The sequence below is a fragment of the Cellulosimicrobium protaetiae genome (assembly GCF_009708005.2).
Taxonomy (GTDB): domain Bacteria; phylum Actinomycetota; class Actinomycetes; order Actinomycetales; family Cellulomonadaceae; genus Cellulosimicrobium; species Cellulosimicrobium protaetiae.
Genome location: NZ_CP052757.1, coordinates 2,984,678 through 3,215,363 on the forward strand (window position 1 = coordinate 2,984,678; position 230,686 = coordinate 3,215,363).

Genomic DNA, 230,686 nt, shown 5'->3' on the forward strand with positions numbered 1-230,686 from the left:
CGTTGACGTTCATGTGGTATCCCTCGGACCCGATGTAGGCGTCCAGAAGGCCGGCGAGGTTGGTGACCTGCTCCTCCTTGGTGCGCCCGAGGCCGCTCGGCACGACGGTGTTGGTCAGCGAGATGCCGTCCTGCGCCTCGTCGTACGGCAGCTTGGCCACCGACAGCGCCGAGGCGAGCATGCCGTGCGTGTCGCGCCCGTTCATCGGGTTGGCGCCCGGGGCGAACGGCTCGCCGGCGCGGCGGCCGTCAGGCGTGTTGCCCGTCGCCTTGCCGTACACGACGTTCGAGGTGATCGTCAGGACCGACTGCGTCGGCACCGCGTCGCGGTAGGTCGGGTGCGTGCGGACCTTCGCCATGAACCGCTCGACGAGGTCGACGGCGATCGCGTCGGCCCGGTCGTCGTCGTTGCCGTACGTGGGGTACTCGCCCTCGGTCACGTAGTCGACGACGAGGCCGCGCTCGTCGCGGACGACGGAGACCTTCGCGTGCTTGATCGCCGACAGCGAGTCCGCCGCGACGGACAGGCCCGCGATGCCGCACGCCATGGTCCGCAGCACGTCCTTGTCGTGCAGCGCCATCTCGATGCGCTCGTACGCGTACTTGTCGTGCGACCAGTGGATGCAGTTGAGCGCCTCGACGTAGGTCTCGGCGAGCCAGTCCATCGTCGCGTCGAACTTCGCCATGACGTCGTCGAAGTCGAGCACGTCGCCCTCGACCGGTGCCGCCACGGGCGAGACCTGCTTGCCGGAGATCTCGTCGCGCCCGCCGTTGATCGCGTAGAGGAGCGTCTTGGCGAGGTTCACGCGCGCGCCGAAGAACTGCATCTGCTTGCCGACCCGCATCGGGGACACGCAGCACGCGATCGCCGCGTCGTCGCCCCAGGCGGCCCGGATGAGCTCGTCCGACTCGTACTGGACGGCCGAGGTGTCGATCGACACCTGCGCGCAGTAGTCCTTGAACCCCTGCGGCAGCTCGGGGCTCCAGAAGACCGTCATGTTCGGCTCGGGGGCCGGGCCGAGGTTGTACAGCGTCTGGAGGAACCGGAACGAGTTCTTCGTGACGAGCGGGCGCCCGTCCTCGCCCATGCCGCCGATCGTCTCGGTGACCCACGTCGGGTCTCCGGAGAACAGCGCGTCGTACTCGGGCGTGCGCAGGAAGCGCACGATGCGCAGCTTGATGACGAAGTCGTCGATGATCTCCTGCGCCTCGGACTCCGTGATGCGACCCGCCTCGAGGTCGCGGTCGATGAACACGTCGAGGAACGTCGAGGTGCGCCCGAGCGACATCGCGGCGCCGTTCTGCTCCTTCACCGCGGCGAGGTAGGCGAAGTAGAGCCACTGCACGGCCTCGCGCGCCGACGTCGCCGGGCCGGAGATGTCGTAGCCGTACTCGGCCGCCATCTCCTTGAGCTCGCCGAGCGCGCGGATCTGCTCGGCGTGCTCCTCGCGCTCACGGACGACCTTCTCGCTGAACGGCTGCGTGTCGAGGCCGAGCTTGTCGAGCTTCTTCGCGGCCACCAGGGCGTCGACGCCGTAGAGCGCGACGCGGCGGTAGTCGCCGATGATCCGGCCGCGGCCGTAGGCGTCGGGCAGGCCCGTGATGATGTGCGAGCTGCGGGCCGCGCGCACGTTCGGCGGGTAGACGTCGAACACGCCCTGGTTGTGCGTCTTGCGGTACTCGGTGAAGACCTTCTTCAGGGTCTCGTCGACCTCGTAGCCGTAGGTCTGGAGCGCGCCCTCGACCATGCGCCAGCCGCCGTTCGGCATGATCGCGCGCTTGAGCGGGGCGTCGGTCTGGAGGCCGACGATCACCTCGTGCGCCTTGTCGATGTAGCCGGGGGCGTGCGCCGTGATCCCCGCGGGCGTGTGGGTGTCGACGTCGTAGATCCCCATCTCCCGCTCCTCCGGGAACATGGCGGACAGCGTGTCCCAGATGCCCGTCGTGCGCTCCGTGGGGCCGGTGAGGAACGACGCGTCGCCCGTGTACGGGCGGTAGTTGCGCTGGATGAAGTCGCGCACGTCGACCGTGTCGCGCCACGGGCCGTCGGTGAAGCCCTCCCAGGCGGGGACGTGGGCCGTGTCGTGCTGCGCGTCGACGGCGCCTGGGCCCCCCTGACCGCTCGTCGTGCCGCGTGCCTCGGAAACGCTCGTCATCTGGACCTCCCTCGTGCCTGACGCGCGGTTCCGCGCGCCGGCCGGGACCCGCCGCCCCGGCAGCGCTCGGGTGGAGCGCCTCGGGGAGTTCGACGGGCTCCTTCGCCACTTCCACACTAGGTTCCCGCGGCCTCGGGCGCAGGGCTTTCGGGCCCCTCGGGGACCTAGGTCCCGAGCCGGACGGAGTCGCGCGAGAACGTTGAGATCCTGCGGATATCGGCCCCTCCTGGGTTCGTCTCGACGCGACCTTGTGATGACCTTCACAAGCCTCGCGAGCACCCGGTCACGGCGGCCCTCGACGGCCCGTGACGCACGACACGGAGCCACGTCACACCCCCGCCGGACGTGCTCCCGGCTTCCGTGTGAGACTGCCCGGGTGAAGCGCACCGTAGGGGTCGAGGAAGAGTTCCTGCTCGTCGGCGACGACGGCCACCCCGTCGCCCGGGCGGCGGAGGCCCTGGAGGCGTCGGGCACCGACGACAAGGGCGGCGGGACCGGCTCGCTCGAGTCGGAGTTCATGGAGGAGCAGCTCGAGACCGCGACCCACCCGCGGCGCGAGCTCGACGACCTCGCGACGGAGATCCGGGACGGCCGGCGACGCGCCCAGGAGGCCGCGGACCGCGTCGGGGCACGCGTCGTCGCGCTGTCGACCTCTCCCCTGCCCTTCGAGGGCACGACCGTCTCCCGGCTGCGGTACCTCGAGGCCCGCGCCGCGTTCGGCCTGACGGCGCGCGAGCAGCTCACGAGCGGGTGCCACGTGCACGTCGCCGTGGCGGACGACACGGAGGGCGTGGCGGTCCTCGACCGCATCGGCCCGTGGCTCGCGACGCTCCTCGCGCTGAGCACCAACTCCCCCTTCTGGCAGGGCGACGACAGCGGGTACGCGAGCTTCCGGTCCCAGGTCTGGGCGCGCTGGCCCACCTCCGGCCCGGCCCGCGCGTTCGGGTCCCCCGAGGCCTACCGCGACGCGGTCGACTCGCTCGTCGCCACGGGCACGATCCTCGACGAGAACATGGTCTACTTCGACGCCCGGCTCTCCTCGCGCTACCCGACGGTCGAGATCCGCATCGCCGACGTGTGCCTCGACGCCGACACGGCGACGCTCCTCGCCGCGCTGAGCCGTGGCCTCGTCGAGACCGCCGCGCGCGAGGCGGCGGCAGGGATGCCCGCGCCGGAGCTCCGGCCCGAGATCCTGCGCACGGCGTCGTGGCGCGCCGGGCGGTCGGGCCTCGCGGAGGACCTCGTCTCGCCGCTCACGTGGCGACCCGCCCCGGCGCACGACGTCGTCGGCCAGCTCGTCGCGCGCGTGCGGGACGCGCTCGTCGACGCGGGCGACCTCGACGCCGTCACCGAGCTGCTGGGCAGGCTCTGGTCCGGCGGCAACGGCGCCGCGCGGCAGCGAGCGTGGCACGCGGCGTCCGGCGGGGACCTGCGGGCCGTCGTCGAGCGGGCCGTCGAGGCGACCCACGCCTGACACCCGGCCTCGGTAGCGCCCCGACAGGTACGCCCGGCGCGCTACGGCGCGAGGAGCGCCGCCCCGCGGGCGACCGCGACGACGTCGTGCACGGTCGTCCCGACGGCGTCCGGCAGCGGCCCGTCCGTCCACGCGCGGCCGCGGGAGACCCAGCCGGTGCGCACGCCCGCGGCACGGCCCGCGGCGACGTCGGCGTGCGCCGCGTCGCCCACCATCCAGACCTGGGCGCGGTCGGCGTCGGCCGCACCGACACGTTCGAGCGCGATCTCGAGGAGGCGCGGGTCGGGCTTGTCGACGCCCTCCTCGCCGGACACGACGACGGCGTCGACGTGCGCCTCGACCCCGCAGCGCGCGAGCTTGCCTCGCTGCTGGGCCGAGGTGCCGTTCGTCACGACGACGACGAGGTCGCCGCCCGCGCGCAGGTCGTCGAGCAGGTCGAGCGCGCCGTCGTACGCCCGGACGTGGTCGAGGATGCCGGTACGGAAGCGGTCGACCGCGGTGGGGAGGTCCTCGTCCCAGGCCAGGCGGTCGACGATCACGCGCGCCACGTCCGTCTTCACCGCGAACCCGCCCTGGTCGGCGGCGACGATCGCCGCGAGGTCGGAGGCGTCGCGACCGGCGCGCGCGACCGCGTCCGCCGCCCACGCGGCGAACGCGTCGTCACGGCCGACGAGCGTGTTGTCGAGGTCCAGGAGCCAGATCACGCCCCGGACCCTAGCGCGGACGACCCGGGCGCCGCCGGGCCGTCCGCGGCAGACGTCCGGTGGTTCTGCGGCTCAGCCGCGAGCGAGCTCCGCGAGCGCGTCCAGCACGTCGCGCGCGACGTCGGCCGCCGTGAGCCGGAAGGCCGACGCCACCTGGTCTCGGGTCGCGTGGTCGAGGAACTGCGCGGGCAGCCCGAGCGCGTGCACGGGCGTGCGGACCCCGGCCTCCAGCGAACGCTGCGCGAGGAGCGCACCCACGCCGCCGTCGGCGACGCCGTCCTCGACGCTCACGACGAGGTCGTGCTCGCCCGCGAGCTTGACGAGCGCGCTCGGCATCGGCAGGACCCACGTCGGGGACGCGACGGTCACGTCGACGCCGTGCGCCGAGAGCGACTCCGCCGCGTCGAGCGCGACCCGCGCCATCGACCCGGGGCCGACGAGCAGGACGCGCGTACGCCCGGCCGCGTCGCGCGCCGCCGCCTTCGGCGCCTCGTCCGGCACCGCGAGCAGGTCGACGCCGTCCACGGTGTCGACCGCGGGCAGCGCGTCCCCGAGCGCCCCCTTGGGGTAGCGCACGACAGTCGGGGCGTCGTCGACGTCCACGGCCTCGCGCAGGGCGGTCCGCAGCGTCTCCTCGTCGCGCGGCGCCGCGAGCCGCAGGCCGGGCACGATGCGCAGCATCGCCATGTCCCACATGCCGTTGTGGCTCGCGCCGTCGTCGCCCGTGATGCCGGCGCGGTCGAGCACGAACGTCACGCCCGCCTTGTGCAGGGCGACGTCCATGAGGACCTGGTCGAACGCGCGGTTGAGGAACGTCGCGTACACGGCGACGACGGGGTGCAGCCCCGCGAACGCCATGCCGGCCGCCGACGTCGCGGCGTGCTGCTCGGCGATGCCGACGTCGAACGTGCGCTCGGGGAACGCCTGCGCGAACGGCTTGAGGCCGACCGGCTCGAGCATGGCCGCGGTGATCGCGACGACGTCGGACCGGCGGCGACCGATCTGCACGATCTCGTCCGCGAAGACGCTCGTCCAGCCGAAGCGCGACGGCGCGACCGGGAGCCCGGTCTCGGGGTGGATCTTCCCGACGGCGTGGAAGCGGTCGGCGACGTCCTGCTCGGCGGGCGTGTACCCGCGGCCCTTCTCCGTGATCGCGTGCACGATCACGGGCGCCCCGTACGCCTTGGCCCGTCGCAGCGCGTGCTCCATGGCCTCGACGTCGTGCCCGTCGACGGGGCCGACGTACTTGATGCCGAGGTCCTCGAACATGCCCTGGGGGGCGACGACGTCCTTGAGGCCCTTCTTCAGGCCGTGCAGCCACTCGTAGGCGAACCGTCCCGGTGCGCCGGACCGATTGAGGGTGCGCTTGCCCCACTGCAGGAAGCTCTCGTACCCGTGCGTGGTACGCAGCGTCGACAGGTGGTGCGCGAGCCCGCCGATCGTCGGCGAGTAGGAGCGGCCGTTGTCGTTCACCACGACGACGAGACGCCGGTCCTGGCTCTCGGCGATGTTGTTCAGCGCCTCCCAGGCCATGCCGCCGGTGAGGGCGCCGTCGCCGATGACCGCGACGACGTGCCGGTCGGTGAGGCCGCGCACGACGTTCGCCTTCGCGATGCCGTCGCCCCACGAGAGCGCGGTCGACGCGTGCGAGTTCTCGACGACGTCGTGGTCGGACTCGGCGCGCGACGGGTAGCCGGACAGGCCGCCCTGCTTGCGCAGCGCGGAGAAGTCCTGGCGCCCGGTGAGGAGCTTGTGCACGTAGGACTGGTGGCCCGTGTCGAACACGAACGTGTCCGTCGGCGAGGAGAACACGCGGTGCATGGCGATCGTGAGCTCGACCACGCCGAGGTTCGGGCCGAGGTGCCCGCCGGTCCGGGAGACCGAGTCGACGAGGAACGCACGGATCTCGGCGGCGAGCTCCCGTGCCTGCTCGGGGGTCAGCCGTTGCACGTCCTCGGGCGAGGTGATCGTGCCAAGCAGGCTCATGCAGATGCTCCGTTCCGTTCCCGTGCGACCAGCCCGACAACTCTAGGCCGTCCGGGCGGGTGACCTGCGCCGCGGTGCGCAGGGCGACGGGACCTTCACGTCATTGACGCACACTCCGGGGCTCGACGCACGGACCGGCCCTTCGTGGAATGTCACTTCCGCCCTGCGGACATCAGCGACCCCCGACCTCGTAGGATGGGCGTATGCGCTTCCTGCCCGGACAGTCCCCCGCGACCGACCTCACGTACGGCGACGTCTTCCTCGTCCCGTCGCGCTCCGAGGTCGCGTCGCGCTTCGACGTCGACCTCTCCTCCACCGACGGGACGGGCACCACGATCCCGGTCGTCGTCGCGAACATGACCGCCGTGGCGGGCCGCCGCATGGCGGAGACGGTCTCGCGCCGCGGAGGCGTCGCGATCATCCCGCAGGACGTGCCGACCGACGTCGTCGCCGACGTCGTCGCGGACGTGAAGTCCAAGGACCCCGTCATCGAGACGCCCGTGGTCGTCGGCCCGCACGACACCGTCCACACGGCGCTCACGCTCATCGGCAAGCGCGCGCACGGCGCCGCGGTCGTCGTCGACGACGGCCGGCCCGTGGGCGTCGTCACGGAGGCCGACTGCGCCGACGTCGACCGCTTCACCCAGGTCCACCAGGTGATGACCACCCACCCCCTGGTCCTCGACGCGTCCGTCCTCGACGGCGGTCGCGCAGGTCTCGAGGCGGCCTACGACCAGCTCCACACCGCGCGCCTCAAGGTCGCGCCCGTGACGCGCGACGGCGCGCTCGTCGGCGTCCTCACCCGCAAGGGCGCGCTGCGCTCCTCCGTCTACGCCCCCGCGCTCGACAGCCAGGGCCGTCTGCGCGTCGGTGCGGCGGTCGGGATCAACGGCGACGTCGCCGCCAAGGCCAAGGAGCTCCTGGCGGCCGGCGTCGACGTGCTCGTCGTCGACACCGCGCACGGCCACCAGGCCAAGATGCTCCAGGCGCTCGACGCCGTGCGCTCGGTCGGCCCGGACGTCCCCGTGGTCGCGGGCAACGTCGTCACGGCGCAGGGCGTGCGCGACCTCGTCGCCGCGGGCGCCGACATCGTCAAGGTCGGCGTGGGCCCGGGCGCGATGTGCACGACGCGCATGATGACCGCCGTCGGGCGTCCGCAGTTCTCGGCCGTCCTCGAGTGCTCGGCCGCGGCGCGCGAGCTCGGCAAGCACGTGTGGGCCGACGGCGGCGTGCGCCACCCGCGCGACGTCGCCCTCGCGCTCGCCGCGGGTGCCTCGCAGGTGATGATCGGCTCGTGGTTCGCGGGGACCTACGAGTCCCCCGGCGACCTGCACGACGACGGCACCGGCCGGCTCTACAAGGAGAGCTTCGGCATGGCGTCGGCACGCGCCGTCGCGGCGCGCACCGCGGGCGGCTCGCCGTTCGACCGCGCGCGCAAGGCCCTCTACGAGGAGGGGATCAGCTCGGGGCGCATGTTCCTCGACCCGCAGCGACCCGGTGTCGAGGACCTCCTCGACCAGATCACGTCCGGGCTGCGCAGCTCCGCGACCTACGCCGGGGCGTCGAGCCTCGCGGAGTTCGCCGACCGCGCCGTCGTGGGGATCCAGTCCGCCGCGGGCTACGAGGAGGGCCGCCCGCTCCCGGTGAGCTGGTGACGGGCCGCGAGGCCGGGCCGGAACCCGGGGTGATGGCTCCCCCCGGCCCTCGGGCGTCCGCCCGCTCCGACGTCCCCGCACGGGACCAGCTCGCCGCGCTCGCCGCCGACGGTGGCGGCTGGCCGTCGCCGTGGCGACTCGCGATCGGCAGGCTCGACGAGCGCGCACGGCCCGCCGCCGTGCTCCTGCTGTTCGGCGTCCTCGACGCCGTGCCGTCCGAGCACCGGGCTCGTGCGGTCCCGCGCGACCTCGACGTGCTCCTGCTCGCCCGCGCTGCGACGCTCGGCCACCACCCCGGCCAGGTCGCCTTCCCGGGCGGCCGGATCGACCCGGGCGACGAGGGTCCGGTCGACGCGGCGCTGCGCGAGGCCGTGGAGGAGACCGGCCTCGACCGCTCGGGCGTCGACGTGCTCGGCCCGCTCGGCGAGCTCCCCCTGCCCGTGAGCAACCACGTCGTCACCCCGGTGCTCGGGTGGTGGCCGCGCCCGACGCCCGTGCGCGTCGTCGACGTCGCCGAGTCCGCGCACGTGTTCCGTGTCCCCGTCGCCGACCTCCTCGACCCCGAGCGGCGCCGCACGGTGACCGTCCGGCACGACCGCCGGGTGCACAAGAGCCCGGGGTTTCTCGTCGAGGCGGACGGGCGCGAGCACCTCGTGTGGGGGTTCACCGGGGGCATCCTCGACGCGCTCTTCGACCGGCTCGGCTGGACCGAGCCCTGGGACCGGACCCGCACGCTCGACGCCCCGCTCTGAGCCGTCCGCGTGCGTCAGGTGGCGGAGTCCTTCGCCGACGGACCGGAGAGACGCCGGCCGAACTCGGGGTCCCCCGTGAGCGTCGCGTACGAGCGGCGCACGACCTCCTCGAGCACGTCGAGGTCGACGGCGTCGAGGTCCTTGACGTAGAGGCAGCCCTTGCCGACCGAGTGCGGGCCGAGTCGCTCCAGGAGGGCGGCGTGGACGTCGACACCGTCCATGAGGTACACCGTCGTCGCCGCCTTGCGCGGAGAGAAGCCCGCCGCCGCCATGTCGCCCTCGCGACCGCTCGGGTAGCGGTAGTGGTAGGTGCCGAACCCGACGATCGACGAGCCCCACATCGTCGCCGGCTCCCCCGTGACCCGCCCCAGCAGCTCGACGAGCCGGAGCGCGTCGCGACGCCGCACGGGGTGCTCCACCGCTGCGAGGAACGCCTCGACGTCGGCGTCCGTGGGCTGGGTCGTGTTCTCGCTCACCATGCCCCAGTCTCTCGCGGCACGGCGTCGGCGCGCCAGATCGGCACTCCCGCGCAGGTTCGGCAGCCACGACCGCCGATCTGAGCAGAACCCGCCGATCTCGCCGCCGACGTGCTCCGGACCGCCCGGGGACGACGGCGGGGCGCCCACCTCGAGAGGTGAGCGCCCCGCCGGGGGTGCGTCTGCGCCGTCGGGCAAGCCCGCAGCGCTAGCGGTGGCTCACGCCACGAGCGAGCGCAGCACGTACTGCAGGATGCCGCCGTTGCGGTAGTAGTCCGCCTCGCCCGGGGTGTCGATGCGCACGACGGCGTCGAACTCGACGCTCGTGCCGTCGGGCTTGGTCGCGGTGACCTTCACCGTCGACGGCGTGGAGCCGTCGTTCAGCGCCGTGATGCCGGCGATGTCGAACGTCTCGGTGCCCGCGAGCCCGAGCGACCCGGCGTTCTCGCCGGCCGGGAACTGCAGCGGGAGGACGCCCATGCCGATGAGGTTCGAGCGGTGGATGCGCTCGAAGCTCTCGGTGATGACGGCCTTGACGCCCAGGAGCGCCGTGCCCTTGGCCGCCCAGTCGCGCGACGAGCCGGAGCCGTACTCCTTGCCGCCGAGAATGACGAGCGGCGTGCCCTGCGCGGCGTAGTCCTGCGCGGCGTCGTAGATCGTGTCCTGCGCGTCCTTGACGAAGTTGTACGTGTACCCGCCCTCGACGTCGTCCAGGAGCTGGTTGCGCAGGCGGATGTTCGCGAACGTGCCGCGGATCATGACCTCGTGGTTCCCGCGGCGCGAGCCGTAGGAGTTGAAGTCGCGACGCGCGACGCCGTGCTCGGCGAGGTACTTGCCGGCCGGCGAGTCCACCTTGATGGCGCCCGCGGGGCTGATGTGGTCGGTCGTGACCGAGTCGCCCAGCTTGGCGAGGACGCGCGCACCGGAGATGTCCGCGACGGGCGACGGCTCCATGCCCATGCCCTCGAAGTACGGGGGCTTGCGCACGTAGGTCGACTCGGCGTCCCACGCGAACGTGTCGCCCTCGGGCGTCTCGAGCGCGCGCCACCGGTCGTCGCCGGTGAAGACGTCCGCGTAGTCCTTGGTGAACATGTCGCGGTCGATCGATGCGTCGATCGTCGCCTGCACCTCGTCCGGCGTCGGCCAGATGTCGCGCAGGAAGATCGGCTGACCCGCCTCGTCACGGCCCAGCGGGTCGTGGTCGAAGTCGAACTCCATGGTGCCCGCGAGCGCGTACGCGATGACCAGCGGCGGGGACGCGAGGTAGTTCATCTTCACGTCGGGGTTGATGCGGCCCTCGAAGTTGCGGTTGCCGGACAGGACCGACACCACGGCGAGGTCGTGCTCGTTGACCGCCTCGGAGATCTTCTCGTCGAGCGGGCCCGAGTTGCCGATGCACGTCGCGCAGCCGTAGCCGACGAGGTGGAAGCCGAGCTTCTCGAGGTACGGCCACAGGCCGGCCTTCTCGTAGTAGTTCGTCACGACCTGCGAGCCCGGGGCCATCGAGGTCTTGACCCACGGCTTGGCCTCGAGGCCCTTCTCGACCGCCTTCTTCGCGAGGAGCGCGGCGGCGAGCATGACCGACGGGTTCGAGGTGTTGGTGCAGCTCGTGATCGACGCGATCGCGACGGCGCCGTGGAACAGGTCGAAGGACTTGCCGTCCGTGTCCGTCACGCTCACGGTCTTGCGGCCGTTGGGCGTGATCGCGGGCGAGTCGGACGCCGGGAAGGACTCCTTCTCCGCCTCGTCGACGAGGTCGCGGACCTCGGGCGCGTAGGTGGGCAGGTCGCGCTCGAAGGCCGACTTGGCGTTCGAGAGCTCGATGCGGTCCTGCGGGCGCTTCGGGCCGGCGATCGACGGGACGACCGTCGAGAGGTCGAGCTCGAGGTACTCCGAGAACACGGGCTCGACGTAGCTGTCCGACTCGGGGTCGAGCCACAGGCCCTGCTCCTTGGCGTACGCCTCGACGAGCGCGAGCTGCTCGTCGCTGCGGCCCGTGAGGCGCAGGTAGTCGATCGTCACGCCGTCGATCGGGAAGATCGCGGCCGTCGAGCCGAACTCGGGGCTCATGTTGCCGATCGTGGCGCGGTTCGCGAGCGGCACCTGGGCCACGCCCGCGCCGTAGAACTCGACGAACTTCCCGACGACGCCGTGCTGGCGCAGCATCTGGGTGATGGTGAGCACGACGTCGGTCGCGGTGACGCCCGCGGGGATCGAGCCGTTGAGCTTGAAGCCGACGACGCGCGGGATGAGCATCGAGACGGGCTGGCCGAGCATGGCCGCCTCGGCCTCGATGCCGCCGACGCCCCAGCCGAGCACACCGAGGCCGTTGACCATCGTCGTGTGCGAGTCGGTGCCGACGCACGTGTCGGGGTAGGCGCGCAGGACACCACCGACCTCGCGCGTCATGACCGTGCGCGCCAGGAACTCGATGTTGACCTGGTGCACGATGCCGGTGCCCGGGGGGACGACCTTGAAGTCGTCGAACGCCGTCTGGCCCCAGCGCAGGAACTGGTAGCGCTCGTGGTTGCGCTGGTACTCGAACTCGACGTTGCGCTCGAACGCGTCCGCGCGGCCCGCGACGTCGATCTGGACCGAGTGGTCGATGACCATCTCGGCCGGCGCGAGCGGGTTGATGCGCGACGGGTCGCCGCCGAGCTCCGCGACGGCCTCGCGCATGGTGGCGAGGTCGACGACGCAGGGCACGCCGGTGAAGTCCTGCATGATCACGCGTGCGGGCGTGAACTGGATCTCGGTGTCGGGCTGCGCGTCCGGGTCCCAGGACGCGAGCGCGCGCACGTGGTCGGCCGTGATGTTGGCGCCGTCCTCCGTGCGCAGGAGGTTCTCGGCGAGGATCTTCAGGCTGTACGGGAGGCGCTCGACACCCTCGACGGCGGACAGGCGGTAGATCTCGTACGAGTTCTCACCGACCTCCAGCGTTCCCTTCGACCCGAACGTGTCGACGCTGCTCACTCGTAGCTCCTTCGTGGCGAGACGGTGGCACGGATGCCATGGTTCAGGGGGCTTCGCCCAGCCTACGCCGGGCCGGCGCGCCGCTCAGGGTGGTCCTGGGGACCGTCCGGGCGGTGGTCGGCGGCTCGTCCACGACCCGCTGCGACCTGCACCGCGACCAGCATACCCCATATATCTTGACGTCAAGATATATGGAGGTGCGGTCCGGCTCAGAGGTCGCAGTCGCAGAGCAGGTTGAGCTCGACGACCCGCTCCCCCTCGTCCGGCCGCGCCCACGCCTCCGCCTCCGCACGCGACGCGAAGCTCCTCCCGGCGAGCCGTCCGTCGGGCAGCAGGACACTGACACCGACGACGTCGCGCACGTCGTCCGAGGCGCGGGCCGCCTGGTCCGCGCCCGGAGCAGCCGTCGTCGTCCCGCTCGTCCCGCTCGTCCTGCTCGTCGTGCTCGTCACGTCCGTCACCGTCCCGCTCGTCTCCCCCATCGTCCTCCCGGCACGCCGGTCGGCGCACCCGGGTTCGCGCAGGGCCGAGACCGGACGCGGCGTCAGCGCGTCAGGACCGCGACGGCCTCGAGGTGGTGCGTCATCGGGAAGAGGTCGAACGCGCGCAGGGACGCGAGCCCGTAGCCGTGGCCCGCAAGGTAGGAGACGTCGCGCGCGAGCGCGGCGGGGTCGCACGCGACGTACACGACCCGGGACGGCTGCCGGGAGGCGATGGCCTCGACCACCGAGCGTCCGGCGCCGACCCGGGGCGGGTCGAGCACGACGACGTCCGCACCCGTCGGGTCGTCGGCGAGCACCTGCTCGACGGGGCCGTGGTGCAGCTCCACCCGGTCGAGCTCGTGCGCGTTGCGGCGCGCGTCGCGCACGGCCCGCTCGTCACCCTCGACGGCGACGACGGAGCCTGCGTCGCCCACCGCCGCGGCCAGCGGCGAGGTGAACAGCCCGGCACCGGAGTAGAGGTCGAGCACGCGCGCGCCGTCGACGTCGCCCACCCCGTCGAGCACCGCGCGCGTCAGTGCGGCCGGCGCCTCCCGGTGCACCTGCCAGAACCCGCCCGCCGCGACGCGGTACTCGTGCTGCCGGTCGCCCAGGACGACGCGCTCGGTCACGCTGCGGCGTGCGTTGGGGCGCTGGTCGGGCGCGCCCGACCGCCACGCCTCGCCGTCCACGAGGAGGACCGGCGCCGAGCCGACGGGGGCGACGAGCTCGATGCGTGCCCCCGGGCGCCAGGTGCGCGTGAACACCTTCTCCCGCGCGGCGAGCTCCGCGACGTCCTCGGTCGCGAGCGGCATGCCCGGCAGCGCGACCACGTCGTGCGACCGGAAGCGGTGCATGCCCGCGCGGCCCGTGCCGTCCGCGACGAGGTCCACGCGCGTCCGGTAGCCGAGACCGCCGCGCTCGTCGTCGCCCGGCAGACTCTCGACCTCTACCTGAGGGTCGACCTCGTCGAGGTCGATCTTCCCGAGGCGCCGCAGCTGCTCGGCCAGCACGTCCCGCTTCCAGCGGCGCTGCGCGTCGAGCGCGACGTGCGCGAGCTCGCCGCCCCCGACACCCCCGGGGCCTGCCTCCGGCCACACCGACGGGACCCGGTCGGGCGACGCCTCGAGGATCTCGACGGCGTCCGCGCGCCAGAACTTCGCGGCGTCCCCGCCCTCCGTGACGCGGGCGCGCACCCGCTCCCCGGGGAGGGTGTGCCGGACGAAGACGACCCGCCCGTCGTGGCGCGCGACGCAGTGCCCGCCGTGCGCGACCGGCCCCACCTCGAGCTCGACCTCGACCTCAGGTCGAGGGTCGACGCGTGGCGACCGCCGGGTCGTCCGCTCGCCCTGACGGCGCGCGGGGCGGCGCGGGCCGCGCGCGGCGCGACGGTCCGCGGAGGGGTCGGACGGTCGGTCGGAGGGCACGGCGGGACCACGGCTGGAGGACGGCATGCCCCCAGTATCCCGGACACCGCCCGACGCACCTGCCGGAGCACCGCTCCGCGCACGTGGGCCCGGCCTCGCCTCGGGACCGGGCCCACGCCCGTGGCCGGATCAGTACCCGGTGAAGCGCTGGCGGAACCCCTCGCCCTCGAGACCGGTCTGCCCCTCGGTCGAGGAGAGCTGCCACGGCACGGAGGCCACGACGACGCCCGGCGTGAAGAGCAGCCGACCCTTGAGCCGCAGCGCGCTCTGGTTGTGCAAGAGCTGCTCCCACCAGTGCCCGACGACGTACTCGGGGATGTAGACGACCACGAGGTCGCGCGGGGACTCGCGCCGGACCGAGCGCACGTACGACAGCACCGGACGCGTGATCTCGCGGAAGGGCGAGTCGAGGACCCGCAGGGGCACGGGGAGATCGAGCGCCTCCCACTGCTTCATGAGCTCCTCGACGTCCTCGGCGTCCACGCCGACGGTGACGGCCTCCAGGACCGACGGGCGCGACGCACGCGCGTACGCCAGGGCCCGCATCGTCGGGCGGTGGATCTTGGAGACGAGGACGATCGCGTGCACGCGGCTGGGCAGCGCGCGGGCCGCCGCGGCCTCGTCGCCGAGCGCGAGCTCGTCGCGCACCGTGTCGTAGTGCCGGCGGATCGACTTCATGAGGACGAAGACGACCGCCATGGCGAGGATCGCGATCCAGGCGCCGTGCGTGAACTTGGTGATCAGCACGATGACGAGGACGGTCCCGGTCATCGCGAGACCGATCGTGTTGACCACGCGCGAGCGACGCATGCGGGCGCGCTCGCGCGGCTGGTGCTCGGTGCGCAGCGCCCGGGTCCAGTGCCGCACCATGCCGAGCTGGGACAGCGTGAACGACACGAAGACGCCGACGATGTAGAGCTGGATGAGGCGCGTGACCTCGGCGTCGAAGGCCCAGATGAGCACGATCGCCGCGACCGCGAGCGTGATGATCCCGTTGGAGAAGGCCAGCCGGTCGCCTCGCGTGTGGAGCTGGCGGGGCAGGTAGCCGTCCTTCGCGAGGATCGAGCCGAGCACGGGGAACCCGTTGAACGCCGTGTTCGCCGCGAGGACGAGGATGAGACCCGTCACGGCGGAGACGATGAAGAACAGCAGCGGCACGCCGTCGAACACGGTCTCCGCGAGCTGCCCGATCACGGGGTGCTGGACGTAGTCCACCGGCAGCGGCTCCCCGTTCAGCGCGAGCTGCGTGTGCGGGTCCTCCGCGTAGTGGACGCCCGTCGCGCGGGCGAGGAAGAGGATCGAGAGCATCATCACGGCGGAGATGCCGCCCAGCAGGGCGAGCGTCGTGGCGGCGTTGCGCGACTTCGGCTTGCGGAACGCCGGGACGCCGTTGCTGATGGCCTCGACACCGGTGAGCGCGGCGCACCCGGACGCGAAGGCGCGGGCCACGAGGAAGGCTCCCGCGATGCCGATGAGCCCCTGGTCGAACCCGCTCTCCGCCGTGAGCTCGAACTGCGCGCTCTCGGCCGGGCCGAGGGTGCCCGTGGCGTAGCGGAAGAACCCGACGATCGCCGTCGTCCCGATGGCCAGCATGAAGAGGTAGACCGGGATCGCGAAGAACGTCCCCGACTCCTTGACGCCCCGCAGGTTGACGAGCGTGAGGAGCACGACGAGCCCGATCGCGAACGCGGCCTCGTGGTCGCGCAGGGCGGGGATCGCGCTCGCCGCGTACTGGGCGCCCGACGAGATCGAGACCGCCACCGTGAGCACGTAGTCGACCATGAGCGCCGACGCGACGCCCACGCCCGCCGTCGGGCCGAGGTTGACCGTCGCGACCTCGTAGTCGCCGCCGCCCGACGGGTAGGCACGCACGTTCTGGCGGTAGGACGCGACGACGGTCAGCAGCACCACCACGACGGCGAGGCCCACCCACGGCGAGATCATCGTCGCGCTGAGGCCCGCGATCGCGAGCGTCAGGAGGATCTCGTCCGGGGCGTACGCGACGGACGACAGGGCGTCGGACGCGAACACGGGCAGGGCCACACGCTTGGGGAGCAGCGTGTGCCCCAGGTGCTCGCTGCGGACAGGCCGCCCGAGCAGCAGCCGCTTCGCGGCATCAGCGATCTCCGACACGAGGCCTCATGCTATGCCCGACGGCGCACGGTCGCGCTGGTGCACGCCCGGCGGGCCCGCGAGCGGTAGCGTTCGGTGCGTGCACTTCGTCATCATGGGCTGCGGCCGCGTCGGCGCGACGCTCGCCCAGTCGCTCGAGTCGAGCGGACACTCCGTCGCCGTCGTCGACCAGAACCCCGACGCGTTCCGGCGCCTCCCGGCCGAGTTCACCGGCAAGAAGGTGACGGGCGTCGGGTTCGACCGCGACACGCTCGTGCAGGCCGGGATCGAGGACGCCTACGCGTTCGCCGCGGTCTCCGACGGCGACAACTCGAACATCCTCTCCGCGCGTGTCGTGCGGGAGACGTTCGGCGTCGAGAAGGTCGTGGCCCGCATCTACGACCCCCAGCGCGCGGAGATCTACCAGCGCCTCGGCATCCCCACGGTCGCGACCGTGCGCTGGACCGCGGACCAGGTGCTGCGCCGCATGCTCCCCTTCGGGGCGACGGACGAGTACCGCGACCCCTCGGGCCGGGTGCGGCTCGCCCAGGTCGACTTCCACCCCGACTGGATCGGGCGCACGGTCCGCGCCATCGAGGACGCCACCGGGGCCCGCGTCGCGTTCGTCAGCCGCTTCGGGGACGGGGTCCTCGTCACCGCGCGCACCGTCCTGCAGGAGAACGACGTGCTGCACGTGCTCATGGAGGACGAGCGCGCCGCCACCGTCGAGCGACTGCTCACCCACGCACCGAAGGTCGAGGCCGAGTGATGCGCGTCGTCATCGCGGGAGCCGGTTCGGTCGGTCGCTCGATCGCCCGCGAGCTCCTCAGCCACGACCACGAGGTCATGCTGATCGACAAGCAGCCGGCCGCCATGCGCGTCGCGCAGGTCGCGGAGGCGGACTGGCTGCTCGCGGACGCGTGCGAGCTCTCGACGCTCGCCGAGGCCAAGGTCGACGAGTGCGACGTCATCGTGGCGGCGACCGGCGACGACAAGGTGAACCTCGTCGTCTCGCTCCTCGCCAAGACCGAGTTCGGCGTGCCCCGCACGGTCGCGCGCGTGAACAACCCGAAGAACGAGTGGATGTTCGACGAGTCCTGGGGCGTCGACGTCGCCGTCTCCACGCCGCGGATCATGACGGCGATGGTCGAGGAGGCGGTCGCCGTCGGGGACCTCGTGCGGATCTTCACGTTCCACCAGTCGGGTGCCGACATCCTCGAGGTCACGCTCCCCCCGACGTCCCCGCTCGTCGGGCGCCGGGTCGGTGAGGTGCCCTGGCCCGCGGACACCGTGCTCGCGGCGATCGTCCGCGGCGTGCGCCCCATCGCGCCGAGCCAGGACGACACGCTGGAGGCCGGCGACGAGCTGCTGCTCGTGACGGGCAACGAGGCGGACGAGGGGGCGCTGAGCCGCCTGCTCGCCAGCGAGCCCGCGGACGACACCGACGCCGACCTCGTCGAGACCGCCCGGGACGACGACCTGCTCTGACGGCGGGCGATCCCGCGGGTGAGGCCCCGCTACGCGGTCGGCCGGGCGGCGGCGTGGGGTCGGCGGACCAGGATCCACGTGAGCCACAGGACGAGCGCCCACAGGGGGATGCCCATGACGAGGCGCGCGGTGCCGAGCCAGCCGACGTCGCCGTCGAGGTAGAGCGGGACCTGGACGGCGAGACGGGCGCCGAACAGCCCGATCCACAGCCACGTCGCGGCGGTGTACCGGCGCATGAGCGCACGGTCCGTCCGCCACGTCCGGGCCCAGCGCGCGAACGCCCTGGGCTCGGCGGCCCGCTGCCCGTCGGCTGTCGCCGCGTCCGTGGTGGGGTCGGACGGCCCGCCCGCCCTGTCCGAGGCAGGTGCGGACGCCGGGCTCGCGGCAGCCGCGCCGAAGCCGCTGCGGAAGCCCTCGACGACGAGGCCCACGAGCGGCCAGCGGGCCAGGACGGACACGAGGAGCACCACCAGGTAGGCCGCGTTGGTCCACAGCCCCCACGCGAAGTAGTCCTGCGCCTCGCCCGAGCGCCATGCCCAGATCACGCCGATCCCGACGCCCAGCAGGCCGCCGAAGGCCTGGGTCACGGGGGTGCGCTGGACCAGCCGGGCCACGACCGCGACGAGCGCCGCCGCGACGGACGTCCACAGCGCCCACGGGAGGTTCGTCGTCGCGACGTAGACGACGACGAAGACGAGACCCGGGGCGACGGACTCGACGAGACCGCGCACGCCGCCGATCGCGTCGGCCACCGAGAAGTCCTGACCGGCGAGCGCCCGGACTCCGCGCGCGCGCCCGTCCTCGGGAGCGGCGACGTCGTCGACGACGGTCTCCGCGACCTCGGCGTCGTGCGCCACGGCCTCACGCACCCGGTCGGGGTCGGGACGATCGCCCACGGGGCCGCTCGCGTCGCTGCTGCTCGTCATCTCGTGGCGTCCTCGGTGGCTCGGGTGCGGTCGGCTGCGGCCGGTCCGGAGCGAGCTCCGGGTCGGCCGTCACGGGTCCGCAGGATCGTACGGCACCGTCGCCCGACGACGGGGCCTCCTGTCACTCCCCCGGCTTGGCGAGGAGCTCGTAGCGCGGGTTGAAGATCGTGCGGCGGCCGTCGACGTCGCACACCAGCCCCTCGACGAGGGCACGGCGGCCGGGCTCGATCCCCGCGATGCGACGGCGCCCGAGCCACACCAGGTCGACGACGCCCGACCCGTCGAACAGCTCCACCTCGACGGTCGGGACACCGTCGCGCGGGCGGAGGACGACGGAGCGCAGCACGCCCGTGATCTTGGCGCGGCGCCGGTTGGGCAGCTCGGAGACCGCGCGGCAGCCCGTCTGGCGGGCGGCCTCGGTGCGCTCCTCGTCGGCGGCCAGCTCCTCCTGGGAGGCGAGGGCCGTGCGCCACGCGTCGCGCAGGGTCGGGACCATGTCAGCGGATCTCCGTGATCTCCGGCCCACGCGTCAGCGGGTCGAACGACGGCGTCTCGGGCGCCCCGGCGGGCGTCGGGGCGGCCGCCTCCGGCCCCTTGCCGGGCAGGTGGAGCGTGAGCAGGTCGCGCGGGGGGCGCGGGTTCTGGTCGCGGACGACGACGATGTTGGCGAACACCGACTCGAGCAGCCGTGCCTCGGCGGGGTCGACCGCCGCCTTGCCCGTGAGGACGCCGCGCAGGAACCAGCGGGGACCGTCGACGCCGACGAACCGGGCGGGCCGCACCCCGGGGCGCCCGTCGGGCGTCTGCGCGGGGATGCGGGCGAGCAGCTCGCGGCCGAACGGGCCGGGGAGGTCGTCGACCGTGCCGCCCTGCTTGGTCACGGAGGCGGCGATCTCGCCCCGGATCTCGTCCCAGATCCCGTCGGTGCGGGGCGCGGCGAACGCCTGCACCTGCAGCCCCGAGCCCGCGACGGCGCACGCGACGCCCGTGATGCGCTGCGTCTTCTTGTCGACCTCCATGCGCAGCTCCATCCCGGGGACGCCGGGGAGCCAGACCGCGCCGAGGTCGAGGCGCGGTCCGCGCTCGGGGACCTGGGTGGAGTCGTACGGGCCACGGGCCGGCTTCTCGTCGGCCGTCCCCGTGGCGGGCGCGCCGTCGTCGACCTGCTCGGAGGTCGCAGCCGACGGCGTCGACGACTCGGGCGACTCGCTCGGCTCGGACGACCTGGAGCGACGGAACAGACCCACGGAGGAACTCCTTCACCTGCCCGGCCCGTGGCCGGGACTCCACACGGGGCGCTCGCCCCGCACTGCTTCCACACTAGCCCGCGCAGCGGCGGTCGCGGTGCGACGGTCAGGTCGCGGCGGCCCACCCGCCGCTCGACCCGAAGCCGCCCTCGCCGCGGTGCGACCCGGGCAGCCGCTCGGCCTGCACGAACCGCGCGCGCTCGACCTTCTGCACCACGAGCTGCGCGACCCGGTCGCCGCGCCGCAGGACGACGGGCTCGCGGGCGTCGGTGTTCAGGAGCGTCACCTTGATCTCGCCGCGGTACCCGGCGTCCACGGTGCCCGGCGCGTTGACCACGGTCACGCCGTGCTTCGCCGCCAGGCCCGAGCGCGGGTGCACGAACGCCGCGTAGCCGTCGGGCAGCGCGATCGAGACCCCGGTGGGGACGACGATGCGCTCCCCCGGCGCCAGCTCGACGTCGACGGTCGTCACGAGGTCCGCGCCCGCGTCGCCCGGGTGGGCGTAGGCGGGCAGGGGGACGTCGTCGAGGAGCGTGATGAGGACGTCGACGTCCCCGGTCGCGGGCTCGTGGTGGTTCGGCACCCGGCAGAGCCTAGTGCTCCCCGGCCGGCGCTGCGAGCACGTCCGGGCCCGCCCCCGACTGCTGGGATGATGGACCCATGACCGACGCCGCCGACCGCAGCACCTCGTCGTCCGCCCCGGGCGGAGCCTCCGGAGAAGCAGCCGGAGGAGCATCTGGAGGAGCCACGACGTCCGGCACCCCGGGGGCCGCGTCGTACCGGGAACGCCTGCTCCCGGGCGTCGGCGGCTGGGCCGCCACCCTGGGCTTCGCCGCGGTGCTCGGGATCGCGCTGTGGCCCGCGAGCCACGCCATCGCGATCGGGGTGGGAGTGCTCGCCGCCGTCGCGGGGGTCGTCGGGCTGTGGTGGACGTCGCCCGTCGTCGCGGTGGTGGACGGCGAGCTGTGCGCGGGCCGCGCCCACGTCCCCACGTCGCTGCTCGGGCAGATCACGACGCTCGACGCGGAGACGATGCGCGTCCAGCTCGGCCCGCGACTCGACGCCCGTGCCTTCGTGTGCCTGCGCGCGTGGGCGCGGACGGGGGTCCACGTCACGCTCGAGGACCCCCTGGACCCCACGCCGTACTGGCTCGTCTCCACGCGGCACCCGCAGCGCCTCGCGGACGCGATCCGGACCGCGCAGGCGTCCTGAGGGGCCGCGCCAGGCGGGCAGCCCACGACGGGCACCGCGGACGACGAAGGCCGCCGCCCCGGGGAGGGGACGGCGGCCTTCGTGCGTCGTGCAGGTCAGGCGGCGCACTCCGAGCAGATCTGCTGCCCGTTCTTCTCGTACGCGAGCTGGCTGCGGTGGTGCACGAGGAAGCAGCTCGCGCACGTGAACTCGTCCGCCTGACGAGGCAGGACCCGGACGGAGAGCTCCTCGCCGGACAGGTCGGCACCGGGCAGCTCGAAACCTTCCGCCGCCTCGGTCTCGTCCTCGTCAACGACGCCCGAGCTCTTGTCGGAGCGACGAGCCTGGAGCTCCTGGAGCGAGTCCTCGCTGAGCTCCTCTTCACTCTTGCGGGGGGCGTCGTAGTCTGTTGCCATCTGTGGGGTCACTCTCCGGAGTATTCGTCGATCGCGACAGTGCCCGTCCGGGACCACCGGCGATGGCCGGTCGTGCCGGACGGCACAGGTGCGGGGCGCGGGGGCACCCCGTGACGTAGCGTGCCCCGAGGTCGTCGAGGCGTCGCACGCTGAACAATGCGCGGCGCACCGGAATTGTTCCCGGTGGGCCACCGGATTCTGCACCATTTCCGGGAGGGATGCACCCTGTGGCGCCCCGCCTGCCCGGTGTCGTTCGTCACGGGCGAACACGGGGTCGTCCCGACCGGACGATCGGGAACGCTCCCCGCTGGCGGGGACGCGGTCAGGAGTCCGAGTCGGCGTCCGCGTCCTCGAGGATCCCCACGAGCCGCGCGACCGCCTCGGGCGGCCCCGCGACGGTCATCTCACGGTCCGCCGGGCGGCCCCGCAGGCCCGTCACGCGGGCTCCGGCCTCGTGCGCGACGAGCGCTCCCGCGGCCATGTCCCACGGGTTGAGGCCGCGCTCGTAGTACAGGTCGAGCTCTCCCGACGCGACGAGGCACAGGTCGATCGCCGCCGAGCCGAGCCGCCGGATGTCCCGGACCTGCGGCAGCACGTCCACGAGCACGCGCGCCTGCGCCCGTCGGCGCTCCGCGTCGTACCCGAACCCGGTCCCCACGAGGCACTGCCCCAGGTCCGTCTCCGCGCTCACGTGCACGGGGCGCCCGTCGACCGTCGCACCCGCCCCCAGGCCCGCCGTCCACGTACGCCCGTCGACGACGGAGTGCACCGCACCGGCGAGGACGGTCCACTCCAGCGGGTCCGGCGGGCCGACGACCGCGGCGACCGACACCGCGTACGACGCGATCCCGTAGAGGTAGTTGACGGTGCCGTCCACGGGGTCGATCACCCACGTGATGCCCGACGTGCCGGACGAGGCGCCCTCCTCCTCGCCGAGGATCGCGTCGTCGGGCCGCGCTGCCGCGATGCCGCGGCGCAGCAGCGCCTCGGAGTCCGCGTCCATGCGCGTGACGACGTCGGTGGCCGTCGACTTGGTGGCGGCGACCTCGACCGTGTCGGGTCGACCGGAGCGGACGAGGTCGCCCGCCTCGCGCGCGAGGCGCTCGGCGAGGTCGCGGAGGTCGGCCACCGTCACGTCGTCGGGCTGCCGGGGGTCGTCGATGAAGAGGCGCACGGCTCACATCCTGCCCGACCTGCGGCGTCCGGTGCGACCCTCCCAGGGCCCGGGCGCGGACCAGCCGAGGCGGAGCGAGAGGAGCCGGAAGCCGAACACGAGCGCGAGGACGCCCGCCTGGGAGAGCGGGCCGAGCGCACCCGCCTCCGCGAGCACGGCGGTCAGTGCGGCGCCCGCGAGCGCCGGGATCGCGTAGAGCTGCTTGTCCTGGAACAGCAACGGCGCCTCGTTGGTCAGCAGGTCGCGCAGGATGCCGCCCCCGACGCCGGTGAGGACGCCGGCGAACACCGCCGCGAGGGGCCCGACGCCGTAGTCGAGCGCCTTCATCGTCCCGGACAGGACGAACAGCGCGAGGGCGCCGGCGTCGAGCACGATGATGCTGCGGCGCAGGCGCTCCAGGCGCGGGTGCCAGAAGAAGGTCACGACGCCCGCGAGCACGGCCACGGCCACGAGCCGCCAGTCCGAGATACCGACGGGCGGGATCGCGCCGATGAGCACGTCGCGCATCAGCCCGCCGCCCAGGCCCGCCACCCACGCGAGCACGAGGACGCCCACGAGGTCGAACCGCTTGCGCACGGCGGCGAGCCCGCCCGACAGCGCCGCGAAGAACACGCCACCGAGCTCGAGGGCGTCGCCGGGCACGAGGTCGAGGATCACACCCCGCATCATCCCAGCCGCGCGCCCTCCCGGCCCGTGTCCCGTGCCCGACGAGCCCGCCGCGCGTCCGCGGCACATCCGCGGCACACCGCGCGTGCTGCGCCGCTGGCGGGTGGGACGATGGCACCCTCGAGGGAGCGGTGACGCGAGCGTCGCGGTCCGCGGAGCCCGGTGGGCCGTCGTGGCGGGCCGGGGCCGGCGGCCGGAGAGGCGTCTCGGGCGCCACCGCGAGCGCCACCGGGCGCGGCGACACGGGAGGGTCCATGGACGAGCTGGAGCTGGTGAGACTGCACGAGGACGGGGAGCACCTCGTCCTGCGCGCGCCGGGCGGAGCGCAGTACACGCTGCCCATCACCGAGCCGCTGCGCGCGGCCGTGCGGCGCGACCGTCCGCACCTGGAGCACCTGCGTGCCGAGGGTGAGCGCAACCTCGCTCCCCGGGAGATCCAGGCGCGCCTGCGGGCCGGGGACTCCGTCGAGGACGTGGCCGAGGCCGCCGGCCTGGCCGTGGAGCACGTGCGCCGCTTCGCCGGGCCGGTCGTCGCGGAGCAGGAGTACGTGGTCGACAAGGTCCGCGGCTCGCGCCAGGGGCACGACGAGGACTCGCCGACGGTGGGCGAGCTCGTCGCGCAGCGACTGGCCGCGCGCGACGTCGCCCCCGACGGGGTGACGTGGAGCGCGGCGCGACGGCCCGGCGCGTCCTGGGTCGTGACGGCGGCCTTCGAGGTCGGGACGGGGAGCCGGGCCGCCCGCTGGGAGTACGACGCGGGGACGCGGGCGCTCCACGCTCTCGACGACGAGGCGCGCTGGCTGTCCGGGACGGACGCCCCGCGCGACGCGGCGCCCGGCGCCGTCGCCGTGTTCGACGTCGACGCGACGGGGCGCGGTGCGCGGGGGCCGCGTCCCGCTCCCCCTGCCGACGACGGCACCGCCGAGCTCCTCGACGACCTGAGCCAGCGCCGCGGGGTGCGTCCGCGCAAGGCACCGACGGGCCCGGTCGAGGTGGAGGGTCAGGAGCCGTTCGAGGGGTTCGGCCCCCAGGCCGGCGTCGTGCGCGACGACCCGGACGAGGCCGAGGGTGCTCCGGCCGGGGCGACCGTCGTCCACCTGCCGTCGGTCCGCACGCTCGACGCCGTGCGGCTCCCTGACCCGGAGCCCGACGACGAGCGGCCGGTCACGCAGCCGGAGCACCGCGACGGCGGTACGTCGCGGGACGAGCGGTCGTCCGCACCCGTCCCCACGGACGGGGACGAGCCGCCGCGCTCAGGTCGGCCGCAGTCCGCGCGCGAGCCCCGGAAGGGGAAGAACCGCTCGCGCGCGAAGGTCCCGAGCTGGGACGAGATCGTCTTCGGAGCTCGCCCCGAGTGAGTCTCGGGTGAGAGCGGGGGCGCGTCAGCGCGGCAGGTCGAGCGGGAAGCCGTCCTCGGCCGCCTGCTTGCGGGCGACGACCGTCGTCATCCGCCGCATGTGGTGACGGCGGCAGAGCACCTCGTACCCGATCACCCCGGAGCCCGCGCGGACGTCACCGACGACGACCTGGTCGCCCTCGACGACCATCCTCCCGTCGACGGTGCGGGCGTTGTGCGTCGCGCGCCGACCGCACCAGCACAGCGACTCCACCTGCAGCACCTCGACCCGGTCGGCGAGCTCGACGAGGCGTGCCGACCCGGGGAAGAGGCGGGTGCGGAAGTCGGCGGTGATCCCGAACGCGAAGACGTCGATCTCGGTCTCGTCGACGAGGCGTGCGAGCTGCTCCACCTGGGCCGGGGAGTAGAACTGCGCCTCGTCGCAGACCAGGTAGTCCACGGGGTCGGGCTCGGCCGTGACGAGCGCCCAGAAGTCCGTGTCGTCGCGCACCTCGCGCGCCACGACCTCGAGCCCGAGCCGGGACGAGAGCCGGTCGGACCCGGCGCGGTCGTCGCGCGAGAAGATCAGCCCGCGACGCCCGCGCGCCGCGTGGTTGTGGTCGAGCTGGAGGGCGAGGGTGGACTTGCCGCAGTCCATGGTCCCGGAGAAGAAGACGAGCTCGGCCATCGGGCGTTCCTTCGCGAGGTCGGTCGGTGCGGTCGTGGGCGGACCGCGGCGTGAGGCGGCGGGGCGGTGCGTGCGGTCAGGTGGCGGCGACGAGCAGCGGGACGCGCATCTCGCGCTCGGTGAGCGAGCCGTGCACGCCGACGAGCGCGAGCGACGCGGGCGTCTGGGTGCGCGAGTCGACGACGGTGGCCCGGCCGCGCAGCGCGACGATCACGTCGCCCGCGGCGGCGACCGCCTCCGGCCGCGGGTCGGGCCCGAGCAGGCCGCGGTCGAGCACCTCGGTGCGCTCCAGCACGAGGGCGTCGTCGCCCAGGACGTCTCGCCAGCGCGCGGCGACGGCGGCCGTCTCGCCCGGCTCCGTGTAGACGTGCACCGCGCGCGGCTCGCCGCCGACGAGCACGACGCCGCGTGCGAGCGCCGGGTCGGTGGCGACGTCGCGGCGCAGCGCAGGGTCGACGTCGACCATGCCGTGGTCCGCCGTGACGAGCACGAGCGTGCCCTTCGGGACGGACCGGGCGAGCCGGGCGAGCTCGCGGTCGAGCGCCTCGAGCTCGTCGCCCCACTGCCAGGACGTGCTGCCGTGGTGGTGCCCGGCCTTGTCGACCTCGCCCCAGTACAGGTAGACGAGACCCGGCCGGGACAGCGCGCGGACGGCGGCGTCGACGCGCGCGCCGAGGCCCTCGGCGGCGGCGTACGACGCGCCCCGCAGGGCGGCGACCGTCATCCCGGACCCGGCGAACCGCGCCGGTCCCGTCGAGGTCACCGCGGCACCCGCGGCGGCGACCCGCTCGAGCACCGGGGTCTCTCGCTGGAGCTCGGCGGGCGGCGGCGCACCCTCCCACGACACCATGTTCGCGAGGCCGCCCGTCGCCGGGTTGCGCTGCGTGTACCCGAGCATGCCGGTGCGTCCGGGGGCGGTGCCGGTGCCGAACGCGCCGATCGCGGCGGCCGTGGTGCTCGGGAAGGTCGAGGTGAGCGCCCGCGCGTCGGGCAGGAGCGAGCGCAGGAACGGCGCGTGCCCGGCCCGTTCGGCGAGGTTGACGTGCCCCAGCCCGTCGACGAGGACGACGCAGACGCGCTCGGCGTGCGGCAGGTCGAGGGCGGCGCGCGCCGCCTCGCTCCCGACACCCGTGGCGGTCGTGAACCGGACGCCCAGCGCGCCCGCGGCCCCGGGGAGCACGGCGGCGAGGCCGCCGAGCCCGAGGTCGGGTGCGAGGAGGCCCGCCGGGAGCGCCGGGGTGACGGGGGCCGCGTCCGTGCGTGCCTCGCTCACCGGGCGCTGTGCCTCGCGGTGGCGCGCGACAGGGTGCGCGCGAAGTCGACCGCGGCCCGGACGGCGTCGCGGCCCTCAGCCTCGGCGCTCACCCGCACGACGACGTCGTCCGGCGTGATCTGGCCCGTGAGCCCGTGGTCGGCGTCGCAGCTCGGGTCCGCGCACCCCGCGGGCTCGAGGTCGACGCGCGAGACCGCGCCCCAGCCGAGGGCGAGCGTCACCTCGAGCGGCGCCGTGCCCGCGCGGTGCTCGTGCGGCTCGGCGACGACGTGCGTGAGGGAGACGGAGCGGACCTCGCTCAGCGGCACCGCCTCGGTCGTGGCGGCGGCGGACGCCGACGGGTTCTCGCTGTCGGCGGGGTGGTCGTCGACGTGCGCCGTGACGAGCCGCGTGGGCGTGAGGACGAGCACGGTGAGGTGCCGGCGCACCTCGGACGCGTCGAACGTCGTCTCCGGGAGCACGAGGTGCGAGACGATCTCCTCCCCCGCGACCGCGAGGTCGAGGACGTCCGCGACGAGCTCCGGGTAGTAGCCGGCGCGGTGGAGCTGGGTCGTCAGGTCGGTCCAGGCGTTCGAGGTTGCTGAGGGCACCCGCGCATTCTCCCATCCGGCGAGCGGCCGGGGCCACCCGCCGCCCTCCACCCGTGCACGCAGGACCGCCGTCAGCCGGGCAGCGCGCGGCGCAGGGCGTCGGCGCGCTGGGCGTCGGCCAGCGTGACGCGCGCGCTGAGCACGGCGGCCTCGTGCTCGGAGACGACGACGGGGTACAGCTCGAGGTTGCGCACCTCGGGCAGGTCGTCGGCGAGCACGGACACGCGCGCCAGCACGTCCTCGAGCGCGGCGGTCGCGACGACCTGCGTGCCCATGTAGCCGAACAGCCGCGGCGCGGCGCGCACGGAGCGCACCATGGCGGCGACGTCGACGTCCGTCAGGGGCGGCACGCCGTACGCGACGTCGCCGAGGAGGTCGACCGCGTCGCCCGCGAGGCCGAACGACACGACGGGGCCGAAGAGCTGGTCCTCGGTCGAGCGGACGACGCACGCGACGCCCGCGTCCGCCATCGCCTGCACCTCGAACGGCTCGTCGGCGGCACCCGGGAGCACCGCGGCGAGCGCCTCGCGCATCTGCGCGACGTCCGTCCGCAGCTCGGTCTCGTCCGCGATGTCGAGGCGCACCCCGCCGAGGTCGGCGCGGTGCCGCAGCCCGGCCGCCGTGCTCTTGAGCGCCACGGGCCACCCGACCTCGCGCGCGGCCTCGACGGCCTCGTCGGCGGTGCGGACCCGCCGCGCGGGCCACACCCGCACGCCGTAGCACCCGAGCAGCTCGGCCGTCGTCGCCGGGTCGAGGTCGACGGCGTCCCGGCCCGCCAGGGCACCCTCGACGAGCGCGCGGGCGCGCACGGCGTCGAGGCCGGCGGGGCGCACGGGCGTCCCGTGGTCGGCCTCGCGCCAGCGGGCGTACCGGACCACGGCGCCGAGCGCGGCGACGGCGTCCTCGGGCGTCGAGTAGGCGGGGACCCGCACCAGGGCGTCGGACGCTCCGCCGTCGAGCGGGCCCGGGGCCGGTGCCGAGAGCTCGTCGGTGAGGCCGTGGAGCCCCAGCATGCTCGCGACGGTCGTGCGGCCCGTCCGCGCGGCCGCGAGCGCCACGGCGCGGGACACGTCCGCGCGCCGGGGGCCGACCACGGGTACCTGGACCACCACGACGACGTCGCACGCGTCGGGCGCGTAGAGCGCGTCGACCGTGGCGGCGAGCTCGTGCGCGGACGCGTCCTCGGGAAGGAAGTCCGACCGCGCCACGACGAGGCCCGCCGACGACGACGCCTCCGCGACGAGCGCGGCGAGCGACGCCGAGCTGGCGAGGATGCCGACGCGGCGCCCGCCCGGGAGCGGCTGGAGGGCGAGGAGCTGGGCGATGTCGATCATGTGGTGCGTGTTCTCGGCCCGGATCACGCCCGACTGGCGCAGCATCTCCTCGAGCGTCCGGCGGGGCGCGCGCGTCGAGCGGACGGCGTGGCCCGGCGGCACGACCTGGCCCGAGCGCCCGGCGGTGACGACCACGACGGGCTTGACCGACGCGAGGCGGCGCGCGATGCGCGAGAACTTGCGCGGGTTGCCGATCGACTCGAGGTACAGGCAGACCACTTGCGTCGCGGCGTCGTCCTGCCAGTACTGCATGAGGTCGTTGCCGGACACGTCGGCCCGGTGCCCCGCGGACAGGTACGACGACACGCCCAGCCCGCGCCGCGCCGTCGTGGCGAGCAGCGTCACCGCCATGGGGGCCGACTGGCTGAACAGGCCCACGACGCCGGGCAGCGGCAGGTCTTCGGCGAGCGTCGCCGCGAGCGCGGGTCGCTCGCGGGCCTCGCCCGTGCGCAGCAGGCCGTAGCTCGCGGGACCGACGACGCGCAGTCCCGCCGTGTGCGCGACGCGCAGGAGCTCGCGCTGGAGCGCGAGCCCCTCCGGTCCGGTCTCGGCGAACCCCGCGGAGAGCACGACGACGCCGCGCACCTCGAGGCGCGCGAGCTGGCGGACCGCGTCGATCGCGTCCGGGGGCGGCAGCGCGACGACCGCGAGGTCCACGGGGCCGGGGACGTCGGCGAGGGTCGCGTGCGTGCGGGGTGCCGCCCCGCCGTCGGGCACGTCCGCGCCGGCTTCCACCACGTGGACGGTCACGTCGGGGCTGCGCACGAGCGCGGCCAGGGCGCGGTGCGCGAGGACGCGATCGAGGGGGGCGCCGTCAAGGTCCGGCCCGTCGCCCGGCGGCACGCCGGGTCCCACGAGCACGACGCTCGTGGCGCCGAGCAGACCCTGCATGCTCCGCGCCTCCGCGCGGTGCTCGCGGTCGGCCATGACGGCTCGCGACCGTTCCGTGGGGTCGAGGTCGACGCTCACCTGGACGAACCCGTCGTCCATCTGCTGGCGGACGTCGTACCCGGCCTCGCGGAAGACGGCGAGCATCTTGCCGTTCTGCGGCAGCACCTCGGCGGTGAACCGCCGTACGCCGCGCTCGCGCGCCGCCGCGGCGACGTGCTCGAGCAGCACGGAGCCCAGCCCCCGGCCCTGCGCCGAGTCGGCGATGTTGAAGGCGACCTCGGCCTCGCTCGTGCCCGTGCGGTCGAAGCGCGCGACGCCGATGATGTCCTCGCCGCCGCCCTCCGTCGTCCCCGCCACCGCCTCGTGCGGCTCCGCGCCGTCGCGCGGGCGGACCGCGACGAGCGCGACGCGGTCGACGTGGTCCACGCGCGTGAACCGTTCGAGGTCGCGCTCCGAGAGCCGTTCCATGGGGGCGAAGAACCGCAGGTAGGTCGAGCGCTCGGACTGCCCGACGTGGAAGCGCTGCAGCGCGTCGGCGTCCTCGGGGCGGATGGGGCGCACGTGGGTCGTCGTCCCGTCGCGCAGGACGACGTCCGCCTCCCACTCCACCGGGTACCGGTCCAGGCCCTGCCCGGCTGTGCCGCCGTCGCTCACGCCCCCAGGCTATGCGGTCCGGATCGCGGTGCGCCTGCGCCACCCCGGCCCGACCTGGGAGGACAATGGTCACTCGACAGACCTCCGCGTGCCGTGACGTGTCGGAGGGTTGGCGTACCCTCGCGTGCGGCACGCCACCGCGGCACGCCACCGCCGGCCCTCCCCCGGCACCCGCACCGGACCAGACCCCGCGCCCTCGTGGCGCACCGAACGGCAGGAGCCCGCAGGCCCATGGCGCGCAAGTCCTCGACCCCCTCGCTCGACCCGGCCGAGGTGAACGAGAAGATCGTCGACGTCGACGTCCAGGCGGAGATGGAGACGTCGTTCCTCGAGTACGCCTACTCCGTCATCTACTCCCGCGCCCTGCCCGACGCGCGCGACGGCCTCAAGCCCGTGCAGCGCCGCATCCTCTACATGATGGCCGACATGGGCCTGCGCCCGGACCGCGCGCACGTGAAGTCGGCGCGCGTCGTCGGCGAGGTCATGGGCAAGCTGCACCCGCACGGCGACGCGGCGATCTACGACGCGCTCGTGCGCCTGTCGCAGGACTTCTCGCTGCGGCTCCCGCTCGTCGACGGCCACGGCAACTTCGGCACGCTCGACGACGGCCCGGCCGCCTCGCGGTACACCGAGGCGCGCCTGGCGCCCCCGTCGCTCGCGATGACGGCCGGGCTCGACGAGGACGTCGTCGACTTCGTGCCGAACTACGACAACAAGCTCCAGCAGCCGGAGGTGCTGCCGGCGGCGATCCCCAACCTGCTCGTCAACGGGGCGTCGGGCATCGCGGTCGGCATGGCGACCAACATGGCGCCGCACAACCTCGTCGAGGTCGTCGCCGCGGCACGCCACCTCGTCAAGCACCCGGACGCCGACCTCGACGCGCTCATGCGCTTCGTCCCCGGCCCCGACCTGCCGACGGGCGGCAAGATCGTCGGGCTCGCCGGCGTGCGCGACGCCTACCGCACCGGGCGCGGCACGTTCCGCACGCGCGCGACCGCCCGCGTCGAGAACCTCACGCCCCGCCGCAAGGGCATCGTCATCACGGAGCTGCCCTACCTCGTCGGGCCGGAGAAGGTGATCGAGAAGATCGCCGAGGGCGTCAAGACGAAGAAGATCCAGGGCATCACCGCCGCGACCGACCTCACGGACCGCGAGCACGGGCTGCGGATCGTCGTCGAGGTGAAGACGGGCTTCAACCCCGAGGCCGTGCTGGAGCAGCTCTACAAGTTCACGCCGCTCGAGGACTCGTTCGGCATGAACAACGTGGCGCTCGTCGACGGGCAGCCGCGCACGCTCGGCCTGCGCGAGATGCTCACGGTGTGGGTGGACCACCGCATCGACGTGGTCCGTCGCCGCTCCGCCTACCGGCTGCGCAAGCGGTCCGAGCGGCTGCACCTCGTGGACGGCCTGCTCGTCGCCATCGTCGACATCGACGAGGTGATCCAGGTGATCCGGTCGTCGGACGACACCGCGACCGCCCGCGGTCGCCTGCAGACGGTGTTCGACCTGTCCGAGCCGCAGGCGGAGTACATCCTCGAGCTGCAGCTGCGCCGCCTCACCAAGTTCTCCCGCATCGAGCTCGAGAAGGAGCAGGAGACCCTGCGCCGCGAGATCGAGGCGCTGCAGGAGATCCTCGGCAGCGACGCGAAGCTGCGGTCGGTGGTGTCGGCCGAGATGGCCGACGTCGCCAAGACGTACGGGACGCCGCGCCGCACGATCCTCCTGGAGTCGGCAGGCGCCGCACCGACCACGACCGCGGCGGTGCCGCTCGAGGTCGCGGACACGCCCTGCTGGGCGCTGTTCTCCGCGACGGGGCTGCTCGCGCGGACGAGCGACGAGACCGAGCCCGCACGCGGTGGGCCGCGCGCGGCCCACGACGTGCTGCGTGCCGTCGTGCGCACGACGGCGCGGGGCGAGGTCGGCCTCGTCACGAGCCGGGGGCGCATGGTCCGCGTGTCCGTGCTCGACCTGCCCGCGCTGCCGCCGACCGACGGCGCGCCGAGCCTGTCCGGCGGCGTACCGCTCAGCGAGGTCGTCGCGCTCGAGCCCGGCGAGGAGGCCGTGACGATCGCGTCGCTCGACGCCGGCGCTCCCCCGCTCGCGCTCGGCACCGCGCAGGGCGTCGTCAAGCGCGTCACCCCGGGCGACGTGCCGAACAACCGCGACGACTGGGAGGTCATCGGCCTCAAGGACGGCGACACGGTCGTCGGCGCGGCGCCCGCGACCGACGCGGACGAGGTCGTGTTCGTCAGCTCCGACGCGTCGCTGCTGCACTTCGACGCGTCGGCGGTGCGACCCCAGGGTCGCGCGGCCGGCGGCATGGCCGGGATCCGGCTCGCGGACGGCCACCGCGTCGCGTTCTTCGGCGTCGTGCCGGCCGACGTGCGCGACCTCGGGGTCGTCGTCACCGTCGCCGGGTCGTCGGGCGCCCTCGCGGGCACCCAGACCGGGGCCGGCAAGGTCACGCCGTACGAGCTCTACCCCGGCAAGGGCCGCGGCACCGGCGGCGTCCGGGCGCAGCGGTTCCTCAAGGGCGAGGACGCGCTCATCCTCGCGTGGGTCGGGCAGGGCCCTGCCCGTGCCACGGGCTCCGGTGGCCAGGCCGTCGACCTGCCCGAGGTCGACCAGCGCCGCGACGGGTCGGGCACGCCGCTCGCCTCGCCCATCACGGCGGTGGGCTGAATCCCGCGGTGGGCACCCCAGCGACACGATCGGGCCACCCCTACCCCGGTCTCGGCCTCTCGGCCGCGGTGGAGTCCACTACCCGCCGGACGGCGGAGCGAACGCCGCGGTGGTGCTCGCGGCAGACCCGACCTTCCGGGACGTCCTGGACGAGCGGACGGTCTGGGTCCCGACCGTCGAGCCCTACGTGCCCGGACGGTTCTTCGAGCGCGAGCTCCCGCCGCTGCTCGCGGTGCTCACGCAGGTACCCGCTCTCGACCTGCTGATCATCGACGGCTACGTGACGCTCGACCCGGACGGGACACCGGGTCTGGGCGCGCACGTGGTGCGGTCGAGCACCGTTCCGACGGTCGTCGGTGTCGCCAAGACGCCGTTCCGGTCCGCGACGCACGCCGCCGAGGTCCTGCGGGGTACGAGTGCCCGTCCTCTGCACGTCACGGCGGCAGGGATCGACCTGGGCTCCGCGGCACGACTGGTCACGGACCTCCCCGGCGGCGGGCGCATCCCAGACCCGCTGCGGCGCGTCGACCGGATCGCGCGCTCCGTCCCCGATAGCCCGCTGCGTCTCGCCGAGCGTGTCGGCCGTGGAGATCCGGCGACGTCGCGCTGAGCCCGTCCGGCGTCCAGGCGCTGACCGAGGCTCCCGCTCACGGATCCTCGCCACCGCCTGCGAACCAGGTACTGCCAGAACCCTGTTGGAGCGGGACTCCCAGGAGGCCACGCACCAGGTGTCGAATGGTGATCGCACCTGATCCCCACCGGCAACGGAGAGCTCCTTGAAGGCCACCGTCATCTACGGCGCGGGCGACGTCCGCGTCGAGACCCGTCCCGACCCGACCATCGTCGAGCCGACCGACGCGATCGTGCGCACGGTGCGCGCGTGCGTCTGCGGCTCCGACCTGCACCCGTACCGCTCCATGGCGCACACCGAACAGGGCGTCCCGATCGGCCACGAGCTGCTGGGCGTCGTGGAGGAGACCGGGTCGGCCGTCACGACCGTCCGCCCGGGCGACCTCGTCATCGCGCCGTTCGCGTGGTCGGACAACACGTGCCCCGTGTGCCGCGACGGTTTCCAGACCGCGTGCCCGCACGGCGGCTTCTACGGCAACCCCGGCGACGTGGGCGGTCAGCAGGCCGAGCTCGCGCGCATCCCGCTCGCCGACGGCAGTCTCGTCGCCGTGCCGGACGTCGACGAGACGAGCCCGCTCCTGCCGTCGCTGCTCACCCTCTCGGACGTCTACCTCACCGGCTACCACGCCGCGCACATGGCGCGCGTGTCCGCGCGGACGACCGTCACCGTGATCGGCGACGGCGCGGTCGGGCTGTCCGCCGTGCTCGCCGCACGGCAGATGGGCGCCGAGCGCATCATCCTCATGGGCCGCCACACGTCGCGGACCGACCTGGGGCGCGAGTGGGGCGCGACCGACGTCGTCGCCGAGCGGGGCGCCGAGGGGATCCAGCGGGTCCTCGACGTCACGGACGGCCTGGGCAGCCACGTCGTGCTGGAGGCCGTCGGGCACATGCCCGCCTACGAGCAGTCCTACGGCGTCGTCCGCGCGGGCGGCGTCATCAGCCGCGTCGGCGTGCCGCAGTACGAGGACGCGCCGGTCGGCTTCGGCTCGCTGTTCGGCCGCAACATCACCCTCACCGGCGGGCCCGCGCCCGTCCGCGCGTACCTCGAGGACGCGATCCCGCAGGTGCTCCGCGGCGAGATCGACCCCGGCCGGGTGTTCGACAAGACCGTCGCGATCGACGACATCGCCGAGGGCTACGCCGCGATGGACCGCCGCGAGTCGCTCAAGACGATCGTCGCGTTCTGAGCCGCACCCTGACAGGAGGAGAGGCATGAGCACCGAGAGGCAGCCGACGACGCCGACCGTGAAGGGACCCGCCGCCTGGTTCACCGGCGACGTCTGGTTCAACGCCTACTACGCGGGCACGGAGCCGTCCCGGTCGCGCCTGAACCTCGTGCGCTTCGCCCCCGGGGCGCACACCGCGTGGCACCGGCACGCCGTCGGGCAGACCCTGCACGTCACCGAGGGGTTCGGCTACGTGCAGTCGCGGGGCGAGGAGGTCGTCGAGCTCCGGCCGGGCGACACCGTCTACACGCCTCCGGGCGAGTGGCACTGGCACGGCGCGAGGGGCGACAGCTTCCTGTGCCACCTCGCGCTGTGGGAGGCGCCCGCACCGGGCGCCGACGAGCCGGAGACGACGTGGGGCGACCTCCTCACGCCCGAGGCGTACCCGGGCTGACGTGACCGCGCGGGCGGGGCGCGAGACCCTCCCGCCCGCGCGGCCCGCCGTCGTCCCGACGTAACGTGAAAGACGTGGAGGCCATGGACAACCGTTCCGAGGTGCGCGAGTTCCTCATGAGCCGCCGAGCCCGGGTGACGCCCGAGCAGGCCGGCATCGAGACGTTCGGCGGCCGCCGACGGGTCGAGGGCCTGCGGCGCGACGAGGTCGCCCGGCTCGCGGGCGTGAGCGTGGACTACTACACGCGGCTCGAGCGCGGGAACCTGCGGGGCGTGTCCGACGTCGTGCTCGAGTCCGTCGCGCGCGCCCTGCTGCTCGACGCCGCCGAGCGCGAGCACCTGCTCGACCTCGCGCGCACCGCGAACCCCGTCGGCGCCCGCCCGCAGCGCGGCCACGGCGACACGCCGGTGCGCCCCGAGCTGCAGTACCTGCTCGACGCGATCACCACGGCGCCCGCGTTCATCCAGAACAACCGCATGGACCTCGTCGCCGCGAACGCGCTCGGGTACGCGATGTACGCGCCGATGGTCGCGGGCTCCGCGGGCCCGGCCAACTTCTCGCGGCACATCTTCCTCGACCCCGCGTCGCACGACTTCTACCCCGACTGGGACCGCGCGGCCTGGACGAACGTCACGATCCTGCGTCGCGAGGCCGGCCGCAGCCCGCACGACCGGCGCCTCCAGGCGCTCGTAGGCGAGCTGTCGACGCGCAGCGAGCGGTTCCGCGAGCTGTGGGCGTCCCACGACGTGCGGCGGCACTACGCCGGGCAGAAGACGTTCCGCCACCCCGTCGTCGGGGACCTCGAGCTGCACTACCAGACGCTCGAGCTCCACGGCGACCCCGGGCTCGGCATGACCGTGTACACCGCGACGCCGGGCTCCCCGACCGAGGAGTCGCTGCGCCTGCTCGCGTCGTGGGCGGCCACCGAGGCCGCGGCCGCCGCGCCGTCCCGCACCGACTGAGAGGAACCCATGGACCTGGACGACCTGCTGGCCGAGCTCGACGCCGGTCGGACGATCCTCGGCGGATCGCCGCTGCACACCGTCATGCACCGCACGAGCCAGGAGGCGCTGCGCATCGCCGGCGAGCTCAACGGCGCCTACCGCTCGCCCGAGCGCGTCCGCGAGCTGCTCGCAGAGCTGACGGGCAGGCCCGTGCACGAGTCCGTGAACCTCTTCCCGCCCTTCACGGCCGACTTCGGCAAGAACCTCACCCTCGGCCGGGACGTCTTCATCAACTCCGGCTGCCGGTTCCAGGACCAGGGCGGCATCGTCGTCGGGGACGGCTGCCTCATCGGTCACAACGCCGTCCTCACGACGCTCAACCACGACCTCGACCCCGCCCGACGCGCCGACCTGCACCCCGCGCGCGTCGTCCTCGGCCGCAACGTGTGGCTCGGCGCGAACGTGACCGTCCTCCCCGGTGTGACGATCGGGGACGACGCCGTGGTCGGGGCCGGCTCCGTCGTCACCCGGGACGTCCCCGCACGCACCGTCGTCGTCGGCACGCCCGCGCGCGTCGTCCGCTCGCTCGACGCCTGAGCCACGGCTCGGCTCGGAAGGAACCGGCTCAGCACTGAGCGGCGAGCGTCACGTCGACGCCCACGCGGCGCTGCCCTTCTCCTCGACAGAGGCCGCTGCGGCGCGCTCCCGGCGCAGCACGCCGAGGACGAGGAGCACCTGCCCGACGACATACGTGAGCATCACCCAGAAGCCGTGCGCGGGCAGGGCGTACCAGGGCGCGAACGCGTCGAGGGCGATGAGCGCGTCGGACACGAGGAAGACCGCGCCGCCGACGGCGGCGAGGCGGTCCACGCCGGTCGCGGTCACGGCCATCAGCACGAGGCACGCGCCGTAGACGACGACCGGGACGAGGAGCGACCCGGCACCCGGCCCGCACGCGGCGACGAGGACGAGGAACGCGAGAAGGTACGGCGCGAGGGCGAGCGGACGGCGCAGCACGGACCCCGCGCGGTAGGGCCAGAACGCGAGCGTGTACGTCACCTGGGCGCACAGGAAGAAGCCCACCATGACGAGGAACGCGGCATCGCCGTCGGCGAGGTCGGGGGCGGTGTCGCCGAGCCACGAGAAGCCCAGCGCGACGAGCGTGAGGCGGACCAGCCGCGAGCGCCGGGCCGGGCCGTCGCCGTCGAGTCGTCGTGTCGCGAGCCACAGGCAGACGGCGAGGACGGGCATGAGGAACCACTGCGACGTGTCGGCGAGCGTCGAGGCGCCCGCGAGGTGGGCGACGAGGTGGACGAGGGTGAGCAGGGCGAGCGCGCCCCACGCGGCGAGCATGGGTGTCGGGACTCCTTCGGTGGTGCTGCCGGCGTCGTTGCCGGGACGAGCGATTGTAGGCCCGGACGTCGTCACCTCCGGACCGCGTCGTCGCGGGCCCCTGCGGCGACCGACTCCATCGCCGCCCAGCAGCGGGCGAGGAGCTCGGCGACGTCGGCGGGGCTCGATCCCCGGCCGCGCTCGGCCGGCAAGATCGTCAGCCGGATCGGCGGCCGCGGACGCCACCAGGGCCGACGGCCGTAGGTGAAGACCATCGGCACGACCGGCACGCCCAGCCGGCAGGCGTACACGAACGCGCCGCGCCGGAACGGCCGCAGCGTCGTGTCGTACATGACCAGCGCGCCCTCGGGGAAGAAGTGGACGCCCTGACCGGCGTCGACGGTCCGGCGCAGCCGCGCCTCGAACGCGGCGAGCTCTCCCGGCCCGCGGGGCAGCGGGACGGCGAGCAGGTGGCTGACCAGGACGCCCGCCACGGGCAGGTGGAAGTTCGAGGGCTGGGAGACGACGGCGGCCCTCCTGCCACGGAACTGCCCGGCGACCCACGGGCCGTCCAGGTAGTGCACGTGGTTCGCGACCGAGACGACCCCGCCGCGCTCGGAGGCGAGGTGCTCGCGCCCCGTGACCCGCAGCCCGTGGACGGCGTACCCGTACCACCGCACGACGGCCATGGCGACGTCGAAGAAGACGCCGTCGAAGCGGCTCCAGAGCCGTGGTGTCGTGTGCCGGCCCGGGCGGTCAGCGCCCATGCGAAGGCCCCCGCGCCCGGCCCTCGGTCTCGTCCCTGTCGACCGCTGCCGGGGTCGCCGTGTCCCTTCCCGGTCCCCGTCCCTCGTCGATCGCCTGGCGCAGCATGTCCTCGATCTGCGGGACGCACACGTCGAGCGCGTGCTCCCGGCCGACCGCGGCGTAGGCCGGGCCCATCAGGGCTCGCTCGTCGTCGTGCTCGACCCAGTAGTCGATCCTTCGCGCGAGGTCCCCCGCGTCCCCGGCGCGGAACAGGCTCCGCTCGTCGAGCGCGAACTGACCGGTCGCCGACGCGCGGGAGTCGGAGATCACGGGGACCAGGCCGGTCGCGACGGCCTCGAGACACCCGAGCGCCTCGATCTCCGCGTCGGCGGCGTGCACGTAGAGGTCGCTCGTCGCGAGCACGTCCCGGAGCTCGTCCTGGGTGAGGAACCCGATCCGCGGCGGGTGCGGCAGCGTCGCCCCCTGCTGCGCGTACCGCGCGGCGAGCGGCCCGCGACCGGCGAGCACGACCTGGATGCGGTCGGCGTGCCGGGACCGGCGCACCGCGTCGAGGAGCACGTCCTGCCGCTTCTCGCGTGACAGCCGGCCCGTCATGGTGATGACGAACCTGCCGTCCAGGTCGGCGCTCTTGGTCAGGCTCCGCGGGACGACGTGCGGGACGAACGCCGGATCGACGCCGTTCGACACCACGTGCAGGTTCGCCCGGTACCGGTGGGCGCGCAGCTCCTCGGCGATGAACCGGCTGGGGCAGTGGACGTGCCCGAACCGGTCGTAGAACGGCCGGAACACCGCGTACACGAGATCGTTGAGCGGCCCGACCCGCCCCACGCCGAGGCTGTACGTGACGTTCTCCGGCTGCACGTGGAACGCGGCGGTGGACGGGACGCCGAGCGCGTCCGCGAGCCGCTTGGCCCGGGAGCCGAGCCAGAACGGCGACATGACGTGCGCGACGTCGGCCCAGCCCAGGGCGTCGCGCAGCACGTCGTCGTCGGGCTTGGCGAGGACCCAACCCTGGCCCGCGATCACCCGGTCGAAGCCCGGGACGCCGAGCGGCTCCAGCCGGTAGTGCACGACGCCGTCCGCGCGGTTCTCAGGGTCGGTGTCACCCGGGCGGGTCGTGCCTCGGCAGCACGCGACGCGCACCTCGTGGCCGCGCCCACGCAGGGCGACGGCGAAGCGACGCGCGGAGATCGTGGTCCCGTTGGTGGGATCCTCGAACTGGTCGATGACGAGCAGGACGCGCACCCGCGGCTCCCTTGCGACGCGCGGCGCGTGGTCCGCGCCTGCTGACGGGATGGCGTCAGGCTAGGCGACCACCCTGGACCGGGCGCGGAACCGCCGGGGGCGTGTCGTCTCGTCCCTGGGTCGCTGCCGTGGCGGCGCCCCCGCGCGCGGGGCTCGCTGGTCAGCGCTGGGGTGCGGGTGCCCGCTCCGTGGGCGTGTCGGCGACCAGGACGCGCCCGTCGCGCACCTGGGCCGCGAAGACCGCCAGCGGCCTGCGGTCCTTGCCCCCGGCGTCGAGCACCGCGCCGGTGTCGACGTCCCACACCTGCTTGAGCATGGGGGTGGTGACCGTGTCGACGTCGCGCTCCACGCCGTCGTCGCCGGTCACGCGGTGCGTGCCGACGAGGCCGCGCGACATGACGTTGGCGCCCGAGTACGGGTCCCGCTGCTGGACGGCGCGCACGGTGCCGTCGGCGAGCCGGAAGACCGCGACCTGGGTGTCGCCCAGGAGCGCGCCGGCCCCGCGCTCCGGGTCGAGGTCGTCGAGCGCGCAGATGTCGACGAACGTGCTCATCGGGCCTCCTCCAGCTCAACGCGGGCGGCGAGGAGCGCGACGTCGCGAGCGACGCGCGGGTCGGGGTAGGCGACGGCGTCGCCCTCGTCCGCGGGACGGACCTGGCCGCGCTCGGGGACGAACGCGAGGTCGCCGTCGACCGCCTCAGGCGCGTTGACGAACGGCGTGAACTTGCGCAGCTTGGCCGGGTCGGCGAGCGTCGCGCCCCACTCGTCCTCGTAGTCGCGCACGTGCTCGGCCATCGCGGCCTCGAGCTGGTCCGCGATCCCGAGCGAGTCCTCGACGACGACGCGCCGCAGCTCGTCCAGCCCTCCCGCGCGCTCCGCGACCCACGGCGCCGTGCGCTGCAGGCGGTCGGCCTCCTGGACGTAGAGCATGAGGAACCGGTCGACGTAGCGGACCAGGGTCTCGTCGTCGAGGTCCTCGGCGAGGAGCTGGGCGTGGGCCGGCTGGGCTCCGCCGTTGCCGCCGACGTAGAGGTTCCAGCCCTTGTGCGTCGCGATGATCCCGACGTCCTTGCCGCGCGCCTCCGCGCACTCGCGCGCGCAGCCCGAGACGCCGAACTTGATCTTGTGCGGCGAGCGCAGCCCGCGGTAGCGCAGCTCGAGCCGGACCGCCATCGCCGACGAGTCCTGCACGCCGAACCGGCACCACGTGCGCCCGACGCACGTCTTCACCGTGCGCAGCGACTTCCCGTACGCGTGCCCGGACTCAAAGCCCACGGCGGTCAGGCGCCGCCAGATCTCCGGGAGCTGGTCGAGCCGCGCGCCGAACATCGCCAGCCGCTGGCCGCCGGTCACGCGCACGTAGAGCCCGAAGTCGTCGGCGACCTTCGCGAACTCCAGGAGCTGGTCGGCACGCACCTCTCCCCCGGGCATCCGTGGGATCACCGAGTACGTGCCGTTCTTCTGCAGGTTCGCCATGACGTGGTCGTTGGTGTCCTGCAGCGCGGCCTGCTCGCCCTCCAGGACGTGCCCGCGACGCAGGGTCGAGAGGATCGACGCGACCGTCGGGCGGCAGACCGCGCACCCGCGCCCTGTCCCGTGCGCCGCGACGACCTCGGTGAACGTGCGGAGGCCCTCCTCGCGGACGAGCCGGTACAGCGTGGCGCGGGACATCGCGAAGTGCTCGCACAGCGCGTCCGAGACCGTGACGCCCGCCCGGGAGAGCTCGGCGTTCAGCAGCTTGGTGAGCGCAGGCACGCACGACCCGCACACCGTGCCGGCCGTCGTGCACTCCTTGACCTGCCCGATCGTCCGGCAGCCGCGCTCGGTCACGGCCGAGCGGACCGTCCCGGCGTCGACGTTGTTGCACGAGCACACGACGGCCTCGTCGGGCAGCTCGGTGTCGGCCAGGCCCTCGCCGTCGGGCGCGATGACGGCGGCGGGGTCGGCGCCGAGGGGGCGGCCGAGCAAGGGTCGCAGCGCGGAGTAGAGCTCGATGTCGCCGACGAACACTCCACCCAGCAGCGTCGTCGCGTCGTCCGAGAGCACGAGCTTGCGGAACCGGCGGTGGATCGGGTCGACGAACGACACCTCCAGCGCGCCCGCGCTCACCGCGTTGACGTCGCCGAACGACGCCGCCTCGACGCCCACGCCCTTGAGCTTCGTGCCGTCATCGGCGCGGCGGTGCACGCGCTCGCCACCGAGGAAGCGGTCGACGACGACGTCCGCCATGTCGTTCCCCGGCGCGACCAGGCCCGCGCACACGCCGTCGACCGACGCGCACTCGCCGATCGCCCAGACACCCGGGTCGGACGTCTGGCAGGCCTCGCCGACGACGACGCCGCCGCGCTCGCCGATGGCCAGGCCCGCCTCGCGCGCCACGCGGTCACGCGGGCGGATGCCCACGGAGAAGACGACGACGTCCGTCGGGAGCGCGGACCCGTCGGTCAGCTCGACGGACCCCACGGACCCGTCGCCCGCGGGCAGGAACCGGTGGGCGCCCGCGCCCGTGCGCACCGTGACGCCCAGGTCCTCGATCAGCAGGCGCAGCATCTCGCCGCCGCCCTGGTCGAGCTGGACGCTCATGAGGCGATCGGCGAACTCGACGACGGTGGCCTCGGCGCCCAGGCGCTGGAGCGCGGCGGCTGCCTCGAGACCAAGGACGCCGCCGCCCACGACGACGCCGCGCACCGCCCGGCCCAGCGCCCGCTCGCGCAGGCGGACCCACTCGGCCAGCCGCTCGACGTCGTCCAGCGTGCGGTACGTGAACAGGCCCGGCAGGTCCGTGCCCTCCGCGCGCGGCGTCCACGCCCACGAGCCCGTCGCGAGCACCGCGCGGTCGTAGTGGACCTGGCGCCCCGAGCGGGTCGTCACGACGCTCGCCGTGCGGTCCAGCGACGCGACCGCGTCACCCGCGACGAGCGTGACGCGCGGGTCGTCCCACACGCCGCGGTCGAGCGCGAGCGCCTGGGCGTCGCGCGCGTCGAACCACTCCGACAGGTGCACGCGGTCGTACGGCTCGTGCGGCTCGTCGCCGATCACCGTGAGCGACCAGCCGCCCTCGGGGTCGCGCGAGCGCAGGCCCGCGACCAGGCGGTGGGCCGTCATGCCGGCGCCGACGACGACGATCCGGTCGCCGTCCAGGGGACCGCCGGCGGCGGGAACGAGCGCGTCCGACGGGGAGTGAGAGAGGGAGGCCACGAGGAGCACTTTCGAGAGGCGGGGGCTGCGTCGAGGTCCCGGTCCGGGTGCGACCGGTGCCCTGCTCCCGACCCTAGGGGAGGTGGTCTGACCACATCACCCGTCTGGGACCAAGGTCCTCAGTACCCCCATCGAAGGCCATCACGTGCGCGCCCCGGCGCGGTGCGGACGGCACGACGCCGCGCCCCCAGGACGGGGACGCGGCGTCGGGAGGTGGGCGCGTCGGACGTCGGCCGCGGTGGCCGGACGACCGTGCGCGAGACCGTGCGTCAGACGTTCGCGAGCTCGCGGTCCTCGTCCGCCACGGACCGCTGGTCCTCGTAGCGACGCACGACGCGGCTCACGGTGGACCGCGACGCCGAGACCTTCTGGGCGATCTCGCGCTGGTTCATGCCCTGGCGGGCGAGCTCGACGATGCGGCGGTCGCGCTCCGCGGTCGGGTCCTCGCCGAGCGACGCGTCGTCGGCCTCCGTCGCCGCGGCCTGCGCACCGTTCGTGCCGCCGACGAGGTCGAAGACCTCGACGCGCCGGGTGTGACCCGTCACGGCCGGGGGCTCCACGACCGGCGCCGTGCTGTCGTCCTCCGGAGCGGGCTGGTCCCAGGGGAGCGGACGCCCGAACAGCTCCTTCACCCGCGCCTCGAGATCGGGGAGCGCCTCGAACGCCGTCTCGGGCACGTAGGGCTTCTCGTCGTTCGCCTCGCGCGCAGGCTCGATCTCCGGCTCCGGCTCCGGCTCCACGTCCCGCTCGACGGCGGGCGCCTCGGCCGGTGCGACGGCGGCCGCGCTCTCCTGGCGCTGCTCGACCGCCGGAAGGTCGCGGGCCTGCTCGACGGGCGTCGGGGTCTCCGTGCGGACCTCGGCGTCGCGCGCGGACTCCAGCGCGAGGGTCTCCTGGCGGTGCGTCTCGACGAGCGTCGCGGCCGGCGCGGCGGTCCGGGCCACGACGACTGCCGCCGCCTCGGTCGGCCCGGCGACCTCGGCCGACCCGCGGGCGGTGCCGCGCTTCACCGAGCTCGCCCCGATGAGGTCGAGCCGGTTGCCGTGGCGCTCCGCCGCCTCGAGGCGGTCGACCCAGACCTGCATGCGGCGCTCGAAGTCCTCGACCGTCAGCAGCTTGAGCGCGGCGTCGCGAGCGGCGCGCTGGCGCTCGTGCGCGGCGCGGACCTTGCGCAGGTCCCCGGCCGAGCCAGCGCTGTCGGCGCGTGCGTCGCGCCACTGCTCCAGCGCGGAGACGTACCCGTGGACGCGCAGCTCACGACGACGCTCCTCGAGCGTGTGGCCCGTCACCATGTGCCGCTCCCCCACGAGGGCCAGGTGCCACATGAGCGCGGCCACCAGCGGCGGCACGAACCGGAACACCACCATGTACGGGGTGCTCGCCGTCGGGACCGCGATCTCGTGCAGCGCCGCGAACAGACCCGACGTGCCCGAGAGCACCCACGTCAGCGCGAGGAGCACCCCGTACGGGCGGCCCTCCAGCGCCGCGTTGCGCGCCATGAGCGCCACGGCGACGAGGCTGATCTCGAGGAAGCCCGCGAGCCCGTACGCCTCGAGCGGCGACATGTGCGCCACCTCGAGTCCGAACAGGACCATGCCGCTGTACGCCAGCGCGGTGGCGATGGTCGCCGCGATGACCACCGCGACCATCGGGAGGTGCCGGCCGCGATAGCGCACCTGCCGCGGGGAACCGCCCGCGCCGGTCTGGTCCTGCTGTGTCACGTCATCCTCCGAAAAGTGGTGTGGGCGCACATATCCCAACACTCAGGACAGTCCTCGTCAACGCACCGGAAGGATCGCAATCGGATCGTGAGCAGCGGAGGTCCGGAGCGGCACGTCCGCGGGCCGCACCCTGCGGGTCGTACGGCCGGAGACAGCACGACGCCGCGCCCCCGAGGGGACGCGGCGTCGTGGACGGACGGGTGGATCGTCAGACGTTGAACCCCAGCGCGCGGAGCTGGTCCTTGCCGTCGTCGGTGATCTTCTCCGGGCCCCACGGCGGCATCCAGACCCAGTTGACGCGGAAGCCGTCGACGAGGCCCTCGAGGGCCTGCGCGGACTGGTCCTCGATGACGTCGGTCAGCGGGCACGCCGCGGACGTGAGGGTCATGTCGATGACGGCGTGGTTGTTCTGGTCGATCTGGATGCCGTAGACGAGGCCGAGGTCGACGACGTTGATGCCGAGCTCGGGGTCGATGACGTCGCGCATCGCCTCTTCGACGTCGGCGACGTTCGGCGGGCTGGGCGCGACGCCCTCGGCAGGTGCGCCGGTCTCGGTGGTCATCGGTTCTCCTCCGTCGTTCCCCGCGCGGCGAGCGCCGCGTCGGAAGCTGCTGCGGTGCGGGCGCTCAGCGCGCCCGAGGTGACGAGCGAGTCGCGCAGCGCGGCCCAGCCGAGCAGGGCGCACTTGATGCGAGCAGGGTACTGCGAGACGCCCGTGAACACCGTGGCGTCGCCCAGCTCGTCCTCCGCGGCCTCGTCGAGGCCCTTGCCGCGCGAGCCCATGAGCTCGCGGAAGACCTCGCCCAGGTGCTCGGCCTCGGTCACGGGCCGCCCCGACACGAGGTCGGTGAGCACGGACAGGGACGCCTGCGAGATGCTGCAGCCCTGTCCCTCCCAGCTCACGCGGCCGATCGTGTCGCCGGCGAGCTCGACGCGCAGCGTCACCTCGTCGCCGCACGTGGGATTCACCTGGTGCGACTGGCCGCTCGCCGCGCCGTCCGCCACCTCGACCAGGCCCCGGCCGTGCGGGGTCTTCGCGTGGTCGAGGATGACCTGCTGGTACATCTGCTCGATCGAGCTCATCGGGTCCTCTCTCAGTCCACCGAGAAGAACGCGCGCACCCCGGCCAATGCTTCCCGGAACGCGTCGACGTCCTCGCGCGTGGTGTACACCGACGCGGACGCGCGCGCGGTCGCGGCGATCCCGAAGCGGCGGTGCAGGGGCTGGGCGCAGTGGTGACCGACGCGCACGGCGATGCCGGCGTCGTCGAGCACCTGGCCGACGTCGTGCGCGTGCACGCCGTCCACGACGAACGACACGACCGCGAGGCGGTCGGCCGGCTCGCGCGGGCCGATGATGCGCACGCCGGGGATCTCCCCGATCCGCAGCAGCTCGGCGGCCAGCTCGTGCTCGTGCGCCGCGACGCCCTCCATGCCGAGCTCGTGCAGGTACTTCGCGGCGGCGCCGAACCCGACGACCTGCGCGACGGCCTGCGTGCCCGCCTCGAACCGCTGCGGCGGGGCCATGTACGACGACTCGGTCATCGTGACGACCTCGATCATCGACCCGCCGGTCGTCACGGGCGGCAGCGCCTCGAGCAGCTCGCGCCGCCCGTACAGTGCGCCGACGCCTGTCGGCCCGAGCATCTTGTGCGCCGAGAACGCCGCGAAGTCCACGCCGAGCGCGGGCAGGTCCACCGGCAGGTGCGGCACGGACTGGCACGCGTCGAGCACGGTGAGCGCCCCGACCTCGCGCGCGCGGGCCACGATCGGCTCGACGGGCGTGATCGCGCCCGTCACGTTCGACACGTGCGCGAACGCGACGACCCGCGTCCGCTCCGTGATGACCGTCGCGGCGTCCTCGACGCGCACGCGCCCGTCGTCGTCCACCTCGAACCAGCGCAGGACGGCGCCCGTGCGGGCGGCGAGCTCCTGCCACGGCACGATGTTCGCGTGGTGCTCCGCCTCCGTGATGACGATCTCGTCGCCCGGCGCGAGCGCGAAGCGGCGGGCCGCCTCTCCCCCGCGGCCGAGCGTCGCGTTCGAGATCCCGTACGCGACGAGGTTGATCGCGGCCGTCGCGCCGGAGGTCCAGACGATCTCGCCCGGACGTGCCCCGACGAACGCCGCGACGTCCGCGCGGGCGTCCTCGAACGCCTCGGTCGCCTCCTCGGCGAGCTGGTGCGCGCCGCGGTGCACGGCCGCGTTGCGCTCCTCGTAGAAGTCGACCTCGGTGTCGAGGACGACCTGCGGCTTCTGCGACGTCGCCGCGGAGTCGAGGTAGACGAGCGGACGACCACCGCGCACGGTGCGCTCGAGCAGCGGGAAGTCCGCCCGCACGGCGGCGAGCTCGGTCGCCGTCAGGGGGGAGCTGTGCGCGGTGGTCGTCATGGTCGTCTCCTCAGAGGTGGTGCTGCCGCTCAGGCCGAGGCGGCCGAGGCGGACTCGACCGAGCCGGAGAGGTAGCGGTCGTAGCCCTCCTCCTCCAGGCGGTCGGCCAGCTCCGAGCCACCCTCCTCGGCGACCTTGCCGTCGACGAAGACGTGGACGAAGTCCGGCTTGATGTAGCGCAGGATGCGCGTGTAGTGCGTGATGAGCAGGATGCCCGCGTCCGTCGCGCCGTGGACGCGGTTCACGCCCTCGGAGACGATGCGCAGCGCGTCGACGTCGAGGCCCGAGTCCGTCTCGTCGAGGACGGCGAACTTCGGCTTGAGGAGCTCCATCTGGAGGATCTCGTGGCGCTTCTTCTCACCACCGGAGAAGCCCTCGTTGACCGAGCGCTCGGCGAAGGAGTCGTCCATGCGCAGGCGCTCCATGGCGCCCTTGACGTCCTTGACCCAGTGGCGCAGCGCGGGGGCCTCGCCGTCGATCGCGGTCTTCGCGGTGCGCAGGAAGTTCGACACGGAGACGCCGGGGACCTCGACCGGGTACTGCATGGCGAGGAACAGGCCCGCGCGGGCGCGCTCGTCGACGCTCATCGCGAGGACGTCCTCGCCGTCGAGCGTCACCGTACCGCTGGTGACCTGGTACTTGGGGTGGCCGGCGATCGAGTAGGCGAGCGTGGACTTGCCCGAGCCGTTCGGGCCCATGATGGCGTGGACCTCGCCGCTGGCGATCGTCAGGTCGACGCCGCGCAGGATCGGCTTCGGCCCTTCCTTGGTGTCGACGCTGACGTGCAGGTCGCGGATCTCGAGAGTGGACATGTGGTTCTTCTCCAAGAGGTTCTGGTGAGCCGTGGGGCGCGCGCGGCGCGCCAGGTCAGTGCTGGTGGGTCGGCTGACGGGTCAGGTGGGAGCGACGACGCGGTCGACGTCGACGAGCACCTGCTCGCCGTCGACCGTCACCGGGTACACGGGCACGGGGCGCATCGCGGGGAGCGCGGTCGGCATGCCGGTCCGCACGTCGAACTGCGAGCCGTGCAGCCAGCACTCGACGAAGCAGCCCTCGACCTCGCCGTCCGACAGGGACACGGCCCCGTGGGAGCAGATGTCCGAGATCGCGTGCCAGTCGCCGTCCCCGTCGCGGATGACCGCGACCTCGACGACGCGCCCGTCCTCGGCCGGGAGCTCGACGCGGAGCGCCTCCTCCGGGCCGAGGTCGGACGTCGTGCAGGCGGGCTGTGCGGTCACGCCGTCGCCTCGGCGGGCTCGGCGCTCCCGTCGATGATCGACATGGACTTGCTCAGCTCGCGCTCGATCGCCTCGAGCAGGCGCTCCTCGACCGACGCGACGCCGATCTCCTGGATGAGCTCGGCGAAGAAGCCGCGGACGACGAGGCGGCGCGCCTCGGTCTCCGGGATGCCGCGAGCCTGCAGGTAGAAGAGCTGCTCGTCGTCGAACCGGCCGGTCGCGGACGCGTGCCCCGCGCCCTCGATCTCGCCCGTCTCGATCTCGAGGTTCGGCACCGAGTCCGCGCGCGCGCCGTCCGTGAGGACGAGGTTGCGGTTGAGCTCGTAGGTGTCCGTGCCCTCGGCCTCGGCCTGGATCAGCACGTCCCCGACCCACACGGCGTGCGCGCCCTCGCCCTGGAGCGCGCCCTTGTACGTGACGCGCGACTTGCAGCGCGGCACGGCGTGGTCGACGAACAGGCGGTGCTCCTGATGCTGGTCCGCGTCCGCGAAGTAGAGGCCGACCATCTCGACGTCGCCGCCCTCGGCCGTGAACGTCGCGTCCGGGGTGATGCGCACGACGTCGCCGCCGAGCGTCACGACCACGTGCTTGAGCCGCGCGTCGCGCCCGATGCGGGCGCGGTGCGACGACGCGTGCACGGCGCCGTCGGCCCAGTCCTGGACGGACACGACCGTGAGGTGCGCGCCGTCCTCGACGACGATCTCGACCGTCTCGTTGAGCGTCGCGGTCCCGACGTGGTCGAGCACGACGACGGCCTCCGAGTGCCGCTCGGCGCGCACGAGGACGTGGCTCGCGGTCGGCGTCGTGCCGTGACCCTCGACGCGCACGGACGTCACGTCGGACGCGACGGCCTCCTTGGGCACCGTGACGACCGTGGCCTGCTCGAACGCGTTCCACGCCGTGACGGCCGTGCGGTCGCCGGGCTTGCCGGCCGTGCCGAGCCGCTCGTCGTCGCGACCGACGATCGCGACCTCGACCTCGGGGGCCTCGACGACCGTGACGCGCACGTCGCCGCCGCCGCTCTGCCCGACGAGCTTCTCGTCGAACAGCGGCGCGAGGCGCGCGACGGGCGAGAAGCGCCACTCCTCCTCGCGCCCGGAGGGCACGGGGATGTCGGCGAGGTCGAACGACGTGAGCCGCTCGGCGCGCGAGCCCTGGGGCACGACGCCGTGCGAGTGCGCCCCGTCGGCCTGCGCGCGCGAGTGGTCGGTGGTCAGACCGGCCTCTTCGGGAATGGTGGTGGTGGTCATATCAGCCGACGGACCCTTCCATCTGCAGCTCGATGAGGCGGTTGAGCTCGAGCGCGTACTCCATGGGCAGCTCGCGCGCGATGGGCTCGACGAACCCGCGCACGATCATGGCCATCGCCTCGGTCTCCTCCATGCCTCGGGACATGAGGTAGAACAGCTGGTCCTCGCTCACCCGCGAGACCGTCGCCTCGTGCCCCATGGACACGTCGTCCTCGCGGACGTCGACGTACGGGTAGGTGTCGGACCGGGAGATCTGGTCGACGAGCAGCGCGTCGCACAGCACGGTCGAGGCCGAGTGCGAGGCGCCCTCGAGGACCTGGACCAGGCCGCGGTACGACGTGCGGCCACCGCCGCGCGCGACCGACTTCGACACGATGGACGACGACGTGTGCGGCGCCGCGTGGACCATCTTGGCCCCGGCGTCCTGGTGCTGGCCCTCGCCCGCGAACGCGATCGAGAGCGTCTCGCCGCGCGCGTGCTCGCCGAGCAGGTAGATCGCCGGGTACTTCATGGTGACCTTGGAGCCGATGTTGCCGTCGACCCACTCCATCGTCGCGCCCTCGGCCGCGGTCGCCCGCTTGGTCACGAGGTTGTACACGTTGTTCGACCAGTTCTGGATGGTCGTGTACCGCACGCGGGCGTTCTTCTTGACGATGATCTCGACGACCGCGGAGTGCAGCGAGTCCGACGAGTAGATCGGCGCGGTGCAGCCCTCGACGTAGTGCACGTACGAGCCCTCGTCCGCGATGATCAGCGTCCGCTCGAACTGGCCCATGTTCTCCGTGTTGATGCGGAAGTAGGCCTGGAGCGGGATCTCGACGTGCACGCCCGGGGGCACGTAGACGAACGACCCGCCCGACCACACGGCCGAGTTGAGCGCGGCGAACTTGTTGTCGCCCGAGGGGATGACGGTGCCGAAGTACTCCTGGAAGAGCTCCGGGTGCTCGCGCAGCGCGGTGTCCGTGTCGAGGAAGATGACGCCCTGGCGCTCGAGCTCCTCGTTGATCTGGTGGTAGACCACCTCGGACTCGTACTGCGCGGCGACGCCCGCGACGAGGCGCTGCTTCTCCGCCTCGGGGATCCCGAGCTTGTCGTACGTCTCCTTGATGTCCTCGGGCAGGTCGTCCCACGAGGCGGCCTGCTTCTCCGTGGAGCGCACGAAGTACTTGATGTTGTCGAAGTCGATGCCCGTGAGGTCGGAGCCCCAGCTCGGCATGGGCTTCTTGTCGAAGAGGCGCAGGGCCTTGAGCCGCGTCTTGAGCATCCACTCGGGCTCGTCCTTCAGCGCCGAGATGTTGCGCACGACGTCCTCGGACAGGCCGCGCTGTGCGGCCTCGCCGGCGGCGTCGCTGTCGTGCCAGCCGTATCCGTAGGCACCGATCGAGGCGATGATCTCGTCGTCGGTCTGCTTCTCACCGGTCGGCTGGGCCGTGCCGGTGGCGTCCTGGGTGGGAGCGCTCATGGTCGTCCTTCCACTGTCCGTCGTGTGCGGGCGGGGGCAGTCGGTACAAGGTTCGTGCGGGGGGTGTCGTGCGTGCCTCGGGGCGGCGGTGCGCCCCTCGGGTCAGGTCTCGCCCGACGTCGGGCGACCGCGCGCCCGGACGTCGTGGTCGTGGCCTGCGTGAGCATGGCCGTCGTGGTCTCGGAGCGGGCGGGCCGCCCGCGGTGCGGGCACCGGGACGGGCATGCCCACCGGGACGTTCGTCGTGCACGCGTGCGCGCCCGTCGCGAGCGTCGAGAGGCGCTGCACGTGCGAGCCGAGCAGCTTGGCGAAGACCTGCGCCTCCGCCTCGCACAGCTGCGGGAACTCCTCGGCCACGTGCTGCACCGGGCAGTGGCCCTGGCACAGCTGGACCGCGGAGGTGCCGGGCACGGGGCGCACGCTCGCCGCGTAGCCGTCGTCCGCGAGCGCCGCCGCGAGCTGGGCGGCCCGGCCCTCGACGTCGCCCGCGTCGAGCCGACCCGCGTAGCGGTCGGCGAGCTCGGCGAGCCGGTCCTGGGCGAAGCGCTCGACGGCGTCCGGGCCCGCGACGTCGCGCAGGTACCGCAGCGCCTGGGTCGCGAGGTCGGCGTAGGTGCCGCTGAGCTCACCCTGTCCGGCCGACGTCGTCACGTACCGCCGCGCGGGGCGTCCGCGCATCCCGGTGGGGTGCCCGGCGTCGTGCACGGCGACGAGATCGTCCTCCTCGAGGAGGGCGAGGTGGCGCCGGACGGCGGCGGGGGTGATCCCGAGCGTGGCGGCGAGGTCGGCGGCGCTCACGGGGCCCGCGCTCGCCACGAGCTCGAGCACGCGCTCGCGCGTGCGGCGGTCGACGTCGGCGGCGGGCACAGCGGTCGGCGCCGCGGTCTGACCGCCTGCGGGGGTGGCAGCGCGCAGCGCGTCCGGTCGGACGGATCCTGCGGCCATGCTCACCTCCCGTGGTTCGTCCCGTGGGCGCGCGTGCGCTTGGCGCGGCCTGACACGGGGTGACAGATCTGGAACCGATATAGACAACATGGTTGTTCCCTAATTGCCCGAACGCAAGCAAGGCGACCCTCAGACCACCCCCTGAGGTGTCGAGATGTGGCGTACGCGACACCCGTGCGGTCCGGGCCGGGCGCCGACCCTGATCGGCGGACCCGCCCCCTAGAATCGGCCGGGTGCCCGCCCCCGCCGTGCTCGTGCACGACCTCGTCAAGCGCTACGACGGTCGTGCCGTCGTCGACGGCGTGTCCCTGACTGCCGAGCTGGGCGCGATCACCGCGGTGCTCGGCCCCAACGGCGCCGGCAAGACCACGACGGTCGAGTGCTGCGAGGGCCTGCGCTCCCCGGACGCCGGACGTGTCGAGGTCCTCGGGCTCGACCCCCTGACCGACGCGCGCGACCTGCGCCCGCGCGTCGGCGTCATGCTCCAGGACGGCGGGCTGCCGACGGGCGTGCGCGCCCTGGAGATGCTGCGGCACGTCGCGTCGATGTACGCGCGGCCGCGCGACGTCGGCGAGCTCACCGAGCGCCTCGGCCTGGAGAGCTTCGCGCGCACGACCGTCCGGCGGCTGTCCGGCGGCCAACGGCAGCGCCTCGCGCTCGCCGCGGCGATCGTCGGGCGTCCGGAGGTCGTCTTCCTCGACGAGCCGAGCGCGGGGATGGACCCGCAGAGCCGCCACGCCGTGTGGGAGCTCGTGCGAGAGCTGCGCGCCGAGGGCGTGGGGATCGTCCTCACCACGCACCTCATGGACGAGGCGGAGGACCTGGCCGACCACGTCTACGTCGTCGACCACGGGAAGGTCATCGCCGCGGGCGCGACGCGCGACCTGCTCGAGACCGGCGCCGACGGCGAGGCGGACCGCACCGTCCGCTTCGAGGCGACTCCTGCGCTCGACCTGGGCGGCCTGCGCGCCGCGCTCGCCGGGACGGGCGTGCCCGACGGCGTCGCCCCGGGCGCGTGGGCCATCGCCGAGCCGCAACCCGGCTCGTACACCCTCACCGGCCCCGCCGACCCCGCGACGCTCGTGGCACTGACGACGTGGCTCGCCGCGCGCGGCGTCCTCGCGTCGCGCGTCACGGTGGGCCGCCGCACGCTCGAGGACGTGTTCCTCGACCTCACGGGACGGCACCTGCGATGAGCGCGACCCCGACGTCGACCACGCCCGAGGCCGAGAGCCGGACGGGGGCCGCCGAGCTCGCCGCACCCGCGTGGCGCCGCGTGGTGGCCCAGACGGCGTTCGAGACGCGCATGATCCTGCGCAACGGCGAACAGCTCCTCGTGACGATCATCCTGCCCGTCATGCTCCTGCTCGGGCTCGTCCTCACGTCCTTCGTGGACCTCGACACGGGCGGCGCGACGCGCGTCGACTTCGTGACGCCGGGCGTGCTCGCGCTCGCCGTGATGTCGACGGCGTTCACGTCCCAGGCCATCGCGACCGCGTTCGACCGACGCAACGGCGTCCTGCGCCTCATGTCGACCACTCCCCTGGGCCGCGGCGGTCTCCTCGCGGGAAAGGTGCTCGGCGTCCTCGCGGTCGAGGTCGTGCAGGTCGTCGTCATCACGGGGGTCGCGCTCGCGCTTGGCTGGCAGCCCGACCCTGCAGGCATCCCCGCGGCCGTGCTCGCGGTGCTGCTCGGGACCGCCGCCTTCACGTCGCTCGCGATGCTGCTCGCCGGGACGCTGCGCGCCGAGGGCGTCCTCGCCGTCGCGAACCTCGTCCTCGTGCTGCTCACCGTCGGCGGCGGCGTCCTCGTCCCGGCCGACCAGCTCCCCGGACCGCTCGAGCACGTCGCGCTCCTGCTGCCGTCGGGTGCGCTCGGCGAGGCGATGCGCGGCGCGCTGCTCGACGGTGCTGTGCCGCCGTTCTCCGTCGTCGTGCTGCTCGGCTGGACCGCCGCGCTCGGCTGGGGCGCGGGCAAGCTCTTCCGCTGGACCTGAGCCCGGGCGCATCTCACACCTGCGGGATTCCGGGGCCGCCCACGCGCCCCGATACCGTGGGTCCGTGAGCACCCCGCCCCCCGCGCTCGACCCCGCTCCCGCCGACAGCCCGGCGGGCGCCGCGTCAGGCGACGGCGCCGCCCGCCCGGACCGGCTCGCGCCGCTGCGCCGGTGGACCCGGCCGGTGCTCGTCGCGAACCTGGTGGCGCAGATCGGCATCATCGTCACCGGCGGTGCGGTACGGCTCACGGGCTCGGGGCTCGGATGCTCGACCTGGCCGCAGTGCGAGCCCGGGCAGTTCGCGGCGAAGTTCCACCCCGAGACGACGTACCACCAGTTCATCGAGTACGGGAACCGCACGCTCACCGGGGTGCTGAGCGTCATCGCGATCGCGGCCCTCGTGCTCGTGTGGACCGACCGCTCGCGCGTCCTGTCCTACCGGCTCCTCGGCGCCGTCCCGCTGCTCGGCGTCGCCGCGCAGGCGGTCATCGGCGGCGTGATCGTCCTGCTGCACCTGCACCCGGGGTGGGTGTCCCTGCACTTCGTCGTCTCGGCCGCGCTCGTCTCCGTCTCGCTGCTCCTCCTGCACCGGTCCGGCGAGGGCGACGGGCCGCCCGTCCCGACGGTCGCGCCGCGCTCGCGCGCGCTCGCCTGGACGTTGTACGGGTTGACGGCGCTCGTCGTGGTCCTCGGAGTCATCGTCACCGGCGCCGGCCCGCACAGCGGCGACGAGGAGGTCGGCTACCGCTTCGCCGTCGATCCCGCGCTCATGAGCAAGCTCCACGCGTGGGCCGTGTGGGTGTTCGTCGCGGTCCTCGTCGCGTACCTCGTGAGCGTCCGCCGCGGGCCGCGGGAGCCGCGCCGCGCGGCCTGGCTCCTGCTCGCCATCACGCTGGCCCAGGGGTTGATCGGGTACGTCCAGTACTTCACGGGCCTGCCCGCGCTCCTCGTGGGCCTGCACATGCTCGGCTCGGCGCTCCTCGTCGCCGGCTCGACGCGCGTCGTCCTGACGACCCGCACCCGCGCCTGAGCGCTCGGTAGCTCGGCCGGCCCGGCCCGGCGCCAGCGCCCCAACAGTGCGACCAGCTCCGCGCGCGGCGGCTTGACCAGGCGATCCTGGCAGGCCGAACAGGCGACCTTGGCTCGTCAGCCATCCTGGACCAGCCGAGACCACCTGCTCGACGGGACGACCGCCCATCCTGGGCGGCGGGCTCGCCATCGAGGGGACACGTGCACGGTTCGACCTGTCGGACGCATGACGTCGTGCTCGAGCGCGTCGTCAGACCTAGTGCTCGGTGCCCTTGGCGTCAGCCGCCTCGGCGGACGGGAACGTCAACGGCGTCCATCCGAGCGGCAGGAGGCCGGGGACCCGCGCCCGGGCGCGGTCCTCCGCGTCCGACCACCCTTGGGCGGCAGGGACGCCCGACTCGCCCACGGCACCCTGCGCGACGCGCAGCCCGACGTCCTCGATGCGCGCGTCGGGCGCGCTGCCACGACGAACCCCCGCGCGCACGCTCCAGGTCCGGTCCGCCCAGCCGCCGCCCCGCAGGCTCCGGTACTCGCCGTAGCGGGCGGTGTCGGCGTAGTCCCAGCACCACTCCCAGACGTTGCCGAGCGTGTCGTGGAGACCGAACGCGTTCGGGAGCCGCGTGGCGACGGGGCGTGGACCGTCGACGCCGTCGTCCGCGGTCCACGCGACGTCGCCGACCGGGCCGTATCGCGGGCCGCTCGTCCCGCCGCGGCAGGCGTGCTCCCACTCGGCCTCGGTCGGGAGCCGGTAGCCCGCGGACCGCACGTCCCACCGGACGTCCCGACCCTCGACCCGGTACGCCGGGTCCAGGCCCGCCACCCGGGACGCCGCGTTGCACCAGCGCACCGACTCGAACCACGTCAGACCGTGCACGGGCACGTCGTCGTCGACACCCGACGGGCCACCCTGGGGGTGCGGGCGGAGCACGTCGGCATCGAGGACGGCATCGAGGACGGCCCGGTGCTGACCGGCGGTCACCGGGGTGCGCGCGACGCGGAACGGCTCCAGGGTGACGGAGCGCGACTCCCCGGTGCGCGCGTCGGCGACGTCGAGCCGACCGGCCGGGACGGGGACGAGGTCGGGAAGAGGAGGGCCCACGCCCCAGGACGCTACCCGAGGCGGTGCGCCGTTCGTCGGCCCGGGACCGTCGGAGGCGTCAGCCGCCGCGGCGCTCCGGCCACGGTGCGTCGGCCGGGCGGAGCGACGCCCACCCGGCGGCGCGGGACGCGGCGGCGGCGAGGATCCCGACGACGGCGGAGGGGTTGTGCACCTCGCCCGCGAGGACGCCGCGCAGCGCCTCGTCGAGCGGCACCCAGCGCAGCTCCATGTCGAGCTCCTCGGCCTCGCGCTCGAACCGCTCGTCCTCGGGGACGGGCGACAGGTCGCGCGCGAGGAAGACGCGCAGCGCCTCGTTCGAGCCGCCCGGCGTCGTGAAGTAGTCGACGAGGACGTCCCAGCGTGCGGCCTGGAGGTCGGACTCCTCCGCCAGCTCGCGTGCCGCGGCGAGCCGCCCGTCCTCCCCGACGACGTCGAGCAGGCCGGCCGGCACCTCCCACAGCTCGCGCCGCACGGGGTGGCGGTACTGCCGCAGCAGCAGGACCCGCTCCTGCTCGTCGAGCGCGACGATCGCGACCGCGCCGGGGTGGTCGAGGTACTCGCGCGTGACGCGGCCACCGTCCCCGAGGTCGACCACGTCGGAGCGCAGGTCGAACACGCGACCCGCGTGCACGACCTCCGTCTCCACGACCGGGCGCGGGGCGAGGGCGTCGACGACGGGTGCGCCGTCGGACGTCCCGGCCGGCGCAGACCCTGCCTCGGCGGCCACTCAGTCGGCCTGGTTCTCGAGCGCTGCGCCGATGAGGCCCGCGAACAGCGGGTGCGAGCGCGTCGGGCGCGACTTGAACTCCGGGTGCGCCTGCGTGCTCACGTAGTACGGGTGCACGTCCGCGGGGAGCTCGACGAACTCGACGAGCGACGAGTCGGGCGACGTCCCGCTGATGACGAGCCCCGCCTCCTCGAGCTGCTTGCGGTAGGTGTTGTTCACCTCGTAGCGGTGGCGGTGGCGCTCCGTGACGCGCTCGGAGCCGTAGGCCTTGGCGGCGACCGAGCCAGGCGTGAGCGCGGCCTCGTACGACCCGAGGCGCATCGTGCCGCCGAGGTCGCCGTCGCCACCGACGATCGCGAGCTGCTCCTCCATCGTCGCGATGACGGGGTGGGATGTGCCGGGGTCGAACTCGGTCGACGACGCGTCGTCGATGCCGAGCACGTTGCGCGCGTACTCGATGACCATCGACTGCAGCCCGAGGCAGATCCCGAGCGTCGGGACCTTGTTCTCGCGCGCCCAGCGCAGCGCGCCGAGCTTGCCCTCGATGCCGCGCACTCCGAACCCGCCTGGGACGAGGACGGCGTCGACGCCGTGCAGGGCGTCGTCCGCACCGGCCGGGGTCTGGCACTCGTCGGAGGCGACCCAGCGGATGGTGACCTTCGCGTCGTTCGCGAACCCGCCCGCACGCAGCGCCTCGGTGACCGAGAGGTACGCGTCGGGCAGGTCGATGTACTTGCCGACGAGCGCGACCTCGACCTGGTGGGCGGGCTGGTGCACGCGCTCGAGGAGCTGGCTCCAGCCGTCCCAGTCGACGTCGTGGAACGGCAGGCCGAGGCGGCGCACGACGTACGCGTCGAGGCCCTCGGAGTGCAGCACGCGCGGGATGTCGTAGATGCTCGGCGCGTCGACGGCGTTCACGACGGCCTCGTTGTCGACGTCGCACATGAGGGCGATCTTGCGCTTGACCGGCTCGGGGACCACGCGGTCCGCACGGAGCACGATCGCGTCGGGCTGGATACCGATGGAGCGCAGGGCTGCGACGGAGTGCTGCGTCGGCTTCGTCTTGAGCTCGCCGGACGGCCCGATGTACGGCACGAGGGAGACGTGGAGGAAGAACACGTCGTCGCGGCCGAGCTCGTGGCGCACCTGGCGCGCGGCCTCGAGGAACGGCTGGGACTCGATGTCGCCGACCGTGCCGCCGATCTCCGTGATGATGACGTCGACGTCCTCACCGGCCTGGGCGCGCATGCGCGCCTTGATCTCGTCGGTGATGTGCGGGATGACCTGGACCGTGTCGCCGAGGTACTCGCCGCGCCGCTCGCGCGCGATGACCTGCGAGTAGACCTGGCCGGTCGTGACGTTCGCGGACGCCTCGAGGTCGACGTCGAGGAAGCGCTCGTAGTGACCGATGTCGAGGTCCGTCTCGGCACCGTCCTCGGTGACGAACACCTCGCCGTGCTGGAACGGGTTCATCGTCCCGGGATCGACGTTGAGGTACGGGTCGAGCTTCTGCATGGTGACGCGCAGGCCGCGCGAGCGGAGCAGACGACCGAGGCTGGAAGCCGTGAGGCCCTTGCCGAGCGAGGAGGCGACGCCGCCGGTGACGAAGACGTGCGCGGTGCGGTGCTCGGTGCGAGCGCCCGAGGCGTTGAGTCGGGAGGAGGGCCGGTTCAGGTGATCTGCCACGGAACTCCATCCTAACAGCGTGGCCGACGGCGGCACGCGGGCCGGGCAGTGCGACGCGCCACGTCTACGGGGCCGGCTCGTCCTCCGGGGGCGTGCTGCCCGTCCGGTCACGGCGCACCACGCCGAGCAGGGCCGCACGGTCCCCCGCGAGCGACACCCCGACGACGACGACCCCCGCGACGAGGGCCGCGAGGGCTCCGACGCCGACGGCGGGCAGCCAGCCCGCGTCGTCGGGCAGGAGCGCGCCCGAGACCGCCGATCCCGCGAGCGCGCCGAGGGCCACGCCCACGGCGACGACGGCGAGGGTCCGCGGGACCCCGTGCGTCGCCTCCGGCCCAGCGTGCCGCCGCGTCGCGACGAGCAGACCGGCACCCGCGACCGACATCCCGACCGTGGTCGCGAGCCCGAGCTGGAGCAGCACCCCCGCCTGGTCGCGGACGCCGGTGACGGCGGGCAGGACGTACGCGGTCGCGGCCACCGCGAGCCACCCCGTGGCGGTCACGACGACCGCGACACGCTGGTGGTCGATCGTGTACAGCGCGCGCGACAGGTGCAGGATCAGCGAGAAGCCGACGATGCCGACGGCCATGCCCGCGACGGCTCCCCCGAGCCCCTCGACCGAGCCCGTCGCGACCCGGGCGAACACCGCCTCGACGGCGGCGGACGCGGCGATCAGCGCGGCGGCCCCGAGACCGGCGACGACGAGCAGCGTGCGGGTCGTGGTCGCGAGCAGGCGCCGGTAGGCGTCGTGGCGGGCGTGCGCGACGTGCTCCGCGAGGCGCGGGAAGGCGCTCGTCGCGAGCGGGAACGCGAGCACCGCGTACGGGAGCAGGTACACCTGCTGCGCGTACCAGTAGGTCGGGAAGGTCTGCTCCGGGCCGAACCGGTAGGACGCGCCCAGGATCGCCAGGACGGAGAGCTGCTGCGCGACGAGCGCACCGATCCCCGCGAACGCGAGGTTGCGCGCCCGGACCGCCTCGCCGCCCGGGAACCGCAGGGTGGGCCGCAGCCGCACGCCCAGCCGGCGCACCGGGAGGACGAGGGGCAGCGCGAGGACCGCCACACCCGCCGTGGTGCCCCAGCCCAGCCAGGCGATGGCCTTGCCCGACACCGCGGCCACGTCCTTCGGGTCACCCGCGAGGCCGGCGAAGACGAGGAAGACCGCGATGACCGCGAGGCTCGACAGGAGCGGCGAGAACGCCTGCCAGAAGAAGCGCTTGTGCGCCTGCAGGACGCTCCCGAGCACGACCGCGAGCCCGTACAGCGGGACCTGGAGCGCGAACACGCGCACGAACGTCGCCGTGACGTCGACGAGCTCGGGGTGCTCGCGCATGAGGAGAGCCGCGATCGGCTGCGCGAGGAGCGCGAGGAGCGCACCGAGCGGGACGAGCACGACGAGCGTCCAGCCGAGCAGCGCCGACGCGATGCGCGAGACCTCCGTGCCCGCGCGCCGGGCGATGGGACCGGCGAGGAGCGGGACCACGGATCCTGCGAGCGCGCCGCCCGCGGCCACCTCGAACAGGACGTTCGGCAGGAGGTTCGCCGCCGTGTACGCCGAGCCGACGCCCTCCGTGCCGACCGCCGCGGACTGCACGAGCGACCGCGCGAAGCCGACGAGCCGGCTCGCGACCGTCACGAGCGTGATCATCGCGGCGGCGCCCGCCAGGGTGCCCGTGGCGGCGCGCAGCCGCCCCGCCCGCGCGCTCACGCCGGGCGCCGGCCCCACGTGTCCACGCGCCGCAGCACGTCGTTGCCCTCGATGACCTTCGAGAAGCTCACCTTCTCGCTCGCCAGGGTCAGCCCGACCACGCCGGCGAGCACGAGCCAGCGCACCGACCGGGGCGCGGCGAACGCGACCTGCGAGCCGAGCGCCGCGCCGAGCGCGTTCGCGCCGCAGTCGCCGAGCATGTCGCGCTCACCGAGGTCACCGGGTGCGGCGGCGGCCGCGGCTCCGAGGACGGCACCCGTCGTGGGGGCCGCGCACGTCGCGAGGTGGGGCAGCGACGCGGCCCCGGCAGCCTTGAGAGCGCGGCCGGGGCGCAGGTCCAGGAGGTTGAGGAGGTTGGCCGTGCCGGCCATGAGCGCGCCGTTCACGCCGACGTCGACGAGGTGACCGAACGCGCCGCCCGTCCGTCGCGTCCCGATGGCCGCGGCGACGAGCGAGACGCCGCTGATCCCGAGGATCTTCATCCCTCCGGTCGTGACCCGGCCCTCCGCGAGCGCGCCGAGGTGGCCGCGCAGCCCTTTGGTGCGCGTGGTGGTGTCCTCGGCGAGGTCGTCCACGAGCCCGAAGGTGCCCGCGCTCGCCGTCGCCAGCGCCACGGCAGCACGCGTGCGCGCGTCCCCGCCCGCGGCGAGCGTGCCCGCGACGAGACCCGCGGTGACCGCGGGGCCCTCCAGCAGGCTGATCGGCTCGCCGCGATGGTTGGTGCGCGTCCAGCGATCCGCACCGCCGGGCGCTCGCGTCTCCGCGGCCCGACGAGCCGAGGCCGTCACGACGGCGGCGACCCCCGCCGCCACGAGCGTCCGCAGCGCGCGTGCCATCTCAGCCCTCCCCCGCGACCGCGTCGGTCTGCTCGACGTCCGCCGTGGCCCCGTCGCCCGCGGCATCGCCTGCCGCGGTGTCCTGGGCACCGGCGTCGGACGAGGTCGTGCGCGTCACGGGCGGGAGCTCGACGGCGGGCGGGATGACCGCCGTCGCGCTCTCCTCGAAGCCGAACTGCCCCACCTGGTCGGCGATGCGCGCCGCGAGGGCGAGCGGGACGTTGATCCGCCCGGGCTCGGCCTCGATGCCGCTGACGGTCGAGAGCGTCGCGGCGAGGTCCTCGTTCGCCCGGATCGTCGAGACGACGTCCCCCGACACCGCACTCGGTCCCGCGACGAGAGCCGCCTCGGCGACCTCCTGCGCGGCGACCGCGACCTGGACCTCGATGTCGACCACGTAGGTGTCCGGCTCCGGCGCCTCCTCGCCCTCCGCGGCCGGGGCCGCGGCCTGCTCGGGTGCGGGCCCGCCGAGGAGCAGCACCACGTCCGCGGGGAACGACTGCTCCGTCACGACGTCGACGAGGGCGAACCGCTCCAGGAGCGCCTCGAGCTCGACGGCCTCGGCGCTGCGCTCCTCCGAGCTCGTCGGGGCGGAGCCGGTGAGCGCGAGCGCGAGCGCGCGGGCGAGCCGCTGCTCGGGCGTCGCGTCCTCGGGGACCTCGCCCAGCTTGTCGCCGAGGCCCTCGGCCACCGTCTGCCGCGCGCTCTCCTCGTCCTCGCTGGTCCACGAGTCGGTGAGGCGGACGTGCCCCACGACCGACGCGCCCGCCGTCTCGAGCTGCTCCGCGATCGCGTCGTCCCGTTCGTTGTCGGCGCCGTCGAGGTCGACGACGGCGACCCGGCGGTCCTGGAGGGAGCCGGCGACGAGCTGCGGGCCTGCGGCCTCGATGTACCGGGAGCCGTCACCGAGGGTCACGTTCGCCTGGTCGAGCTGGTCGCGCAGCTCGTTGCGCTCGGTGCGCAGCTGCTCGACCTGCCCGGTGAGCTGGTCGCCGATCGCGCCCTGGAGCGGGCCGGCGCCGAGGATGATCCCGACGGCCAGGGCCAGGAAGACCGAGATCAACGAGACGATGTGGTACCTGAAGTCGATCACTGTGCGGTGGTGTCCTTCGGTTCGTGCTGCTGCGTGCTGGCAAGGTCAGGGTCCCGCGGGGTGCGGGGGCGGGCGCGGTCCTGCCCGAGGGGCGGACCGGCGCCCGCGGTGGCGTCAGCCGCCGCCCGAGAAGAGCGACCCGACCCACGACCACAGGTCGTCGAACCGGGCGCCCACGATCCCGAAGAACGTCTGGCCCGCGGCCGTGGACCACAGCGCGGCGATCACCGCGAGCAGCCCGGCGAGGGAGAGGAGCCAGAGCTGCAGGTTGGAGATCCGGTGCCGGTACAGGCGGGAGACGCCCTTCGCGTCGACGAGCTTCCCCCCGACGCGCAGGCGCGTGAGGAACGTGCTCGCCATACCCGCGCGGCCCTTGTCGAGGAACTCCACGAGCGTCGCGTGCGTGCCGACCGCGACGATGACCTCGGCGCCCTTGTCGTCGGCCAGGAGCATCGCGATGTCCTCGCTCGTGCCCGTGGCGGGGAACACGACCGGCTCCACGCCGAGCTCCTGGACGCGCTCGAGCCCGGGCGCCTTGCCGTCCCGGTAGGCGTGCACGACGATCTCCGCCCCGCTGCTCAGCGCGCGGTCGGACACCGAGTCCATGTCGCCGACGATCATGTCCGGCTTCCACCCGGCGTCGAGGATCGCGTCCGCGCCGCCGTCCACGCCGATGAGCACCGGGCGGTACTCCGTGATGTACGGGCGCAGCGTCGCGAGGTCCTCGCGGTAGTGGTAGCCGCGCACGACGATGAGGACCTGCCGGCCGTCGATCGGCGTGCGGATGTCCGGGACGCCGACGCCGTCGAGCAGCAGGTCGCGCTCGCGACGCAGGTAGTCCATCGTGTTCTCGGCGAAGGACTCGATCTCGACCGAGAGGTTGGCTCGCGCCTCCTCGAGGCTGCGCGCGACCGTCTCCTCGCTCTGGAGGGCTCCCTCCGCGACGAGGTCGTCGCCCAGGTAGACCTTGCCGCCGTCCAGCCGCAGCTCGCGGCCCTCGGGGACGGCCATGATCGCCGGTCCGAGGTCGTCGACGAGCACGATCCCCGCCTCGACGAGGACGTCGGGCCCGAGGTTCGGGTAGCGCCCCGACACGGACTTCGCGGCGTTGAGGACGGCGGACGGCCTGGCCGCCACGAGGGCGTCGGCCGCGACCCGGTCGATGTCGACGTGGTCGATCACCGCGACGTCACCGGGCTGGAGCCGCTTCGTCAGCGCCTTGGTGCGCGTGTCGACCTTGGCCGGGCCGAGCGTGCCGGACCCGGCCTCCGGCAGGGAGGCTTTGCGCAGAGTGAGTCTCATCGTGCCCTATCGTCCCACGACCGACGACTCGAGAAGCTCCACCGCGTGACGGCGGGCCGCGTCGGAGTCCTCCTGGCCGGAGAGCATCCGCGCGAGCTCACGGACGCGCTCGTCTCCCGTGACCTCGCGCACACCCGTGACCGTGACCGCGCCGGCGTCCGACGACTTCGTCACGACGAGCTGGACGTCGGCGAACGCCGCGACCTGCGCGAGGTGGGTCACGACGACCACCTGGGCGCGCGTCGCGAGGGACGCGAGGCGACGACCCACCTCGACCGCCGCCTTGCCGCCGACGCCCGCGTCCACCTCGTCGAAGACGAACGTCGGGAGCACCTGCCCGGTGCCGTCGACCGCCGCCGTCGCGAGCGCGACCTCGATCGCGAGCATGACGCGCGACAGCTCACCGCCCGACGCGCCCTTGCCGAGCGGTCGAGCCGGTGCTCCGGCGTGCGCGACGAGCGAGAAGGTCACGACGTCGACGCCCCACGGACCGGGCTCCTCGGCCCGCTCGACGTCCACCACGAGGCTCGCGCCGCCCATGGCCAGCCCGCGCAGCTCGTCCGTCACGGCCGTCGCGAGCTCCGCCGCGGCACGCGCGCGCGAGGCCGTGATCGCGGTCCCGAGGCGCTCCAGCGTGGCGTCGAGCTCGTCCCGGCGGGCGGTCGCGGCCAGGAGCCGCTCGCCGCCGTCGTCCAGGTCGAGGAGGCGAAGACCGGCGTCGCTCGCCCAGGCCAGGACGTCGTCGACCGTCTCCCCGTAGCTGCGCGTGAGCGTCCCGAGCTCGGCGAGCCGCGCGTGCGCCGTCTCGAGACCGGCGGGGTCGGCCGCGAGATCCTCGACGTAGCCCGAGATCTCCGTCGCGACGTCGGCGAGCACGTAGCCCACCTCGGCGAGCCGCTCCCCGAGCCGGGCCAGCACCGGGTCCGTCCCGGCCACCGACTCGAGCGCGCGGCGCGCGCGGTCGACCGACACGACCGCGTTCTCCTGCTGCTCCGCCGCCTCGTCACCGGCGACGGCGTCGTGGGCGAGCTGGGCCGCGACCCGCAGCTCCTCGACGTTGCCCAGACGCGCCACCAGCGCGGCGAGCTCGACGTCCTCCCCCGGCTGCGGCGCGACCCGCTCGACCTCGGCGACGCCGAGGCGCAGCAGTTCCGCCTCCCGGGCCCGCTCCCCCGCGCGCGTCTCGATGTCGTCGATCTCCGCCTGGAGCGCCGACCGCTCGGTCCACGCGTCGCGGTACTGCGCGAGCAGCTCCGCGTGCGCCGGGCCCGCGAACGCGTCGAGCGCAGATCGCTGCCGGCTCGCCGTCCGCAGGCGGAGCTGGTCCGACTGCCCGTGGACGGTGACGAGGTCGTCCGCGATCTCCGCGAGCACGCCCTGCGGGACGCTCCGTCCGCCGAGGTGCGCACGCGAGCGACCCTCGGCCGCGACCGTGCGCAGGATGACGACGGTGCCGTCGTCGTCCACCTCACCGCCCGCGTCGTCGACCCGCTGCGCGACCGACGGCCGGTCGGCGACGCGCACGCGCCCCTCGACGACGGCGCTCGACGCGCCAGGGCGCACCGTCGCCGGGTCCGCCTTGCCGCCCATGAGCAGCCCGAGCCCCGTGAGCACCATGGTCTTGCCCGCGCCCGTCTCGCCCGTGATCACGGTCAGGCCGGACCCCACCGGGACCCGGGCCGACCGGATGACGCCGAGGTTCTCGATCGCGATCTCCTCGAGCACGCTCACTCCTCCTCGTCCGTGGCGCCCCGGTCGTCCGAGGTGCCGGCCGCCTCCGTCGCCGCAGTCCGCTCCGCCGTCGTCCCCGCCGTCGCGGCGACGCTCGCCGCGCGCTCGCGCCACCCCACCACGGGCAGCGAGAACTTCGACACCAGCCGGTCCGTGAACGGCGCGGTGCTCAGGCGGGCGAGGCGCAGCGGCGTGTCGGAGCGCCGCACCTCGACGCGTGAGCCGTTCGGCAGGTCGATGCGGCGGCGGCCGTCGCACGTGAGCACCCCCGACGACGCGGAGTCCGGCAGCACGTCGACCGTGATCGTGGAGCGCGGACCGACGACGAGAGGCCGCGCGAACAGGGCGTGGGCCGCGAGGGGGACGACGAGCACGGCGTCGACCTCGGGCCACATGACCGGGCCGCCCGCGGAGAACGCGTGCGCGGTCGAGCCGGTCGCTGTCGCCGTGATCACGCCGTCGCACCCGAACGACGAGAGCGGCCGGCCGTCGACGCCGAGCACCACCTCGATCATGCGCTCGCGCTGCGCCTTCTCGACCGTCGCCTCGTTGAGCGCCCACCCCACGAGCGGCTCGGGCTCGCCGGGGAGGTAGGCGCGGACCTCGACGATCGTGCGCTCCTCGACCGTGTAGTCGTACGCCGCGAGCCGCCCGACGGCGGCACGCAGGTCCTCACGCTCGCTCTCGGCGAGGAACCCCACGTGCCCGAGGTTGACGCCGAGCAGCGGCACCCCCGTCCCGTGCGTGAGCTCGGCGGCGCGCAGGATCGTGCCGTCGCCGCCGAGCACCATGACGACCTCGGACTCCGCGACGCCCTCGCGCGCCCGCGTGCGGGCCATGTGGTCGCCGAACGTCTCCGCGAGGTCGTCGTCGTGCAGCGCCACGGTGAACCCGGCCCGCTCGAGCTCGGTCACCGCCTCGTGCAGCGCGACGACCGCCTCGGGGCGGCCGCCGTGGGTCACGATCAGCACACGTCGCGTCACGGTGCTCCTCCAGTCAGGGGTCGGGCGGGCGTCGGGCGGGCGACCGGTACCACCGGCGGCGGGCCGCCGCCGGACGCGGGCTGCCACGCCACCGCGGCGGCCGCGGCGTCCTCCAGCGCCGCGTCCTCGAGCGCGGCGCCGTCGGCGCGGCCGGGGTCGCCGGCTCGCAGCCACCAGAAGTACTCACGGTTGCCGCTCGGTCCGGGCAGCGGGCTCGGCACCACGGCGAGCGGGCGCAGTCCCACGACGGCGGCGTGCCGCGCGACGGCGGCGACGACCTCGACGTGGAGCGCCGGGTCGCGCACGACCCCGCCGCTGCCCAGCCGCTCCCGGCCGACCTCGAACTGCGGCTTCACCAGCAGCAGCAGGTCCGACCCGGGGCCGACCACACCGGCGACCGCCGGCAGCACCATCGCGAGCGAGATGAACGAGAGATCCCCGACCACGAGGTCGGGGGTGGCGCCGACGTGCTCGGGCGTCAGGTCGCGCACGTTGACCCCCTCGTGCACCACGACCCGGGGGTCGTCCCGCAGCGCGGGCACGAGCTGGTCGTGACCGACGTCCACCGCCACGACCTCCCGTGCGCCCCGCCGCAGCAGGACGTCGGTGAAGCCGCCTGTCGAGGCACCGAGGTCGAGGCACCGCGCCCCCGCGACGACCGGCCCCTCGGGCAGGGCGGCGCTCGACGGCCCGGCCTGGCCGACAGCGTGCGGGGCGTCCAGGGCGTCGAGCACCCCGGCAAGCTTGAACGCGGCGCGCGAGGCGTAGCCGGGGTCCGAAGGGTCCGTCACGACCTCCAGCCGGTCCTCGGGGCGGACGGCGGTCGACGGCTTGGTCAGCACCGTCCCGGCCCGCGTGACCCGCCCGGCCGCGACCAGCTCCGCAGCCTGCCGACGCGACCGAGCGAGCCCGCGCCGCACGAGCTCGCCGTCGAGGCGAGCAGTGGTGCGCTCGCCCACGCTCAGTCCTCCGTGCGGGCGAGCTCGGCGACCAGTGCGTCGTGCACGTCCTCCAGCACACCCACGTGGTCCGCCGTGGTCAGGTTCTCCAACCCGTCCAGCCGTCCGAGCGCGGCGTCGAGCGGGCCGACGACCGGGGACGACGCCTCGCCGTCCTGACCGGTGGTCGGACCCTCCGGCCGTCCGCCCCGAGGCGGGCCGGGAACCGGACGCAGCGAACCGTCCGTCATGTCCTGCCTCCTGTCTGGTGGGCTGCGCGAACGTCGCCCGGCCGTGACCGAGCATCCCGGACCACGCTACCGGTTGCGTCCCACGGACGGGCACGACCCCCGGCCCGCGCACGGCGGCGCGTCGCGGCGCGGGCCGGTCGGGCTCAGTGCGTCCCGACCGGCAGCTCGGGGACCGTGGACGGGTCCACGGGGAGCCCCGCGTCGGCGGACGCCCATGCCGCGGCCGCGGCCGCGCGGACGGTGTCGACCGTCGCGGTGCCGCGCACGTCCAGGCGCAGGGATCCGTCGTCGACGCGGGCCGCGCTCTCGCCGCACGCCCACCACCCGTCCTCGGCACGAACGGGCTCCGGGTGCGGCTCGAGCAGACCGCGCAGGTCCACGGCCACGTAGTGCGGGCGTAGGTGCGGCTCGGCCAGGACCGCGTCCCGTGCCGTGCTCACCCCGGTCAGGACGTGCAGGCCCGGGTAGCCGCCGGCGCGCGCCCCGGCGAGGTCCGTGTCGAGCCGGTCACCGACGACGAGCGGTGCTTCTGCGCCCGCCCGCTCGATCGCGAGCCGGTACATGGTCGGCGAGGGCTTGCCGGCGCTGTCAGGCTCCACGCCCGTCGCGGCCCGCACCGCCCCCACGAGCGATCCGTTGCCCGGGGCGAACCCGCGCGCCGTCGGCAACGACAGGTCGAGGTTGCTCGCGACGTGCCAGGCGCCCCGCTGCACCGCGTAGGCGGCCTCGGCGAGCTGCGCCCAGCCCAGCTCCGGGGCGAAGCCCTGCGCCACGGCGTCAGGTTTCTCGTCCGCGGACTCCACGAGGACGAAGCCGGCGTCGTGGACCGCCGTGACGAGCCCCGGCCCACCGACGACGAGGACACGGGCGCCCGGCTCGAGCCGGGTCCGCAGGAGCGCCGCGGCCGCCTGCGCGGCGGTCATGACCTCGTCGGCCGACGTAGGGATGTCGAGCCCCGTGAGCTGCTCCGCGACCGACCCGGGCTCGCGCGACGCGTTGTTCGTGACGAACACGAGGCGCATGCCGCGGGCGCGCGCCGTCGTCAGTCCGTCCGACGCGTGCTCGATGGGCTCGTGCCCGCGGTACGCGACGCCGTCGAGGTCGACGAGAGCGAGGTCGTAGCGGTCGGCCAGGGCGACGTCGCTCCCCAGCAGCCCGGCGCTCACCGGTCGCCCTCGTCCGACGACGGCGCCGCCAGCTCGGCCCCGTTCGTAGCCCCGCCCGTCGCGTCGTCCGTCGCGTCGTCCGTCGCGTCGTCGTCAGCACTCGCGTCCTGCACGGTGTCGGGCCGGTCGTCGGAGTCCTGGCCGGACACCGACCCGTCGGCGCCCGCCGACGCGGCCTCCTCGTCCACGGGGGCGTCGAGCTCGTCGGCCTCCTCCGTGAGGTCGTAGACCACCACGTCGTCGTCCTCCGCGCCGAGCACCGCCGCCAGCAGGCTCGCGTCGATGCCGGCGAGGATCTCGGCGGCCTCGTCCGTCCGGCCCGCCACCTCGAGGACGGACGCGCGCGCCTGCAGGACACGTGCACCGAGCTCGCCCCGGGTACCGACCGAGGGCACCTGGTCGAGCGCCGCGAGGGCCGCGTCGAGCTCGCCGAGATCGACGCGCGCACCGCTCACGACGATCGCGAGCTCGGTGCGTCCGACGTCGTCCAGCGTCGCAGCCTCGTCCGAGACGGCGAGGGCGAGCGCACGCTCCGGGCGGCCCAGGCCGCGCTCGCAGTCGGCCATGATCGGCAGGTGCTCGGACGAACCGTTGAGCCGCCGCACCGTCCGGAGCTCCCTGAGCGCCTCCGCGTACCGTCCGGTCGCGTACGCGGTCAGCCCGGCAGCCTCGCGTGCGACGTCGACGCGACCGGCGCGCCGCACGGCCGCCTGCGCGTGCTCGTAGGCGAGCTCGGGGTCGGAGTCGATGAGCCGCCCCGCCATGACGAGGTGACGGCCGACGATCTCGGCGGTCTCCTTGCTCAGCGTCCGCAAGCGGCCGCGAGCCGCGCGGTCGAGCTGAGAGAACTCGACCTCGTCCGGGATCGCCGGGCCAGCGGGGTGCCGGGGCTCCGGACGACGGTCGACGCCCTCCCGCTCACGACCCGCCCCTGCACGCGGGGCGTGCCCTCGACGACCGCCGGCCCGGCGGTCGGCCGAGTCCCGGTCGTAGCGTCCGCGGCTCCCCTCGCCCGAACGCGCGGGCCGCTGGTACCCGTCTCCGCGCGTCCCGGACGAGCCCTGCCCGTCGCGGGCGGACGACCGGCCGCCGTACTCCCGTCGTCCCGAGCCCGAGCTCTCGCCGCGCGAGCTCCACGAGCGCCGCTCGTCCTGACGTCCGCTGTCGCGACGGTCGCGATCCGAGCCCTCCCGACCGCGGTCGGGACGCCCGCCCTCCGCGCGTCCGCGCGCGGCGTCGGGACGCCCCCGGTACCCGTCCTGACGGCCCCGCTGCTGGTCGTTCGACCCGCGGCCCGAACCGTCCTGCCGTCCTCGGACGTCGTCCTGACCGCGTCGGGGGTCGCCGCCACCACGACGGCGGTCTCGGTCGCCGGAGGGCGCGCCGTCGCCAGAGCGACCGCGACCCGCTCCACGAGCATCACGGGAGGGCCCCTGTCGGCTGTCACGGTCACGTCGACCACCACGGTCCTCGCCCGACGACGGGCGGTCCGACTCGGGGTCGTGGGAGGTGTCGTTCACCGGGGTTACCTCTCGTTCTGATGTTTGCGCAGGCCATCTTCCCACGCCTGCCCCGACGAGACACGTGACGGAGAGGCGTGAGGAGTCCTGCGGCGCGGACGTCCGCGTGGCCGACCCCGGGCCGGGGCGGGTCGTGAGGTGTCTCTGGAAATGCCGAAGGCCCACCCCGTGTGGGGTGGGCCTTCGGTGAAGGGTTGTCCGGCGGCGTCCTACTCTCCCACCCCGTCTCCAGGGCAGTACCATCGGCGCTGAAGGGCTTAGCTTCCGGGTTCGGTATGGGACCGGGCGTTTCCCCTTCGCTGTGACCGCCGTAACTCTGTGAACCTGTCAACACTCGGGCACCCCGTGGGGGTGTGGTGTTGGTGGTTCGGGAACCGCACAGTGGACGCGTAGCACAAGAGTGTGTTGGTGTTGAAGTTGTCGGCTGATTAGTACCGGTCAGCTGCACGGGTCTTTCGTCCCCGCTTCCACGTCCGGCCTATCGACCCAGTGTTCTGCTGGGTGCCTCTCACCCCGTAGGGTATGGAAACCTCATCTTGAAGCAGGCTTCCCGCTTAGATGCTTTCAGCGGTTATCCCTTCCGAACGTAGCCAACCAGCGGTGCTCCTGGCGGAACAACTGGCACACCAGAGGTTCGTCCGTCCCGGTCCTCTCGTACTAGGGACAGCCCTTCTCAAGTTTCCTGCGCGCGCAGCGGATAGGGACCGAACTGTCTCACGACGTTCTAAACCCAGCTCGCGTACCGCTTTAATGGGCGAACAGCCCAACCCTTGGGACCTACTCCAGCCCCAGGATGCGACGAGCCGACATCGAGGTGCCAAACCATGCCGTCGATATGGACTCTTGGGCAAGATCAGCCTGTTATCCCCGGGGTACCTTTTATCCGTTGAGCGACGGCGCTTCCACAAGCCACCGCCGGATCACTAGTTCCGACTTTCGTCCCTGCTCGACCTGTCAGTCTCACAGTCAAGCTCCCTTGTGCACTTGCACTCGACACCTGATTGCCAACCAGGCTGAGGGAACCTTTGAGCGCCTCCGTTACATTTTAGGAGGCAACCGCCCCAGTTAAACTACCCACCAGGCACTGTCCCTGGTCCGGATCACGGACCGAGGTTAGACATCCGAAGCGGCCAGAGTGGTATTTCAACGTTGACTCCACCCGCACTGGCGTACGGGCTTCACAGTCTCCCACCTATCCTACACAAGCCGCACCGAACACCAATACCAAGCTATAGTAAAGGTCCCGGGGTCTTTCCGTCCTGCTGCGCGTAACGAGCATCTTTACTCGTAGTGCAATTTCGCCGAGTTCGCGGTTGAGACAGCGGAGAAGTCGTTACGCCATTCGTGCAGGTCGGAACTTACCCGACAAGGAATTTCGCTACCTTAGGATGGTTATAGTTACCACCGCCGTTTACTGGGGCTTAAATTCTGAGCTTCACCCCGAGGGGTTGACCCGTCCTCTTAACCTTCCAGCACCGGGCAGGCGTCAGTCCGTATACATCGTCTTGCGACTTCGCACGGACCTGTGTTTTTAGTAAACAGTCGCTTCTCCCTGGTCTCTGCGGCCGTCCACGCTCCCACCGCGAGGGTGTTCACGCTTCGGGCCCCCCTTCTCCCGAAGTTACGGGGGCATTTTGCCGAGTTCCTTAACCACGATTCTCTCGATCGCCTTAGTATTCTCTACCTGACCACCTGAGTCGGTTTGGGGTACGGGCGGCTAGAACCTCGCGTCGAGGCTTTTCTTGGCAGCATAGGATCACCCAGTTCGCGCTTGTGCGCTCACCGTCAGCTCTCAGCCTGTATGCCTGGCGGATTTGCCTACCAGACGGCCTACAGCCTTGGACGTGGTCTACCATCGCCACGCCGGGCTACCTTCCTGCGTCACCCCTGTTAATACGCTTACCTACTACCGGTTCGGGTCCCGCGCGCCCCTGCCCATGGCCCCGAAGGGCCGGCGGACAGGTTTGGACGGTTAGCATCACCGGGCTCGGTATGGGCGGTTCTTCGCCGGTAGGAGAATATCAACTCCTTGTCCATCGACTACGCCTGTCGGCCTCGCCTTAGGTCCCGACTTACCCAGGGCGGATTAACCTGGCCCTGGAACCCTTGGTCATTCGGCGGACGGGTTTCTCACCCGTCTTTCGCTACTCATGCCTGCATTCTCACTCGTGTGGGCTCCACCACTGGGTTCCCCCGCGGCTTCACTGCCCACACGACGCTCCCCTACCCACCTGCGCCTCTGGACCACGAAGGCCTGAGTTGAGCGCAGATGCCACGGCTTCGGCGGTGTACTTGAGCCCCGCTACATTGTCGGCGCGGAATCACTTGACCAGTGAGCTATTACGCACTCTTTCAAGGGTGGCTGCTTCTAAGCCAACCTCCTGGTTGTCTGTGCAACTCCACATCCTTTCCCACTTAGCACACGCTTAGGGGCCTTAGCCGGTGGTCTGGGCTGTTTCCCTCTCGACTACGGAGCTTATCCCCCGCAGTCTCACTGCCACGCTTCCACTTACCGGCATTCGGAGTTTGGCTGACGTCAGTAACCTTGTAGGGCCCATCGGCCATCCAGTAGCTCTACCTCCGGCAAGAAACACGTGACGCTGCACCTAAATGCATTTCGGGGAGAACCAGCTATCACGAAGTTTGATTGGCCTTTCACCCCTAACCACAGGTCATCCCCCAGGTTTTCAACCCTGGTGGGTTCGGTCCTCCACGCGGTCTTACCCGCGCTTCAACCTGCCCATGGCTAGATCACTTCGCTTCGGGTCTAGACCCAGCGACTACGGGCGCCCTGTTCGGACTCGCTTTCGCTACGGCTTCCCCACACGGGTTAACCTCGCCACTGAGCACTAACTCGCAGGCTCATTCTTCAAAAGGCACGCTGTCACCCCAGCCAAGGAGGCTCCAACGGATTGTAGGCACACGGTTTCAGGTACTATTTCACTCCCCTCCCGGGGTACTTTTCACCTTTCCCTCACGGTACTGGTCCGCTATCGGTCACTAGGTAGTATTTAGGCTTAGCAAGTGGTCTTGCCAGATTCACACGAGATTTCTCGGGCCCCGTGCTACTTGGGATCCCCTTCGGGAGGCCGCACCATTTCGTCTACCGGACTCGCACCGTCTGTGGTCCGCCTTTCAATGCGGTTCGACTATGACACGACTTTCTGACTCCCCGGCGGACTGTCAGATCCACCAGAAGGGTCCCACAACCCCGAACACGCAACGCCTGACAGCTTTAACACGCGCCCGGTTTGGCCTCGTCCGCTTTCGCTCGCCACTACTCACGGAATATCTCTTCCTGTCGGTACTGAGATGTTTCACTTCCCGACGTTCCCTCCACACACCCTATATATTCAGGTGCGGGTCACACGACATGACTCGTGCGGGGTTCCCCCATTCGGAAACCCTCGGATCACAGCTCGTTTGCCAGCTCCCCGAGGCTTATCGCAGGCTACAACGTCCTTCTTCGGCTCCTAGTGCCAAGGCATCCACCCTGTGCCCTTAAAAACTTCAACAAAAACAACAAAACTGCAGAGAACCAAGAACCACACCCACGCACCCCGAAAGGCAAGCGAGTGTGTCTTGATCTTTACAAAGATGCTCGCGTCCACTGTGCAGTTCTCAAACAACCAACGACCCCGACCCCCACCAGGACCCGCCTACCCCACCAACTCCCCAAGGGAAGCAGACGAAGCGGTTCGTGATCCGAGGACCGGCCCGTACCAGGCACCCCACCAACCGGTGGCCGGTGACCTGAGGACCCAACAGTGTGCTCGACAAGCCCCCCACCCCTCACCAGCGATGTTCCACCACCCACCACCCACCCCGAAGGACAGGAGGCCGGCAGGTACTGACACCAGCGAAGACCAGGACGCTCTTTCGTCAATGTTCCACCCATGAGCAACCACCCACCACACGTACGGCGATGGCGTGGCACCTGAACACCCCCCACCAGCAAAGCCGGCCAGGGAAGTGTTGGTAGCTCCTTAGAAAGGAGGTGATCCAGCCGCACCTTCCGGTACGGCTACCTTGTTACGACTTAGTCCCAATCGCCAGTCCCACCTTCGACCACTCCCCCGCGAACGGTTGGGCCATGGGCTTCGGGTGTTACCGACTTTCGTGACTTGACGGGCGGTGTGTACAAGGCCCGGGAACGTATTCACCGCAGCGTTGCTGATCTGCGATTACTAGCGACTCCGACTTCATGGGGTCGAGTTGCAGACCCCAATCCGAACTGAGACCGGCTTTTTGGGATTCGCTCCACCTTACGGTATCGCAGCCCTTTGTACCGGCCATTGTAGCATGCGTGAAGCCCAAGACATAAGGGGCATGATGATTTGACGTCATCCCCACCTTCCTCCGAGTTGACCCCGGCAGTCTCCCATGAGTCCCCGGCATAACCCGCTGGCAACATGGGACGAGGGTTGCGCTCGTTGCGGGACTTAACCCAACATCTCACGACACGAGCTGACGACAACCATGCACCACCTGTGCACGAGTGTCCAAAGAGACCACCATCTCTGGTGGCTTCCCGTGCATGTCAAGCCTTGGTAAGGTTCTTCGCGTTGCATCGAATTAATCCGCATGCTCCGCCGCTTGTGCGGGCCCCCGTCAATTCCTTTGAGTTTTAGCCTTGCGGCCGTACTCCCCAGGCGGGGCACTTAATGCGTTTGCTGCGGCACGGAACTCGTGGAATGAGCCCCACACCTAGTGCCCAACGTTTACGGCATGGACTACCAGGGTATCTAATCCTGTTCGCTCCCCATGCTTTCGCTCCTCAGCGTCAGTTGCGGCCCAGAGACCTGCCTTCGCCATCGGTGTTCCTCCTGATATCTGCGCATTCCACCGCTACACCAGGAATTCCAGTCTCCCCTACCGCACTCTAGTCTGCCCGTACCCGATGCAAGCCCATGGTTGAGCCATGGGTTTTCACACCAGACGCGACAAACCGCCTACGAGCTCTTTACGCCCAATAATTCCGGACAACGCTTGCGCCCTACGTATTACCGCGGCTGCTGGCACGTAGTTAGCCGGCGCTTCTTCTGCAGGTACCGTCACTTGCGCTTCTTCCCTGCTGAAAGAGGTTTACAACCCGAAGGCCTTCATCCCTCACGCGGCGTCGCTGCATCAGGCTTGCGCCCATTGTGCAATATTCCCCACTGCTGCCTCCCGTAGGAGTCTGGGCCGTGTCTCAGTCCCAGTGTGGCCGGTCGCCCTCTCAGGCCGGCTACCCGTCGTCGCCTTGGTAGGCCATCACCCCACCAACAAGCTGATAGGCCGCGAGCCCATCCCTGACCGAAAAACTTTCCAACCACCCCCATGCGAGGGTAGCTCATATCCGGTATTAGCCCCGGTTTCCCGGAGTTATCCCGAAGTCAAGGGCAGGTTACTCACGTGTTACTCACCCGTTCGCCACTAATCAACCCAGCAAGCTGGGCATCATCGTTCGACTTGCATGTGTTAAGCACGCCGCCAGCGTTCGTCCTGAGCCAGGATCAAACTCTCCGTAAATGAACAACGCCCACCACCAGCACAAACACCGGCAGTGAACAATCCATACGAAGCGAACCCCAACAGGGTTCACAAAAACTGGCATCAACACGAAAGATGACATCATCTTCCGAAATCAACCAAAGGAATCCCAGACACAACCAACCACCCCACCCGGACGGGCAAGACGACCAGCCGTGCCACAGGGACAAAAATTGGCATTGACTAACAAGCACACTGTTGAGTTCTCAAACAACCGACACACACCAACTCAGCACCACCCGACCGGGCAGAACCTCGCTTGGGGCAACTTCTCTAACCTACCAGATCCTCGGCCCGCCCTCCAACTCGGTGATCCGAGCGGGAGAAGCCGGGGAACCAGCGGCCCCGATCATGCCACGGCGCGCGAAGCACCCGTGATCCTCTCGAGGGGACCGCCCGGGGGACCAGCCACCGTCCCGTGCGATCGAGACTCGGTGTCCGTTCCTCCCTGCCGGGCGAACGTCGAGAACACTACACGCGCTCCGTCCGGGTGCAAAATCCGTGCGCCGCGCGCCTCAGGCCCGCTCTCGACAGCGCCGTTCGACGCCGCTGTTGCCTCGAAGAGCGCGGCCCCCACGGACTGTCGCACGACGAGCAGACGGCGAAGAGGCCGGGCCGCGCGACGCGGTCCGGCCTCTTCGCGCAGGTGGCGCTCCCGTCGGTCAGCCGGCGACGGCGACCCCGAGCGTCTTCTTCCCGCGGCGCAGGAGGGCGAACTGCCCGTGCAGCAGGTCCGCCGGCGCGAGCACAGCGTCCTCGCTCGTCACCTTGACGTTGTTGACGTACGCCCCGCCCTCGGCCACCGCACGACGCGCGGCAGCCTTCGAGGCGACGAGGCCGGACGCCGCGAAGAGGTCGACGACCGCGTCCCCCGCGCGCGCCGTCGTGCGCGGCAGCTCGGCGACGGCGGACCCGAGCGTCCGCTCGTCGAGACCGTCGAGGTCCCCGCGCCCGAAGAGCGCCTGGCTCGCCGCCACGACCGCCTCGGTCGCCGCCTCGCCGTGCACGAGGGAGGTGACGTCGGCCGCGAGCGCCCGCTGTGCCTCGCGCGCGCCCGGCCGCTCACGCACCGCGACCTCGAGCTCGGCGATCTGCTCGCGCGTCCGGAAGGTGAAGATCTTCAGGAACCGCACGACGTCGTCGTCGGCCGCATTGAGCCAGAACTGGTAGAAGGCGTACGGGCTCATCATGTCCGGGTCCAGCCACACGGCCCCGCCCTCGGTCTTGCCGAACTTGGTGCCGTCCGCCTTGGTGATCAGCGGTGTCGTCATGACGTGCACCGAGGCGCCCTCGGTCTTGCGGATCAGGTCGACGCCCGAGAGGAGGTTGCCCCACTGGTCGTTGCCGCCCGTCTGGAGCGTGACCCCGTGCCGGAGGTAGAGCTCGTGGAAGTCGATGCCCTGGAGGATCTGGTAGGAGAACTCCGTGAAGCTGATGCCCTCGTCGGAGTGGAGACGGCGCGCCACCGTGTCCTTGGCCAGCATGGTGCCGAGCCGGTAGTGCTTGCCCACGTCCCGCAGGAAGTCGATCGCGGAGAGCCCCGAGATCCAGTCGAGGTTGTTGGCGACGCGCGCCGCGTTCTCGCCCTCGAAGTCCAGGAAGCGCGAGACCTGTCCCTTCAGTCGCTCGGTCCACTCCGCGACCGTCTCCTTGGAGTTCAGGACGCGCTCCCCCGACTGGCGCGGGTCGCCGATCATCCCGGTGGCGCCCCCGACGAGCGCGATCGGCCGGTGGCCGGCGAGCTGCAGGTGGCGCAGGAGGATGAGCTGGACCAGGTGCCCGTGGTGCAGGCTCGGCGCCGTCGGGTCGAAGCCGCAGTAGTACGTGATCGGGCCCTCGGCCAGCGCGGCGCGCAGCGCGGCCTCGTCGGTGGACTGCGCCACCAGGCCTCGCCATTGCAGCTCGTCGAGAACGTCGCTCACTTCTGCTCCTTCGTCGTGTACCCGTGGACCGGGCACGTCCGGTGCTGCCGTGCGGCAGCGTGTCCTAGTCTGCCGTGCCGCGCGACGTCGGACGTCCACCGCCCACCGGGCGGGCGGTCACCGGGCGGACGTCCGCCTCACCGCGAGCGCCCCGGCGCGGACTCCCCACCCCCTGTGCCCTCCGGCACGAGTCTCACCGCGCTCGGGCGCTCACCCGCCGGTAGGCCGAGACCGTCGGGTCTCCCGCGAGCCACGAGCGCCAGGGGTAGAGGGCGCCGTCTCCCCCGTCCCCGGAGACGCCGACCCGCGGGCCCGTCGCGATCGCGGGACGCAGCGGTCCTCCGGTCGCGCGGTGCAGCACGAGCCCGCCCTCCGGATCGGTCAGCTCGGCGCCGTACTGGCGCAGGTCGAGGTCGAGCGCGACGGCCAGGCGGGCGGGACCGCGGGCGATCTGGCGGTCGGAGTCGCAGCGCCCGGCGGCGAGACGGCGCGACCGGGCGAGGTCGACGCCGTCGGTCACCTCGCCGGCACGCAGCAGGACGGCGGACGCACGGCCGACCGGCCCGCACACGACGTTGACGCAGTGGTGCAGGCCGAGGTGCCGGTACACGTACAGCCGGCCCGGCTCGCCGAACATCGCGCGGTTGCGCTCCGTCCGGCCTCGGAACGCGTGGGAGCCCGGGTCACGCTCGCCGTCGTACGCCTCGACCTCCGTGATCCGCAGCGTGACGTCGCCCGCGTCGCTGCGCCGCGTGAGGTACGACCCGAGCAGGTCGCGCGCGACCTCGTGGACGTCGCGTGCGTACCAGCCCCGCGCAGGGACGTCCCACGGTCCGACGACGCGGGCTTCCCCGCTCTCCGTCGTCTGCGTCACGGCGTCCGTCGGCATCGCACCACCTTCCGTCGAGGGCAATCTACGCCCCCGGTCCCGCTCGGGCTCCGCGGCCGTGAGGCGCGTCCGACCCTGGTCGCCCGACCCTCACCCGCGGACGACGTCGCCCCACCCGTCGAGCACGACGTCGGCACGCGACCGGGAGTCGTTGCGCGCGTAGTGCTCGCGCTCGTCGGCCATCCAGGCGAGCCAGTGCTCGCGCTGGTCCTCGCCGTCCCGGTCGAGCCCGCGGCGCAGTCGCACGTCGTCGGGGGCCTCCACCCACACGCGCAGCGCCGCGACGTCGTCGGCCTCGCGGCGGCCGGCCCCGCACCCCTCGACGACGAGGTACGGCGCCGGGGCGACGACGTGCCACTCGGCGAAGCGGTCGAGCGCCCAGTCGAACCGGCGGTACCGCCCTGCACGCCCCGCGGCGAGCGGGGCGAGCACCCACTCCTCGAGTCGCGCCCAGGCCGGCTCGAGCCCGCGCCAGCCCTCGTACAGGTCGTCCATGTGGAGCACCTGCGCGGGCAGGGCCTCCCCGAGCTGGGCGGCGAGCGTCGTCTTGCCCGAGCCCGCCGGCCCGTCGACCACCACGAGCCGGGTGCCCGACGGCGGCGCCTCGCCCGGCGCGCTCCGCTCACCGAGGTGGATGGCCACCCCGAGGCGCGGCTCGGCACCCTTCACCCGGCGCACGAGATCCACGAGGACCCGAGGTCCGACGCTCACCCGGCACCTCCCCGCCGCGCCTGCGCCACCCGCCGGCCGAACAGGTGCTCGTGGTCCGTCAGGAGCCTCGGACGGGCCACCAGCACCTGTTCGGCGAGGCAGGGCACGTCAGCCCTGGGCCCAGAATCGGTACTCGGCCGAGCGCTCCTTCGCCGCCTCGAGCTGCTCCGCGACCCGGGCGGGTGCCGTGCCACCCACCGCGTCCCGCGAGGCGAGGGAGCCCTCGACGCTCAGCACGTCGCGCACGCCCGGCGTGAGGTGGTCGGAGATCGACGCGAGGTCGTCGTCGGACAGGTCCCACAGCTCGATGCCGCGCTCCTCGCACACACGCACGCACGCGCCCGCGACCTCGTGCGCGACGCGGAACGGGACGCCCTCCCGCACGAGCCACTCGGCGACGTCCGTCGCGAGCGAGAAGCCCTGCGGCGCGAGTGAGGCCATGCGCTCGGTGTCGAACGTCAGCGTCGCGACCATCCCGGAGAACGCGGGCAGGAGCACCTCGAGCGTGTCGACCTGGTCGAACACCGGCTCCTTGTCCTCCTGCAGGTCGCGGTTGTACGCGAGCGGCAGGCCCTTGAGCGTCGCGAGCAGGCCCGACAGGTCGCCGATGAGGCGCCCCGCCTTGCCGCGCGCGAGCTCCGCGACATCGGGGTTCTTCTTCTGCGGCATGATGCTCGACCCCGTGGAGTAGGAGTCGTGCAGGCGCACGAAGCCGAACTCCTTGGTCGCCCAGAGGATGACCTCCTCGGCGAGGCGCGAGAGGTCGACGCCCAGCATCGCGGCGACGAACGCGAACTCCGCCACGACGTCGCGCGACGCGGTGCCGTCGATCGAGTTCTCGACCGGGCCGTCGAAGCCGAGCTCGGCGGCGACGGCCGCGGGGTCGAGGCCCAGCGACGAGCCCGCGAGCGCCCCCGACCCGTACGGCGAGCGCGCGGCCCGCACGTCCCAGTCGATGAACCGGTCGACGTCGCGCAGCAGCGGCCACGCGTGCGCGAGCAGGTGGTGCGCGAGCAGGACGGGCTGCGCGTGCTGCAGGTGCGTGCGACCAGGCATCGCGGCGCCCGGGTGCGCGGCGGCCTGCTCGATGAGCGCGTCGACGACGTCGAGCACGAGACCTGCGATCGTGCGCGCCTCGTCGCGCAGGTACATGCGCGTCAGCGTCGCGATCTGGTCGTTGCGGGAGCGGCCCGCGCGCAGCTTCCCGCCGAGCTCGGGCCCGGCCCGCTCGATGAGGCCGCGCTCGAGCGCGGTGTGCACGTCCTCGTCGTCGTCGGCCGCGACGAACGCGCCCGACGCGACGTCGTCGCGCAGCCGTTCGAGCGCGGCGAGCATGCCGTCGAGCTCGTCGTCCTCGAGCAGGCCCGCGGCGTGCAGGACCTTGGCGTGGGCCTTGGAGCCCGCGACGTCCTGGCCTGCGAGGCGCCAGTCGAAGTGCGTCGACTTGCTCAGCGCGGCGAGCGCGTCGGCGGGACCGCCGGCGAACCGGCCGCCCCACAGGCTCACGCGCCCGCCCGACGACGCGTCCTCGGCCGCGTCCCCGGGCGCGGCGGTGCCGTCGGGCTGGGTGGCGTCGGTGACGCCCTGGTCGTGGTGCGTGCTCACAGTGCTCCTGCCCCGAGGTCCACACCGTTGCCGAACTTCTCGTCGCGCGCGGCGGCGAGCTTCGCGGTGAGACCGTAGATCTCGATGAATCCCTTGGCCTGCGACTGGTCGAACGAGTCGCCCTCGTCGTAGGTCGCCAGGTTGAAGTCGTACAGGCTCGCCTCCGACCGGCGGCCGGTGACGGTCGCGCGACCGCCGTGCAGCACGAGGCGCACGTCGCCCGAGACGTACCGCTGCGTGTCGTCGATGAACACGTCGAGCGACCGCTTGAGCGGGCTGAACCACATCCCGTCGTAGACGAGCTCGGTCCAGCGCTGCTCCACGCCCCGCTTGAAGCGGGCCTGCTCGCGCTCCAGGGTCACGTTCTCGAGCTCCTGGTGCGCGGCGATGAGCGCGATCGCGCCTGGCGCCTCGTAGACCTCGCGCGACTTGATGCCCACCAGACGGTCCTCGACGATGTCGATGCGCCCGACGCCCTGCGCGCCCGCGCGGCGGTTCATCTCCTGGATCGCCTGCAGGGGCGTGACCGCGACGCCGTCGAGCGCGATCGGGATGCCCTGCTCGAACGTGACGACGACCTCGTCCGCGACGGGCGGGAACGTGGGGTCGTCGGTGTAGTTGTAGACGTCCTTGGTGGGGGCGTTCCAGATGTCCTCGAGGAAGCCGGTCTCGACCGCGCGCCCCCACACGTTCTGGTCGATCGAGAACGGGTTGTGCTTCGTCGTCGCGATGGGCAGGGAGTGCTTCTCGGCGTACTCGATGGCCTTCTCGCGCGTCAGCGCGAGGTCGCGCACGGGGGCGATCGTCTTCAGCTCGGGCGCGAGCGACGTCGTCGCGACGTCGAACCGCACCTGGTCGTTGCCCTTGCCCGTGCAGCCGTGCGCGACGGTCGTCGCGCCGAACTGGCGGGCGGCGCGCACGAGGTGCTTGACGATGACCGGGCGCGAGATCGCCGAGACGAGCGGGTAGCGGTCGAGGTAGAGCCCGTTCGCGCGCAGCGCGGGCATGCAGTACTCGGCGGCGAACTCGTCGCGCGCGTCGGCGACGTACGCCTCGACGGCACCGCAGTCGAGCGCGCGCTGCCGGATGACCTCGAGGTCCTCCCCGCCCTGCCCGACGTCGACCGCGACGGCGACCACCTCCGCGCCCGTGGCCTCGGCGATCCAGCCGATGGCCACCGACGTGTCCAGGCCGCCCGAGTAGGCGAGCACGACGCGTTCAGTCATGACGGGTCTCTTTCCGTGACGTGGGGATGGGTCCGTGGTCCAGTGTGGCAGGGCACGCGCGTCGTGCGAGGGCGTGCTCGGGACACCACCGCGACGCGCGGACGAGGCTCAGGTCTCGCTGCCCGGGGCGCCGGTGACCGGCCCCGAGAGCTCGAGGAACCGGCGCGCGAGCTCCGCGCCGCCGTCTGGGTCGCGCGCGATGACGAGGATCGTGTCGTCGCCCGCGATGCAGCCGAGCACGCCCGGCAGGACCGAGTGGTCGATCGCGGAGGCGAGGTAGTTCGCGGCGCCGGGCGGCGTGCGCAGCACCACGAGGTTCGCGGACGCCTCGGCCGAGACGAGCATCTCGGAGCACAGGCGCGCGAGCCGGGCCGCGAGGTACTCGGGCGACTCCGCCGTCTGCACGCTGCGGTCCCCGCCCTCCCCCGGCACGGCGTACACGAGCGCGCCCGACGCGCCCCGCACCTTCTCCGCGCGCAGCTCGATGAGGTCGCGCGACAGCGTCGCCTGCGTCACGGACAGCCCCTCGCGCTCGAGCTCGCGCGCGAGCTCGGCCTGCGAGTGGATCTCGGTGCGGCGCACGATCTCGGCGATGCGCGCGTGGCGCGCCGTCTTCGTGGTCGCGGTGCGGGCCTCGGTCACGACCGCTCCAGGAGGAACGTGAGCAGCGCCTTCTGCGCGTGCAGCCGGTTCTCCGCCTCGTCCCACACGGCCGAGCGGGGGCCATCGATGACCTCCGCCGTGATCTCCTTGCCGCGATAGGCGGGCAGGCAGTGCAGGACGATCGCGTCGTCCTTCGCGTGGGAGAGGAGGTCGTCGTTCACCTGGTACGGCACGAACGGGAGCGAACGCGCCTCGGCCTCGGCCTCGTCGCCCATCGAGACCCAGGTGTCGGTCGCGACGACGTCCGCCCCCGCGACGGCCTCGACCGGGTCCGACGTGACGAGCACGGACCCGCCCGTCTCGGCGGCGATCCGCTCCGCGTCCGCGACGAACACGGGGTGGGGCGGGTACCCGTCGGGCGTCCCGACCCGCACGTGCAGGCCCGCGGTCGCCCCGCCCAGCAGGTACGAGTGCGCCATGTTGTTCGCGCCGTCGCCGACGTACGCGAGCGTCTGGCCCGCGAGCGCCCCCGTGCCGCCGCGGAGCTGGGCGATCGTGAGCAGGTCCGCGAGGATCTGGCACGGGTGGAAGTCGTCGGTCAGGGCGTTGACGACCGGCACGCGGCTGATAGCCGCCATCTCCTCGAGACGGTCCTGGCCGAAGGTGCGCCAGACGATCGCCGACGCCTGCCGGTCGAGCACGCGCGTGACGTCCGCGACGGACTCGCGCACCCCGACCTGGGCGAGCCGGCCGTCGACGACGACGGGGAACCCGCCGAGCTCGGCGACGCCCGTCGCGAACGAGAGCTGGGTGCGCAGCGTCGGCTTGTCGAACAGCACGGCCACGCCCTGCGGGCCGGCGAGCGGCTGGCGGAACGTGCGGTCGTCGCGGAATGCGAGGCCGATCTCGAGGACCTGACGCTGCTCGGCGGGCGTGAGGTCGTCGTCGCGCAGGAAGTGCCGGGGGGCCATCAGGAGCTCCTCGTCGTGGGGGCGGTCGTCGGGCCGGTCGTGGGGGCGGTGCGTGCGGGGTTCGCGTCACCGGGCGCGGAAGGGGCGGCTGTCGGGGCGGGGCCCTCCGGGACGGTGACCGTCGCGAAGAACGCGACGACGTCGCGCGCCTGCTCGGGCGTGAGGATCAGGGGCGGCGCGAGCCGGATCGCGTCGGGCGCGACGGCGTTCACGACGAACCCCGCGTCGAGGGCGGCGCGCGCGACGTCCGCCGCGACGGGCCGCGTGAGCTGGACCGCCAGGAGCAGCCCGCGCCCGCGCACACCGGCGACGAGCGGGTTGCCCGCCGCGGAGATCCCGTCGCGCAGCAGCGTGCCGACGACCCGCGAGTTCTCGAGGAGGCCGTCGCGCTCGATGACGCCGAGCGTCGCGAGCGCCGCGGCGGCAGCGACCGGGTTGCCGCCGAACGTCGTGCCGTGCTGACCGCGGCCGAGCAGCGTCGCGGCCCGCTCGCCGTACGCGACCACGGCGCCCACGGGGAAGCCGCCGCCGAGCCCCTTGGCGAGCGTGACGACGTCGGGCACGACGCCGCCCCCCACCTCGGGCTGCTGGTACGCGAACCACGAACCGGTCCGCCCGACGCCGGTCTGCACCTCGTCGAGCACGAGCAGCGCGCCGTGGCGCGCGGTGAGCTCGCGCGCCGCGACGAGGTACCCCGGCGAGAGCGAGCGCACGCCCGCCTCGCCCTGCACGGGCTCGACGACGAGCGCCGCGACCTCCCCGCGCTCCGCGACCGCGGCGGGCGAGAAGGCCTCCTCCAGCGCGGCGACGTCGTCGAACGCGACGAACTCGACCCCGCCCGGCAGCGGCTCGAACGGCTCGCGGTACGCGGCCTTCGACGTCAGCGCGAGCGCGCCCATCGAGCGGCCGTGGAAGCCGCCCTGGAGCGCGAGCACCCGCGTGCGTCCGGTCCGGCGCGCCATCTTGAACGCCGCCTCGTTGGCCTCGGTGCCCGAGTTCGTGAGGAACACGCGCGACCCCGCGGGCGCCTCCGCGAGCGCGAGCAGGCGCTCGGCGAGCGCGATCTGCGTCGGGGTGCCGAAGAAGTTCGACACGTGCCCGAGTGTCCCGAGCTGGGCCGAGACCGCCGCGGTGAGCGTCGGGTGGGCGTGGCCGAGCGCATTGACCGCGATCCCTGCGAGGAGGTCGAGGTAGCGCCTGCCGTCGGCGTCCCACACGTACGCGCCCTCGCCGCGGACCAGGACGCGCTGCGGCGGGCCGAACGTGTCCATGACGGCGTGCGTGTACCGGTCGGTCCACTGGGCGCCGGTGGGGTGCGCGGTGAGGTCGGAGGCCGTCTCGGTCGGGTGGTCCAGCTGGTTCACGCGGCGCCTCCCGCGGTCGTGGTCGCCTCGGGCCGTACGGCGCCGAGCGGGTCCGGGACGACCATCGTCCCGTTGCCCTGGGTGGTGAAGACCTCGAGCAGCGTCGAGTGCGGCACGCGGCCGTCGATCACGGTCGCCGCGGGGACCCCGCCCTCGACCGCGCGCAGGCACGCCTCCATCTTGGGGACCATGCCCGCGGACAGCGAGGGCAGGAGCGCAGCGAGCTCGGAGCGCGTGATCTGCGCCACGAGCGAGTCCTTGTCCGGCCAGGACGTGTACAGACCCTCGACGTCGGTCAGCACGACGAGCTTCTTCGCGCCGAGCGCGACCGCGAGCGCCGCGGCGGCGGTGTCCGCGTTGACGTTGAGCACCTGCGTCGGGTCGTCGAGGTCGGGCGCGATCGTCGACACGACGGGGATGCGGCCGGCGTCGAGCAGGTCCTGGACCGCGGACGGGTGCACCTCGACGACGTCGCCGACGAGCCCGACGTCGACCGGCTCGCCGTCGACGGTCGCGTGCCGGCGCTGGGCCTGGAGCAGGCCGCCGTCCTCGCCCGAGAGCCCGACGGCGTACGGGCCGTGCGCGTTGATCAGGCCGACGAGCTCGCGCGAGACCTGGCCGGTGAGCACCATGCGCACGACGTCCATCGCCTCGGGCGTCGTGACGCGCAGGCCGCCGCGGAACTCGGACTCGATGCCGAGCCGGTCGAGCATCGCGGAGATCTGCGGCCCGCCGCCGTGCACGACGACGGGGCGCAGCCCGACGCGGCGCAGGAACACCATGTCCTGCGCGAACGCGGCCTTGAGCGTGTCGTCGACCATGGCGTTGCCGCCGTACTTGACGACGACGAGCGCGCCGGCGAACTCCTGGAGCCACGGCAGGGCCTCGACCAGCACCTCCGCCTTCTGCTCGGGTCGCAGGTCGGTGCGCGGGTCGAACGCGTCGTCGTCCGGGTGCGGGGACGTGGGGGCGGTGGGGTCGTTCATGAGGAGTACACGCTGTTCTCGTGGACGTAGTCGTGCGTGAGGTCGTTGGTCCAGACCGTCGCGGTCGCGGAGCCGGCGTGCAGGTCGATCTCGACGCGGACCTCGCGCTCGGCGGCGAGGTCGACGAGCTCGCGGGGCTCGCCCACTCCCCCGGCCCGGCAGACCTGGACGTCGTTGACCGTCACGTCGAGCAGGAGCGCGTCGAACGGCGCGACGTCCTCGGGGACCGTCCCGACGGCCGACACGATGCGCCCCCAGTTCGGGTCGTTGCCGAAGATCGCGGCCTTGAAGAGGTTGGAGCGCGTCACCGCGCGCGCGACCGCGACGGCGGCGTCCTCGCTCGACGCGTGCACCACGGTGACGGCGACGTCGTGGCTCGCGCCCTCGGCGTCGGCCACGAGCTGGCGCGCGAGCGACGCGCTGGCCTCGGTCACGGCGTCCGTGAGCTCGTCGAGCGTCACCTCGACCCCGGACGCGCCGGAGGCCAGCAGGATCACCGTGTCGTTCGTCGACATGCAGCCGTCGGAGTCGACGCGGTCGAACGTCGTGCGCGTCGCGGCGCGCAGCGCGGCGTCGGCCGTCGCGGCGTCGACGACGGCGTCCGTCGTGAGCACGCACAGCATCGTCGCGAGGCCCGGTGCGAGCATGCCCGCTCCCTTGGCCATACCGCCGACGGACCACGTCGCGGCACCGTCCGTCGCGCCGGCGTCCGCGACCTCGCGCACCACGGAGACCGTCTTGGGCACGGTGTCCGTCGTCATGATCGCGAGCGCGGCGTCCCCGCCGCCGTCGACCCCCGCGACCGGGTCCGCGAGCGCCGCCGCGGCGGCGTCGACCCCGGCGAGCAGCGCGTCCATGGGCAGCCGGATCCCGATGAGGCCCGTCGAGCAGACGAGCACGTCGCCCGCGGACGTCGCGAGCACGTCCGCGACGTGCTCCGCCGTGCGGTGCGTGTCGGCGAAGCCCTCCGGCCCCGTGCACGCGTTCGCGCCGCCCGAGTTGAGCACGACGGCGGTCGCGCGCCCGTCGCTCACGGCCTGGCGCGTCCACGCGACCGGCGCCGCGAACACACGGTTGGTCGTGAGCACGGCGGCCGCGACGTCGAGCGGCCCGTCGTTGACGACGAGCGCGACGTCGCGGGCGCCCGTGGACTTGAGCCCGGCGGCGACGCCGGCGGCCCGGAAGCCCTGCGGGGTGGTGACGGTCACGGGGCGACCCCCTCGGTCGTGAGGCCCGCCGTCTGCGGCAGGCCGAGCGCGATGTTCATGGACTGCACCGCGGCGCCCGCGGTGCCCTTGACGAGGTTGTCGATCGCCGTGACGGTCACGACGCGGCCTGCCGCGTGGTCGACCGCGACCTGGACGAGCGCCGTGTTGGCGCCGAGCGTCATGGCGGTCGTGGGCCACTGCCCCGCGGGCAGCACCCGGACGAACGGCTCGCCGACGTACGCGTCCTCCCAGGCCTGGCGGACGCGCGCGTCGAGCGCGGCGGGGTCGAGGCGCGCGGCGTCGTCGGACAGGCGCGCCGTCACCGTGGCGAGGATGCCCCGGGACATCGGCACGAGCGTCGGCGTGAACGAGATGCTCACGCCCGGCGCCCCCGCGGCCCGCAGGTTCTGCGCGATCTCGGGGATGTGCCGGTGCGACCCGCCGACGGCGTACGGCTGGGCCGACCCGATCGCCTCGGAGGCGAGCAGGTGCGGCTTGAGCGACTTGCCCGCGCCCGAGTACCCGTTCGCGAGGACGGCGACGAGGTCGCGACCCTCGACGAGACCCGCGGCGACGCCCGGCTGGATCCCGAGCGTGACCGCCGTGACGTTGCAGCCCGGCACCGCGACGCGGCGCACGCCGGCGAGCCGCTCACGCTGCTTCGTCTCGGTCGCGCCGGCCCCGGCGTCGCTCGTGAGCAGCAGCTCCGGCAGCCCGTAGGGCCACGTGCCCGCGTGCTCCGAGCCGTAGAACGACACCCAGTCCGCCGACGACTCGAGCCGGTGGTCCGCGCCCAGGTCCAGGACGAGCACGTCGTCCGGGAGCTGCGACGCGATCTCGCCCGACGCGCCGTGCGGCAGCGCGAGCACGACGACGTCGTGCCCCACGAGGTGCTCGACGGTCGTCGGCAGGAGCACGCGGTCGGCGAGGGATCGCAGGTGGGGCTGGTGCTCGCCGAGGAGCGACCCCGCGTTGCTGTGCGCCGTGACGGCGCCGATCTCCACCTCGGGGTGCCCGGCGAGCAGGCGGAGCGTCTCTCCGCCCGCGTACCCCGACGCACCCGCGACCGCGACTCTGATCGTCATATGCATCACTATACATACTTATGCAACGCCCGGGTCGAAGGTCCCGGCCCCGATACGCGTGCCGACGCCGAGACGTGGACATCCGCCCCGATCGGGCTGCCCCAGGGCGGGCACCCGCGTCTCGGCGGGATCCTCGACCGTGCACGCGACCCTAGGCTGGGGCCATGCACGCGATCGTGGCCCGCGCGGCGGGTGGCCCTGAGGTCCTCGACTACACCGAGCTGCCCGACCCGTCGCCGGGTCCCGGACAGCTCCTCGTCCGGTCCGCGGTGGCCGGCGTGAACTTCATCGACACGTACAAGCGTTCGGGCGTGTACGCGATGGAGTACCCCCACGTGGTCGGCAGCGAGGGAGCCGGTGTCGTCGCCGAGGTCGGCGCGGGCGTCGACGAGTTCGCCGTCGGCGACCGCGTCGTGTGGACCGAGGCGCCGGGGTCGTACGCGGACCTCGTCGTCGTCGACGCGGGCCAGGCGCTTCACGTGCCCGACGCCGTCACGCTCGAGGACGCGACCGCCGTCGCGCTCCAGGGCCTCACGGCGCACTACCTGTGCACGTCGTCCTACCCGGTCCGCCCGGGCGACCGCGTCCTCGTGCACGCGGGCGCGGGCGGCGTCGGGCTGCTCCTGACCCAGATGCTCGTCGCGCGGGGCGCGCACGTGGTCTCGACCGTCTCGACCCCCGAGAAGGCGGAGCTCTCGCGCGGCGCGGGGGCGGAGCACGCGATCCAGTACACGGCGTTCGCGGACCTCACCGCGGAACTGCCCGAGGTCGTGCGCGGGCTCACGGGCGGCGAGGGCGTCGCCGCGGTGTACGACTCGGTCGGCAAGGACACGTTCGACGCGTCGCTCGCGTCGCTGCGCCGCCGGGGCACCCTCGTGCTCTACGGCGGCTCCTCCGGGCAGGTCCCGCCGTTCGACCCCCAGCGGCTCAACGCGGGCGGGTCGCTCGTCCTCACGCGTCCCAAGCTCGCCGACCACACCGCGACGCGCACCGAGCTCGTCGAGCGCGCCACCGAGGTGCTCGGCGCCGTCGCGGGCGGCACGCTGCACGTGCGCGTCGGCGCCACGTTCCCGCTCGCCGACGCCGCCGACGCGCACCGCGCGCTGGAGGGCCGTGCGACCACGGGCAAGGTCCTGCTCCTCCCCGACGCCGCGGCCGCCACCGACGCGGGCGCCGCGTGAGCTGGGACTGGGTGCCCCCGCGGCCGGGCGAGGAGGACGGGTCGGACGGCGGCCCCTCGCGCGCCCTGCGCCGCGCCGTGACCGTGCTCGTGGTGCTGCTCACCGGCGTGCTGGCCGTCTACTACGTGACGGTCTGGCTCGGACAGCAGGCCGACGCGTGCGTCGCCGACCGACCGGCGGGCGTCTCGGCGCAGGACGTGGACGCCCGCTGGGGCTGGTTCCCGCCCGGCTACACGTGCGAGTACGCGACCGCCGTCGAGGACGTCGCCCGAGCCTGACCCCTGCCACCCCGACCGACGAGGACCGATGGACGACCAGCTCGCACGACCCCTGACCCTCCTCGGGGCGTACGCCCTCGCGGGCGTCCCCGACCCCGGCGGCTGGTACGCCGCGCTCGACGCCGACGGGCTCGACGGGCTGGAGCACCCCGTCGACCCCGACGACGCGGGCGCGCTCGCCACCGTGGCCGCGGGGCTCCCCGGGCACTGGTCGCTGGTCCCCACCACGGTCGCCGCGACCGCGCGCCGCGCCACGACGGACCGGGCGTACGGGCTCGCGTCCGACGACGAGGCGGGCCGCCGCGCCGCGGTCGACGGCGTCGGCCGGGTCCTCGACGCCGTGGCGCGGCTGGCCGAGTCCGAGGGCCGCCGGCGCGTCGTCGCCGTCGAGCTCCAGTCGGCGCCCGGTCCCGGGCGGGGTTCCGGTGCCGCGCTCGCGCGCAGCCTCACCGAGCTCGCCGCCGTCGCGCCCGCGGGGCTCCCGCTCGTCGTGGAGCACTGCGACGCGCCGCGCCCGTGGGGCGTCGCGGAGAAGGGGTTCCTGCCGCTCGACGACGAGATCGCGGCGGTCGCGCGTGCGGCCCGGGACACGGGCCACCCCCTGCACGTCGGGCTCAACTGGGGCCGGTCCGCGATCGAGGGACGCAGCGCCGCGACGCCCGTCGAGCACGCGCGCGCAGCGGCGGCGTCCGGTCTCCTCGCGAGCGCGATGCTCTCGGGGGCGAGCGGGACGCCGGGCCGGTGGGGCGAGCCGTGGTCGGACGCGCACGTGCCCCCGCACGGCACGGACCCCGCGCTCCCCCGACCGGAGGACTCGATGCTCGGGCCGGCCGAGGTGCGCGAGTTCCTCGCCGCCGCCGGGCCCGTCCCGATCGTCGGCGCCAAGGTCACGGCGCGCCCGTCGGACGCCGCTCCGGCCGAGCGTCTCGCGGTCGCCCGCGCCACGCTCGCCGTGCTGCGGGACGCGCTCGAGGACGTCCTTCCCGCCTGGGCCGGAGCACGCGCCGAGGGCTGAGTGCTCAGCCGGGGGCGACGGGCGACACCGCGTGCAGGTGGTCGACCGGGCCCCGGCCCGTCCCGACCCGTAGCGCGGAGCCGGCGCGCAGGGCACCCGTGAGCCACGCCTTGGCGTCGCGCGCGGCCTCGGCCCAGCCCTCGCGCTGCGGACGGAGCGCCGCGAGCGCCGCGGAGAGCGAGCACCCCGTCCCGTGCGTGTGGAGTGTGTGCACGCGTGCGGCGTCGAACGTCGTGACCACGGGCGCCGCGTCCGGGGTCGTTCCCGGCGCGACGAGGGCGTCGGGCGACGTCGCGCCGGTGAGGTGACCGCCCTTGAGCAGCACGACGGTGTCGCTCGTCGTCGCGTACGACGTCGCCTGGTGCAGCGCGTCGTCCCACGTCGTGGCGACGTCCTGCCCGGCGAGGACGGCCAGCTCGGGCAGGTTCGGCGTCACGACGTCGGCCCGCGCCGCGAGGTCGCGCACGGCCTGCTCGGCGCCCGCGTCGAGCAGGCGGTGCCCCGACGTGGCGACCATGACGGGGTCGAGGACGACCCAGGGACGCGGGAGCCCGGAGTCGGTGCGCGCGGTCGCGAGCGCGTCGAGCCAGGCCCCGATCTCGCGGGCGTTCGCCTCGTCGGCGACCATGCCGATCTTCACGGCGTCGATCTCGACGTCGTCGGACACTGCGTCAAGCTGCTCGCGCAGGAACGCCGGTCCGGGGACGTGCACGGACCGCACCCCGTGCGTGTTCTGCGCGACGAGCGCGGTCGTCACGGCCATCCCGTAGGCGCCGTGCGCGGCGAACGACTTGAGGTCGGCCTGGATGCCCGCTCCCCCGGTCGGGTCGGTCCCCGCGATCGACAGGACGCGCGGCCGCGAGGGCCGACGGGGGCGGTCGCCCCGGGGGGCAGGAGCGTGCTGGGGCAGGGCGAGCGTCATCGCCGGACATCCCTTCGCTGGTACGAGCCAGAGCAGGTTCGACGGGTCTCCTCTCAGCCCCGGTCGTGGGGCACCCCGTGTCGGTGGCCATGCTAGTGGCTCGTCACGTGCCCGGACGCGCCGACGCCGCCGGTGCGGGTCGGGCGGCGTCGGGGCCGCGTGCGTGCGGGAGCAGCGTGCGGGAGCGGTGTCGCGCGCGGTCAGCGGCGCGGGAGCTCCCCCGGCATCGGGTCGTCCGCGCCCCAGCGCGTGACGCGCAGGCGCCGCGCGTCCGGGCCGGGCAGGACGTCACCCCGGTCCTTCGCCTCCGCGGCGGCCTCGCGCAGCGACTCGGGCGAGTCGTGCGTGACGCGCACGAACGCGCCCGAGAAGGCGTCGAGCTCGCCGCGCGCGATCGCGACGACCATCTCGACCGTACGGTCGACCGGGGTCCACTCGGTGCGGCCCTCGTGCATGACCATCGACGCCGTCATGTCGGTCTGGACGACCCCCGGCGAGACCTCGAAGGTGCGCAGGCCGCGCGCGAAGCCGGACCGGTGCAGGTTCGCGCCGAGCCGCAGGAGGGCGGTCTTGCTCGCGTTGTACGCGCTCGCGCCGTCCATGTCGTGCGAGCCCGCGCCGCTGTTGAGGTCGACGACGCGGCCCCCGCCGCGGGCGAGCATCCCCGGCACCACCGCGCGCGCGAGCAGGAACGGCCCGCGCACGTTGGTCTCGACGATCGCCCACCACTCGTCCGGGTCGGCCTCCCACAGCGGCACCTCGGCGTCGACACGACCCGCGTTGTTGACGAGCAGGTCGACGCTCCCGAGGTCGTCCTCGGCGTGCCGGACGGCGGCCGTGACCGCCGCGGCGTCCGTGACGTCCGCGGTCACGACGACGGCGCGCCCCGCGCCGCCGGTGAGCGCACCGATCTCGTCGGCCACGCCTGCGAGCCGGTTCGCGTCGCGCGCGAGGAGCGCGACGTCGAGGCCCGCCGCCGCGAGGCCGACGGCGATCGCGCGGCCGATGCCGCGCGACGCCCCGGTCACGAGCGCCGTCCGCGCGGGCGCGACGGTCCCCGCCGCGCCCACACCGAGGTTCGCGCTCACGCCCGCAGCTCCGCGCCGACGCGCTCGCGCGCGGCGGTCACCGCACCCTCGCGGACGCGCGCGACGTCGTCCGCGGTCAGCGTGCGGTCCGCGGCGCGCAGCCGCAGCGAGAACGCCAGCGACTTGCGCCCCGCCCCGACCTGCTCGCCGGTGAAGACGTCGAACAGCGCGACCTCCTCGACCAGGTCTCCCGCGCCGGCGACGATCGCGTCGCGGAGCGACTGCGCGGTCACGTCGGCGTCCACGACGAAGGCGAGGTCCTCCTTGGCCGCAGGGAAGCCCGAGACGGGCGTCGCCTGCACGGGCTCGTCCGACGAGCCGGCGACGAGCGCCGACAGGTCGACCTCGAACGCGACCGCGCGAGCGGGCAGGCCGAGGTTCTCGACCACCTTGGGGTGCAGCTCGCCCGCGTGCCCGACGACGGTCCCGTCGGCGAGCTCGAGGCGCGCGCAACGGCCCGGGTGGAACGGGGCGCGCCCGGTGTCGGCCACGACGCGCACGTCGGTGCCGACGCGCTCGGCGACCAGGCGGGCCGCGCCGAGCGCGTCCGTCCAGTCCGCCGCCCGGCCCACGCCCCACCAGCCCGCGCGCACGCGGCGCCCGACGAGGACGCCCGCGACGTGGCGCGGCTGCGACGGCAGCGCGGCGTCGATCGCCGCGAGCTCGTCGTCGCTCGGACGCACGCCGCCCGGCAGCGCGGGCGCGGCGGGCGCGCCCGGACGCGGGTGCGTGACGAGGCCGACCTCGAAGAGCGCGACGTCGCCGAGCCCGCGGCCGACGTTGCGGCGCGTGGTCTCCAGCAGCGTGCTCAGGAGGTCCGTGCGCATCAGCGGGCGGTCGTCGGCGAGCGGGTTGAGCAGGCGCAGCGCACGACGGCGCTCGTCGTCCGCGGGCAGGCGCAACGCGTCGAGCTCCGCGTCCCCGACGAACGGGTAGCTCAGGGTCTCGACGAAGCCGTCCTCGGCCAGCGCCCGGGCGACGGAGCGCCGCACGCGCTGCTCGCGCGTGAGCCCGCGCCCACCGGGAGCAGCAGGCAGGAGCGACGGGATCTCGTCGTAGCCGACGAGGCGCGCGACCTCCTCCACGAGCTCGGCGGGCTCCGTGAGGTCGGGCCGCCACGACGGCGGGGTGACGACGAGCACGCCCGTCGCGTCCGCGTCGTCGGCCTCGACCGCGCAGCCGATCGCGCCGAGCGTGCCCACGACCTGCTCGAGCGTGTACGGCACGCCGACGAGGCGCTCGGCCTCGCCGACCGGCAGTCGGATCGCGGCCGGGGCGGCGACCCGGTCGAGATCGCTCACCGCGGGGTCGGCCGTGCCGCCGCCGAGCTCGACGAGCAGGTCGACGACGCGCTGGGCCGCGACCGCGGGCAGCAGCGGGTCGACACCACGCTCGAACCGCTTCGCCGCCTCGCTCGACAGCTTGTGGCGGCGCGACGTGCGCGCGACCGTCACCGGGTCGAAGTGCGCGGCCTCGACGAGCACGGCCGTCGTCGTCGGGCCGACCTCCGAGGAGGCGCCACCCATGACACCGGCGAGCCCCAGGACACGCGAGGCACGCGCGCCGTCGGGGCTGTCCGTGATGAGCAGGTCCTCGGGGTCGAGCCCGCGGTCGGCGTCGTCGAGGGTCACGAGCCGCTCGCCCGGCGCGGCGCGCCGCACGACGATCGGTGCCGCGACCTTGTCGAGGTCGTACGCGTGCAGCGGCTGGCCGAGATCGAGCATGACGTAGTTCGTCACGTCGACCGCGAGAGAGATCGGCCGCATGCCCGACGCGGTGAGCCGCTGCTGCATCCAGGCGGGGGTCTGCGCGGCGGGGTCGATCCCCCGCACGACGCGCGTGACGAAGCGGTCGCACCCGACGACGCCGTGGACCGGCGCCGCGTCGTCGACCTCGACGGGGAAGCCGTCAGGGGTCGCCGCGGGCGGCGGCGTCGGCAGCGAGCCCGGGAGGCCGGGGTCGGTGAAGCGCGCGCCCGTCGAGTGCGAGAACTCGCGCGCGACGCCGCGGTAGGAGAACGCGTACCCGCGGTCGGGCGTGACGTTGATCTCGAGCACCTCGTCGCCGAGACCGAGGAGCGCGACGGCATCCTGGCCCGGGGTCAGGTCCTCGGCCGAGTACCCGAGCCGCGGCAGCACGATGATGCCGTCGTGGTCCTCGCCGAGCCCGAGCTCGCGCTGCGAGCAGATCATGCCGTCGGACACGTGCCCGTAGGTCTTGCGGCTCGCGATGGCGAACGGCCCGGGCAGGACGGAGCCCGGCAGCGCGACGACGACGAGGTCGCCCGGCGCGAAGTTGTGCGCGCCGCACACGATGCCGCGCGCACCGCCCGCCGGCACGTCGGCAGGGTCGACGCCCTGGATCTCGGCGGCGTTGTGCTCCGGGCCGACGTCGACCAGGCACCAGTTGATCGTCTTGCCGTTCTTCTGCGGCTCGGGCGTCATCTCCACGACGCGCCCGACGACGAGCGGGCCCGTCACGGCCGCACCGTGGATCGCCTCCTCCTCCAGGCCGACGCGGACGAGGTCGGCGGCGAGCCGCTCGGCGGTGAGCCCCTCGGGCAGCTCGACGTGGTCGCCCAACCAGTCGATGGCGACGTAGGGCATCAGATCTCCGTTCCGAACTGGGCGGAGAAGCGCGCGTCGCCCTCCACCATGTCGTGCATGTCCGCGATGCCGTGGCGCAGCATGAGCGTGCGCTCGATGCCCATCCCGAAGGCGAAGCCCGAGTAGACGTCGGGGTCGACCCCCACGGACCGCAGCACGTTCGGGTTGACCATGCCGCAGCCGCCCCACTCGATCCAGCCGGGCCCGCCCTTCTTCTGGGGGAACCACAGGTCCATCTCGGCGCTCGGCTCGGTGAACGGGAAGTAGCTCGGGCGCAGGCGCGTGCGCGCCTCGGGACCGAACATGGCGCGCGCGAACGCGTCGAGCGTCCCGAGCAGGTTCGCCATGGTCAGGCCCTCGTCGATCGCCAGGCCCTCGACCTGGTGGAAGACGGGCGTGTGCGTGGCGTCGAGCGCGTCGGTGCGGAACGTCTTGCCCGGGCACGCGACGTACAGGGGCACGCCGCGCTCCAGGAGGGAGCGCGCCTGGACGGGCGACGTGTGCGTGCGCAGCACGAGGTTCGACGGCGCCGCGGCACCCGCGCCGGAGCCGTCGGCCCCGGCCACGTAGAACGTGTCCTGCATCTGCCGCGCCGGGTGGTCGACGCCGAAGTTCAGCGCGTCGAAGTTGAACCACTCCGCCTCGACCTCGGGTCCCTCGGCGATCTCCCAGCCGAGACCGACGAAGAAGTCGGCGACGCGCTCCTGGAGCGTCTCGAGCGGGTGCCGCGCGCCGGACGGCACGCGGTCGACCGGGAGCGTGACATCCACGGCCTCCTCGACGAGCACGCGCTCGTCGCGCTCGGCCTCGAGCTCCACCTGGCGTGCGGCGAGAGCCTGGTTCACGCGCCCGCGGAGCGGGCCGAGGAGCTTGCCCGCGACCTTCTTGTCGGCCGGCGCGAGCGAGCCGATCTGGCGGTTCGCGAGCGCGAGCGCGCTGCGGTCGCCCGTGTGCTCGGTACGGACGAGCTTGAGCGCGTCGAGGTCGCCGGCCCCGGCGATCGCGGCGAGGGCGGCGTCGAGCGCGCGCTGCAGCGCGTCGGCGTCGAGCGGGGAGGGAGCGGTCGGGGTGTCCGGGCCGCCGTCCCCCGTGACGGGGGTGACGACGTCGGCGTCAGGGCTGGACATGCGTGCCTTCCTGGCGAGGGCGGGACTGCGGGAGCGGGCGACGGCCCGGACAGGCATCTGCTCAGGGGTCGTCCCGCAGGGCGCGACGCACGGGGCGCGCGCGGGCGCGCGCTCGTGCGCGCGTCGCGGTCATTCTAGGGCGCCCGTCCCGGCCGGGTCCGTCCCGCCCGAGGCGGGACGGGTGCACGCGTCAGTCGCGCGGGCCCGTGACGGGCCCGGGAAATCGACGATCGTCTCGCACGGTCACCGCACCATCCTCGCACGGCGCCGCGCTCGCGTCCGGACGTCGGCTCCTGGGACCGCACGACAGGGATAGGTCGTGGCACCGGAAGAGCATCGGGCAGGATGACCGCGTGGACGGACGGTACGGGCGACAAGACCGGGGCGCGCCCTCGTCGCGCGCGGTGACGACGAGCGCCGCCGGTCGGGCCGCGGCGGTCGGCAGCCCTCCACGGACCTGGCGGACGCCCACGGCGACCCGCTCGGGCCGCACCCGCCACGTCCTGTCCCCCGTGCGCTACCGCTCCGCGGGGCTGGCGTACCTCACGGGGCTCTGGCAGGCAGCGGTCGTCGTCGTCCCCGTGGTCCTCGCGCTCGCGGCGGCCGGGGTCGACGGCGGGGCGACCCCGTGGGGCGTCCTCGCCGTCGTCGCCGGGGTCGGCGCCGTCATGGGCCTGAGCGTCCCCTTGGCACGCCTGCGGCTGGTCCACGTGCGGATCGGGTCGGTCACGCCCCTGCTCGTGCGCTGGTGCGCCTGGGTGGGTGGCGCGTCGATCGTGGTCCTGGCCGTGATCGTCCGCTGGGCCGCGCTCTCCTGAGCCGCCCCGCGCAGACGTGGTCAGGCGCCGGGGAGCTCGAGCGTCTCGACCGTGCGGTAGATCCGCCGGCCGGACGCGTCGCCGGGCTCCGACTCGACGAGGTGCAGCTCGCGCGCCGACCAGTCGGGCCCCGCGTAGACCGCGAGCGCGGCCGCGGGGCCGCCGAGCGGGTCGGCGGCGGTGACGTCGGCCGGCCCGCCCGCAGCACGATCACGGGCGCGCGAGCGTCGCTGCGCCTGACGCGCGCCCGCCGCGGCACGGGCGACGGTGAGGTGGGCCCGCTGCCTCGGCCGGCGGTCGACGCGCACACCGGCGTCGGCAGCCGCCTCGGCGACCGCGACGCTGAGACCGCGGAGCCCGTCGGCATCGTCCCCTCCGACGCCGACCCACAGCACCCGCCGGTCGAAGACGCCCGCACCCCGCAGCCGCAGCGACAGGGGCGGGGTCTCCCTCGCGACCGGCGCGAGGGCGGCGACGAGGTCCGGGACGGATCCTTCCGGGACGTCGCCGAAGAAGGAGACCGTCACGTGCCACAGCTCCGGCGGGGTCCACCGCACGAGCGGGGCGCCGTCGGAGCGGTGCGCCTCCTGCGCGTGCGCCCCCGAGAGCGCGAGCCCCAGGTGGTCGAGCGCCGCCGGGTCCGGGAACAGCGCGGCGAACAGGCTCACCCCTCGCTCACCCGGTACGTTCGAGCCCGGTCGGGTCCGCGCCGAGGCGGCCCGGCACGGGCCGGTGCGCACGGCTCGACGCGTAGAGGCACACCGTCGCCGCCGTCGCCAGGTTGAGCGACTCCGCCCCGCCGCGGATCGGGACCCTGACCACGGCGTCGGTCAGGGCACGGTCCTCCTCGGGCAGACCCCAGGCCTCGTTGCCGAAGACCCACGCGGTGGGTGCGGCGAGGTCGACGGGCCGCTGCGCGCCGGCACCGGCGGCGCCGGCCACGTCGAGCAGGTCGTCGAGGTCGAGGTCGCCCGCGCCGTCGGCGGCGAGGACGAGGAGCCCGGCATCCCGCAACGCGGCGACCGCGTCGGCCAGGCTCACGCCCGTGACGACGGGCAGGTGGAACAACGAGCCGGCCGTCGACCGCACGACCTTGGGGTTGTGCACGTCCACGCTCTCCCCCGCGAGCACGACGGCGTCCGCGCCCGCCGCGTCGGCGGCCCGGATCACCGTCCCCGCGTTCCCGGGGTCGCGCACCGTCGCGAGCACCGCGACGAGGGCCGGGCGCTCCCGGCCGAGGAGCGGCGCCACGACGTCCGACAGCTCCGGATCGTGGGCGCGGACGACGGCCAGCACCCCCTGGGCGTCGGCGCTCATCGCGGCGAGCACCTCGGGCGTCGCGACGTGCACGTGCAGCCCGGCGTCCCGTGCGTCGGCGACGATCTCCGGGTGCCGTTCCGCCGACGGGGGCGTGACGTAGACGTCACGCACGCGGTCGGCGGCGTGCCGCACGGCCTCGCGAACACCCTGGGGCCCCTCGACGAGGAGCTGTCCGTGCCGGGAACGCGCCGAACGCCCGGCCAGCGCGCGGACCGCACGGACCCGGTCGCTGCGAGGGTTCGTCAGCGTGGGGTCGAGCGGGCCGAGCGCGGGCCGGGCGTCCGTGGCCGCCTGGCGGCCTGGCGAGGCGCTGGTCAGGCTGCGGCCTTCGGCGCGTTGACGTCCTCGGGGAGCGCGTCCTTCGCGACCTGGACGAGCGCGTTGAACGCGGCCACGTCGTTGACCGCGAGCTCCGCGAGCAGGCGACGGTCGACCTCGACACCCGCGGCCTTGAGGCCCTGGATGAGGCGGTTGTACGTCAGGCCCTGCGCGCGCGACGCAGCGTTGATGCGCTGGATCCACAGCTTGCGGAAGTCGCCCTTGCGCGCCTTGCGGTCACGGTAGGAGTAGACGAGGGAGTGGGTGACCTGCTCCTTCGCCTTGCGGTAGAGGCGCGAGCGCTGGCCGCGGTAGCCGCTGGCGCGCTCGAGGGTCGTACGGCGCTTCTTCTGGGCGTTGACCGCCCGCTTCACGCGTGCCACGTGATGCTCCTTGCAGTTCGGGGCTCAGGGGTGAACCGTGCGGTGGCGGGTCCCGCCACCTGCCGGATCACTTGCCGAGCAGCTTCTTGATGGTCTTGACGTCGGCGGGCGAGACCACCTGGTCCTGGGCGAGGCGGCGCTTGCGCTTGGTCGCCTTGTGCTCGAGCAGGTGTCGAGCGTTGGCCTGCTCGCGCATGACCTTGCCGGTACCCGTGATGCGGAAGCGCTTCTTGGCACCCGAGTGCGTCTTGTTCTTCGGCATGGCTGCCGTCTCTCCTTGTGTCCGGTCAACCGCCTCACGGCGGCCGACGTGTTCGGGTCCCGGCCGGTGGGCCCGGACCCCGAGCAGGGTCGGTCTGTGCGGCCGGCCGTCAGCCGGCATTGCCCCGCGGTGCCGGCTTGGGCGCCGGGCGCGGAGCGCTCGGCTTGGGCGCGGCGGGCCTGGCGGTCGCCGGCTTGGCAGCGCCCGACGGCGCGGCGGGAGCCGGCCGGGGTGTGGCGGGGCGAGGCGTCGCGGGCTTCGCGTCCGCGCGCGGCGCGCTCGACGGGCGAGGAGCCGCCGCCGGACGCTGGGCTGCCGCGCGGGGCGCCGGAGCGGCCTTCGGCGCGGGAGCAGCCTTCGGCGCGGGAGCAGCCTTCGGCGCGGGAGCGGGCTCGGCAGGAGCTGCTGCCGGCTCCTCGACCGGGGCCGGGGCCGTCGCCTCGACCGGGGCCGCCGCCTCGACCGGGGCCTCGAGCACGGCGTCCTCCAGAGCCTCGTCGTCGTCGGAGTCCACCGACCGCGCCGCGGCGCGCTGGGCGGACTTCGTCAGGCGGGGCTCGGCCTCCTGCGCACGCTTGCGCTGCTCGCTCTTGGCGTCGGCCTTCTTCTTCACCGGGCCGAGCACCATGGTCATGTTGCGCCCGTCCTGCTTCGGCATCGACTCCACGAAGCCGAGCTCCGCGACGTCCTCCGCAAGACGCTGGAGCAGACGAACGCCCATCTCGGGGCGCGACTGCTCACGACCGCGGAACATGATCATGACCTTGACCTTGTCGCCCGCGGCAAGGAAGCGCTCGACGTGGCCCTTCTTGGTGCCGTAGTCGTGCGGGTCGATCTTCAGGCGGAAGCGGATCTCCTTGAGGACCGTGTTCGCCTGGTTGCGCCGCGCCTCACGCGCCTTCATGTCGGACTCGTACTTGAACTTGCCGAAGTCCATGAGCTTGGCGACGGGGGGCCGGGCGTCCGGGGCGACCTCGACGAGGTCGAGGTCCGCGTCCTGGGCAAGGCTCAGGGCAACCTCGGTGCGGACGACGCCGACCTGCTCCCCGCCGGGACCGATGAGTCGGACCTCGGGGACGCGGATCCGATCGTTGATGCGAGGCTCGCTGATGTGATGCTCCTAGGAAGTCGTCGGTAGACCGCCCGGCACGAAGAAGGCCTCCGTCCCTGAGCGCAGGGCGGAGGCCATCAGGTCGGGACGTTGCGCTGGGCTACGACCACAGCGGGACGCGGCCCCGTGGGGCCTCGCACCGGACCAGGACCCGGCCTCTGTCGCGACGTTCGTCGGCGGTCGAGACCCGGGTGGGATGAGATCCACTTGCGCACTCGCGAACCTCCCGCCCCCGAAAACTGGAGGAGGACGCGCACGAGTCGGTCAGCCATCAATGCTAGCAGAGGCTGTACCGCGCGCCGAACGCAGGTCGACACCGTCACACTGAGTCGCTCCATCATTGGAACTCTTCCAGATTAGGTGGTTAGAGTGGTGCCCATGACGACAGGAGCGACGGCGGGCGCAGGGACGAGCCTCGAGGTCGGGCCGCGCCGCGCCCGGCACGAGACCGAGCTGCGCGACCACGGCCTGCGCGTCACCGCCGCGCGGCTCGCCGTGCTCGACGCCGTCGAGGTCCAGCAGCACGCCGACGCCGACGACGTCCTGCGGGCCGCCCGTGCGTCGCTCGGCTCCGTCTCGGTCCAGGCGGTCTACGACGTCCTGCACACGCTCACCGACAAGGGGCTGGTCCGCCGGATCGAGCCCGCGGGACACCCGGCGCGCTACGAGCGCCGGCTCGGCGACAACCACCACCACGTCGTGTGCCGCGGCTGCGGCGCCGTCGCCGACGTCGACTGCACCGTCGGGCACGCCCCCTGCCTCACCCCCAGCAGCACGTCGGGCTTCCGGGTCGACACCGCCGAGGTGACGTTCTGGGGCCTGTGCCCCGACTGCACGGACTGACCACCCACGAACCCGCACCGGGGCTCGGCACACCCGGAGCACGCCCGTTTCATCACGAAGATCCCGGTATGAGAACGTCAGACGGGCCGCGACCGCGGCCCACGGAAGGAGACCCATGACCGCCCCCTTCACCACCACGAACGCCGGTGCGCCCGTCGCCTCGGACGCCCACGCCCAGACCGTCGGCGCCGACGGCCCGATCGTCCTGCACGACCACTACCTCGTCGAGAAGCTCGCCCAGTTCAACCGCGAGCGCGTGCCCGAGCGCGTCGTGCACGCGAAGGGCGGCGGGGCGTTCGGGACGTTCACCGTGACGAACGACGTGAGCGCCTTCACGCGCGCGGCCCTCTTCCAGCCCGGCACGACGACCGAGATGCTCGCGCGCTTCTCCTCCGTCGCCGGCGAGCAGGGTTCGCCCGACACGTGGCGCGACCCCCGCGGCTTCGCGCTGAAGTTCTACACGAGCGAGGGCAACTACGACCTCGTCGGCAACAACACCCCCGTGTTCTTCCTGCGTGACGGCATCAAGTTCCCCGACTTCATCCGCTCGCAGAAGCGCCTGCCCGGATCGAACCTGCGCGACAACGACATGCAGTGGGACTTCTGGAGCCTCTCCCCCGAGTCCGCGCACCAGGTGACCTGGCTCATGGGCGACCGCGGCCTGCCGTCGAGCTGGCGCCACATGGACGGGTTCGGCTCGCACACCTACCAGTGGATCAACGCGGCCGGCGAGCGGTTCTGGGTCAAGTACCACTTCAAGACCCAGCAGGGCATCGACAACCTCTCGGCCGACGAGGCCTCGCAGCTCGCGGGCTCGGACTCCGACCACCACATCCGCGACCTCCACGACCACATCGAGGCCGGCGACTTCCCGCGCTGGACGCTCTCGGTCCAGGTCATGCCGTACGAGGACGCGAAGTCCTACCGGTTCAACCCGTTCGACCTGACCAAGGTGTGGCCGCACGCCGACTACCCGCTGGTCGAGGTCGGCGTGATGGAGCTCAACCGGAACCCGGAGAACTACTTCGCCCAGATCGAGCAGGCGACGTTCGCGCCGAGCAACTTCGTCCCGGGCATCGCGACGAGCCCCGACAAGATGCTGCTCGCGCGCATCTTCTCCTACGCCGATGCGCACCGGTACCGCGTGGGGACCAACCACGCGCAGCTCCCCGTGAACGCGCCGCACGCGGCGAGCGAGGGCGGCCACTCGTACGCCAAGGACGGCGCGATGCGCCACTCCTTCTCGCCCGCGACCACGCCGGTCTACGCGCCCAACAGCCGGGGCGGCGCGCACGCCGACCCGGCCCGGGCCGCCGAGTCGGCCGGGTGGGAGTCCGACGGCGAGCTGACGCGCTCCGCCGCGACCCTGCACCCCGAGGACGACGACTTCGGCCAGGCGGGCACGCTGTACCGCGAGGTCTTCGACGACGCCGCGCGCGAGCGCTTCCTCGCGACGATCACCGGGCACGTCGGCGCCGTCCGCGACGACGAGATCCGCGAGCGCGCGATCGCGTACTGGACGAACGTCGACGCCGGCCTCGGCGGCGCGCTCCGCGAGGCGCTCGCCGCCACGGGCGCGCCGGTCGAGGGTGGCCAGCCCGGCACCGCGGCGGAGCCGGTCCGCGTCTGATTCCGTCCGCGAGGTGGTGATCCCCCGCCGAGAGAGCGACGTACCGACCCGGTACGTCGCTCTCTCGGCGGCAGGTCGCTACCTCGGCGACACCGGGACCCGGCTCGCGTCCGGGGTGGGCGGCACGGCACGACAGGATGGAAAGATGGTCGCCATGAGTACCGAGAACGCCGCCGTGCCCGACCCCGCTGCCGACGCCGTGCGCGACATCGCGGACGTCGCCGCCGTGGAGGTCATCACGTCCGCGGCCGTCCACCTCATGAGCGCCGCGGCCGTCAAGTGCGGCCTCGCCGAGGACGCGCAGGAGCAAGGCCACCTCGACCTGGACGAGGCGCGCAAGCTCATCAACGCGCTCGCCGCGCTCGTCACGGCGAGCGCTCCCGACATCGGCAACCAGCACGCCCGCTCGCTCCGCGACGGCCTGCGCTCGCTCCAGCTCGCGTTCCGCGAGGCGTCGGTCTACCCCGACGCCCCGGGCGAGGGCCCGGGCGAGAAGTACACGGGCGCCGTGAGTTGAGCACTCCCCCGGTGCCGCCGCCGCACGGCGGGTCCCACGAGCCGCCGCAGGGTCCGCCGCCGTCGCCGGCCCGGCCGCAGAGCGTTCCGCGGGGGGCGACGCCGCCCGCGGTCCCGGGCGCACCGTCGCCGGCCGGCGGGCCGCCGTCGTTCGCCCCGGCCTCCGCGGCGCCTCGGGGGACGGCCCCGGACGCGTCGCCCGGCGCCGTCGGCGCGGGCGATGTCTCGGCCGCCGTCCCCCCGAGCGTGGGCGCACCGGGCGCCGGCGCACCGGGACCGGACGGAGCGCCGCTCGCCGCCGGGGACGTGGCGGCGCCGCGCCGCCGCCGCGGCGCCGTGGTGGCGATCGTGGTGCTGTCCCTCCTCCTCGCGGCCGCCCTGGGGGTGGGCGCCTACCTGTGGGTCACCACGACGCGCTGGCAGGAGACGAGCGCGGACTGGGAAGGCGAGGCCCGCGGCCTGGGCGAGGACGTCGCCCGGCTCCAGACGGAGCTCGACGGCGCGAACGCGGAGCTCGAGTCCGCGCGCACCCAGCTCACCGCCGCGCAGGACCGCATCAGCGACCTCGCCAACGAGAAGGCACAGCTCGGGGACGAGAACGAGGCGTCCCAGCAGTACCTCGACTACCAGAGCCGGGTCTCCGAGGCGGCGGGCAAGGTCGCCGCGGCGCTCGGCCAGTGCACGACGGCGCAGACGCAGCTCATCGGCTACCTCAACAACCGCGACGCGTACGACCCTGCCGACCTGGAGCGCTTCGCCGACCAGGTGGACCTGCTGTGCCAGGAGGCGACGGACGCCAACGCCCAGCTCCAGCAGGAGCTCGCCGGATGACGCGGGGTCGACCCAGGTCTACCGCCGAGGGCACGGCTCGGCGCGCCGTGGGGCGCGTCGTCGCGCCGCTCGTCTCCGTCGCGCTGCTCGCCAGCCCGCTCGCGGCGTGCGGCGTCCTGCCGGAGCTGCCCGAGCCCGTCCCGGAGACGGTCGTCCCCTCGCTCGTGGCGCCCGACGACCCGGCCGGCTCCGAGAACCTCTCGCCGGACGGGTTCGACGCCGTCCGGCGCATGGCGGTGCGCATCCGCAACGTCCGGTGCGACGGGCTCTCGACCGGCTCCGGGTTCGCGGTCGACTCCCGGACGTTGATCACCAACAAGCACGTGGTCGACTCGTCGCGGTCGCTCCAGCTCCTCACGTACGACGGCCGTGACATCGCCGCCCAGACGGCGAGCGTGGCGGGCCTCGCGGACCTCGCGATCGTCCGGACGGCGGAGGACCTCCCGTCGGCACCGACGCTCGCGGCCGCCGACCCGGCGCCGGGCGACCCGGTGACCGTCGTGGGCTACCCCGAGGGCGGGCGGCTCACGGTGACGCAGGGGTCCGTCATCGGGACGACGACGGACCCCCTGAACGAGAACCTCGGCGAGGTGCTCGTCACGGACGCCCCGGTCGAGCCGGGGAGCTCCGGCTCCGCGGCGCTCAACGACGCCGGGGAGGTGATCGGCGTCGTCTACGCGAAGACGTCGACCGACAAGTCGCTGCTCGTCCCGGTGAGCACGCTCCAGACGATGCTCGGCGACGAGTCGGCGTTCACCGCCCTCCCGGAGTGCGACGCCTGACCACTCCCGCAGGAGGTGCGGCAGACGGTGCGGCAGGTCCGCTCGACCTGCCGCGCCGCAGCCCGCGCGCACCCCGGACGCCAGGTCTACCCTTCCTGGCATGAGCACACACGCGAGCTCGGACACGCCCCCGGTCGACCCGGCGCACATCACCCACGCAGCACGCGACACGCTCACCGTGCGTCGCGTCTTCGGGGAGTCCTACGAACGCGACGGCACGCTCGTCATCCCGGTCGCGACCGTCTGGGGCGGCACCGGCTCCGGCTGGGGCTCCGGCGCCGGCGAGCTGTCCGGCAAGGGCGCCGCCGACTGGCGTCGCCGCGGCGGCGCGGCGGCCGCCCCCGAGCCCGCGGCCGAGGTGACGGACGGGGACGCCGGCTCGTCGTCCGACCCCGGCTCCGGGAACGCCGGTGGCGAGGCGGGCGGCGAGGGCTCGGGCGGCGGTGGGGGCTTCGGGGTCCGCGTCGTCGCCAAGGGCGTCTACGTCGTCGACGACGGGGGCGTGCGCTGGCAGCCCGCGCTGGACCTCAACCGCGTGATCCTCGGCGGGCAGGCGCTCGGCGCGGTCGTCGCGTTCTCGGCCGCGCTCGCGTGGGGCCTGAGCCGCCTGCGCCGCCGCTGACCGACCCCGCGGGCGGCAGGACCGCCGCTGCGCCCGACCGCGCGACCGACCGGTCGACGCGAGCGATCAGTCGGCGCGACCGATGCGCAGCTCGAGGCCGTCGACGCGCTCCGACACGGTCGCGTCCGTCGCGAGCGCGCCGTTGACCTGCCCGAGCACGGCGTCGAGCCCTGCACGGTCCAGCCCGGCGTCGATGCGCAGCACGACGGCGACCTCGGCGCGCCGTCCCGGCTCTGCCCAGACCCGCGCGACGTGCGGGATCCCGGCGAGCGCACCCTGGACCGCGGCGAGCACCTCGGGGACCACCACGCCGTCGACGACGGCGGGCGACCAGTCCTTGCCTTGGGCGAGCGCCCACACGGCCGGGCGCGGGACGAGGGCCGTCACCGGACCGCCCGGGTCGAGGACGAGCAGCGACCAGTCCTCGCTCACGGCGGACAGCGCCGCGCGGCGCGCGTCGACGGGCACGGGCCGAGCGCTCGCGCGCCACGCGGTCATGGCCGTGACGGACGTGAACACCGGGAGCGCGCGGCGCCCGTCCGGCGCCTCGATCGCGACGACCCCGGCCGAGGCCTCCTTGTCGACCGTGTGCCCGTGGTCGCCCTCGCCGGAGCTCTCAAGCTCGGCGAGGATCGGGACGAGGACGCGCGTCTCGCCGAGCCGCGCGACGACGTCGGCCAACGGGGCCGACCCCGCCGCGTAGGCGTCGAGCAGGGCGGCCAGCGCCGGGTCGGCCGACCCGTCGTCGCCCGCGAACCCGGACGACGGCGGCAGCGGCTTCCCCGGGGAGTCCGGGCCCACGGTCACGGCCGGCCCGCGACGTCGAGCGCCTGGGGCAGCGTGAACGCGCCCGCGTAGAGGGCCTTGCCCACGATCGCGCCCTCGACGCCCGCCGGGACGAGCGCGCGCAGCGCCTCGAGGTCCGCGAGGCTCGAGATGCCGCCCGACGCGACGACCGGCGCGTCCGTGCGCGCCGCGACGTCGCGCAGGAGGTCGATGTTCGGCCCGCGCAGCGTGCCGTCCTTGGTCACGTCCGTGACGACGTAGCGCGCGCACCCGGCGGCTTCGAGCCGGTCGAGGACCTCCCACAGGTCGCCGCCCTCCTGCGTCCACCCGCGCGCCGCGAGCGTGGTGCCGCGCACGTCGAGCCCGACGGCGATCGCGTCGCCGTGCTCGGCGATGACCTTCGCGGTCCACTCCGGGTCCTCGAGCGCGGCCGTGCCGAGGTTGACGCGCCGCGCACCCGTGGCGAGCGCGCGCTCGAGCGACACGTCGTCGCGGATCCCGCCGGAGAGCTCGACCTGGACGTCCAAGCGCGCGACGACGTCGGCGAGCAGCTCCGCGTTGGAGCCACGGCCGAACGCGGCGTCGAGGTCGACGAGGTGGATCCACTCGGCACCGCCCGACTGCCAGTCGAGCGCGGCGGCGAGCGGGTCGCCGTACGAGGTCTCGGAGCCGGCCTCGCCCTGGACGAGGCGGACGGCCTGGCCGTCGGCGACGTCGACGGCGGGGAGCAGCACGAGGCGGTCGGTCACGAGGGTCTCCATCGGTGTCGGTACTCGGGTACGAGGCGCTGCCGCGCCGGGTGGCGCGCGCCGGACGAGGTTCGCCCGGCGCGCTGGTGCGTCAGAGCGAGCGGACCCAGTTCTCGAGCAGGGTCGCGCCCGCGTCGCCGGACTTCTCGGGGTGGAACTGCGTCGCGGACAGGGGCCCGTTCTCGACGGCCGCGACGAACCGGCCACCGTGGTCGGACCAGGTGACGAGCGGACGCCGGACGGGCGAGTCCGCGGGCAGGTCCTGGCCCGTGGTGAACGACCGGGCGGCGTAGGAGTGCACGAAGTAGAAGCGCTCGTCCTCGACGCCGCGGAACAGCACGCTGTCCTCGGGGACGTCGACCGTGTCCCAGCCCATGTGCGGCACGACGTCCGCCTCGAGCCGGTCGACCAGGCCGGCCCACTCCCCCAGCCCGTCGGTCAGGGTGCCGTGCTCGTCGCCCTGCTCGAACATGACCTGCATGCCCACGCAGATGCCCAGCACGGGCCGCCCGCCGGCGAGGCGCCGTCCGACGATCTCGTCGCCGCGGACCCCACGCAGCCCGGCCATGACGGCGGCGAACGCGCCCACCCCGGGGACGACGAGCCCGTCCGCGTCCTGGGCCGCGGCCCGGTCGGCGGTGAGCTCGACGTCCGCGCCGACGCGCTCGAGCGCGCGCACGGCCGAGCGGACGTTGCCGAAGCCATAGTCGAGCACGACGACGGACGGGCGCCGCACGCCCGAGGTCTCGCCGGTTCCCGGCTCGCTCATGCGCCGCTCTTCCGGGCGCGGCGAGCGGCCGACGTGAGCAGGCGCATCGCCTTCCAGCGCGAGATGGACGAGCTCGCGACGACGCCGTCCAGGTCGGCGAGCGTCGTCGTGCCCGTGAGGAGGTCCTCGAGCGCCTCCGGCGCGCCGCCGAGCACGAGGCCCGGGGCGAGCTGGTCGCCCACGGCGCCGTCGGCCCAGCGCGTCATGGTGAGCTGCTCGCCGCTGCGCACGACGAGCACGAGCGGCACGCCCTTGACCAGGGTGGTCAGCGCGGCGGCGGCGTGCGCGGGCGCGTCGCCGGCCGTGTCGCGGAGCACCGCGACGGCGCCCACGTCGGTCGGCACGACGTCCGCCTCGACCTGTGCGAGCGAGCACGCGGCGGCGAGGGGCTCGGCCCCGGCGATCTGCGTGACGAGCGCGACGAGGTCCGGCCGCGTCGGGCCCGTCAGGGACGAGAGGTCGTCCGGGATCTCGACGCCGTCCAGCGCGTCGTCGCCGTGCGTGCTCACAGGGCCCCCTTCGTGGACGGGACGCCCTCGACGCGCGGGTCGGGGGCCACCGCGGCGCGCAGCGCGCGGGCGAGCGCCTTGAACTGCGCCTCGACGATGTGGTGCGGGTCTCGGCCCGCGAGGACGCGCACGTGGATGCAGATGCCCGCGTGGTGCGCGATCGACTCGAGCACGTGCCGCGTCAGGGAGCCCGTGAAGTGCCCGCCGATGAGGTGGTACTCCTGGCCCTCCGGCTCGCCCGAGTGCACGAGGTACGGGCGCCCGGACACGTCCACGACGGCGAGCGCGAGGGCCTCGTCGAGCGGGACGGTCGCATCGCCGAAGCGCCCGATGCCCACCTTGTCGCCGAGCGCGACGCGCAGCGCCTCGCCGATCGTGATCGCCACGTCCTCGACCGTGTGGTGCGCGTCGATGTGCGTGTCACCCGTCGCGACGACCTTGAGGTCGATGAGCGAGTGCTTGCCCAGCGCCGTGAGCATGTGGTCGTAGAACGGGACGGTCGTCGAGATCTCCGTCCGTCCCGTGCCGTCGAGGTCGAGCTCGACGAGCACGCTCGACTCGGACGTCGCGCGCTCGATGCGCGCGGTGCGCTTCACAGTCCTGCCACCTCCACGAGGGCCTGTCGGAAGGCCCGCATCTCCTCGCCGGTGCCGATCGACACCCGCAGCCAGCCGTCGGGACCAGTCTCCCGGATGAGCACGCCTCGCTCCAACATCGCCGCCCAGACCGCGTGCCGGTCCTCGAACGTGCCGAACAGGACGAAGTTCGCGTCGGAGTCGGCGACCTCGAGCGGACGGCCGTCCGGGTGGCGGAGCGAACGCAGCCACGCGACGGTCTCGTCACGGCGCGCGCGCAGCTCCGAGACCTGCGCGAGCAGCTCGTCCGCGTGCGCGAGGGCCGCGCGCGCGACCGCCTGCGTCACGGCCGACAGGTGGTACGGGAGCCGGACCACGCGCAGGGCGTCGACGAGCTCGCGCGACGCCGCGAGGTAGCCGACCCGGGCACCGGCGAGCGCGAACGCCTTGGACATCGTGCGCGTCACCGCAAGGTTCGGGAAGCGGTCGAGCAGCTCGAGCGCGGAGGGCGTCCCGGCACGGCGGAACTCGCCGTACGCCTCGTCCACGACGACGACGGCGGGCGCCTCCCTGCCGTCGGCGAGCGGCACCCGCACCGCGAGCGCCGCCTCGCACACGGCCTCGACCGTCGCGGCGGGCAGCGCCGTGCCGGTCGGGTTGTTGGGGCTCGCGAGCAGGACGACGGACGGCTGCTCGCGCGCGATCACGTCGCGCGCGTGCTCGGGGTCCAGCGTGAAGTCCTCGGCGCGCCGGCCGACGACCCAGCCGGTGTGCGTGTCCCGCGCGTACTCCGGGTACATCGAGTAGGTGGGCGCGAACGAGACCGCGGTGCGTCCGGGGCCGCCGAACGCCTGCAGCACGTGGAGCATGATCTCGTTCGACCCGTTGGCGGCCCAGAGCTGCTCGGCGGCCAGCGCGACGCCGGACTCGGCGCCCAGGTAGCGCGCAAGATCGGCGCGGAGCCCGAGGAAGTCGCGGTCCGGGTAGCGGTTGAGTCCCGCGGCGGCGTCGCGCACGGCCTGCGTGATGGTCTCGACGACGGCCTCGCTCGGCGCGTGCGGGTTCTCGTTGACGTTGAGCAGGACCGGGACGTCGAGCTGCGGTGCGCCGTACGGCTCGATGCCGGCGAGCTCGGGGCGCAGCGGGAGCAGGGGCCGTCCCGCGACGGAGGGTGGGGTCACCCGGACAGTCTACGAACCGCACGACACGTGCGGCCCGTGACGTCCGGCACGCGGGCACCGCGGGCCCGGTCGCCGGCACGCGCTGGTCGGCGGACGGTCGACGTCGCCGCCCCTCAGGTCGAGGTGACCTCGCCGCCGTCGACCGTCACGGGCACCTCCGGCAGCGGCGAGGGCGCCGGGCCGCCGAGCACCGCCCCGGTCGCGAGGTCGTAGCGCGACGCGTGGCACGGGCACACGAGCTCACCGTCCCCCGGTGCCACGGTGCAGCCCTGGTGCGTGCAGATCGCGCTGAACGCCGCGAACGTCCCTTCCTCGGGCTGGGTGACGAGAAGCTGCTCGCCGTCGACGGTCACCGCGAGGGCGCCCCCCACCGGCACGTCGTCCGCGCCGGCGAGCACCTGACCCGGCCCGACGAGCTGCGACCCGTCGCCCCCGCCGTCGGACCCGTCCCCCGACCCCTGGCCGTCCTGGGTGCCCGAGGGCGCCCCGCCCCCGCACGCCGCGAGCAGGAGCGCCATCGCACCCGCCCCGGTCCCGGAGAGCACGACGCGGCGCGTGGGCAGCGAGACCGGCTGCGTACCGGGCTGCGTGACGTGCGTGGCGAGCGGCGTGTCGTCGTGCGAGGGAAGAACGTTCATCGGTGGCCTCCCGCGGGCTCCTCGACGGGCGGGACCGCCCGGTCGTCGCCGCCCGGCGCGCGGCGAACCGCCGTCGGCGGTTCAATTGAAGCACCGGGGGCGCGGGCACGCGCCCGGACTCCCGGACCGGCACCCGGCCGCGGAACGGCGGCGCGGGGCGGAGGACAGCACCACGGGACGACCCGAGGAGCGACGATGACGGCGACCGGCGGCACGCCCGTCCCTCCCCCGCGCGAGGGGCGCGCGCTCGGCGCGTGGACGCTGCGCGGGCTCACGGCCGCAGGGTTGCTGCTCTCCGCCGACATCCACCTCGTGCTGTTCGTCGAGGGCTACCGCGACATCGAGGTCGTCGGGCCGCTCTTCGCTCTCAACGCCGCCGCGGGCCTCCTCCTCGGCCTGCTCGTGCTCGTCTGGCGGCACTGGCTCCCGCTCCTCGGCGCGATCGGCTTCGGCGCGCTGACCCTCGCCGCGTTCTACCTGTCGACGACCGTGGGTTTCTTCGGGGTCAACGAGACGGTCGGCGGCACCCAGCAGGTGCTCGCGGCCGTCAGCGAGTGGGTCGCCGTCGTCGCCGGGACGCTCGCCCTCGTCGTGGAGAGGCGAAGGTCCCGGCCTGCAGGGTCGTGAGTCGCCTGTTCGCCCCCCTGCCGGGCGGTCGCGACCTCCGGCACGTAACGTCAGGAGGGAGGCGGGACCGTCGGCACGGCCCGCCGGGACGTCCTCTCCCCGAGATCCGAGGTGATCGCCATGCCCACCATGCGTGCCGCCGTCGTCCACTCCTTCGCGGACCCGCTGAGCGTCGACGAGATCGAGGTCCCGTCGCCGGGTCCGCACGAGGCGCTGGTGAAGGTCGACTACACCGGCGTGTGCCACACGGACCTGCACGCCGCGCACGGCGACTGGCCGGTCAAGCCGTCGCCCCCGTTCGTCCCGGGCCATGAGGGGGTCGGGACCGTCGTCGCCGTCGGCGACCAGGTGACGCGCGTCCAGGTCGGCGACACGGTCGGCAACGCCTGGCTGTGGAGCGCGTGCGGCGAGTGCGAGTACTGCGAGACCGGGTGGGAGACCCTCTGCCCGAACCAGAAGAACGGCGGCTACTCGGTCGACGGCTCGTTCGGCCAGTACATGCTCGTCGACTCGCGGTACTGCCCGGTGGTCCCGGACGGGGTCGACCTGTCCGCCGTCGGGCCGATCCTGTGCGCGGGCGTCACCGTCTACAAGGGGCTCAAGGTCACGGACACCCAGCCGGGCGAGTGGGTGCTGATCTCGGGGATCGGCGGCCTCGGGCACATCGCGGTCCAGTACGCGGTCGCGATGGGTCGCCGCGTCGCCGCGGTCGACGTCGACGACGAGAAGCTCGCGCTCGCGCGCAAGCACGGAGCGGAGGTCACGGTCAACGCGGCCACGTCACCCGACGCCGCGGCCGAGATCCAGGAGCAGACCGGCGGCGGCGTCCACGGCGCGCTCGTGACCGCCGTGAACGCGCACGCGTTCCCGCAGGCGGTCGGCGCCCTGCGCCGCGGGGGCACGGTCTCGCTCGTCGGCCTCCCGCCGGAGAAGTTCCCGCTCGACATCTTCACGACCGTGCTGTTCGGGCTGACGGTCCGCGGGTCGATCGTCGGCACGCGCAAGGACATGGCGGAGGCGCTCGACTTCTTCGCGCGCGGGAAGATCAACCCGACGTTCGCCGTGCGCCCGCTCGACGACATCAACGCGATCTTCTCCGAGATGGAGGAGGGCGCGATCGACGGGCGCATCGTCATGGACATGCGGTCCTGACGCGCACCGCACCGACCCGTACCGCGGCCCGCGACCCGTCCCCGGGGTCGCGGGCCGCGGCCTGTGCACGACGACCCGAGGGTCGGCGGGTGCGCCTACGATCGTGCGGGTGAGCCCCACCGACCCGTACGCCGACCTGCCCTTCGACCCGGCCGACGAGCCGCCGCTCGACGAGCCCGCCGACCCGTACGGCGACCCCTGGGCAGGGGCCGCGCCGTCGGGGCCCGGACCGGACGCGGCACCGGAGCCGCGCGCGGAGGCAGCGGACGGCACCGCCGTACCTGCCGGTGCGCACTCCCCCGCGCCCGACGGCGGGGAGGCCGCCAAGCGGGCCAAGCTCGCCATGCTGCGCGGGCTGCTCGACGGCCAGTCCCTGCGCGAGGACGCCGAGACGGCGCTGCGCGCGCTCGTCGGCCGCGACGACGCGGTGCTGCGCGAGGACCAGTGGCGGGCGATCGAGGCGCTCGTCGCGTTCCGGCGGCGTGCGCTCGTCGTGCAGCGCACCGGCTGGGGCAAGTCCGCCGTGTACTTCGTGGCCACGCGTCTGCTGCGCGACCGCGGCGCAGGTCCGACCGTCATCGTCTCCCCGCTCCTCGCGCTCATGCGCGACCAGATCTCGGCCGCGGCCCGGGCGGGCATCAAGGCCGTCACCATCAACTCGGCCAACGTCACGGAGTGGGACGACGTCCACCGCGCGATCGCTGCGGGCGAGGTCGACGTGCTGCTGTGCTCGCCCGAGCGCCTCAACAACCCCGGCTTCCGTGACGAGGTGCTTCCCCGGCTCGCCGCCGACGCGGGACTCGTCGTCATCGACGAGGCGCACTGCATCTCGGACTGGGGCCACGACTTCCGCCCCGACTACCGGCGCATCCGCACGCTGCTCGCCGACCTCCCGCCCGGCATCCCCGTGCTCGCGACGACCGCGACGGCGAACGAGCGCGTGACCGCGGACGTCGCGGAGCAGCTCGGCGTGACCGCCGCCCACGCGTCCGGAGCGGGCACCGGTGCCGGCGGCGAGGCGGGGCACGAGGACGTGCTCGTCCTGCGCGGCGGCCTCGACCGCGAGTCCCTCCACCTCGCCGTCCTGCGCCTGCCGGACCAGCCGACGCGCGTCGCGTGGCTCGTCGAGGCGCTGCAGGACGTCGACGGCTCGGGCATCGTCTACTGCCTCACCGTCTCCGCGGCCGAGCAGGTCGCGAGCCAGCTCCGCGCCGCGGGCCTCGCCGTCGCCTCGTACACGGGCCAGACCGACCCGGCCGAGCGCGAGCGGCTGGAGGAGGACCTCAAGGAGAACCGGGTCAAGGCGCTGGTGGCGACCTCGGCGCTCGGGATGGGCTTCGACAAGCCCGACCTCGCGTTCGTCGTGCACCTCGGCGCACCGAGCTCGCCCATCGCCTACTACCAGCAGGTCGGGCGCGCGGGCCGTGGCGTGGACTCGGCCGTCGTCGTGCTGCTGCCCGGCGAGGAGGACCGGCGCATCTGGGAGTGGTTCGCCTCGACCGCGTTCCCGCCGCAGGCGCAGGTCCGCACGACGCTCGACGCCCTGGGCGCGGGCGGCACGCAGTCCGTCGCGCAGCTCGAGACGCAGGTCGACCTCAAGCGCTCACGCCTCGAAGGCATGCTCAAGGTGCTCGACGTCGACGGCGCGGTCCGGCGCGTCAAGGGCGGCTGGGAGGCCACGGGCGAGCCGTGGACCTACGACGCCGAGCGGTACGAGCGTGTCGACGCGACCCGCACCGCGGAGCAGCAGGCGATGCTCGACTACGAGGCCACCGACGGGTGCCGCATGGCGTTCCTGCGCGCGGCGCTCGACGATCCGGAGCTCGAGGACGGGTGGCGCTGCGGGCGCTGCGACACGTGCGGCGGCGTGACGCTCCCGGCGCTCCCCGACGCGGAGGCCGTCGCCGCGGCGCGCGCCGACATGGATCGCCCCGGGGTCGAGGTCGTCGCGCGCCGCCAGTGGCCGAGCGGAATGGACCGTCTCGGGCTCGACCTGCGCGGGCGGCTCGGCGCGGGCGAGCTCGCCGAGACCGGACGGGCCGTCGCCCGCCTCGACGGGCTCGGCTGGTCCGCGCCGCTGCGCGAGCTCTTCGCCCCCGCGACGCCCGACGGCGACACGCCCGTCGCGCTCCGGCGCGCGGCAGCGCGGGTGCTCGACGAGTGGCCGGAGCTGTACGAGGGCGCTCCCCAGGCCGCTCCGGACGCCGACACCGGCGAGGACGGGGCGGCGAGCGCGCCGGAGCGTCGGCTGCTGGTCGACGGCGTCGTCGCGGTGCGTTCCGTGACCCGACCGCGCCTGACCTTCCACCTCGCGAACGGGCTCGCGACCTACCTCGGCAAGCCGCTCATCGGCGCCGTCGGCCCCGTCCCGGGGCGCGAGGAGCCGGGCCGCCACGACGTGAACTCGGCGACACGCCTCGCAGCCGTCGCGGGCCGCCTGCAGCTCGAGCTGTCGGACGCCGCACGGGCCGGGCTGTCCGGGCGGCGTGTGCTCCTCGTCGACGACTACACGGAGTCGGGGTGGACGCTCACCGTCGCGGCACGACTGCTGCGCCAGGCGGGTGCGACGGCGGTGCACCCGTTCGTCCTCGGCGTGCGCTGAGCCGGGCGGGCGACCCGGCGCGCGCCACACCGCGTGCAGGGCACGTGCGGGCCTCGGTGCGCGTCACGCCGAAGGGGCGCGGCGCCGTCGAGGCACCGGGTTCGCGCGAGGTCCGCGCGCCGCACGGGCGGACCTCGCGCACGGCGTCAGACGAACCGGGCCCGCACCGCCTCGCCGTGGGCCGGGAGGTCCTCGTCGTTCGCGACGGCGACGATCCGGTCCGCCAGGTCCTCGAGCGCGTCACGGTCGTACTCGATGACCTGGACCGCCTTGACGTAGCTGTGCACCCCGAGACCGCTCGAGAAGTGCGCGCAGCCGCCGGTCGGGAGCACGTGGTTCGACCCGGCCATGTAGTCGCCGAGCGAGACGGGCGACCACGGGCCGACGAAGATCGCGCCCGCGCTCGTGACGCGCTCGGCGAGCGCCGCGGCGCCGTCCGCCTGGATCTCGAGGTGCTCCGCGCCGTAGGCGTCGACCACCCGGAGACCGTGCTCGAGGTCGTCCACGAGCACGATCGCGGACTGCGGACCGGCGAGCGACTGCGCCACGCGTGCCGCGTGCTTCGTGGCCGTCACGAGGTCTGCGAGGCGCGCCTCGACCGCGGCGGCGAGCTCGACCGACGGTGTGACGAGCACCGCCGCCGCGAGCGGGTCGTGCTCGGCCTGGCTGATGAGGTCCGTCGCGACGTGCCCCGGGTCGGCGGTGGCGTCCGCGAGGATCGCGATCTCCGTGGGGCCGGCTTCGGCGTCGATGCCGACGACGCCGCGGACGAGCCGCTTGGCCGCGGCCACGTACACGTTCCCCGGTCCGGTCACGACGTCGACCGGCTCGCAGAGCACGTCCCCGTCCTGCGGCTCGCTGCCTGCGGCGCCGTAGGCGAACATCGCGACCGCCTGCGCGCCGCCCACCGCGTAGACCTCGTCGACACCGAGCAGCGCGCACGCCGCGAGGATCGTCGGGTGCGGGAGGCCGCCGTTCTCCTTCTGCGGCGGCGAGGCGACCGCGAGGCTGCGCACGCCCGCCTCCTGCGCCGCGACGACGTTCATCACGACGGACGACGGGTAGACCGCGAGCCCGCCGGGCGCGTAGAGCCCGACGCGACGCACGGGCACCCAGCGCTGGCGGACCTGGGCCCCGGGCGCGATCTCGACCGTGAAGTCCTGCGGGCGCTGCGCGGCGTGCACGAGCCGCACGCGGCGGATCGCCTCCTCCAGGCCCGCCCGGACGTCCGGGTCGAGGGCGCCCAGCGCGCTGGCGAGCGCGTCGACCGGGACGCGCAGGTGCTCGGGGCGCACACCGTCGAACCGCTCGGCGTACTCGCGCAGCGCCTCGGCACCACGCGCGCGGACCGCATCGACGATCGGGGCGACCCGATGCGCCGCGTCCTCGACGCCGAGCTCTGCGCGCGGCAGGGTCTCGACGAGCTCGCGTGCGGACAGGGAACGCCCTCGGAGATCGATGCGGGAGATCATGGGACGAGTCTAGGAGCCCGCACGTCGCTGCGACGAGGTGTTTCGCCCACCGGTCGCACCGTGCGGGTCGCGGGTCACCGCATCGCGCCCACCCCGCTCGGGCGGGGAGAATGGGCGGCATGAACGCCCCTCACGACGCCCGCCCGGTCGAGATCTCCGACGACGTCATCCGCCTCGGCCAGTTCCTCAAGCTCGCCGGGCTCGCCGAGTCCGGCGCCGAGGCGCGCGAGCTCGTCACCGAGGGCGAGGTCCGGGTCAACGGCGAGGTCGACACGCGTCGGGGCCGCCAGCTGCACCGCGGCGACGTCGTCTCGGTCGACCACCCCCAGGGGACCGAGAGCGCGACCGTCGCCTGAGCGAACCGTCAGGCCATGTAGGTCGAGGCCATCACCTTGTCAGGCGTGAGGCGGAGCACGACGCGCTCGGGGTTCGGGTCGAGCGGTCGGTACCGGCGGGCGTAGCGCGCGACGGCGTCCGCCACCTCGTCCGGGTCCTCGACGACCTCGATCGTGCCCTCGAGAGTGATCCAGCGTCCGCCCTCGACCTGGCACACCGCGGCTCGCGGCGCGCCACCGTGCGCGCCCGGCCGCCGCGCGTTGCGGGCCTTGACCGACGCGCGGTTCGTCGTGATGCGGAGCACGCCCGCGTCGGCGTCCCACGTGAAGGCGACGGGGACGACGTGCGGCGTGCCGTCGGCGCGCAGCGTGGTGAGCGTGGCGAGGTGGCGCTCGGTGACGAAGACGAGCTGTTCGGGGTTGAGGCGGATCACGGCGTCGAGCCTACGGGCTCCGGCACCAGGCACGGCGTGAGCCCGCTCACCGGACACGCGGTGCGCGCGTCGCTCCCCGCCGCAGCAGCCGCGAGCCCGTCTCGGTCGCCCGTCCCCTGCCGGGCTCCACGGGCTGCTCGGCCATCGGGATCAGCCGACGAGGCACGACGGGCCGAGCAGCGCCTTGAGGTCGCCGAAGAGCGCCGGTGACTTCTCGACGCGCAGCCGGTCGCCCGCGCGGACGACCGTCGTCTTGCCGGGCTCGAGCACCTGGACGTGCACCTCGGCCGACCCGGGGTGCGTCGCGAGCACCTCGCGCAGGCGCAGGATGATCGGCTCCACGCACCGGGTGTGGGACACCTTCACCGCGAGCGGCGACTCCGCACCCACGGTGATGTCGGGCAGCGAGACCTCCATCGCCTGGAGCTGCATCGTGTCGTCCCGACGACGCACGCGGCCACGGAGCACGACCACCTGGTCCTCCGCGAGGATCGTGGAGTAGGCGAGGTACGTCTCGCCGAAGAACATGACCTCCACGGCGCCCTCGAGGTCCTCGATCGTCACGGCGGCCCACGGGTTGCCGTTCTTGCTCATCTTGCGCTGGAGCGAGGTGACCAGGCCGGCGACCACCACGGTCGAACCATCCGGACGGCCCTCGTCGGCGAGCAGGTTCGCGATGCCCGTGTCCGCGGCGCGCGAGAGCACGTGCTCGAGGCCCGAGAGCGGGTGGTCCGAGACGTACAGGCCGAGCATCTCGCGCTCGAACGCGAGCCGCTGCTTCTTGTCCCAGTCCGGGAGGTCGGGGACGTCCACGCTGAAGGACATCGCGGGGTCGTCGCCACCGAGGTCCGCGAAGAGGTCGAACTGCCCCTTGGCCTCCTCGCGCTTGACGCTGATGACCGAGTCGACCGCCTGCTCGTGCACGACGAGCAGTGCCCGCCGGGCGTGCCCGAGCGAGTCGAACGCGCCGGCCTTGATGAGCGACTCGATGGTGCGCTTGTTGCAGACGACGGCGGGCACCTTGTCGAGGAAGTCCGTGAAGGACGTGAACGCGCCCTTCTCCTCGCGCGTGCGGATGATCGCGTCGACGACGTTCGCGCCGACGTTGCGCACGCCCGTGAGACCGAAGCGGATGTCGTCGCCCACGGCCGTGAACTTCGCCGCCGAGTCGTTGACGTCAGGCGGCAGCACCGTGATGTGCATGCGCCGGCACTCGTTGAGGTAGAGGGCCAGCTTGTCCTTGTCGTCGCGCACGCTCTGCAGGAGCGCCGCCATGTACTCGGTCGGGTAGTTCGCCTTGAGGAACGCCGTCCAGTACGCGACGAGGCCGTACCCCGCCGAGTGCGCCTTGTTGAAGGCGTAGCCGGCGAAGGGGACGAGCGTGTCCCAGACCGCCTGGATCGCGCCGTCGGAGTACCCCCGCTCGCGGCAGCCGGCCTGGAAGGGCACGAACTCCTTGTCGAGGATCTCCTTCTTCTTCTTGCCCATCGCGCGCCGCAGCAGGTCGGCCTGACCGAGCGAGTACCCGGCGAGGATCTGGGCGGCGCGCTGCACCTGCTCCTGGTAGACGATGAGCCCGTACGTCTCGTCCAGGATCTCCGCGAGCGGCTGCTCGAGCTCCGCGTGGATCGGCTCGATCTTCTGGAGGCCGTTCTTGCGCAGCGCGTAGTTGGTGTGCGAGTTCATGCCCATCGGACCCGGGCGGTACAGCGCGATGACGGCCGAGAGGTCGTCGAACTTGTCCGGCTTCATCTGCCGCAGCAGCGCGCGCATCGGTCCGCCGTCGAGCTGGAACACGCCGAGCGTGTCGCCCCGGGCGAGGAGGTCGTAGGACGCCTTGTCGTCGAGCGTCAGCGACTCGATCTCGATCGGGTCCTTGCCGTTCATCTCGATGTTCTCGAGCGCGTCGTCGAGGATCGTGAGGTTGCGCAGCCCGAGGAAGTCCATCTTGATGAGCCCGAGGCCCTCGGACGTCGGGTAGTCGAACTGCGTGATGACCGCGCCGTCCTGCGGGCGGCGCATGATCGGGATGATGTCGATGAGCGGGTCGCTCGACATGATGACGCCCGCGGCGTGCACGCCCCACTGCCGCTTCAGACCCTCGATGCCGCGCGCGAGCTCGACGACGCGCTGCGCCTCGGGGTCCGTGTCGTGGAGCTGGCGGAACTCCGCCGCCTCGGGGTAGCGCTCGTGCTTCGGGTCGAAGATCCCCGACAGCGGGATGTCCTTGCCCATGACGGCGGGCGGCATCGCCTTGGTGAGCTTCTCCCCCATGGCGAAGGGGAATCCCAGCAGTCGGGCCGAGTCCTTGAGGGCCTGCTTGGCCTTGATCGTGCCGTAGGTGACGATCTGGGCGACGCGGTCGTCCCCGTACTTCTCCGTGACGTACCGGATGACCTCCCCGCGCCGACGCTCGTCGAAGTCGACGTCGACGTCGGGCATCGACACCCGCTCGGGGTTGAGGAACCGCTCGAAGATCAGGCCGTGCTCGAGCGGGTCGAGCTCCGTGATCCCCATGAGGTAGGACGCCATCGACCCGGCCGCCGAGCCACGTCCCGGCCCGACGCGGATGCCCTGCTCCTTGGCCCAGTTGATGAAGTCGGCGACCACGAGGAAGTACCCCGGGAAGCCCATCTGGATGATGACCTCGGTCTCGTACTGCGCCTGCTTGCGCGACGCGTCCGGGATCCCGTTCGGGTACCGGCGGTGCAGCCCGCGCTCGATCTCCTTGACGAACCAGCTCGTCTCGTCCTCGCCCTCGGGGACGGGAAAGCGCGGCATGTAGTTCGCCGTGGTGTCGAACGACACCTCGCACTGCTCGGCGATGAGCAGGGTGTTGTCGCACGCCTCGGGCAGCTCCGCGAACACGCGGCGCATCTCCGCCGCCGACTTCACGTAGTAGCCGGTCCCGTCGAACTTGAAGCGGTCCGGGTCGTCCAGCGTCGATCCCGAGTTGATCGCGAGCAGCGCCTCCTGGCTCGACGCGTCGTCCTCGCGCACGTAGTGCAGGTCGTTCGTCGCGACGAGCCGCGCGCCGATCGTCTCCGCGAGGCGCAGCAGGTCCTGGGTGACGCGGGTCTCGATGTCGAGGCCGTGGTCCATGAGCTCGACGTAGAAGTTCTCGCGCCCGAAGACGTCCTGGAGCTCGCCGGCCGTCCGCACGGCCTCGTCCCACTGGCCGAGGCGCAGGCGCGTCTGGATCTCGCCCGACGGGCAGCCGCTCGTCGCGATCAGGCCCTTGCCGTAGGTCTGGAGCAGGTCGCGGTCCATACGGGGCCACTTGCCCATCTGCCCGTCCAGCGACGCCAGCGACGACGCCCGGAACAGGTTGTGCAGCCCCTCGTTGTCCTTGGCGAGGAGCGTCATGTGGGTGTAGGCACCGCGCGCCGAGACGTCGTCGGACTCCTGCCCCTGCTGCCCGAACCGCACGCGCGTCTGGTCGAACCGGCTCGTGCCCGGCGTGATGTACGCCTCGACGCCGATGATCGGCTTGATGCCCTTGGCCTGCGCGCGCGACCAGAACTCGAACGCCCCGAACACGTACCCGTGGTCCGTCGTCGCGATCGCCTTCTGCCCGAGCCGCTCGACCTCGTCGAACAGGTCCCCGATCCGCGCCGCGCCGTCCAGCATCGAGTACTCGGTGTGGACGTGGAGGTGGACGAAGTCCTCTGCGGCGGTCGGCATGCACCGATCCTAAGTCGCGGCACCCACGCCCTCGGGCACCGTCGGCCGACTCCGGTGTGCAGCGCCGCACAGTCGTCGCCGTGCCCCGGGAGACGGCGCCGGCGGCACGTCCGGCGACGCGTCAGGAGCTGGTGGTGAGGACCTTTGCGGCGTCGCGGTGGTCGATCCCCGCGTCGAGGTAGACGGGTCCCGCGACGGTGTACCCGAGGCGCTCGTAGAACCCGATCGCCTGGACCTGCGCGGAGAGCAGGACGCGCACGGTACGGGGTCCCTCGGGGCCCGGCACCGCGTGCTCGGCGAGCGCGATCTCCTCCAGCGCGCGCATCACCGTGGCGCCCGCACCGGTGCCGCGCGCGGACGCGGACACCGCGACCCGGCCGACGTGGACCTCGCCCGGGTGCGCCGGGTCGGTCAGGAGCCGGCCCGTGCCGACGACCGCGCCGCCCTGCTCCCGGTCGCGCACGAGGACGTGCGTCGTCGTCGCTGCGGTGTCGAGGTCGTCGATCTCCTCCTCGACGGGCACCCCCTGCTCGTCGACGAACACCACGAGCCGCAGCGCGTGCGCGGCGGCCAGCCCGGCGTCGTCGACCACACGCTCGACGAGGAGCCGGTCCTGGCCCGCCTCCGGGACGCCGCCGCTCACGCGTACGCCCCGCGCAGCACCTCGAGCGCGTGCGCGAGGTCCTCGGGGTACTCGCTCGTGAGCTCGAGCCACTGCCCCGTCGTCGGGTGCTCGAAGCCCAGCCGCACGGCGTGCAGCCACTGCCGGGTCAGGTTCACGCGCGAGGCGAGCACCGGGTCCGCCCCGTAGGTGAGGTCGCCGACGCACGGGTGGCGCAACGCGGAGAAGTGCACGCGGATCTGGTGCGTGCGCCCGGTCTCGAGGTGCACCTCGACGAGCGACGCCGCGGGCAGCATCTCCTGGACCTCGTAGTGCGTGACCGACGGCTTGCCCTCCGCGGTGACCGCGAACTTCCAGTCGGCGCTCGGGTGGCGCCCGATGGGGGCATCGATGGTCCCCGTGGTCGGCTCGGGATGCCCCTGGACGAGCGCGTGGTAGACCTTCTCGACCGTGCGCTCCTTGAAGGCGCGCTTGAGGGCGGTGTAGGCGACCTCGCTCTTCGCGACGACCATGAGTCCCGAGGTCCCGACGTCGAGCCGGTGCACGATGCCCTGGCGCTCTGCGGCGCCCGACGTGGAGATGCGGTAGCCCGCGGCGGCGAGGGCGCCGACGACGGTAGGGCCGGTCCAGCCGGGCGACGGGTGCGCCGCGACGCCGACGGGCTTGTCGACGACCACGACGTCGTCGTCGTCGTAGACGATGCCCATGCCCGGCACGGGCTCGGCGACGACCTCGACCCCCGCCGGTGCGGCGTCGGGCACGTCGACCTCGAGCCACGCCCCCGGCACGAGACGGTCGGACTTGCCGACCTCCCGGCCGTCGAGGCGCACGGCGCCGCCCGCCGCGAGCTCCGCCGCGCGCGTCCGGGAGAGCCCGAGGAGCCGCGACAGCCCGGCGTCGACGCGCTCGCCCGCGAGACCGTCCGGGACCGGCAGCGAGCGGAGGCTCACCGCTCCTCCTCGGCGTCGGCGCGTGAGCTCGGCGTGGAGCCAGGCTCTTCCGTCGGCTCGGGGCGGGCGGCGGGGTCGGGGTCGGTCGTGACCGCCGAGGCGGGGACCTCGGGCACGTCGTTCGCGCCCTCCTCGTCCTCCGCGGGCTTCTCGTCGCCCCCGTGCCGCGTCCCGTCGAGCCCGATGCCGAGGACGGACAGCACCGCGATCATGACGGCGGCGCCGACGATCGCGATGTCGGCGACGTTGCCCACGAACCAGTTCGCGTAGGCGATGAAGTCGACCACGTGGCCGCGCGCGAAGCCGGGTTCACGGAAGAACCGGTCGACGAGGTTCCCGAGCGCACCACCGAGCAGCAGCCCGAGCGCGACCGCCCACGCGCGCGAGCCGATCCGGCTCACCATGCGCACGATGACGACCACCACGGCGACGACCACGATCGTCAGGAGCCAGGTCATCCCGGTGGCGATGGAGAGCGCCGCGCCGGGGTTGTAGATGAGTCGCAGCCCCAGCAGCGACCCGACCAGCGGGATCGTGTCGTCGCCGAGCGTGAGGCTCGACTCGGCCCACCACTTGGTGAGCTGGTCGACCACGAGGACGAGTGCGGCGAGGACGACCGTCCAGACCACGAGGACGCGCCGCGGACCGCGGACGGCAGCGTTCGGGTCTGTGCCCGTCTGGTCGTCGGTCTGGCGGCCGGCCTGGGCCTCGGTCTCGGCGGCTGCGGGTTCGGTGGGCTCGGGGAGCGCGGAGGTGGACATCGGCGGCAAGTCTGCCACGTCGGCCCCGGCCTCGGCGCTGCTCCCTCCCCCGGCGGTCAGCCGGACGGCGCTCAGCGCCGCTCGGCCCGCTGCTTCGCCTCGACCGAGAGGTTGGCCCGCGGGAACGCCTGGAGGCGTGCCTTGCCGATCGGCAGGCCGGTCTCCTCGCACGTCGCGTACGTGCCCGCCGCGATGCGGTCCAGGGCGTGCGACGTCTGCGCGAGGAGGTCGCGCACGTTGTTGACGAGGGTCAGCTCCTGCTCCCGTTCCAGCGCGCTCGACCCCGAGTCCGCCTGGTCGTCGCCCGCGCCGTCGCCGGAGTGCCGCAGGAGGTTCGAGAGCTCTTCGTCGGCGGACGCGAGCTCCCCCTCCAGGCGCTCCTTCTCCGAGAGGAGCTCGGCCGCGAGCTCCTCGGCCTCCCGCAGGGTCCACGGGTCCTCCCCGTCGCGCACGGGGAAGGACTTCACGTCCTTCGCGAGGTTCGGGAAGCGGTCGCGCACGGCCGTTCGGGCCGCGGTGGTGAGCTTGGTCATGTCGCCCCTCCAAGTTCGAGTCACGCGAGAGTAGACGCAGCGGCCGGTACGCACAACACACCACGCCGGACCGCCGAGGCGGAGACGCAGGTGCGAGGCGTACCGGCCGCTGCCGGACGGTCGACGCAGGTGCTAGATGCCGGGCGCGAGGTCGCTCGTGCGGCTCGCCCCGCCGACGTTGCTGCGCGGCGGGAGGGCGCTGCCCCGGTTGTCGAGGTCGCCCAGCAGGTTCTGCAGGTAGCTCTTGAGCCGCGTGCGGTAGTCGCGCTCGAAGATGCGCAGCTCGTCGATCTTGCGCTCGAGGAGCGAGCGCTCCTGCTCGAGCTGGGACAGCGTGCGGTGCGAGGTCTCCTCGGCCTCGCGCACGATGCGCGTGCCCTCCTCCTTCGCCTCCGCGATGAGCCGGTCACCCTCCTCCTGGCCCGAGCGCACGTAGTCGTCGTGCAGCTTCTGGGCGAGCTGGAGCATGCCGGTCGCCGACTCGGGCTCCGCGCCGTTCTTGGCCACGACGGCCTGGGAGATCGGCGCGACGGGTGCGGGCTCGGGCTCGGGCGCCTTGGGCGTCTCGACGACGGCGGGCTGCACCGCAGCGCTGGACGCGTCGGCCCGGCTGAGCTCGGCGATACGACGCTCCGCGGCAGCGAGCTTCGACTTGAGGTCCTCGTTCTCCTCCTGCACGGAGTTGAGGGTCCTCACCACCTCGTCCAAGAAGTCGTCGACCTCTTCGACGTCGTAGCCCTCGCGGAACTTCGTCGCCGAGAACTTCTTGTTCAGGATGTCCTCTGCAGTGAGCAGTGCCATCGGTTCACCTCATCAGGTCTGCGTGTCGGTCCGGGCGACCTCGCGATCACCAGAGTCCAAAGTAGCGGAGATTGCCCCGGGGGGACGGGAGCGGTCGTGCCCTCGCGCGCCGTGCACCCGTGGAGATGACGTGTCGGAGCGACGTCCGGCAGGTCGCGGTCGGGGCGAACCGGACGTAGCGAACGGCCGACCGCGCCCCGACGCATCGCCGTGCGTGACGCGCGTCTCAGAGAGAGGACACGATCTGCGCGGCGATCGTCACGGCGAAGAAGAGGATGATGAACGCCAGGTCGAGGCGCACCTGCCCAAGCGAGAGCGGCGGGATGAGACGCCGCAGCGCGCGCAGAGGCGGGTCCGTGGCCGAGTAGATGATCTCGGCGAGCACCAGCACGGCGCCGCGCGGCCTCCACTCGCGCGCGAAGAACTGCACCCAGTCGAACACGAGCCGACCGATGAGCAGGAGCAGGTAGAGCCAGAGCAGGAATCCGACGATCCCTGTGATGAGGTCCCAGATCACGGGTCAACTGTGCCAGACGCACCGGCCACGGCCGGCCACGGGACACGCGCGTCCCGGACACGACCGGAGGGACGGACACGTCGCCGTGCCCGTCCCTCCGGTTCCCTGCCCGTACGTCGTGTGCTCGGCGGGGCGCACCGCGCCGCGCGGGCGGTCAGCTCTGGTTGTAGAACCCGGCACGCCCGGGAGCCGGCGCGGCCGCCTGTTCCTCGCCCGTGATCTCCACGTGCTCGGGCGAGAGCAGGAACACCTTGTTGGTGACGCGCTCGATGGCCCCGTGCAGACCGAAGATCAGCCCGGCGGAGAAGTCGACGAGGCGCTTCGCGTCCGCGTCGTCCATGTCCGAGAGGTTCATGATCACGGGGGTCCCGCCACGGAACGCCTCTCCGATCACGCGGGCGTCGTTGTACGACCGCGGGTGCACCGTCGTGATCCTGCGCAGCTCGGCGGCCGACATGCTCGTCTGCGGCACCTCGCGCGGTCCGAGCGCGCGGTGCAGCGGCGTCACCTGGGCCTGGTAGTCGTGCGACACGTCCGCCCCCGTCTCGTCGAGCTCGTCGACGTACTCGTCCTGCTCGTCCTCGCCGCGATCATCAGCGAGGCCCAGATACAGCATGGTCTTGCGCAGCGCTCCCGCCATGGGCCTTGCTCCGTCCTCGATCGATCCGTCGGTCCACCGGCCGTCGGACCGGTGCGTTCACGCTAACCGAGGGTGCCGGGCGAGGGCGGGGCGACACGCCCGGGACCTGTCAACCTCACCCAGAGGTCGAGACCGGATCGTGACCCGGTGGTGAGGGGCGCGGTCACCCGTTCGAGAGGGCCACCAGACCGGCGAACCGGCCCGTCGTCGTCCCGGCCCGCGCGGCACGACGGTGCGAGAAGAACCGCTCGTCCTCGAGCGTGCACGCGTCGACGCGCACGACGTCCGCCACGCCGGCGCCGAGGAGGTCGGCCGTCACCCCGGCCGGGAGGTCGAGCGCGGGAGTGCCCCACGACGTCGTCGACCACGTCGTCGGCCGCGCGAGCGCGACCTCGTCCCGCATCGTGGCCGGGACCTCGTAGCACCGTCCGCACGCGCTCGGCCCGACGGCGGCGCGCACCCGTTCGACGCGCGCACCCGCGGTGCGCATCGCCTCGAGCACCGCCGGGACGACGCCGTGCGCCAGGCCTCGCCGCCCGGCGTGCGCCACGCCGACCACACCCGCCTCGGCGTCGGCGAGGAGCACGGGCACGCAGTCGGCCACGAGCACGCCGATCCCGGTCCCTCGCGCCGTCGCGACGATCGCGTCCGCCTCGCCGACCGAGTCCACGAGATCGCCCGCGGCGTCCCGCGGCGGGGCGTCGAGGCGCGCGACGGCGGTCCCGTGCACCTGGGTCGCGAAGGCGACCGGAGCGCCGAGCCAGGCGGCGGCACGCGCACGGTTGCCCCGGACCCGCGACGCGTCGTCCGAGACGTTGAGCCCGAGGTTGAGGGACTCCCAGGGGGCCGAGGACCCGCCGCCCGCGCGCGTCGTGAACCCGGCGCGCACGCCGCACCCCAGGTCGAGCTCGAGCACGACGGGAGGGTCGACGTCGTCGACGCCGACCCTCCCGTCCCTCACGGGGCGGGTGCCCGTCACGATCTACGGCCCGTCACCGACGCGTCACCGCCGTGCCACCGCGTGTCACCGCCATGCCCTCCCGACGGTCACTTGAGGAAGTCGGGGACGTCGAGCTCCTCGACCTTGCGGCGCGCGGGCTCCTCGTCGAAGATCCGCGGCGGGACCTCGACGCCGGCGTTCTGCCCGCCCGGGACCGCGTCGGCGTTCTGGTTCGCCGCCTCGCCCGCGCCGACCACGGTGAACGTCGGCACGGAGGTCGGCTGGACCGGGACCGGGCCCGAGCCGCCGTCGAGCGAGACGGGGACGTCGTCCGGCTCCGGCTGGATCGGGACGACCGGGCGGGGCAGCGTGTGCGCGCCGGTCGTCGGCGCCGGCGGGACCGGGCGCGCGGCCGGCACGACCGGGATCGCGCTCGTCGCGGGGCGCTGCGCGCCCGCCACCTGGCCGAGGGCCCGCGCGTCGCCGCGCACCTGCGGGGCGCCGCCGTCGAACCCGGCGGCGATCACCGTCACCCGCACCTCGTCGCCCAGGGCGTCGTCGATGACGGCGCCGAAGATGATGTTCGCCTCGGTGTGCGCCGCCTCGTGGACCAGGCGGGCCGCCTCGTTGATCTCGAACAGCCCGAGGTCGGAGCCGCCCTGGATCGACAGCAGGACGCCGTGCGCGCCGTCGATGCTCGCCTCGAGCAGCGGGGACGAGATCGCCATCTCGGCGGCCTGGACCGCACGGTCGTCCCCGCGTGCGTTGCCGATGCCCATGAGGGCGCTGCCCGCCCCCTGCATGACGGACTTCACGTCGGCGAAGTCGAGGTTGATCAGCCCGGGGGTCGTGATGAGGTCGGTGATGCCCTGGACACCCGAGAGCAGGACCTGGTCGGCCTGGTGGAACGCCTGGAGGGCGCTGACGTTGCGGTCGGACATCGACAGGAGGCGGTCGTTGGGGATGACGATGAGGGTGTCGACCTCGTTGCGCAGGTTCTCGATGCCCTGGTCCGCCTGGACCGAGCGCCGACGACCCTCGAACGTGAAGGGCCGGGTCACGACACCGACGGTCAGCGCGCCGAGCGAGCGCGCGATGCGGGCGACGACCGGCGCGCCGCCCGTGCCGGTCCCACCACCCTCGCCCGCGGTGACGAAGACCATGTCCGCGCCGCGCAGCACGTCCTCGATCTCCTCGGCGTGGTCCTCCGCGGCCTTCTTGCCCACCTCGGGGTCGGCACCGGCGCCGAGGCCGCGGGTCAGCTCGCGACCGACGTCGAGCTTGACGTCGGCGTCGGACATGAGGAGCGCCTGCGCGTCCGTGTTGATGGCGATGAACTCGACACCCTTGAGGCCGACCTCGATCATCCGGTTGACGGCGTTCACGCCCCCACCGCCGATGCCGACCACCTTGATCACTGCTAGGTAGTTCTGCGGAGTTGCCACGTCAATGCCTCTCGATCGGTCAGCCCTGAACCTTCACCCTCAACTAGAGGGTTATAGTTATGTCAGGTCGTTCATGGGTCGACCGTAGGTGTCGACGTGCCCATCATCAACGACCGCCTCGCGCGTGTCGGGGATCGCCGACGGCAACGGCCCGCGCCACTCATCGGACCACTCATCGCGTCACCGGGATCGTCGGCGCCGACACGTCGTAGAGCGTCACGCCCGCGTTCTCCGGCACGGCCCGCAAGGTCTGGAGGACCCGCACCTTGAGCGCGGCCTCCTCCGAGCTCCCCCACTCCACCACGACACCGTCCCGGAGCGTCATCCGGACCGCGTCGCGGGTCGGGGCGGAGACCTCCGCGACCTGCGCGTGGAGGTCCGCCGGCAGCGCGTTGAGGAGCACGAGCGCTGCGTCGAGCGCCTTCGCCCCCTGGTCGTCGAGCGGCGCGTCGATCTCCGGCAGGCCCTCGGGGACCACGGGATCGGTCCGCACCCGCACGCCGTCCGCGTCGAGGAGCGCGAACCCCCCGTCGACCGGGACGGCGACCACCGGCTCGCGCGACTCGAGCAGCACCGTCAGGCCCGTCGGCCAGGCACGGCGGATCTCGACGTCCCGGACACCGTTGAGCGCGAGGACGCGCTCGCGCAGCGCGACCGTGTCGAGCCGCGGCAGCGGCACTCCCGCGGCCTCGGCGACGACACCCTCGACCTGCGCCGGGTCGACGACCGTCCCCTCACCCGAGATCGTCACGTCCTCGGGGTCCAGGCCGAGCACCGTCGAGAAGAACGCGACCCACACGAGGGCGGCCACGACGAGGACGCCCGACGTCCACCCCAGCACGCGGTTGCGCACGCGGTGGCGGCGCATCGCGTCGCGCTCCGCGAGGCGCTCCGCCATGCCGTGCGACACCACGCCGAGCGGTGCCGTCGGCGTCCCTCGCGGGCCGGTCGGTACGCCGGCCGCGCCACGTCCCCTCCCCCGGACCTGCGATCCCGTCGCGGGACGACCCTGCCCGGCGCGCTCGGCGGTCGACGGCACGAGCTCGCGCCCGGAGGCGGCCACGCGCCGGACCGGTCGCGTGGGCGCCTCCTCGGCCGGCGGCCGGGTGGCCGGCTCCGGCGGCCCGGGCCGCGCAGGCGCGGACGCCGGGGGTCGCGCCGTCCGCTCCCCCGCGGCCGACCGGTCCGGTCGGGGCGCGGCAGGCCGTGGCCGGGGCGGCGGACGCATCAGGCCTCGCCCCCTCCGGAGGACTCGGCGCCGGCGAGCCGCGCGAGGACCACGGCGCCCAGCTCCGTGACGTCGCCGGCGCCGACCGTGAGGACGAGGTCGCCGGGGCGCGCCGCGTCCGCGACCCGGTACGCGGCCTCCAGCCGGTCCTCGACGGCCGACACGACGGTGCCGGGCCCGCCCATCAGGTCGGTGATCGTGTGCGGGCCGACGGACGGGTCGGGGTCCTCGCGCGCGGCGTAGATCCCCGTGACGACGACCTCGTCCGCCGCACCCAGCGCCTCGGCGAACTCGCGCGCGAACGTCGCGGTGCGCGAGTACAGGTGCGGCTGGAAGAGCACGAGCACCCGGCCGCCCGCGGCGACCGGCCGTGCGGCGGCGAGCAGGGCCGCGACCTCCGTCGGGTGGTGCGCGTAGTCGTCGACCACGCGCACCCCGCCGGCCTCGCCGCGTGCCTCGAACCGGCGGCCCGTGCCGAGGAACCCGTGCGCCCCCGCGACCGCCGCCACCGGGTCGACGCCGAGCACGACGGCCGAGACCACGGCCGCCGTGGCGTTGAGCGCGTTGTGGTGGCCGGGCACGCGGAGCAAGAGCTCGAGCCCGTCGACCGGGACCGTCCCGACGACGCCCGTCAGCATGGCGCGCACGCCGACCCGGCTGTCGTCGACGGCGGGGCGCACGTCCGACACGCGCACGTCCGCGTCGTCGGCCGCGCCGTAGGTGACGACCGCGCCACCGTCCCGGGCGTGCGCGGCGGCGAGCGCCCGCGCCCCCGCGTCGTCCGCGCACGCGACGAGCGTCCCGCCCGGCACGATCCGCGCCGCGAAGTCGACGAACGCCTGCTCGAACGCGGCCCGCGAGCCGTAGTGGTCGAGGTGGTCGGGCTCGACGTTCGTCACGACCGCGACGTCGGGCGCGTAGTTGAGGAACGAGCCGTCGGACTCGTCCGCCTCGGCGACGAGCACGTCGGACCCGAGGTGCCCCCCGGCCACAGGACCGTCCGCGGTGAGCACCGTGCCGCCGATCGCGAACGACGGGTCGAGGCCGGCGCCGCGCAGGACGGTCGCGATCATCGCGGAGGTCGTCGTCTTGCCGTGCGCGCCGGCGACCGCGACCGACCGGCCGCGCGCCATGAGGGACGCGAGCGCCTGCGAGCGGTGCAGCACGCGCAGCCCCGCAGCGCGTGCGGCGGCGAGCTCCGGGTTCGACTCGCGGACCGCGCTCGAGACCACGACCGTGTCGGCGCCCGCGACGTGGGCGGCGTCGTGGCCCGCCCAGACGGTCACGCCGTCGGCCCGCAGCGCGGCGAGCGTCTCGCTCTCGCGCGCGTCCGAGCCCTGCACCCGGACGCCGTGCGCGGCGAGCAGCCGCGCGACCACGGACATGCCGGCGCCGCCGACCCCGACGAGGTGGACGGTGCCCAGCTCCTCGAGCGGGACGGGTGGGGTGCCTCCGTGGGTCGTCACGAGCGAGCCCCTGCCGTGCTCGCACCGGCGACCGCCTCGGCGACGAGGTCCGCGACGCGCGCCGCGCCGTCGCGCACCCCCGCACCCGCCGCGGCCCGCGCCATCGCGTCGAGCCGCGCGGGGTCGCCGAGGAGCGCCGGGACCTCGCGCGCGACCCAGGCGGCGTCGAGCTGCGCGTCGTCGACGAGCAGGCCGCCCCCCGCCGCGACGACGGGCGCGGCGTTGAGCCGCTGCTCGCCGTTCCCGATCGGGAGGGGCACGTACACCGCGGGGATGCCCAGCGCGGCGAGCTCACCCACGGTCCCGGCGCCCGCGCGGCACACCACGAGGTCCGCGACGGCGAGCGCGAGCTGCATCTCGGCGAGGTACTCGCGCACGTCGTAGCGCGCCCCGGGACGCGCCGCCACGGCCGTGGCGGCGGCCTCGCGGACCGGACCGTCCTTCCCCTTGCCCGTGAGGTGCAGCACCTGCGCCCCTGCGCCGAGGAGCGCGTCACCGGCGCCCGAGACGGCCTCGTTGAGGCTCTGCGCACCGAGCGAGCCGCCCGTGACGACGAGCGTGCGTCGGCTCGGGTCGAGCCCGAGCCGAGCCGCGGCGTCGGCGCGGACCGCCGCCGCGTCGGCGGACCGCGCGGCCACGAGGTCCTGGATCTCGCGGCGCAGCGGGAGACCCGTCACGACCCCGCCCTTGAGGGGAGTCCCCTCGAACGTCACTCCGACGCGGGCGGCCCACCGGGCCCCGAGCCGGTTGGCCAGCCCGGGTCGCGCGTTCTGCTCGTGGATCACCACCGGGACGTCGCGACGGCGCGCCGCGAGGTACGCGGGCGTCGACACGTAGCCACCGAAGCCCACGACGACCCGGGCGCCCGTCTCGTCGATGACGGCCCCGGCCGCGTCGACCGCGGACTTCAGCCGCCCCGGGAGGTTGACCCACTCGGCGCTCGGCCGCCGCGGGAGCGGGACGCGCGGCACGTGCCGCAGCGGGTAGCCGCGCGCGGGCACGAGGTCGTCCTCCAGCCCGCCCGCGACCCCGAGCGCGGTCACCACCACGTCGGGCTCACGCGCCCGCAGCTCGTCCGCCACCGCCAGGAGCGGGTTCACGTGCCCCGCCGTCCCGCCGCCTGCGAGCACCACCGAACCGATCGTCGTCACGTACCTCGTCGTCCTTCCCTGCGGCGGGTGCCGCTCCTGGCTGTGGTCTCAAGCCGTGGTCTGAATCTGTGTGCATGCCGTGCGGCCCGGGCGTCGACCCGACCCGCGTCCCGGGTCAGCGGGCCCGGCGCCGGGGGCGCGCGGTGCGGCCGACGACGGCGAGCGAGCGTCGCACGACGCTCCCCCGCGCCGCGAGCGCCTCCGCCGCGCCGGGTTCGGTGCGCGCGAACGAGATGAGCACCCCGAGCGCGGCCATGGTCATGATGAGGGCGGACCCGCCGGCGGAGACGAGCGGCAGGGGGACGCCGATGACGGGCAGGAGCCCGATCACGACGCCGATGTTGATGAACGCCTGCCCGACGATCCAGCACGCGATCGCGGCGGTCGTGATCTTGACGAACGGGTCCGGGTGCCGCCGGACGATCCGGCTCGTGGCGACGCCGACGATCACGAACAGGCCGAGGACGAGGAGCGTGCCGAGGAGGCCCAGCTCCTCGCCGATCACGGCGAAGATGAAGTCGTTGTGCGCCTCGGGCAGGTAGCTCCACTTCTCGCGGCTAGCCCCGAGGCCGACGCCGGTCAGCCCACCCGTGCCGAGCGCCCACAGCCCGTGCGTGGACTGGTAGCACTCGCCGAGCGTGTCCGTGCACTCGCGGTAGGTCGCCATGATGCGCCCGAGCCGGTCGCCGCCCGACTGGTTGAGGATGAAGACGTAGCCGACGACGAAGGCCGCCAGCCCCGCGCCGAGCGCGAGGAGCCGGCCGTCGGCCCCGGACACGAAGAACGCGCCGGCGACGAGCGCCATGACGACCAGGGCCGTGCCGAGGTCGTGACCGGCGAGGACCAGGCCGACGACCAGCACGGCGACCGGCACGGCGGGGACCATGACGTGCCGCCACTGCCCGAGCAGGCGCTGCTTGCGCCCGAGCACCGCGCCGAGCCACAGCGCGAGCGCGAGCTTCGCGACCTCGGCGGGCTGGAAGACGAAGACGCCGAGGTCGACCCAGCCCGCGTTGCCGTTGACGTTCTTCGCGAGCGGGGTGAAGACGAGCATCTGCAGCGCGAGCGCCGCGACGAGCGCGGGCCAGGCGAGCCGTCTGTACCACTCGACCGGGACGCGGGTGGCGACCAGGAGCACCGGGAGGCCCATGAGGGCGAACTTCGCCTGGTCCAGGAACGCGCCGAACGGGGACTTCCCCGCTGCGATCTCGGTGACGGCCGAGCTCGAGAACACCATGACGAGCCCGATGATCGTCAGGAGCGCGGTCGCACCGACGAGCAGGTAGTAGCTCGTCACCGCGCTGTTCCACTGGCCGAGCCACGGCCGCTCGGTCGGCGCGGCGGAAGCGCGCGAACGGGGCTCGCGACCCGTCGGCGCCTTCGTCCGGCCCCGTGTCGCGCGTCGCCCCGCGCCCGTGCGAGGAGTCGTGCGCGTCGTCGACGGCGCCCCCCGTCCGTTCGCGGTCTGTGTCATGGCCGGACCGGCCTACCCGTGGTCGGGGCGCAGTGCGCGGGCGGCGTCGGCGAACGCGTCGCCGCGCGCGGCGTACGAGCGGAACTGGTCCATCGACGCACCGGCCGGGGCGAGCAGCACCGTGTCGCCGGCCTGCGCGAGGCGGCGGGCGGAGTCGACGGCGCGGGGCATCACGGTCCCAGTGTCGCCAGGATCGACGCGCACGACCGGGATATCGGGCGCGTGTCGGGCGAGAGCACCCGCGAACGGCTCCGCGTCGACGCCGATGAGGACCACGGCCCGCAGCCGGTCCGCGCGCGCCGCGACGAGCTCGTCGAACGACGCGCCCTTGGCGAGGCCGCCCGCGACCCACACGACCGTCCCCGGCGTGAACGACGCGAGCGACGCGGAGGCCGCGTGCGCGTTGGTCGCCTTGGAGTCGTCGACGTACGCGACGCCGTCGACCCACGCGACCTGCTCGATGCGGTGCGACCCCGTGCGGAACGCGCGCAGGCCGTCGCGTACGGCCACGGCCGGGACGCCGTGCGCGCGGGCGAGGGCGGCGGCGGCGAGCGCGTTCGCCACGACGTGCGCGGGCACGACGCCGTCGGCCCCGGCGAGGTGCGCGAGGTCGCCCAGCGTGGCGAGCTCGGCCGCGTGCGTGTGCCGGTCGGGCGCGTCCGCGGGCGCGTGGAACGCGCGGTCCACGAGCACGTCCTCGATCACGCCGAGCTGGCCGCGCGCCGGGGCGCCGAGCGTGAACCCGACGGCGCGCGCGCCCTCGACCACGTCGGCCTCGCGCACGAGCGCCTCCGTGCGCGGGTCCGCGACGTTGTAGACGCACGCGACCTGCGCGTCCTCGAAGACCCGGCCCTTGTCCGCGGCGTACGCGTCGATCCCGCCGTGCCAGTCGAGGTGGTCCGGCGCGACGTTGAGCACCGCGCCCGCCTCGGGCGACGTCGTGTGCGTGAAGTGGAGCTGGAAGCTGGAGAGCTCGACGGCGAGCACGTCGAGCGTCGGGTCTGCGGCTGCCTCGACGACCGGCGTGCCGACGTTGCCCACCGCGGCGACGCGCAGCCCCGCGGTCCGCAGGATCGTCTCGAGCATCTCGACGGTCGTCGTCTTGCCGTTCGTCCCGGTCACGGCGAGCCACGGCGCGGGGCGCCCGGACGGGCCGTCCACGCGCAGCCGCCACGCGAGCTCGACCTCGCTCCACACCGGCACGCCCCGCTCGGCCGCGGCGACGAGCAGCGGGTGGGACGGCGGCCAGCCGGGCGAGACGACGACGAGGTCGGTCGCCGCGAGGTCGACGTCGTCCGCGTCGCGCAGGTCGGCGTCCTCGGCGCGGCCGTCGAGCGTGACGACGGCGGCCGCCCGGGGCGCGAGCGCCGCGGCGGCCGCGCGTCCGGAGACGCCCAGGCCGGCGACGACCACGCGCGCCTCCTCGATCGGGACGGCGAGGTCGTGACGGTCGCGTGCCACTAGCCGACCACCCACTCGGCGTAGAAGATCCCGATGCCGAGCGCGGCGAACAGCCCGGCGATGAGCCAGAAGCGGATGACGATGGTGACCTCGCCCCAGCCCGACAGCTCGAAGTGGTGGTGCAACGGGGCCATCTTGAACACGCGCCGGCCGGTCATCTTGAAGAAGCCGATCTGGATGACGTCCGAGAGCACGATGATGACGAACAGGCCACCGACGATGAGCGCGAGGAACTCGGTCCGCGTGAGGATCGACAGACCGGCGAGCGCGCCGCCCAGCGCGAGCGAGCCGGTGTCGCCCATGAAGATCTTCGCCGGGCTGGCGTTCCACCACAGGAAGCCGAAGCACGCGCCGACGATCGCCGCGGCGACGATCGCGAGGTCCTGCGGGTCGCGCGTCTCGTAGCAGCTCGGGCCCGCCGAGGCGAGGCGCTGGCACGTCTGGTTGAGCTGCCAGATCCCGACGAGCACGTACGACCCGAACACGATGAGCGACACGCCCGTCGCGAGGCCGTCGAGACCGTCGGTGAGGTTCACCGCGTTCGACCACGCCGTGATGAGGAAGTTCGCCCAGATCACGAAGAGGACGAGACCGACCGTCGCGCCCGCGAACGCGAGGTCGAGGTTCGTGTCACGCAGGAACGAGATGCGCGTCGACGCGGGCGTGCGACCGTGCTCGTTGGGGAACTGCAGCGCGAGCACCGCGAACGCGATCCCGACGGCGCCCTGCCCGATGATCTTCGCGCGCGCCGTGAGACCGAGGCTGCGCTGCTTGCGGATCTTCGTGAAGTCGTCGAGGAACCCGACGATCCCGAGCCCGGTCATGAGGAACAGCACGAGCAACGCCGAGACGCTCGGGAACCGCCCCGAGACGACGTACGACATCGCCCAGCCGAGCAAGGTCGCCCCGATGATGACGACACCGCCCATGGTGGGCGTCCCGCGCTTGGTGAAGTGCGCGGTCGGGCCGTCCTGGCGGACGAACTGCCCGTAGTTGCGGTGCACGAGGAACCGGATGAACAGCGGCGTCCCGAAGAGGGCGACGAGCAGGGAGACGCCCGCCGCGACGATGATCGCGATCACGCGCGTTCACCCCCCGTCACGTCGACGCCCGCAGCCGCCAGCTCGTCGCCGAGCCGCCACAGACCGGACCCGTTCGAGGCCTTCACGAGCACGACGTCCCCTTCCCGCAGCTCGTCGCGCAGCAGCGCGGACGCGGTCTCGACGTCGGGGACGAACCGCGTCTCGTCCCCCCACGACCCCTCCTGGGTCGCGCCGTCGTGGATCCCGCCGGCACCCTCGCCGACCACGACGAGCAGCTTGACGTTCAATCGGACCACGAGCCGGCCGATGTCGTCGTGAGCGACGCGCGAGTCCTCCCCGAGCTCGAGCATCTCGCCGAGCACGGCCACCGATCGCCGGTCCCGACCCGCCATCACCGCCAGCGCCTTGAGCGCGGCACGCATCGAGTCCGGATTCGCGTTGTACGAGTCGTCGATCACCGTCACGCCGTCGGCCCGCTCGGTGACCTGCATCCGGTGCGGGCTCAGGGCGCGAGCGTCCGAGAGCCGCGCGGCGACGTCGGGCAGCGCGACCCCGAGCCGCAGCGCCGCCGTCGCGGCCGCGAGGGCGTTCGTCACGTGGTGCTCTCCCACGAGGCCGAGGGTCACGCGCGCGTGCGTCTCCTCGCCCGGCGTCCCACCCGGCTCCGTGTCGCCCGCCGCGCCAGGGCGCACGCGCAGCGTGAACGACGCGCGGCCCGTGCGGTCGATCCCGAGGTCCTCGGCGCGCACGTCGGACGCCGGGATGGTCCCGAACGTGACGACCTCGCCCGGTGCCGCGTCGGCCATCGCGGCGACCCGCAGGTCGTCGGCGTTGAGCACCGCGACGCCGCCCGGGGCGAGGCCCGTGACGATCTCCGCCTTCGCGCGCGCGACGGCCTCGATCCCGCCGAACTCCCCGAGGTGGGCGCTGCCCACGACGAGGACGACCGAGACGTCGGGCGGCGCGATGCGGGTCAGGTACGTGAGGTGCCCGACGCCGCTCGCGCCCATCTCGAGGACGAGGAACCGGGTGGCCTCGTCCGCCTCGAGCACCGTGAGCGGGAGCCCGATCTCGTTGTTGAAGGAGCCGCGCGGCACGACCGTCAGGCCCTCGGGACGCAGCAGCTGACCCAGGAGGTCCTTGGTCGTCGTCTTGCCCACGGAGCCGGTCACGGCGACGACGCGCAGGTCGCCGCGCTCGCGCAGCGTCGCGAGCACGTGCCGGGCCAGCTCGCCGAGCGCGGTCTGCACGTCGTCGACGACGACGCACGGCACGTCGAGCTCGCGCGCGGCGAGGACCAGGGTCGCGCCCGCGGCGACCGCACCGGCCGCGAAGTCGTGGCCGTCGACGTGCTCCCCGGGCAGCGCGACGAAGAGCGATCCCGGCGCGACCCGGCGCGAGTCGACGACGACGGGCCCCCCGACCCGCACCTCCGGGTCGGCGGACAGGCGTCCACCGGTCGCTGCGGCCACCTGCGCCGCAGTGAGCTCGATCATGCGTGGTGCTCCTTCAGGTCGTCGGGGGTGTCGTGGGGTGCCGCGGCCGTGTCCTGGGCCGCGTCCCGGTCCGCGAGCGCGGCGCGCGCCTCGACCCGGTCGTCGAGGGGGTGGTCGACGCCGGCGATCTCCTGCCACACCTCGTGGCCGCGGCCCGCGACGAGCACCGTGTCGTCGGGGCCCGCGGCGGCGACGGCCTCGCGGATCGCCCGCGCGCGCGGCGCCACCTCGGTCACGACGACGTCGCGCGGCTCGGGGCCGGTCGCGGCCACCTCGCGCGCGGCGAGCGCGCCGGGCAGGACCTCGGCCCGGATCGCGGCCGGGTCCTCGCCGTGCGGGTCGTCGTCCGTGACGACGACGACGTCGGCGCCCTCGACCGCGACGCCCCCCATCGTGGGGCGCTTGCCGCGGTCGCGGTCGCCCGTGGCGCCGAACACGACGACGAGGCGACCGGGCGTCGTCGGGCGCAGCGCGTCGAGGGCGAGCGCGAGCGCGTCCGGGTTGTGGGCGAAGTCCACGACGACGCGCGGACGGTGCGGCGGACGCGAGACGAGCTCCATGCGCCCCGGGACCGCCGGGGTCAGCCCGCCCGCCCCTCCGAGCGCCGCCTCCAGGTCGCGCGGGTCCGTGCCGGCCTCGAGCACGAGCGCGAGGGCGAGGGCCGCGTTGGCGACGTTGAACGCGCCGGGCAGGGCGGTCGTCGTGCGCACGCTCCGGCCGTCGCGGTGCCGCAGCGTGAACGCCGAGCCCCCCGCCGCCGACGGCTCGACGTCGTGCACCGTCCAGTCGGCGACGGGCTGCGCGTCCGCCGCGCCCTGCGGGCTCGCACGCAGCGTCGCGACCGGGATGCGTGCGGCCGCGACCATGCGCTCGCCCCACGCGTCGTCGACGACGACGACACCGCGGCGCGCGTGCTCGGGCGTGAACAGGAGCGCCTTCGCCTCGAAGTACTCCTGGAGGTCGCCGTGGAAGTCGAGGTGGTCCTGGCTGAGGTTCGTGAAGCCCACGACGTCGAACACGAGCCCGTCGACGCGGTGCAGCGCGAGCGCGTGCGAGGAGACCTCCATCGCGAGGGTGCGTACGGCGTCCTCCCGCATCGCCGCGAGCAGCGCCTGCAGGTCGGCGGCCTCGGGGGTCGTGAGGCGGCTCGGCAGGACGCGGTCTCCCGACCGCATCTCCACCGTGCCGATGAGGCCGCCCTTCCAGCCGAGCGCGCGCAGCGCGTGGTCGACGAGGTACGTCGTGGTGGTCTTGCCGTTCGTGCCCGTCACGCCGAACGTCGTGAGGTCGTGCGCGGGGCTGCCGTAGACCCACGCGGCCACCGGCCCGAGGAGCGCACGCGGGTCCGCGGCGACGAGCACCGGGACGCCGAGGTCCGCCTCGGCCACCAGCACCGCTCCCTGCTCGTCCGTGAGGACGGCGCGGGCGCCGCGTGCGACGGCCGCGGGGGCGAAGCGCGCTCCGTGCGCGCGCGCACCGGGGAGGGCGACGAAGAGGTCGCCCGCGTCCGCCGTCCGGTCGTCCGAGGCGACCGACCAGACCTCGACGGCGCCCGGCGCGGACGACCCGCCACCTGCGCGGACGTCGAGACCGAACCGTGCTGCCAGGTCCTCGACCGTCCGACGGGTGGTCGTGGCAGGACGAAGGCGGTCGATCGGGGATGTCACGTGTAGAACCTACCGTGCCGGGGCCGCCACCCTCGCAAGCCCGTCCTCCCCGGCCACCCCAGCGGGGCGCGCTTCACGCGACCTTCACCGACGTCCTCACGGACGGACCGGCGGTCGCGTTCACGGGCAGCGTCGCGGACACCGCGACGCCCTCGCTCCACCGGGACGGTCGACAGGGTGAGGTTCACCACGTCGTCGGGAGCGGCACGTACGGTTCCGTGCTGGGCTGCACGCCCTCGTGCTCGAGGGTGAAGCCCATGATCTCGCTGAACACCGGGGCGGCGACGACGCCACCGAAGATCGACGAGTGCGGGTTCTTGAGGAAGACCGAGACCGTGTAGCGCGGGTCGTCGGCGGGTGCGACGCCGATGAACGACGCCATGATCCCCGAGAGCTTCCCGTCGGCGCCCGCCGCCTCCGCGGTGCCGGTCTTGCCCGCGACGCGGTACCCGGGCACCGAGGCGCTCGACCCCGTGCCCTCCTCCACGACGGACTCCATCATGTGCAGCACGGTGTCCGCGGTCTCCTGCGAGACCACGCGCTCCGGCGCCGGACGGTCCACGGGGACGAGCGCACCGCCGTCGTCCGTCGTCCCGGCGACGACGGACGGCGTCGTGCGGAGACCGCCGTTCGCGATCGTCGAGAAGACGCTGGTCGCCTGGATCGCGTTGACCGACACGCTCTGCCCGAAGAGCACGGCGTACTCGGTCCGCCCGTCCCACGCGTCGGCGGGGTGCAGGATCCCGGCGGACTCCCCGGGCAGACCGAGGCCCGACTTCTCCCCGAACCCGAACTTGCGCAGGTAGTCGTACCGCACCTGCTTGGGGATCTGCTCCCCGACCTGGACCGTCCCGGTGTTCGACGACTCGGCCAGGATCCCGGCGAGCGTGAGCCGCTGCACCGGGTGGTCGTGCGAGTCCTTGAAGGTCTGGCCGTTGGGCGTCGTGTACCGGTCGGCCACCTCGAACTGCGTGCCCGCGTCCGCGTACCCGCCCTCGATCGCGGCGGCCATCGTGACCACCTTGCCCGTCGAACCGGGGTCGAACACGTTCGACACGGCACGGCTCGGCCGCGCGACGGCGTCCGTCGTGCGGTCGTTCGGGTTCACGGTCCCGGAGTCCGCGAGCGCGAGGACCTCGCCCGTCCGGACGTCCTGCACGACGGCGATCGCGTACTCCGCGCCGGTCTCGCTCACGGCCCGGTCCACCGAGTCCTGCGCCTTCCACTGCACGTCGCGCAGGATCGTGAGCCGCACGTCCTGCCCCGGGACGGCGTCCACGACGTCGCAGCGCCCGGTCGGGATGACCTGGCCGCCCAGACCGGCCTCGCACTCGCGCGAGCCGGGCGTGCCCGCGAGCACGTCTTCGTAGGACGCCTCGACGCCGCCGCCGCCGGTCTGCTCCTCGTTGACGAAACCCACGAGGTTGCCCGCGACCGTGCCGGCGGGGTAGGTCCGCTCGCTCGTCATGGTGGTGCTGACGAACGCGGAGAGCCGCAGGTCCGTGATCTGGCGCTGCACCTCGGGAGTGACGTCCTTGGCGAGGATCAGGTAGCGCGACGTCCCGTTGAGCTGGGCGGCGAGCTCGACCGCCGGACGTCCGAGGATCGGAGCGAGCAGCTTCGCCACCCCGACGGCACCGCCCTCCTCCAACGGCTCGCCGTCGACGAGGTCACCGGGGCGCGGCTCGAACTCCGCGATCCGCAACGGGTCGGCCGCGACCGTGTAGCGGTCCACGGACGTGGCCAGCACGACGCCGTCGGCGTCCGTGACGTCCCCACGGTGGGCGAGCAGCGTCGAGCTGCGCGTCCGGTCGTCGCGTGCCTCGGCCGCGAGCGCGGGGCCCTTGAAGACCTGGACGTTGACGAGCTGGACGACGAACGCCGCGGTGATCAGGCCCGCCACGACGATGAGCCAGCGCTGCCGGCGCTCGGGCCTGCCGGGTTCGCGGGCGCCTCTGACCGGTCCCGCAGGCGGACGGCTGCCGCTCCGCGGGCCGCGGGCGACGGCCGGCGACCGGCCGCCCGACGTCCGACCGCGCGTGGACGACGATCCCGCGCGAGCCGTCGGCGTCGTCGGGCGACCGCTCGACGCCGTACCTCTCCCGGACGCGGAGCGTCCCTCCGGCACCGTGCGGGCCCGGGAAGCGCCGCGGCCCCCCGGCGAGGGCCGGGAGGCCGTGGGAGCGGGACGCGACCGCGGAGTGCTCGCGGCCGACCGCGACCGGCCCGCGCGTCCTGACCCGGTCCCCTGCGTCACTGCCCGGCCTCCTCCTGCGGCATGCCCAGGACCGAGCCGTCGGCCAGCCGGAGCATCGCCGGGTCCTCCGCCTCGACCATGCCGAGCGCGCGGGCGGTGTCGGGCAGCGCGGTCTTCTGCTCTGCCACCTGCGCCTGCAGGCTCTGCGTGTCCTGCGCCACCCGGCTCACCTCCCGGCGCAGCTCCGACATCTCGTAGGAGTTGCGCGCCATCGTCGTGTTCACCAGGAGAGCACACAGCAGCGCCAGCCCGAGGATCGACATGCAGACGACGAGGAACGGGATCTTGGACCGCGCCTGGAGCGGCGCCCGGACGAGCTCGAGACGCGAGCGGAGCGCGCGCTCGGGCGCTCCACCGGGCAGCGCCGTGAGCGACGGGCGCGGTGCGGGTGCCGGGCGCGCGGTGCGCGGGAGCGGGCGGGCGGCGGTCGACCTCTGTGCGCTCATCGTGTCCTCTCCCCGGGATCGTGCGGTCGGTCGGTCGGTCGGTGCGGGCGACGGTGGGCCGGCGTGGACCGGGTGCGCTCCGCGGCGCGGAGCCGTACGGACGCCGAGCGCGGGTTGGACTCCCGCTCGACGGCGGATGCCTCCTCCGCGCCCCGGGTGAGGAGCCGCAGGTACGGCTGGTCCTCGTCCGGCACGACCGGGAGCCCGGGTGGGGCGCTGATCGTCGCCCCCGCGGCCAGGACGCGCTTGACGATCCGGTCCTCGAGCGAGTGGTACGACTCGACGACGACGCGGCCGCCCACGGCGAGCACGTCCACCGCGTCAGGGACCGCGCGCTCGAGCACCTCGAGCTCGCCGTTCACCTCGATCCGCAGCGCCTGGAACGTCCGCTTGGCGGGGTTGCCGCCCGTCGTACGCGTCGCGGCGGGGATCGCCGCGCGGACGACCTCGACGAGCTCGGCGCTGCGCTCCCACGGGCGCTGCTCGCGCCGTCGGACGATCGCCCGGGCGACGCGCTGGGCGAACCGCTCCTCGCCGTACTCGCGCAGGATCCGCGTGAGCGCGCGCTCGTCGTAGGTGTTGAGGACGTCGGCGGCGGTCTGGCCGGTCGTCGGGTCCATGCGCATGTCGAGCGGCGCGTCGTGCGCGTAGGAGAACCCGCGGTCGGCCTCGTCGATCTGCAGCGAGGACACCCCGAGGTCCATGAGCACGCCCTGGACGGGCCCGCCGACGACGTCGCTCACCACGTCGCCGATCTCGTCGTAGACGGCGTGCACGGCGCGGAACCGGTCACCGAACCGCTCGAGACGGCGCGACGCGCGGGCGATCGCCTCGGGGTCGCGGTCGATGCCGACGACGCGCGCCGTCGGGACCTGCTCCAGGACCGCCTCGCTGTGCCCGCCCATCCCGAGCGTGCAGTCGACGAGGACAGCGCCCGGCTCGGCGAGAGCCGGGGCGAGGAGGTCGACGCAGCGCTGGAGCAGGACCGGAACATGGCGCTCCGCGGCGTCATCAGGTGTGCCCGTCATGTCGTCCTCCTCTCCTCGTCGTCCGTGCTCGTCGTGCTCCGGTCCGCACGGTCAGGTCTCCCTCCGCGTCCTTTCTGGCGCCGGGGAAGTGCGCCAGACCGGGCGGGAGGAGGCCTCACCGTGCGGGCCCTAGAAGCGCAGGTCCGGGAACACCTCCTCCGCGGTGTCGGAGTATGCCGACTCCTGCTCCGCGAGGTACGTCTCCCAGGCCTGCGCGTCCCAGATCTCGACCCGCGTGCCGGCGCCGATCACGGCGACGTCGCGGTCGAGCCCCGCGTACGCCCGCAGGGGCGCGGGGATCGAGACGCGTCCCTGCTTGTCCGGGATCTCGTCGCTCGCCCCCGAGAGGAAGACGCGCAGGTAGTCCCGGGCCTGCTTGCTCGTCACCGGCGCCTGCCGGATCTGGTCGTACATGCGCCGGAACTCGTCCATCGGCAGCAGGAACAGACAGCGCTCCTGCCCCCGCGTCATGACGAGACCCGGTGCGAGCCGCGACCGGAACTTCGCGGGGAGGATGAGCCTCCCCTTGTCGTCCAGACGTGGCGTGAAGGTGCCCAGGAGCAGGCCGGAGGAACCGCCGAGCACCTCGTCCACGAAACCGGACATGCACCTGGCACCTCCCCTCCTGCTCCCTTCTCCTCCACGGTACTCCACTTCCCTCCACCGCTCTCGGTGAACGCACCGACTTTCACCCCCCTTCGCAGGATCTCCGCAGGTCAGCGAGGGTGGGGCGGTGTGGAGGGGAGGACTCCCCATGGCGCGTCGCCGACGGATCGGGCGGGCTCCCGGAGCTCGTCGCGCCGTCCCGCGCGCACCACGCACCGCCGAGGGTCCACTAGGCTCGTCCCACCCGCGGTCTGGCCGGCCCGCGGCCCTGCGCCACCGACGACGGAGGTCACCCGTGCTCCCCGACATCGCCCCTGTCGCGCCCTCCGACGAGCCGGGTGCCGACCTCCTCGACGGCCTCGACGAGCTCGTCGAGACGACCGGGCGGATCCGCTCCGGCATCGAGTCCGTCGTCACCGGCCGACCGGACCTCGTGACGACCACCGTCGCGGTGCTGATCGCGCAGGGTCACCTCCTCATCGAGGACGTCCCCGGCGTCGGCAAGACCACCCTCGCCAAGGCGCTCGCCCGCACGATCGACTGCAAGATCGGCCGCATCCAGTTCACCCCGGACCTGCTCCCGAGCGACCTCACCGGCGTCAACATCTACCGGGCCGCGAACCACGAGTTCGAGTTCCGCCCCGGTCCGGTCTTCTCGAACATCGTCATCGGCGACGAGATCAACCGCGCCTCCCCCAAGACGCAGTCGGCGCTCCTCGAGTGCATGGAGGAGGGGCAGACGACGGTCGACGGGACGACGCACCAGCTCCCGAGCCCCTTCCTCGTCGTCGCGACCCAGAACCCCGTCGAGATGGAGGGCACGTACCCCCTCCCGGAGGCGCAGCGGGACCGCTTCATGGCGCGGCTCACGGTCGGCTACCCGGACGTCGACGCCGAGCTGCGGATGCTCGACCGGCAGGAGTCGGACAACCCGCTCGCGCACCTGCGGCCCGTGACCACCGGGGCGGCCGTCCTGCGCTTCGCCGCGGTCGCGCGCGCGGTCCATGCCTCCCCCGCCGTCAAGCGGTACGTCCTCGCCCTCGTCACCGCGACGCGCGAGCACCCCGGCCTGCGCCTCGGTGCCTCGCCCCGCACGACCCTCCAGCTCCTGCGGGCGGCGAAGTCCCTCGCGGCCATGGCGGGGCGCGACCACGTGCTGCCGGACGACGTGCAGTACCTCGCCGTCCCGGTGCTCGCGCACCGGCTCGTCGTGACGACGGAGGCCCGGCTCGCCGGCCAGGACGCCGAGGCCGTCGTCACGTCGATCGTGGCGCAGACCCCGATCCCCGCCCTGGACGCGACCGAGCGACGCTGACGTGCGCGTCCCGTCACCCCTCGCACGACTCCGCGAGCGAGCCCGGAGCCTGTCCCGCGCGCGCCTGACCCGGCGTGGTGCGGTCGTGCTCGCCGCGGGCGCCGCGCTCGTCGTCCTCGGTGTCACGCTCGGCCTCCCGGACGTCGTCGGCCTCGGTGCCGCCGGGGCCCTCACCGTCGGCGCCGCCTGGTGCTGGATGTCCGTCCGACGGATCGACCGCGGCCGCGGCGCCCTGCACGTGACCCGGCGCGTCCAGCCGAACCCCGCCGTGCGCGGCCAGTTCACGACGGCGCGCCTGACCGTCGCGGCGGCCCGGACCACGTCGTCGACGGCCGCGACGCTCGCGCGTCTGCGCATCAGCGAGCAGGCCGCGCACGAGCTGTGCGACCAGGGTTCGCTGCGCGCGCAGGTCGCGACCGTGGGCGACCACATCGCGGTCCGGTACCGCCTGCGTCCGCTCCGCCGCGGACGATGGCCCCTCGGCCCGCTCCTCACGACCCGCGCGGACCTCTTCGGCCTCGTCAGCGCGACCCAGGAGCTCGGCGACCCCACGTCGGTCGCCGTCTGGCCCCGCACGGTCGAGCTGCCCGTCCGGGGCGCCCGTGCCTTCGGCGAGCACGAGCGCTCCGCGTCGGGCGCCCGCCTCGCGTCGAGCGACGACTCCGTGCTCCGCGACTACGTGGCCGGCGACGATCCCCGGCGCGTGCACTGGGTCAGCGCGGCCCGGCACGGCCAGCTCATGGTCCGCGCCGACGAGAGCGCCGGCCTGCCCCCCGTGAGCGTGCTCCTCGACCGCGGGCTCCTGCCGCACCCCGAGCTCGCGGCGTCGAGCCCCCGCGCGCTCGCCGACGGCGAGTGGGCCGTCGAGTGCGCGGCGTCCATCGGCGTCTCCCTGCTCCAGGCCGGCCACCCCGTCCGGCTCGTACCCACGTCGCTGGCGCCCGTCGTCTCCGGGGCGGGCTTCCGCGTCAACCGGTCCGGCGAGGGGCCCGCGGACCTCCTCGACGCCACCGTCGACCTGCACGGGCACCAGGTCGTCGCGGACGCCGACCGTGCGATCGCGGCGACCACCGAGGCGCTGCGGCGCGACCGGCGACCGGGCGAGATCACCGTCGCGGTCCTCGGTCCGCTCGGCTCGGTCGCGCGGCACACGGTCGCCGCGATGGCCGGCGACGGCGTGCACCGCGCGCTCGTCGTGAGCGCCCGGCCGTGGGCGCCCGAGCACGCCGACGCCGTCGAGACGGTCGCCGCGCTGCGGTCCACCGGGTGGCACGCCGCGCTCGTGGACACCTCCGCGTCGCTCGAGCACGCCTGGACCCTGCTCGTGGAGGGGCAACGATGACCACACCCCGACCGGACGGGTCGAGCGCCGTCGCGTTCCGCGTCCTCGCCACGAGCGCGCTGGTCGCCGTGGCCGTCACGGCGTCCACCTACGCGCTCGGCAGCGTCATCGGGCCGGGCGGCTGGACCGGCACGGCCGTGCGGACCATCGCCGTCCTGGCGGTCGTCACGGGCGTCTCCCGCTACGCGCTCGAACGGGGCCGGGCGTCCCGCGGCGAGCCGCTCGCCCCGCCGGCAGCGCTCCTGCCGTCGCTCGCGGGCCTCGTCGTCGGGCTCTGGGCGCTCCTCGGCCTCTACGGGGGCCCGACCGACCGGTTCTCGCTCCTCATCGGGCTCTCGAACGTCGACCGCGTGCTGTCCCGCCTCTCGACCGCGCGCGACCTCACGCTCGCCGAGGTCGCTCCGATCGACCCCAGCCTGCCCATCGCGCTCATGGCCGTCGGTGGCGCGGTCGTCGTGTTCCTCGTCGCCGACCTCATGGCGGGCGGCCTGCGGCTCGGCAGCGGGGTCGCGCTCCCGCTGCTCGCGCTGTGGGTGCCGGGGCTCGTCATCATGGGCGAGGTCCCGCCACTCGCCTTCGTGGTCACCGTCACCGCGCTCGTCCTCCTGCTCGCGGTCGACAACCCGCACCGCACCGTGCGCCGTGGCACCTCCTCGCGGCGCCCCGAGGACCGGGCCGCGACCGGGCTGCGCGCCGCGGGGGCGCTCGTCCTCGCCGTCGTGGTCGCGGTCGTCTCGCTGGGGCTCGGGTCGGCGAGCGCATCCCTGCCCGAGGTCGCCTCGGCGTCGTGGTCGCGCCTCTTCTCGTCCACCGGCCAGACGGTGCGCCTCTCGGACGACCTCGACATGCGGCGCAACCTCGCCGAGCGGTCGGGCGAGGTGGTGCTGCGGTACCGGACAGACGCCGACGACGTCGGCCCGCTGCGCGTCTTCACGCTGACGGGGTTCGACGGCACGAACTGGCGGCGCGGCGCGGACCGCGACGGGGCGCCGATCGACGACCCCGAGCAGCTCCTGTGGCCGGACGACACCGCGACCGACGAGGAACCGACCTCGCTGCGGGTGACGCTCGAGTCCCTGCGCGACACGAAGCTCCCGGTGCCGACCGAGCCGCGCACCGTGGACGTCGACGGCGACTGGTCGTACGACGACGTCCGCGACGAGGTGCTCGGGGACCAGCCGACGGACGCCGGGCTCTCCTACGACCTCACCGTCTTCCCCCGGCCGCTCGACGCGGACACGCTGCGCGACGCGTCGGGCGGCGACCCGGACGACCCCAACTACCTCGACGTGCCGGCGACGGAGCACGAGCAGGACATCCGTGACCTGGCCGCGACCGTCGTCGACGGCGCCACGACCCGGTACGACCAGGCGCTCGCCCTGCAGACCTACTTCCGCGACGCGTCACGGTTCACGTACTCGACCGAGGTCCCGCCGGGTGACACCGGGGACGCGGTGTGGGACTTCCTCCAGGACCGCACGGGCTACTGCGTCCAGTTCGCGACGTCGATGACGATGATGGCCCGGACGCTCGGGATCCCGGCGCGGCTCGGCGTGGGCTTCCTCCCGGGCGAGCGGGTCGGCGACGCCAGCTTCCAGGTCACCGGCCGCGACTCCCACGCGTGGCCCGAGCTCTACTTCCCCGGCCAGGGCTGGGTCCGGTTCGAGCCGACCCCGGCCCAGCAGACCGGTCCGACCCCCCGGTGGGCCACGCCGGTCGCCGTCACGCCCGGAGCACCGGGCGACCTGGGCAACGTCCCGACGCCCGGCGCGACGACCGCGGCGCCCTCGGCACCGGTGAGCCCTGTCCCCACCTCGCCGGGCACGAGCACCACCACCGGCGGCGGCGCGGCCGAGGGCACGCCCTGGCCGCTGGTCGTCGGGGTCGCGCTGCTCGGGGCGCTCGTCGTCGCTGCGGCCGTGTGGGTCGTGCTGCGGCGACGCACCGAGCCGGAGACCCTGCACGACGCCGAGGACGCGTGGGCCGAGCTCGGGCAGAGGCTGGGCCTGCTCGACGTGCACTGGGCTGCGTCGACCACGCCGCGGAACGTGCCCGCGGTCGTGATCGCGTCGCTCCAGGCACGGCGCAGCACCCATCCGCTCGACGAGGACGTGGCCGAGTCCATCGCGGCGATCGCGTCAGCGCTCGAGTCGGAGCGCTACGCGCGGCGACCAGGTCAGGCCCTCCCCGCGCACCGCCTGCAGGAGCTGGTCGACGCGGCGGTCGACGGCGTGGAGCGTTCGCTCAGCGACCGTCCTGCTCACGCCGACGGTCCCAGCGCTCTTCCAGCCGGCTGAGGAAGGGCTTGCGCGCCGGCTTGCTCGGTGCAGCAGGGCGGACGGTCCCGTCGGCCTCGACGGTGCCGACCGGTCCCTTCCGCGACGCGCGCGGGGCCTGGAAGACCAGCACGACGCCCGCGAACATGAGGACGAATCCGATCACGCCGAGCCAGGTCTGCGAGAGCGCGGCTCCCAGGACCAGCAGGAGAAGACCTCCCACCACACCGACCCCGGCCAGGACATAGCGCAGCGCCGAACGTCGTCGTGGCGCCTGGAGCGTGTTCGCCAACCGCGGGTCGTCCGAGGTGAGCGCGCGCTCCATCTGCTCCAAGACCTTCTGCTCGTACTCAGACAGAGGCATGAGCACCCCGTTTCTCCACGGTGGTCGAGTGTCCCCCTCAGGATAGATCGACATCCGCGGGGGTGGTAGTCGAGCGGGCCTTGGCAGGCCCCATCGCGATGGATCTCACCCCGAACCGCCCGCGGACCGCGTCGACGGCCTCCTCCACCCGACGCCGGGCCGCGCTCGTCTCCTCGACGGCTTCCTCGAGCGTGGGCTGCACGACGGCCTCCGCACGGGGCTCGAGACCCTCGGCACGGACTCCCACGAGCCGGACGGCGAGACCCCGCAGGTCGACGCTCGCGACGAGCTCGCGCGCCACGAGGTAGATCTCGCGTGCGACGTCCGTCGGGGCGCCCAGGGTCCGCGCGCGGGTCACGGTGCGGAAGTCGCTCGTCCGGACCTTCACGCTCACGGTGCGCGCGACGAGACCTTGGTGGCGCAGCCGGCCGGCGCACCGGTCCGCGAGCTCCAGCACACGCGCCTGGACCGCCGTGAGGTCGCGCAGGTCGTGTGCGAAGGTCGTCTCGGCACCGATGCTCCGCTCCGACCGCTCCGGCTCGACCGGCCGGGGGTCGCGCCCCCACGCGAGGTCGTGCAGGTGCGCTCCCGCGACCTTGCCGACCGCCGTCTGGAGCGACGCCACGTCCGTGTCGGCGAGCTCGGCGACGGTGCGGATGCCCCACTGCGCGAGTGCGCTCTCGGTCCGCTCCCCCACGCCCCACAGCGCGCCGACGGGCAGCGTGCGCAGGAACGGGACGGTGGCGGCCGCCGGCACGAGGAGCACGCCGTCGGGCTTGGCGTGCGTCGAGGCCAACTTGGCGACGAACTTGTTCGTCGCGATCCCGACCGAGCAGGTGATGCCGTGCTCCGCCCGCACGCGACGCCGGAGCTCGGCCGCGATCCGCGTCGGAGGCCCGAGGCGCCGCCGCGCCCCGCTCACGTCCAGGAAGGCCTCGTCGACGCTCACCTGCTCCACGAGCGCGGTGATCTCGCCGATCGCCGCCATGACCGCGCGGGAGACCTCGTAGTAGCGCGTGTGGTCCGGCGGGACGACGATCGCCTGCGGGCACAGCCGGCGCGCGGTCACCATCGGCATCGCCGAATGGACGCCGAACGCCCGCGCCTCGTAGGTCGCCGCGAGGACGACGCCTCGTTCCGCGCCGCCGACGATGACCGGCCGCCCCACGAGCTGGGGACGCCGGGCGAGCTCGACGGACGCGAAGAACGCGTCCATGTCGACGTGGAGGATGGAGCATCCCTCCTCGTCGTCGCCCCAGTCACGACGGACGACCGCGCGCGGCCCGCGGCTCATCGCCGCCTCACCGGTCGCTCGACGTGGGCCGCGCCAGGGTCACGACGCCACCGTCCGCAGACCGGGCAGCCGGACGAACCCGGCGTCCGGGTCGACGAGCATCGCGACCTCGTCGCGGAAGTCCTCCGCGCACGCCATGAGCTCGTCGGCCCGGCGCGGGTCCACGGCGTCGAACCGACCCGCGTCGACGGCGGCGCGGACGCGTGCCCCGCTCGCGAAGTAGCCGGACCACGCCGCGAGCGACGGCTCGGCGTCGGCGAGCTGGTCCCAGACCGAGCGCGCGCGGCCCCGGCGCGCCGGACGGGCGCGGAGCGCGACGACCGCCGCTGCCGCACGCAGGGCCCCGAGGTGGGAGTGCACGTAGCGCTCGCCCGCGTCCTGCGCGAGCGCGGCCGCGACGAGCTCCGCGTCCGCGCGGTCCAGCAGCCGACGGACCTCGGCGGGGACGGCGACCGCCCCCCTCGCGCCTGCTTCGTTCGACATCGCGCACCTCCTCCTCCACTATCGAACACCTGTTCGATCCTGTCAACGTCGGGCGTGGTCGAGCCCGTACCGTGAGCACATGGCTCGCCGCACCTCCCGACGCTCCTCAGGGTCCTCCGCGCCACCCACACCGTCCCGGCGTCGGGGCGGCGGGGGCCGCAGCGGGACCGCCGGGCCGGACCTCCCGACCGGGCCCGTGCCGACGTCGACGGGCACCGCGCGCGTCGAACGCGACCCCGACCTCCCGTCGGCCGTCACGCTCTTCGTCAACGGTGTCCCGAGCTCGTACCTCGACCTCGACGACCCCGGGATGCTCGCGTTCGAGTACATGCAGCAGATGGCCGCCATCGTGGACGAGCTCGGTTCCGCGCCCCTGCGCGCGCTGCACCTCGGCGCGGCGGGGTGCAGCCTGCCCCGCTGGGTCGAGCACACCCGGCCGGGCTCGACCCAGCTCGGCGTCGACCTCGACGCCCGCCTGCTCGAGCTGGTGCGCACGTGGTTCGACCTGCCGCGGGCACCGCGCCTCCGGCTGCGTCCCGACGACGCGCGGCACGCGGTGGCGAGCCTGCCCGACGCCTCGTACGACGTCGTCGTGCGCGACGTGTTCGACGGCGATCGCACGCCCGACCACCTCACGACCCTCGGCATGGCGGTCGAGGTGCACCGCGTCCTGCGCCCGGGCGGCGTCTACCTGGTCAACTGCGCCGACCGCCCGCCGCTCACGACGGCGCGCCGAGAGGCCGCGACCCTCGCGGCCGCGTTCGGGGAGACGTCCGCCGCGGAGGGCCGGGTCGCGGCGATCGCGGAGCCCGCGCAGCTCAAGGGCCGGCGGTACGGCAACGTCGTGCTGGCCGCGGTCCGCGCCGGTTCAGGTGCGCCGAGCCTGTCGAGCACGACGCTGGCGCGTGCCGTCCGCTCGCTCGCCGTCCCGGCGCGCGTCGTCACGGGCGACGAGCTCCGCGCGTTCGTGGGCACCGCGCCGGTGCTCGCAGACCCCGAGGATGCGCCGAACGACAGCAGGGCGGCGGACGGGTCGTGAGACGCGACAGGAGCCGCGCCCGAGGGGCGCGGCTCCTGCGTTGCGAGGACCGGGTGACCCGACCGCCGGACGTCGATGACGTCAGAGCGGACGGACCTTCTCCGCCTGCGGGCCCTTCGGCCCCTGGGTGATCTCGAACTCGACCCGCTGCGCCTCGTCGAGCGTGCGGTACCCGTTCGACTCGATCGCCGAGTAGTGCACGAAGACGTCGGCACCGCCGCCGTCCTGCGCGATGAAGCCGTAGCCCTTCTCGGCGTTGAACCACTTCACAGAACCCTGCGCCATGCTCTTCCTCTGACCTTCTGTCCATCCGGGGACATCAGCGAGCGGACCCTTCGTCCACCCCCGTGCGCCGCAATGCCATGTCCCACGTCCTTCGCCGGCAGCCCGGCCGTGTGCGGCCGGCGAGCCCGACGCCGGACCGCCCCGCCGGGCGGACCCACGTACCGGCCCTGCACCGGGTCGTGCGCAAGTACGTCACTGCAACGGGTGACAGTGTGGCACGGACCACGTCCGGTCCGCCACGGAAACTCGCCACCTCTCGTGATGATTTTTCCGCACATTCCACCCCTGCCCGCGGCACGGCGGGCCGGGCCGGAACCGCCGCTCAGTCCCCCGACTGCTGGGCAAGGAACCGCTCGAACTCGGCACCGAGCTCGTCGGCCGTCGGGATCGGCGCGGACTCGGCGAGCAGGCTCGTCCGCCCGACGGAGCGCGCGAACGCGTCGTACTGCTCCTCGAGCGCGCGCACGACCGCGGCGACCTCCTCCGAGTCGCGCACCTGGCGCTCGACCTCGGTCTTCGCGTCGAGGACCGCCTCGGCGAGCCCGGCCGTCGCCAGGTCGAGACCCGTGACGCGCTGCACGTGCTCGAGCGCGACCACCGCGGCGGGCGGGTACGACGACTGCGCGAGGTAGTGCGGCACGTGCACGGTGATCCCGAGCGCGTCGTGCTCCGCCCGGCCGAGCCGCAGCTCGAGCAGCGCGGCGAGGCTGGCCGGGACCTTCACCGTGCCGAACCACGACGTGTGCTCGCCGAGCAGCTCGGGCCGCGTCGCGTGCGCGGTGACCGACAGGGGCCGGGTGTGCGGGATCCCCATCGGGATCCCGTGGAAACCGACGGTGAGCGACACGCCGAGGCGCTCGACGACGTCGGTCACGGCCGCGACCACACGTTCCCACTGCACGTCCGGCTCGGCGCCGTGCAGCAGGAGGAACCCCGTCCCCTCCGCGTCGCGCACGTGGTCGATCACCAGGTGCGGCTCGTCGTAGTCCGACCACCGGTCGGTGCTGAAGGTCATCGTGGCGCGCTTGGAGCGGTAGTCCAGGAGCTGGTCGACGTCGAACGTCACGACGCGGGTGACCTCCCCGATCTCCAGCAGGTGGTCGACCGCCACCTCGCCGGCGCTGCCCGCGTCGACGAAGCCCGCGACGGCGTGCAGCAGCATCGGCCCCGCGCCCGGTTCGGGCGGCACGGGCCACAGTCGCGCCACCGCCTGCTCGTCGAGCTCGTAGATCCCGCGAGGGTCCAGCATGCATCCTCCTCGTGACGTCCTTCGCCCGTGCGCTGCCGACGGCGCGCGACGAGCCTGACGAGGACAACACGGCTCGGCCCGAGGTTCTTCCCGACCCGTCCCGCGCGGGCGGGTCCGGGTGGGCCCGGGTCAGCGACCGGGCAGCCGCACCACGGAGACGAAGAAGTCGTCGATCTGGCGCACCACGTCGATGAACCGGTCGAAGTCCACGGGCTTGGTCACGTAGGCGTTCGCGTGCAGCGAGTAGCTGCGCACGACGTCCTCCTCGGCCTCCGACGTCGTGAGCACCACGACCGGGATCTTGCGCAGCGCCTCGTCGGCCTTGAGCTCGGCGAGGACCTCGCGCCCGTCCATCCGCGGGAGGTTGAGGTCGAGGAGGATGAGGTCGGGCGTCGGGGCGTCGGCGTGCTCACCCTCCTTGCGCAGGAACTGCAGCGCGCTCACCCCGTCGGAGACGACCGAGAGCCGGTTGGTGAGCTTGTGGTCCTCGAAGGCCTCGCGCGTCATGAGCACGTCGCCGGGGTCGTCCTCCACCAGGAGGACGTCGATCGGCTTGGTGCCGTGGCTCATGCGGGGTTCTCCTCGTCGTCGTGGCGCGCGCGGACCGGTGCCGCCGTGGGCGCGCCGTCGTGGTCGGAGCGAGCGTAGCCGACCTGCGCGTGGACGTAGGCGTGCGCCAGCGTGAACCGGATCGTGGTCCCTCCCGTGCGCGGCTCGATCCAGATCCGTCCGCCGTGGTACTCGACGATGCGCTTGCACAGCGCGAGACCGATCCCCGTGCCCTCGTACACGTCCTTGGCGTGCAGGCGCTGGAAGATCACGAACACCCGCTCGGCGTACTGGGGATCGATGCCGATCCCGTTGTCCTCGACCGAGATCTCCCAGTGCGTGTCACGCGCGAGGACGCCGACGTGCACGACCGGAGACCGCTCGGGGTCGCGGAACTTCAGCGCGTTGCCCAGCAGGTTCGCGAGGAGCTGGTGGAGGAGCGCGCGCTCGCCCACGACGACGGGCAGCGGGTCGTGCGTGATGGTCGCCCCCGTCTCCACGACCGTCTCGGACAGGTCGGCGAGCACGACCTCGACCTCCCGCTCGAGGTCGACGTCGACGCGCTCGTTGCCGGTCCGCCCGACGCGCGAGAAGCCGAGCAGGTCCTGGATGAGCCGCTGCATGCGCTTGGCACCGTCGACCGCGAAGTCGATGTACTGGTCGGCCCGGTCGTCGAGCTGTCCGCCGTAGCGCTTCTTGAGGAGCTGCGTGAAGCTCGCGACCTTGCGCAGCGGCTCCTGGAGGTCGTGGGACGCGACGTACGCGAACTGCTCGAGGTCGCGGTTGGACCGTTCGAGCTCGCTCGCCTGCTCGGCGAGGAGCTCGTGCGACCGGGCCGCGTCCTCGTGCGAGGCCTTGATCTCGGCGACCTGGTTCACGAGCTCGACGCGCATGTGCTCCACGTCCTGCGCGAGGTCGGCGATCTCGGCCGGACCGGACGTGACGACCGGCTCGTCGAGGCGTCCGGAGCTGACGAGCCGCACGCGGTGCGCGAGCTCCGCCATCGGCTCGGTGACCCATCGCTTGAGGCACACCCACAGGATGATCCCGACCGCGAGCGCCGACCCCACGAGGACGAGCACGCTGCCGAACAACGCCCTGCTCCACCGGTCGAGCGCGTCCAGCCGCTCGAGACGCTCGGCGCGGATCGCGTCGACGTACCGGGCCGTGTCGGCGCGCGCGTCGGCGAACAGCTCGGCCCCGCGCGCCTGGTCCACGGCACGGACCCGGCCCGGACCCTCGTCCTCCGTGGTCTCGATGGCGGGTTCGGCGTAGTCCGTGACCCAGGCGCGCACCGACCTGTCGGCCTCCGAGAGCGTCGCGGCCTGCTCCTCGTCGAGCCCGAGCAGCTCCACGAGGGCGGAGTCCGGGACGACACCCTCGGCATCCGTCCCGACCGCCCGGGTGTACGCCTCGAGCGCCGTGTCGTCCCCGGTCGCGACGTAGGCGCGGACCGCGACCTCGGCGTCGAGCAGGCCCACGTACGCGGCGTCCGCACCGGACACGGCGTCGAAGAACGGCCCGGTGACCTCGTCCTGGATCTCCAGCACGCGCGAGAGCGCGATGGCCGAGGTCGCGAGGACGCCCAGCAGGATGACGCCCGCGACGACGAGCGACCACCCGAGCCGACGGCGCAGGGTGGGGGCGCGACGCGGACGCGTCCGGCCGGTCCCGGTCGTCCCGCTCACCGCACCCACTCCTCCGAGTCCGCGAGGGTCGCGGTCCGCTCCCCCGGGACGCCCTCGTCCCCGCCCCAACCCAGCACGAGCAGCGCCGCGTCGTCGGCGAGCGGCCCACCGTGCAGCTCGCGCACCCGGCGGAAGACCCGCTCCACGACCCCCTCGACCCCGTGCTCGAGCGCGCTGTCGACGGCGCGGCGCAGTCCGTCGACCCCGACGCGCTCCTGGCGTGTGCGCGAGCCCGTCGCACCGCCCGAGCTCGCGACCGTCGCCTCGACGAGCCCGTCGGTGTAGAGCATGAGGGCCCACCGTTCCCCCAGGTCGACGGACTGGGACTCCCACCCGCCGGTCACGGGGATGCCGAGGGCGCGGCCGCGGGCGGTCGGGGTGATCTCGGCCGCGGTGTCCCTCAGGAGCAGGGGGGCGAGGTGACCGGCGAGGTAGACCTCGGCGGTGCGCCGGTCGGCGGAGATCACGACCTGGCAGAGCGTGACGAAGACCTCGGGGCGAGCACGCTCGGGCACGAGGACGCGTTCGAGGAGCGGCAGGATCGCCTCGGGCGGGGTGTCGCTGAGGACGATGGTGCGCCAGGCCGTGCGCAGGGTCGCACCGAGCGCGGCCTCGTCGGGCCCGTGCCCCGCGACGTCGCCGATGACGCACAGGACGGTGCCGTCCGGGCGCTCGACGGCGTCGAAGAAGTCTCCGCCGAGGAGACCGTTCCCGCCGGGGACGTACCCCACCATGACGTCGATCCGGTCGTCCTGGACCAGGGGCGTGGGCAGGAGCGCGCGCTCGAGGCGCGCCGTCTCCGCCGCGCGCACCTCGCTGCGGTACAGCGCACGCTGCTGCTCGACGGACATGCGGCGCTGGACGGCGTAGCGGACGGACCGTCCGAGCAGGTCCCCGTCGACCTCGCCCTTGACGAGGTAGTCGTCGGCGCCGGCCGCGACGGCCTGCACCCCGAGGTCGACGCCCGAGTGCCCGGTGAGGACGACGAGGGCGGGCGGGCGGACACCTGCGCGGACGCGCTCGACCGCGGACAGACCGACCGAGTCGGGCAGGCCGAGGTCGAGCAGCACGCAGTCGACGTGCCGGGTGCCGAGGGTGTCGAGCGCCGCGTCGAGCGTCGTGGCGCGGTGGAGCTCGACCGTGAGGTTGCCGTCGGAGAGCAGCTCCTCGACGAGGATCGCGTCGCCGTCGTCGTCCTCGACCAGGAGGACGCTCAGCTCGTCGGTCGGGGCGAGGACCGCGCGCTCGGCGTGCAGGGGCCCTCCCGCGGCCGCCTCGTCGCCCCGCGCCGAGGGTCGCGCGGGGACCTCACGGCCTCTCCCGGTCACGACGCCCGCTCCCCTCTGGTCGCCATGGGCCACGATCCTAGCGGCAGCCTCGCGTCGGGCCCGGTCACGGACGCGGGACGCGCCGGGCACGGGTCCGGAGGCGGACGCCCGTGGGCCATAATGGACGGCCGTGTCACGGGCGGCGCTCGGGCGCGACGCCCGGCCGAGGGAAGGGACAGCGTGGGACGCAACGACGAGCTCCGGCTCGAGCAGGAGGTCGTGGACACCCTCTACGCACGCCTCGACGAGCTGCGCGCGGCCGCCCGCGCCCGGCTCGACGGCGTCCGCCGTTCCGGCCCGTCGGGCTCGCCGCAGAACCGGAGCGAGCGCGACGCGTTCGCGACGCTGTACGAGGACCGCGTCGCCCAGCTCGACGCCGTGGAGGACCGGCTCGCGTTCGGTCGCCTCGACCTGGAGGACGGCACGCTCCGCTACGTCGGACGCATCGGGCTGACCGACGCCGAGCACACGAGCCTCCTCACCGACTGGCGTGCGCCCGCGGCGCAGTCGTTCTACCGCGCGACGGCGGCCCACCCGGACGGCGTCGTCCGCCGCCGGCACCTGGTGACGCGCGGGCGCGCCGTCACGGGCCTCGAGGACGAGCTCCTCGACCTCGACGCGCACGACGTCGTCGCGGGCACCACGCTCTCCGGGGAGGGCGCCCTCCTCGCCGCGATGGCCGCGGGCCGCACCGGGCGCATGGGCGACATCGTCGCGACGATCCAGGCCGAGCAGGACACGATCATCCGGTCCGGGCTCGCCGGGGCGCTCGTGGTGCAGGGCGGCCCGGGCACGGGCAAGACGGCCGTCGCGCTGCACCGCGCCGCCTACCTCCTGTACGCGCACCGTCGCCTCCTGGAACGGTCCGGGGTCCTGCTCGTGGGCCCCAGCCACTCGTTCCTCCGGTACATCGACCAGGTCCTGCCGTCGCTCGGCGAGACGGGGGTCGTGAGCACGACGGTCTCCGACCTCCTGCCGGGGGTGGTGGCCGACGGCGCGGAGGACCCGCGGGTCTCGCGGGTCAAGGGCCGCGCCGTCATGGCCCGCGCCGTGCGGCGAGCGGTCCGGGCACGCGAGCGGGTGCCCGCCCAGGACGTCCCCGTGCGGCTCGACGGGCACGACCTGCTGATCCGCCGCCGCGACGTGCGCGACGCGATCGCCAAGGCCCGGCGCACGCACAAGCCGCACAACCTGGCGCGCGTGACGTTCGTGCGCGAGATGCTGTCCCGCCTCGTGGACCAGTACGGCCGCGCGCTGGGAGAGCCCCTCGCGGGCGAGGACCGCACGATCGCGCTCGAGGACCTGCGGTCGCACCGGGACGTGCGCGTCGCGCTCAACCTCGCGTGGCTGCCCCTCACCCCGGAACGCCTGGTCGAGGACCTGTGGACCAAGCCGCACCGGCTCGCCGAGGCAGCGCCGGAGCTCTCGCCCGACGACCGGCGCCTGCTGGAGCGTCCGAAGGGCTCGCCGTGGACCCCGGCGGACGTGCCGCTCCTCGACGAGGCGGCCGAGCTGCTCGGCGAGGACGACCAGGCGGAGCGTGCCGAGGCCGCCGCACGTGCGGCGCAGCACGCGCGCGACCTCGAGTACGCGCGGCAGGTGCTCGAGTCGTCCGGCGCGGGCGGCGGGATCGTCGGGGCGGACGTGCTGGCCGAGCGGTTCTCGGCGAGCGGGCCGCGCCTCACCACGGCCGAGCGTGCCGCGCAGGACCGCACGTGGACCTACGGGCACGTCGTGGTCGACGAGGCGCAGGAGCTCTCGGCGATGGCGTGGCGCATGCTCGTGCGCCGGTGCCCGACGCGCTCGTTCACCGTCGTGGGCGACGTCGCGCAGACGTCGTCGCTCGCCGGGGCACGCTCGTGGAAGGGCATGCTCGACCCGGTCTTCCGCGACGCGTGGCGCCTCGCGGAGCTGACCGTGAACTACCGCACTCCCGCATCGGTCGCCGACGCCGCGCGCCGCGCCGCCCTCGCCGCCGGGCTGCCGGTCTCCCCGCTCACGTCCGCGCGCGACGTCGAGGACGCGCTGCGCGTGGTCGAGTCCGCACCGGACGACCTGTACGCCCGGGTGCGGGACGCGGCGGACGCGGCGCGCGCGGAGTTCGTCGCCGCGGAGTCGGGGCGTGTCGCCGTCGTCGCCGCCGCGCCGGCCGTCCCCTCCCTGCGGGTCGCGCTCGGTCTCGAGGACGACGGCCCCGACGCCCCGGTCGCGGTGCTCGACCCGGTCCAGGTCAAGGGTCTGGAGTTCGACGCCGTCGTGCTCGTGGAGCCCTCCGAGGTCGCGGCCGGTCCCTCGGGCGCCTCGGACCTCTACGTGGCCATGACCCGCCCGACCCAGCGCCTGGTCGTCGTGCACGCGCGCCCGCTCCCGGAGGGCGTCGACACCCCGGGTCCGGACGGTCGGGGCCCTTCCGCCGGCTGACCGCGCGGGACGGTGGTGCGCGACGGACCCGTCACCTCGTCCCGAGGGTCAAGACCCGTTTGGTCCGGACCGCGGGACGGGCGCACCATGGGAGCGTGCTACGCGCCCTCCTCCTCGAAAACCTGCACCCACTCGCCGCCTCGAACCTCGAGGCGGCGGGCATCGACGTCACCGTCCGGACCGGCGCCCTCGACGAGTCCGAGCTGATCGAGGCCCTCGACGGGGTCCACCTGCTCGGCATCCGGTCCAAGACGAACGTCACCGCGAACGTGCTCGAGAACGCCCCCGACCTGGTGGCGCTCGGTGCGTTCTGCATCGGCACGAACCAGATCGACCTGCGGTCCGCGGCGACGCAGGGCGTCGCCGTGTTCAACGCGCCGTTCCAGAACACGCGCTCCGTCGTCGAGCTCGCGCTGGCCGAGATCATCGCGCTCACGCGCCGCCTCACGGAGCGCGACCGCGCCCTGCACGAGGGCCGCTGGGACAAGTCGGCCGAGGGCGCGCACGAGGTTCGCGGGCGCACGCTCGGCATCGTCGGCTACGGCAACATCGGCACGCAGCTCTCCGTCGTGGCGGAGAACCTCGGCATGTCGGTCGTCTTCTACGACACGGCGGAGAAGCTCGCGCTCGGCAACGCGCGCCGCATGGACACGCTCGACGAGCTGCTCGAGCAGGCGGACGTCGTCACGCTGCACGTCGACGGCCGCCAGGGCAACGCGGGCCTCTTCGGGGCCAAGCAGTTCGCCCGGATGCGCCCGGGGGCGATCTTCCTCAACCTGTCGCGCGGGTTCGTCGTGGACTACGGCGCGCTGCGCGAGGCGATCGTCGAGGGTCGCGTCTCCGGCGCCGCCGTGGACGTGTTCCCGCACGAGCCCAAGCGCAAGGGCGACAGCTTCGACTCCGAGCTGCGCGGTCTGCCGAACGTCATCCTCACCCCGCACATCGGCGGGTCCACCGAGGAGGCGCAGGAGGCGATCGGGCAGTTCGTGTCGGCCAAGCTGCGCGACTACCTCACGACGGGCTCGACGACGCTCAGCGTCAACGTCCCGAACCTCGCGCTCGAGCAGACCACCGGGATCACGCGCGTGACGCACCTGCACCGCAACACCCCGGGTGTGCTCGCCGCGGTCAACGCGACGCTCGCCGAGCACGGCACCAACATCGAGGGCCAGCTCCTCGCCACGCGCGGCGAGATCGGCTACGTCGTCACCGACGTCGGCTCGCGCGTCGAGCCCGCCGTGATCGAGGCGCTCGCCGCCATGGAGCAGACGATCGCCCTGCGCGTCCTCGACTGACGAGGCAGCACTCACGACGCTGCGCCCCGCGTGGCGTCGCGTCGACCTTCGCCGCGTGCCCCGGTTCCGTCCGGCGCACGCGGCGAAGGTCCTCGTGCGCCATGACCTTCGCCGCTGAGCGGCCGGCACGGCCCGGTGCCACGATGAGGCATGACCGGATACACGCACGACGCGCCGCAGGTCCTCGACGCCGACGCGTGCTGGGACCTCGTGGAGGGGACCCATGTCGCACGCCTCGCCGTGAGCGTCCGGGGGGAGCCGGACATCTTCCCCGTGACCGTGCGCGCGCACGAGCGCACGATCGCCTTCCGCACCGTCCCGGGCACCAAGCTCGCGACGCTCGTCACCAACGAGCGCGTCGCCCTCGAGTGGGACCACGTCGACGGGGACGGGGCGTGGAGCGTCGTCGCTCGCGGCACCGCGCACCGGATCCGTTCCGAGCACGAGGTGGACGCCGTCCAGGAGGACGCGCCGCCGCTCGTCCCGACCGTCGACGTCCCGACCGAGGAATGGGTCGTCGTCGAGGCGCGCGACGTCACCGGTCGCCGCTTCGCCCGCTCGGGGGGCTGAGTCCGGACGCACGTCGTCCGGCCACCCCGCGCGGGGACGACCGGACGAGGTGAGGGCGGTGGTCAGCCGGACTTGCGGCGGAAGGTGCGCTGGACCGGGCCGACGGTCTCGGAGCCGTGCACGGAGCCCGTGTTGGACTCGCCGTCCGTCGTGCGATGACGCGTCGCGTTCTTGCGGTCGAGCGCCTCGCGGAACTTCGCCTTGGCCTCCTCGGTCGGTGCGGTGTCAGCCGCTGGACGCTGCTGGTCGGACGCCATGGCGATCTCCTCGTCGGTGGGGACTTCGGTCTGTGCCCGGTGCGCTCCGGCGGTCCCGCTCCGTGGTCCGCCCAGCACTCCGAGCACCCCGACAGCCTCCCCCACGGCGACGCCCGACGCCAACTGATTTGCCCGCCGGACGTGACCGCGGCGCACCGCGCACCGCGTGCGTCGGGTAGCGTCAGCGCCGTGCCGCCCGATGCTCCCACCCCGAGGACCGACGAGGCGTCCGGCGCGACGCCCGACGTCGGTGGTCCGCTCCCGCACCGACGCCTCGGCCGTACCGGGCTGACCCTTCCCGTGGTGTCGCTCGGGCTGTGGCAGAACTTCGGTGAGGCAGACCCGTGGTCCACGCAGCGCGAGATCGTCCTGCACGCCGTGGACCGGGGCGTGACCCACCTCGACCTCGCGAACAACTACGGCCCACCGGGCGGAGCAGCGGAGGAGTCGCTGGGGCGTCTGCTCGCCCGCGAGCTGCGCCCGCTGCGCGACGAGCTCGTCGTGACGACCAAGGCCGGCTACCGGATGGGACCCGGGCCGTACGGGGAGGGAGGTTCGCGCAAGTACCTCCTCTCCTCCCTGGACGCGTCGCTCCGCCGCCTCGGGCTGGACCACGTCGACATCTTCTACTCCCACCGCTTCGACCCGACGACCCCGCTCACCGAGACGATCGGGGCGCTCGCCACCGCGGTGCGCTCGGGGCGCGCGCGCTACGCGGGCATCTCGTCCTACTCGGCGCGGCGCACGGCGGAGGCGTTGCGGGTCGCGGAGCAGGTCGGCGTGGACCTCGTCGTGACGCAGGTGTCGCACTCGATGCTCAACCGGTGGATCGAGGAACCGGACCCGCACGACCCCGCGGGAGCGTCCGTGCTCGATGTCGCCGGAGCCGAGGGACTCGGCGTCGTGGCCTTCTCACCGCTCGCGCAGGGGATGCTGACCGACCGCTACCTCGACGGCGTCCCGGCGGGCTCGCGGGCCGCGCGCGGCGGTCCGCTCCGCCCGGCGTTCCTCTCGGAGACGAACCTCGCCCACGTCCGCCGGCTCGACGGGCTCGCGCGCGCCCACGGGCGCAGCCTCGCGACGACGGCGATCCTCTGGGCGCTGCGGGACGAGCGCGTCACGTCGGTCCTCCTCGGGGCGAGCTCGACGCGCCAGCTCGACGACAACCTCGCGGCGCTGGACGCGCCGGCGCTCTCGGCGGAGGAGCTCGAGGCGGTCGACGCGCTGCCGTCGGACACGGGTATCAACATCTGGGCGTCCCGGTCCAGCGACCTGTAGCCCTCCCGCGCCCCCTGCAGCACCCTTGAGCTCTGCGGGCGGACGTCGCAGGTGCACGACCGTCCCGAGGTGCCCGGCCTGCTCAGGTCCGGGACGCCGACTCCTCGGCATCGGCGCTCGGGACCGCGCCGGACGCGGCAGCCTCGGAACGTGCCGCGGCAGACTCGCGCTCCTCGCGTTCGACCCGCAGCGAGGTGATGGCGCTCTCGAAGTCCTCGAGCGAGTCGAACGCCTGATAGACGCTCGCGAAGCGCAGGTACGCGACCTCGTCGAGCTCGCGCAGCGGCCCGAGGATCGCGAGCCCGATCTCGTACGCGTCGAGCTCGGCGCTGCCGCTCGCCCGGATCGTCTCCTCGACGCGCTGCGCGAGCACCGCGAGGTCGTCCTCGTTGACGGGCCGGCCCTGGCACGCCTTGCGCACACCGTTGACGATCTTCTCCCGGGAGAACGGTTCCGTGACCCCGGAGCGCTTGACCACCGACAGGCTGGCGGTCTCGATGGTCGTGAAGCGCCGGTTGCACTCGGGGCACTGACGGCGCCGCCGGATCGACGCCCCGTCGTCCGAGGTGCGCGAGTCGACGACGCGGGAGTCCGCGTGGCGGCAGAACGGGCAGTGCATGGCGGGCTCCTCCGCGGGGTCTCGCCGACAGGTCGGCGCGACGAACGTATGCCGTCACGGCCAAGCGGTGCAACACGCCGACGACGCCGACCGCCCGTGGACGGGGCGTGCGGCGCGCACGCGGCCGCGCAGGCGCCGGTGGACAGCAGAACGGGGGCGGTCGTGATCGACCGCCCCCGTCGGGACGCCCCCGTCCCCATCTCGCGCGTGACTCGCCTCACGCGCGGCGACGCGCACAGGAGACGCGGTGGACCGCGTGCTCCTCGCCTCGTTCGCCCAGCCCCCCAGCCGGCGTGTGAGGTGACACTAACTTAGGTCGACCTAAGGCGTCGCGCAAGCCCAGGGGCTCACTTCCGGACCGTCGCCGACGTGTCCTGCGTCACAGTCGGCCCGGCATCCTCCGACCTGCCCCGCACGCCGCCCCTCACTCCGCGTCGACCGGAAGGAGGAGCCGCTGCCCGACCTGGAGCCCCGACGACGAGAGCCCGTTGAGCTCGGCGAGCCCGCTCACCACGTCGCGCAGGTCCTCACCCGGCTCCGCGACGCCGCGAGCGAGCTCCCACAGCGTCTCCCCAGAGCTCACGACGTGGACCCGGACCTCCAGGGGCTCGCCCGGCCCGCTCGCGACCGCGACGCCCACGCGCGCGGCGAGCAGCAGGACCACGGCGGCCAGGAGCACGAGCACCGCGCGGCCGCGTCGCGTGAGCCGCAGCGGCCGCTCCCCCGCGCGGCCCCTCGCCGCAGCCCCGCCCGTAGGCCCGAGGGGCCCGACCGTCGAGATCGCCATCGCTTCCATGCCTGCTCCGTCCCGGCTCGCGGGCCCGATCGCCTTCCCCGGTCGATCGGGCTCCGCGAGCCCTTCGCCTCCGTGCCGACCCGGGCGGTCGAACACGTGTACGTAGAACACCTGTACGAAGGTCTACCACGGACGACCCACGGAGTCGAGACATGCTCGAACAGGTGTTTGATTCGTGTCGCAACCTCCCCTAGCCTGGGTGCAGGTCGGTTCGCCGGACATGTCCGCTCGGACCCGGAGGAGCGACCGTGGTCCCGGGGCGCACGCCGCGGGGAGGGGAGGTCGCAGACCCGGGAGGCGTCGGCGGCCACGACGGACGAGGCGGAGCGACCATGGCGGGACGAGGCACGGACAGGGCACGGGGGCTCGCCGAGGTGCGCGAGCTCCCGGACGGGTCGGCAGGGGGTGACGGGCTCACCCCGCGGCAGCGTCTCGTGCTCGAGACGATCCGCGCGTGCGTCGAGCAGCGCGGCTACCCGCCGAGCATGCGCGAGATCGGCGAGGCCGTCGGGCTCACGAGCCCGTCGTCCGTGAAGCACCAGCTCACGACCCTCGAGCGCAAGGGCTTCCTGCGCCGGGACCCCAACCGCCCCCGCGCGATCGAGGTCGTCCAGCCCGACGACGCGCGCCGCGCGACCCCGCTCGTGGCGGCGGGCGGCGCGACCGAGCCGACGTACGACGAGGCGCACCCCGCGCCGTCGTACGTCCCGGTCGTCGGCCGCATCGCCGCCGGCGGACCGATCCTCGCGGAGCAGGTCGTCGAGGACGTCTTCCCGCTGCCCCGCCAGCTCGTCGGCGAGGGTGAGCTCTTCCTCCTGCGCGTGCAGGGCGACTCGATGGTCGACGCGGCGATCTGCGACGGCGACTGGGTCGTCGTGCGCCGGCAGCCGGTCGCGGAGAACGGCGAGATCGTGGCGGCGATGATCGACGGCGAGGCCACGGTGAAGAGCCTGCGGCGCGCGGACGGGCACGTCTGGCTCATGCCGCACAACGCGGCCTACGACCCGATCCCGGGCGACGACGCCCAGGTGCTCGGTCGTGTCGTCTCGGTGCTGCGCAGCCTCTGAACGGCCCCGCCGTCGGCGTGCCCCCCGAGCGCTCGTACGTGACCGGTGGCAGCGGACGTGATGCCTCAGCCGTGAACAGGGCGAGAGCCGGGTGGTCGACGACCACCCGGCTCTCGTCGTCGGCGGACCCGCGCTCTCAGAGCCCGAAGCGTCGCGCGACCGCGCGCAGGGACTCGGCCGACGAGCGCAGGCCGGCGAGCTCCGCCTCGGCCAGCGGGACCTCGACCCGCTCCGCCGCGCCGCGCCGGTCGACCAGCGTCGGCAGCGAGAGGCACACGTCGTCGAGCCCGTACGCGCCGTCCAGGAGCGTCGACACGGGCAGGATGCGGTGCTCGTCGTCGAGCACGGCCTCGATGATGCGCGTGCCCGCGAGCCCGACGGCGTAGTTCGTCGCACCCTTGCCCTCGATGATCCGGTAGGCCGACTGCACGACCTCGCGCGCGATGTCGTCGCGCACCTGCTCCGTGAGGGGTCCCCGCCCACCGAGTCCCGGCCACTCGAGGAGCGGCACGCCGCCGATCGTCGCGGAGCTCCACAGCGGGATCTCGCTGTCGCCGTGCTCGCCCGCGATGTACGCGTGGACGTTCTGCACCGCGACGCCGCAGTGCTGAGCGACGAGGAACCGCAACCGGGACGAGTCGAGCACGGTCCCGCTGCCGAAGAGCTGCGACGGAGGGAGCCCGGAGAACTTGAGCGCCGCGTAGGTGACGATGTCGACGGGGTTGGTCACCATGACGTAGACCGCGTCCGGGGCGACCTCCACGAGCCCGGGCAGGATCGTGCGCATGAGCCCGATCGTGCCCTCGGCGAGGTCGAGCCGCGTCTGCCCGGGCTTCTGCTTCGCCCCGGCCGTCACGACGACCACGTCGGCCCCGGCGCACACCGCGACGTCGTCCGACCCCTCGACGCGCGCCATGGGCATGAACTGGATGCCGTGCTGGAGGTCGAGGACCTCCGCCTCGACCTTCGCCCGGTTCACGTCCAGGAGCGCCACGGTGCGCGCGGCGCCGCGCATGAGCGCCGCGTACGCCAGCGTCGACCCGACGGCGCCCGCGCCGACGATCGCGAGCTTGGTGGTCCGTGCTCCCCCTCCCGGACCGCCCGCGGTCCCGTCGCCGGTGCTCTGGGGGGACGTGCTCGTCGTCATCTCGCCTCCGTGAAAGTTCGTGGGATCCCTGATGCTCGCGGGAAAGGACTCAGCCTAGGGCGGCGAGGCGCCGCAGCGCAGCGGTAGCGACGTCGCGGTCGGTCGTCTGCCAGAACCCCGGCATCGACCGCGTGAGGAACGTGCCGTAGCGCGCTGTCACGAGGCGCGGGTCGAGGACCGCGACCACGCCCCGGTCGGCCGTGGACCGCACGAGCCGACCGGCGCCCTGCGCCAGCAGGAGCGCGGCGTGCGTCGCGGAGACCTGCATGAACCCGTTGCCGCCCGCGGCCTCGACCGCCCTGGCCCGGGCCGACTTCACCGGGTCGTCCGGGCGGGGAAACGGGATGCGGTCGATGAGCACGAGCTGGCACGACGGCCCCGGGACGTCGACTCCCTGCCACAGCGACAGGGTGCCGAACAGGCACGTCGCCGGGTCGTCGGCGAACTCGCGCACGAGCGTCGGGAGCTGGTCGTCGCCCTGGCACAGGATCGGCACGTCGAGCCGCTCGCGCATCGCCTCTGCCGCGGCGACCGCCGCGCGGCGCGACGAGAACAGGCCGAGCGTGCGCCCGCCCGCGGCCTCCACGAGCGCGGCGATCTCGTCGAGCTGGTGCTCGGTGGACGCCTCGCGCCCGGGCGTCGGGAGGCGCTTGGCGACGTAGAGGATGCCCTGCCGCGCGTAGTCGAACGGGCTGCCGACGTCGAGCCCGCGCCACCGCGGCGCGTCGGCGTCCTTCACCTCGCCGCCGCTCCCGAGCCCGAAGGTGCGCGCGACGGCGTCGAAGCTCCCGCCGAGCGCGAGCGTCGCCGAGGTGAACACCCCGGTCCGCTCGGCGAGCAGGTGCGTGCGGATGAGCCCCGCGACGCCCAGCGGTGCGGCGTGCAGGCGGCTCGCGCCCTCGCCGAACCGGTCGGCCGACCAGCCGCCCTCGCCCGGCCGCGAGCACCAGAGCACGTCGTGCCCCGTCGGGTCGGCAGCCATGCGCTCCGCGACCTCGAAGAGCTGCAGCATGGTCGACTGGGCCATCTTCAGCCCGGAGTCCGGCTGGGCAGGCTTGGTCACCCCGGTCTCGGGCTTGAGCGTCGAGAGGACCTCGCGCGCGGCGTCACGCACCGCCGCGACGGCCGAGCGCGCGCCGTCGGGCAGCCCGTCCGGGAACCGCTCGGCGGGCAGCGCGCCGACGACCGTCCCGAACGCGGCCGACGCCGCGTCCAGCGCGTCCGTCGTGACGCCCCCGTGCCGGCGCGCGAGGCGCGCCGCGCTCTCGATCGCCGGGACCGACAGGTCGACCGTCGCCGCCGCCGTCACACGGTCGGCGAGCTCGTGCGCCTCGTCGACCACGAGCACGTCGTGCTCGGGCAGCACCCCCGGCGAGCCCATCGCAGCGATGCCGAGCATCGCGTGGTTGGTCACGACGACGTCGGCCTCGCGCGCGGTCGCGCGCGCCTTCTCCGGGAAGCACTCCGCGAGCAGGGGGCACCGCTGGCCGAGGCACTCGAGCGCGGTGACCGAGACCTGCCGCCACGCCTTGTCGCTCACCCCGGGCACGAGGTCGTCGCGGTCACCGGTCGGTGTCTCGTCGGCCCACTCGCGCAGTCGCACGACCTGCTCGCCGAGGGCCGCGGCACTGGTCCCGCCGCGCGCGGCGGGGTGGTCGGCGGCGCCCGCCGACTCACCCGGCAGGTCGAACAGCGTGGGCTCGTCGGCCGGGTACCCGCCCGCGATCTTGTGGACGCACAGGTAGTTGTGCCAGCCCTTGAGGAGCGCGATCGTCGCGGGGCGGGGCAGCTCGTCCGCCACGGCGTCGGCGACGAGCGGGAGGTCACGCGTGATGACCTGGCGCTGGAGCGCGAGGGTCGCGGTCGAGACGATCACCCGCTCGTCGGTCGCCACGGCGTGCCGCACGGCCGGCACGAGGTACCCGAGCGACTTTCCCGTGCCCGTCCCTGCCTGGACGACGAGGTGCTCCGACCCCTCGATCGCCTCGGTGACCGCCCGCGCCATCGCGTGCTGCCCGTCGCGCCGCGCGCCGCCCAGCCGGGTGACGGCGACGTCGAGCAGCGCGTCGACGTCGGGCACGTCGCCTCCCGAGGTGCCGGCCGTCGTGCCCGGTCCGGCGTCGACACGGTCGGGGGCGGGTCGCGTGGAGGGGGGCACCCGCCGAGTCTACGGTCGGTCGCCCACGGTGCGACGGCCCTGTGGACGACGGCGGCGGGCGCGGCGCGACCCCGCACGGGACGTGCCGTACGGGGTCGCGGAGGGCGTCGGCCGGGCGCCCGGCGCGGGTCGGTCAGGCCTGGGCCGAGGCTCCGACGAGCTCGGTCGCGAGCGCCTGGGCGACGCGCCCGCGAAGGAGCGTCCCCTCGGGCGTGTGCTCCTCGTGGTCGATCTCGCCCTCCGTGTGCACGCGGTGCACGAGGTCGCCGCGGCTGTACGGGACGACGACGTCGATCTCCACGTCGGGGCGCGGGAGCTCGTGCGCGATGAGCTCGCGCAGGTGCTCGATCCCCTCGCCGGTGTGCGCGGAGACGACGACCGTGCGGCGCTCGCGCAGCCGGATCCGTGCGATGGTCTCCGGGTCCGCGAGGTCCGCCTTGTTGAGGACGATCACCTCGGGCACGTCCTCCACGCCCGGGATGTCCGCGAGGACGTGGCGCACCGCCGCGATCTGGCCCTCGGGGTCGAGGTGCGACGCGTCGACGACGTGGAGCAGCAGGTCGGCGTCGCCGACCTCCTCGAGCGTCGAGCGGAACGCCTCGACGAGCTGGTGCGGCAGGGCGCGCACGAACCCGACCGTGTCGGCGAGCGTGTAGACCCGCCCGTCCTCGGTGCGCGTGCGGCGCACCGTCGGGTCGAGCGTCGCGAACAGCGCGTTCTCGACGAGCACGCCCGCGCCGGTGATGGCGTTGAGCAGGCTCGACTTGCCCGCGTTCGTGTAGCCCGCGATCGCGACGGACGGGACGGCGTGCCGCTTGCGCGACGCGCGCTTCGTCTCCCGCCCCGGGGCCATCGCCTGGATCTCACGGCGCAGCTTCGCCATGCGGTTGCGGATGCGGCGGCGGTCCAGCTCGATCTTCGTCTCACCGGGACCACGCGATCCCATGCCCGCGCCGGCGCCGCCGACCTGGCCACCGGCCTGCCGCGACATCGACTCGCCCCACCCGCGCAGGCGCGGGAGGAGGTACTCGAGCTGGGCGAGCTCGACCTGGGCCTTGCCCTCCCGGGACTTCGCGTGCTGGGCGAAGATGTCGAGGATCAGGGCGGTCCGGTCGATCACCTTGACCTTGACGATGTCCTCGAGCGCACGCCGTTGGGAGGGCGCGAGCTCGCCGTCGATCACGACCGTGTCCGCGCCGCTGGACGCGACGACGTCGGCGAGCTCGGCGGCCTTGCCGGAACCGAGGTACGTTCCCGGGTCGGGCTTCGCGCGGCGCTGGACGACGCCGTCGAGCACCTGGGAGCCCGCCGTCTCGGCGAGTGCCGCGAGCTCGCGCAGCGAGATCTCGGCCTCCTCCGCGGACGAGGGCGCACCGTCCTCGCGCGGGTCGGAGCCGGGGCTCCACAGCCCGACGAGCACGACCTTCTCCAGGCGGAGCTGCCGGTACTCGACCTCGGTGACGTCCTGGAGCTCGGTCGACAGGCCGACCACGCGGCGCAGCGCGCTGCGCTCCTCGAGCTCGAGCTGCTCGCCGTCGTGCCGTGCGTGGACCGTGCCGCCCTCGGCGCGCGCCGTCCCGGCCCGAGCGAGCACCCGCGCCACGACGTCGCTCGCGATGTCCCGCGTCGCGCCGGTCGGCTCGTCCTGAGCCGGGGTGGGGGTCGCTGGGCTCTGGGTCATGTGCCGCCTTTCGTCAGGGAGCGGCGCTCGTGCGCCGTGGTAGGAGAACAAGCGTGGCACGGGAAATCGTCCCGAGGCCAGCGGATAAGGGGGTGACGCCCGTGCCGACGGACGGGGTCGCCGCCACCGCGGGGCGTGCCCGCGTAGGATCGGCCGACGTGACCGAGGACCAGGACCCCGCCGTCGACCCCGCGCACGACGGCACGCAGGACCACTACTTCACCGCGCGGCCGGCGTCCGCCGCGGAGCGCCGCACGATCTCCGTACGCCTCGCGGGCCGCGACGTCGAGGTGGAGGTCGCGTCCGGCGTCTTCTCCCCCGGGCGACTCGATCTCGGCACGCAGGTCCTGCTCCGCACGACCCCGCCGCTCGACGACGTCGTGGCGGCCCGGGCCGCCCGCGCGGACGACGAGCAGGACGGCACGGCGCACGTCCTCGACCTGGGCTGCGGCTGGGGACCCGTCGCGCTGACGATGGCGCTCGAGGCCCCGGACGTGACGGTGTGGGCGGTCGACGTCAACGAGCGCGCGCTCGACCTCGTGCGGCGCAACGCGGAGCGGATCGGCCTGACGAACGTGCGCGCGGTCACCCCGGACGACGTGCCCGACGACGTCTCGTTCGCCGCGGTGTGGTCGAACCCGCCGATCCGCGTCGGCAAGGACGTCCTGCACGCGATGCTGCTGTACTGGCTCCCGCGTCTCGCGCCGGGCGCGAGCGCGCACCTGGTCGTGCAGCGCAACCTCGGGTCTGACTCGCTCCAGCGCTGGCTCGCCGAGGCGCTGCAGCCGCTCCTACCGGGCGCGGTCGTCGAGCGCACCGCGAGCGCCAAGGGGTTCCGGGTGCTGGAGGTCGTGGCCCCGGGCTGAGCAGGTCGCGCCGCGACCGGTCCGTCGGACCCGGGTGCGCGCGGCGCAAAGGGTACGTCAGACCGCGGTGCGCGCGGCGTCCGGCGACCCGGCGGGGACGTCGGCGTCCACCTCGCCGGCGCCCGCGTCGGTCTGCGGCACTCCTTCCGCCGGGTCCTCGACCGCCTCGGTCGACGCGTCGTCGGCCGCGTCCTCCCGCTCCTCGACGACGGGCGCGGGCAGGAACGACGCCAGGTCGACCTCGCCCGAGTACACGAGCTCGGCAGGCCCTGCGAGCTCGACACGATCCCCGTCGAGCGCCCGGACGCGCACGGTCCCGCCCGGGACGTCGACGAGCCACGTGTCCGGCGCGTCGGGCCCACCCCACACACGGACCGCGAGCGCCGCGGCGCACGCGCCCGTGCCGCACGACGGGGTCTCCCCGACCCCGCGCTCGTGCACGCGCATGCGGACGCGCCCGACGAGCGTGCCGTCGTCGGCCGTCGTCTCGCCCAGCGGCACCACGAGCTCGACGTTCGTCCCGTGCGGCGGTCGCGGCTCGACGACGGGCGCCTCGGACAGGTCGGCGCGCGCGAGCACGTCCTCGCGCGCGACGGCGAGCACCGTGTGCGGGTTGCCGAGGTCCACGCTCAGCGCCGGGCGCGGGACCTCCCAACCGCGCACGACGACGGTCGCGTCGTAGCCGTCGTGCAACGCGGGGCGGCCCCCGGGCAGGAACCAGCGGCCCATGTCGACCGCGAACCAGCCGTCGTCCTCCTTGCGCACGCGCTTGACGCCCGCGCGCGTCCCGACGGGGACCTCGGTGCCGCCCGCGAAGCTCACGAGCCCGAGGCGCTCGGCGAACGCGGCGAAGACGCGGACGCCGTTGCCGCACATCTCGGCGACCGAGCCGTCGGCGTTGCGGTAGTCCATGAACCAGATCGCGTGCGGGTCCTCGGCGAGCACCTCGCGCGACTCGGGCACGAGCGCGGTCGGGACGAGCCGGATCACGCCGTCGCCACCGATGCCACCGCGGCGGTCGGCGAGCGCGCGCACGACCTCGGGCGTGAGGTCGAGCTCGCCCTTCGTGTCGGCGAGCAGCACGAAGTCGTTGCGGGTCCCGTGGCCCTTGGTGAAGCGGGTGCGCGTCATGAGCCCAGACTACGGCGGACGGGGGCAGCGCTGTCCGCTTCGTCCGGCCCGGAGACCTCGCCCCGCGCGACGGCGTCCGCGCGCTCGTCGGCTCGGGCCACGAGCGCGAGCGCGTCCTCGACGCGCGTCGGGGACTGCGCGTCGAGCCAGTGGACGCGTGGGTCGCGGCCGAACCAGCCCATCTGCTTGCGGGCCAGGCGGCGCGTGTTCGCGGTGACGGCCTCACGCGCCGCGTCCTCGGTCGTCTCGCCGTGGAGCGCGGCGAGGACCTCGGCGTACCCGACGGCGCGGCGCGCCGTCCGGCCCATCCCCCGCGCCTCGACGCGGCGGACCTCGTCGACGAGCCCCTGCGCCCACATGCGCTCGACCCGTCCGGCGACGCGCGCGTCGAGGACGTCGCGGTCGCAGTCGAGGCCGACCTGGACGGTCGGGCGCACGTAGACCTGGCGCGGCAGGTTGGCCGTGAAGGGTTCCCCGGTGAGCTCCATGACCTCCAGGGCGCGGACGACGCGCCGCGTGTTGGCCGGGCCGATGCTCGCCGCGGCCGCCGGGTCGCGCCGCGCGAGCTCGTCGTGCAGGGCGCGCGTCCCCTCGGACTCGGCGCGCGCCTCGAGCGCCGCACGCACCTCGGGGTCGGTACCGGGGAACCGCATGTCGTCGAGGAGCGCGCGCACGTAGAGACCGGACCCGCCCACGACGACGGCGCGCGCCCCGCGGGCGGCGATCTCGTCGAGCACGCGCCGGGCCTCGGTCTGGTAGCGCGCGACCGACGCGTCCTCGACGGGGTCGATGACGTCGAGGAGGTGGTGACGCACGCCGCGCCGTTCGTCGACCGCCACCTTGGCCGTCCCGACGTCCATGCCCCGGTAGAGCTGGTAGGCGTCGGCGTTGACGATCTCGGCGGGCGCGCCGGGGAGCGACAGCCGCTCCGCCAGGTCGAGGGCGAGGTCCGACTTGCCCGTGGCCGTCGGGCCCACGACGGCGACGACGACGCCGTGCCCTCCGGTCAGAGCGCCCGTCGGTCCGTGCTCGGTTTTCACCCGCGCAACGGTACCGCCCGGGGCTGCGGGGTCTGGGGTCGTGTGGGTGGGGATGCGTAGTGTGTCCGTGGACGGTCCCCCTCCTCGCGGGACCTCGTCCGACACCACGCGCCGCCCCCGCCTGTACGGGGCGCGCACCGACACTCAGACGACAAGGACTCGAGCACATGGGTTTCTTCACCAAGCCGGACGACGCCCCGACGAGCCAGAACGCGCCCCTGACGCGCGAGCGGGTCGAGGCGTTCCTCAAGGCCCGCGACTGGCGGTACTTCGTCGACTCCGACGGGGACCTCGGCGGCAACTGGGACGGCAAGGTGTTCTTCTTCTTCCTCATGGGCGAGAAGCAGGAGATCCTGCAGGTCCGCGGCCGGTGGAACCGGACGCTGCCCGCCGCGGCCGAGGCACAGGTCGTGCTCGTCGCCAACGAGTTCAACCGCGACAAGATCTGGCCGAAGGTCTACACGCGCGTCGAGGACGACCAGCTCGCGGTGTACACGGAGGTCGCCACGGACCTCGAGTTCGGCGTCGCGGACGACCAGCTCGGCCAGCTCGTCGAGTGCGGCCTGTTCACCGGCCTGCAGTTCTTCGACGCGCTCGACGAGCGCTTCCCCGACACCGCGGCGCAGTCCGCGGTCACCGACGGCGCCGACGGCATCGACGTCGACGCACGGTGAGCGCGGCGCACGAGCGCGCCGACGTCGAGCCCGGTCCGAGCGGCACCGGTACGGGCGGGGAGGCGACCGCGGCGTTCCAGGTCGACCTGCGGGGGGTCGTGGACCTCCTCGCCCGGCACCTGTACTCGAGCCCGCGCGTGTACCTGCGCGAGCTCCTGCAGAACGGGGTCGACGCGATCACGGCGCGGGTCGCCGTGGAGGGCTCGGAAGCACCGAGCCGCATCCTGCTGCGGCCGCTCCCGGACGGCGGTCTCGAGGTGCACGACTCGGGCGTCGGCCTGACCCGCGACGAGGCGCAGGAGCTGCTCGCGACCATCGGGCGCAGCTCCAAGCGCGACGTCGAGCTGGGCTCGGGGCGTGAAGAGTTCCTGGGCCAGTTCGGCATCGGGCTGCTCTCGGCGTTCATGGTCGCCGACGAGATCGAGCTCGTCTCGCGCTCCGCCCGCCGCGCACCCTCCGGCGCTCCGGCGGCGCCGGTCCGCTGGCGCGGGCGGGCGGACGGGCGGTACGAGCTCGTCGAGCTGGGCGCCGACGACCCGGCGGCGCCCGCGGAACCGGGGAGCGTCGTGCGGCTGCGGCCGCGCCGGGACACCGAACACTGGCTCGCCCCCGAGACGGTGGTCGCGCTCGCGCAGGACTTCGGGTCGCTCCTGCCGGTCGAGCTGCTCGTCGAGACCCGTCTCGACGACGCGGCCGCGACCGCGACGGACGTCGTGCGGCGCCGGCTGAGCGGCGACGAGCTGCCCTGGCACGTCGCGCACCCGACGACCGCGGCGCGCGACGCCGCGCTGACCGGCTACGCCGAGCGGACGCTGGGCTTCGCTCCGCTCGCCCGCATCGACCTCGACCTGCCGCTCGCCGGGCTGTCCGGCGTCGCCTACGTCCTGCCGGCGGCGGTCGCACCGACCACCACCGCGCGGCACCGGGTCTACCTCAAGCGGATGCTCCTGGGTAGCGCCGTCGACGACCTGCTCCCCCCGTGGGCGTTCTTCGTGCGCTGCGTGCTCGACGCGTCGGTCCTGCGCCCGACCGCGTCGCGCGAGGGCCTCTACGAGGACGAGGTCCTGCTCGCGACCCGCGGCGCGCTCGGCGCCCAGGTACGGCGCTGGCTCCTCGAGACGCTCGCCGCAGACACGGTGCTGGCGCGCCGCTTCCTCGAGACGCACCACCTCGCGGTCCGGGCGCTCGCCCTGACCGACGACGAGATGCTCGACGTCGCGGCGCGCGTGCTGCCCTTCGAGACGACCGCCGGAGCAGGCACCCTCGCCGACCTCGCGGAGGCCCACCCCGAGGGTCGTCTGCTCTACACGTCGAGCGTCGAGGAGTTCCGCCGCATCGCGCCCGTCGCGGCCGCCCAGGGTCTGGCCGTCGTCAACGGCGGGTACGTCTACGACGCGGACCTGCTCGAACGCGTCGCCGCGCGGTTCCCGCAGTGGCGGCTGTCGCCCGTGTCGGCCACGGACGTCGCGCACGTCCTGGCCGAGGTCGAGCCGCTGCGCGAGCTCGAGGTCGCGGACGCGCTCGCGTCCGTCGACGCCGCGCTCGCCGACCAGGACTGCGACGTCGTGCTGCGCCGGTACGAGCCGGACGCGCTGCCCGCGATGCTCCTGCACGACCGCGACGGCGACCACGCGCGCGAGGCGGCCCGCGTCGCCGGGACGGACGACCTGTGGGGCGAGATCCTCGCGGGGATCAGCGGCCCGGCCAGGCCGCGCCGGCTCGTGCTCAACGATGCCAACGACACGGTGCGCGACCTGCTCGCGAGCCCCGACGCGGAGGTGCGCGCCGCGGGCGCCCGGTCCCTGTACGTCACCGCGGTGCTCGCCTCGGGCAAGGCGCTGCAGCCCGTCGAGGCCGCGCTGATGAACGACTCGCTCTCGCTCCTGCTCGCCCGCGCGCTCGCGGCCCGCCCTGGCCGCGGCGCCCACCCCCACCCCGAACAGAACGCCGACGAGGAGAACCGATGACCCGGTCCGTGGACCAGGTGAACGCCGCGCTGTACGACGTCCGCCGCATGCCCTACGGCCTCGCCCGCTCCACCGCGGCCGCGGCCGAGGTCGAGCGCGTCGAGGCAGAGGGCCCGGACGGGGCACGGGCGTACGCGCTCTTCGTCCTCGTGGAGTCGTACGTCTGGGGCGGCGAGGTCACCAAGGCCTATCTGCCGTTCACCAAGATGCTGCGCTGGTGGGACGAGCACCCCGAGCACTTCGACGCCGAGGACGCCCACTCGCTCTTCTGGTCGTTCAAGTGGATGGTCGGGCACCTCATGGAGTTCCCCACCGTCCCTGCCGCGCAGATCGAGCGCACGCTCGACGACATGGCCCGCCGGTACGCGCTCGCCGGCAACGGCACGAACGCCGTCGCGCTCGAGCGTTTCGAGTGGGCCCGCGAGCGCGGGGGCCAGGACGTCGAGGACGCCTACCGCGCCTGGGTCGCGACCCCGCGCGACGAGTTCTCGCAGTGCGAGGCGTGCGAGCCCGGCGACCGCGCCGCGTACCTCTTCGAGGTGGGCCGGCACGACGAGGGGATCCGGCTGCTCGAGCAGGTGCTCCAGGGATCGCCGTCGTGCGCGACCGAGCCCGGGGACATGCTCTCCCACCTGCAGCTCGCCTACCTCGTGGTCGGCGACGCGGCGGCCGCGGCCCGCACGCACCGCCGCGGGCTGCGCCACCTCGACACCGGCGTGGCGATGACGGGCCCGAAGGGCCGCCACGTCGAGTTCCTCGCGCGCACCGGCAACGCGTCGCGCGCACTGCGCCTGCTCACCGAGCACCAGGCGTTCCTCACCGAGACGGACTCGCCCGGGGACCGCCTCGGCTTCCTCACGAGCGTGAGCGTCGCGACCGGCGCGCTCCGCGCCGAGCACGGGGACGCACCGCTCGCCCTGCGCGACGTACCCGCCGCCACCGTCGCCGAGCTCGACGACTGGGCACGCCGCGAGGCGAGCGAGCTCGCGCGCGCCTTCGACGCGCGCAACGGCACGCCCGCCGCGTCGGAGCGCCTGCGCTCCGCGTGGGCCGCCGGGACGCGCACGCTCCCGGTCGACCTCGCGGTGCTGACCTCCGCGGCCGCACCCGGGTCGAGCGTCGCGGCGGGCGCGGGAGGCAGCGACGGCACCACACCGTCCGCGCCCCCGGACGGCGTGATCGTGCCGGGCGCGGCGACCTCCGCGGGGGCACAAGGCGGTGGTCCTGCGACCGCGGGGGCAGAACCCTCCGACGCCGACGGGCTCCTGGCGCTCGCCGAGGGCGTCGCCGGCGAGGACCCGGTGCGCGCCGCGCAGCTCCTGCGGCGCGCGGCGGCTCTCCTCGAGTCCGCCGGCCACCTCGACCGCGCAGGCTTCACCCTCGCCGAGGCGGCTCGCCTCGCCGCGCTGGAGGGAGACGACGACGGGGCGGCCCCCGCGTTCGTGCACGCGCTCGCGCTCGTACGGGCCGGCGGCGTCGCACCCCGGTTCGTCGGGCCGGTCGTCCGCGCCTACGCGCGGCTGGAGGCCGGGCGCGGGGACGTGAGCGGGGCTCTGGCCCAGGTCGAGCGCACGCTCGACGACCTCGCCGCGACGACGGACCCGCTCGCCGCCGGGTCGGCGCCGCGGGCGGCCGAGCTCGTCGAGCGTGACGCCGCGGCCGACGACCGCGAGCGTCGTGACCTGCGGGACACGCAGGCCCGGCTCCTGGCCACCGCGGGCGACCTCGACGCGGCCGCGACGCTCGCCGAGGCCGTGGCCGAGGACTTCGCGCGCGCCGGGCAGGTCGGCGACGCTGCCCACGCGTTCTGGCTCGCGGGCCGCTCGCGGTGCGAGGCCGGTGCCGACGCGGAGGCGGTCGACCTCCTGGAGTCCGCGATGGCGGGATTCGCGATCGTCCACGACCGCGAGACCCGCACGGCGGTCGCGAACGAGCTGGTCGCCACGCTGCGCCGCCTCGGGCGCGAGCAGGACGCGGCGGCCGTCGGGGCTGCCCTCAGCGGCTGACGGATCCGCTGAGCGGTCCCGGGGAGCTCAGGGCGTGGTCGTCGTACCAGCGGACCTCGTAGCGGTGCTGCTCGTACTCCCCCGTCGCGACGTGGCGGCGCCCGCCGTCGGGCGCGGCGCCGAACCCGGTGAGCACCGCGTCCGGCGCCGCGCTCCGCGGGTCGCGCACGACGACGATCCGCGTGCCCTGGCGCGCGAGGTCGGCCCCGAGCTCGCGCGCGGCGGACAGGTCGGCGTCGTCCAGCTCGACGACGTCGACGTCCCCTTCCCAGCCGGCGCCCGCGAGGGCGAGGAGCCCGATCGACGCGGCGGTCCCGGCCACCGGTGCCTCGGCGGTGGCGGCCCGGGCCGTGGCAGCCCACCCGGCGTCGAGCCACGCGTCGGCGACGCCCACGGCCGCGAGCGACGCGCGCGCCGGCCCCCGTCGCGAGGACGCGCCGGGCGCCACGACGGCCACGGTCGTGGCGCTGCTCGCCCGCTGGGACACCAGGCCGTCCACGAGGCGACGCAGCGCGGTGAGCGCAGCCTCGCGCGAGCCGACGAGGACCTGTGCGTTCCCCGCGGCGCCGGGGACGAGGAGCGGGGTACCGGGCAGGACGACGGCGCGGACGGTCACCGCTCCACCGTAGCCGTCGTCGTCGCGTCGTCCCGGCACCCTGTCGCTCCGACGTCGTCAGCCGCGCGGCCGCCGTCCCGGCTCAGCCCGTCGAGCCGGGACGTATGACGACGCGCGATGCGACGACCGGGCCCGGGCGCGAGTACGGTGGGCGGGTGAGGTTCTTCGGGGCGCAGGACGACGACGACCGGCGGGACGGTGATCCCGACGGAGCTCCAGGCGGTGGCGGGGCCGGGTCCCGCCGTCCGGGTGACGAGCTCCAGTCCCAGGTCGAGGACCTCCTGGCGCGAGAGCTGGGGCAGGTCGCGACCGACGTCCTGCGGCCACCGACGCCGCTGACGCTCTCCCGGGTCGTCGAGTGGATCACCGACAGCGGGTACAGCTATTTCGTCGACTCCGACGGCGACGTCGGCGGCCTGTGGCACGGCCGGCTCTTCTACTTCCTGCTGTTCGGCAACGGCGACGAGATCCTGCAGGTCCGGGGGCAGTGGAACCGCGACCTGGCGCTCGAACGGCTCGAGGAGATCCTCGAGTTCTGCAACGAGTGGAACGCCGACCGGATCTGGCCCAAGACCTACACGCGGGTGCGCGACAACGGGATGATCCAGGTCTTCACCGAGGTGACCGTTGACCTGGAGCACGGCGCGACCGACGACCAGCTCGACCAGCTCCTCCAGTGCGGCCTGAGCACCGGGTCGATGTTCTTCGACGCGCTCGACGAGTTCTACCCCGACCCGGCGAGGCAGGCGCCATGACGCAGGCCCGCACCAACTGGTTCACGCGCCTGTTCGGCAACCGCCGGCCGAAGGCGCCCGACTCCCTCCCCCGGGAGGAGGAGCTGCCGCGCGCCCTGTCCATGGCGCGGGTCGGCGACCACCTCACGCGGCGCGGGTACCACTTCCGCGTGGACGACGACGGGGACATCACGGGCACGTGGGACGGGCACCGCTTCTGGTTCCTGCTGCTCGGCGACCGGTCCGAGATCCTGCAGGTCCGCGGGCGCTGGTCGACGACGCTCCCCCTCGACTCGCGGCTCGTCACCCTGCAGGCCGTGAACGACTGGAACCGCGAACGCATCTGGCCCAAGGTCTACGTGCGGGAGGAGGCAGGACGTCTCGCGCTCTACGCCGAGGTGTCCGTCGACCTCGAGCACGGCGCGACCGACGACCAGCTCGCCCAGACCGTCTCGTGCGGTCTGGGCACAGCCGTCCAGCTCTTCCACGCGATCGGCGGTCACCTCCCCCCAGGCTCCCTCGACGGCTGACGTCCCGGGCGACCCGTGGTCGGGCCCGCGCGTGAGGCGGCGGCGCTCAGGCGCGGACGGTGGGGAGGCCGAGGACGACGGGGCCGGACGGGGTGCCACCACCGTGTCCGTGGCCGTGGCCGTCGTCGCCACCGCCGAGGCGGGCGCGCTCGCGCTGCGCCCAGGCGTCGCCCGAGCGCGTGCGGCGCACCGCGAAGGCTCCGCCCGCGAGCGCCGAGTCGGCGATGAGGTGGTGGGGTGCGGAGCGCGTGACCTCGACCGTGACCACGTCGCCCGGTCGCGGGAGCCGCGCGTCGACGTCGTCCGCGAGGCGCGGGTCCGCGGACCCGGGAGTCGCAGCGGACGACGCCGCGGCGTCGTCGGGCGCCGTGGGCACGACGTCGGCGGGCAGGGCCAGGTGCACGAGGCGGTTGTCGGGGGCGCGGCCGGTCACGCGGTGCGTCGCGCCGTCCTTGCGGCCGGCGCCCTCGCCGACGAGCACGTCGACGGTGCGGCCGACCTGGCGCGCCGACTCCTCCCCCGCGATGCGTTCCTGGAGCGCCTGGAGCCGCTCGAAGCGCTCCTGGACGACCTCCTTGGGGAGCTGGCCGTCCATGGTCGCGGCGGGCGTCCCGGGCCGGGGCGAGTACTGGAACATGAAGGCCGAGGAGAAGCGGGAGGCCTCCACGACGCGCAGGGTCTCCGCGAAGTCCTCCTCGGTCTCCCCGGGGAACCCGACGATGATGTCCGTCGTGATGGCGGCGTCGGGCATGACGGCCCGGACGCGGTCGAGGATGCCGAGGAAGCGCTCGGAGCGGTAGGAGCGGCGCATCGCACGCAGGATCCGGTCGGACCCCGACTGGAGCGGCATGTGGAGCTGGGGCATGACGTTCGGCGTCTCGGCCATGGCCGCGATGACGTCGTCCGTGAACGCGGCCGGGTGCGGCGACGTGAAGCGGATGCGCTCGAGCCCGTCGATCGTCCCGCACGCGCGCAAGAGCTTGGCGAACGCGCCGCGGTCGCCGAACTCGACGCCGTAGCTGTTGACGTTCTGGCCGAGCAGCGTGACCTCGATGGCGCCCGCCTCCACCAGTGCGCCGACCTCGGCGAGCACCTCGCCCGGGCGCCGGTCGCGCTCCTTGCCGCGCAGGTGCGGCACGATGCAGAACGTGCACGTGTTGTTGCAGCCGACGCTGATCGAGACCCAGCCGGCGTAGACGGACTCGCGCTTGGTGGGCAGCGTGGACGGGAACACCTGGAGCGACTCGGCGATCTCCACCTGCGCGGCCTCGTTGTGGCGTGCACGCTCGAGCAGCACGGGGAGCGCGTCGAGGTTGTGCGTGCCGAAGACGACGTCCACCCATGGCGCCTTGTCGACGATCGTGCCGCGGTCCTTCTGCGCGAGGCAGCCGCCGACGGCGATCTGCATGCCGGGCCGGGCCGCCTTGACCGACGCGAGCTGGCCGAGGTTTCCGTAGAGGCGCGTCGCGGCGTTCTCCCGTACCGCACACGTGTTGATGACGACGACGTCGGCGCGGTTCGCGGCCTCGTCGTCGGCGCTCGCGCGCGTGTAGCCGGCCTGCTCGAGCATCCCCGCCATGTGCTCGGAGTCGTGGACGTTCATCTGGCACCCGAGCGTGCGGACGACGTAGGTGCGCGGGTGCGCGTCGTCGGCCGCCGGGAGGGAGGAGAGGGCAGCCGGGACAGGGGTGGGGGCGATCGTGGACATCACCGTCCAGGGTACGGCGCCGGGTGCCGTGTTACTGAACTGTTGCCCGACTGTTGCCGGATCAGGTGGCACCACGCAACAGAAGGGACATAGTGTCCAGGAATGGCCGACGAGACCTCATCGCCGTCCGACGCGCAGAGCAGCGCGCAGGACGCTCCGCCCAGCCCCGCCGAGCAGTCCCTCGGGGACCCGCTCGTCGAGCTGCGCGACGTCAACAAGCACTTCGGTGCCCTGCACGTGCTGCGCGACATCAACCTGACCGTCCGGCGGGGCGAGGTGCTGGTCGTCATCGGCCCCTCCGGGTCGGGCAAGTCGACCCTGTGCCGGGCGATCAACCGGCTGGAGACGATCGACTCCGGCGAGATCCGCGTCGACGGCGATCCGCTGCCCGAGGAGGGCAAGGCGCTCGCGCGACTGCGTTCCGACGTCGGCATGGTCTTCCAGTCGTTCAACCTCTTCGCCCACAAGACGATCCTCGACAACGTCACGCTCGGCCCCGTCAAGGTGCGGCGCGAGAAGGGGAAGGCCGCCAAGGAGCGTGCCCTCGCGCTGCTCGACCGCGTCGGTGTGAAGAACCAGGCCGAGAAGATGCCCGCCCAGCTCTCGGGCGGTCAGCAGCAGCGCGTCGCCATCGCCCGCGCGCTCGCGATGCAGCCCAAGGTGATGCTCTTCGACGAGCCGACCTCGGCGCTCGACCCCGAGATGATCAACGAGGTCCTCGACGTCATGGTCGCGCTCGCCAAGGAGGGCATGACGATGATCGTCGTCACGCACGAGATGGGGTTCGCCCGCAAGGCCGCGAACCGGGTCGTCTTCATGGCCGACGGCCAGATCGTCGAGGAGGCCCACCCGGAGGAGTTCTTCACGGCGCCCAAGAGCGACCGTGCGAAGGACTTCCTCTCGAAGATCCTCACCCACTGACCGACCACCACAGGACCGAGTCCGACACCCCATTCCCGGTCGACCGTCGAGGCACACCGTCGGCGGACGACCACCACTCACGAAGGGTAGGAACGATGCGCACACGACACGCAGGTGCCGCCGTGCTGGCCGCTCTCACCGCGCTCACGCTCGCGGCGTGCGGCGGCGGCGAGGTCGGCGGCGAGGACACCGGCACCGACGAAGCCACCGACTCGGGCGACACCGGCGGCGGCGCCGAGGGCTCGATCAAGATCGGCATCAAGTTCGACCAGCCGGGCCTCGGCTACCAGGACGGCTCCTCGTACACGGGCTTCGACGTCGACGTCGCCACGTACGTGGCGGGCGAGCTCGGCTACGGCGAGGACCAGATCGAGTGGGTCGAGGCGCCGTCCGCCCAGCGCGAGACGATGCTCCAGACCGGTCAGGTCGACATGATCTTCGCGACCTACTCCATCACCGACACGCGCAAGGAGACGGTCGCGTTCGCCGGGCCGTACTTCGTGGCCGGGCAGGACCTGCTGGTCGCCGAGTCGAACACGGACATCACCGGGCCGGAGTCGCTCGAGGGCAAGAACCTCTGCTCCGTCACGGGCTCGACGTCCGCGCAGCGCATCAAGGACGAGTACGCCGCAGGCGTCCAGCTCCTCGAGCGCCCCGGGTACGCGGAGTGCGTCACCGCGCTCACCGCCGGCCAGGTCGACGCCGTCACGACCGACGACATCATCCTCGCCGGGCTCGCCGCGCAGCCGGCCAACGCGGGCAAGGTCAAGGTCGTCGGGGCACCGTTCTCGACCGAGCGCTACGGCGTCGGCCTCCCGCAGGACAACGAGATCTGCGCGGACGTCAACACGGCGATCGAGAAGATGATCGAGGACGGCTCCTGGGAGGAGTTCGTCACGGCGAACACCGAGGGGACCGGGTACACGCCGAACGCGAGCGAGAACCCGCCGACGGTCGACGCCTGCGCCTGACCCGTCCACGGCCGGGGGCGGCGCGCCGGTGCGCCGCCCCCGGTCCGTCCGGTCCGTGACCCGGCCCGGCCCTCGACCCCTCCGGAGGAATCCCGACCGTGGGTGACTACCTGTCGCAGACCTGGGCGCTCGCGCGCGAGTACGACGTGCTCGGCGCGTTCTGGGTCAACATCCAGCTGACGTTCTGGGCGGCGATCCTGTCGCTCGTGCTCGGCACGGCGCTCGCGCTGATGCGGATCTCCCCCGTGCCGAGCCTGCGCTGGGCGGGCACCGCGTACGTCAACGTGTTCCGCAACACGCCGCTGACGATCATCATGACGTTCATGGTCCTGGGCCTGTGGGGCCAGCTCAACGTCACGCTCGCCCCCGACTTCGCGGCGAACTTCTTCCGGCTCGCCGTCGTGGGCCTGGCGATCTACCACGCCGCGTTCGTGTGCGAGTCGATCCGGTCGGGCGTGAACACGGTGCCGATCGGCCAGGCCGAGGCGGCGCGCGCGATCGGCCTGTCGTTCCTGCCCGCGGCCCGGCTCATCATCCTGCCGCAGGCGTTCCGCGGCTCCATCGCGCCGCTCGGCAACACCCTCATCGCGCTGCTGAAGAACTCCACCGTCGCGGCGGCGGCGAGCGTGACGACCGAGACGTCGAGCCTCATGAAGACGATGATCGAGTTCAACTCGAACTACATCTACGGGATCTTCCTGACGTTCGCGATCGGGTACGTCATCCTCGTCATCCCGATCGGCCTGCTCACCACGTCCCTCTCCAACCGACTGGCGGTCCGCCGATGAGCACCCAGCAGTCCGTCCTCTTCGACGCCCCCGGTCCTCGGGCCCGTCGCGCGATCCTGCTGGGCAACGTCGTCGGCGCGATCGTGGTCCTCGGCGTCGCGGCGCTCGTGCTCGTCGCGCTCGGCGACAAGGGCCAGCTCGCCCCCGAGCTGTGGACCTCGCTCTTCACGGCGGACGCGTGGCAGTACTACTTCATCCCGGGCCTGCAGAACACGCTCCGGGCCGCCGGGTTCGCCATCGTCGGCGCGCTCGCGTTCGGGCTCCTCTTCGGCACCGGCCGCTTGTCGCAGCTCCGTGCCGTGCGCATCGTGAGCGGCATCGTCGTCGAGTTCTTCCGGGCCGTGCCCGTGCTGCTCATGATGATCTTCTTCTGGCTGCTCCTGGGCTTCAACAACGTCGACGACGCGCCGTTCCTCGCCGTGGTGTTCGCGCTCGTGCTCTACAACGGCTCCGTCATCGCCGAGCTCGTCCGCTCGGGCGTCGGGAACCTCCCCAAGGGCCAGGGCGAGGCCGGGCTCGCGATCGGGCTCACCACGGGGCAGACGCTGCGGTCGATCCAGCTCCCCCAGGCGCTCATCGCGATGCTCCCCGCCCTCGTGTCCCAGCTCGTCGTCGTGCTCAAGGACTCCGCGCTCGGGCAGATCATCACGTACAACGAGCTCCTGCGCGCCGCGCAGCTCTACGGCGTCGGCAACGGCAACATCCTGCAGTCGCTCGTGCTCGCCGCGGTGATCTTCATCGTCATCAACTGGCTGCTCACGCTCGTGGCGCGCTGGCTGTCCCGCTTCCTCAGCGGCCGCACCGCGGGCGCGACGGCCGCCGGCCCGGGCATCGGCAACCCGACGGTCGTCGCGGGCGGGCCGACCGAGGACGCGCCGGCGGGCTCCGTCACCCGCTGAGGCTCAGTCGAGCGGGGAGTCAGCCGCCTCGGCGTCGAGCTCTCGCTGGACGATCTCGAAGGCCAGCGAGGGACTGTAGCCCTTGCGGGCGAGCGCCCCGACGGTCCGGCGCACCCGCACGTCCCGGTCGAGGCCGCGCGTGCGGGCCAGGCGCGTGCGCGCGAGGTCCAGGGCCGCGTCCGCCTCGGATTCGTCGTCGACCTGCTCGAGCGCCGCAGCCCCGACCTCGCCGTCGATGCCGCGGCGCCGCAGCTCGGTGGAGATCGCGCGGCGGGACAGCCCGCGCTCGGCGTGCCGGGTGCGGACGATCATCTCCGCGTACTGCGCGTCGTCGACGAGGCCGACCTCCTCGAACCGGTCGAGGATCGGCAGCACCACGTGCTCGGGATAGCCCTTGCGCGCGAGCGACTGCGCGAGCTCCGCGCGGCTCTTCGGCGCTGCCGTGAGGATGCGCAGCATCGTCTCCCGCGCACGCTCGGCGAGGTCGACGTCGCTGATCTCGCCCCGTTCCACGAGCTCGTGGAGGGTCGGGCGCGGGCGCCGCCCGGCCTTGCAGCCGGCGCGACGCCCGTCGTCCTCCTCCGGCGGGTCGGACGGCTCGACGCCGTCGATCCCCTCCCGCCCGCCGATCAGAACGGCGACTTCTTCCCCTTGGCGGCCACGGCCGGGGCCTTCGCCGCGACAGGCGCGGCGGCGCCGTCGGCCGCGACGGCCACCCCGGCGGCCGGGTCGGCCGGGGCGTCGAGCTTCGCGCCCACGCCGAGCTTCTCCTTGATCTTCTTCTCGAGCTCGTTGGCGAGGTCCGGGTTGTCGCGCAGGAACGAGCGCGCGTTCTCCTTGCCCTGACCGAGCTGGTCTCCGCCGTAGGTGAACCACGACCCGGACTTGCGCACGAACCCGTGCTCCACGCCCATGTCGATGAGGCCGCCCTCACGCGAGATGCCGACGCCGTAGAGGATGTCGAACTCGGCCTGCTTGAAGGGCGGGGCCATCTTGTTCTTGACGACCTTGACGCGGGTCCGGTTGCCGACCGCGTCGGTGCCCTCCTTGAGGGTCTCGATACGGCGGATGTCCAGGCGGACGGACGCGTAGAACTTCAGCGCCTTGCCACCGGTCGTCGTCTCGGGCGACCCGAAGAAGACGCCGATCTTCTCGCGGAGCTGGTTGATGAAGATCGCGGTCGTCCCGGACGCGCTGAGCGCACCCGTGATCTTGCGCAGCGCCTGGGACATGAGGCGGGCCTGGAGGCCGACGTGGCTGTCGCCCATCTCGCCCTCGATCTCGGCCTTGGGCACGAGCGCCGCGACGGAGTCGATGACGATGATGTCGAGCGCGCCCGAGCGGATGAGCATGTCCGTGATCTCGAGCGCCTGCTCCCCCGTGTCCGGCTGGGAGACGAGCAGCGCGTCGGTGTCCACGCCGAGCTTCTTGGCGTACTCGGGGTCGAGCGCGTGCTCGGCGTCGATGAACGCCGCGATGCCGCCCGCGCGCTGCGCGCTCGCGACGGCGTGCAGCGCGACGGTCGTCTTGCCGGAGGACTCCGGGCCGTACACCTCGATGACGCGACCGCGCGGCAGACCGCCGATGCCGAGCGCGATGTCGAGCGCGATGGACCCCGTGGGGATGACCTCGACGGGGGCGCGGCCCTCCTCGCCGAGACGCATCACGGAGCCCTTGCCGAAGCTCCGGTCGATCTGGGCGAGGGCTGCCTCGAGCGCCTTCTCGCGGTCTGCGGGTGCGGGCATGTCAGTCCACCTTCGGTTCGACGTTCATCTGTTCGTTGTGGCCCGACGCTACGGGCAGCCACCGACACGCGGCTCCGGCGACCCTCGAGCCTGTGGATCGTCGTGCCGGACCGGCGTCCTGGACCCGCCGGAGCGCGCCCTGTGCACAACTCTAGCCGAACACGTGTTCGATCCCGGAACCCGCCCCGGCGTGTCACGGCCGCACCCCTCACGCGTCGTCGGACGACGACCACGACTCCCCCGGGCGCAGGACCACGACGCGCGTCCCCGGCGCCTCGCGCTGCGCCGCCGCCTCGAACGCCGCCCCCGCGTGGTCCATCCAGCCGCGCGGGAGATGCCGTCCGCCCGGCGCGTGCAGCGTGCCCCAGTGCACCGGGATCGCGACGCCGACGCCCACCTCGGCGCACACCCGCGCGGCCTGCGCGGGACCGAGGTGCCCGCCCGACAACCGGGGGCCCCACCCGCCCACCGGCACGAGCGCGACGTCCACCGGTCCGCCCGCGAGCGCCGGCAGGTGGACCATGTCCGGGTAGTGCTCGGTGTCCCCGACGGCCCACACCCGCACGCCGTCCGCCCGCACGAGGTGCCCGTTGGCGGCGTTGGGCCGGTGCGGCATCGGCCGGTGCCCGTGCACCGCCGCCACGAGGCGCGCCTCGACGCCCGTCCCCGCGGGCCCGACCGCGTGCCACGCGTCGTCGAGACCGACCCCGCGCAGTCCCCTGGCCCGCAGCCACCGCGCGTTCGCCGGGGCCGTGAGCACGGGCACGTCGCCCAGCAGGCGCAGGGATCGCAGCTCGGCGTGGTCGTGGTGCAGGTGGGACAGGAGGACGGCGTCGCTGCCCTGCCACACGGCCGCGGGCCGCTCGCCACGCCGCCGCAGCACGCCCGCGTGCCGGTGCAGGAGCGGGTCGGTGACGAGGCGCACGCCCGGGACCCCGGGGCACCCGGACGACAGGTCGAGGACGACGCTGGAGTGGCCGAGCCACGTCACCCGGACGCTCACGGCGCGCCCTCCCGCCGCACCCCGTCCACCGCGGGCGCGGCGGGTCGCAGACCGAGGTCGCCGAGCCACGCGACGAGCCGCCGGTGGACCGCCTCGGCCCCGACGAGCATCGGCACGCCGTCCACGTCCTCGAGCTCGTCCTCGGGCAGGACGAGGTGCGCCGGGTGCAGCAGCACGGCCTCGTTCTGCGCCCCGCCGAGACCGCCGTGCGAACCGACCAGACCCTCGAACGCGTGCACCATGCCGACGTCGTCGACGTGCGAGACGAGCACGAGGTCGCCCGCGTCCTCCAGCCCGGCGACGCGCAGGAGGTCCGCCGCCGCGCGCGACCCGTAGCCCGCGAGCGGGTCCTCGCCCACGACCTCCCCGGTCCGCAGGTCGCGCGAGCCGCCGCGGCCGTGCGCCCGCACCTCCCCGCCGGCGCCGCGCTCGACGACGACGCCGACGGCCGGGTTCGCGACCAGGCCGGGGAGCAGAGCCGGCCACCGCTCGCGGACCTCGTCGCCCGTGAGCCGCCGCCGCTCACGCGGGAACCACACCAAGCCCAGGTTGCCCGACCCGACGACCGCGACCTCGGGGAGCTCGGGCAGCGCGGCGCTCCAGGGACCGGCGCGACGCTCGGTCCGGTCCGGTCCGACCATCATGCGTCCCGCGCCGTCGCCCGTACCGGCCTGGGCCCCGGGCCGCAGGGCGTTGAGCGCGGTGTTCGCCGGCCCCCACGCCTCGCTGTCCGGCGCGGTGGCCCGACGACGCCCCTCGCCCCGGGCGGGCGTCTCGCCGTGCGGGGCCTCCGCGTCGCGCGGCCCGCGGTCGAGCGCCATGAGGCGGCGGACCTCGTCGAGGAAGGGTCGGCCCTCGACCTGCTCGAACGTCGACCCGAGCGACTGCCCGTGGTCGGAGAGGACCACGACGTCGTACCGGCGCGGGGACACGGCGGCGACCTGCTCCCAGAGCCCGACGACGCGGTCCAGCCCTTCGAGCGCGCGCAGCGACTCCGGACGCAGCGGTCCCGCGTGGTGGGCGATCTCGTCGTAGTCGACGAGGTCGACGCACACGACCGGCGCCCCGCGCACGAGCTGCTCCGCGACGAGGGTCGTGTTGAGGTCGCGCAGCACGACGTTCGTCACTGCGCGGAGCACCGGGTACCAGCCGAGGCGCGAGACGCGGGGCTCGACGCCGCGCACGGCCTGCTGCCAGCCCTGGTACAGCTCCTTGAGGAGCTCACCGAGCGCGACGACGACCGCCCGGACGAGCACGAACGGGCTCGCGAAGAAGCGCACGAACATCTGCCCCGGCCCGAGGCCGTCGCGCGCGCGGCTCATCACGAGCAGGCTCGTCGCCGCGTCGCCGGAGAACATCGTGGAGACGGCGACGCCCCCGCCCGCGAGCAGCCCCCTGCCGTCGCTCGTGCGCGCCTCGACCGCCGCGGCGTCCGCGGGCCGGTTCGTCACGACGAGACGCCCGAGGGCGCGCGACCACCAGCGGAACGCGGGGACGTGCTCGGTCGAGCCGTGCAGGAGGCCGATCGTGGAGGCGGGCGTCGTCGCGGGCACGCGCGCCCACCACGTCGCCAGGTGGTGGCTGCCGTCGCCGAGCCAGCGCCCGAGGGTCGGGGCGAGCCCCGCCTGGAGGGCGTAGTCGAGCGTGGGGCGCGCGACGCCGTCGAGCAGGACGACGAGCAGCCCCGCCGGGCGCTCGGCCGCGGCCGGGCCCGTGTCTCCCGCCGCGGCCCCCCGCGCGCCCCGCGGGACGCCCGCCTGCCGTCGCGCGCGCCGGAGCAGGTCGCCGAGGACGTACTCGTTGTCGCTCGCCCCGACGACCCACCGCCCGAGTGCCATGAGCACCGCCGCGATCAGGAGCACCGCGAGGACGTCCACCCAGGAGCCGCTCCGGAACCCGGGCAGGTACGTCAGCGCCGCCCACGCCACCGCGAGCTGAGCCACGACGCCCGACACGAGCGCACCGACCACGCCGAACCGGCGCGCGAGGCTCCGGAGCACGGGGCGCAGGAGCACGTCTCCCAGGCCCACCGCGAGCGCCGCGAGGACGAGCGACCACGGGTTGGTCACCTCGACCCCGGGGACCACCCAGATCGCGATGCCGAGGCCCGCCGCCGTCGAGACGAGCGACCACGCCGCGCCGCGCACGTCCGCGGCGGTGACGCGCGGTCCCGGTGCGACGGGCGGGCGGGCGGGGGCGCTCATGCGGCCATCATCGCCGCGCACGGGGCGGCGTGCCCCCCGACGGCCGCCGGGGCGGTCGCCGCGGCGTCGAGGTCGCGAGGTGCGTCACCGGCGCGGTCAGCGGCGCGGCGGTGCCTGGCGGTGGTCGTCGTGACCCCAGCGGCGCTCGTCCGGGACGTCGAGCGCGTCGCAGAGCGCGTGCCAGACGACGCGTGGTTCGACGCCGTCGTCGAGCGCCTGGGCGGCCGTCCGGTCGTCGAGCACGGACAGGACCTGCTCACGGACGTAGGCGCGGCCCAGGGCCTCGCCGAACACCTCGTCGACCAGCTCGGAGAACTCGCGGTAGCGCACGGCACCAGCCTCCCACGCCCGGCAGGCGCCTCGTGCGGTGGCCCTCGTCGCGGGGCGCGTGTGGGTGGCCGCGACGACAATGGGCGGGTGACCACGGACCCGCTCGCGCGCTTCGCCGCGCCCACGCGCGCCTGGTTCTCCGGCGCGTTCGACGCCCCGACCGCCGCGCAGGCGGGGGCGTGGGACGCGGTGTCGAGCGACCGGCACGCGCTCGTCGTCGCGCCGACAGGGTCCGGCAAGACGCTCGCCGCGTTCCTGTGGTCGCTGGACCGGATCATGGCCGCACCCGCGTCCGGCGACGAGGTCGCGCGCGAGCAGCGCTGCCGCGTCGTGTACGTCTCGCCGCTCAAGGCGCTCGCGGCGGACGTCGAGCGCAACCTCCGGTCGCCGCTCGCGGGCATCCGCCAGGCCGCGGTGCGGCTGGGGATCGACGTCCCGGACGTCGTCGTCGGCACCCGCACGGGCGACACGCCGACGTCCGAGCGCCGCCGCCTCGCGACGCACCCGCCGGACATCCTCATCACGACGCCCGAGTCGTTGTTCCTCGTGCTGACCTCGCAGGCGCGCGCGGGCCTCGTCGGCGTCGAGACCGTGATCGTCGACGAGATCCACGCGGTCGCGGGGACCAAGCGCGGCGCGCACCTCGCGGTGTCGCTCGAGCGCCTCGACGCGATGCTCGAGGCGAACGACCGACCGCCCGCGCAGCGCGTGGGCCTGTCCGCGACGGTCCGGCCGGTCGACGCGGTCGCGACGTTCCTCGGTGGGCACCGGACCGAGGCCGAACGTGGCCGCGAGGTCGTCGTCGTGCAGCCGCCGGCGAGCAAGCGCATCGAGGTCGACGTCGTGGTTCCTGTCCCCGACCTCGCGGACCTCGGCACGGCCGCTCTGGTGCCCGACGCCTCGAGGCGGTCGCCGGCGCGCCCGGGCGCGGACCGACCCGGGGGGCGGGGCGCGGCTCCCGGGGCGACCGCCGACGACCTGCCACCCCTGCCGCCGGGCGAGCGCGACCTCTCGGGCCCGGCGACGTCCCGCCCGACGGGGGCGCCCGACGTGCGACCGCCCCGCCCGTCGGTGTGGCCGCACGTCGAGGAGCGCGTCGTCGACCTCGTCGCCGACCACCGCTCGACACTCGTGTTCACCAACTCGAGGCGCGGGGCCGAGCGCCTCACGGCGCGCATGAACGAGGTCTGGGCGGAGCGCCAGGGCGAGGACGTGCTCGACCCGGGCACGGTCACCGCCGCGCAGGTGCAGGCGCAGTCGGGAGCGAGCTCGGGCGTCGAGCCCGTCATCGCGCGAGCCCACCACGGCTCCATGAGCCGGGCGGAGCGCACGCGCACGGAGACCGAGCTCAAGGACGGGCGGCTTCCCGCGGTCGTCGCGACCTCGAGCCTCGAGCTCGGCATCGACATGGGCGCGGTCGACCTCGTGGTGCAGGTGGGCGCTCCCCCGTCGGTCGCCTCCGGGCTCCAGCGCATCGGGCGTGCGGGACACCAGGTGGGCGCGGTGTCGCACGGCGTCGTCTTCCCCACCCACCGCGGGGACCTCGTGCCGTCCGCGGTCGTCGCCGAGCGCATGCGGACCGGCGGCATCGAGGAGCTGCACGTGCTCGCGAACCCGCTCGACGTGCTCGCGCAGCAGGTCGTGGCGATGGTCGCGGTCGACGAGTGGACCGTCGCCGAGCTCGCGACCGTCGTGCGCCGCAGCGCGCCCTACGCGCACCTCGGCGACGCGTCGCTCCACGCCGTCCTCGACATGCTCGCCGGGCGCTACCCGAGCGAGGACTTCGGCGAGCTGCGCGCGCGCATCGTGTGGGACCGCGCGTCGGGCCGCCTCACGGGGCGGCCCGGGGCGCTGCGGCTCGCCGCGACGAGCGGCGGGACCATCCCCGACCGCGGGATGTACGGCGTCTTCCTCGCGACCGACTCCGCGTCGGGCGCGGTCGCCGGGGACCCCGACACCGCGGGCGGGCGCGCCCCGCGCGGCGGCAAGCGCGTCGGCGAGCTCGACGAGGAGATGGTGTACGAGTCGCGCGTCGGCGACACGTTCACCCTCGGGTCGAGCACGTGGCGCATCGAGGACATCACGCCCGACCGCGTGCTGGTCACCCCCGCGCCGGGCATCCCCGGGCGCCTGCCGTTCTGGAAGGGTGACTCCCCCGGGCGGCCCGCCGAGCTCGGCCGCGCGCTCGGCGCCTGGGTGCGCGAGACGGACGTGCTCGCGGCGGACGACCCCGACGCCGCGGCCGACCGGCTGCGCTCCGCGGGGCTCGACGCGTGGGCGAGCGACAACCTGCTCGCCTACCTCCGGGAGCAACGCGACGCGACCGGCCGCGTCCCGGACGACCGGACGGTCGTCGTCGAGCGGTTCCGCGACGAGCTCGGGGACTGGCGCGTCGTCGTGCACTCCCCGTACGGGGCGAAGGTGCACGCGCCGTGGGCGCTCGTGCTCGCGGGGCGCCTGCGGGAGCGGTACGGGGTCGACGCCGCGGCGATGCACGCGGACGACGGCATCGTCCTGCGCCTGCCGGACACCGGCGACTCGTGGCTCGAGGGGTCGAGCGACGGGACGGGCGGGCTCGGCGGCGACGCGCCCGTCGTCCCGGCGGAGGACCTGCTCCTCGACCCCGACGAGGTGCTCGACGCGGTGCGCGACGAGCTCGGCGGGTCGGTCATGTTCGCCTCCCGGTTCCGCGAGGCCGCGGCGCGCGCTCTCCTGCTCCCCCGACGCCGCCCGGACCGCCGCCAGCCGCTGTGGCAGCAGCGCCAGCGCTCGGCGCAGCTCCTGTCGGTCGCGTCCCAGTACCCCGAGTTCCCGATCGTGCTCGAGGCCGCGCGCGAGTGCCTGCAGGACGACTTCGACGTCGCCGCGCTCACCGACCTCATGCGCGACCTCGCGGCGGGGCGCGTGCGCCTCGTCGAGGTCACGACACCGACGCCGTCGCCGTTCGCGCAGTCCCTCCTGTTCGGGTACACGGCGCAGTTCCTCTACGACGGCGACGCCCCGCTCGCCGAGCGTCGTGCGGCGGCGCTGTCGCTCGACCCGACCCTGCTCGCGGAGCTCCTGGGCGGTGACGGTGTCGCGGCCCAGCTCGCCGACCTGCTCGACCCCGCGCAGATCGAGCGCACCGAGGCCGAGCTCGGCGCGCTCGCACCCGAGCGCCAGGCGCGCCACGCCGAGGACGTGTGGGACGTGCTGCGACGGGTCGGCCCGCTCACCGACGCCGAGGTCGCGGCCCGCACGCGTGAGGACGTGCGCGCCGACGCCGGGGGCTGGCTCCGCGAGCTCGAGGCGGCCCGTCGCGTGATCCGCGTCCGGCTGGCGGGCGTCGCCCCGATCCGGGCGGCGCAGTGGGCGGTCGTGGAGGACGCCGGACGCCTGCGCGACGCGCTCGGCGTCGCTCTGCCGGTCGGCATCCCCGAGGTGTTCACGGAGCCCGTGCCCGACCCGCTCGGCGACCTCGTGCGTCGGCACGCGCGGACGCACGGGCCGTTCACCGCGGCCGACGTCGCGGCGCGGCTCGGGCTCGGCGTCGCGGTCGTGGTGCAGACGCTCGAACGGCTCGAGGCCGCCCGGCTCGTCGTCCGCGGTCGCCTGCGGCCCGAGTCGATCGGCGGCACCGGCGACGACTGGTGCGACGCCGAGGTGCTGCGCGTGCTGCGGCGCCGATCGCTCGCGGCGCTGCGCGCCGAGGTCGAACCCGTCCCCTCCGAGACGCTCGGCGTCTTCCTGCCGCGCTGGCAGGGGCTGGGCGCGCTGCGCGGCGTCGACGGGCTGCTGCGCGTCGTCGAGCAGCTCTCGGGGGCCGCCGTCCCGGCCTCGGCGCTCGAGACGCTCGTGCTGCCCTCGCGGGTCACCGACTACACCCCGACCATGCTCGACGAGCTGACGACGACCGGGGAGGTCGTGTGGTGCGGTCACGCGCCCCTTCCCGGCTCAGGGGGCGGGGACGGGCTCGTCAGCCTGCACCTGGCGGAGTGGGCGCCGCTCACCCTCCCGGACCCCGGCCCGGCACCCGACGCCGGGCTGCCCGCGACCCTGCTCGACCTGCTCGACGGCTCGGGTGGCTACTTCCTCCCCCGGCTGGCGGAGCGCGCAGGGGCGGAGGTCGGTCCCACCCTCGACGCGCTGTGGGACCTCGTGTGGTCGGGTCACGTGACGAACGACGGGCTCGGCTCGCTGCGTGCCCGGCTCGGCGCGGGCGGCGGCGCGCACCGCGCCCCCCGCGCACCCGCGCGCGCCCGCCCGGTGGGCCGGGGTCGCTTCGCGGGACTGCGACCTCCGGTCTCCCCCGACACGACGCTCCGGGGCGGCGCCGGCCGCTGGTCGGCCCTGCCCGCGCGCGAGACCGACCCCACGCGGCGCGCCCACGCGCTCGCGCGCGTCCTGCTCGACCGGCACGGCGTCCTCACGCGCGCCGTCGCCCCGGCCGAGGGCGTGGCAGGGTCGTTCCGCGCGGTGTACCGCGTCCTGAGCGAGCTGGAGGCGACCGGGGCCGCGCGGCGCGGGTACTTCGTCGAGCACCTCGGCGGTTCGCAGTTCGCCCTCCCCGGAGCCGTCGACCAGCTCCGCACCGACGCGCAGGACCGCGAGCGCGCGATCGAGGCTGCCGCGGCACGGGGACCGGGGCACACGCCCGACGACGGTCTCGCCACCGTTCGCGGCGGCGCGATGCTCGGCGACGCGCGCGACACACGTGACGCACGGGGCGGACCGCGGCCGGGAGCCGTGCTGCTCGCCGCGACCGACCCTGCCAACCCCTACGGCGCCGCGCTGCCGTGGCCGGCGCGGCCCGCCGTGGCGGCGCCGACGGCGAGCGCCGTGCCGCCGACGGGCGGCGTGCGGCCGACGGGCGGCGTGCGGCCGACGGGCGGCGTGACACCGGCTCGCGACGGAACGTCGCCGGACCGTGCGGCGGCCGGTTCCGACACGTCACGCGGGCACCGTCCCGGGCGCAAGGCCGGGGCCGTCGTCGTGCTGAGCGACGGCGACCTCGCGCTGTACGTCGAGCGCGGCGGCCGGTCGGTCCTCTCGTTCGTCGACGGGCCGCGCCTCGCCGAGGCGAGCGCCGAGCTCGTCAAGGCGGTCCGGGCGGGCAGGCTCGGCAAGGTCGTCGTGCAACGGGTCGACGGCGTCGAGGCGCTGGCCGGGGCGGGCACGAGCACGACGCCCGCCGACGACGCGGTCCGCGCGCTCCTCGACGCGGGGTTCCGCGCGACGCCCCGCGGGCTGCGGGCGGCCTGAGGTGGCGCCGGCAGGCACGGGCCGCGTGCGCCGCCGTCCGGGCTCGACCGCCCGGGGGTGCGGCCGTGCCCGAGGGTGACATCCTGCGCCTCGTCTCCGCGCGGCTCGACGAAGCCCTCGCCGGCCGGGTCCTCGTGCGCGCGGACCTGCGCTGGCCGAGCGCCGCCGAGGTCGTCCTGACCGGCCGGACGGTCGTCGAGAACGTGGCGTATGGCAAGCATCTCTTCACGCGCCTCGACGACGGCCGGTCGCTGCACACGCACCTGCGCATGGAGGGGTCGTGGCGCATCGCGCGCACCGGTGCCCGCGACGCGAGCGGTGCGGAGCCGAACGTGCGCGTGGTGCTCGCGAACGAGTGGTGGACGGCGGTCGGGAACCGGATCGGCATGCTCCACGTGCTGCGCACGGTTGACGAGCGCGTGATCGTCGGGCCCCTCGGCCCCGACGTGCTCGGCGACGACTTCCCGGGGACCGGACTCCCCGAGGCGGTCGCGCGCATCCGGGCCGACGACGCCGCGGGCGGGAGCGGCCCCCGGCACCGGCCGGAGCGGGCCCCGACCGGCGTCCCCGTCGCGGAGGCCCTCCTCGACCAGCACCTCGTCGCCGGGATCGGCACGATCTACACCGCCGAGTCGCTCTTCGCGGAGCGGCTCTACCCGTGGACGCCCGTCCGTGAGGTCGTCGATCTCGCGGGGCTCCTCCGCACGGCCCGCACGCTCATGCAGCGCACCGTGCGGCACGGGTTCGACCCGCGCGCAGGCGTCGTGCGCCATGTGCACGGGCGCACACGAAAGGCGTGCCACGTGTGCGGCACGCCTGTCGCGGAAGGTACGGCGAACGAGCCGCCGTACGACCGTCCGATCTTCTGGTGTCCCTCGTGCCAGGCACCGCCCACGAGCGGGTGACCTTGGCGTCGCTGCCCGGCACCCGGACCTGGGCGGCCCCGGCGTCGACCGTCAGCCGACGGGCTGCAGGTCCTCTCGGCGCGCCGTGCCCTCGGGGTTCTGCCGTCCGAGCACCGCCGTCGCGAAGTCGGCCGGGATGGTGTCCGGGATGAGCAGACCCTCGGCGACGGCGACCCGGTCGCTGACCTCGCGCAGCACCAACGACATCGGGATGTCGAGCGCCTCGCAGATCGAGCCGAGGAGCTCCGACGACGCTTCCTTCTGACCGCGCTCGACCTCGCTGAGGTAGCCCAGCGAGACCCGTGCGGCGGAGGACACCTCTCGCAGGGTGCGCCCCTGTCGCTGGCGAGCGTCTCGCAGCACGTCCCCGATCTCTCGTCGAAGAACAATCATCTGGCGACCCCCTTCCGTGTCCCGTGCGCCCCCGGGAGCCGGAGAGGCCCCCACCTGGGTGCGCGAACTGCTCGTGCCGGTCTTCCTGTTCACTGCCCCGCGTGACGGGGTCGTCCTACCGTACCCCGCCCGCGGTCCGCTCACGTCTCCGGTGCGGCGTGCCGGACGGGCCGTCGGCGCGTTGTCCGTGCGGCCCACCGGTCGGTTGACGGTCCTGTTGGCGATCACGTGCTGTGCAACGTCCCGACGAGGGGCCTTGTTCCCGCGCCCCGACGCCCGGCGAACCCCTCGCGGCACGTTCACGACCTCTCCACGCACCGCCGCGTGCCGGGCGTCGGGGCACGGGAGGGAGCAGGGTTCACCCCCGGATTTCACCCGGCGGGTCGGGCTCGGAGGGTGCGCCGTCGAGCGTCGATCGGGCGAGGTCGATCGACGCCGCGACCGTCCCGGCACGCACCGCGGCACGCGCGCCGCCCAGGTTCAGCCTCCGCACGCGCGTCCCGCCCGGGACGCTCACTGCGACGTAGACCGTGCCCGGAGGCTGCCCGTCCTGCGGATCCGGCCCCGCGACACCCGTGGTCGCGATCCCGACGTCGGCGCCCAGGACCGCCCGCACCCGCTGCGCCATCTGGCGAGCGACGTCCGGGTGGACGGCCCCGTGGGCGGCGAGGAGGTCGCCGTCGACACCGAGCGCGGAGCGCTTGACGTCGGTCGCGTAGGCCACGACCGCGCCACGGAGCACCCGCGACGCCCCCGGGACGTCGACGATCGTCGCGGAGAGCAACCCGCCGGTGAGCGACTCGGCGGTCGCCAGCGTCCACCCCCGGGACTCGAGGTCCGCGAGGAGACCCGCGACGTCCGGTCGCGGGGCCACGCCCTGCCCGGCGTCGTCCGCGCCCGGCGCACCCGTCACGACGCCGACGCGCCGTCCGGGGTCGGACCGCGCTCGGCGAGGCGGGCGGCGCGGATCGCGTCGCGCCGCAGCCGCCACCCCTGGTACGCGTACTCGACACCGGTCACGACCGTCACGAGGATCGCGGCGGCCAGCACGACCCAGGCCACGACGGCGATCCACGACGGGAGGTGGGACAGCGGCAGCAGGAAGAGCGTGATCGCGACGGTCTGGAGCACCGTCTTGAGCTTTCCGCCGCGCGACGCGGGCATGACCGCGTACTTGAGCACGGCGAACCGCATGAGCGTCACACCGAGCTCGCGTGCGAGGACCACCACCGGAACCCACCAGGGGAGCTCGCCGAGGGGCCACGCGAGCAGCACGAGCGCGGTGCCGACGAGGAGCTTGTCGGCGATCGGGTCGAGAAGCTTCCCGAGGTCCGTGACGAGGTCGTACTTGCGCGCCAGGTAGCCGTCGAGACGGTCCGACGTGGCGGCGAGGACGAAGATGCCCGTCGCGACCAGACGCCACGTGACGGACTCCCCGTCGTCGACGAGGAGCGCCCACGCGAAGAACGGGACGAGCAGGATCCTCGCCATGGTGACGAGGTTCGCGGAGTTCCACGGCGAGGGGACGGCTGTGACCACGCCACCAGCCTAGGGGGTCACCCGGGGTGCCCCGACCGTGGTCCGTCCTCGCGTCCGCCCGCCGGGGACGGTGACCGACCTGACCGGACGGCGGCCGAGAACCGGCTCAGCGCCAGCCCTGCTCGACGTCGGCCCCGTCGTGGTAGTCCGTCGCGACGGGTGGCATGTGCCCCTCCGTGCCCTCGCCGTAGTCGTGCCCCGTCCCGACGCCGGACGCGGGGGGCGCGGCGGCGGCCTGCCCGTCGAAGACGTCCTGCGCCGGCTCCCCGCGGATCAGCGCGAGCGCGGACGGCAGCTCCTCCGGCGTGACGAGCACCTCGCGCGCCTTGGACCCCTCGGACGGACCGACGATCTCGCGCGACTCGAGGAGGTCCATGAGGCGCCCGGCCTTGGCGAACCCGACGCGCAGCTTGCGCTGCAGCATCGACGTCGATCCGAACTGCGACGTCACGACGAGCTCCGCGGCCTGCAGCAGCAGGTCGAGGTCGTCGCCGATGTCCTCGTCGATCTGCTTCTTCGCGGCCGACACGGTGACGTCCTCGCGGTACACCGGCTTGAGCTGGGCCTTGACGTGCTCCACGACGGAGTGCACCTCGGACTCGGAGACCCACGCCCCCTGGACGCGCATAGGCTTCGCCGCGCCCATCGGCAGGAACAGCGCGTCGCCCTGGCCGATGAGCTTCTCCGCGCCGGGCTGGTCGAGCACGACGCGCGAGTCCGCGAGCGAGGACGTCGCGAACGCCAGGCGGGACGGGACGTTCGCCTTGATGAGGCCCGTGACGACGTCGACCGACGGGCGCTGCGTCGCGAGCACGAGGTGGATGCCGGCGGCGCGCGCGAGCTGCGTGATGCGCTGGATCGACGCCTCGACGTCGCGCGGGGCGACCATCATGAGGTCCGCGAGCTCGTCGACGACCACGAGCAGGTACGGGTACGGCGCGATCTTGCGCTCGGAGCCCGGCAGCGGCTTGACCTTGCCGGAGCGCACGGCGGCGTTGAAGTCGTCGATGTGCTTGTACCCGAACGCGGCGAGGTCGTCGTACCGCGCGTCCATCTCGCGCACGACCCAGTCCAGCGCCTCGGCGGCCTTCTTCGGGTTGGTGATGATGGGCGTGATGAGGTGCGGGATGCCCTCGTAGATCGTCAGCTCGACGCGCTTCGGGTCCACGAGCACGAGACGCACCTGCTCGGGCGTCGAGCGCATGAGGATCGACGTGATCATGGAGTTGATGAAGCTCGACTTGCCCGCACCCGTCGCGCCCGCGACGAGGATGTGCGGCATCTTCGCGAGGTTCGCGACGACGTAGCCGCCCTCGACGTCCTTGCCCACGCCCATGACCATGGGGTGCTCGGTGCGCCGCGCGGCCGAGGATCGGAGCACGTCGCCGAGCACGACCGTCTCTCGGTCGGTGTTGGGGATCTCGATGCCGATCGCGGACTTGCCCGGGATGGGCGCGAGGATGCGCACGTCGGCGCTCGCCACCGCGTAGGCGATGTTGTTCGACAGCGACGTGATGCGCTCGACCTTGACCTTGGGGCCGACCTCGACCTCGTAGCGCGTGACGGTCGGTCCGCGCGTGAAGCCCGTCACCTTCGCGTCGACCTCGAACTGCTCGAACGTCTGGGTGAGCGCCTCGACGACGCGGTCGTTCGCGGCCGAGCGGACCTTGTGCGGTGCGCCCTTGACGAGGAAGTCCTCGTTGGGCAGCAGGTAGACCGTGTCGCCCTCGAGCATCGGCTGCACGCCGCGCGGCAACGGGCTGCTGGGCGGGGGCGGCGGGACGCTGCCCGCGCCGTCACCGGGGGCCGGTGCGACGGCACCCATGACGGCCGCGGCGGTGTCCTGCGCGGTGCCCTGCCCGACGGCGGGCACGGCCTCGGTCGGCGCGGTGCCGGGCGCTGGATCGTCCCTCCGGCGCTTCGTGCCCCGGCCGCGCGGGGAGTCGTCCTCGTAGTCGAGGAACGCCGCGGTCTCGAACGCCTCGTCGCCCGAGAAGCCGCCCTCGGGCTTCTCGATCTCGGCAGCCTCGGCCGCGCGCTGCGCCTTGGTCTTGCGGGGCTTGCGGGGACGACGACCGGCCGGGGCGGCGTCGGTGCCGTCGTGGCGCGAGACGCCCTCCGCGAGCGGGAGCCCGTCGGAGTCCAGCTCCTCGTCCCCCGTGCGGTGGTTGCCGGTGAGCACGTCGTAGAGACCGCGCAGCCGGCTCGGGATGCGGTGCACCGGCGTCGCGGTGACGACGAGGAGCCCGAAGAACCCGAGCAGCAGGAAGATGGGGACGGCGAACCAGGGCGTGAGCCCGGTCGTCACGGGGGTCGCGGCGAGGTACCCGACGATCCCGCCCGCGTCCTGGACGGCCTCGAAGCCGTCGCGCGGCGCCGGGAGGTCCTCGGAGATGTGCACGAGCGAGCACACCGACACGACGATGAGGGTGAGCCCGATCGCGACGCGCGAGTTCGCCTGCGCGCGCTCCGGGTGCCGCATGATGCGCACGGCGAGCCAGAGCAGCAGGACGGGCACGGCGACGCCCGCGAGGCCGAACGTGCCCGCGACCACCCCGTGCACGACCCTGCCGAACGTGCCGTCGATGCCCCACCACTCGCGGGCGGCGACGACGACCGCGAGGGCGATGAGGAAGAACGCGACGCCGTCGCGCCGGTGTGCCGGGTCCAGCTCTCTTGCTCCCTTTCCGATGGTGCGCACGAGCGCCCCCACGCCGTGCGCGGCGCCGAGCCAGGCCGCCCGCACCGCGCGGACGGGCCACGGTGGCGCCGACGACGGGCGCCGCGCGGGCCGGCGCGCGGCCGAGGACGACCGTCCCCGCCCCGTACCGGCGCGCGACGTGCCGCGGGCCGTGGACGAACCGCCGCGCGCCGAGGTGCGGGGCGCTGGCGTGCGGTTGCTCGCGGTCCGACGTGCCTGCGGGGACGTGCGGGTCGCCATAGTGGTCCTAACCTACCTGCGGGGAGCGGCACGGACGCGGACCCGACGGCGCGTGTCCCGGCCGGACCCCCCGCGCACCGCGCGGCGCACGAACCGAGACCGACGACGACCGGAGGACCCATGCACGAGCCCACGCACGTCGAGCCGAGCGTCGGACCGGGTGACGCGTCGGGCGAGCAGGACCCTCCCGGGACGACCACCGTGCCGCGAGCGCGCGACCTCGTCGAGGTGGTCCCCGGCGTCTGGGTCGCGACGGCCGAGATCTGGACGACCACCTCGACCGTCGTCGTCGCTCCGGACGGCGACGTGCTGGTCGTCGACCCGGCGGTGACGGTCGCCGAGGTCGAGGGGCTCGCGGCCGCCGTGCGGGCGCGCGGCTGGCGCGTGACCGCCGGGTTCGCGACGCACCCGCACTGGGACCACGTGCTGTGGTCGCCCGCGCTCGGCGACGCACCCCGGTGGGCGACGGCCCGCGCCGTCGACGCGACGCGGGGCCGCCTGGCCACGATCCTCGCGTCGACCGAGGCGGCGGCGCCCGGCCACGACCCCGCGCTCGTCGGCGCGCTGGCCCCGCTCCCCCGGGGTGCACGGCGGGTCCCCTGGCCCGGCGCCGGCGGGACGGACCCGAGCACGGTCACCCTCGTCGAGCACGACGCCCACGCGCCGGGCCATGCCGCGCTCGTGGTGCGCACGCCGCACGGGCGCGTGCTCGTGGCGGGAGACATGCTCTCGGACGTCGAGGTGCCGCTCGTCGACACCGGATCCCGCGACCCCGTCGGGGTCTACCGCGGAGCGCTCGCCGCGCTCGAGCTCGCCGCGCGCGACGTGGACGCCCTCGTCCCGGGCCACGGGGGCCCGGCCGTCGGCCGCGCCGCGGTCGCCGCGCGCTTCGCGGCCGACCGCGCCTACCTCGACGCGCTGGACGCGGCGGTCGGGCACGCCGCGACCGCCGTGACGGATCCCCGGCTCGCCGGTTACGTCGCGGAGTGGCACGCGGACCAGCTCGCGGCGCTGCGCGCGCGCTGAGCGGCCGGGCACCCGACCCTCGGCCACCCGGCCGTGAACGCTCAGTCGTCGAGCCCGAGCTCCGCGGACCGGGAGAGCGCGGCGTCGAGCGCCTGCTCGTCGGTGACGAGGCGGTGCAGGTGCCGCGCCGCGGCGTGCAGGGCGTCGAGGTCCGAGCCGTAGACGCTCACCATGCCGCCCTCGGGGTCGAACCCGACCGCGTCCAGGACGCCGGGCTCGTCGTCGGTGAGCGCGGCCTGGAGCGCGCCGGAGAAGTCGTAGCCGGAGCCCTCGACGCCATGCTTCTCCAGGGCGCCCTGGTGCTGGTGCCACTCCGGCCCACCGGGCGAGTAGATGATGCTCCAGCCCTGCGGCAGCGTCACGAGGTGCACGGGTGCGAGCGGGTCGAAGTCCTCGGCGGTCGTCATGCGGGAACCGTAGCGGTGACCACCCACGACGCCTGCGGCGCGCGCCGTCGCACGGTCCGGTACGGGGGTCCCGGTCCGTTCACGCGAGGAACAGCCCGATCGCGAGCGTGACGACGCCCGCGGCGAGGACGACGCCCCCGACCGGGAGCAGCACGACCGCCCGGTTCGGCGCCTCGCGTCCCGCGCCCACCGCGGAGAGGAAGAACCCCGCGGGCAGGAGGATCGCCGCGACGAGCGCCCCGGTGCCGGCGAGCCACCGCCAGAAGCCGGCGAGGCTCGTCGCCTCCGCGAGCAGCAGGGTCACGAGACCCAGGATCACGAGGACGCCCGCGTGCGCGTGCCCGGCCCGGAAGAACGAGGTCTGGAAGCCCGTCGTCGGTACGCGGCGCGTGACGACCTTGACGAGGAAGGCGCCACCGGCCTCGATGCCGACGACGGTGAGGAGGACGACTCCCGCGGTGATGCGCGCGGCGTCGGTGAGCTCGAGCACGGGAACCTCCAGGGGCGCGGGGACACCCGGTCGTGCGTCACGACCGTGTTTGCGAACATCGTTATAGAACACCGTTCGCAAACGCGCGTCAAGACCCCTAGACTCGTCCCGTGGCACGACCCCGACTGCATGACGCAGCCCTGCGAGACCGCCTCCTCGACGTGACCTCACGGACGATCTCGGCGCACGGCGAGGCTGCCGTGACCGTGCGTGCCGTGGCGAAGGCGGCGGGGACGAGCCCGTCCGCCGTGTACGCGCTCTTCGGCAGCCGTGACGACCTCGTGGCCGCCGTCTCCGCCGAGGGGTTCCGACGGTTCGCCCAGCACCTCGGCGCGGTCGCCCGCACCGACGACCCGGCCGCCGACCTCGCGGCGCTCGGGGTCGCGTACCGGGGTTTCGCCCTCGCCGACCCGCACTTCTACGCCGTGATGTTCGCCCGCGGCGTCCGACCCGGTGCGGACCGACCGCGTGCCGTCGAGGAGGCGACGTTCCTCGTGCTGCGTGACGCCGTCGCGCGACTCGTGCCGGACGCGACCACCGCCGACGACGTCGCGCTCGGGCTGTGGGGCCTCGTGCACGGACTGGTCTCGCTCGAGCTCGCCGGCCTCGTCCCCGGCGACGACGCGGAGCGCGCCGCGCGCTACGGCGGGACGCTCGCCGCCGTCGGCCCCGGCCTGGTCGGGCGCCCCGGGACGTGACGGTCCCCTGTCCGGTCGCGCGGCGACGACGCGTCGGACGCCGCCGGTCAGGCCTCGACGACCACCGGGACGATCATCGGGCGCCGGCGCAGGCGGTTCGAGACCCACCGCCCGATGACGCGCCGCATGATCTGCTGGAGCTGGTGCGTGTCCGTCGCACCACCCGCGATCGCGTCCTCGAGCGCCTTGACGACCTCGGGCCGGATGTCCTCGAACACCTTGTCGTCCTCGGCGAACCCGCGCGCGAGGATCTGCGGGCCGGCGAGCACCTTGCCCGTCGCGGAGTCCACGACGGCGAAGACGGACACGAAGCCCTCCTCGCCGAGGATGCGGCGGTCCTTGAGCTCGGCGTCGGTGATCTCCCCGACGCTCGACCCGTCGACGTACACGTACCCGCACGGGACCGCGCCGACCACGGACGCCTTGCCGTCGACGAGGTCGACGACGACGCCGTCCTCGGCGAGCACGACCCGGTCCGCGGGGACGCCCGTGCGGACCGCGAGCGCCCCGTTCGCGACGAGGTGGCGGACCTCGCCGTGCACGGGCATGACGTTCTTCGGCTTGAGCACGTTGTAGCAGTAGAGGAGCTCGCCCGCGCTCGCGTGCCCGGAGACGTGCACCTTGGCGTTGCCGCCGTGCACGACGCGCGCACCGAGCCGCGTGAGCCCGTTGATGATGCGGAAGACGGCGTTCTCGTTGCCCGGGATGAGCGAGGACGCGAGGATCACCGTGTCGCCGTGGCCCACGGAGACCTTGTGGTCGCCGTTCGCCATGCGGGACAGCGCGGCCATGGGCTCGCCCTGCGATCCGGTGCACATGAGCACGGTCTCGTCGTCGCGCAGGGAGTCGACCTTCTTGAGGTCGATGAGCACGCCCTCGGGTACGTGCAGGTACCCGAGCTCGGCAGCGATGGTCATGTTGCGGACCATGGAGCGGCCGACGAGCGCGACGCGGCGCCCGTGGTGGTGCGCGGCGTTGAGGACCTGCTGCACGCGGTGCACGTGCGAGGAGAACGACGCGACGATGATGCGCTTCTCCGACGCCGCGAACACGTTGTCGAGCACCGGGCCGATCTCGACCTCGGGCGTGACGAAGCCGGGGACCTCGGCGTTGGTCGAGTCGACCATGAACAGGTCGACGCCCTGCTCGCCGAGGCGGGCGAACGCGCGCAGGTCGGTGATGCGGCCGTCGAGCGGGAGCTGGTCCATCTTGAAGTCGCCCGTGTGCAGCACGGTCCCGGCGCCGGTCGTCACGGCGACCGCGAGCGCGTCGGGGATCGAGTGGTTGACGGCGACGAACTCGCAGCGGAACACGCCGAGCTGCTCGACCTGGCCCTCCTTGACCGCGAGGGTCACGGGCGAGATGCGGTGCTCCTTGAGCTTCGCCTCGACGAACGCGAGCGTGAGCTGCGACCCGACGAGCGGGATGTCGCGGCGCAGGCGCAGCAGGTACGGGACGGCGCCGATGTGGTCCTCGTGGCCGTGCGTGAGGACGATCGCCTCGATGTCGTCCAGCCGGTCCGCGATGTAGTCGAAGTCCGGGAGGATGAGGTCGACGCCGGGCTGGTGGTCCTCGGGGAAGAGGACGCCGCAGTCGATGACGAGCAGGCGCCCGTCGTACTCGAGGACGGCCATGTTGCGGCCGACCTCCCCGAGCCCGCCGAGGGCGACGATGCGCAGCCCTCCGGTGGGGAGCTCGGGAGGCAGGGAGAGTTCGGGGTGGGGATGGCTCACGGGGCCTCCTGTCGTGGCTGAGCCGGGGGTTTCGAGGGCTCCTGCCCTCGCTAGTTCGTGGGTGCGGCGGCGCCCGCCGCGGTGCTCGCGCCGACGAGCACGCCCGCGGCGACGAGGGCGTCGCGCACGAGCGCGACGTCGTCCTCGGTCGCCGCGACGTTCGGCAGGCGCAGGAAGCGGTTGTCGGTGACGCCGAGCAGCTCGACGGCGGCCTTGGCCATGACGGCCTGGAAGCCTGAGCCGTTGAGCGCGTCGATGACGGGCGTCGTGGAGAGGAAGACCTCGAGCGCGCCCGCGTGGTCGCCCGCGTCGAAGCGGCGCACGACCTCGGCGAACGGCCGGGCCACCGCGTGCGCGGAGACGGACACGATGCCGGCGGCGCCGTGCGCCAGGAACGGCAGGAGCAGGCCGTCGTCGCCGCTGTAGAACGCGAGACCGGTCGCGGCGGCGAGCTTGGCCGCGGCGTACACGTCGCCCGTCGCGTCCTTGCTCGCGACGACGCGCTCGTGCGCCGCGAGGCGCGCGTACGTCTCGGGTGCGATCCGCACGCCCGTGCGGCCGGGGACGTCGTAGAGCATGACGGGCAGGTCGGCCGCGTCGGCGATCGCCACGACGTGGCGGTAGACGCCCTCCTGGCTCGGGCGTGAGTAGTACGGCGAGACGACGAGGAGCCCGTCCGCGCCCGCCTCGGCGGCCTGCTCGGCCATGCGCACGGCGTGGTCGGTGTCGTTGGACCCGGCGCCCGCGAGGACCGCCGCGCGGTCACCGACCGCGTCGACGACGACGCGCACGAGGTCCTGCTTCTCCGGCGCGTGCGTCGTGGGCGACTCGCCCGTGGTGCCGCTCAGCACCAGGCCGTCGTTCCCGTCGTCCACCAGCCGCTTCGCGAGCCGGGCCGCCGCCGCGAGGTCGACGGCGCCGTCGGGCGTCATCGGCGTGACCATGGCCGTGAGAACGGCGCCGAACGGGCGCGCGGGGGTGGCGGGAAGGACCATGTGCACAAACTACCGTGCGGCGCGTCCCGGCACCGCGCCCGTCCGGGTCGGTGCGCGCCCGGCAAGGACGGCCGCCCGGGTGCGGCCCCTCGGCCCGCAGGGCGATACTCGGAGCATGTCCCGCCCCGCCTCGACGTCGAACCTCTCCCCCGCGCTCGTCGCGCACGTGCCCACGGGGCTCCTCGTCGACGGGCACTGGGGACCGGCCGAGGGCGGCCGGACGTTCGAGGTCGAGGACCCGGCGACCGAGGAGTCGCTCTTCGACGTCGCCGACGCGAGCCCCGCCGACGCGCTGCGCGCGCTCGACGCCGCGCACCGGGCCGCCCCCGCGTGGCGCGCGACGCCGCCGCGCGAGCGCGGCGAGGTGCTGCGCGCCGTCCACGACCGGGTCGTCGCGCGGGCCGACGACGTCGCCGCGCTCATCACGGCCGAGTGCGGCAAGCCGCTCGCGGAGGCGCGCGCCGAGGTGCTCTACGGCGCCGACTTCCTGCGCTGGTACGGCGAGCAGGCGGTGCGCGCCGAGGGCCTCGCCCGCACGGCCCCGGCCGGGGGCAACCGCCAGCTCGTGTTCCGCCGGCCCGTCGGGCCCGCGCTGCTCGTCACGCCCTGGAACTTCCCCATCGCCATGGCGACGCGCAAGATCGGCCCGGCGCTCGCGGCCGGCTGCACCGTCGTGATCAAGCCCGCGCGGCTCACGCCGCTGACGACGGCCCTCGTGGCGGAGGTCATCAGGTCCGAGCTCGCGGACCGCGGGCTGCCGACCGGCGTCGTCAACGTCGTCCCGTCGTCGCGCGCCGCGGACGTGACGGAGCCGCTCCTCGCCGACGAGCGCCTGCGCAAGCTGTCGTTCACGGGCTCGACAGCCGTGGGCCGCACGCTGCTCGAGAAGGCCGCGCCCCAGGTGCTGCGCACGTCCATGGAGCTCGGGGGCAACGCGCCGTTCCTCGTGTTCGCCGACGCGGACCTCGACGCGGCGGTCGAGGGCGCGCTCGTCGCGAAGCTGCGCAACGCCGGGCAGTCGTGCGTGGCGGCCAACCGCTTCCTCGTGCACGACGCCGTCGCGCGCGAGTTCGCGCAGCGGCTCGCGACCGCGTTCGAGGGCCTGCGCGTCGGCCCGGGCGCGCAGGAGGGCACGCAGGTCGGCCCGCTCATCGAGACGAAAGCCGTGGACAAGGTCGCCGAGCTCGTCGACGCCGCGTCCGACGGCGGGGCGCAGGTCCTCACGGGTGCCGACCGGCCCCGGTCCACGGGGTACTTCTACGCCCCGACCGTGCTGTCCGGCGTCGACCCCGACGCGCGCGTCGTCACCGAGGAGATCTTCGGGCCCGTGGCCCCCGTGGTCGCGTTCGGCGACGACGACGAGGGGCTCGCTCTCGCCAACGCGACCGAGTACGGCCTCGCTGCCTACGCGTACACGACCTCGCTCGACCGCGCGGTGCGGGTCTCCGAGGAGGTCGAGGCCGGGATGATCGGCATCAACCGCGGCATGGTGTCCGACGCGAGCGCGCCGTTCGGCGGGCTCAAGCAGTCCGGTCTCGGCCGCGAGGGCGGCGAGGCAGGGCTCGAGGAGTACCTCGAGACCGTGTACGTCGCGCTCTGAGCCGGCTCTGAGTCGGCTCTGAGTCGGCTCTGGCCCGCGCACGCCGTCGTCGGGCACGACGCCACGCTGCCACCCGGCGTTGGTAGCCTGACGCCCCCGGTGACGACCGGTGCCCGGCGGAGCCTCGCGCCGGACCGGACGTCCCGGTCAGCGGTCCACGCCCGTCGTCCCCGACTCCCGGAGAGCCCACGCCCGTGCCCTCGTCGCCCACGCTGACCACCAGCGCGAACCTCCCCTCCCCCAGCGCCCGCGTCACGACCGTCGGGTACATGATCTTCGCGTCCCGCTGGCTCCAGGCACCCCTGTACTTCGGCCTCATCGTGGCCCAGGTCGTGTACGTGTGGCAGTTCCTCAAGGAGCTGTGGCACCTCATCGTCGGCGGGTTCACGGGCGAGCACACGGTCGAGGACCCCGAGACCCACGAGATGGTCGCCCACGCCTTCGGCGCGGAGGAGATCATGCTCGCCGTCCTGGGGCTCGTCGACGTCGTCATGATCTCCAACCTGCTCATCATGGTCATCGTCGGCGGCTACGAGACGTTCGTGTCGCGCATCCGTCTCGACGACCACCCCGACCAGCCGGAGTGGCTCAGCCACGTCAACGCGAACGTCCTCAAGACGAAGCTCGCGATGTCGATCATCGGCATCTCGTCGATCCACCTGCTGCGCACGTTCATCGACAGCCAGAACTACACGCCCAGCCAGATGATGTGGCAGACGATCATCCACCTGGCCTTCGTGGTCTCCGCGCTCGCGCTCGCGGCCATCGACCGCATGTCCCTCACCGCGCACCAGCGCGCCGCCAACGCCGCCGCGGCGGGCGAGGGCCCGGCCGACCCGCACGCATGACCCGGCCCGACGACGTCCCACGCCCCGACGCCGAGCCCGACGCCCCCGCGTCGCTCGACGCCGAGGTGGAAGACGCCGTCGAGCATGCCGTCGAGGACGAGGTCCGCGCGGCGGTCCGCCAGGCCGTCTCGGTGTCCGTCGCGACGGGCCTGTACGGCATCTCGTTCGGGGCGCTGTCCGTGGTCGCGGGCCTCGACGTCGCGCAGACCATGGCACTGAGCCTGCTCATGTTCTCGGGCGGGTCGCAGTTCGCGCTCATCGGCGTGGTCGGCGCGGGCGGGGCGCCAGGTGCCGCGATCGCCACCGCGGGCTTCCTCGGGGTGCGCAACGCCCTGTACGGGGCGCAGCTCGGGCCCCTGCTCGCGCTGCGGTCGTGGCACAAGGTCGTCGCGGCGCAGTTCACCATCGACGAGTCGACGGCGGTCGCGACCGCCCAGCGCTCGCGCCGCGCCGTCCGAGCCGGGTTCTGGTGGACCGGCGTCGGCATCTTCGTGCTCTGGAACGCCATGACCCTCGTCGGGGCGCTCGCGGGCGACGCGCTCGGCGACCCGCGCGCGTGGGGGCTCGACGCCGCCGCGGCCGCCGCGTTCCTGGCCCTCCTGTGGCCCCGCCTCGCGGCGCGGGCGATGCAGCTCGCCGCCGCGGCGGCGGTCGTCGTCGCGGCCGCGCTCATCCCTGTCGCGCCGGGAGGCGTCCCGGTGCTGGCCGCCGCCGCGGTGGCGATCGTCATCGGGCAGGTGGACGCGCGACGTCGGAGGGCGCCCGGGCGACCGGCGCCGGACACGGACCAGCACCCCGGGAAGGAGTCGTCATGACGTCCGCGACCGTATGGGTCGTCGTGCTCGCCGCCTCGGCGGTGTGCTTCGCGCTCAAGCTCGCCGGGCACCTCGTGCCCGAGCACTGGCTCGCCGACGAGCGCGTCGCCCGCACGGCCGCGCTCGTGACCGCGGCGCTCCTCGCCGCGCTCGTCACGGTGCAGACGGTCGGCGACGGGCAGGCGCTCGTCGTCGACGCCCGCCTGCCCGCCCTCGGCGTCGCCGCCGTCGCGCTCGCCCTGCGCGCGCCGTTCATCGTCGTCGTGGTGCTCGCCGCGGCCACGGCCGCGGGGCTGCGCGCCCTCGGCTGGGGCTGAGGCCGTCCGCGCCGCACCCGAGGTCTCGTAGGGTGAACCCGTGAGCCTCTTCCGCGAGACCGCCGACGTCTCCGTCCGCCCTGCCGTGCCCGGCGACGACGTCGCGATGACCGCGATCCAGGTCGGCGCCTGGCGGTCCTCGCACTCCGAGGTCCTCGGCGACGACGTGCTCGACGCGCTCGACACCGTCCGGATGCGCGAGCAGTGGGCAGCCGCCGTCTCGTCGCCGCCCGGACCGGGTTTCGGCGTCCTCGTCGCGTGCGCGGGCGCCGACGTCGTCGGGTTCGCCGCCGTGTCCCCCGGGCAGGTCCTCGCGCTCGAGGTCGACCCGCGGCACCAGCGCGGCGGGCACGGGTCGCGCCTGCTCGCCGCCGCGGTCGACCGGCTGCGCCGGGACGGCGCGGAGGAGGTCGTCACGTGGGTGCTCGACGGCGACACCGCGCGCGAGACGTTCCTCGCCGGCGCCGGCCTCGGCCCGGACGGACGGGCCCGGACGCTCGCGACCGGCGTGCGCGACGTCGTCGAGCACCGGTGGAGCGCCGAGATCTGACCCCGTGCGACCGTTCGACACGCAGCCGTGACACCGCCGTGACCCGCTCGCGCACCTGACCTGCGAGGATCGACCGCCATGGGCATCCTCACCGACTACTTCTCCGCCGCCGACGACGCGCAGGCCGGGAGCGCGGCCCGTACGGGCCCCAGCAGCCCCGACCCGCTGACGAACCAACCGGTGTTCCCCACGGTCGAGCTCAAGGGGATCGACCCGTTCGTCGTGCTGGGCACGCTCGCGGGCCTGCTCACCGACCGACCGTACGCCGAGGCCAAGACCGACCCCCGGCACGGCTCGCTCGTCGCGACCGCCGGTGACGAGGGGCCGTGGGTCGTGGCGGTCACCGACGCGCTCGTGACCGCGCTCGCCGCGACGACCCCGACCGCCCTCGACGCCGTCGCGGTCCGCTGGGCCGCCACCGAGGAGCTCGAGGGGTCGGACCCCGCCGACCTCGCCGACGCGCTGCGACGACTCTCCGAGCTGTGCGTCCGCGCAGACGACGCGGGCCACCGGCTCTACTGCTGGACCAGCCTCTGACCTGCCGAATTGATCCACCGGGCGTGAGGTCGTCCGCGAGGCGGGCTACGTCGTGCGGGGTGGAACGCCCTGTCAGCGACGGGAACGGTAGAGCGCCGCGGCCTTGCGCAGCGCCTCGCGCGCGCGACGGCGGTCGCGCGCGGCGTCGTACGCGAAGGCGAGGTGGTACCAGGCCTCCCAGCTCTGCGGGTCGGCGTCGACCGCGTCGCGGTACGGGCCGAACGCGGCGTCGGCGGCATCCCGGTCGATCCGGCCGCCGGGCGAGCGCGGCAGGTCGTCGACCGGCAGCCGACCCTGGGCGGCGAGGTCGTCCGCCATGCGCTGGACGGTGCCGGCGAGCAGGAACTCGCGCCCGACCAGACCGACCACGAGCAGGGGCAGCACGAGCACGCCCGCACCGATCACCATCGCCACCGGCTCGCCCGTGCCGATCAGAGCCGCGGCACGCCCCGCCACCTGCCACACGTACAGTGCGAGCAGGAGCGTGACGAGCACCGCGCCGACTATCGCCTTCCAGGGCCGGGCGGCGCGTGACCGTCCGGCGGTTCCGTCGGCACCGCCGTCCTCGCCGTGGCCGTCGGCGTCCGGGCCGGCGGGGCCGTCGGGCGCGCTCACGCCAGGTCCAGCACGTTCTCGAGGCCGACGGTCAGTCCCGGCCTCCCCACGACCTCGCGGACGGCGAGCAGGACGCCCGGCATGAAGGAGACCCGGTCGAACGAGTCCTGCCGGATGACGAGCTGCTCGCCCGCGTTGCCGAACAGGATCTCCTCGTGCGCGACGAGGCCGCGCAGGCGCACCGCGTGGACGCGCACGCCGTCGACGTCGGCGCCACGCGCCTCCCACCCCGTCTCCGTCGCGTCGGGTCCGGGCCCGAGGCCCGCGTCGGCGCGCGCCGCGGCGATCGCCGCCGCGGTGTGGCGCGCGGTGCCGGACGGCGCGTCGACCTTGTCCGGGTGGTGGAGCTCGATCACCTCGGCCGACTCGAAGTACCGCGCGGCCTTGGCGGCGAACGTCATCGCGAGGACGGCGGACAGGCCGAAGTTGGGCGCGATGAGCACGCCGAGCCCGGGTGCGCCGGCCGCGGCGGCGCGCCCGAGGTGCGCGACGACGCGCCCGCGGCTCTCGTCCGTCCAGCCCGTGGTCCCGACGACCGCGTGCACGCCCGCGTCGATCAGCGCGTGGACGTTCGCCTCGGTCGCGGACGGGATCGTGAAGTCGACGGCGACGTCAGCGCCGCCCAGGGTCGCGGCCGTGACCTCGTCGCCCGCGTCCAGGCGCGCGACGAGCTCGAGGTCCGCGGCGCCCTCGACGGCCGCGCAGACGGTCGCGCCCATGCGCCCGGCGGCGCCCAGGACGGCGACTCGCAGCGGGCGACCGGGCTCCTCGCCGGGGGCGGTCGGGGCGGGATCGGGCGCGGGGATGTTCTGCTCGCTCACGCCCGTCACCCTATCGCCGGTGCGCAGGCCGACCGGTGCGTCGTCCGCCGCACACCGCTGGTCGGCCCACGCACGGCGTCCGGTCCGCAGCAGCACGACGGCGGCCGCCCTCCGTGAGGAGGACGGCCGCCGCGAGACTCCGTGGGAGGCGAGGGATCAGCCGCCGAACGGTCCGACGCGCACGACGGACCGCGGCCGCGAGGCGAGCTCGCCGGCCAGCTTCTGCACGTCGTCGGCCGTGACCGAACGGATCGCGTCGAGCGACTCCTCGACGCTCAGGAGCTCGCCGTAGACGAGCTCGGCCTTGCCGAGCCGGCTCATGCGCGAGCCGGAGTCCTCGAGCCCGAGGACCATGCCGCCGGAGAGCTGGCCGATGCTGCGGTCGAGCTCGGCGCCGGTGATGCCCGCGTCCGCGAGGCGGTCGAGCTCGGAGTGGAGCAGGGCGGTGACCTCGTCGACCTTCGACGGCGCGCACCCGGCGTAGAGGCCGAACGTGCCGATGCCGCCGTGACCCGACGCGAACGAGTACGTCGAGTACGCGAGGCCGCGCTTCTCGCGGATCTCCTGGAACAGGCGCGAGCTCATGCCGCCGCCCAGCACCGCGCTGAGCACGGACAGCGTGAAGCGACGGTCGTCGGTCGCCGACAGTCCCGTGCCGCCGATGACGACGTTCGCCTGCTCGACGGCCCGGTGGACCGACAGCTCGACACCCGTCGTCCCGACGCCCGCGAGGGCGGGGTCGGCGGGGTCACGTCGCGCCCGCGGCGCGGCGGCCGCGTCGAGCGACCAGCCGCCGTCGTGCAGCGCCTGGCCCACCTGCGCGACGAGCACGTCGTGGTCGACGCCGCCCGCCGCCGCGACGACGAGCGTCTCGGGGCGGTAGTGCCACCGGTAGTGCTCCCAGACCGCGTCGCGCGGGACCGCGTTGATCGTGTCCGGGGTGCCGCCGATGGGTCGGCCGAGCGCGTGCCCGCCGAGCACCGCGGACGCGAACTCCTCGTGCACGACGTCCGAGGGGTCGTCGTCGTTCATCGCGAGCTCTTCGAGGATCACGCCGCGCTCGGTCTCGAGCTCGTCGGGGTCCAGGCGCGCGGACGTCACCATGTCGGCGACGACGTCGACCGCCATGGGCAGGTCGGCGTCGAGCACGCGCGCGTAGTAGCACGTGTGCTCCTTGCCGGTCGCGGCGTTGGCCTCGCCGCCGACGGCGTCGAACGCCTCGGCGATGTCCATCGCCGAGCGGCGCGCGGTGCCCTTGAACAGCAGGTGCTCGAGGAAGTGCGTCGAGCCGAAGTGGCCGTCGGTCTCGTCGCGCGAGCCGACGCCGACCCACGCGCCCATCGTCGCCGAGCGCAGGCCCGGCATCGACTCGGTGAGCACGCGGACCCCGCCGGGCAGGACGGAGCGACGGATCGTCGCGCCGTCCTGCCCGGCGGTCAGCTCGGCCCCGGCGTCACCCGCCGGGACGAGCGGAAGGTCCCAGGGCACGTCAGGCGTCCGCGCCCTCGGTCGCGGGAGCGTCGGCCGGAGCCTCCTCCTCGACCACGGCGTGCAGCGAGAGCTTGCCGCGCGGGTCGATCTCGCCGATCTCGACCTGAACCTTCTGGCCGATGGACAGCACGTCCTCGACGTTCTCGACGCGCTTGCCGCCCACGAGCTTGCGGATCTGGCTGATGTGCAGCAGACCGTCCTTGCCCGGGGAGAGCGAGATGAACGCGCCGAACGACGTCGTCTTGACGACCGTGCCGACGAAGCGCTCGCCGATCTCCGGGACGTGCGGGTTGGCGATCGCGTTGATCGCCGCGCGGGCGGCCTCGGCCGACGGGCCGTCGGTGGCGCCGATGTACACGGTGCCGTCGTCCTCGATGGAGATGTCCGCGCCCGTCTCCTCCTGGATCTGGTTGATCATCTTGCCCTTGGGGCCGATGACCTCGCCGATCTTGTCGACCGGCACCTTCACGGAGATGACGCGCGGGGCGTTCGGGGACATCTCGTCGGGCACGTCGATGGCCTCGGCGAGCACGTCGAGGATCGTCAGGCGCGCGTCGCGCGCCTGGGTCAGCGCACCGGCGAGCACCGAGGCGGGGATGCCGTCGAGCTTGGTGTCGAGCTGGATGGCCGTGACGAACTCGCGGGTACCGGCGACCTTGAAGTCCATGTCGCCGAACGCGTCCTCGGCACCGAGGATGTCGGTGAGCGCGGCGTAGCGCGTCTCACCGTCCACGGTGTCGGAGATGAGGCCCATCGCGATGCCCGCGACGGGGGCGCGCAGCGGCACGCCGGCGTTGAGGAGCGAGAGCGTCGAGGCGCACACGGAGCCCATGGACGTCGAGCCGTTGGAGCCGAGGGCCTCGGACACCTGACGGATCGCGTACGGGAACTCCTCGCGGCTCGGGAGCACCGGCACGAGCGCGCGCTCCGCGAGCGCACCGTGGCCGATCTCGCGGCGCTTCGGGCTGCCCACGCGGCCGGTCTCACCGGTCGAGTAGGGCGGGAAGTTGTAGTTGTGCATGTAGCGCTTGCGCGTCTCCGGACCGAGCGAGTCGATCTGCTGCTCCATGCGGAGCATGTTCAGCGTGGTGACGCCCATGATCTGGGTCTCGCCACGCTCGAAGAGCGCGGAGCCGTGCACGCGCGGGAGCACCTCGACCTCGGCCGAGAGCGTGCGGATGTCCGCGAGCCCACGGCCGTCGATACGCACGCCCTCGGTGAGGACGCGCTGGCGCACGAGCTTCTTCTGGAGCGAGCGGTACGCGGCGGAGAGCTCCTTCTCGCGGCCGTCGAACCCGGCCTGGAGCTTGCCGACCATCTCGTTCTTGATCTCGTCGAGACGGTTCTCGCGGTCCTGCTTGTCCGCGATGGCGAGCGCCGCGCGCAGGTCGGTGGAGACCTCGGCCTCGACCGCGGCGAACGCGTCGTCCTGGTAGTCCAGGAAGACCGGGTACTCCTTGACCGGCTTCGCGGCCTGGGCGGCGAGCGCCGACTGCGCGTCGCACAGCGCCTTGATGAACGGCTTGGCCGCCTCGATGCCCTCGGCGACGACCTCCTCGGTCGGCGCGCCGACGCCCTCGTCCTTGACGAGGCCCCAGGCACCGTCGGTGGCCTCGGCCTCGATCATCGCGATCGCGACGTCGTCACCGACGACGCGCCCGGCCACGACCATGTCGAAGACCGCGCGCTCCTTGTCGGAGTACTTGGGGAACGCGACCCACTGGCCGTCGACGAGCGCGATGCGGACCGCGCCGACCGGGCCGGAGAAGGGCAGGCCGGAGATCTGCGTCGACGCCGAGGCGGCGTTGATCGCGAGCGTGTCGTACGCGTCGTCCGGGTGGAGCGCGAGGACCGTGATGACGACCTGGACCTCGTTGCGCAGGCCCTTGACGAACAGCGGGCGCAGCGGGCGGTCGATGAGGCGGCACGCGAGGATCGCGTCCGTCGAGGGGCGACCCTCGCGGCGGAAGAACGAGCCGGGGATGCGGCCCGCGGCGTACATGCGCTCCTCGACGTCCACCGTCAGCGGGAAGAAGTCGAACTGGTCCTTGGGGTGCTTGCCGGCCGTGGTGGCCGACAGGAGCATGGTCTCGTCGTCGAGGTACGCGGCGACGGAGCCGGCGGCCTGACGGGCGAGGCGCCCGGTCTCGAACCGGACGGTGCGGGTGCCGAAGCGACCGTTGTCGATCGTGGCCTCGGCGAACTGGATCTCGGGACCCTCCACGGGTGCCCTCCCTTTCTCGAAGCGCCGCCCGGGTAGCCCTGTCGAGGGTTCCGGTCCGTGCCCCGGCGCGCGTGGCGCAGGGGCTCCGGTCGCACTCGACGCTCGGCGGTCTTCGATCGAGGTCCACGGCGGTTCCCGCACGGCCCCGTCCGAGACGGGACCGCGGGGGTCCGTGAGCCACTACCGAGGACCGAACGAGAGGCCGGCGGCGCGGTGTGGGTGGTGTCGGCTGCAGGTGTCAGCCGTGGTGTGACAGGTACATCACACCAGACCAGCCCGGTCCCCGCAGGGACCGGGCTGGCGGTGTCGTGTCAGCGACGCAGACCGAGGCGCTCGATGAGGCTGCGGTAGCGGTTGATGTCGACCTTCTGCAGGTAGCCGAGCAGGCGACGGCGCTGGCCGACGAGGAGGAGCAGACCACGACGGCTGTGGTGGTCGTGCTTGTGCTCCTTGAGGTGCTCGGTGAGGTCCTTGATGCGCTGCGTGAGGAGCGCGACCTGGACCTCGGGCGAACCGGTGTCGCCCTCGCTCGTCGCGTACTCGGTCATGATGCGCTGCTTCGTGGCAGTGTCGAGCGGCACGGTTCTCCTTCGGGTTCGTTGCGCGGCGCGCCGGGACGATGCTCCCGGGCTCTCTGGGTCCGCGGCCGGTCAGACGGCGCATCCATCTTACCAGGTGGACGCGCCGCCTCGTCCGGCCGCGATCCGCGCGACTCCCGGATCCCGTGCGCTCGCGGCCGCCGGGCGTCAGGGGGCGCCGTCGTGCCCCGCCGTCCCGTCGGCGCGGAACCGCCCCGCCGCGTCCGGCAGCACCCCGGCGAACCGGAGCAGGTCCGGGAGCGTGAGGACGAGCGAGCCGTCCTCGAAGTGCACCCCCTGCGCGGGCGTCCAGTGGTTGCTCGCCCGGACGTAGGACGTGTCGTCCTGGCGGAGCAGGTAGACGAACGTCTCGGCGAGCACGCGGCTGCCGACCTCGCCCAGGAAGCTCCCGTCGCCCTGAAGCTCGGCCTCCTTGAGGACGTAGTACCACAGCGGGGTGCCGCCGTGGTCGCCGTCCCGCAGGGTCGCGAGCGCCTGCTTCACGTCCTCCCCGGCGCGGTCCTCGAGCTGGGCCGGGGTGAGCGGCGTGACGCCGAGAGACGTCGCGACGGCCTCGCCGGTGGGCAGCGCGAGCATGTACCCGCGCAGCAGGTTGCGTTGCGCGAGCTGCCTCTGCAGCGCGCTGGCGACGAGCTGAGCCTGCGTGTGCGCGGGCGGCTCGGGCGGCAGCGCACCCTCCTTGACCAGGTCGCCGAGGCTCGGCGCGAGGAAGGTGTCGATCTTCTCCGCGGCCCGGAACGGCGAGGGATCGCCCTTGTCGACGAACCGGGCCCACTCGATCGGCCAGTTCGACGGCAGCGCGGGATTGCCCGCCGGCCCGGGGCGCAGGCTGCCGCCGTTCCCCGTGAACTCGAAGAGCTGGACGAGGCTCGCGTTCCGGGGCGGCGGGCCGGTGAAGTTGACGTTGTAGTCGTACGTGTCCCGGATCATCGAGTGGCCGAACCGGAACGCCGCGACGGCGAACTCGAGCGGCATCGAGACCGGGTAGCGGGGCCGGAAGAACGACGTGTCGCGCAGGAGCGTCGCGTCCAGGACGCCCGGCTTGGTGAGCGTACGCAGGTAGTCGTTGACCACGAGCCACTGGTAGTGCCAGCGCACGAGCTGGCTCGCACGCTCGAAGACACCGCGTTCCCCGCCGGTGTGGCGCGTCCACGGATCGAACTCGTCCACCCAGTCCACGACGGCGTTGTGGAACCGGATCATCGCGAGGTGGAACTGGGCCACGACGAGGTTCTCGTCGTTGCGCCCGTCCGGGACGAGCGGCGCGCCCTGCGCGTCGCGCGGCAGGTCGCGCTGCGCGTCGCCGCCTGGCTCGACGAGGGAGAACGACGGGCCTCCCGGGATCACGAGCGCCTCGGTCGAGATGCGCCCGAGGCGGAGCTTGGCGGACCCCGGGACGTAGGACGCCTCGCTGCGCGTGGACCCGAGGCCCGGCTCCCCCTCGAACACGGGCCCGCTGCCGTACAGCGAGTCGAGGTTGAGCGCGGGGTGGCGCCCGTTGTGGAGCGAGCGCACCACGACCCGTGGTGCGAACACCTGGAACGGATCGGCGTCGACGTCGCCGAGCGCCTGGTCCCCGTCGCGGCCGGACGTGGTGTCCGGGCCGTTCGTGTTGAGCGTGATGTCGTGGTCGATGAACTGGCCCCAGTACGTGTACACCGCCGGGACGTTCGAGTTGAGGTCGCGCGGGGGCTGTCCCTGCGGCACGACCGGCCGGGCCACCATCGAGGCCCCGAGCGCCTTCAGGGCCTCCACGGTGCTCGCGGTCGCGCCGTCGTCCACCGGCAGGTGGAACGCGGGGAAGCTCTCCGCGAGCTCCGGGAACAGGTAGTCGAACGCGGTCGTGGAGTCGTAGCGGTGCAGTGCGTGGTCCCGGGCGACCGCGGCCTCGGCCGCGGGCAGGAGCGGGGCGTTCGACTCCGCGGGGTCCACGACCGCGTCGGTGGCGGGCCCGTCGGGCGCGACGGCCGATCCGTGGCCGACGCTGCGGACCGTCCGTCCGATCGGGGTGGACGCCTGGTCGACCGCGTCGGGAGCGACGTCGTCGACCACCGTCTCGGCGACGGTCCCGGCGCCGGGTGCCGCCGTGTGCTGCTGAGCCTCCATGGCTCTGCCTCTCTGTGGGAGGTCGTCGTGCGGCCGCCGCGGCGGACCGCCGAGCGCTCCCGCGGGCGCGAGCGCTCGCGCGGGGGCGTGTGCGACCGCCCCCTGGACTGCGGCCCGGGGATCGTGCGGCCGCGACGGACGCCGTGCACGACGGCGCCGCTCACCCGGAGGGAGGGGCGCCGGCCGGTCCCGTGACACCCGGTCGCCCCAGGACGTCGGGACGGGCCCGGCGCCGGTCACCCGCGCAGGAGGCCGCGGCGCCGCGCCTCGGCGACCGCGGCCGTGCGCGAGGGCGCGCCGAGCTTGTCGTAGACGTGGACGAGGTGGGTCTTCACGGTCGCGCGGGACAGGAACAGCTCGCGGGCGATCTCGTCGTTGGTGCGTCCCTCGGCGACGAGCGCGAGCACCTCGAGCTCGCGCGCGGTGAGCGCCGTGCCGGGGCTGCGCAGGCGGCCGAGGAGCCGTCGCTGGACCGCGGGGCCGAGCGCGACCTCGCCCGCAGCGGCGGCACGCACGGCGGCCACGAGCTCGTGCGTCGGGGCGTCCTTGAGGAGGTAGCCGCGCGCGCCCGCCTCGACCGCCGCGAGGATGTCGGCGTCGGCGTCGTACGTCGTCACGACGAGCACGGCCGGGCCGTCGGTCGCGACGATCTCCCGGACCGCGTCGACACCCCCGAGCCGACCCGGGCCGAACTGCAGGTCGAGCAGCACGACGTCGGCGCGCAGCCCGGCGCGAAGGCGCGCGAGGAGCTCCTCGGCCGAGCCGACCTCGGCGACGACGCGCACGTCCGGCTCGGCCTCGAGCACCGCGCGCAGGCCCGTGCGCACGACCGGGTGGTCGTCCGCGAGCACGACGTCGACGCTCGGACCGGTCATCGCCCCTCCTCGTCCTCGGCGCGCGCGAGCGGCACCCAGGCAGCGACCGCCGTGCCCGCGCCCGGCGCGGACTCCACGGACAGCGTGCCGCCGAGCTCCGCGAGCCGCGCGCGCATGGCCACGAGACCGAACCCACCCACGGTCCCGCCCGGCCCGTCCTCGGCCGGCTCGGCGAGACCGTCCGGGTCGAAGCCGCGACCGTCGTCGACCACGTCCAGGGCCACCGCCTCCTCCCCCGGCGCCGCGCCCGCCAGAAAGCTCAGCGTGACCGCGGCGCGCGACGCGTCCGCGTGCCGCTCGACGTTGGCGAGCGCGGACTGGGCGACGCGCAGCAGCGCGGTCTCGACGTCCGTCGGCAGCGGCACGGGGTCGCCGCTCACCTGCACGACGACCTCCGGGCCGGCGCCGGTGGCGCGCCCCGAGGTGCGGGCCGCGACCCGGCGCAGCGCGTCGACGAGGTTCGACGACGCGAGGTCGGCGGGCGCCAGCGCGCGCACGACGCGGCGTGCCTCGGCGAGGTTGTGCCGCGCGACCTCCCGCGTCTGCTCGACGTACCCGCGCGCGGTGCCGACATCGCCGGCGTCGAGCGCGGTCCGGGCGGCGCGCAGGAGCAGCTCGGCCGAGGAGAACCCCTGGGCGAGCGTGTCGTGGATCTCGCGCGCGAGGCGTTCGCGCTCGCCCGCGACCGCCCGCTCACGCTCGGACGTGGCGAGCTCGTCGCGCGTGCGGACGAGCTCGTCCAGGGTCCGCTGGCGCTCCTGCGACTCGCGCACGACCGCCTCGAGCGCGAGCACGACGACGACCGCGACCGCCCCGCCGATCGCGGGGCCGAGCACGAACGGCACCGCGACGCTCTCCGTGGCGGCCCACATGACCGCGACCACGAGGAGCACGACCGCGGCGACCGCGACCGGGCCGCGGCGCGGACCGAGCACGTGCATCGCGACGAACATCAGGGGGAACGCGACCCACACCGCCGTGACGGAGACCAGGCACAGCGCGACCCACAGCACGACGAGCCCGGTCACCCACGCACCCGCGGGCCACCACGCGCCGCGGGGCGCCCGCACGTCGTCCGGGAGCGGCAGGCGGCGTCGGCCCAGGACGTAGAGCGCGAGCAGCGCGGCACCCACCCCGAGGGCGACGACGGCGCGCACCGTGCCGCTGGTCAGGGCGACGGCGAGGGAGAGCGCGAGCAGGCCGACGAGGAGGACGTCGAGGCCCCGCCGCAGCCACCGGGTGGCCGCCGGCACGACGCGTGCGCCGTGCCCGCCGGGCACGGCGACAGGGGTCGGGGGCGCGGCCGGGGTCACGCCGTCACCCTAGCGACGCCGCCCCCGGCCGGCATCGTCCGAACGGTCGATGCGCGGCTCCACCCCGCGGCGAGGCAGGACCGACCGCGGTGGCGATCCGGGACGGACCGCGCCGCGGGACCGTGGACGGGAGACGTCGACGGGTGCGTCGACGGAGCGTCGACGGGAGACCGGGACGCCGTCCGCCCGCACCCGCCCGTCTGCCCCTGCCACCCGACACCTCGGAGGTCGTCCCCGTGTTCCTCGCCCTGCGCGACCTGCGCCACGCCCGTGGTCGCTTCGCGCTCATGATCGCGGTCGTCGCGCTCATCACGTTCCTCGTCGCGTTCCTCGCGGCCCTCACCGCCGGCCTCGGCCGCGCGAGCACGTCCGCCGTGACCGGCCTGCCCGTGGACCGGGTCGCGTTCTCGCCCCCGGCCGAGGGCGCCTCGCCGACCTTCACCGAGTCCGAGGTCACCGCCGCGCAGCAGGAGGCCTGGACCGACCTCCCCGGCGTGCGGGCCGCGGAGCCGCTCGGCGTCGCGACCGTGCGCGCGTCCGGCGAGAGCACCGCCGCCGTCACCGCGTTCGGCGTCCGACCGGGATCGGGCCTGGTGCCGGGGGCGGGTGGCGGGGACGCCGACGTCTCCGCCGGGACGGTCGTGCTCTCGCGCGGCGCCGCCGACGCCCTGGGCGCGGACGTCGGCGACCGGGTCGGCGCCGGCCCGCTCGACCTGCGCGTCGCCGCGGTCGCGGACGTCGAGGCCGACTTCGCCCACACGCCCGTCGTGTGGGTCTCCCTCGACGACTGGCAGGCGGTCGGCGCGCGCGGCGGCACCGCTGCGGGCGACGCGCAGGAGGGCCCGACCGCGACCGTCGTCGCGCTCCGGTTCGGCGACGACCCGCCGTCGGCGGACGCGCTCGTCGCGACCGACGCGGAGGTCGGGACGGTCACCGCGACGCCGCGCGAGGCGCGCTCGGCCATCTCCTCGTTCACCGCCGAGAACCTCTCGCTGACGCTCATGCAGGTGTTCCTCCTCGCCATCTCCGCGCTCGTCGTCGGCGCCTTCTTCACCGTCTGGACCATCCAGCGCGCGGGCGACGTCGCCGTGCTGCGCGCGCTCGGTGCCTCGACGCGCTACCTCCTGCGCGACGCGATCGGGCAGGCGGGCGTCGTGCTCGCCGTCGGCGTCGGGCTGGGCACGGCGCTCGCGACCGGGGCGGGGCTGCTCGCCGCGCGAGTCATGCCCGTCGTCGTCGACCTCTCGACCACGCTCGCCCCCGCCGTCGTGCTCGTCGCGCTCGGCGGGATCGGGGCGGTGCTCGCGGTGACGCGTGTCGCGCGCGTGGACCCGCACGCCGCCCTCGCCGCGCGCTGACCCGGCGTCCCGCTCCCCTCGCCCCCGACCGTCGCCGACATCCCCGCACCCGACCCGAGAACCCAGGAGCTCCCCGTGGACCTCATGCTCGACCGCATCCGCCTCGCCTACCCCGACGGCGACGGCGTCCTCGTCGCCGTGGACGACGTCTCGCTCACCGTGCCCTCGGGCACCACGACGGCGCTCCTCGGCCCGTCCGGAGCCGGCAAGTCCAGCCTGCTCGCCGTCGCCGCGACCCTCACCCCGCCCACGTCGGGAGTCGTGCGGGTCGGCGAGGACGTCGTCGCCGCGCCGCTCTCCGGACCCGGCGCCCCGGCGACGGGTCGCGGGGCCCGCCGTCGGGCGCGACGGGCGGCCGACCGGGCGGCCGCCCTGCGCCGCGAGCGCATCGGGATCGTGTTCCAGCAGCCGCAGCTCGTGGCCTCCCTCACCGTGCTGGAGCAGCTCGAGCTCATGAGCCACCTGCGGGGCCGACCCGCGGCGTCGCGCCGCGCGCACGCGCTCGCCCTGCTCGACGCGGTCGGGGTCGCCGACCGCGCGGACCGCCGCCCGGAGCACCTCTCGGGCGGTCAGCGCCAGCGGGTCGCGATCGCGCGCGCGCTCATGAACGACCCCGAGGTGCTCCTCGTCGACGAGCCCACCTCCGCGCTCGACCACGAGCGCGGCGTGCAGGTCGTCGAGCTCGTGGTGCGGCTCGCGCGCGAGCTCGACGCCGCGACGCTGCTCGTCACGCACGACGAGGCGACGCTCGACCCCGTCGACGCGCGCGTGCACATGGCGGACGGGCGCCTCGTCGCGGCCCCGGCACCCGCCCGGGTCTGAGGTCGCAGGCCTGACGCGCCGGGCGAGGGCTCAGGTCCCGACGGCGGAGCGGCGCCCGTCAGCGTGCCGCGCGCACGTGGGTCGCGACCGCGAGCGCCACCACGGCCACGAGCGCCTGGGCGAGGACGGCTCCCCAGCCCGCGGTGCCCACGAGCAGCGCGACACCGAGGGGGACGGCGCCGAGGACCGCGACGTCCGGGCCCTTGCGCAGCACGGCGGCAGCCCCCGTGGGCACGCCGCCCGCGGGGGTCGCGAGGAGCGGGCCGCCCCAGTTCGGCGGCTCGCGGTAGGCGCTGCGCACGGCGGCGGCTCCCTGCACGACGGCCGTGAGCGTCGCGAGCGCCGCCCAGCGCGCGTCGCCCGACGCGACGACGAGCGGCGCCGACCCGGCGAGGAGGCACACGGCCGCCGTGAGCGTCGGGACGACGGCGCGCGCGAGCCGGGTCCAGCGCGCGGCGAGCGGCACGAGGGTGTCGACGACGGGCGCCATCTCCGCGGTGCGCGCGCCCTCCGCCCCGAGCACGGCCGCGCCGAGCCCCACCGCGACCAGCACGGCGAAGAGACCGAACCCGGACCCGAGGCCGGGGACCTGCTGCGCGACGACCGTCAGCGCCCCGAGCCCGACGAGCTGCGCGAGGGCGGACGGGCTGCGCCCGAGGAGCACGAGGTCGGCCGCGACGACCGCGCCGAACGCCCCGCGCACCGCGCGGAACCGGTGCGGTCGTCGCACGCGCACCCGCGCCGCCCCGGCGCGGCGCAGCGCGCGGCCGAGGTCGCGCGTGTCGAACGAGAGCACCGCGCCGCCCACCTGGTCCGCGACGGAGCTCTGCGCGCGCAGGACCGTCGCGCCGAGCGACTCCAGGTCCCGCCACCAGCGGAGCACGAGCACCGCGGCCACCGCGAGGAGCCCGAGCGCGACCAGCGGTGGAGCGGCGAGAGCGGGCAGCCCGGAGCGTCCCGCGACGACGAGGGCGAGGCCCGCGACCGGCACGGCCGCGACGGCCACGTCGCTCGCGCGAGCGAGGGCGCCGGACGCGCGCGGGGACGGCTGCACGAGACCCGCGACCGCCACGAGCAGGAGGCCGAGCGCGCCGCCCGTGAGCGCGGCGCGCAGCGCGGGAGCGACGTCGAGCCCCGCGGCGACGGACACCGCGGCGGTGCCGACCGCGCCCAGGACGCCACCCAGCAGCACGGCCCGGACGAACGACGGCGAGACCAGCCCGCGCCGGTCCGCGGGCGTCGGGACCCACCAGCGCACCCCGCCGCTCCCCGCACCCACGGGGCCGAGGCGCACGGCCGTGCCGGTGAGGAAGGCGAGCAGTGCGGAGGCCCCGAGCGCCTGGACCGCGCCCGGCCCGAGCACCGGCGTCCCGGCCGTCGCGCCGGGGTCGAGGGTCGAGCGCAGCATCGAGGCGAGCCCGACGACCCAGCCGGTGGCGAGCGCGACGGACACGACCGCGTAGGCGACGTCCACCACGATCTCCCCCGGGCCGGCGTCGGCTCGCGCGGCCGCGGCACGCGCGGTGAGACGTCGCAGCTCGCGCCCGGTGAGGAGCTCGTCGGGGTCCGTCCGCAGGGCACCGACCGTCTGGGTGCCCGGTTCCACGGGGTGCGTCGCCGCCGGTGGCCCGTCGGGGTCCGTCACGATCAGCGCACCGCCAGGAGCGCGTCGTGGGTGTCCGCCGGGTCGAGCGCGACGCACGCGCCGTCACCGACCAGCAGGCCGCGCGCGCCCGTCCGCGCGACGAGCTCCGGGTCGTGCGTGGCGAGGACGACCGCGACGCCGCTGCGCGCGTCGTCGACCAGCAGCCCGGCGAGACGCTCCCGCATCCCGGGGTCGAGGCGCTGCTCGGGCTCGTCGAGCACGAGCAGCTCGCGGGGCCGCACGAGACCCGAGGCGAGCAGGAAGCGACGGCGCTGGCCCGAGGACAGCGCCGAGGGCAGCGACCTCCCCTGCTCCGCGATCCCGAACCGGTCCAGGAGCTCGTCCACCGCCGCGCCCGCGCCGACCACCCCGTGCCCGCGCGCGACGAGGACGAGGTGCTCGCGCACGGTGAGCGCCGGGAAGAACGCGTCGTCGTCGAGCACGCCCGCGACCCGGGCGCGGAAGCCGCGCTCGCGCTCGTCCACGTCGCGGCCGAAGGCACGGACGGTGCCGCCGAGCGGGGGCTGCAGACCGAGCACGGTGCGCAGGAGCGTCGACTTCCCGCTGCCGTTCGCGCCGATGACGACGACCAGCTCCCCGGGGCGCACGGTGAGGTCGACGGGCGCGCACACGGCCACGTCGGCGTATCCGACACGGAGCGCGCGCGCCTCGAGCACGGGTGCCTGGGCCGCCACGGTCAGGCCCCCGGGGTCGTCGCGACCGGCTCCCCGCCGGCTCCGGCGAGGATCTCGCGGGCGCGGACGACGTCGTCGTGCATCTGCGCGACGAGCGGATCGATGCCGTCGAACCGCAGCGTGGGGCGCAGCCGCTCGACCAGCTCGAGGACGACGTCCTCGTCGTACAGGTCGAGGTCGGAGCGGTCGAGGACGTACGCCTCCACGCGCCGCTCGACGCCGTCGAAGGTGGGGTTGGTGCCGATCGAGATCGCGGCCGGGAGACGCACGTCGGCGTGCTCGGGGTCGGCGCCCGCGAGCTGCGGGCGCTCCAGCCACCCCGCGTACACGCCGTCGGCCGGGACCATGCCGCTGATCGCGCCGAGGTTCGCCGTCGGGAAGCCGAGCTCGCGGCCCCGCGCGTCGCCGTGCACGACCGTGCCCCGCACGCTGTGCGACCGACCGAGGATGCGGGCCGCCTCGCGCACGTCGCCGGCCGCGAGCAGGGCACGCACGCCCGTGGACGACCAGCGGACCTGCGAGTCGCCGGGAGTCGCCTCGTCGGTCACCGGCACACCCTGGTGCTGCCCGACGTCGTCGATCGCGACGACCTCGAAGCCGAACCGCGACCCGAGCTCGACCATGGTCTCGATCGTGCCCGCGTTGTCGCGGCCGAAGCGCACGTCGTGCCCGACGACGACCGTGCCGACCCGCAGCCCGTCGACCAGGAAGGTGCGCACGAACTCCTCCGGGGTCTGGCGCGCGAACTCGAGCGTGTACTCCACGAGCAGGACGGCGTCGAGGCCGGTCGCGGCGAGGAGCTCGACCCGGTCCGCGATCCCCGTGATGAGCTCCGGCGCGCTCTCCGGGCGGTGCACGACCGCGGGGTGCGGGTGGAACGTCACGGCGACGGCGCGCGCGTCACGCGCACGGGCGAGGTCGACGATCCGGCCGAGCACCTGGGCGTGGCCGCGGTGGACGCCGTCGAAGTTGCCGATCGTCACGACCGACGGGCCGAAACCCGGGGGAACCTGGCTCAGGTCCGTCCACAGGTGCACGCGAGAACTCCTCCGGTGAGGGGGTGGGTCGGGCGGCCGGCAGGGAGTCGTCGGCGCCGCTGGACAAGACTGCCACGCCACGGCGCCGACGCCGAACCGAGCGCGTCAGGCGGGCGCCAGGACCAGCACGGGCTTCGCGAGGTCGGCGCCACCGCGACGCGTGTCCTCGACGAGCGCGACGAGCTCGCCCTCCGGGGAGACCGCCGCCGTCGTGCCCGGCGTCCCCGTCGCGGGGATCCACTGCCCGTACGACAGCGCCGTGGCCTCCTGGGGCGTGAGGTCGCGCACGGGGAACGTCGCACGGGCGGCCGCGGCGAGCGGCAGCGTCGCGAGGACGCCGTCGCGGTCGGCCTGAGCCTCGAGCTCCTCGAGGGTCGAGGCGACGTCGAGCCCGTACCCGCCGACACGGGTGCGTCGCAGGGCCGTGAGGTGCCCGCCCACCCCGAGCGCCGCGCCGAGGTCGCGCGCGAGCGCGCGGACGTACGTGCCGGACGACACGGTCACGGCGACGTCGACGTCGAGGGCGGGGGACGCGTCGTCGGGCAGGACGGGCTCGTGTGCCGCCTCCCCCGGGCGAACCGGGCGGACGTCGAGGACCTCGAAGCGCGAGACGACGACGGGGCGCGCCGCGAGCGCGACGTCCTCGCCCGCGCGGGCGCGGGCATAGGCGCGCTTCCCGTCGACCTTGATCGCGCTCACGGTGCTCGGCACCTGGAGGATCTCGCCCGTGAGGTCGGCGATCGCGCGGTCGAGGTCGGCGCGCCCCACGCCGGACGCGTCGGCGCGCGCGACGACCTCGCCCTCGGCGTCGTCGGTCGTCGTGGCGGCGCCCAGGCGGATCGTCGCGTCGTAGTCCTTGTCGGCTCCCACGACGTACGTCAGGAGCTTGGTCGCGCGGCCGACCCCGAGCACGAGGACGCCCGTCGCCATCGGGTCGAGCGTGCCGGCGTGCCCGACCTTGCGGGTGCCCGCGAGCCGGCGCCCGCGCCCCACGACGTCGTGGCTCGTCCAGCCGCCCGGCTTGTCGACGACGACGAGACCGTCCGGCGCGACGGGTCGTCGTGCCGGACGGTCTGTCGCGGGAGGGCGTCCGCCCACGCGCTCAGCCCCGGTCGTCGCCGGCGTCGGAGCCGGCGTCGGCCTCGGCGTCCTCCGACGACCGGTACGGGTCGGCGTCCCCGGCGAAGGCCTTGCCCTCGCGCAGGGCCGCGAGCTCGGCGTCGCGACGACGGGCCTCGACGAGCGCGGCGTCGAGGTGCGCCGCCGTCTCCGGGACCGAGTCGAGGTGGAACTCGATCGTCGGCGTGAGGCGGATCCCCGTCTGCTTGCCGACCTCGGACCGGATGAGGCCCTTCGCGCTGTCCAGCGCGGCGGCCGTCCCGGCCCGCTCCTCGTCCGTGCCGTACACGGTGTAGAACACGGACGCGTTCTGCAGGTCACCGGTCACGCGCACGTCCGTCACCGTGACGAACCCGAGGCGCGGGTCCTTGATCCGCGTGTCGAGCATCTGCGCGACGATCTCCTTGATGCGGTCGGCGAGCTTCCTCGCCCGAGGGTGGTCGACCATCTCTTCTTCCTTTCGTGCCGTGCGACCGGCGACGGTCCCGACGACCGTACGCCGGACGGTCCCCGCCGGCCCGGCGGGATCCGGGGAGAGAAACGCCCGGGGGCGGCCACGAACCGTGACCGCCCCCGGGCGTGACGAGCGTCAGGAACGCGGCTTCTCCCGCATCTCGAACGTCTCGATCGTGTCACCGACCTGGAGGTCGTTGAACGAGCCGAGCCCGATACCGCACTCGAAGCCCTCGCGGACCTCGGTCGCGTCGTCCTTGAACCGCTTGAGCGACTCGACCGTGAGGTTGTCCCCGATGACCTTGCCGTCGCGCAGGACCCGCGCCTTGGCGTTGCGGCGGATCTCGCCCGAGCGGACGATCGAGCCCGCGATGTTGCCGAACTTCGAGGAGCGGAAGATCTCGCGGATCTCCGCGGTGCCCAGCTGGGCCTCCTCGTACTCCGGCTTGAGCATGCCCTTGAGCGCGGCCTCCACGTCCTCGATCGCCTGGTAGATGATCGAGTAGAAGCGGACGTCGACGCCCTCGCGCTCGGCCAGGTCCTCGACGCGCTCGCCGTACTTCACGTTGAAGCCGATGATGATCGCGTTGTCGACCGTCGCGAGGTTGACGTCGTTCTGCGTGATCGCACCGACACCGCGGTGGATGACGCGCAGCTCGACCTCGTCGCCCACGTCGATCTTGAGCAGCGCGTCCTCGAGGGCCTCGACGGCACCGGACACGTCGCCCTTGAGGACGAGGTTGAGGGTCTCGACCTTGCCCTGCTGCAGGGCCTGCGTGAAGTCCTCGAGGCTGATGCGCTTGCGGCGCTTGGCCAGGAGGGCGGCGCGCTCGGCGGCCTCGCGCTTCTCGGCGATCTGACGGGCCGTGCGCTCGTCGGGCGCCACGAGGAACGTGTCGCCGGCGCTCGGCACCGACGCGAGACCCAGCACGAGCACCGGACGGGCCGGGCCCGCCTCGGTCACGGCGTTGCCGTGCTCGTCGAACATCGCGCGGACGCGGCCGTGGGCCGTGCCGGCGACGATCGCGTCGCCGACGTGCAGAGTGCCGGACTGGACGAGCACGGTCGCGACGGCGCCGCGGCCCTTGTCCAGGTTCGCCTCGATGGCGACACCGCGCGCGTCCTTGTCCGGGTTCGCGCGCAGGTCGAGCGAGGCGTCGGCCGTGAGCAGGACGGCCTCGAGGAGGTCGTCGATGCCCATGTTCTGCTTGGCGGACACGTCGACGAACATGGTGTCGCCGCCGTACTCCTCGGCCACCAGGTTGTACTCGGTGAGCTGCTGGCGGATCTTGGCGGGGTTCGCCCCCTCCTTGTCCACCTTGTTCACCGCGACCACGATCGGCACGTTCGCCGCCTGGGCGTGGTTCAGCGCCTCGATGGTCTGCGGCATCACGCCGTCGTCCGCGGCCACGACGAGGATCGCGATGTCCGTCACCTGCGCACCACGGGCACGCATGGCGGTGAACGCCTCGTGACCCGGGGTGTCGATGAAGGTGATGGCGCGGTCGTTGCCCTCGTGCTCGTGGCGCACCTGGTACGCACCGATGTGCTGGGTGATGCCGCCGGCCTCGCCCGCGACGACGTCCGTCTGACGGATCGCGTCGAGGAGCTTGGTCTTTCCGTGGTCGACGTGACCCATGACGGTGACGACCGGAGGACGCGCCTCGAGCTCGTCGTCGCCCTCGGCCTCGAGCTCCGCGTCCAGGTCGATGTCGAAGGACCCGAGCAGCTCGCGGTCCTCCTCCTCGGCCGAGACCATCTCGATGACGTAACCGAGCTCGGCCGCGAGCGTGCCGAACGTGTCCTCGTCGAGCGACTGCGTCGCCGTCGCCATCTCACCGAGGTGGAACAGGACCGTGACGAGGCTCGCGGGGTTCGCGTCGATCTTGTCGGCGAAGTCGTTCAGGGACGAGCCGTGACGCAGGCGGACGACGGTCTTGCCGTTGCCGCGAGGAACCTGCACGCCGCCGAGCGACGGCGCCTGCATCTGCTCGAACTCCTGGCGCTTCGCCCGCTTCGACTTGCGCCCACGGACCGGACGACCGCCGGCGCGCCCGAAGGCGCCCTGCGTGGAGCCACGACCCGCGCCACCGCGGCCACCGCCACCGGGACGGCCGGCGAACCCGCCGCCACCACCGGGAGCGCCACCGCCACCGGGACGACCACCGAAGCCGCCGCCACCTCCACGACCGCCGCCACCACCACCGGGACGACCACCGGGAGCGGGACGCTCACCGGGACGACCGATCGAGGTGCGGCCGGGCATCATGCCCGGGTTCGGGCGCGGGCCACCGGGACGCGGGGCGGGACGGGGGCCACCCGGGCGGGGGCCGCCCGGACGCTCGCCCGACGCCGCCGCGGCACCCTCGGTGCGCTCGGGACGCGAGCCGGGCCGGGGCATGCCCTGGCTCGACGCGAAGGGGTTGTTGCCCGGGCGCGGGGCACCCGGACGCGGACCGCCGCCCTGCCGGGGCATGCCCTGGC

The 230,686-nt window shown here is 74.1% G+C and carries 202 protein-coding genes, 3 rRNA genes, 1 pseudogene and 1 riboswitch (2 of these 207 cut by a window edge); of the genes and pseudogenes, 61 read left to right on the forward strand and 145 right to left on the reverse strand.

The features are described 5' to 3' along the window. On the reverse strand, positions 1-2,155 hold the 5' portion of the coding sequence (gene pflB / locus FIC82_RS12760) for a formate C-acetyltransferase (RefSeq protein WP_154798798.1). The gene continues 155 nt to the left of window position 1, outside the view; only the first 2,155 of its 2,310 coding nucleotides appear in the window; the start codon lies at positions 2,153-2,155; its stop codon lies off the left edge, out of view. A 376-nt stretch (positions 2,156-2,531) separates the two neighbouring features. On the opposite strand from pflB, the gene FIC82_RS12765 reads away from it, so the two are divergent. Beyond that, positions 2,532-3,629, forward strand: a complete 1,098-nt coding sequence (locus tag FIC82_RS12765) for a carboxylate-amine ligase (protein WP_253691117.1) — start codon at positions 2,532-2,534, stop codon at positions 3,627-3,629. A gap of 41 nt (positions 3,630-3,670) precedes the next feature. Here the strand turns inward: FIC82_RS12765 and FIC82_RS12770 are convergent, their stop codons facing one another. Together FIC82_RS12770 and dxs are read right to left on the reverse strand one after the other, a co-directional pair. Next, the gene (locus FIC82_RS12770) at positions 3,671-4,333 is read right to left on the reverse strand and encodes an HAD family hydrolase (RefSeq protein WP_154798800.1); all 663 of its coding nucleotides are present in this window, start codon (positions 4,331-4,333) and stop codon (positions 3,671-3,673) included. Between the two features lie 72 nt (positions 4,334-4,405). Continuing rightward, on the reverse strand, positions 4,406-6,319 hold the full coding sequence (dxs, locus tag FIC82_RS12775; protein ID WP_154798801.1) for a 1-deoxy-D-xylulose-5-phosphate synthase: 1,914 nt from the start codon (positions 6,317-6,319) through the stop codon (positions 4,406-4,408). Between the two features lie 203 nt (positions 6,320-6,522). Between dxs and guaB1 the strand changes: the two genes are divergently transcribed. Beyond that, complete coding sequence (gene guaB1 / locus FIC82_RS12780) at positions 6,523-7,974, forward strand: GMP reductase (protein ID WP_154798802.1); 1,452 nt, start codon at positions 6,523-6,525, stop codon at positions 7,972-7,974. A 32-nt stretch (positions 7,975-8,006) separates the two neighbouring features. Then, entirely contained in the window at positions 8,007-8,726 is a 720-nt protein-coding gene (locus FIC82_RS12785) for an NUDIX hydrolase (RefSeq protein WP_154798803.1), read from the forward strand. 14 nt (positions 8,727-8,740) lie between these two features. On the opposite strand, the gene FIC82_RS12790 is transcribed toward FIC82_RS12785, so the two are convergent. The 5 genes from FIC82_RS12790 to FIC82_RS12810 all read right to left on the reverse strand — a co-directional run bounded on the left by FIC82_RS12790 (position 8,741) and on the right by FIC82_RS12810 (position 16,214). Next, the gene (locus FIC82_RS12790) at positions 8,741-9,205 is read right to left on the reverse strand and encodes a DUF1801 domain-containing protein (RefSeq protein WP_154798804.1); all 465 of its coding nucleotides are present in this window, start codon (positions 9,203-9,205) and stop codon (positions 8,741-8,743) included. A 216-nt stretch (positions 9,206-9,421) separates the two neighbouring features. Beyond that, positions 9,422-12,175 (reverse strand): aconitate hydratase AcnA, encoded by a 2,754-nt coding sequence (gene acnA, locus FIC82_RS12795; RefSeq protein ID WP_168731822.1) that lies wholly within the window; start codon positions 12,173-12,175, stop codon positions 9,422-9,424. Between the two features lie 209 nt (positions 12,176-12,384). Further along, positions 12,385-12,627 carry a hypothetical protein gene (locus FIC82_RS12800; protein ID WP_154798805.1) on the reverse strand — a complete coding sequence of 81 codons (243 nt, stop codon included), beginning with the start codon at positions 12,625-12,627 and terminating at the stop codon, positions 12,385-12,387. A 92-nt stretch (positions 12,628-12,719) separates the two neighbouring features. Beyond that, positions 12,720-14,108, reverse strand: a complete 1,389-nt coding sequence (locus FIC82_RS12805) for a class I SAM-dependent RNA methyltransferase (protein WP_154798806.1) — start codon at positions 14,106-14,108, stop codon at positions 12,720-12,722. 102 nt (positions 14,109-14,210) lie between these two features. Next, on the reverse strand, positions 14,211-16,214 hold the full coding sequence (locus tag FIC82_RS12810) for an APC family permease (RefSeq protein WP_168731823.1): 2,004 nt from the start codon (positions 16,212-16,214) through the stop codon (positions 14,211-14,213). A gap of 94 nt (positions 16,215-16,308) precedes the next feature. Here FIC82_RS12810 and FIC82_RS12815 point away from each other — a divergent pair, with 94 nt between their 5' ends. Together FIC82_RS12815 and FIC82_RS12820 are read left to right on the forward strand one after the other, a co-directional pair. After that, positions 16,309-16,962, forward strand: coding sequence for a potassium channel family protein (locus FIC82_RS12815; protein WP_154800226.1), 654 nt, complete (start codon positions 16,309-16,311; stop codon positions 16,960-16,962). Then, positions 16,962-17,681, forward strand: coding sequence for a potassium channel family protein (locus FIC82_RS12820; RefSeq protein WP_154798807.1), 720 nt, complete (start codon positions 16,962-16,964; stop codon positions 17,679-17,681). The genes FIC82_RS12815 and FIC82_RS12820 overlap by 1 nt, the downstream gene beginning before the upstream one ends. Before the next feature lie 29 nt (positions 17,682-17,710). On the opposite strand, the gene FIC82_RS12825 is transcribed toward FIC82_RS12820, so the two are convergent. The 4 genes from FIC82_RS12825 to dut all read right to left on the reverse strand — a co-directional run bounded on the left by FIC82_RS12825 (position 17,711) and on the right by dut (position 20,437). After that, positions 17,711-18,607, reverse strand: a complete 897-nt coding sequence (locus FIC82_RS12825) for a DUF3159 domain-containing protein (RefSeq protein WP_154798808.1) — start codon at positions 18,605-18,607, stop codon at positions 17,711-17,713. 121 nt (positions 18,608-18,728) lie between these two features. Further along, complete coding sequence (locus tag FIC82_RS12830) at positions 18,729-19,103, reverse strand: OB-fold nucleic acid binding domain-containing protein (RefSeq protein WP_154798809.1); 375 nt, start codon at positions 19,101-19,103, stop codon at positions 18,729-18,731. 1 nt (position 19,104) lies between these two features. Next, positions 19,105-19,854, reverse strand: coding sequence for a DUF3710 domain-containing protein (locus FIC82_RS12835; RefSeq protein ID WP_168731824.1), 750 nt, complete (start codon positions 19,852-19,854; stop codon positions 19,105-19,107). Positions 19,855-19,960: 106 nt separating this feature from the next. Further along, a complete protein-coding gene (gene dut / locus FIC82_RS12840) occupies positions 19,961-20,437 on the reverse strand; it encodes a dUTP diphosphatase (RefSeq protein WP_168731825.1) in 477 nt (158 codons plus the stop codon). A gap of 77 nt (positions 20,438-20,514) precedes the next feature. Here dut and FIC82_RS12845 point away from each other — a divergent pair, with 77 nt between their 5' ends. Then, a complete protein-coding gene (locus FIC82_RS12845; protein WP_154798810.1) occupies positions 20,515-21,066 on the forward strand; it encodes a DUF3093 domain-containing protein in 552 nt (183 codons plus the stop codon). A 95-nt stretch (positions 21,067-21,161) separates the two neighbouring features. Here the strand turns inward: FIC82_RS12845 and FIC82_RS12850 are convergent, their stop codons facing one another. The 3 genes from FIC82_RS12850 to FIC82_RS12860 all read right to left on the reverse strand — a co-directional run bounded on the left by FIC82_RS12850 (position 21,162) and on the right by FIC82_RS12860 (position 23,292). Further along, positions 21,162-21,461, reverse strand: coding sequence for a DUF4193 domain-containing protein (locus tag FIC82_RS12850; protein ID WP_021483601.1), 300 nt, complete (start codon positions 21,459-21,461; stop codon positions 21,162-21,164). A 322-nt stretch (positions 21,462-21,783) separates the two neighbouring features. After that, on the reverse strand, positions 21,784-22,635 hold the full coding sequence (locus FIC82_RS12855) for an inositol monophosphatase family protein (protein WP_253691119.1): 852 nt from the start codon (positions 22,633-22,635) through the stop codon (positions 21,784-21,786). Between the two features lie 3 nt (positions 22,636-22,638). Further along, positions 22,639-23,292, reverse strand: a complete 654-nt coding sequence (locus tag FIC82_RS12860) for a trimeric intracellular cation channel family protein (RefSeq protein ID WP_253691121.1) — start codon at positions 23,290-23,292, stop codon at positions 22,639-22,641. A gap of 263 nt (positions 23,293-23,555) precedes the next feature. Between FIC82_RS12860 and sepH the strand changes: the two genes are divergently transcribed. Next, a complete protein-coding gene (gene sepH / locus FIC82_RS12865; RefSeq protein WP_154798812.1) occupies positions 23,556-24,659 on the forward strand; it encodes a septation protein SepH in 1,104 nt (367 codons plus the stop codon). A gap of 24 nt (positions 24,660-24,683) precedes the next feature. Here the strand turns inward: sepH and FIC82_RS12870 are convergent, their stop codons facing one another. The 4 genes from FIC82_RS12870 to FIC82_RS12885 all read right to left on the reverse strand — a co-directional run bounded on the left by FIC82_RS12870 (position 24,684) and on the right by FIC82_RS12885 (position 30,067). Continuing rightward, positions 24,684-25,325, reverse strand: a complete 642-nt coding sequence (locus tag FIC82_RS12870; protein WP_154798813.1) for a thymidine kinase — start codon at positions 25,323-25,325, stop codon at positions 24,684-24,686. A 76-nt stretch (positions 25,326-25,401) separates the two neighbouring features. After that, a complete protein-coding gene (locus FIC82_RS12875) occupies positions 25,402-26,598 on the reverse strand; it encodes an alkaline phosphatase family protein (RefSeq protein ID WP_168731826.1) in 1,197 nt (398 codons plus the stop codon). Continuing rightward, positions 26,595-27,188, reverse strand: a complete 594-nt coding sequence (locus FIC82_RS12880) for a DUF5998 family protein (protein ID WP_168731827.1) — start codon at positions 27,186-27,188, stop codon at positions 26,595-26,597. The genes FIC82_RS12875 and FIC82_RS12880 overlap by 4 nt, the downstream gene beginning before the upstream one ends. A 71-nt stretch (positions 27,189-27,259) precedes the next feature. Beyond that, complete coding sequence (locus tag FIC82_RS12885; protein WP_168731828.1) at positions 27,260-30,067, reverse strand: bifunctional acetate--CoA ligase family protein/GNAT family N-acetyltransferase; 2,808 nt, start codon at positions 30,065-30,067, stop codon at positions 27,260-27,262. Positions 30,068-30,298: 231 nt separating this feature from the next. On the opposite strand from FIC82_RS12885, the gene FIC82_RS12890 reads away from it, so the two are divergent. The 6 genes from FIC82_RS12890 (at position 30,299) to FIC82_RS12915 (ending at position 36,543) form a co-directional block, all read left to right on the forward strand. Continuing rightward, complete coding sequence (locus tag FIC82_RS12890; protein WP_154798814.1) at positions 30,299-32,749, forward strand: DNA gyrase/topoisomerase IV subunit A; 2,451 nt, start codon at positions 30,299-30,301, stop codon at positions 32,747-32,749. A gap of 112 nt (positions 32,750-32,861) precedes the next feature. After that, the gene (locus FIC82_RS12895) at positions 32,862-33,359 is read left to right on the forward strand and encodes an endonuclease V (protein WP_253691123.1); all 498 of its coding nucleotides are present in this window, start codon (positions 32,862-32,864) and stop codon (positions 33,357-33,359) included. Between the two features lie 166 nt (positions 33,360-33,525). Beyond that, positions 33,526-34,569 (forward strand): zinc-binding dehydrogenase, encoded by a 1,044-nt coding sequence (locus tag FIC82_RS12900; protein ID WP_154798816.1) that lies wholly within the window; start codon positions 33,526-33,528, stop codon positions 34,567-34,569. Between the two features lie 25 nt (positions 34,570-34,594). Continuing rightward, positions 34,595-35,002, forward strand: a complete 408-nt coding sequence (locus FIC82_RS12905) for a (R)-mandelonitrile lyase (protein WP_154798817.1) — start codon at positions 34,595-34,597, stop codon at positions 35,000-35,002. An 83-nt stretch (positions 35,003-35,085) separates the two neighbouring features. Further along, positions 35,086-35,964: a helix-turn-helix transcriptional regulator gene (locus tag FIC82_RS12910; RefSeq protein ID WP_154798818.1), complete on the forward strand. Its 879-nt coding sequence runs from the start codon at positions 35,086-35,088 to the stop codon at positions 35,962-35,964. Positions 35,965-35,973: 9 nt separating this feature from the next. Beyond that, a complete protein-coding gene (locus FIC82_RS12915) occupies positions 35,974-36,543 on the forward strand; it encodes a DapH/DapD/GlmU-related protein (RefSeq protein ID WP_154798819.1) in 570 nt (189 codons plus the stop codon). Between the two features lie 48 nt (positions 36,544-36,591). Here FIC82_RS12915 and FIC82_RS12920 read toward each other — a convergent pair whose 3' ends face one another. The 14 genes from FIC82_RS12920 to FIC82_RS12985 form a co-directional block, all read right to left on the reverse strand. Then, positions 36,592-37,299 (reverse strand): lysoplasmalogenase, encoded by a 708-nt coding sequence (locus FIC82_RS12920; RefSeq protein WP_154798820.1) that lies wholly within the window; start codon positions 37,297-37,299, stop codon positions 36,592-36,594. Positions 37,300-37,370: 71 nt separating this feature from the next. Then, positions 37,371-38,045: a lysophospholipid acyltransferase family protein gene (locus FIC82_RS12925; RefSeq protein WP_154798821.1), complete on the reverse strand. Its 675-nt coding sequence runs from the start codon at positions 38,043-38,045 to the stop codon at positions 37,371-37,373. After that, positions 38,035-39,291, reverse strand: a complete 1,257-nt coding sequence (locus FIC82_RS12930) for a glycosyltransferase (RefSeq protein WP_168731829.1) — start codon at positions 39,289-39,291, stop codon at positions 38,035-38,037. Before FIC82_RS12930 ends, FIC82_RS12925 begins: the two co-directional genes overlap by 11 nt. Positions 39,292-39,451: 160 nt before the next feature. Then, a complete protein-coding gene (locus FIC82_RS12935; RefSeq protein WP_154798822.1) occupies positions 39,452-39,844 on the reverse strand; it encodes a nitrite reductase (NAD(P)H) small subunit in 393 nt (130 codons plus the stop codon). Continuing rightward, positions 39,841-42,396, reverse strand: coding sequence for a nitrite reductase large subunit NirB (nirB, locus tag FIC82_RS12940; protein WP_253691804.1), 2,556 nt, complete (start codon positions 42,394-42,396; stop codon positions 39,841-39,843). The genes FIC82_RS12935 and nirB overlap by 4 nt, the downstream gene beginning before the upstream one ends. 362 nt (positions 42,397-42,758) lie before the next feature. Then, positions 42,759-44,210 carry a helix-turn-helix domain-containing protein gene (locus FIC82_RS12945; RefSeq protein WP_154798823.1) on the reverse strand — a complete coding sequence of 484 codons (1,452 nt, stop codon included), beginning with the start codon at positions 44,208-44,210 and terminating at the stop codon, positions 42,759-42,761. Positions 44,211-44,418: 208 nt separating this feature from the next. Beyond that, on the reverse strand, positions 44,419-44,772 hold the full coding sequence (locus FIC82_RS12950; RefSeq protein ID WP_154798824.1) for a metal-sulfur cluster assembly factor: 354 nt from the start codon (positions 44,770-44,772) through the stop codon (positions 44,419-44,421). Beyond that, on the reverse strand, positions 44,769-45,293 hold the full coding sequence (gene sufU, locus FIC82_RS12955; RefSeq protein ID WP_154798825.1) for a Fe-S cluster assembly sulfur transfer protein SufU: 525 nt from the start codon (positions 45,291-45,293) through the stop codon (positions 44,769-44,771). Before sufU ends, FIC82_RS12950 begins: the two co-directional genes overlap by 4 nt. Before the next feature lie 11 nt (positions 45,294-45,304). Further along, complete coding sequence (locus tag FIC82_RS12960) at positions 45,305-46,600, reverse strand: cysteine desulfurase (RefSeq protein WP_154798826.1); 1,296 nt, start codon at positions 46,598-46,600, stop codon at positions 45,305-45,307. Positions 46,601-46,629: 29 nt separating this feature from the next. Then, complete coding sequence (sufC, locus tag FIC82_RS12965; protein WP_154798827.1) at positions 46,630-47,412, reverse strand: Fe-S cluster assembly ATPase SufC; 783 nt, start codon at positions 47,410-47,412, stop codon at positions 46,630-46,632. An 81-nt stretch (positions 47,413-47,493) separates the two neighbouring features. Next, positions 47,494-47,838 (reverse strand): non-heme iron oxygenase ferredoxin subunit, encoded by a 345-nt coding sequence (locus FIC82_RS12970; protein WP_047234320.1) that lies wholly within the window; start codon positions 47,836-47,838, stop codon positions 47,494-47,496. Continuing rightward, the gene (gene sufD, locus FIC82_RS12975; protein ID WP_154798828.1) at positions 47,835-49,088 is read right to left on the reverse strand and encodes a Fe-S cluster assembly protein SufD; all 1,254 of its coding nucleotides are present in this window, start codon (positions 49,086-49,088) and stop codon (positions 47,835-47,837) included. Before sufD ends, FIC82_RS12970 begins: the two co-directional genes overlap by 4 nt. Position 49,089: 1 nt before the next feature. Then, a complete protein-coding gene (gene sufB, locus FIC82_RS12980; RefSeq protein WP_141390547.1) occupies positions 49,090-50,550 on the reverse strand; it encodes a Fe-S cluster assembly protein SufB in 1,461 nt (486 codons plus the stop codon). A 102-nt stretch (positions 50,551-50,652) separates the two neighbouring features. Next, positions 50,653-51,495 carry a helix-turn-helix transcriptional regulator gene (locus FIC82_RS12985; protein WP_154798829.1) on the reverse strand — a complete coding sequence of 281 codons (843 nt, stop codon included), beginning with the start codon at positions 51,493-51,495 and terminating at the stop codon, positions 50,653-50,655. Between the two features lie 233 nt (positions 51,496-51,728). Here FIC82_RS12985 and FIC82_RS12990 point away from each other — a divergent pair, with 233 nt between their 5' ends. The 3 genes from FIC82_RS12990 to FIC82_RS13000 all read left to right on the forward strand — a co-directional run bounded on the left by FIC82_RS12990 (position 51,729) and on the right by FIC82_RS13000 (position 54,521). Then, positions 51,729-52,691, forward strand: coding sequence for an ABC transporter ATP-binding protein (locus tag FIC82_RS12990; RefSeq protein WP_168731831.1), 963 nt, complete (start codon positions 51,729-51,731; stop codon positions 52,689-52,691). Continuing rightward, a complete protein-coding gene (locus FIC82_RS12995; RefSeq protein WP_154798830.1) occupies positions 52,688-53,491 on the forward strand; it encodes an ABC transporter permease in 804 nt (267 codons plus the stop codon). The genes FIC82_RS12990 and FIC82_RS12995 overlap by 4 nt, the downstream gene beginning before the upstream one ends. A 64-nt stretch (positions 53,492-53,555) precedes the next feature. Further along, on the forward strand, positions 53,556-54,521 hold the full coding sequence (locus tag FIC82_RS13000; protein ID WP_168731832.1) for a COX15/CtaA family protein: 966 nt from the start codon (positions 53,556-53,558) through the stop codon (positions 54,519-54,521). A 255-nt stretch (positions 54,522-54,776) separates the two neighbouring features. Here FIC82_RS13000 and FIC82_RS13005 read toward each other — a convergent pair whose 3' ends face one another. The 27 genes from FIC82_RS13005 to argC all read right to left on the reverse strand — a co-directional run bounded on the left by FIC82_RS13005 (position 54,777) and on the right by argC (position 87,668). Continuing rightward, a complete protein-coding gene (locus tag FIC82_RS13005; RefSeq protein WP_168731833.1) occupies positions 54,777-55,619 on the reverse strand; it encodes a formylglycine-generating enzyme family protein in 843 nt (280 codons plus the stop codon). A 58-nt stretch (positions 55,620-55,677) separates the two neighbouring features. Beyond that, on the reverse strand, positions 55,678-56,346 hold the full coding sequence (locus FIC82_RS13010) for an NUDIX domain-containing protein (RefSeq protein WP_168731834.1): 669 nt from the start codon (positions 56,344-56,346) through the stop codon (positions 55,678-55,680). After that, positions 56,347-58,032, reverse strand: coding sequence for a CTP synthase (locus FIC82_RS13015; protein WP_168731835.1), 1,686 nt, complete (start codon positions 58,030-58,032; stop codon positions 56,347-56,349). Between the two features lie 64 nt (positions 58,033-58,096). Continuing rightward, positions 58,097-59,740, reverse strand: coding sequence for a murein biosynthesis integral membrane protein MurJ (murJ, locus tag FIC82_RS13020; protein WP_336240037.1), 1,644 nt, complete (start codon positions 59,738-59,740; stop codon positions 58,097-58,099). Beyond that, positions 59,737-60,576 (reverse strand): hypothetical protein, encoded by an 840-nt coding sequence (locus FIC82_RS13025; RefSeq protein ID WP_154798831.1) that lies wholly within the window; start codon positions 60,574-60,576, stop codon positions 59,737-59,739. The genes murJ and FIC82_RS13025 overlap by 4 nt, the downstream gene beginning before the upstream one ends. Before the next feature lies 1 nt (position 60,577). Beyond that, positions 60,578-61,669 (reverse strand): copper transporter, encoded by a 1,092-nt coding sequence (locus tag FIC82_RS13030; RefSeq protein ID WP_154798832.1) that lies wholly within the window; start codon positions 61,667-61,669, stop codon positions 60,578-60,580. 114 nt (positions 61,670-61,783) lie between these two features. Then, positions 61,784-62,971 (reverse strand): putative cytokinetic ring protein SteA, encoded by a 1,188-nt coding sequence (gene steA / locus FIC82_RS13035; RefSeq protein WP_154798833.1) that lies wholly within the window; start codon positions 62,969-62,971, stop codon positions 61,784-61,786. Between the two features lie 6 nt (positions 62,972-62,977). Beyond that, a complete protein-coding gene (gene recN, locus FIC82_RS13040) occupies positions 62,978-64,696 on the reverse strand; it encodes a DNA repair protein RecN (RefSeq protein WP_168732289.1) in 1,719 nt (572 codons plus the stop codon). Between the two features lie 2 nt (positions 64,697-64,698). Next, positions 64,699-65,685: an NAD kinase gene (locus FIC82_RS13045; RefSeq protein ID WP_168731836.1), complete on the reverse strand. Its 987-nt coding sequence runs from the start codon at positions 65,683-65,685 to the stop codon at positions 64,699-64,701. Beyond that, positions 65,682-66,644, reverse strand: coding sequence for a TlyA family RNA methyltransferase (locus tag FIC82_RS13050; protein ID WP_168731837.1), 963 nt, complete (start codon positions 66,642-66,644; stop codon positions 65,682-65,684). The genes FIC82_RS13045 and FIC82_RS13050 overlap by 4 nt, the downstream gene beginning before the upstream one ends. 2 nt (positions 66,645-66,646) lie before the next feature. Continuing rightward, positions 66,647-66,874 (reverse strand): hypothetical protein, encoded by a 228-nt coding sequence (locus FIC82_RS21100; protein WP_168731330.1) that lies wholly within the window; start codon positions 66,872-66,874, stop codon positions 66,647-66,649. Between the two features lie 143 nt (positions 66,875-67,017). Next, positions 67,018-68,040: an HAD-IIA family hydrolase gene (locus tag FIC82_RS13060; RefSeq protein WP_168731838.1), complete on the reverse strand. Its 1,023-nt coding sequence runs from the start codon at positions 68,038-68,040 to the stop codon at positions 67,018-67,020. Next, the gene (locus tag FIC82_RS13065; protein WP_154798834.1) at positions 68,037-68,855 is read right to left on the reverse strand and encodes a tetratricopeptide repeat protein; all 819 of its coding nucleotides are present in this window, start codon (positions 68,853-68,855) and stop codon (positions 68,037-68,039) included. The genes FIC82_RS13060 and FIC82_RS13065 overlap by 4 nt, the downstream gene beginning before the upstream one ends. Positions 68,856-69,756: 901 nt before the next feature. Further along, positions 69,757-69,873, reverse strand: a 5S ribosomal RNA gene (gene rrf, locus FIC82_RS13070). Positions 69,874-69,968: 95 nt separating this feature from the next. Beyond that, a 23S ribosomal RNA gene (locus tag FIC82_RS13075) occupies positions 69,969-73,075 on the reverse strand. A 475-nt stretch (positions 73,076-73,550) separates the two neighbouring features. Beyond that, positions 73,551-75,071 (reverse strand): 16S ribosomal RNA (locus FIC82_RS13080). The 16S, 23S and 5S rRNA genes sit together here, the layout of an rRNA operon. A gap of 683 nt (positions 75,072-75,754) precedes the next feature. Beyond that, complete coding sequence (gene tyrS, locus FIC82_RS13085) at positions 75,755-77,014, reverse strand: tyrosine--tRNA ligase (RefSeq protein WP_168731839.1); 1,260 nt, start codon at positions 77,012-77,014, stop codon at positions 75,755-75,757. 193 nt (positions 77,015-77,207) lie between these two features. Continuing rightward, positions 77,208-77,903, reverse strand: coding sequence for a DNA-3-methyladenine glycosylase (locus tag FIC82_RS13090; protein WP_154798835.1), 696 nt, complete (start codon positions 77,901-77,903; stop codon positions 77,208-77,210). Positions 77,904-77,993: 90 nt separating this feature from the next. Next, positions 77,994-78,614, reverse strand: coding sequence for a uridine kinase family protein (locus FIC82_RS13095; protein ID WP_168731840.1), 621 nt, complete (start codon positions 78,612-78,614; stop codon positions 77,994-77,996). A 108-nt stretch (positions 78,615-78,722) separates the two neighbouring features. Then, entirely contained in the window at positions 78,723-80,120 is a 1,398-nt protein-coding gene (gene argH / locus FIC82_RS13100; protein WP_253691809.1) for an argininosuccinate lyase, read from the reverse strand. 95 nt (positions 80,121-80,215) lie between these two features. Then, on the reverse strand, positions 80,216-81,445 hold the full coding sequence (locus FIC82_RS13105; RefSeq protein ID WP_154798837.1) for an argininosuccinate synthase: 1,230 nt from the start codon (positions 81,443-81,445) through the stop codon (positions 80,216-80,218). Positions 81,446-81,553: 108 nt separating this feature from the next. Continuing rightward, positions 81,554-82,087 carry an arginine repressor gene (locus FIC82_RS13110; RefSeq protein ID WP_168731842.1) on the reverse strand — a complete coding sequence of 178 codons (534 nt, stop codon included), beginning with the start codon at positions 82,085-82,087 and terminating at the stop codon, positions 81,554-81,556. Next, positions 82,084-83,019 (reverse strand): ornithine carbamoyltransferase, encoded by a 936-nt coding sequence (gene argF, locus FIC82_RS13115; protein ID WP_154798838.1) that lies wholly within the window; start codon positions 83,017-83,019, stop codon positions 82,084-82,086. Before argF ends, FIC82_RS13110 begins: the two co-directional genes overlap by 4 nt. Continuing rightward, positions 83,019-84,383 carry an acetylornithine transaminase gene (locus FIC82_RS13120; protein ID WP_168731843.1) on the reverse strand — a complete coding sequence of 455 codons (1,365 nt, stop codon included), beginning with the start codon at positions 84,381-84,383 and terminating at the stop codon, positions 83,019-83,021. The genes argF and FIC82_RS13120 overlap by 1 nt, the downstream gene beginning before the upstream one ends. Then, on the reverse strand, positions 84,380-85,369 hold the full coding sequence (argB, locus tag FIC82_RS13125) for an acetylglutamate kinase (RefSeq protein WP_154798839.1): 990 nt from the start codon (positions 85,367-85,369) through the stop codon (positions 84,380-84,382). Before argB ends, FIC82_RS13120 begins: the two co-directional genes overlap by 4 nt. Then, the gene (gene argJ, locus FIC82_RS13130) at positions 85,366-86,577 is read right to left on the reverse strand and encodes a bifunctional glutamate N-acetyltransferase/amino-acid acetyltransferase ArgJ (RefSeq protein ID WP_168731844.1); all 1,212 of its coding nucleotides are present in this window, start codon (positions 86,575-86,577) and stop codon (positions 85,366-85,368) included. Before argJ ends, argB begins: the two co-directional genes overlap by 4 nt. Further along, the gene (argC, locus tag FIC82_RS13135) at positions 86,574-87,668 is read right to left on the reverse strand and encodes an N-acetyl-gamma-glutamyl-phosphate reductase (RefSeq protein ID WP_154798840.1); all 1,095 of its coding nucleotides are present in this window, start codon (positions 87,666-87,668) and stop codon (positions 86,574-86,576) included. Before argC ends, argJ begins: the two co-directional genes overlap by 4 nt. Positions 87,669-87,826: 158 nt before the next feature. Between argC and FIC82_RS13140 the strand changes: the two genes are divergently transcribed. From FIC82_RS13140 to FIC82_RS13150, 3 genes are read left to right on the forward strand one after another with little or no spacing between them, the layout of a single operon-like run. Further along, a complete protein-coding gene (locus FIC82_RS13140) occupies positions 87,827-88,843 on the forward strand; it encodes a quinone oxidoreductase family protein (RefSeq protein WP_154798841.1) in 1,017 nt (338 codons plus the stop codon). Then, positions 88,840-89,121, forward strand: a complete 282-nt coding sequence (locus tag FIC82_RS13145; protein WP_154798842.1) for a hypothetical protein — start codon at positions 88,840-88,842, stop codon at positions 89,119-89,121. Before FIC82_RS13140 ends, FIC82_RS13145 begins: the two co-directional genes overlap by 4 nt. A gap of 28 nt (positions 89,122-89,149) precedes the next feature. Beyond that, a complete protein-coding gene (locus FIC82_RS13150) occupies positions 89,150-90,136 on the forward strand; it encodes a DUF4862 family protein (RefSeq protein ID WP_154798843.1) in 987 nt (328 codons plus the stop codon). Between the two features lie 4 nt (positions 90,137-90,140). Here the strand turns inward: FIC82_RS13150 and thiD are convergent, their stop codons facing one another. The 4 genes from thiD to pheS all read right to left on the reverse strand — a co-directional run bounded on the left by thiD (position 90,141) and on the right by pheS (position 95,879). Beyond that, the gene (thiD, locus tag FIC82_RS13155) at positions 90,141-91,058 is read right to left on the reverse strand and encodes a bifunctional hydroxymethylpyrimidine kinase/phosphomethylpyrimidine kinase (RefSeq protein WP_154798844.1); all 918 of its coding nucleotides are present in this window, start codon (positions 91,056-91,058) and stop codon (positions 90,141-90,143) included. After that, a riboswitch (TPP riboswitch) is annotated at positions 91,051-91,146 on the reverse strand. (Overlaps the previous gene by 8 nt.) Positions 91,147-91,258: 112 nt before the next feature. Further along, entirely contained in the window at positions 91,259-92,146 is an 888-nt protein-coding gene (locus tag FIC82_RS13160; RefSeq protein ID WP_253691125.1) for an SDR family oxidoreductase, read from the reverse strand. After that, a complete protein-coding gene (gene pheT / locus FIC82_RS13165; protein ID WP_154798845.1) occupies positions 92,143-94,752 on the reverse strand; it encodes a phenylalanine--tRNA ligase subunit beta in 2,610 nt (869 codons plus the stop codon). The genes FIC82_RS13160 and pheT overlap by 4 nt, the downstream gene beginning before the upstream one ends. After that, positions 94,752-95,879 carry a phenylalanine--tRNA ligase subunit alpha gene (gene pheS, locus FIC82_RS13170; RefSeq protein WP_154798846.1) on the reverse strand — a complete coding sequence of 376 codons (1,128 nt, stop codon included), beginning with the start codon at positions 95,877-95,879 and terminating at the stop codon, positions 94,752-94,754. Before pheS ends, pheT begins: the two co-directional genes overlap by 1 nt. Positions 95,880-96,232: 353 nt before the next feature. On the opposite strand from pheS, the gene FIC82_RS13175 reads away from it, so the two are divergent. Beyond that, a complete protein-coding gene (locus FIC82_RS13175; RefSeq protein ID WP_154798847.1) occupies positions 96,233-96,697 on the forward strand; it encodes a hypothetical protein in 465 nt (154 codons plus the stop codon). Between the two features lie 20 nt (positions 96,698-96,717). On the opposite strand, the gene thpR is transcribed toward FIC82_RS13175, so the two are convergent. From thpR to infC, 5 genes are all read right to left on the reverse strand, one after another. Beyond that, positions 96,718-97,365, reverse strand: a complete 648-nt coding sequence (thpR, locus tag FIC82_RS13180) for an RNA 2',3'-cyclic phosphodiesterase (protein ID WP_168731845.1) — start codon at positions 97,363-97,365, stop codon at positions 96,718-96,720. Between the two features lie 7 nt (positions 97,366-97,372). Then, positions 97,373-98,263, reverse strand: coding sequence for a TrmH family RNA methyltransferase (locus FIC82_RS13185; RefSeq protein ID WP_154800247.1), 891 nt, complete (start codon positions 98,261-98,263; stop codon positions 97,373-97,375). A gap of 68 nt (positions 98,264-98,331) precedes the next feature. After that, complete coding sequence (rplT, locus tag FIC82_RS13190; RefSeq protein ID WP_024840664.1) at positions 98,332-98,718, reverse strand: 50S ribosomal protein L20; 387 nt, start codon at positions 98,716-98,718, stop codon at positions 98,332-98,334. A gap of 67 nt (positions 98,719-98,785) precedes the next feature. Continuing rightward, positions 98,786-98,980 carry a 50S ribosomal protein L35 gene (gene rpmI / locus FIC82_RS13195; protein WP_047233980.1) on the reverse strand — a complete coding sequence of 65 codons (195 nt, stop codon included), beginning with the start codon at positions 98,978-98,980 and terminating at the stop codon, positions 98,786-98,788. A gap of 109 nt (positions 98,981-99,089) precedes the next feature. Next, positions 99,090-100,091, reverse strand: a complete 1,002-nt coding sequence (gene infC, locus FIC82_RS13200) for a translation initiation factor IF-3 (RefSeq protein ID WP_168732292.1) — start codon at positions 100,089-100,091, stop codon at positions 99,090-99,092. Positions 100,092-100,469: 378 nt separating this feature from the next. Between infC and FIC82_RS13205 the strand changes: the two genes are divergently transcribed. The 6 genes from FIC82_RS13205 (at position 100,470) to FIC82_RS13230 (ending at position 105,315) form a co-directional block, all read left to right on the forward strand. Further along, on the forward strand, positions 100,470-100,934 hold the full coding sequence (locus FIC82_RS13205) for a Fur family transcriptional regulator (protein WP_154798848.1): 465 nt from the start codon (positions 100,470-100,472) through the stop codon (positions 100,932-100,934). Between the two features lie 115 nt (positions 100,935-101,049). Then, positions 101,050-102,564, forward strand: a complete 1,515-nt coding sequence (locus tag FIC82_RS13210) for a catalase (protein ID WP_154798849.1) — start codon at positions 101,050-101,052, stop codon at positions 102,562-102,564. A gap of 145 nt (positions 102,565-102,709) precedes the next feature. Continuing rightward, positions 102,710-103,081: a DUF1844 domain-containing protein gene (locus FIC82_RS13215; RefSeq protein WP_371861946.1), complete on the forward strand. Its 372-nt coding sequence runs from the start codon at positions 102,710-102,712 to the stop codon at positions 103,079-103,081. A 245-nt stretch (positions 103,082-103,326) separates the two neighbouring features. Beyond that, the gene (locus tag FIC82_RS13220; protein WP_253691127.1) at positions 103,327-103,911 is read left to right on the forward strand and encodes a hypothetical protein; all 585 of its coding nucleotides are present in this window, start codon (positions 103,327-103,329) and stop codon (positions 103,909-103,911) included. Then, positions 103,908-104,693 carry a S1C family serine protease gene (locus tag FIC82_RS13225; protein WP_154798850.1) on the forward strand — a complete coding sequence of 262 codons (786 nt, stop codon included), beginning with the start codon at positions 103,908-103,910 and terminating at the stop codon, positions 104,691-104,693. Before FIC82_RS13220 ends, FIC82_RS13225 begins: the two co-directional genes overlap by 4 nt. Positions 104,694-104,793: 100 nt before the next feature. Next, the gene (locus FIC82_RS13230; RefSeq protein ID WP_154798851.1) at positions 104,794-105,315 is read left to right on the forward strand and encodes a hypothetical protein; all 522 of its coding nucleotides are present in this window, start codon (positions 104,794-104,796) and stop codon (positions 105,313-105,315) included. A 66-nt stretch (positions 105,316-105,381) separates the two neighbouring features. Here the strand turns inward: FIC82_RS13230 and FIC82_RS13235 are convergent, their stop codons facing one another. The 7 genes from FIC82_RS13235 to FIC82_RS13265 form a co-directional block, all read right to left on the reverse strand. Further along, on the reverse strand, positions 105,382-106,122 hold the full coding sequence (locus FIC82_RS13235; RefSeq protein ID WP_168731846.1) for an SseB family protein: 741 nt from the start codon (positions 106,120-106,122) through the stop codon (positions 105,382-105,384). After that, positions 106,119-106,850 (reverse strand): bifunctional 1-(5-phosphoribosyl)-5-((5-phosphoribosylamino)methylideneamino)imidazole-4-carboxamide isomerase/phosphoribosylanthranilate isomerase PriA, encoded by a 732-nt coding sequence (priA, locus tag FIC82_RS13240; protein WP_168731847.1) that lies wholly within the window; start codon positions 106,848-106,850, stop codon positions 106,119-106,121. The genes FIC82_RS13235 and priA overlap by 4 nt, the downstream gene beginning before the upstream one ends. A gap of 91 nt (positions 106,851-106,941) precedes the next feature. Next, on the reverse strand, positions 106,942-107,619 hold the full coding sequence (gene hisH, locus FIC82_RS13245) for an imidazole glycerol phosphate synthase subunit HisH (RefSeq protein ID WP_154798853.1): 678 nt from the start codon (positions 107,617-107,619) through the stop codon (positions 106,942-106,944). Further along, entirely contained in the window at positions 107,616-108,128 is a 513-nt protein-coding gene (locus FIC82_RS13250) for a hypothetical protein (protein ID WP_168731848.1), read from the reverse strand. The genes hisH and FIC82_RS13250 overlap by 4 nt, the downstream gene beginning before the upstream one ends. Beyond that, positions 108,125-108,724, reverse strand: a complete 600-nt coding sequence (gene hisB, locus FIC82_RS13255) for an imidazoleglycerol-phosphate dehydratase HisB (RefSeq protein WP_021482124.1) — start codon at positions 108,722-108,724, stop codon at positions 108,125-108,127. Before hisB ends, FIC82_RS13250 begins: the two co-directional genes overlap by 4 nt. Beyond that, positions 108,721-109,884, reverse strand: coding sequence for a histidinol-phosphate transaminase (locus FIC82_RS13260; RefSeq protein WP_168731849.1), 1,164 nt, complete (start codon positions 109,882-109,884; stop codon positions 108,721-108,723). The genes hisB and FIC82_RS13260 overlap by 4 nt, the downstream gene beginning before the upstream one ends. Positions 109,885-109,997: 113 nt before the next feature. Beyond that, on the reverse strand, positions 109,998-110,522 hold the full coding sequence (locus tag FIC82_RS13265; protein ID WP_154798854.1) for a Rieske (2Fe-2S) protein: 525 nt from the start codon (positions 110,520-110,522) through the stop codon (positions 109,998-110,000). A gap of 195 nt (positions 110,523-110,717) precedes the next feature. On the opposite strand from FIC82_RS13265, the gene FIC82_RS13270 reads away from it, so the two are divergent. From FIC82_RS13270 to FIC82_RS13280, 3 genes are all read left to right on the forward strand, one after another. After that, positions 110,718-111,149 carry a hypothetical protein gene (locus FIC82_RS13270; RefSeq protein WP_154798855.1) on the forward strand — a complete coding sequence of 144 codons (432 nt, stop codon included), beginning with the start codon at positions 110,718-110,720 and terminating at the stop codon, positions 111,147-111,149. Positions 111,150-111,269: 120 nt separating this feature from the next. Further along, on the forward strand, positions 111,270-112,301 hold the full coding sequence (adhP, locus tag FIC82_RS13275) for an alcohol dehydrogenase AdhP (protein WP_171445709.1): 1,032 nt from the start codon (positions 111,270-111,272) through the stop codon (positions 112,299-112,301). Between the two features lie 343 nt (positions 112,302-112,644). Beyond that, positions 112,645-114,903, forward strand: a complete 2,259-nt coding sequence (locus FIC82_RS13280) for a RecQ family ATP-dependent DNA helicase (protein WP_154800253.1) — start codon at positions 112,645-112,647, stop codon at positions 114,901-114,903. A gap of 146 nt (positions 114,904-115,049) precedes the next feature. Here FIC82_RS13280 and hisD read toward each other — a convergent pair whose 3' ends face one another. Beyond that, positions 115,050-116,375 (reverse strand): histidinol dehydrogenase, encoded by a 1,326-nt coding sequence (gene hisD, locus FIC82_RS13285; RefSeq protein WP_154798856.1) that lies wholly within the window; start codon positions 116,373-116,375, stop codon positions 115,050-115,052. A gap of 119 nt (positions 116,376-116,494) precedes the next feature. Here hisD and FIC82_RS13290 point away from each other — a divergent pair, with 119 nt between their 5' ends. Then, positions 116,495-116,731: an RNA-binding S4 domain-containing protein gene (locus tag FIC82_RS13290; RefSeq protein ID WP_053371706.1), complete on the forward strand. Its 237-nt coding sequence runs from the start codon at positions 116,495-116,497 to the stop codon at positions 116,729-116,731. Between the two features lie 8 nt (positions 116,732-116,739). On the opposite strand, the gene FIC82_RS13295 is transcribed toward FIC82_RS13290, so the two are convergent. From FIC82_RS13295 to mraZ, 23 genes are all read right to left on the reverse strand, one after another. Next, a complete protein-coding gene (locus FIC82_RS13295; RefSeq protein WP_168731850.1) occupies positions 116,740-117,144 on the reverse strand; it encodes a pyridoxamine 5'-phosphate oxidase family protein in 405 nt (134 codons plus the stop codon). A gap of 150 nt (positions 117,145-117,294) precedes the next feature. After that, the gene (dnaE, locus tag FIC82_RS13300) at positions 117,295-120,828 is read right to left on the reverse strand and encodes a DNA polymerase III subunit alpha (protein ID WP_154798857.1); all 3,534 of its coding nucleotides are present in this window, start codon (positions 120,826-120,828) and stop codon (positions 117,295-117,297) included. A gap of 121 nt (positions 120,829-120,949) precedes the next feature. Beyond that, positions 120,950-121,471: a GNAT family N-acetyltransferase gene (locus FIC82_RS13305; protein WP_168731851.1), complete on the reverse strand. Its 522-nt coding sequence runs from the start codon at positions 121,469-121,471 to the stop codon at positions 120,950-120,952. Further along, positions 121,468-122,400 (reverse strand): RluA family pseudouridine synthase, encoded by a 933-nt coding sequence (locus tag FIC82_RS13310; RefSeq protein WP_168731852.1) that lies wholly within the window; start codon positions 122,398-122,400, stop codon positions 121,468-121,470. The genes FIC82_RS13305 and FIC82_RS13310 overlap by 4 nt, the downstream gene beginning before the upstream one ends. Then, a complete protein-coding gene (locus tag FIC82_RS13315) occupies positions 122,397-123,161 on the reverse strand; it encodes a signal peptidase II (RefSeq protein ID WP_154798858.1) in 765 nt (254 codons plus the stop codon). Before FIC82_RS13315 ends, FIC82_RS13310 begins: the two co-directional genes overlap by 4 nt. Before the next feature lie 71 nt (positions 123,162-123,232). After that, positions 123,233-123,694: a TraR/DksA family transcriptional regulator gene (locus tag FIC82_RS13320; protein ID WP_154798859.1), complete on the reverse strand. Its 462-nt coding sequence runs from the start codon at positions 123,692-123,694 to the stop codon at positions 123,233-123,235. 132 nt (positions 123,695-123,826) lie between these two features. Beyond that, the gene (locus FIC82_RS13325; protein ID WP_154798860.1) at positions 123,827-124,495 is read right to left on the reverse strand and encodes a DivIVA domain-containing protein; all 669 of its coding nucleotides are present in this window, start codon (positions 124,493-124,495) and stop codon (positions 123,827-123,829) included. Between the two features lie 226 nt (positions 124,496-124,721). Beyond that, positions 124,722-125,012, reverse strand: a complete 291-nt coding sequence (locus tag FIC82_RS13330) for a YggT family protein (protein ID WP_253691129.1) — start codon at positions 125,010-125,012, stop codon at positions 124,722-124,724. A 154-nt stretch (positions 125,013-125,166) separates the two neighbouring features. Then, positions 125,167-125,652 carry a cell division protein SepF gene (locus FIC82_RS13335; protein ID WP_047234000.1) on the reverse strand — a complete coding sequence of 162 codons (486 nt, stop codon included), beginning with the start codon at positions 125,650-125,652 and terminating at the stop codon, positions 125,167-125,169. Between the two features lie 163 nt (positions 125,653-125,815). Further along, the gene (gene pgeF / locus FIC82_RS13340; protein WP_253691139.1) at positions 125,816-126,613 is read right to left on the reverse strand and encodes a peptidoglycan editing factor PgeF; all 798 of its coding nucleotides are present in this window, start codon (positions 126,611-126,613) and stop codon (positions 125,816-125,818) included. A gap of 86 nt (positions 126,614-126,699) precedes the next feature. Continuing rightward, positions 126,700-128,037, reverse strand: coding sequence for a cell division protein FtsZ (gene ftsZ, locus FIC82_RS13345; protein ID WP_168731853.1), 1,338 nt, complete (start codon positions 128,035-128,037; stop codon positions 126,700-126,702). A gap of 172 nt (positions 128,038-128,209) precedes the next feature. Further along, a complete protein-coding gene (locus FIC82_RS13350; RefSeq protein WP_253691141.1) occupies positions 128,210-129,100 on the reverse strand; it encodes a cell division protein FtsQ/DivIB in 891 nt (296 codons plus the stop codon). Positions 129,101-129,264: 164 nt separating this feature from the next. After that, entirely contained in the window at positions 129,265-130,731 is a 1,467-nt protein-coding gene (gene murC / locus FIC82_RS13355) for a UDP-N-acetylmuramate--L-alanine ligase (RefSeq protein WP_253691143.1), read from the reverse strand. Next, positions 130,728-131,882: an undecaprenyldiphospho-muramoylpentapeptide beta-N-acetylglucosaminyltransferase gene (gene murG, locus FIC82_RS13360; protein WP_168731854.1), complete on the reverse strand. Its 1,155-nt coding sequence runs from the start codon at positions 131,880-131,882 to the stop codon at positions 130,728-130,730. Before murG ends, murC begins: the two co-directional genes overlap by 4 nt. Positions 131,883-131,997: 115 nt before the next feature. Then, positions 131,998-133,179, reverse strand: a complete 1,182-nt coding sequence (gene ftsW, locus FIC82_RS13365) for a putative lipid II flippase FtsW (RefSeq protein WP_253691145.1) — start codon at positions 133,177-133,179, stop codon at positions 131,998-132,000. Between the two features lie 189 nt (positions 133,180-133,368). After that, entirely contained in the window at positions 133,369-134,817 is a 1,449-nt protein-coding gene (gene murD, locus FIC82_RS13370) for a UDP-N-acetylmuramoyl-L-alanine--D-glutamate ligase (RefSeq protein ID WP_168731855.1), read from the reverse strand. After that, positions 134,817-135,899 carry a phospho-N-acetylmuramoyl-pentapeptide-transferase gene (mraY, locus tag FIC82_RS13375; RefSeq protein ID WP_168731856.1) on the reverse strand — a complete coding sequence of 361 codons (1,083 nt, stop codon included), beginning with the start codon at positions 135,897-135,899 and terminating at the stop codon, positions 134,817-134,819. Before mraY ends, murD begins: the two co-directional genes overlap by 1 nt. Next, positions 135,896-137,356: a UDP-N-acetylmuramoyl-tripeptide--D-alanyl-D-alanine ligase gene (locus FIC82_RS13380; RefSeq protein WP_154798863.1), complete on the reverse strand. Its 1,461-nt coding sequence runs from the start codon at positions 137,354-137,356 to the stop codon at positions 135,896-135,898. The genes mraY and FIC82_RS13380 overlap by 4 nt, the downstream gene beginning before the upstream one ends. Then, the gene (locus FIC82_RS13385) at positions 137,353-139,023 is read right to left on the reverse strand and encodes a UDP-N-acetylmuramoyl-L-alanyl-D-glutamate--2,6-diaminopimelate ligase (RefSeq protein ID WP_168731857.1); all 1,671 of its coding nucleotides are present in this window, start codon (positions 139,021-139,023) and stop codon (positions 137,353-137,355) included. The genes FIC82_RS13380 and FIC82_RS13385 overlap by 4 nt, the downstream gene beginning before the upstream one ends. Positions 139,024-139,207: 184 nt before the next feature. Continuing rightward, positions 139,208-140,926 (reverse strand): peptidoglycan D,D-transpeptidase FtsI family protein, encoded by a 1,719-nt coding sequence (locus tag FIC82_RS13390; RefSeq protein ID WP_253691147.1) that lies wholly within the window; start codon positions 140,924-140,926, stop codon positions 139,208-139,210. A 350-nt stretch (positions 140,927-141,276) separates the two neighbouring features. After that, positions 141,277-141,726 (reverse strand): cell division protein FtsL, encoded by a 450-nt coding sequence (ftsL, locus tag FIC82_RS13395; protein WP_154798864.1) that lies wholly within the window; start codon positions 141,724-141,726, stop codon positions 141,277-141,279. Then, entirely contained in the window at positions 141,723-142,754 is a 1,032-nt protein-coding gene (gene rsmH, locus FIC82_RS13400; RefSeq protein ID WP_154798865.1) for a 16S rRNA (cytosine(1402)-N(4))-methyltransferase RsmH, read from the reverse strand. The genes ftsL and rsmH overlap by 4 nt, the downstream gene beginning before the upstream one ends. A gap of 129 nt (positions 142,755-142,883) precedes the next feature. Continuing rightward, positions 142,884-143,318, reverse strand: a complete 435-nt coding sequence (gene mraZ / locus FIC82_RS13405) for a division/cell wall cluster transcriptional repressor MraZ (protein WP_031316739.1) — start codon at positions 143,316-143,318, stop codon at positions 142,884-142,886. Between the two features lie 337 nt (positions 143,319-143,655). Between mraZ and FIC82_RS13410 the strand changes: the two genes are divergently transcribed. From FIC82_RS13410 to FIC82_RS13420, 3 genes are read left to right on the forward strand one after another with little or no spacing between them, the layout of a single operon-like run. After that, entirely contained in the window at positions 143,656-144,675 is a 1,020-nt protein-coding gene (locus tag FIC82_RS13410; RefSeq protein ID WP_418884322.1) for an AAA family ATPase, read from the forward strand. Position 144,676: 1 nt separating this feature from the next. After that, positions 144,677-146,017, forward strand: a complete 1,341-nt coding sequence (locus tag FIC82_RS13415; RefSeq protein ID WP_154798867.1) for a DUF58 domain-containing protein — start codon at positions 144,677-144,679, stop codon at positions 146,015-146,017. Next, on the forward strand, positions 146,014-148,314 hold the full coding sequence (locus FIC82_RS13420) for a transglutaminase TgpA family protein (protein WP_154798868.1): 2,301 nt from the start codon (positions 146,014-146,016) through the stop codon (positions 148,312-148,314). The genes FIC82_RS13415 and FIC82_RS13420 overlap by 4 nt, the downstream gene beginning before the upstream one ends. Here FIC82_RS13420 and FIC82_RS13425 read toward each other — a convergent pair. From FIC82_RS13425 to FIC82_RS13435, 3 genes are read right to left on the reverse strand one after another with little or no spacing between them, the layout of a single operon-like run. Next, positions 148,262-148,657, reverse strand: coding sequence for a DUF3040 domain-containing protein (locus tag FIC82_RS13425; protein ID WP_154798869.1), 396 nt, complete (start codon positions 148,655-148,657; stop codon positions 148,262-148,264). The genes FIC82_RS13420 and FIC82_RS13425 overlap by 53 nt on opposite strands. 37 nt (positions 148,658-148,694) lie before the next feature. Continuing rightward, entirely contained in the window at positions 148,695-149,951 is a 1,257-nt protein-coding gene (locus FIC82_RS13430; protein ID WP_154798870.1) for a DNA polymerase IV, read from the reverse strand. Positions 149,952-149,990: 39 nt separating this feature from the next. Further along, complete coding sequence (locus FIC82_RS13435) at positions 149,991-150,434, reverse strand: SAV_6107 family HEPN domain-containing protein (RefSeq protein ID WP_154798871.1); 444 nt, start codon at positions 150,432-150,434, stop codon at positions 149,991-149,993. 196 nt (positions 150,435-150,630) lie between these two features. Here FIC82_RS13435 and FIC82_RS13440 point away from each other — a divergent pair, with 196 nt between their 5' ends. Further along, a complete protein-coding gene (locus FIC82_RS13440) occupies positions 150,631-151,473 on the forward strand; it encodes a spermidine synthase (RefSeq protein WP_253691149.1) in 843 nt (280 codons plus the stop codon). Positions 151,474-151,554: 81 nt separating this feature from the next. On the opposite strand, the gene FIC82_RS13445 is transcribed toward FIC82_RS13440, so the two are convergent. The 5 genes from FIC82_RS13445 to FIC82_RS13465 form a co-directional block, all read right to left on the reverse strand. Then, positions 151,555-151,758, reverse strand: coding sequence for a cold-shock protein (locus FIC82_RS13445; RefSeq protein ID WP_034655075.1), 204 nt, complete (start codon positions 151,756-151,758; stop codon positions 151,555-151,557). Between the two features lie 322 nt (positions 151,759-152,080). After that, entirely contained in the window at positions 152,081-153,007 is a 927-nt protein-coding gene (locus tag FIC82_RS13450; RefSeq protein ID WP_154798873.1) for a proteasome assembly chaperone family protein, read from the reverse strand. A gap of 129 nt (positions 153,008-153,136) precedes the next feature. After that, the gene (locus FIC82_RS13455) at positions 153,137-153,577 is read right to left on the reverse strand and encodes a response regulator (RefSeq protein ID WP_154798874.1); all 441 of its coding nucleotides are present in this window, start codon (positions 153,575-153,577) and stop codon (positions 153,137-153,139) included. After that, positions 153,574-155,244, reverse strand: coding sequence for a sensor histidine kinase (locus FIC82_RS13460; protein WP_168731859.1), 1,671 nt, complete (start codon positions 155,242-155,244; stop codon positions 153,574-153,576). Before FIC82_RS13460 ends, FIC82_RS13455 begins: the two co-directional genes overlap by 4 nt. Next, positions 155,241-156,572 (reverse strand): PP2C family protein-serine/threonine phosphatase, encoded by a 1,332-nt coding sequence (locus FIC82_RS13465; protein ID WP_336240038.1) that lies wholly within the window; start codon positions 156,570-156,572, stop codon positions 155,241-155,243. The genes FIC82_RS13460 and FIC82_RS13465 overlap by 4 nt, the downstream gene beginning before the upstream one ends. Before the next feature lie 180 nt (positions 156,573-156,752). Here FIC82_RS13465 and FIC82_RS13470 point away from each other — a divergent pair, with 180 nt between their 5' ends. From FIC82_RS13470 to FIC82_RS13480, 3 genes are all read left to right on the forward strand, one after another. After that, a complete protein-coding gene (locus tag FIC82_RS13470) occupies positions 156,753-158,993 on the forward strand; it encodes a HelD family protein (RefSeq protein WP_253691151.1) in 2,241 nt (746 codons plus the stop codon). A gap of 95 nt (positions 158,994-159,088) precedes the next feature. Next, positions 159,089-160,288 carry a phosphoglycerate dehydrogenase gene (gene serA, locus FIC82_RS13475; protein ID WP_168731860.1) on the forward strand — a complete coding sequence of 400 codons (1,200 nt, stop codon included), beginning with the start codon at positions 159,089-159,091 and terminating at the stop codon, positions 160,286-160,288. 150 nt (positions 160,289-160,438) lie between these two features. Further along, positions 160,439-160,858, forward strand: a complete 420-nt coding sequence (locus FIC82_RS13480) for a pyridoxamine 5'-phosphate oxidase family protein (protein ID WP_154798877.1) — start codon at positions 160,439-160,441, stop codon at positions 160,856-160,858. 62 nt (positions 160,859-160,920) lie between these two features. Here the strand turns inward: FIC82_RS13480 and FIC82_RS13485 are convergent, their stop codons facing one another. Continuing rightward, the gene (locus tag FIC82_RS13485) at positions 160,921-161,115 is read right to left on the reverse strand and encodes a DUF5302 domain-containing protein (protein WP_154798878.1); all 195 of its coding nucleotides are present in this window, start codon (positions 161,113-161,115) and stop codon (positions 160,921-160,923) included. A 189-nt stretch (positions 161,116-161,304) separates the two neighbouring features. Between FIC82_RS13485 and FIC82_RS13490 the strand changes: the two genes are divergently transcribed. Continuing rightward, positions 161,305-162,393 carry an aldo/keto reductase gene (locus tag FIC82_RS13490; RefSeq protein WP_168731861.1) on the forward strand — a complete coding sequence of 363 codons (1,089 nt, stop codon included), beginning with the start codon at positions 161,305-161,307 and terminating at the stop codon, positions 162,391-162,393. A gap of 82 nt (positions 162,394-162,475) precedes the next feature. Here the strand turns inward: FIC82_RS13490 and nrdR are convergent, their stop codons facing one another. Both nrdR and FIC82_RS13500 read right to left on the reverse strand, forming a co-directional pair. Continuing rightward, positions 162,476-163,012 (reverse strand): transcriptional regulator NrdR, encoded by a 537-nt coding sequence (gene nrdR, locus FIC82_RS13495; RefSeq protein WP_154798879.1) that lies wholly within the window; start codon positions 163,010-163,012, stop codon positions 162,476-162,478. A 424-nt stretch (positions 163,013-163,436) separates the two neighbouring features. Then, on the reverse strand, positions 163,437-163,808 hold the full coding sequence (locus FIC82_RS13500) for a LysM peptidoglycan-binding domain-containing protein (RefSeq protein WP_253691153.1): 372 nt from the start codon (positions 163,806-163,808) through the stop codon (positions 163,437-163,439). 332 nt (positions 163,809-164,140) lie between these two features. Here FIC82_RS13500 and lexA point away from each other — a divergent pair, with 332 nt between their 5' ends. After that, positions 164,141-164,875, forward strand: a complete 735-nt coding sequence (lexA, locus tag FIC82_RS13505) for a transcriptional repressor LexA (protein ID WP_154798880.1) — start codon at positions 164,141-164,143, stop codon at positions 164,873-164,875. 136 nt (positions 164,876-165,011) lie between these two features. Here the strand turns inward: lexA and FIC82_RS13510 are convergent, their stop codons facing one another. The 3 genes from FIC82_RS13510 to hflX form a co-directional block, all read right to left on the reverse strand. Next, positions 165,012-166,022 carry an L-lactate dehydrogenase gene (locus tag FIC82_RS13510; protein WP_154798881.1) on the reverse strand — a complete coding sequence of 337 codons (1,011 nt, stop codon included), beginning with the start codon at positions 166,020-166,022 and terminating at the stop codon, positions 165,012-165,014. A gap of 49 nt (positions 166,023-166,071) precedes the next feature. Continuing rightward, the gene (locus FIC82_RS13515; protein ID WP_253691815.1) at positions 166,072-168,102 is read right to left on the reverse strand and encodes an ATP-dependent DNA helicase; all 2,031 of its coding nucleotides are present in this window, start codon (positions 168,100-168,102) and stop codon (positions 166,072-166,074) included. Between the two features lie 211 nt (positions 168,103-168,313). After that, positions 168,314-169,861: a GTPase HflX gene (gene hflX / locus FIC82_RS13520; RefSeq protein WP_154798882.1), complete on the reverse strand. Its 1,548-nt coding sequence runs from the start codon at positions 169,859-169,861 to the stop codon at positions 168,314-168,316. Between the two features lie 158 nt (positions 169,862-170,019). On the opposite strand from hflX, the gene FIC82_RS13525 reads away from it, so the two are divergent. Then, positions 170,020-170,727 (forward strand): class I SAM-dependent methyltransferase, encoded by a 708-nt coding sequence (locus tag FIC82_RS13525; protein WP_168731862.1) that lies wholly within the window; start codon positions 170,020-170,022, stop codon positions 170,725-170,727. 231 nt (positions 170,728-170,958) lie between these two features. Here FIC82_RS13525 and dapF read toward each other — a convergent pair. Together dapF and miaA are read right to left on the reverse strand one after the other, a co-directional pair. Next, a pseudogene (gene dapF / locus FIC82_RS13530) lies at positions 170,959-171,858 on the reverse strand (diaminopimelate epimerase); the annotation flags it as partial. After that, entirely contained in the window at positions 171,855-172,898 is a 1,044-nt protein-coding gene (gene miaA, locus FIC82_RS13535) for a tRNA (adenosine(37)-N6)-dimethylallyltransferase MiaA (RefSeq protein WP_253691155.1), read from the reverse strand. The gene miaA and the pseudogene dapF, both read right to left, overlap by 4 nt. 167 nt (positions 172,899-173,065) lie before the next feature. Here miaA and FIC82_RS13540 point away from each other — a divergent pair, with 167 nt between their 5' ends. The 3 genes from FIC82_RS13540 to FIC82_RS13550 are packed head-to-tail and all read left to right on the forward strand — an operon-like array spanning position 173,066 to position 177,545. Further along, positions 173,066-173,572: a type III secretion system chaperone family protein gene (locus tag FIC82_RS13540; RefSeq protein WP_154798884.1), complete on the forward strand. Its 507-nt coding sequence runs from the start codon at positions 173,066-173,068 to the stop codon at positions 173,570-173,572. Next, complete coding sequence (locus FIC82_RS13545) at positions 173,569-175,539, forward strand: HSP90 family protein (protein ID WP_168731863.1); 1,971 nt, start codon at positions 173,569-173,571, stop codon at positions 175,537-175,539. The genes FIC82_RS13540 and FIC82_RS13545 overlap by 4 nt, the downstream gene beginning before the upstream one ends. Beyond that, positions 175,536-177,545 (forward strand): hypothetical protein, encoded by a 2,010-nt coding sequence (locus FIC82_RS13550; RefSeq protein ID WP_154798885.1) that lies wholly within the window; start codon positions 175,536-175,538, stop codon positions 177,543-177,545. The genes FIC82_RS13545 and FIC82_RS13550 overlap by 4 nt, the downstream gene beginning before the upstream one ends. Here FIC82_RS13550 and FIC82_RS13555 read toward each other — a convergent pair. After that, complete coding sequence (locus FIC82_RS13555) at positions 177,535-178,161, reverse strand: hypothetical protein (protein ID WP_154798886.1); 627 nt, start codon at positions 178,159-178,161, stop codon at positions 177,535-177,537. The genes FIC82_RS13550 and FIC82_RS13555 overlap by 11 nt on opposite strands. A gap of 155 nt (positions 178,162-178,316) precedes the next feature. Between FIC82_RS13555 and FIC82_RS13560 the strand changes: the two genes are divergently transcribed. Both FIC82_RS13560 and FIC82_RS13565 read left to right on the forward strand, forming a co-directional pair. Continuing rightward, positions 178,317-178,916, forward strand: a complete 600-nt coding sequence (locus FIC82_RS13560; RefSeq protein WP_336240039.1) for a type III secretion system chaperone family protein — start codon at positions 178,317-178,319, stop codon at positions 178,914-178,916. Then, a complete protein-coding gene (locus tag FIC82_RS13565) occupies positions 178,913-179,425 on the forward strand; it encodes a type III secretion system chaperone family protein (RefSeq protein WP_154798888.1) in 513 nt (170 codons plus the stop codon). The genes FIC82_RS13560 and FIC82_RS13565 overlap by 4 nt, the downstream gene beginning before the upstream one ends. 46 nt (positions 179,426-179,471) lie before the next feature. On the opposite strand, the gene miaB is transcribed toward FIC82_RS13565, so the two are convergent. Next, entirely contained in the window at positions 179,472-181,133 is a 1,662-nt protein-coding gene (gene miaB / locus FIC82_RS13570; protein WP_154798889.1) for a tRNA (N6-isopentenyl adenosine(37)-C2)-methylthiotransferase MiaB, read from the reverse strand. A 102-nt stretch (positions 181,134-181,235) separates the two neighbouring features. Here miaB and FIC82_RS13575 point away from each other — a divergent pair, with 102 nt between their 5' ends. From FIC82_RS13575 to FIC82_RS13590, 4 genes are all read left to right on the forward strand, one after another. Further along, entirely contained in the window at positions 181,236-182,054 is an 819-nt protein-coding gene (locus tag FIC82_RS13575) for an amino acid ABC transporter ATP-binding protein (RefSeq protein WP_154798890.1), read from the forward strand. 95 nt (positions 182,055-182,149) lie between these two features. After that, the gene (locus FIC82_RS13580; protein ID WP_154798891.1) at positions 182,150-183,025 is read left to right on the forward strand and encodes a glutamate ABC transporter substrate-binding protein; all 876 of its coding nucleotides are present in this window, start codon (positions 182,150-182,152) and stop codon (positions 183,023-183,025) included. 98 nt (positions 183,026-183,123) lie between these two features. Further along, entirely contained in the window at positions 183,124-183,813 is a 690-nt protein-coding gene (locus tag FIC82_RS13585; protein WP_047233748.1) for an amino acid ABC transporter permease, read from the forward strand. After that, on the forward strand, positions 183,810-184,712 hold the full coding sequence (locus FIC82_RS13590) for an amino acid ABC transporter permease (RefSeq protein WP_154798892.1): 903 nt from the start codon (positions 183,810-183,812) through the stop codon (positions 184,710-184,712). Before FIC82_RS13585 ends, FIC82_RS13590 begins: the two co-directional genes overlap by 4 nt. A gap of 3 nt (positions 184,713-184,715) precedes the next feature. Here the strand turns inward: FIC82_RS13590 and FIC82_RS13595 are convergent, their stop codons facing one another. From FIC82_RS13595 to FIC82_RS13615, 5 genes are all read right to left on the reverse strand, one after another. Beyond that, on the reverse strand, positions 184,716-185,225 hold the full coding sequence (locus FIC82_RS13595) for a regulatory protein RecX (protein ID WP_253691157.1): 510 nt from the start codon (positions 185,223-185,225) through the stop codon (positions 184,716-184,718). Between the two features lie 116 nt (positions 185,226-185,341). After that, positions 185,342-186,457, reverse strand: coding sequence for a recombinase RecA (gene recA / locus FIC82_RS13600; RefSeq protein ID WP_154798893.1), 1,116 nt, complete (start codon positions 186,455-186,457; stop codon positions 185,342-185,344). A gap of 208 nt (positions 186,458-186,665) precedes the next feature. Next, a complete protein-coding gene (locus tag FIC82_RS13605) occupies positions 186,666-187,460 on the reverse strand; it encodes an MBL fold metallo-hydrolase (RefSeq protein WP_168731864.1) in 795 nt (264 codons plus the stop codon). After that, the gene (locus FIC82_RS13610) at positions 187,457-189,664 is read right to left on the reverse strand and encodes a phage holin family protein (RefSeq protein WP_154798894.1); all 2,208 of its coding nucleotides are present in this window, start codon (positions 189,662-189,664) and stop codon (positions 187,457-187,459) included. Before FIC82_RS13610 ends, FIC82_RS13605 begins: the two co-directional genes overlap by 4 nt. Positions 189,665-189,760: 96 nt before the next feature. After that, positions 189,761-189,994, reverse strand: a complete 234-nt coding sequence (locus tag FIC82_RS13615) for a DUF3046 domain-containing protein (RefSeq protein ID WP_168731865.1) — start codon at positions 189,992-189,994, stop codon at positions 189,761-189,763. An 87-nt stretch (positions 189,995-190,081) separates the two neighbouring features. Between FIC82_RS13615 and FIC82_RS13620 the strand changes: the two genes are divergently transcribed. Further along, positions 190,082-195,235, forward strand: coding sequence for an Lhr family helicase (locus FIC82_RS13620; protein WP_168731866.1), 5,154 nt, complete (start codon positions 190,082-190,084; stop codon positions 195,233-195,235). A 65-nt stretch (positions 195,236-195,300) separates the two neighbouring features. Next, positions 195,301-196,140 carry a DNA-formamidopyrimidine glycosylase family protein gene (locus tag FIC82_RS13625; protein ID WP_168731867.1) on the forward strand — a complete coding sequence of 280 codons (840 nt, stop codon included), beginning with the start codon at positions 195,301-195,303 and terminating at the stop codon, positions 196,138-196,140. Positions 196,141-196,191: 51 nt separating this feature from the next. Here FIC82_RS13625 and FIC82_RS13630 read toward each other — a convergent pair whose 3' ends face one another. From FIC82_RS13630 to FIC82_RS13645, 4 genes are all read right to left on the reverse strand, one after another. Beyond that, entirely contained in the window at positions 196,192-196,533 is a 342-nt protein-coding gene (locus FIC82_RS13630; protein ID WP_047234712.1) for a helix-turn-helix domain-containing protein, read from the reverse strand. Positions 196,534-196,891: 358 nt separating this feature from the next. Further along, entirely contained in the window at positions 196,892-197,446 is a 555-nt protein-coding gene (locus tag FIC82_RS13635) for a CinA family protein (RefSeq protein ID WP_168731868.1), read from the reverse strand. After that, the gene (gene pgsA / locus FIC82_RS13640; RefSeq protein WP_168731869.1) at positions 197,443-198,072 is read right to left on the reverse strand and encodes a CDP-diacylglycerol--glycerol-3-phosphate 3-phosphatidyltransferase; all 630 of its coding nucleotides are present in this window, start codon (positions 198,070-198,072) and stop codon (positions 197,443-197,445) included. Before pgsA ends, FIC82_RS13635 begins: the two co-directional genes overlap by 4 nt. 106 nt (positions 198,073-198,178) lie before the next feature. Then, positions 198,179-201,013 (reverse strand): FtsK/SpoIIIE family DNA translocase, encoded by a 2,835-nt coding sequence (locus FIC82_RS13645; RefSeq protein WP_154798895.1) that lies wholly within the window; start codon positions 201,011-201,013, stop codon positions 198,179-198,181. 120 nt (positions 201,014-201,133) lie between these two features. Between FIC82_RS13645 and FIC82_RS13650 the strand changes: the two genes are divergently transcribed. After that, positions 201,134-202,039 carry an MBL fold metallo-hydrolase gene (locus FIC82_RS13650; RefSeq protein WP_154798896.1) on the forward strand — a complete coding sequence of 302 codons (906 nt, stop codon included), beginning with the start codon at positions 201,134-201,136 and terminating at the stop codon, positions 202,037-202,039. Positions 202,040-202,080: 41 nt separating this feature from the next. Here FIC82_RS13650 and FIC82_RS13655 read toward each other — a convergent pair whose 3' ends face one another. Beyond that, complete coding sequence (locus FIC82_RS13655) at positions 202,081-202,446, reverse strand: Imm51 family immunity protein (protein ID WP_154798897.1); 366 nt, start codon at positions 202,444-202,446, stop codon at positions 202,081-202,083. Between the two features lie 79 nt (positions 202,447-202,525). Next, the gene (locus tag FIC82_RS13660) at positions 202,526-202,936 is read right to left on the reverse strand and encodes a hypothetical protein (RefSeq protein ID WP_168731871.1); all 411 of its coding nucleotides are present in this window, start codon (positions 202,934-202,936) and stop codon (positions 202,526-202,528) included. A 110-nt stretch (positions 202,937-203,046) separates the two neighbouring features. Between FIC82_RS13660 and FIC82_RS13665 the strand changes: the two genes are divergently transcribed. Beyond that, positions 203,047-203,634: a TetR/AcrR family transcriptional regulator gene (locus FIC82_RS13665; protein ID WP_168731872.1), complete on the forward strand. Its 588-nt coding sequence runs from the start codon at positions 203,047-203,049 to the stop codon at positions 203,632-203,634. A 47-nt stretch (positions 203,635-203,681) separates the two neighbouring features. Here FIC82_RS13665 and FIC82_RS13670 read toward each other — a convergent pair whose 3' ends face one another. Further along, positions 203,682-205,367, reverse strand: a complete 1,686-nt coding sequence (locus FIC82_RS13670; RefSeq protein WP_168731873.1) for a ribonuclease J — start codon at positions 205,365-205,367, stop codon at positions 203,682-203,684. Positions 205,368-205,417: 50 nt separating this feature from the next. Beyond that, positions 205,418-206,362, reverse strand: a complete 945-nt coding sequence (gene dapA / locus FIC82_RS13675; RefSeq protein WP_154798898.1) for a 4-hydroxy-tetrahydrodipicolinate synthase — start codon at positions 206,360-206,362, stop codon at positions 205,418-205,420. A gap of 115 nt (positions 206,363-206,477) precedes the next feature. Here dapA and FIC82_RS13680 point away from each other — a divergent pair, with 115 nt between their 5' ends. The 6 genes from FIC82_RS13680 (at position 206,478) to FIC82_RS13705 (ending at position 211,029) form a co-directional block, all read left to right on the forward strand. Then, positions 206,478-207,962, forward strand: a complete 1,485-nt coding sequence (locus tag FIC82_RS13680) for an NAD-dependent succinate-semialdehyde dehydrogenase (protein ID WP_154798899.1) — start codon at positions 206,478-206,480, stop codon at positions 207,960-207,962. A gap of 194 nt (positions 207,963-208,156) precedes the next feature. After that, the gene (locus tag FIC82_RS13685; protein WP_253691159.1) at positions 208,157-208,810 is read left to right on the forward strand and encodes a TIGR00645 family protein; all 654 of its coding nucleotides are present in this window, start codon (positions 208,157-208,159) and stop codon (positions 208,808-208,810) included. Continuing rightward, positions 208,807-209,625 carry an AzlC family ABC transporter permease gene (locus FIC82_RS13690; RefSeq protein WP_154798900.1) on the forward strand — a complete coding sequence of 273 codons (819 nt, stop codon included), beginning with the start codon at positions 208,807-208,809 and terminating at the stop codon, positions 209,623-209,625. Before FIC82_RS13685 ends, FIC82_RS13690 begins: the two co-directional genes overlap by 4 nt. After that, positions 209,622-209,942 (forward strand): AzlD domain-containing protein, encoded by a 321-nt coding sequence (locus FIC82_RS13695; RefSeq protein ID WP_154798901.1) that lies wholly within the window; start codon positions 209,622-209,624, stop codon positions 209,940-209,942. The genes FIC82_RS13690 and FIC82_RS13695 overlap by 4 nt, the downstream gene beginning before the upstream one ends. A 40-nt stretch (positions 209,943-209,982) precedes the next feature. Continuing rightward, complete coding sequence (locus FIC82_RS13700; RefSeq protein WP_168731874.1) at positions 209,983-210,492, forward strand: GNAT family N-acetyltransferase; 510 nt, start codon at positions 209,983-209,985, stop codon at positions 210,490-210,492. 78 nt (positions 210,493-210,570) lie between these two features. Beyond that, positions 210,571-211,029, forward strand: a complete 459-nt coding sequence (locus FIC82_RS13705) for a hypothetical protein (protein WP_154798902.1) — start codon at positions 210,571-210,573, stop codon at positions 211,027-211,029. Between the two features lie 72 nt (positions 211,030-211,101). Here the strand turns inward: FIC82_RS13705 and FIC82_RS13710 are convergent, their stop codons facing one another. The 8 genes from FIC82_RS13710 to FIC82_RS13745 form a co-directional block, all read right to left on the reverse strand. Next, positions 211,102-211,536, reverse strand: coding sequence for a hypothetical protein (locus FIC82_RS13710; RefSeq protein WP_168732296.1), 435 nt, complete (start codon positions 211,534-211,536; stop codon positions 211,102-211,104). Between the two features lie 104 nt (positions 211,537-211,640). Beyond that, on the reverse strand, positions 211,641-212,396 hold the full coding sequence (dapB, locus tag FIC82_RS13715; RefSeq protein ID WP_256390422.1) for a 4-hydroxy-tetrahydrodipicolinate reductase: 756 nt from the start codon (positions 212,394-212,396) through the stop codon (positions 211,641-211,643). Between the two features lie 225 nt (positions 212,397-212,621). After that, the gene (locus tag FIC82_RS13720) at positions 212,622-213,953 is read right to left on the reverse strand and encodes a M16 family metallopeptidase (RefSeq protein ID WP_168731875.1); all 1,332 of its coding nucleotides are present in this window, start codon (positions 213,951-213,953) and stop codon (positions 212,622-212,624) included. Between the two features lies 1 nt (position 213,954). Then, positions 213,955-216,180 carry a polyribonucleotide nucleotidyltransferase gene (locus FIC82_RS13725; protein ID WP_053371618.1) on the reverse strand — a complete coding sequence of 742 codons (2,226 nt, stop codon included), beginning with the start codon at positions 216,178-216,180 and terminating at the stop codon, positions 213,955-213,957. Between the two features lie 311 nt (positions 216,181-216,491). Then, complete coding sequence (rpsO, locus tag FIC82_RS13730; protein ID WP_021479897.1) at positions 216,492-216,761, reverse strand: 30S ribosomal protein S15; 270 nt, start codon at positions 216,759-216,761, stop codon at positions 216,492-216,494. Between the two features lie 165 nt (positions 216,762-216,926). Beyond that, a complete protein-coding gene (locus FIC82_RS13735; protein WP_154798903.1) occupies positions 216,927-218,885 on the reverse strand; it encodes a peroxidase family protein in 1,959 nt (652 codons plus the stop codon). Between the two features lie 236 nt (positions 218,886-219,121). After that, entirely contained in the window at positions 219,122-219,760 is a 639-nt protein-coding gene (locus tag FIC82_RS13740; RefSeq protein ID WP_154798904.1) for a response regulator transcription factor, read from the reverse strand. Further along, entirely contained in the window at positions 219,757-221,073 is a 1,317-nt protein-coding gene (locus tag FIC82_RS13745; protein WP_253691162.1) for a sensor histidine kinase, read from the reverse strand. Before FIC82_RS13745 ends, FIC82_RS13740 begins: the two co-directional genes overlap by 4 nt. A 236-nt stretch (positions 221,074-221,309) precedes the next feature. On the opposite strand from FIC82_RS13745, the gene FIC82_RS13750 reads away from it, so the two are divergent. Together FIC82_RS13750 and FIC82_RS13755 are read left to right on the forward strand one after the other, a co-directional pair. Further along, positions 221,310-222,431 carry an ABC transporter permease gene (locus tag FIC82_RS13750; protein ID WP_168731876.1) on the forward strand — a complete coding sequence of 374 codons (1,122 nt, stop codon included), beginning with the start codon at positions 221,310-221,312 and terminating at the stop codon, positions 222,429-222,431. Between the two features lie 84 nt (positions 222,432-222,515). Further along, positions 222,516-223,253 carry an ABC transporter ATP-binding protein gene (locus FIC82_RS13755; protein WP_154800289.1) on the forward strand — a complete coding sequence of 246 codons (738 nt, stop codon included), beginning with the start codon at positions 222,516-222,518 and terminating at the stop codon, positions 223,251-223,253. A gap of 58 nt (positions 223,254-223,311) precedes the next feature. Here the strand turns inward: FIC82_RS13755 and FIC82_RS13760 are convergent, their stop codons facing one another. The 6 genes from FIC82_RS13760 to infB form a co-directional block, all read right to left on the reverse strand. Beyond that, positions 223,312-224,898 (reverse strand): DUF6297 family protein, encoded by a 1,587-nt coding sequence (locus tag FIC82_RS13760; protein ID WP_154798905.1) that lies wholly within the window; start codon positions 224,896-224,898, stop codon positions 223,312-223,314. A 2-nt stretch (positions 224,899-224,900) separates the two neighbouring features. Continuing rightward, the gene (locus FIC82_RS13765; RefSeq protein ID WP_168731877.1) at positions 224,901-225,593 is read right to left on the reverse strand and encodes an ABC transporter ATP-binding protein; all 693 of its coding nucleotides are present in this window, start codon (positions 225,591-225,593) and stop codon (positions 224,901-224,903) included. A 2-nt stretch (positions 225,594-225,595) separates the two neighbouring features. Then, positions 225,596-226,630 (reverse strand): bifunctional riboflavin kinase/FAD synthetase, encoded by a 1,035-nt coding sequence (locus FIC82_RS13770; RefSeq protein ID WP_168731878.1) that lies wholly within the window; start codon positions 226,628-226,630, stop codon positions 225,596-225,598. Positions 226,631-226,735: 105 nt separating this feature from the next. After that, positions 226,736-227,728: a tRNA pseudouridine(55) synthase TruB gene (gene truB / locus FIC82_RS13775; protein WP_168731879.1), complete on the reverse strand. Its 993-nt coding sequence runs from the start codon at positions 227,726-227,728 to the stop codon at positions 226,736-226,738. A 4-nt stretch (positions 227,729-227,732) separates the two neighbouring features. Then, entirely contained in the window at positions 227,733-228,197 is a 465-nt protein-coding gene (gene rbfA, locus FIC82_RS13780) for a 30S ribosome-binding factor RbfA (protein ID WP_154798906.1), read from the reverse strand. Between the two features lie 141 nt (positions 228,198-228,338). Then, positions 228,339-230,686, reverse strand: the 3' portion of a protein-coding gene (infB, locus tag FIC82_RS13785) for a translation initiation factor IF-2 (protein WP_168731880.1). The gene runs 526 nt beyond the window's last position; the window shows 2,348 of its 2,874 coding nt (coding positions 527-2,874); its start codon lies off the right edge, out of view; the stop codon is at positions 228,339-228,341.

Coding starts and splice junctions, on each gene's coding strand:
- FIC82_RS13740 (WP_154798904.1), bottom strand. CDS start 219,760: ATGACCGGTCCGAGCGTCGACGTCGTGCTCGCGGACGACCACCCGGTC.
- FIC82_RS13270 (WP_154798855.1), top strand. CDS start 110,718: ATGACGGCGACCGGCGGCACGCCCGTCCCTCCCCCGCGCGAGGGGCGC.
- sufB (WP_141390547.1), bottom strand. CDS start 50,550: ATGAGCGCTCCCACCCAGGACGCCACCGGCACGGCCCAGCCGACCGGT.
- FIC82_RS13325 (WP_154798860.1), bottom strand. CDS start 124,495: ATGGCACTGCTCACTGCAGAGGACATCCTGAACAAGAAGTTCTCGGCG.
- steA (WP_154798833.1), bottom strand. CDS start 62,971: ATGAGACTCACTCTGCGCAAAGCCTCCCTGCCGGAGGCCGGGTCCGGC.
- argC (WP_154798840.1), bottom strand. CDS start 87,668: ATGCATATGACGATCAGAGTCGCGGTCGCGGGTGCGTCGGGGTACGCG.
- FIC82_RS12920 (WP_154798820.1), bottom strand. CDS start 37,299: ATGCTCGCCGCGTGGGGCGCGCTCGCCCTGCTCACCCTCGTCCACCTC.
- nrdR (WP_154798879.1), bottom strand. CDS start 163,012: ATGCACTGCCCGTTCTGCCGCCACGCGGACTCCCGCGTCGTCGACTCG.
- FIC82_RS12820 (WP_154798807.1), top strand. CDS start 16,962: ATGCGCGTCGTCATCGCGGGAGCCGGTTCGGTCGGTCGCTCGATCGCC.
- FIC82_RS13315 (WP_154798858.1), bottom strand. CDS start 123,161: ATGTCCACCTCCGCGCTCCCCGAGCCCACCGAACCCGCAGCCGCCGAG.
- FIC82_RS13425 (WP_154798869.1), bottom strand. CDS start 148,657: ATGCCTCTGTCTGAGTACGAGCAGAAGGTCTTGGAGCAGATGGAGCGC.
- FIC82_RS13510 (WP_154798881.1), bottom strand. CDS start 166,022: ATGACGACGAGCACGTCCCCCCAGAGCACCGGCGACGGGACCGCGGGC.
- FIC82_RS13480 (WP_154798877.1), top strand. CDS start 160,439: ATGACCGGATACACGCACGACGCGCCGCAGGTCCTCGACGCCGACGCG.
- recA (WP_154798893.1), bottom strand. CDS start 186,457: ATGCCCGCACCCGCAGACCGCGAGAAGGCGCTCGAGGCAGCCCTCGCC.
- FIC82_RS13590 (WP_154798892.1), top strand. CDS start 183,810: ATGAGCACCCAGCAGTCCGTCCTCTTCGACGCCCCCGGTCCTCGGGCC.
- FIC82_RS13575 (WP_154798890.1), top strand. CDS start 181,236: ATGGCCGACGAGACCTCATCGCCGTCCGACGCGCAGAGCAGCGCGCAG.
- FIC82_RS13105 (WP_154798837.1), bottom strand. CDS start 81,445: ATGACTGAACGCGTCGTGCTCGCCTACTCGGGCGGCCTGGACACGTCG.
- FIC82_RS13430 (WP_154798870.1), bottom strand. CDS start 149,951: ATGAGCCGCGGGCCGCGCGCGGTCGTCCGTCGTGACTGGGGCGACGAC.
- FIC82_RS13485 (WP_154798878.1), bottom strand. CDS start 161,115: ATGGCGTCCGACCAGCAGCGTCCAGCGGCTGACACCGCACCGACCGAG.
- FIC82_RS13140 (WP_154798841.1), top strand. CDS start 87,827: ATGCACGCGATCGTGGCCCGCGCGGCGGGTGGCCCTGAGGTCCTCGAC.
- thiD (WP_154798844.1), bottom strand. CDS start 91,058: ATGACGCTCGCCCTGCCCCAGCACGCTCCTGCCCCCCGGGGCGACCGC.
- FIC82_RS13695 (WP_154798901.1), top strand. CDS start 209,622: ATGACGTCCGCGACCGTATGGGTCGTCGTGCTCGCCGCCTCGGCGGTG.
- argF (WP_154798838.1), bottom strand. CDS start 83,019: ATGGCCCCCCGGCACTTCCTGCGCGACGACGACCTCACGCCCGCCGAG.
- FIC82_RS13550 (WP_154798885.1), top strand. CDS start 175,536: ATGACCCGGTCCGTGGACCAGGTGAACGCCGCGCTGTACGACGTCCGC.
- FIC82_RS12960 (WP_154798826.1), bottom strand. CDS start 46,600: ATGACGACCACCGCGCACAGCTCCCCCCTGACGGCGACCGAGCTCGCC.
- FIC82_RS12910 (WP_154798818.1), top strand. CDS start 35,086: ATGGACAACCGTTCCGAGGTGCGCGAGTTCCTCATGAGCCGCCGAGCC.
- FIC82_RS12850 (WP_021483601.1), bottom strand. CDS start 21,461: ATGGCAACAGACTACGACGCCCCCCGCAAGAGTGAAGAGGAGCTCAGC.
- rbfA (WP_154798906.1), bottom strand. CDS start 228,197: ATGGTCGACCACCCTCGGGCGAGGAAGCTCGCCGACCGCATCAAGGAG.
- FIC82_RS13580 (WP_154798891.1), top strand. CDS start 182,150: ATGCGCACACGACACGCAGGTGCCGCCGTGCTGGCCGCTCTCACCGCG.
- dxs (WP_154798801.1), bottom strand. CDS start 6,319: ATGAGCCTGCTTGGCACGATCACCTCGCCCGAGGACGTGCAACGGCTG.
- FIC82_RS12805 (WP_154798806.1), bottom strand. CDS start 14,108: ATGCCGTCCTCCAGCCGTGGTCCCGCCGTGCCCTCCGACCGACCGTCC.
- FIC82_RS13420 (WP_154798868.1), top strand. CDS start 146,014: ATGACCACACCCCGACCGGACGGGTCGAGCGCCGTCGCGTTCCGCGTC.
- FIC82_RS13690 (WP_154798900.1), top strand. CDS start 208,807: ATGACCCGGCCCGACGACGTCCCACGCCCCGACGCCGAGCCCGACGCC.
- FIC82_RS13450 (WP_154798873.1), bottom strand. CDS start 153,007: ATGCTGGACCCTCGCGGGATCTACGAGCTCGACGAGCAGGCGGTGGCG.
- FIC82_RS21100 (WP_168731330.1), bottom strand. CDS start 66,874: ATGACGGACGGTTCGCTGCGTCCGGTTCCCGGCCCGCCTCGGGGCGGA.
- hisH (WP_154798853.1), bottom strand. CDS start 107,619: ATGAGCGAGCCGGGAACCGGCGAGACCTCGGGCGTGCGGCGCCCGTCC.
- FIC82_RS12790 (WP_154798804.1), bottom strand. CDS start 9,205: ATGGTGAGCGAGAACACGACCCAGCCCACGGACGCCGACGTCGAGGCG.
- FIC82_RS12845 (WP_154798810.1), top strand. CDS start 20,515: ATGACCGACGCCGCCGACCGCAGCACCTCGTCGTCCGCCCCGGGCGGA.
- FIC82_RS13335 (WP_047234000.1), bottom strand. CDS start 125,652: ATGGCGGGAGCGCTGCGCAAGACCATGCTGTATCTGGGCCTCGCTGAT.
- FIC82_RS13755 (WP_154800289.1), top strand. CDS start 222,516: ATGCTCGACCGCATCCGCCTCGCCTACCCCGACGGCGACGGCGTCCTC.
- dnaE (WP_154798857.1), bottom strand. CDS start 120,828: ATGCCGACCGCCGCAGAGGACTTCGTCCACCTCCACGTCCACACCGAG.
- FIC82_RS13205 (WP_154798848.1), top strand. CDS start 100,470: ATGACGACAGGAGCGACGGCGGGCGCAGGGACGAGCCTCGAGGTCGGG.
- FIC82_RS13265 (WP_154798854.1), bottom strand. CDS start 110,522: ATGAACGTTCTTCCCTCGCACGACGACACGCCGCTCGCCACGCACGTC.
- FIC82_RS13215 (WP_371861946.1), top strand. CDS start 102,710: ATGGTCGCCATGAGTACCGAGAACGCCGCCGTGCCCGACCCCGCTGCC.
- pheT (WP_154798845.1), bottom strand. CDS start 94,752: ATGCCCTACGTCGCCATCGACTGGTTGGGCGACCACGTCGAGCTGCCC.
- ftsL (WP_154798864.1), bottom strand. CDS start 141,726: ATGAGCGCACAGAGGTCGACCGCCGCCCGCCCGCTCCCGCGCACCGCG.
- adhP (WP_171445709.1), top strand. CDS start 111,270: ATGCCCACCATGCGTGCCGCCGTCGTCCACTCCTTCGCGGACCCGCTG.
- FIC82_RS12935 (WP_154798822.1), bottom strand. CDS start 39,844: ATGAGCACGTTCGTCGACATCTGCGCGCTCGACGACCTCGACCCGGAG.
- nirB (WP_253691804.1), bottom strand. CDS start 42,396: ATGACGGCCCACCGCCTGGTCGCGGGCCTGCGCTCGCGCGACCCCGAG.
- miaB (WP_154798889.1), bottom strand. CDS start 181,133: ATGTCCACGATCGCCCCCACCCCTGTCCCGGCTGCCCTCTCCTCCCTC.
- FIC82_RS12830 (WP_154798809.1), bottom strand. CDS start 19,103: ATGGTCCCGACCCTGCGCGACGCGTGGCGCACGGCCCTCGCCTCCCAG.
- FIC82_RS13645 (WP_154798895.1), bottom strand. CDS start 201,013: ATGGCGACCCGCACGTCCCCGCAGGCACGTCGGACCGCGAGCAACCGC.
- FIC82_RS13445 (WP_034655075.1), bottom strand. CDS start 151,758: ATGGCGCAGGGTTCTGTGAAGTGGTTCAACGCCGAGAAGGGCTACGGC.
- FIC82_RS12905 (WP_154798817.1), top strand. CDS start 34,595: ATGAGCACCGAGAGGCAGCCGACGACGCCGACCGTGAAGGGACCCGCC.
- pheS (WP_154798846.1), bottom strand. CDS start 95,879: ATGTCCAGCCCTGACGCCGACGTCGTCACCCCCGTCACGGGGGACGGC.
- FIC82_RS13150 (WP_154798843.1), top strand. CDS start 89,150: ATGGACGACCAGCTCGCACGACCCCTGACCCTCCTCGGGGCGTACGCC.
- sepH (WP_154798812.1), top strand. CDS start 23,556: ATGGACGAGCTGGAGCTGGTGAGACTGCACGAGGACGGGGAGCACCTC.
- FIC82_RS13650 (WP_154798896.1), top strand. CDS start 201,134: ATGCACGAGCCCACGCACGTCGAGCCGAGCGTCGGACCGGGTGACGCG.
- FIC82_RS13735 (WP_154798903.1), bottom strand. CDS start 218,885: ATGGAGGCTCAGCAGCACACGGCGGCACCCGGCGCCGGGACCGTCGCC.
- FIC82_RS13380 (WP_154798863.1), bottom strand. CDS start 137,356: ATGATCGAGCTCACTGCGGCGCAGGTGGCCGCAGCGACCGGTGGACGC.
- FIC82_RS13455 (WP_154798874.1), bottom strand. CDS start 153,577: ATGAGCCACGGCACCAAGCCGATCGACGTCCTCCTGGTGGAGGACGAC.
- FIC82_RS13210 (WP_154798849.1), top strand. CDS start 101,050: ATGACCGCCCCCTTCACCACCACGAACGCCGGTGCGCCCGTCGCCTCG.
- FIC82_RS13230 (WP_154798851.1), top strand. CDS start 104,794: ATGAGCACACACGCGAGCTCGGACACGCCCCCGGTCGACCCGGCGCAC.
- FIC82_RS12915 (WP_154798819.1), top strand. CDS start 35,974: ATGGACCTGGACGACCTGCTGGCCGAGCTCGACGCCGGTCGGACGATC.
- FIC82_RS12995 (WP_154798830.1), top strand. CDS start 52,688: ATGAGCGCGACCCCGACGTCGACCACGCCCGAGGCCGAGAGCCGGACG.
- FIC82_RS12890 (WP_154798814.1), top strand. CDS start 30,299: ATGGCGCGCAAGTCCTCGACCCCCTCGCTCGACCCGGCCGAGGTGAAC.
- FIC82_RS13090 (WP_154798835.1), bottom strand. CDS start 77,903: ATGCCGACGGACGCCGTGACGCAGACGACGGAGAGCGGGGAAGCCCGC.
- sufC (WP_154798827.1), bottom strand. CDS start 47,412: ATGTCCACTCTCGAGATCCGCGACCTGCACGTCAGCGTCGACACCAAG.
- FIC82_RS12950 (WP_154798824.1), bottom strand. CDS start 44,772: ATGACCACCGAGACCGGCGCACCTGCCGAGGGCGTCGCGCCCAGCCCG.
- FIC82_RS13320 (WP_154798859.1), bottom strand. CDS start 123,694: ATGACCAAGCTCACCACCGCGGCCCGAACGGCCGTGCGCGACCGCTTC.
- FIC82_RS13655 (WP_154798897.1), bottom strand. CDS start 202,446: ATGACGACCGCCGAGGACTTCGACCCGCTCGCACCCGTGCACCTCGTG.
- FIC82_RS13025 (WP_154798831.1), bottom strand. CDS start 60,576: ATGGCACGCGCGCTGCGGACGCTCGTGGCGGCGGGGGTCGCCGCCGTC.
- dapA (WP_154798898.1), bottom strand. CDS start 206,362: ATGGTCCTTCCCGCCACCCCCGCGCGCCCGTTCGGCGCCGTTCTCACG.
- sufD (WP_154798828.1), bottom strand. CDS start 49,088: ATGACCACCACCACCATTCCCGAAGAGGCCGGTCTGACCACCGACCAC.
- FIC82_RS12785 (WP_154798803.1), top strand. CDS start 8,007: ATGGCTCCCCCCGGCCCTCGGGCGTCCGCCCGCTCCGACGTCCCCGCA.
- FIC82_RS13290 (WP_053371706.1), top strand. CDS start 116,495: ATGAACGCCCCTCACGACGCCCGCCCGGTCGAGATCTCCGACGACGTC.
- rsmH (WP_154798865.1), bottom strand. CDS start 142,754: ATGACGGGCACACCTGATGACGCCGCGGAGCGCCATGTTCCGGTCCTG.
- FIC82_RS13540 (WP_154798884.1), top strand. CDS start 173,066: ATGGGTTTCTTCACCAAGCCGGACGACGCCCCGACGAGCCAGAACGCG.
- sufU (WP_154798825.1), bottom strand. CDS start 45,293: ATGAGCTCGATCGAGCAGATGTACCAGCAGGTCATCCTCGACCACGCG.
- lexA (WP_154798880.1), top strand. CDS start 164,141: ATGGCGGGACGAGGCACGGACAGGGCACGGGGGCTCGCCGAGGTGCGC.
- hflX (WP_154798882.1), bottom strand. CDS start 169,861: ATGACCCAGAGCCCAGCGACCCCCACCCCGGCTCAGGACGAGCCGACC.
- FIC82_RS13225 (WP_154798850.1), top strand. CDS start 103,908: ATGACGCGGGGTCGACCCAGGTCTACCGCCGAGGGCACGGCTCGGCGC.
- FIC82_RS13500 (WP_253691153.1), bottom strand. CDS start 163,808: ATGGAAGCGATGGCGATCTCGACGGTCGGGCCCCTCGGGCCTACGGGC.
- FIC82_RS13435 (WP_154798871.1), bottom strand. CDS start 150,434: ATGTCGAACGAAGCAGGCGCGAGGGGGGCGGTCGCCGTCCCCGCCGAG.
- FIC82_RS13705 (WP_154798902.1), top strand. CDS start 210,571: ATGGGCATCCTCACCGACTACTTCTCCGCCGCCGACGACGCGCAGGCC.
- guaB1 (WP_154798802.1), top strand. CDS start 6,523: ATGCGCTTCCTGCCCGGACAGTCCCCCGCGACCGACCTCACGTACGGC.
- FIC82_RS12925 (WP_154798821.1), bottom strand. CDS start 38,045: ATGGGCGCTGACCGCCCGGGCCGGCACACGACACCACGGCTCTGGAGC.
- rpmI (WP_047233980.1), bottom strand. CDS start 98,980: ATGCCGAAGAACAAGACGCACTCGGGTGCCAAGAAGCGCTTCCGCATC.
- FIC82_RS13280 (WP_154800253.1), top strand. CDS start 112,645: ATGCTGCGCGGGCTGCTCGACGGCCAGTCCCTGCGCGAGGACGCCGAG.
- FIC82_RS12825 (WP_154798808.1), bottom strand. CDS start 18,607: ATGACGAGCAGCAGCGACGCGAGCGGCCCCGTGGGCGATCGTCCCGAC.
- FIC82_RS13680 (WP_154798899.1), top strand. CDS start 206,478: ATGTCCCGCCCCGCCTCGACGTCGAACCTCTCCCCCGCGCTCGTCGCG.
- FIC82_RS12870 (WP_154798813.1), bottom strand. CDS start 25,325: ATGGCCGAGCTCGTCTTCTTCTCCGGGACCATGGACTGCGGCAAGTCC.
- FIC82_RS13610 (WP_154798894.1), bottom strand. CDS start 189,664: ATGAGCGCCCCCGCCCGCCCGCCCGTCGCACCGGGACCGCGCGTCACC.
- FIC82_RS12985 (WP_154798829.1), bottom strand. CDS start 51,495: ATGGCCGCAGGATCCGTCCGACCGGACGCGCTGCGCGCTGCCACCCCC.
- FIC82_RS12815 (WP_154800226.1), top strand. CDS start 16,309: ATGGGCTGCGGCCGCGTCGGCGCGACGCTCGCCCAGTCGCTCGAGTCG.
- FIC82_RS13630 (WP_047234712.1), bottom strand. CDS start 196,533: ATGATTGTTCTTCGACGAGAGATCGGGGACGTGCTGCGAGACGCTCGC.
- hisD (WP_154798856.1), bottom strand. CDS start 116,375: ATGATCTCCCGCATCGATCTCCGAGGGCGTTCCCTGTCCGCACGCGAG.
- FIC82_RS13565 (WP_154798888.1), top strand. CDS start 178,913: ATGACGCAGGCCCGCACCAACTGGTTCACGCGCCTGTTCGGCAACCGC.
- argB (WP_154798839.1), bottom strand. CDS start 85,369: ATGAACGACCCCACCGCCCCCACGTCCCCGCACCCGGACGACGACGCG.